Origin of the sequence: Rhodomicrobium vannielii ATCC 17100 (genome assembly GCF_000166055.1) — a bacterium.
In the GTDB taxonomy this organism is placed as follows: Bacteria; Pseudomonadota; Alphaproteobacteria; order Rhizobiales; family Rhodomicrobiaceae; genus Rhodomicrobium; species Rhodomicrobium vannielii.
Map to the genome: position 1 here is coordinate 57,234 of NC_014664.1, position 230,686 is coordinate 287,919.

Annotated in this window: 192 protein-coding genes and 1 tRNA gene; 96 read left to right on the top strand and 97 right to left on the bottom strand. The window is 63.5% G+C overall.

Going from position 1 to position 230,686, the window contains the following annotated elements; genetic code table 11:
- Positions 1-418 precede the first annotated feature (418 nt).
- The 5 genes from RVAN_RS00270 (at position 419) to RVAN_RS00290 (ending at position 9,693) form a co-directional block, all read left to right on the top strand.
- A complete protein-coding gene (locus RVAN_RS00270) occupies positions 419-1,963 on the top strand; it encodes a TolC family outer membrane protein (RefSeq protein ID WP_049779149.1) in 1,545 nt (514 codons plus the stop codon).
- Between the two features lie 110 nt (positions 1,964-2,073).
- Positions 2,074-3,870 (top strand): DUF2497 domain-containing protein, encoded by a 1,797-nt coding sequence (locus tag RVAN_RS20650; RefSeq protein WP_013417751.1) that lies wholly within the window; start codon positions 2,074-2,076, stop codon positions 3,868-3,870.
- A 155-nt stretch (positions 3,871-4,025) separates the two neighbouring features.
- Positions 4,026-6,854, top strand: coding sequence for a valine--tRNA ligase (locus tag RVAN_RS00280; protein WP_013417752.1), 2,829 nt, complete (start codon positions 4,026-4,028; stop codon positions 6,852-6,854).
- Between the two features lie 551 nt (positions 6,855-7,405).
- A complete protein-coding gene (locus RVAN_RS00285) occupies positions 7,406-8,722 on the top strand; it encodes a dicarboxylate/amino acid:cation symporter (protein WP_013417753.1) in 1,317 nt (438 codons plus the stop codon).
- A 269-nt stretch (positions 8,723-8,991) separates the two neighbouring features.
- The gene (locus RVAN_RS00290; RefSeq protein ID WP_013417754.1) at positions 8,992-9,693 is read left to right on the top strand and encodes an outer membrane protein; all 702 of its coding nucleotides are present in this window, start codon (positions 8,992-8,994) and stop codon (positions 9,691-9,693) included.
- An 80-nt stretch (positions 9,694-9,773) separates the two neighbouring features.
- Here RVAN_RS00290 and RVAN_RS18515 read toward each other — a convergent pair whose 3' ends face one another.
- The 4 genes from RVAN_RS18515 to fsa form a co-directional block, all read right to left on the bottom strand.
- The gene (locus RVAN_RS18515; RefSeq protein ID WP_013417755.1) at positions 9,774-10,358 is read right to left on the bottom strand and encodes a hypothetical protein; all 585 of its coding nucleotides are present in this window, start codon (positions 10,356-10,358) and stop codon (positions 9,774-9,776) included.
- Positions 10,355-11,242, bottom strand: coding sequence for a ParA family protein (locus RVAN_RS00300; protein WP_013417756.1), 888 nt, complete (start codon positions 11,240-11,242; stop codon positions 10,355-10,357). Before RVAN_RS00300 ends, RVAN_RS18515 begins: the two co-directional genes overlap by 4 nt.
- Positions 11,243-11,337: 95 nt before the next feature.
- Positions 11,338-12,372, bottom strand: coding sequence for a tyrosine recombinase XerC (locus RVAN_RS00305; protein WP_013417757.1), 1,035 nt, complete (start codon positions 12,370-12,372; stop codon positions 11,338-11,340).
- A gap of 7 nt (positions 12,373-12,379) precedes the next feature.
- A complete protein-coding gene (gene fsa, locus RVAN_RS00310; RefSeq protein WP_013417758.1) occupies positions 12,380-13,060 on the bottom strand; it encodes a fructose-6-phosphate aldolase in 681 nt (226 codons plus the stop codon).
- A gap of 258 nt (positions 13,061-13,318) precedes the next feature.
- On the opposite strand from fsa, the gene RVAN_RS00315 reads away from it, so the two are divergent.
- Both RVAN_RS00315 and RVAN_RS00320 read left to right on the top strand, forming a co-directional pair.
- Positions 13,319-14,995: a thiamine pyrophosphate-binding protein gene (locus RVAN_RS00315; protein ID WP_013417759.1), complete on the top strand. Its 1,677-nt coding sequence runs from the start codon at positions 13,319-13,321 to the stop codon at positions 14,993-14,995.
- Positions 14,996-15,056: 61 nt separating this feature from the next.
- Positions 15,057-15,473 carry a GlcG/HbpS family heme-binding protein gene (locus RVAN_RS00320; protein WP_013417760.1) on the top strand — a complete coding sequence of 139 codons (417 nt, stop codon included), beginning with the start codon at positions 15,057-15,059 and terminating at the stop codon, positions 15,471-15,473.
- 149 nt (positions 15,474-15,622) lie between these two features.
- On the opposite strand, the gene RVAN_RS18520 is transcribed toward RVAN_RS00320, so the two are convergent.
- Positions 15,623-16,852 (bottom strand): DUF882 domain-containing protein, encoded by a 1,230-nt coding sequence (locus RVAN_RS18520; protein WP_013417761.1) that lies wholly within the window; start codon positions 16,850-16,852, stop codon positions 15,623-15,625.
- Between the two features lie 407 nt (positions 16,853-17,259).
- Here RVAN_RS18520 and RVAN_RS00330 point away from each other — a divergent pair, with 407 nt between their 5' ends.
- The gene (locus tag RVAN_RS00330; protein ID WP_013417763.1) at positions 17,260-19,119 is read left to right on the top strand and encodes a M3 family oligoendopeptidase; all 1,860 of its coding nucleotides are present in this window, start codon (positions 17,260-17,262) and stop codon (positions 19,117-19,119) included.
- Between the two features lie 65 nt (positions 19,120-19,184).
- On the opposite strand, the gene RVAN_RS18525 is transcribed toward RVAN_RS00330, so the two are convergent.
- Complete coding sequence (locus tag RVAN_RS18525; protein ID WP_013417764.1) at positions 19,185-19,829, bottom strand: hypothetical protein; 645 nt, start codon at positions 19,827-19,829, stop codon at positions 19,185-19,187.
- 199 nt (positions 19,830-20,028) lie between these two features.
- On the opposite strand from RVAN_RS18525, the gene RVAN_RS00340 reads away from it, so the two are divergent.
- Positions 20,029-21,459, top strand: coding sequence for an ABC1 kinase family protein (locus tag RVAN_RS00340; protein ID WP_013417765.1), 1,431 nt, complete (start codon positions 20,029-20,031; stop codon positions 21,457-21,459).
- Positions 21,460-22,110: a hypothetical protein gene (locus RVAN_RS19910; protein ID WP_155942299.1), complete on the top strand. Its 651-nt coding sequence runs from the start codon at positions 21,460-21,462 to the stop codon at positions 22,108-22,110.
- 51 nt (positions 22,111-22,161) lie between these two features.
- Here the strand turns inward: RVAN_RS19910 and pnp are convergent, their stop codons facing one another.
- From pnp to RVAN_RS00365, 5 genes are all read right to left on the bottom strand, one after another.
- Positions 22,162-24,291, bottom strand: a complete 2,130-nt coding sequence (gene pnp / locus RVAN_RS00345) for a polyribonucleotide nucleotidyltransferase (RefSeq protein WP_013417766.1) — start codon at positions 24,289-24,291, stop codon at positions 22,162-22,164.
- A 249-nt stretch (positions 24,292-24,540) separates the two neighbouring features.
- Positions 24,541-24,810, bottom strand: a complete 270-nt coding sequence (gene rpsO / locus RVAN_RS00350; RefSeq protein WP_013417767.1) for a 30S ribosomal protein S15 — start codon at positions 24,808-24,810, stop codon at positions 24,541-24,543.
- A gap of 36 nt (positions 24,811-24,846) precedes the next feature.
- Complete coding sequence (gene truB / locus RVAN_RS00355; RefSeq protein WP_013417768.1) at positions 24,847-25,773, bottom strand: tRNA pseudouridine(55) synthase TruB; 927 nt, start codon at positions 25,771-25,773, stop codon at positions 24,847-24,849.
- Between the two features lie 23 nt (positions 25,774-25,796).
- The gene (gene rbfA, locus RVAN_RS00360; protein WP_013417769.1) at positions 25,797-26,183 is read right to left on the bottom strand and encodes a 30S ribosome-binding factor RbfA; all 387 of its coding nucleotides are present in this window, start codon (positions 26,181-26,183) and stop codon (positions 25,797-25,799) included.
- A gap of 81 nt (positions 26,184-26,264) precedes the next feature.
- On the bottom strand, positions 26,265-27,377 hold the full coding sequence (locus tag RVAN_RS00365) for an anhydro-N-acetylmuramic acid kinase (protein ID WP_245258016.1): 1,113 nt from the start codon (positions 27,375-27,377) through the stop codon (positions 26,265-26,267).
- 147 nt (positions 27,378-27,524) lie between these two features.
- On the opposite strand from RVAN_RS00365, the gene tyrS reads away from it, so the two are divergent.
- On the top strand, positions 27,525-28,787 hold the full coding sequence (tyrS, locus tag RVAN_RS00370) for a tyrosine--tRNA ligase (RefSeq protein WP_013417771.1): 1,263 nt from the start codon (positions 27,525-27,527) through the stop codon (positions 28,785-28,787).
- 22 nt (positions 28,788-28,809) lie between these two features.
- Here tyrS and RVAN_RS00375 read toward each other — a convergent pair whose 3' ends face one another.
- Positions 28,810-32,550, bottom strand: coding sequence for an AsmA-like C-terminal region-containing protein (locus tag RVAN_RS00375; RefSeq protein ID WP_013417772.1), 3,741 nt, complete (start codon positions 32,548-32,550; stop codon positions 28,810-28,812).
- Between the two features lie 205 nt (positions 32,551-32,755).
- Between RVAN_RS00375 and bcp the strand changes: the two genes are divergently transcribed.
- Both bcp and RVAN_RS00385 read left to right on the top strand, forming a co-directional pair.
- On the top strand, positions 32,756-33,229 hold the full coding sequence (bcp, locus tag RVAN_RS00380) for a thioredoxin-dependent thiol peroxidase (protein ID WP_013417773.1): 474 nt from the start codon (positions 32,756-32,758) through the stop codon (positions 33,227-33,229).
- 170 nt (positions 33,230-33,399) lie between these two features.
- The gene (locus RVAN_RS00385) at positions 33,400-33,936 is read left to right on the top strand and encodes a bactofilin family protein (RefSeq protein ID WP_049779151.1); all 537 of its coding nucleotides are present in this window, start codon (positions 33,400-33,402) and stop codon (positions 33,934-33,936) included.
- Between the two features lie 339 nt (positions 33,937-34,275).
- Here the strand turns inward: RVAN_RS00385 and RVAN_RS00390 are convergent, their stop codons facing one another.
- From RVAN_RS00390 to RVAN_RS00405, 4 genes are all read right to left on the bottom strand, one after another.
- Entirely contained in the window at positions 34,276-34,647 is a 372-nt protein-coding gene (locus tag RVAN_RS00390) for a YbjQ family protein (RefSeq protein WP_013417775.1), read from the bottom strand.
- A gap of 57 nt (positions 34,648-34,704) precedes the next feature.
- Positions 34,705-36,534: a hypothetical protein gene (locus RVAN_RS00395; protein WP_041787130.1), complete on the bottom strand. Its 1,830-nt coding sequence runs from the start codon at positions 36,532-36,534 to the stop codon at positions 34,705-34,707.
- A 211-nt stretch (positions 36,535-36,745) separates the two neighbouring features.
- A complete protein-coding gene (locus RVAN_RS00400) occupies positions 36,746-37,381 on the bottom strand; it encodes a ribonuclease HII (protein ID WP_041787132.1) in 636 nt (211 codons plus the stop codon).
- Positions 37,382-37,482: 101 nt separating this feature from the next.
- Complete coding sequence (locus tag RVAN_RS00405) at positions 37,483-38,580, bottom strand: PA0069 family radical SAM protein (protein ID WP_013417778.1); 1,098 nt, start codon at positions 38,578-38,580, stop codon at positions 37,483-37,485.
- 82 nt (positions 38,581-38,662) lie between these two features.
- Between RVAN_RS00405 and RVAN_RS00410 the strand changes: the two genes are divergently transcribed.
- Positions 38,663-39,334 carry a TIGR04283 family arsenosugar biosynthesis glycosyltransferase gene (locus tag RVAN_RS00410; protein WP_013417779.1) on the top strand — a complete coding sequence of 224 codons (672 nt, stop codon included), beginning with the start codon at positions 38,663-38,665 and terminating at the stop codon, positions 39,332-39,334.
- A 251-nt stretch (positions 39,335-39,585) separates the two neighbouring features.
- Here the strand turns inward: RVAN_RS00410 and RVAN_RS00415 are convergent, their stop codons facing one another.
- The 3 genes from RVAN_RS00415 to RVAN_RS00425 all read right to left on the bottom strand — a co-directional run bounded on the left by RVAN_RS00415 (position 39,586) and on the right by RVAN_RS00425 (position 42,725).
- Positions 39,586-39,996, bottom strand: a complete 411-nt coding sequence (locus RVAN_RS00415) for a hypothetical protein (RefSeq protein ID WP_013417780.1) — start codon at positions 39,994-39,996, stop codon at positions 39,586-39,588.
- Between the two features lie 555 nt (positions 39,997-40,551).
- On the bottom strand, positions 40,552-41,262 hold the full coding sequence (locus RVAN_RS00420; RefSeq protein ID WP_013417781.1) for a TIGR04282 family arsenosugar biosynthesis glycosyltransferase: 711 nt from the start codon (positions 41,260-41,262) through the stop codon (positions 40,552-40,554).
- A gap of 254 nt (positions 41,263-41,516) precedes the next feature.
- Complete coding sequence (locus RVAN_RS00425; RefSeq protein ID WP_013417783.1) at positions 41,517-42,725, bottom strand: MFS transporter; 1,209 nt, start codon at positions 42,723-42,725, stop codon at positions 41,517-41,519.
- A 216-nt stretch (positions 42,726-42,941) separates the two neighbouring features.
- Between RVAN_RS00425 and RVAN_RS00430 the strand changes: the two genes are divergently transcribed.
- The 3 genes from RVAN_RS00430 (at position 42,942) to RVAN_RS00440 (ending at position 45,155) form a co-directional block, all read left to right on the top strand.
- Positions 42,942-43,400, top strand: a complete 459-nt coding sequence (locus RVAN_RS00430; RefSeq protein WP_041787886.1) for an NUDIX domain-containing protein — start codon at positions 42,942-42,944, stop codon at positions 43,398-43,400.
- 270 nt (positions 43,401-43,670) lie between these two features.
- Complete coding sequence (locus RVAN_RS00435; RefSeq protein WP_013417785.1) at positions 43,671-44,153, top strand: Dps family protein; 483 nt, start codon at positions 43,671-43,673, stop codon at positions 44,151-44,153.
- Positions 44,154-44,288: 135 nt separating this feature from the next.
- Positions 44,289-45,155, top strand: a complete 867-nt coding sequence (locus tag RVAN_RS00440) for a L,D-transpeptidase family protein (RefSeq protein WP_013417786.1) — start codon at positions 44,289-44,291, stop codon at positions 45,153-45,155.
- A gap of 28 nt (positions 45,156-45,183) precedes the next feature.
- On the opposite strand, the gene RVAN_RS00445 is transcribed toward RVAN_RS00440, so the two are convergent.
- A complete protein-coding gene (locus RVAN_RS00445) occupies positions 45,184-48,351 on the bottom strand; it encodes a multidrug efflux RND transporter permease subunit (RefSeq protein WP_013417787.1) in 3,168 nt (1,055 codons plus the stop codon).
- On the bottom strand, positions 48,348-49,496 hold the full coding sequence (locus tag RVAN_RS00450) for an efflux RND transporter periplasmic adaptor subunit (protein ID WP_013417788.1): 1,149 nt from the start codon (positions 49,494-49,496) through the stop codon (positions 48,348-48,350). Before RVAN_RS00450 ends, RVAN_RS00445 begins: the two co-directional genes overlap by 4 nt.
- A gap of 350 nt (positions 49,497-49,846) precedes the next feature.
- Between RVAN_RS00450 and RVAN_RS00455 the strand changes: the two genes are divergently transcribed.
- Entirely contained in the window at positions 49,847-50,395 is a 549-nt protein-coding gene (locus RVAN_RS00455) for a hypothetical protein (protein ID WP_041787134.1), read from the top strand.
- Between the two features lie 208 nt (positions 50,396-50,603).
- Here RVAN_RS00455 and sdhA read toward each other — a convergent pair whose 3' ends face one another.
- From sdhA to RVAN_RS00485, 6 genes are all read right to left on the bottom strand, one after another.
- Complete coding sequence (gene sdhA, locus RVAN_RS00460) at positions 50,604-52,436, bottom strand: succinate dehydrogenase flavoprotein subunit (protein WP_013417790.1); 1,833 nt, start codon at positions 52,434-52,436, stop codon at positions 50,604-50,606.
- A gap of 4 nt (positions 52,437-52,440) precedes the next feature.
- The gene (gene sdhD / locus RVAN_RS00465) at positions 52,441-52,833 is read right to left on the bottom strand and encodes a succinate dehydrogenase, hydrophobic membrane anchor protein (RefSeq protein ID WP_013417791.1); all 393 of its coding nucleotides are present in this window, start codon (positions 52,831-52,833) and stop codon (positions 52,441-52,443) included.
- Positions 52,833-53,282, bottom strand: a complete 450-nt coding sequence (gene sdhC, locus RVAN_RS00470) for a succinate dehydrogenase, cytochrome b556 subunit (protein WP_245258017.1) — start codon at positions 53,280-53,282, stop codon at positions 52,833-52,835. Before sdhC ends, sdhD begins: the two co-directional genes overlap by 1 nt.
- Before the next feature lie 403 nt (positions 53,283-53,685).
- The gene (locus RVAN_RS00475; protein ID WP_013417793.1) at positions 53,686-54,735 is read right to left on the bottom strand and encodes a MaoC family dehydratase; all 1,050 of its coding nucleotides are present in this window, start codon (positions 54,733-54,735) and stop codon (positions 53,686-53,688) included.
- 36 nt (positions 54,736-54,771) lie between these two features.
- A complete protein-coding gene (gene moaD / locus RVAN_RS00480; RefSeq protein ID WP_013417794.1) occupies positions 54,772-55,029 on the bottom strand; it encodes a molybdopterin converting factor subunit 1 in 258 nt (85 codons plus the stop codon).
- Positions 55,020-55,592, bottom strand: a complete 573-nt coding sequence (locus tag RVAN_RS00485; RefSeq protein ID WP_013417795.1) for a CDP-alcohol phosphatidyltransferase family protein — start codon at positions 55,590-55,592, stop codon at positions 55,020-55,022. Before RVAN_RS00485 ends, moaD begins: the two co-directional genes overlap by 10 nt.
- A gap of 215 nt (positions 55,593-55,807) precedes the next feature.
- On the opposite strand from RVAN_RS00485, the gene RVAN_RS00490 reads away from it, so the two are divergent.
- The gene (locus RVAN_RS00490) at positions 55,808-56,746 is read left to right on the top strand and encodes a glycine--tRNA ligase subunit alpha (RefSeq protein ID WP_013417796.1); all 939 of its coding nucleotides are present in this window, start codon (positions 55,808-55,810) and stop codon (positions 56,744-56,746) included.
- An 84-nt stretch (positions 56,747-56,830) separates the two neighbouring features.
- Positions 56,831-57,949 carry a M20 family metallopeptidase gene (locus RVAN_RS00495; RefSeq protein WP_013417797.1) on the top strand — a complete coding sequence of 373 codons (1,119 nt, stop codon included), beginning with the start codon at positions 56,831-56,833 and terminating at the stop codon, positions 57,947-57,949.
- A 67-nt stretch (positions 57,950-58,016) separates the two neighbouring features.
- Here RVAN_RS00495 and RVAN_RS00500 read toward each other — a convergent pair whose 3' ends face one another.
- Entirely contained in the window at positions 58,017-59,306 is a 1,290-nt protein-coding gene (locus tag RVAN_RS00500; RefSeq protein WP_013417798.1) for an adenylosuccinate synthase, read from the bottom strand.
- 285 nt (positions 59,307-59,591) lie between these two features.
- Here RVAN_RS00500 and RVAN_RS00505 point away from each other — a divergent pair, with 285 nt between their 5' ends.
- Positions 59,592-60,500 carry a DMT family transporter gene (locus RVAN_RS00505; RefSeq protein WP_013417799.1) on the top strand — a complete coding sequence of 303 codons (909 nt, stop codon included), beginning with the start codon at positions 59,592-59,594 and terminating at the stop codon, positions 60,498-60,500.
- Between the two features lie 31 nt (positions 60,501-60,531).
- On the opposite strand, the gene RVAN_RS00510 is transcribed toward RVAN_RS00505, so the two are convergent.
- The 9 genes from RVAN_RS00510 to RVAN_RS00550 all read right to left on the bottom strand — a co-directional run bounded on the left by RVAN_RS00510 (position 60,532) and on the right by RVAN_RS00550 (position 74,865).
- Positions 60,532-60,726, bottom strand: coding sequence for a YbdD/YjiX family protein (locus RVAN_RS00510; RefSeq protein ID WP_013417800.1), 195 nt, complete (start codon positions 60,724-60,726; stop codon positions 60,532-60,534).
- Between the two features lie 23 nt (positions 60,727-60,749).
- Entirely contained in the window at positions 60,750-62,834 is a 2,085-nt protein-coding gene (locus RVAN_RS00515) for a carbon starvation CstA family protein (protein WP_013417801.1), read from the bottom strand.
- A 319-nt stretch (positions 62,835-63,153) separates the two neighbouring features.
- Positions 63,154-65,940, bottom strand: a complete 2,787-nt coding sequence (mutS, locus tag RVAN_RS00520) for a DNA mismatch repair protein MutS (protein ID WP_013417802.1) — start codon at positions 65,938-65,940, stop codon at positions 63,154-63,156.
- Positions 65,941-66,060: 120 nt separating this feature from the next.
- Entirely contained in the window at positions 66,061-66,900 is an 840-nt protein-coding gene (gene rquA, locus RVAN_RS00525) for a rhodoquinone biosynthesis methyltransferase RquA (RefSeq protein WP_155942300.1), read from the bottom strand.
- Positions 66,901-66,981: 81 nt separating this feature from the next.
- On the bottom strand, positions 66,982-68,049 hold the full coding sequence (locus RVAN_RS00530; protein ID WP_013417804.1) for a sensor histidine kinase: 1,068 nt from the start codon (positions 68,047-68,049) through the stop codon (positions 66,982-66,984).
- 95 nt (positions 68,050-68,144) lie between these two features.
- Complete coding sequence (locus RVAN_RS00535) at positions 68,145-70,544, bottom strand: TIM-barrel domain-containing protein (protein ID WP_013417805.1); 2,400 nt, start codon at positions 70,542-70,544, stop codon at positions 68,145-68,147.
- Between the two features lie 43 nt (positions 70,545-70,587).
- Positions 70,588-71,610, bottom strand: coding sequence for a 16S rRNA (cytosine(1402)-N(4))-methyltransferase RsmH (rsmH, locus tag RVAN_RS00540; protein ID WP_013417806.1), 1,023 nt, complete (start codon positions 71,608-71,610; stop codon positions 70,588-70,590).
- Complete coding sequence (locus tag RVAN_RS00545; RefSeq protein ID WP_013417807.1) at positions 71,610-72,062, bottom strand: division/cell wall cluster transcriptional repressor MraZ; 453 nt, start codon at positions 72,060-72,062, stop codon at positions 71,610-71,612. The genes rsmH and RVAN_RS00545 overlap by 1 nt, the downstream gene beginning before the upstream one ends.
- Before the next feature lie 844 nt (positions 72,063-72,906).
- Positions 72,907-74,865 carry an acetoacetate--CoA ligase gene (locus tag RVAN_RS00550; protein ID WP_013417808.1) on the bottom strand — a complete coding sequence of 653 codons (1,959 nt, stop codon included), beginning with the start codon at positions 74,863-74,865 and terminating at the stop codon, positions 72,907-72,909.
- Between the two features lie 173 nt (positions 74,866-75,038).
- On the opposite strand from RVAN_RS00550, the gene RVAN_RS00555 reads away from it, so the two are divergent.
- A complete protein-coding gene (locus RVAN_RS00555) occupies positions 75,039-76,757 on the top strand; it encodes an AsmA family protein (RefSeq protein WP_169309492.1) in 1,719 nt (572 codons plus the stop codon).
- 160 nt (positions 76,758-76,917) lie between these two features.
- Here the strand turns inward: RVAN_RS00555 and RVAN_RS00560 are convergent, their stop codons facing one another.
- Complete coding sequence (locus RVAN_RS00560) at positions 76,918-77,718, bottom strand: cellulose biosynthesis protein BcsS (RefSeq protein ID WP_013417810.1); 801 nt, start codon at positions 77,716-77,718, stop codon at positions 76,918-76,920.
- A 274-nt stretch (positions 77,719-77,992) separates the two neighbouring features.
- Here RVAN_RS00560 and RVAN_RS00565 point away from each other — a divergent pair, with 274 nt between their 5' ends.
- A complete protein-coding gene (locus tag RVAN_RS00565) occupies positions 77,993-78,925 on the top strand; it encodes an alpha/beta fold hydrolase (RefSeq protein WP_013417811.1) in 933 nt (310 codons plus the stop codon).
- A gap of 78 nt (positions 78,926-79,003) precedes the next feature.
- On the opposite strand, the gene modC is transcribed toward RVAN_RS00565, so the two are convergent.
- From modC to modA, 3 genes are read right to left on the bottom strand one after another with little or no spacing between them, the layout of a single operon-like run.
- A complete protein-coding gene (gene modC, locus RVAN_RS00570; protein ID WP_041787896.1) occupies positions 79,004-80,143 on the bottom strand; it encodes a molybdenum ABC transporter ATP-binding protein in 1,140 nt (379 codons plus the stop codon).
- Entirely contained in the window at positions 80,137-80,844 is a 708-nt protein-coding gene (gene modB, locus RVAN_RS00575) for a molybdate ABC transporter permease subunit (protein WP_013417813.1), read from the bottom strand. Before modB ends, modC begins: the two co-directional genes overlap by 7 nt.
- Positions 80,841-81,635, bottom strand: coding sequence for a molybdate ABC transporter substrate-binding protein (gene modA, locus RVAN_RS00580; RefSeq protein ID WP_013417814.1), 795 nt, complete (start codon positions 81,633-81,635; stop codon positions 80,841-80,843). Before modA ends, modB begins: the two co-directional genes overlap by 4 nt.
- A gap of 418 nt (positions 81,636-82,053) precedes the next feature.
- On the opposite strand from modA, the gene ppc reads away from it, so the two are divergent.
- The gene (ppc, locus tag RVAN_RS00585) at positions 82,054-84,813 is read left to right on the top strand and encodes a phosphoenolpyruvate carboxylase (RefSeq protein WP_013417815.1); all 2,760 of its coding nucleotides are present in this window, start codon (positions 82,054-82,056) and stop codon (positions 84,811-84,813) included.
- A gap of 192 nt (positions 84,814-85,005) precedes the next feature.
- Positions 85,006-85,212, top strand: a complete 207-nt coding sequence (locus RVAN_RS00590; RefSeq protein WP_013417816.1) for a TOBE domain-containing protein — start codon at positions 85,006-85,008, stop codon at positions 85,210-85,212.
- Between the two features lie 117 nt (positions 85,213-85,329).
- Here RVAN_RS00590 and RVAN_RS00595 read toward each other — a convergent pair whose 3' ends face one another.
- A complete protein-coding gene (locus tag RVAN_RS00595; RefSeq protein ID WP_013417817.1) occupies positions 85,330-85,911 on the bottom strand; it encodes a tyrosine phosphatase family protein in 582 nt (193 codons plus the stop codon).
- 255 nt (positions 85,912-86,166) lie between these two features.
- Between RVAN_RS00595 and RVAN_RS00600 the strand changes: the two genes are divergently transcribed.
- Positions 86,167-88,107, top strand: a complete 1,941-nt coding sequence (locus RVAN_RS00600; RefSeq protein WP_013417818.1) for a propionyl-CoA synthetase — start codon at positions 86,167-86,169, stop codon at positions 88,105-88,107.
- Between the two features lie 155 nt (positions 88,108-88,262).
- On the opposite strand, the gene RVAN_RS00605 is transcribed toward RVAN_RS00600, so the two are convergent.
- Positions 88,263-90,467, bottom strand: coding sequence for a catalase (locus RVAN_RS00605; RefSeq protein WP_013417819.1), 2,205 nt, complete (start codon positions 90,465-90,467; stop codon positions 88,263-88,265).
- 302 nt (positions 90,468-90,769) lie between these two features.
- Here RVAN_RS00605 and RVAN_RS00610 point away from each other — a divergent pair, with 302 nt between their 5' ends.
- From RVAN_RS00610 to secA, 5 genes are all read left to right on the top strand, one after another.
- Positions 90,770-91,621, top strand: coding sequence for a peptidylprolyl isomerase (locus RVAN_RS00610; RefSeq protein ID WP_013417820.1), 852 nt, complete (start codon positions 90,770-90,772; stop codon positions 91,619-91,621).
- Between the two features lie 24 nt (positions 91,622-91,645).
- The gene (argJ, locus tag RVAN_RS00615) at positions 91,646-92,896 is read left to right on the top strand and encodes a bifunctional glutamate N-acetyltransferase/amino-acid acetyltransferase ArgJ (protein ID WP_013417821.1); all 1,251 of its coding nucleotides are present in this window, start codon (positions 91,646-91,648) and stop codon (positions 92,894-92,896) included.
- The gene (locus RVAN_RS00620; protein WP_049779154.1) at positions 92,877-93,317 is read left to right on the top strand and encodes a (deoxy)nucleoside triphosphate pyrophosphohydrolase; all 441 of its coding nucleotides are present in this window, start codon (positions 92,877-92,879) and stop codon (positions 93,315-93,317) included. The genes argJ and RVAN_RS00620 overlap by 20 nt, the downstream gene beginning before the upstream one ends.
- Positions 93,318-93,529: 212 nt before the next feature.
- On the top strand, positions 93,530-94,153 hold the full coding sequence (locus RVAN_RS00625) for a LysE family translocator (protein WP_013417823.1): 624 nt from the start codon (positions 93,530-93,532) through the stop codon (positions 94,151-94,153).
- A gap of 247 nt (positions 94,154-94,400) precedes the next feature.
- Positions 94,401-97,256 carry a preprotein translocase subunit SecA gene (gene secA / locus RVAN_RS00630; protein ID WP_013417824.1) on the top strand — a complete coding sequence of 952 codons (2,856 nt, stop codon included), beginning with the start codon at positions 94,401-94,403 and terminating at the stop codon, positions 97,254-97,256.
- 209 nt (positions 97,257-97,465) lie between these two features.
- Here the strand turns inward: secA and RVAN_RS00635 are convergent, their stop codons facing one another.
- From RVAN_RS00635 to RVAN_RS19915, 6 genes are all read right to left on the bottom strand, one after another.
- Positions 97,466-98,671 (bottom strand): lytic murein transglycosylase, encoded by a 1,206-nt coding sequence (locus tag RVAN_RS00635; RefSeq protein WP_155942305.1) that lies wholly within the window; start codon positions 98,669-98,671, stop codon positions 97,466-97,468.
- 168 nt (positions 98,672-98,839) lie between these two features.
- Positions 98,840-99,667 (bottom strand): HesA/MoeB/ThiF family protein, encoded by an 828-nt coding sequence (locus tag RVAN_RS00640; RefSeq protein WP_013417826.1) that lies wholly within the window; start codon positions 99,665-99,667, stop codon positions 98,840-98,842.
- A gap of 80 nt (positions 99,668-99,747) precedes the next feature.
- Positions 99,748-100,260, bottom strand: a complete 513-nt coding sequence (locus RVAN_RS00645) for a GNAT family N-acetyltransferase (RefSeq protein ID WP_013417827.1) — start codon at positions 100,258-100,260, stop codon at positions 99,748-99,750.
- Between the two features lie 113 nt (positions 100,261-100,373).
- Positions 100,374-100,901 carry a PAS domain-containing protein gene (locus RVAN_RS00650; protein WP_013417828.1) on the bottom strand — a complete coding sequence of 176 codons (528 nt, stop codon included), beginning with the start codon at positions 100,899-100,901 and terminating at the stop codon, positions 100,374-100,376.
- 197 nt (positions 100,902-101,098) lie between these two features.
- Entirely contained in the window at positions 101,099-101,512 is a 414-nt protein-coding gene (locus RVAN_RS00655; RefSeq protein WP_013417829.1) for a MucR family transcriptional regulator, read from the bottom strand.
- Positions 101,513-101,633: 121 nt separating this feature from the next.
- Positions 101,634-102,065, bottom strand: coding sequence for a hypothetical protein (locus RVAN_RS19915; protein WP_155942306.1), 432 nt, complete (start codon positions 102,063-102,065; stop codon positions 101,634-101,636).
- A 94-nt stretch (positions 102,066-102,159) separates the two neighbouring features.
- Between RVAN_RS19915 and pxpB the strand changes: the two genes are divergently transcribed.
- Both pxpB and RVAN_RS00665 read left to right on the top strand, forming a co-directional pair.
- Positions 102,160-102,912: a 5-oxoprolinase subunit PxpB gene (gene pxpB, locus RVAN_RS00660; RefSeq protein WP_013417830.1), complete on the top strand. Its 753-nt coding sequence runs from the start codon at positions 102,160-102,162 to the stop codon at positions 102,910-102,912.
- Positions 102,909-103,946 carry a biotin-dependent carboxyltransferase family protein gene (locus tag RVAN_RS00665; protein ID WP_013417831.1) on the top strand — a complete coding sequence of 346 codons (1,038 nt, stop codon included), beginning with the start codon at positions 102,909-102,911 and terminating at the stop codon, positions 103,944-103,946. Before pxpB ends, RVAN_RS00665 begins: the two co-directional genes overlap by 4 nt.
- Positions 103,947-103,980: 34 nt before the next feature.
- On the opposite strand, the gene tesB is transcribed toward RVAN_RS00665, so the two are convergent.
- On the bottom strand, positions 103,981-104,847 hold the full coding sequence (gene tesB / locus RVAN_RS00670; RefSeq protein WP_013417832.1) for an acyl-CoA thioesterase II: 867 nt from the start codon (positions 104,845-104,847) through the stop codon (positions 103,981-103,983).
- Between the two features lie 87 nt (positions 104,848-104,934).
- Here tesB and RVAN_RS00675 point away from each other — a divergent pair, with 87 nt between their 5' ends.
- Complete coding sequence (locus RVAN_RS00675) at positions 104,935-106,191, top strand: FAD-dependent monooxygenase (protein ID WP_013417833.1); 1,257 nt, start codon at positions 104,935-104,937, stop codon at positions 106,189-106,191.
- A gap of 18 nt (positions 106,192-106,209) precedes the next feature.
- On the opposite strand, the gene RVAN_RS00680 is transcribed toward RVAN_RS00675, so the two are convergent.
- From RVAN_RS00680 to RVAN_RS00690, 3 genes are all read right to left on the bottom strand, one after another.
- The gene (locus tag RVAN_RS00680) at positions 106,210-107,220 is read right to left on the bottom strand and encodes an alpha/beta fold hydrolase (protein ID WP_013417834.1); all 1,011 of its coding nucleotides are present in this window, start codon (positions 107,218-107,220) and stop codon (positions 106,210-106,212) included.
- 126 nt (positions 107,221-107,346) lie between these two features.
- Positions 107,347-108,903: a murein biosynthesis integral membrane protein MurJ gene (gene murJ, locus RVAN_RS00685; protein WP_013417835.1), complete on the bottom strand. Its 1,557-nt coding sequence runs from the start codon at positions 108,901-108,903 to the stop codon at positions 107,347-107,349.
- 99 nt (positions 108,904-109,002) lie between these two features.
- The gene (locus tag RVAN_RS00690; RefSeq protein WP_013417836.1) at positions 109,003-109,425 is read right to left on the bottom strand and encodes a hypothetical protein; all 423 of its coding nucleotides are present in this window, start codon (positions 109,423-109,425) and stop codon (positions 109,003-109,005) included.
- A 244-nt stretch (positions 109,426-109,669) separates the two neighbouring features.
- On the opposite strand from RVAN_RS00690, the gene RVAN_RS00695 reads away from it, so the two are divergent.
- From RVAN_RS00695 to RVAN_RS00710, 4 genes are all read left to right on the top strand, one after another.
- Positions 109,670-115,003, top strand: a complete 5,334-nt coding sequence (locus tag RVAN_RS00695) for an alpha-2-macroglobulin family protein (RefSeq protein ID WP_041787906.1) — start codon at positions 109,670-109,672, stop codon at positions 115,001-115,003.
- Between the two features lie 213 nt (positions 115,004-115,216).
- A complete protein-coding gene (gene pbpC / locus RVAN_RS00700) occupies positions 115,217-117,268 on the top strand; it encodes a penicillin-binding protein 1C (protein ID WP_245258018.1) in 2,052 nt (683 codons plus the stop codon).
- Positions 117,269-117,505: 237 nt separating this feature from the next.
- Positions 117,506-119,125: a glucan biosynthesis protein gene (locus RVAN_RS00705; protein ID WP_013417839.1), complete on the top strand. Its 1,620-nt coding sequence runs from the start codon at positions 117,506-117,508 to the stop codon at positions 119,123-119,125.
- Between the two features lie 341 nt (positions 119,126-119,466).
- A complete protein-coding gene (locus RVAN_RS00710; protein WP_049779156.1) occupies positions 119,467-122,112 on the top strand; it encodes a PAS domain-containing hybrid sensor histidine kinase/response regulator in 2,646 nt (881 codons plus the stop codon).
- Positions 122,113-122,146: 34 nt separating this feature from the next.
- On the opposite strand, the gene RVAN_RS00715 is transcribed toward RVAN_RS00710, so the two are convergent.
- Positions 122,147-122,521 (bottom strand): response regulator, encoded by a 375-nt coding sequence (locus RVAN_RS00715; RefSeq protein WP_013417841.1) that lies wholly within the window; start codon positions 122,519-122,521, stop codon positions 122,147-122,149.
- Positions 122,522-122,764: 243 nt separating this feature from the next.
- On the bottom strand, positions 122,765-123,655 hold the full coding sequence (locus RVAN_RS00720) for a polyprenyl synthetase family protein (RefSeq protein WP_013417842.1): 891 nt from the start codon (positions 123,653-123,655) through the stop codon (positions 122,765-122,767).
- Positions 123,656-123,752: 97 nt separating this feature from the next.
- On the opposite strand from RVAN_RS00720, the gene mtgA reads away from it, so the two are divergent.
- The gene (mtgA, locus tag RVAN_RS00725) at positions 123,753-124,529 is read left to right on the top strand and encodes a monofunctional biosynthetic peptidoglycan transglycosylase (RefSeq protein ID WP_013417843.1); all 777 of its coding nucleotides are present in this window, start codon (positions 123,753-123,755) and stop codon (positions 124,527-124,529) included.
- Positions 124,530-124,652: 123 nt separating this feature from the next.
- On the opposite strand, the gene fdxA is transcribed toward mtgA, so the two are convergent.
- Both fdxA and rpsD read right to left on the bottom strand, forming a co-directional pair.
- Positions 124,653-124,997, bottom strand: a complete 345-nt coding sequence (gene fdxA / locus RVAN_RS00730; protein ID WP_013417844.1) for a ferredoxin FdxA — start codon at positions 124,995-124,997, stop codon at positions 124,653-124,655.
- Between the two features lie 155 nt (positions 124,998-125,152).
- Complete coding sequence (gene rpsD, locus RVAN_RS00735) at positions 125,153-125,770, bottom strand: 30S ribosomal protein S4 (protein ID WP_013417845.1); 618 nt, start codon at positions 125,768-125,770, stop codon at positions 125,153-125,155.
- A gap of 354 nt (positions 125,771-126,124) precedes the next feature.
- Here rpsD and crtY point away from each other — a divergent pair, with 354 nt between their 5' ends.
- The 3 genes from crtY to RVAN_RS00750 all read left to right on the top strand — a co-directional run bounded on the left by crtY (position 126,125) and on the right by RVAN_RS00750 (position 129,197).
- On the top strand, positions 126,125-127,315 hold the full coding sequence (crtY, locus tag RVAN_RS00740; protein ID WP_013417846.1) for a lycopene beta-cyclase CrtY: 1,191 nt from the start codon (positions 126,125-126,127) through the stop codon (positions 127,313-127,315).
- A 14-nt stretch (positions 127,316-127,329) separates the two neighbouring features.
- Positions 127,330-128,304: a phytoene/squalene synthase family protein gene (locus RVAN_RS00745; RefSeq protein WP_013417847.1), complete on the top strand. Its 975-nt coding sequence runs from the start codon at positions 127,330-127,332 to the stop codon at positions 128,302-128,304.
- Between the two features lie 221 nt (positions 128,305-128,525).
- On the top strand, positions 128,526-129,197 hold the full coding sequence (locus tag RVAN_RS00750; protein ID WP_013417848.1) for a GNAT family N-acetyltransferase: 672 nt from the start codon (positions 128,526-128,528) through the stop codon (positions 129,195-129,197).
- On the opposite strand, the gene RVAN_RS00755 is transcribed toward RVAN_RS00750, so the two are convergent.
- The gene (locus RVAN_RS00755; protein ID WP_013417849.1) at positions 129,194-129,736 is read right to left on the bottom strand and encodes a sterol desaturase family protein; all 543 of its coding nucleotides are present in this window, start codon (positions 129,734-129,736) and stop codon (positions 129,194-129,196) included. The genes RVAN_RS00750 and RVAN_RS00755 overlap by 4 nt on opposite strands.
- 23 nt (positions 129,737-129,759) lie before the next feature.
- Positions 129,760-130,686 carry a polyprenyl synthetase family protein gene (locus RVAN_RS00760; RefSeq protein ID WP_013417850.1) on the bottom strand — a complete coding sequence of 309 codons (927 nt, stop codon included), beginning with the start codon at positions 130,684-130,686 and terminating at the stop codon, positions 129,760-129,762.
- Between the two features lie 185 nt (positions 130,687-130,871).
- Between RVAN_RS00760 and RVAN_RS00765 the strand changes: the two genes are divergently transcribed.
- Both RVAN_RS00765 and crtI read left to right on the top strand, forming a co-directional pair.
- Positions 130,872-131,165: a DUF1330 domain-containing protein gene (locus RVAN_RS00765; RefSeq protein ID WP_013417851.1), complete on the top strand. Its 294-nt coding sequence runs from the start codon at positions 130,872-130,874 to the stop codon at positions 131,163-131,165.
- A 19-nt stretch (positions 131,166-131,184) separates the two neighbouring features.
- Entirely contained in the window at positions 131,185-132,717 is a 1,533-nt protein-coding gene (gene crtI, locus RVAN_RS00770; RefSeq protein ID WP_013417852.1) for a phytoene desaturase family protein, read from the top strand.
- A 344-nt stretch (positions 132,718-133,061) separates the two neighbouring features.
- Here the strand turns inward: crtI and RVAN_RS18530 are convergent, their stop codons facing one another.
- Positions 133,062-133,847, bottom strand: coding sequence for a hypothetical protein (locus tag RVAN_RS18530; protein ID WP_169309494.1), 786 nt, complete (start codon positions 133,845-133,847; stop codon positions 133,062-133,064).
- 142 nt (positions 133,848-133,989) lie between these two features.
- Between RVAN_RS18530 and RVAN_RS20445 the strand changes: the two genes are divergently transcribed.
- Complete coding sequence (locus tag RVAN_RS20445) at positions 133,990-134,205, top strand: DUF2842 domain-containing protein (RefSeq protein ID WP_013417854.1); 216 nt, start codon at positions 133,990-133,992, stop codon at positions 134,203-134,205.
- A gap of 41 nt (positions 134,206-134,246) precedes the next feature.
- Here the strand turns inward: RVAN_RS20445 and RVAN_RS20630 are convergent, their stop codons facing one another.
- Together RVAN_RS20630 and RVAN_RS20710 are read right to left on the bottom strand one after the other, a co-directional pair.
- On the bottom strand, positions 134,247-134,888 hold the full coding sequence (locus RVAN_RS20630; protein ID WP_013417855.1) for a hypothetical protein: 642 nt from the start codon (positions 134,886-134,888) through the stop codon (positions 134,247-134,249).
- Positions 134,889-135,146: 258 nt separating this feature from the next.
- On the bottom strand, positions 135,147-135,860 hold the full coding sequence (locus RVAN_RS20710) for a hypothetical protein (RefSeq protein WP_013417856.1): 714 nt from the start codon (positions 135,858-135,860) through the stop codon (positions 135,147-135,149).
- Between the two features lie 375 nt (positions 135,861-136,235).
- On the opposite strand from RVAN_RS20710, the gene RVAN_RS00800 reads away from it, so the two are divergent.
- Both RVAN_RS00800 and RVAN_RS00805 read left to right on the top strand, forming a co-directional pair.
- Positions 136,236-136,505 (top strand): hypothetical protein, encoded by a 270-nt coding sequence (locus RVAN_RS00800; RefSeq protein WP_013417857.1) that lies wholly within the window; start codon positions 136,236-136,238, stop codon positions 136,503-136,505.
- 158 nt (positions 136,506-136,663) lie between these two features.
- Positions 136,664-137,017, top strand: coding sequence for a hypothetical protein (locus RVAN_RS00805; protein ID WP_013417858.1), 354 nt, complete (start codon positions 136,664-136,666; stop codon positions 137,015-137,017).
- 99 nt (positions 137,018-137,116) lie between these two features.
- On the opposite strand, the gene RVAN_RS00810 is transcribed toward RVAN_RS00805, so the two are convergent.
- The 5 genes from RVAN_RS00810 to RVAN_RS00830 form a co-directional block, all read right to left on the bottom strand.
- Complete coding sequence (locus tag RVAN_RS00810) at positions 137,117-138,400, bottom strand: O-acetylhomoserine aminocarboxypropyltransferase (protein ID WP_013417859.1); 1,284 nt, start codon at positions 138,398-138,400, stop codon at positions 137,117-137,119.
- Between the two features lie 291 nt (positions 138,401-138,691).
- Positions 138,692-139,294 carry a GNAT family N-acetyltransferase gene (locus RVAN_RS00815; RefSeq protein WP_013417860.1) on the bottom strand — a complete coding sequence of 201 codons (603 nt, stop codon included), beginning with the start codon at positions 139,292-139,294 and terminating at the stop codon, positions 138,692-138,694.
- Positions 139,295-139,407: 113 nt separating this feature from the next.
- Entirely contained in the window at positions 139,408-140,574 is a 1,167-nt protein-coding gene (locus RVAN_RS00820) for an NAD(P)/FAD-dependent oxidoreductase (protein ID WP_013417861.1), read from the bottom strand.
- Positions 140,523-141,251 carry a methyltransferase domain-containing protein gene (locus RVAN_RS00825; RefSeq protein WP_013417862.1) on the bottom strand — a complete coding sequence of 243 codons (729 nt, stop codon included), beginning with the start codon at positions 141,249-141,251 and terminating at the stop codon, positions 140,523-140,525. Before RVAN_RS00825 ends, RVAN_RS00820 begins: the two co-directional genes overlap by 52 nt.
- 5 nt (positions 141,252-141,256) lie before the next feature.
- Positions 141,257-142,324: a type III polyketide synthase gene (locus RVAN_RS00830; protein ID WP_013417863.1), complete on the bottom strand. Its 1,068-nt coding sequence runs from the start codon at positions 142,322-142,324 to the stop codon at positions 141,257-141,259.
- Between the two features lie 212 nt (positions 142,325-142,536).
- Here RVAN_RS00830 and RVAN_RS00835 point away from each other — a divergent pair, with 212 nt between their 5' ends.
- Positions 142,537-143,826 (top strand): lytic murein transglycosylase, encoded by a 1,290-nt coding sequence (locus tag RVAN_RS00835; protein ID WP_013417864.1) that lies wholly within the window; start codon positions 142,537-142,539, stop codon positions 143,824-143,826.
- A 34-nt stretch (positions 143,827-143,860) separates the two neighbouring features.
- Here RVAN_RS00835 and RVAN_RS00840 read toward each other — a convergent pair whose 3' ends face one another.
- Together RVAN_RS00840 and RVAN_RS00845 are read right to left on the bottom strand one after the other, a co-directional pair.
- Positions 143,861-144,637 carry a 3-hydroxybutyrate dehydrogenase gene (locus RVAN_RS00840; protein WP_013417865.1) on the bottom strand — a complete coding sequence of 259 codons (777 nt, stop codon included), beginning with the start codon at positions 144,635-144,637 and terminating at the stop codon, positions 143,861-143,863.
- Between the two features lie 167 nt (positions 144,638-144,804).
- A complete protein-coding gene (locus RVAN_RS00845; protein WP_013417866.1) occupies positions 144,805-145,686 on the bottom strand; it encodes a transporter substrate-binding domain-containing protein in 882 nt (293 codons plus the stop codon).
- A gap of 86 nt (positions 145,687-145,772) precedes the next feature.
- Between RVAN_RS00845 and RVAN_RS00850 the strand changes: the two genes are divergently transcribed.
- The 4 genes from RVAN_RS00850 to RVAN_RS00865 all read left to right on the top strand — a co-directional run bounded on the left by RVAN_RS00850 (position 145,773) and on the right by RVAN_RS00865 (position 152,833).
- Positions 145,773-147,704 (top strand): glycosyltransferase, encoded by a 1,932-nt coding sequence (locus RVAN_RS00850; protein ID WP_013417867.1) that lies wholly within the window; start codon positions 145,773-145,775, stop codon positions 147,702-147,704.
- 127 nt (positions 147,705-147,831) lie between these two features.
- The gene (locus RVAN_RS00855) at positions 147,832-148,803 is read left to right on the top strand and encodes a hypothetical protein (protein WP_013417868.1); all 972 of its coding nucleotides are present in this window, start codon (positions 147,832-147,834) and stop codon (positions 148,801-148,803) included.
- A 10-nt stretch (positions 148,804-148,813) separates the two neighbouring features.
- A complete protein-coding gene (locus RVAN_RS00860; RefSeq protein WP_013417869.1) occupies positions 148,814-151,867 on the top strand; it encodes a hypothetical protein in 3,054 nt (1,017 codons plus the stop codon).
- A gap of 234 nt (positions 151,868-152,101) precedes the next feature.
- Positions 152,102-152,833, top strand: coding sequence for a metallophosphoesterase (locus RVAN_RS00865; RefSeq protein ID WP_013417870.1), 732 nt, complete (start codon positions 152,102-152,104; stop codon positions 152,831-152,833).
- Positions 152,834-152,890: 57 nt separating this feature from the next.
- Here the strand turns inward: RVAN_RS00865 and RVAN_RS00870 are convergent, their stop codons facing one another.
- The 3 genes from RVAN_RS00870 to RVAN_RS00880 form a co-directional block, all read right to left on the bottom strand.
- Entirely contained in the window at positions 152,891-153,697 is an 807-nt protein-coding gene (locus RVAN_RS00870; RefSeq protein ID WP_013417871.1) for a TIGR02186 family protein, read from the bottom strand.
- 1 nt (position 153,698) lies between these two features.
- On the bottom strand, positions 153,699-154,613 hold the full coding sequence (locus tag RVAN_RS00875) for a sulfite exporter TauE/SafE family protein (RefSeq protein ID WP_013417872.1): 915 nt from the start codon (positions 154,611-154,613) through the stop codon (positions 153,699-153,701).
- A 121-nt stretch (positions 154,614-154,734) separates the two neighbouring features.
- Complete coding sequence (locus RVAN_RS00880; protein ID WP_041787155.1) at positions 154,735-156,972, bottom strand: tetratricopeptide repeat protein; 2,238 nt, start codon at positions 156,970-156,972, stop codon at positions 154,735-154,737.
- Positions 156,973-157,637: 665 nt separating this feature from the next.
- Here RVAN_RS00880 and cpdR point away from each other — a divergent pair.
- Entirely contained in the window at positions 157,638-157,997 is a 360-nt protein-coding gene (gene cpdR / locus RVAN_RS00885; protein WP_013417874.1) for a cell cycle two-component system response regulator CpdR, read from the top strand.
- A gap of 20 nt (positions 157,998-158,017) precedes the next feature.
- On the opposite strand, the gene RVAN_RS00890 is transcribed toward cpdR, so the two are convergent.
- Positions 158,018-159,181 carry a site-2 protease family protein gene (locus RVAN_RS00890; RefSeq protein ID WP_013417875.1) on the bottom strand — a complete coding sequence of 388 codons (1,164 nt, stop codon included), beginning with the start codon at positions 159,179-159,181 and terminating at the stop codon, positions 158,018-158,020.
- Between the two features lie 267 nt (positions 159,182-159,448).
- Between RVAN_RS00890 and RVAN_RS00895 the strand changes: the two genes are divergently transcribed.
- Complete coding sequence (locus RVAN_RS00895) at positions 159,449-160,060, top strand: cysteine hydrolase family protein (RefSeq protein ID WP_013417876.1); 612 nt, start codon at positions 159,449-159,451, stop codon at positions 160,058-160,060.
- Here RVAN_RS00895 and cydB read toward each other — a convergent pair.
- The 3 genes from cydB to RVAN_RS00910 form a co-directional block, all read right to left on the bottom strand.
- A complete protein-coding gene (cydB, locus tag RVAN_RS00900; protein ID WP_013417877.1) occupies positions 160,054-161,067 on the bottom strand; it encodes a cytochrome d ubiquinol oxidase subunit II in 1,014 nt (337 codons plus the stop codon). The genes RVAN_RS00895 and cydB overlap by 7 nt on opposite strands.
- 69 nt (positions 161,068-161,136) lie before the next feature.
- On the bottom strand, positions 161,137-162,531 hold the full coding sequence (locus RVAN_RS00905; protein WP_013417878.1) for a cytochrome ubiquinol oxidase subunit I: 1,395 nt from the start codon (positions 162,529-162,531) through the stop codon (positions 161,137-161,139).
- A gap of 113 nt (positions 162,532-162,644) precedes the next feature.
- Positions 162,645-162,788: a DUF3096 domain-containing protein gene (locus RVAN_RS00910; protein WP_013417879.1), complete on the bottom strand. Its 144-nt coding sequence runs from the start codon at positions 162,786-162,788 to the stop codon at positions 162,645-162,647.
- 186 nt (positions 162,789-162,974) lie between these two features.
- On the opposite strand from RVAN_RS00910, the gene RVAN_RS00915 reads away from it, so the two are divergent.
- From RVAN_RS00915 to glp, 3 genes are all read left to right on the top strand, one after another.
- Positions 162,975-163,049 (top strand) — tRNA-Val (locus RVAN_RS00915).
- Between the two features lie 158 nt (positions 163,050-163,207).
- Positions 163,208-163,597 (top strand): hypothetical protein, encoded by a 390-nt coding sequence (locus RVAN_RS19935; protein ID WP_155942310.1) that lies wholly within the window; start codon positions 163,208-163,210, stop codon positions 163,595-163,597.
- An 85-nt stretch (positions 163,598-163,682) separates the two neighbouring features.
- Positions 163,683-164,891, top strand: a complete 1,209-nt coding sequence (glp, locus tag RVAN_RS00920; protein WP_013417880.1) for a gephyrin-like molybdotransferase Glp — start codon at positions 163,683-163,685, stop codon at positions 164,889-164,891.
- Between the two features lie 15 nt (positions 164,892-164,906).
- Here the strand turns inward: glp and RVAN_RS00925 are convergent, their stop codons facing one another.
- Entirely contained in the window at positions 164,907-165,212 is a 306-nt protein-coding gene (locus tag RVAN_RS00925; protein ID WP_041787931.1) for an ETC complex I subunit, read from the bottom strand.
- Between the two features lie 85 nt (positions 165,213-165,297).
- On the opposite strand from RVAN_RS00925, the gene RVAN_RS00930 reads away from it, so the two are divergent.
- Together RVAN_RS00930 and RVAN_RS19420 are read left to right on the top strand one after the other, a co-directional pair.
- The gene (locus RVAN_RS00930) at positions 165,298-166,272 is read left to right on the top strand and encodes an NAD-dependent epimerase (RefSeq protein WP_013417882.1); all 975 of its coding nucleotides are present in this window, start codon (positions 165,298-165,300) and stop codon (positions 166,270-166,272) included.
- Positions 166,273-166,642: 370 nt separating this feature from the next.
- Complete coding sequence (locus RVAN_RS19420; protein WP_041787162.1) at positions 166,643-167,176, top strand: PadR family transcriptional regulator; 534 nt, start codon at positions 166,643-166,645, stop codon at positions 167,174-167,176.
- 9 nt (positions 167,177-167,185) lie between these two features.
- Here the strand turns inward: RVAN_RS19420 and RVAN_RS00945 are convergent, their stop codons facing one another.
- The 5 genes from RVAN_RS00945 to RVAN_RS00965 form a co-directional block, all read right to left on the bottom strand.
- On the bottom strand, positions 167,186-167,746 hold the full coding sequence (locus RVAN_RS00945; RefSeq protein ID WP_013417884.1) for a flavin reductase family protein: 561 nt from the start codon (positions 167,744-167,746) through the stop codon (positions 167,186-167,188).
- Positions 167,743-168,837 carry a DUF2252 family protein gene (locus RVAN_RS00950; RefSeq protein WP_013417885.1) on the bottom strand — a complete coding sequence of 365 codons (1,095 nt, stop codon included), beginning with the start codon at positions 168,835-168,837 and terminating at the stop codon, positions 167,743-167,745. Before RVAN_RS00950 ends, RVAN_RS00945 begins: the two co-directional genes overlap by 4 nt.
- 98 nt (positions 168,838-168,935) lie before the next feature.
- Positions 168,936-169,523, bottom strand: a complete 588-nt coding sequence (locus tag RVAN_RS00955; RefSeq protein ID WP_013417886.1) for a hypothetical protein — start codon at positions 169,521-169,523, stop codon at positions 168,936-168,938.
- Between the two features lie 768 nt (positions 169,524-170,291).
- The gene (locus tag RVAN_RS00960; protein ID WP_013417887.1) at positions 170,292-170,816 is read right to left on the bottom strand and encodes a disulfide bond formation protein B; all 525 of its coding nucleotides are present in this window, start codon (positions 170,814-170,816) and stop codon (positions 170,292-170,294) included.
- Positions 170,806-171,387, bottom strand: coding sequence for a YqaA family protein (locus RVAN_RS00965; RefSeq protein WP_013417888.1), 582 nt, complete (start codon positions 171,385-171,387; stop codon positions 170,806-170,808). Before RVAN_RS00965 ends, RVAN_RS00960 begins: the two co-directional genes overlap by 11 nt.
- Before the next feature lie 140 nt (positions 171,388-171,527).
- On the opposite strand from RVAN_RS00965, the gene RVAN_RS00970 reads away from it, so the two are divergent.
- Together RVAN_RS00970 and RVAN_RS00975 are read left to right on the top strand one after the other, a co-directional pair.
- Positions 171,528-172,637, top strand: a complete 1,110-nt coding sequence (locus RVAN_RS00970) for a RuBisCO large subunit C-terminal-like domain-containing protein (RefSeq protein ID WP_013417889.1) — start codon at positions 171,528-171,530, stop codon at positions 172,635-172,637.
- Positions 172,634-173,101 carry a cupin domain-containing protein gene (locus RVAN_RS00975; RefSeq protein ID WP_013417890.1) on the top strand — a complete coding sequence of 156 codons (468 nt, stop codon included), beginning with the start codon at positions 172,634-172,636 and terminating at the stop codon, positions 173,099-173,101. The genes RVAN_RS00970 and RVAN_RS00975 overlap by 4 nt, the downstream gene beginning before the upstream one ends.
- 11 nt (positions 173,102-173,112) lie before the next feature.
- On the opposite strand, the gene RVAN_RS00980 is transcribed toward RVAN_RS00975, so the two are convergent.
- Positions 173,113-174,138 (bottom strand): extracellular catalytic domain type 2 short-chain-length polyhydroxyalkanoate depolymerase, encoded by a 1,026-nt coding sequence (locus RVAN_RS00980; protein WP_013417891.1) that lies wholly within the window; start codon positions 174,136-174,138, stop codon positions 173,113-173,115.
- Between the two features lie 23 nt (positions 174,139-174,161).
- Positions 174,162-175,802: a tetratricopeptide repeat protein gene (locus RVAN_RS19940; protein ID WP_169309495.1), complete on the bottom strand. Its 1,641-nt coding sequence runs from the start codon at positions 175,800-175,802 to the stop codon at positions 174,162-174,164.
- A 126-nt stretch (positions 175,803-175,928) separates the two neighbouring features.
- Here RVAN_RS19940 and RVAN_RS19945 point away from each other — a divergent pair, with 126 nt between their 5' ends.
- The 8 genes from RVAN_RS19945 to RVAN_RS01030 all read left to right on the top strand — a co-directional run bounded on the left by RVAN_RS19945 (position 175,929) and on the right by RVAN_RS01030 (position 186,382).
- Positions 175,929-177,305 carry a glycoside hydrolase family 3 N-terminal domain-containing protein gene (locus tag RVAN_RS19945; RefSeq protein WP_013417893.1) on the top strand — a complete coding sequence of 459 codons (1,377 nt, stop codon included), beginning with the start codon at positions 175,929-175,931 and terminating at the stop codon, positions 177,303-177,305.
- 65 nt (positions 177,306-177,370) lie between these two features.
- Positions 177,371-178,435 carry a glycosyltransferase gene (locus RVAN_RS00995; protein WP_013417894.1) on the top strand — a complete coding sequence of 355 codons (1,065 nt, stop codon included), beginning with the start codon at positions 177,371-177,373 and terminating at the stop codon, positions 178,433-178,435.
- 50 nt (positions 178,436-178,485) lie between these two features.
- A complete protein-coding gene (locus tag RVAN_RS01000) occupies positions 178,486-178,878 on the top strand; it encodes an MAPEG family protein (RefSeq protein ID WP_013417895.1) in 393 nt (130 codons plus the stop codon).
- 281 nt (positions 178,879-179,159) lie between these two features.
- On the top strand, positions 179,160-180,290 hold the full coding sequence (locus RVAN_RS01005) for an AI-2E family transporter (RefSeq protein WP_013417896.1): 1,131 nt from the start codon (positions 179,160-179,162) through the stop codon (positions 180,288-180,290).
- Between the two features lie 9 nt (positions 180,291-180,299).
- A complete protein-coding gene (locus RVAN_RS01010) occupies positions 180,300-180,998 on the top strand; it encodes an HdaA/DnaA family protein (RefSeq protein ID WP_013417897.1) in 699 nt (232 codons plus the stop codon).
- Positions 180,999-181,252: 254 nt separating this feature from the next.
- The gene (locus tag RVAN_RS01015; protein ID WP_013417898.1) at positions 181,253-183,478 is read left to right on the top strand and encodes an RNA degradosome polyphosphate kinase; all 2,226 of its coding nucleotides are present in this window, start codon (positions 181,253-181,255) and stop codon (positions 183,476-183,478) included.
- A gap of 281 nt (positions 183,479-183,759) precedes the next feature.
- Positions 183,760-185,328, top strand: a complete 1,569-nt coding sequence (locus RVAN_RS01025) for a Ppx/GppA phosphatase family protein (protein ID WP_013417899.1) — start codon at positions 183,760-183,762, stop codon at positions 185,326-185,328.
- Positions 185,329-185,443: 115 nt separating this feature from the next.
- Positions 185,444-186,382 (top strand): DnaJ C-terminal domain-containing protein, encoded by a 939-nt coding sequence (locus RVAN_RS01030; protein ID WP_013417900.1) that lies wholly within the window; start codon positions 185,444-185,446, stop codon positions 186,380-186,382.
- Here RVAN_RS01030 and RVAN_RS01035 read toward each other — a convergent pair.
- Entirely contained in the window at positions 186,340-186,729 is a 390-nt protein-coding gene (locus tag RVAN_RS01035; protein WP_013417901.1) for a hypothetical protein, read from the bottom strand. The two genes, RVAN_RS01030 and RVAN_RS01035, sit on opposite strands and share 43 nt — an antisense overlap.
- A gap of 193 nt (positions 186,730-186,922) precedes the next feature.
- Here RVAN_RS01035 and RVAN_RS01040 point away from each other — a divergent pair, with 193 nt between their 5' ends.
- The gene (locus tag RVAN_RS01040) at positions 186,923-187,867 is read left to right on the top strand and encodes a fumarylacetoacetate hydrolase family protein (RefSeq protein WP_013417902.1); all 945 of its coding nucleotides are present in this window, start codon (positions 186,923-186,925) and stop codon (positions 187,865-187,867) included.
- A gap of 328 nt (positions 187,868-188,195) precedes the next feature.
- Here the strand turns inward: RVAN_RS01040 and RVAN_RS01045 are convergent, their stop codons facing one another.
- Positions 188,196-189,092 carry a carotenoid 1,2-hydratase gene (locus RVAN_RS01045; protein WP_013417903.1) on the bottom strand — a complete coding sequence of 299 codons (897 nt, stop codon included), beginning with the start codon at positions 189,090-189,092 and terminating at the stop codon, positions 188,196-188,198.
- Entirely contained in the window at positions 189,089-190,657 is a 1,569-nt protein-coding gene (crtD, locus tag RVAN_RS01050) for a 1-hydroxycarotenoid 3,4-desaturase CrtD (RefSeq protein WP_013417904.1), read from the bottom strand. The genes RVAN_RS01045 and crtD overlap by 4 nt, the downstream gene beginning before the upstream one ends.
- Positions 190,658-190,813: 156 nt before the next feature.
- On the opposite strand from crtD, the gene RVAN_RS01055 reads away from it, so the two are divergent.
- The 11 genes from RVAN_RS01055 to pufC all read left to right on the top strand — a co-directional run bounded on the left by RVAN_RS01055 (position 190,814) and on the right by pufC (position 200,853).
- Positions 190,814-191,944, top strand: a complete 1,131-nt coding sequence (locus tag RVAN_RS01055; RefSeq protein WP_041787166.1) for a methyltransferase — start codon at positions 190,814-190,816, stop codon at positions 191,942-191,944.
- Between the two features lie 83 nt (positions 191,945-192,027).
- Positions 192,028-192,993, top strand: coding sequence for a chlorophyll synthesis pathway protein BchC (gene bchC / locus RVAN_RS01060; RefSeq protein ID WP_013417906.1), 966 nt, complete (start codon positions 192,028-192,030; stop codon positions 192,991-192,993).
- Positions 192,990-194,000 carry a chlorophyllide a reductase iron protein subunit X gene (locus RVAN_RS01065; RefSeq protein ID WP_013417907.1) on the top strand — a complete coding sequence of 337 codons (1,011 nt, stop codon included), beginning with the start codon at positions 192,990-192,992 and terminating at the stop codon, positions 193,998-194,000. Before bchC ends, RVAN_RS01065 begins: the two co-directional genes overlap by 4 nt.
- Positions 194,001-194,018: 18 nt before the next feature.
- Positions 194,019-195,611 carry a chlorophyllide a reductase subunit Y gene (gene bchY / locus RVAN_RS01070; protein ID WP_013417908.1) on the top strand — a complete coding sequence of 531 codons (1,593 nt, stop codon included), beginning with the start codon at positions 194,019-194,021 and terminating at the stop codon, positions 195,609-195,611.
- Positions 195,605-197,056 (top strand): chlorophyllide a reductase subunit Z, encoded by a 1,452-nt coding sequence (gene bchZ, locus RVAN_RS01075; protein ID WP_013417909.1) that lies wholly within the window; start codon positions 195,605-195,607, stop codon positions 197,054-197,056. Before bchY ends, bchZ begins: the two co-directional genes overlap by 7 nt.
- Positions 197,053-197,328 (top strand): hypothetical protein, encoded by a 276-nt coding sequence (locus RVAN_RS01080; RefSeq protein ID WP_013417910.1) that lies wholly within the window; start codon positions 197,053-197,055, stop codon positions 197,326-197,328. Before bchZ ends, RVAN_RS01080 begins: the two co-directional genes overlap by 4 nt.
- A 120-nt stretch (positions 197,329-197,448) precedes the next feature.
- Complete coding sequence (gene pufB, locus RVAN_RS01085; protein WP_013417911.1) at positions 197,449-197,667, top strand: light-harvesting antenna LH1, beta subunit; 219 nt, start codon at positions 197,449-197,451, stop codon at positions 197,665-197,667.
- Between the two features lie 19 nt (positions 197,668-197,686).
- Positions 197,687-197,863: a light-harvesting antenna LH1, alpha subunit gene (gene pufA / locus RVAN_RS01090; RefSeq protein WP_013417912.1), complete on the top strand. Its 177-nt coding sequence runs from the start codon at positions 197,687-197,689 to the stop codon at positions 197,861-197,863.
- A 113-nt stretch (positions 197,864-197,976) separates the two neighbouring features.
- Positions 197,977-198,801: a photosynthetic reaction center subunit L gene (pufL, locus tag RVAN_RS01095; protein ID WP_013417913.1), complete on the top strand. Its 825-nt coding sequence runs from the start codon at positions 197,977-197,979 to the stop codon at positions 198,799-198,801.
- A 13-nt stretch (positions 198,802-198,814) separates the two neighbouring features.
- Entirely contained in the window at positions 198,815-199,792 is a 978-nt protein-coding gene (gene pufM, locus RVAN_RS01100; RefSeq protein WP_013417914.1) for a photosynthetic reaction center subunit M, read from the top strand.
- A complete protein-coding gene (pufC, locus tag RVAN_RS01105) occupies positions 199,789-200,853 on the top strand; it encodes a photosynthetic reaction center cytochrome PufC (protein ID WP_013417915.1) in 1,065 nt (354 codons plus the stop codon). The genes pufM and pufC overlap by 4 nt, the downstream gene beginning before the upstream one ends.
- Positions 200,854-201,220: 367 nt before the next feature.
- Here pufC and RVAN_RS18550 read toward each other — a convergent pair whose 3' ends face one another.
- Genes RVAN_RS18550 through RVAN_RS01125 form a run of 4 tightly spaced genes read right to left on the bottom strand, consistent with a single transcriptional unit; the run spans position 201,221 to position 210,023 of the window.
- Positions 201,221-205,069, bottom strand: a complete 3,849-nt coding sequence (locus RVAN_RS18550) for a UvrD-helicase domain-containing protein (protein ID WP_013417916.1) — start codon at positions 205,067-205,069, stop codon at positions 201,221-201,223.
- Positions 205,062-208,337, bottom strand: a complete 3,276-nt coding sequence (gene addB / locus RVAN_RS01115; RefSeq protein WP_013417917.1) for a double-strand break repair protein AddB — start codon at positions 208,335-208,337, stop codon at positions 205,062-205,064. Before addB ends, RVAN_RS18550 begins: the two co-directional genes overlap by 8 nt.
- Complete coding sequence (locus RVAN_RS01120; RefSeq protein WP_013417918.1) at positions 208,312-209,049, bottom strand: nucleotidyltransferase family protein; 738 nt, start codon at positions 209,047-209,049, stop codon at positions 208,312-208,314. Before RVAN_RS01120 ends, addB begins: the two co-directional genes overlap by 26 nt.
- A 56-nt stretch (positions 209,050-209,105) precedes the next feature.
- Complete coding sequence (locus RVAN_RS01125) at positions 209,106-210,023, bottom strand: branched-chain amino acid aminotransferase (protein WP_013417919.1); 918 nt, start codon at positions 210,021-210,023, stop codon at positions 209,106-209,108.
- A gap of 175 nt (positions 210,024-210,198) precedes the next feature.
- Between RVAN_RS01125 and RVAN_RS01130 the strand changes: the two genes are divergently transcribed.
- The 3 genes from RVAN_RS01130 (at position 210,199) to RVAN_RS18555 (ending at position 213,597) form a co-directional block, all read left to right on the top strand.
- The gene (locus tag RVAN_RS01130) at positions 210,199-210,933 is read left to right on the top strand and encodes a response regulator transcription factor (RefSeq protein WP_013417920.1); all 735 of its coding nucleotides are present in this window, start codon (positions 210,199-210,201) and stop codon (positions 210,931-210,933) included.
- 105 nt (positions 210,934-211,038) lie between these two features.
- Positions 211,039-212,442: an ATP-binding protein gene (locus RVAN_RS01135; RefSeq protein WP_013417921.1), complete on the top strand. Its 1,404-nt coding sequence runs from the start codon at positions 211,039-211,041 to the stop codon at positions 212,440-212,442.
- Positions 212,443-212,550: 108 nt separating this feature from the next.
- Positions 212,551-213,597 (top strand): glycosyltransferase family 2 protein, encoded by a 1,047-nt coding sequence (locus RVAN_RS18555; RefSeq protein WP_013417922.1) that lies wholly within the window; start codon positions 212,551-212,553, stop codon positions 213,595-213,597.
- A gap of 347 nt (positions 213,598-213,944) precedes the next feature.
- Here the strand turns inward: RVAN_RS18555 and RVAN_RS01145 are convergent, their stop codons facing one another.
- A complete protein-coding gene (locus RVAN_RS01145; RefSeq protein ID WP_013417923.1) occupies positions 213,945-214,736 on the bottom strand; it encodes a hypothetical protein in 792 nt (263 codons plus the stop codon).
- A gap of 62 nt (positions 214,737-214,798) precedes the next feature.
- The gene (locus tag RVAN_RS01150; RefSeq protein WP_013417924.1) at positions 214,799-215,221 is read right to left on the bottom strand and encodes a dihydroneopterin aldolase; all 423 of its coding nucleotides are present in this window, start codon (positions 215,219-215,221) and stop codon (positions 214,799-214,801) included.
- A gap of 505 nt (positions 215,222-215,726) precedes the next feature.
- Here RVAN_RS01150 and RVAN_RS01155 point away from each other — a divergent pair.
- The gene (locus RVAN_RS01155; protein WP_013417925.1) at positions 215,727-216,350 is read left to right on the top strand and encodes a hypothetical protein; all 624 of its coding nucleotides are present in this window, start codon (positions 215,727-215,729) and stop codon (positions 216,348-216,350) included.
- Positions 216,351-216,454: 104 nt separating this feature from the next.
- Positions 216,455-217,393: a PRC-barrel domain-containing protein gene (locus tag RVAN_RS01160; protein ID WP_013417926.1), complete on the top strand. Its 939-nt coding sequence runs from the start codon at positions 216,455-216,457 to the stop codon at positions 217,391-217,393.
- 40 nt (positions 217,394-217,433) lie between these two features.
- Here RVAN_RS01160 and RVAN_RS01165 read toward each other — a convergent pair whose 3' ends face one another.
- A complete protein-coding gene (locus RVAN_RS01165) occupies positions 217,434-218,843 on the bottom strand; it encodes a sensor histidine kinase (protein WP_169309496.1) in 1,410 nt (469 codons plus the stop codon).
- A 288-nt stretch (positions 218,844-219,131) separates the two neighbouring features.
- On the opposite strand from RVAN_RS01165, the gene RVAN_RS01170 reads away from it, so the two are divergent.
- From RVAN_RS01170 to RVAN_RS01205, 8 genes are all read left to right on the top strand, one after another.
- A complete protein-coding gene (locus RVAN_RS01170; protein WP_013417928.1) occupies positions 219,132-219,743 on the top strand; it encodes a glutathione S-transferase family protein in 612 nt (203 codons plus the stop codon).
- 7 nt (positions 219,744-219,750) lie between these two features.
- Entirely contained in the window at positions 219,751-220,494 is a 744-nt protein-coding gene (locus tag RVAN_RS01175; protein WP_013417929.1) for an MBL fold metallo-hydrolase, read from the top strand.
- 110 nt (positions 220,495-220,604) lie between these two features.
- Positions 220,605-221,105 carry an Lrp/AsnC family transcriptional regulator gene (locus tag RVAN_RS01180; protein ID WP_013417930.1) on the top strand — a complete coding sequence of 167 codons (501 nt, stop codon included), beginning with the start codon at positions 220,605-220,607 and terminating at the stop codon, positions 221,103-221,105.
- A gap of 34 nt (positions 221,106-221,139) precedes the next feature.
- Entirely contained in the window at positions 221,140-222,309 is a 1,170-nt protein-coding gene (gene proB, locus RVAN_RS01185; protein ID WP_013417931.1) for a glutamate 5-kinase, read from the top strand.
- A 94-nt stretch (positions 222,310-222,403) separates the two neighbouring features.
- Positions 222,404-222,991 carry a YcxB family protein gene (locus RVAN_RS01190; RefSeq protein WP_169309497.1) on the top strand — a complete coding sequence of 196 codons (588 nt, stop codon included), beginning with the start codon at positions 222,404-222,406 and terminating at the stop codon, positions 222,989-222,991.
- 130 nt (positions 222,992-223,121) lie between these two features.
- Positions 223,122-224,420 carry a glutamate-5-semialdehyde dehydrogenase gene (locus RVAN_RS01195; protein WP_013417933.1) on the top strand — a complete coding sequence of 433 codons (1,299 nt, stop codon included), beginning with the start codon at positions 223,122-223,124 and terminating at the stop codon, positions 224,418-224,420.
- Positions 224,417-225,046, top strand: coding sequence for a nicotinate-nucleotide adenylyltransferase (locus RVAN_RS01200; RefSeq protein WP_013417934.1), 630 nt, complete (start codon positions 224,417-224,419; stop codon positions 225,044-225,046). The genes RVAN_RS01195 and RVAN_RS01200 overlap by 4 nt, the downstream gene beginning before the upstream one ends.
- A gap of 462 nt (positions 225,047-225,508) precedes the next feature.
- Positions 225,509-225,733, top strand: coding sequence for a hypothetical protein (locus tag RVAN_RS01205; protein ID WP_013417936.1), 225 nt, complete (start codon positions 225,509-225,511; stop codon positions 225,731-225,733).
- Between the two features lie 174 nt (positions 225,734-225,907).
- On the opposite strand, the gene RVAN_RS01210 is transcribed toward RVAN_RS01205, so the two are convergent.
- Positions 225,908-226,360, bottom strand: a complete 453-nt coding sequence (locus RVAN_RS01210) for an acyl-CoA thioesterase (RefSeq protein WP_013417937.1) — start codon at positions 226,358-226,360, stop codon at positions 225,908-225,910.
- 54 nt (positions 226,361-226,414) lie between these two features.
- On the opposite strand from RVAN_RS01210, the gene RVAN_RS01215 reads away from it, so the two are divergent.
- Entirely contained in the window at positions 226,415-227,119 is a 705-nt protein-coding gene (locus tag RVAN_RS01215; protein ID WP_013417938.1) for a DUF1045 domain-containing protein, read from the top strand.
- On the opposite strand, the gene RVAN_RS01220 is transcribed toward RVAN_RS01215, so the two are convergent.
- Together RVAN_RS01220 and RVAN_RS01225 are read right to left on the bottom strand one after the other, a co-directional pair.
- On the bottom strand, positions 227,112-228,362 hold the full coding sequence (locus tag RVAN_RS01220; RefSeq protein ID WP_013417939.1) for a polyhydroxyalkanoate depolymerase: 1,251 nt from the start codon (positions 228,360-228,362) through the stop codon (positions 227,112-227,114). The genes RVAN_RS01215 and RVAN_RS01220 overlap by 8 nt on opposite strands.
- Before the next feature lie 119 nt (positions 228,363-228,481).
- On the bottom strand, positions 228,482-229,120 hold the full coding sequence (locus tag RVAN_RS01225; protein ID WP_155942316.1) for an SCO family protein: 639 nt from the start codon (positions 229,118-229,120) through the stop codon (positions 228,482-228,484).
- A 147-nt stretch (positions 229,121-229,267) separates the two neighbouring features.
- On the opposite strand from RVAN_RS01225, the gene RVAN_RS01230 reads away from it, so the two are divergent.
- Entirely contained in the window at positions 229,268-230,596 is a 1,329-nt protein-coding gene (locus RVAN_RS01230) for an ActS/PrrB/RegB family redox-sensitive histidine kinase (protein ID WP_013417941.1), read from the top strand.
- Positions 230,597-230,686 lie beyond the last annotated feature (90 nt).

Below are 230,686 nucleotides of genomic sequence, written 5' to 3' on the forward strand. Positions count from 1 at the left end.
TTGAGTCGCTGCAATAGAGCGTATCGATTCGGTGAATGCAGGCCATCTATCGTTCGCCGCAACGCAGTTGACACCTGTTCCGAGCGATAAACGAATCGCTACGAAGTTTGGTACAATTGTAAGAATACGTCGCAGGTTTTGCGTAGAACGTAACGCCTTGTCACACAAATATCGCCGCTGCGGCAACTGAGCAACGGCGCATGCCAAAAACTCCTAAAATGCACAGGCAACGAACCGATTTTACTTTTGCTTATGCCTTCTCATGGATAGCTTTCCGCAGGCACGCTCCCATGTGCCGCGTTTTACGATGTGGTGCATGCGTTGGTGCGGGTTCGAACAACGGAAGCAGTCCATGCCGTTACAACGTCTTTCCTCCCGTTTCGTCAGAGCGTCCAGGACCCTTTGCTCGGCCTTGGCCTTGAGCATTGCGTTTGGAGCGCCTGTCAGCGCCGAGAGCCTCAAGGAAGCGTTAACGGCCGCCTATCTATACAATCCGACGTTGAAGGCCGCGAGGGCGCAGTTGCGCTCGACGGATAACCAGGTTGCGCGCGCCAAGTCGGGCTACAGGCCGCGCGTCAACGCCACGCTTCAGGCCGGCCGCGCCGATACGCGCACGCGGTATGACAACAGCGGCGTCGATGCTGGGACGCTCGCGGCCTGCTTGAATACGGATTGCAGCATAGATCCTACTGGTCAGGGGTTGGCGCCGGTTTCGGTTGGCACGCTAAGCAACTTGGAAGCTTCAAACGGCGTCTACAGCCCGCGCACGGCGAGAATCGCGGTGCAGCAGAACGTGTTCGACGGATTCCGCACCTACAACAACATCAAGGGCGCTGAAGCCGCCGTCGAAGCAGGCCGCGAGGACGTCCGCAATTCCGAGCAGACCATGCTCCTCAACGCGGTAACGTCCTATATGGACGTGGTGCGCGATCAGGCCATCGTGAACCTCCGCCAGAGCAACGTGCGGGTGCTGGCCGAACAGCTGCGCGCCACCGAAGACCGCTTCAAGGTCGGCGAGGTGACGCGCACCGACGTGGCGCAGGCGCAGTCCGGTCTTGCTCAGTCGCAAGCCGACCTGTCTATCGCGCAAGGCACGCTCTACGGCGACCAGGCCCGATTCGCGCAGTATATCGGCCACCCGCCGGGAACGCTGCGCGATCCCGGTCCGGCCACCAACCTCCTGCCGAAGACGCTCGACGATGCCATCGCTGTCGCTCAGTCGGAAAACCCGCTGATTCTCTCTTCCCTGTTCCGCGAACGAGCGCAGCAGCATCAGGTCAAGCAGGTGAAGGGCGAGCTTCTGCCTAACCTTGCCGTCGAGGCGAGCTACACAAAGGGCGCGCAGACGCAGAGCCCGCTGATCAACCAGTATGACGATGCGCGCGTCGTCGGTACACTCAACATCCCGATCTACGAAGGCGGCGAGGTTTCAGCCCGCATCCGCGCCGAGATCGAGACGCTGTCCCAACGCCGCCAGCAGATCGACGAATCGCGCGAAATTGCCCGCCAGCAGGTCAGCTCGGCATGGGGCCTTCTGATCGCCGCGAAGGGCAACGTCGCCGCTGGTGAGGCCGCTGTCGAAGCCACGCGGATCGCGCTTCAGGGCGTGCGCGAGGAAGAGCGCGTCGGCCAGCGTACGCTGCTCGATGTGCTGAACTCCGAGCAGCAGAACCTGAACGCGCAGGTCAATCTCGTGTCCTACCGCCGCGACCTTGTCGTCGCGTCCTACTCCGTGCTCTCAGGCATGGGACGCCTTACTGCCTCCGATATCTCGCTTCAGGCGGAACTTTACGATCCCACCCGCTATTACAGCCAGGTCAAGGATACGTGGTACGGCTGGGGCGCCTCCGTTGAAAGCCAGGAAGACCCACGCGTCGCTCCTGTTGAAGATCCGGGCCTCCTTCCGGGCCAGGATTCGGGCGACGGCCCCGCTTATACCCAAAAACTGCCGCAAATCCCGTGAAACGGGTAGCGTAGCCGTTCCGATGAAACTAGCCTGATGCGGCTGGTTTCGAAGGAATAAGTCAAACGCGCCCGCTCACGAAGCGGGCGCGCTCGTATAGGGTGATTGGCATGAACCGCGCAGATCAGGCTCCCGAACCGTCGATGGAGGAGATTCTCGCCTCCATCCGCTCGATTATCGCCGACGACGGCAAACCGTCCGCGGCCGAGAGCGCGCGCGCCGCACCAGCCGGATCTCCCGCAGCGCCCGTCGAGGAGGATGTTCTCGACCTCACCGAGGAACTCGTCTTTCCGGTGGAAAGGGCGGCGGCTTCGACGCCTCCCGTCTCGTCCGCGCCAGAGCAGCCTGCGTTGAACCGGGCTCGATTTGACGCACAGCCCGCCGCGTCTGATTTGCGGCACGGCGCTGTTGAGCCGAATTGCCAGGCGGCAGAGCGGGCGGAACCGGAACCCGCAGCACACGCCGTCGCATCCCCGCAGGAAGCGCACTCTGGCGCTCGGGCCGCGAGCGCGCAGGCCATGCCGCCCATGGAGCGCGTCGCCGCGCATCTCGAAACGTCGCAGCCTGAAGCACCTCGCCAGGAAACCTATCGCCCCGAAACACCCCGTACCGAAGCCGATCCGCGCGAAGCTCAGCCGCGCCCGGCGCAGGCGACACCGCGCTCGATCTGGTCGCGACGCGAAATGCCCGGCTCGCCAGCGCCCGCTCCCGCCTCGCCCGTGACGCCGCGCGCCGCCGCGGAGCCTCCCGCGAGGCCGCAGAAGCGCTGGGCCGAAGACATCCATATGCCCATTCCTGCCGGAGGTCCGGTGCCGCTCATTCCGCAAGACATCCAACCGCGCGTCGAGGAGGCGGCAAAGCTTCAGACCGTCACCGCGCCGGAACACGAGGCAACCGCTGCAGAGCCGGAAGATTCGGCGATGGCCATGCTGGCCGAACGGCTCGCCCGCGACGCCGTCAGCGCGATGGACGCCGAGGAACTCACGCAGGCCAGCGAAGTCGATTTCGCGGCGCTGGAGGACGAACGGAAGGCCGAAGTGACCGAAAGCTTCGCCAGCGCCATCGAGCGCCAGAGCGAGGGCAATTCGGGCCAGCCGCTTCCGAGCTTGCTGGACGAGGTGTTGCGCCACGATTTCCGCCGCGATGCGGACGAAGACGAGGACGACGAGACGGAGGCCAGCGACGCCGCCGCTGTTTCCGAGCCCGAGATTGCGCACGACGCCCCGGAGGAGGCCGAAGACGCTTCGGTCTACGCACCGACCGAGGCTGTTGACACGACTCCGGTGGAGGAGCCGGAAGCCGAGCAACCGGTCTTCGAGACGGAGCATTTCCGCGAGATTGAAGAGGCCCGCTCCGAGGATCTCCCCTCGGAAGAAGCGCAGGCCGACGAAGCCGCGACCGACGAGCCGAGCGTCGAGCAAGATCATTTCGAACAGGAGTTTGAGCCGCGTTTCGAGGCCCCCGTGGAGCGCGGTCCGCGACCGGATTTCGCGCCATGGCTGGTGGCGTCGCCGGTGCATGACGAGCCTGCTTCGGCTTTTCTGGCGTCCGAGCCGGAAGCGGAACGGGAACCGGAGCCCGCGCGCGAAGAGGTGGAGCTGCCGCTTGCGCAGGCCCGCTTCATCGGCGCCGAGCCGTCTTCCTATACGCAGCAACTTGTCACTGAGCCGTCGCCATACGCGCCGCAGGTCGTCGCCGCGCAAGCGCCAGCCCCCGCTCCCGCGCCGTCTCAGGCCACGGCAGTTCCGCCTGCCGCAACGGGGCCGCTCGAAGCCGCCGTTCGCGAGATGCTGCGTCCGATGCTGGTGCAGTGGCTCAACGAGAACATGCCGCGCATCCTCGAAAGCGCCATCCGCGAGGAAATCGCGTCGCGCGGCGTCTTGCCGAAACCGGACGATCAGGTATAGGCGAGCGCTGGCTCGCCTTCGCTTGCATCCTCGCGGCTTTCAGTCTGCGATGCACAAGGTAACCCGGCGCGGCCCGCATTAGCGGTTGCCGCGCGCTTGTCGTTTTTCTACATCTACCGGACCTTCAAGCTCATTCAAGTCAGGCGCTCACGCCAATGTTGGAAAAAACTTACGATCACGCCGCCATCGAACCGCGCATGTCCAAAGCATGGGAGGACGCTGAAGCCTTCCGCGCCGGGAAAGCGCTCGAAGTCAATCCGAAGGCGGAGCCGTATTCGATCGTTATTCCGCCGCCGAACGTGACGGGCTCGCTGCATATGGGCCACGCGCTGAACAACACGCTTCAGGACGTGCTCGCGCGGTTCTACCGCATGCGCGGCCGCGACGTGCTGTGGCAGCCGGGCACCGATCACGCGGGCATCGCGACGCAAAGCCTCGTCGAGCGCCAGTTGGCGGAGAAGCAGGAGCCGTCGCGCCGCGACCTCGGCCGCGAGGAATTTCTGCGCCGCGTCTGGGCGTGGAAGGAGCACTCCGGCGGCACCATCGTCAACCAGCTGAAGCGGCTTGGCGCATCGTGCGACTGGTCGCGCGAGCGCTTCACCATGGACGAAGGGCTGTCGCGCGCCGTCGTCAAGGTGTTCGTCGACCTCTACAATGATGGCCTGATCTACAAGGACAAGCGGCTCGTCAATTGGGATCCGAAGCTGCAAACCGCGATCTCCGATCTTGAGGTGATCCCGGTCGAGACGAAGGGGCATCTCTGGTATTTCAAATATCCGATCAAGGACGCGGAAAACCTCGAACGGAAGTTCGTGGTCGTCGCCACGACGCGCCCCGAGACGATGCTCGGCGATACGGCCGTTGCGGTGAACCCCGAGGATGAGCGCTGGAAGCCCTATATCGGCAAGACGGTGATCCTGCCGCTGGTGGGTCGCGAAATCCCGATTGTCGCCGACGAGCACGCCGACCCGGAACAAGGTTCCGGCGCGGTGAAGATCACGCCTGCGCACGATTTCAACGACTTCGAGGTGGGCCGTCGCCACGACCTGCCGCTGATCAACATCTTCACGCCGACGGGGACGCTCAACGACGAGGTGCCGGAGGCTTATCGCGGTCTCGACCGCTTCGAGGCGCGCAAACGCATCGTCGCCGACCTCGAAGCGCTGGAACTCGTCGAGAAGATCGAGCCGCACGCGCTGAAGGTTCCCTATGGCGACCGCTCGAACGTCGTCATCGAGCCGTATCTGACCGACCAGTGGTATGTCGACGCGAAGACGCTGGCTCAGCCCGCGCTCGCCGCCGTCCGCGAGGGCAAGACGCGCTTCGTGCCGGAGAACTGGCGCACGGTCTATTTCCAGTGGCTCGACAACATTCAGCCGTGGTGTATTTCGCGCCAGCTTTGGTGGGGGCATCAGATCCCGGCCTGGTATCACCCGGTTTGGGACCTGAGTTTCCCGATGCCGTCTTGGGTCGGCAACGAGATTGCCGTGGCTTCGACCGAGGAGGAAGCTATCAGGCTTGCTTATGATTATTACACAAAGCACGCTGAGCCGCTCGGTCTCCAGCTTGACAAGTTGAAGATTGAAGTCGTTCCCGAAATGCCTAACGGGTCATGGATCGAAATTGTCCGCGAGATCCGCGAGGGCGTTCGGCCAATCCCCTTATGGCGCGACGAAGACGTGCTCGACACATGGTTTTCGTCCGGCTTGTGGCCGTTCTCGACGCTTGGCTGGCCCGACGAAACGCCGGAACTCGCGCGCTATTACCCGACATCGGTGCTCGTCACAGGCTTCGACATCATCTTCTTCTGGGTCGCCCGCATGATGATGCTGGGCCTGCACTTCAAGAAGGAGGTGCCGTTCCGCGATGTGTACATTCACGCGCTCGTCCGCGACGAGAAGGGCGCAAAGATGTCGAAGTCGAAGGGCAACGTCGTCGATCCGCTGAGCGTCATGGACAATTACGGCGCCGACGCGCTGCGCTTTACCATGGCGGCGATGGCGGCGCAGGGCCGCGACGTGAAGCTCTCCATGCAGCGCATCGAGGGCTACCGCAACTTCGCGACGAAGCTCTGGAACGCCGCTCGCTTCTGCGAGATGAACGGCTGCGTGCGGAAAGAGGGCTTCGACCCGGCCGCCGTAAAGCTCACGCTCAACCGCTGGATCTATGCGGAGGCGCAGGCCACGGCAGCCGCCGTCACCGAAGCCATCGAGGCATACCGCTTCAACGACGCAGCGGGCGCGGTCTATCGCTTCGTGTGGAACCGCTTCTGCGATTGGTATCTCGAATTCGCCAAGCCCGTGTTCATGGGCGAGGACGAAGCCGCGAAGGCCGAAACGCAGGCGATGGCGGCCTGGGCGCTCGACGAGATCTTGAAGCTTCTGCATCCGTTCATGCCCTTCGTCACCGAGGAACTCTGGACGGTGACGGGCGAAGAGGGCCCCGCGCGCGAATCGCTGCTGGCGCTCGCCTCGTGGCCAGTGCCTGCGAAGGATACGGACGCAAAGGCGCTCGCCGAAATCGATTGGGTGATCGACCTCATCAGCGAAATTCGCTCGTTACGCTCCGAAATGAATGTGCCGCCCGCGACGCTCCTGCCGCTGACGCTCACCGGCGCGACGGACGACACGAAGGCGCGCGCGGCCCGCTACGAGGCGTTCCTCAAGCGCATGGCGCGGATTTCGGACATCGGCTTCGCGGATGTACCGCCGCAAGGCTCCGCGCAGTTCGTGCTCGGCGAGGCGACCATGGCGCTGGCGCTGGCGGGCGTGATCGACATCGCGGCGGAGCGGGAGCGGCTGAAGAAGGAGATCGGCAAGCACGAGTCGGAGATCACCAAGATCGACGCGCGCTTCGCGAACGAGCAGTTCGTGGCGAAAGCGGCCGAAGAAGTGTTGGAGGATAACCGCGAGCGCCGCGCCGAGGCCGAAGCCGCCGCCGAGCGGCTCAAGGCGGCGCTTCAGCGGCTTGCCAACGTCGCCTGACGCGAGCGGCCGCGCGGGGCGCGCCATCGACGGTGCCGCCCGCTTGCGTCCTGAGGCGAATACTTGTGGCTTCGCAAATCTTCGCTTCTCGCCGTGCGCGGCCCGGAGCGGCTGTAGCGTTTTGCCGACATTTTCTGTCGCGCGCGCTGTCCGACTCGTGTCGGCGCATTCGAGTCGCGCCCGGCCGCGCAGAAAGATTGCGCCTCCCGGCTTCTGGATGGCGAACGAGGCCGGAGCGGCGGTGCGCTTGCATCAAGGCTCCGTTGCGGTTTGGTCAGGGCTCGGCGGACGGAAGCCCCGTTTCGCCCCTTTTCGTTGGCTTAAGTTTATCCGCGAAGAAAAAGCTGACTGAACAGGATGCGGCGTTCGCATTTTTATGACTGTTAAGCCGCCGCACATAGGTGTATGGGGTGCCGCGCCCTTCGCCCGAAGGGATCGGGTAGCGCGCCGTCAGCAGACGACGTCAATCGAACAGAATTCGCGGGAACCGCTCGGCACAAACCGCCTGGAAACAAGATTTCCCGGCACGGTGTTCGCGCGGTCGGAAACCAATGCAGAAGAAACCTTTCTACAAGATACTTTATGTCCAGGTTTTGATCGCCGTCGCCATCGGCATTTTGCTTGGTTACTTTTACCCCAATCTCGGCGCTTCGATGAAGCCGTTCGGCGACGCCTTCATCAGGCTGGTGAAGATGATCATCGCGCCGGTGATTTTCTGTACCGTGGTCGTGGGTATCGCCCAAATGGGCGACGTGAAGCGCGTTGGGCGCGTCGGCGGCAAGGCGCTCATCTACTTCGAAGTGGTGTCGACCTTCGCGCTGGTTCTCGGCTTGATCGTCGCGCGCACCGTCCAGCCGGGCGCCGGCTTCGATGTCAATGTGCAGTCGCTCGACACGAAAGCCGTGACTTCGATCACGTCGCAGTCCAGCCACACCTCGGTCGTCGACTTCCTCATCCACATCATCCCCGACACGATCTTCTCGGCGCTGACGAGCGGCGAAATCCTTCAGGTGCTCTTCATCTCGATCCTGACGGGCTTCGCGCTGAGCGCCATGGGCAAGGATGGCGAGCCGGTTCTGAACGGCATTCGCCTCGTGGAACGCCTCGTATTCAGCATCGTCGGCATGATCATGCGCTTTGCGCCCGTCGGCGCGTTCGGCGCGATGGCGTTCACCATCGGCGCTTACGGCGTGCAATCGCTCGGAAATCTCGTCGGGCTTATCCTCACCTTCTATTTCACGGCCTTCCTGTTCGTGAGCATCGTGCTCGGGATTATCGCGAAAATCGTCGGCTTCAACATCTTCAAGCTGTTGCGGTATCTGCGCGAGGAACTGCTGATCGTGCTCGGCACGTCGTCATCGGAAAGCGTGCTGCCCGCGTTGATGCGCAAGATGGAGGCGGCAGGCGCATCGCGCCCGGTGGTTTCGATGGTGGTCCCGACCGGCTATTCCTTCAATCTCGACGGCACGAACATCTACATGACGCTCGCGACGTTGTTCATCGCGCAGGCGACAAACACGCATATAACGCTACAGCATGAGCTTCTCATCCTCGGCGTCGCCATGCTGACTTCGAAGGGCGCGGCGGCGGTGACGGGCGGCGGCTTCATCACGCTCGCGGCGACGCTTCAGGCGGTGCCGGAGATCCCCGTCGCGGGGATGGCGCTGCTTCTCGGTGTCGACCGCTTCATGTCGGAGTGCCGCGCACTCACCAACTTCATCGGCAACGCGGTGGCGACTCTCGTCATCGCGCGTTGGGAAGGGCAGCTCGACGTTCAGAAATTGCACGCCGCGCTCGATAATGGCGGCGTGCCGGTCGAAGCTGGGCCGGTGGAGGTGGCCGTCGAGCCGCGCCGATCCCAGGTGTGACGTACAACGTCGGCGGGTGGCAGGCATTCCGGCCCGCATGCAACGCAATCGCGACGGAGGCAGGCTTCGGCTCATGCCTCTGTTTTTCTTTAAAGTTTCGGCGTTGTAGTTCACGCTCTCAGCCCCGCGCCGCCGCCTCTTTCGCCGCTTGACCTTGCGCGTGCCTTGCCATCGCCCAAGTTCGGCTGTTGTTTTCATCAACTCTTAACCATCCGACATCAAGGGAGCGGTCTTTTCGGACGCGCTCCGCTGAGGGGGATTCTCGGAAGATGCATACAGTTCGTTATCGGTCTCTCTATCTTGCGATCATCGGTGCCGCGGTCACGGTGCCGCTCGGCGCCAACGCAGCCGACATGTACCGCGCACCCGCGCCCACCACATACGCGCCGCCACCGCCGATCGTTCAGCCCAACACCTGGGCAGGCTTCTATGTCGGCATCAACGGCGGCTACGGCTGGGGTGCGAGCGACGATTCCACGCGCGGCGACGTTAACGGCGGCTTCGGCGGCGGCCAGATCGGCTACAACTTCCAGAGCGGCAATTTCGTCTACGGCCTCGAAACCGACCTTCAGGCCGGGCGGATCACCGGCAAATCCGACGACTACGCGAGCAAGGAGACTACCGACTGGTTCGGCACGCTGCGCGGCCGCCTCGGTTACGCCTTCGGCAACACGCTGCTCTACGGTACGGGCGGCTTCGCTTATGGCGGCGTGAACCAGAAAATGAACTACGCGGACGTGCTGTTCTCGAACGACGATACGCGAACCGGCTGGACCGCTGGCGCCGGCATTGAATACAAGGTCTCCGGGAACTGGTCGCTGAAGGGCGAATATCAGTATGTCGACTTCGGCAAGGAAGATCTATCGGGCGCCGCGAGCACAATCGAAGGCCCGGAAACGTCCTTCCACACCGCCAAGATCGGCCTGAACTATCGCCTTGGCAACAGTTCGAGCTACGAGCCTTTGAAGTAGACAGAGCATCATGACAAGCGGCGGCGTCCAACGCCGCTTGTCGCATGCCTCAAGCGATCGGTAAGACGCTCGAAAACGTCTTACCCGGTGGCGGAAAATCGCCGCTTAACGCGCTCGGCCGCGCTGTCCACGATGGCGTTCACGGCGGACGTCTGCTCCGCATCGCGAATGGCCTGCGTCAGCGACCGCTGACCGGGCAGGCGCTGCGCCTTCACAACCTCTTCGAGCTGCGAACGGTCGAGCCGCCCCAGAAAGGCGCGCGCCTCCTGCTCGCGGCCGCCCATCACCGCCGCCTCGATGTGGCATTCCAGCGGATCGAATGTCACTCCGTCCAGCATGGATGGGCTGTCCGGTGTGCCTCTGGCTAGGGACGGAGGGGGATTCCACGCAGACGGTGCGGGCACCGCGCGGGGCGGTGATGCGGGCGGATATGACGGGGCCGGAGACGCCCATGGCGGTGGCGGCGGCGGCGACGCACGGCGGGAGGGCGCGAACCGGCGGGCGATGGTTTCTGCGTTCGCCTCGGCGGCGGCGCGGTCGATGATGCTGTGGAGCGACGCCTCGACCTGCCGGGCGAAAGCGGGATTCGTCGCGGCCTCTTTGGCGATGGTGTCGAACAGTGCGCGCAGCTTCAGGAGCAGCGCCTTTGTCTGCGCCTCACTCATGCTGCGGCCTCGCGCTCATAACGCGTGATGATCGAATCGACTGTTTCGCCGCAAAGCGCGCGCACTACGCTTGCCGCTGAGCCGTATTTCTCGTCGAGCGAAAGCGGCTCGCCGCGATATTCAAAGGCTTCGGCGATGCCGTCGTCCTGCGGAATCGCGGTGCGCATAACGGGATGCGCGGCGGCGACATTGCCGTAATGCAGACGTTGGAAATTGCCGTCGCGCCAGAAGTTCACGAGCCCTATATAGCGGCGCTTTTCCTTCGGGACGGACAGCACGGTGTGAAGATCGTTGCCTTCTTCGATCACCGTGGAAATCCGGTCGATGGCGTAGCTCGACACGAAGTCGGGGCGGAACGGCACGATCACCTTGTGTGCAATCCGCAGCGCGGCCCGCGCCGAGAACGAAAGGCCCGGCGGGCAGTCGAAAATTACGACGTCGAACGCATCGGCGAAATCTTCCAGCATCGTGCCGAACCGCGAAATGATGCCCTGCTCGGCGGCGTGCAGGTCTTGCCCGGCGCGCGCCCGGTTGTGCAGAAGCTCGTTCTCCACATCTTCGAGGTCGAGCGAGCCGGAGAGCACCGAGAGCTGGCCCACCGGCGCTTCGATGTCGCCCACGTCGTGCAGGATGAACTCGTCCGGGCGCAGGCGCGGGCGGTCGTAGCGCTCATTGACGAAGTCGGCGATGGTCTTCTGTTCGCGCCGCGCCCAGTCCCACTTCTCGCCGCCGGTCAGGATGATCGAGGAATTGCACTGCGTGTCGAGATCCACGACAAGCACGCGCTGCTCGCCCGTCGCGGCGAAGCCATGCGCGAGCATGGTTGTGATCGTCGATTTGCCCACGCCACCCTTGCGGTTGGCGACTGTCAGTAGGATGCCCATCGCGCCCTCTCTTTACGAGACACCTCCGGCGCGCATACGCGATTCGGTCAGCCGAGACGTGTCGTTAAGGTTCGCGCGAGCCAAGTGTACACAACTTACGCCCGCGGGTGCGCTTTCGAGTAAGCCTGAAAGAGGCGGTCGCGGTCAACCGCCGTGTAACCCTGGGTAGTCGAAAGGCTGGCATGTCCCAGCAATTCCTGGATCACGCGCAGGTCCGCGCCCCGGCTCAGGAGGTGCGTTGCGAAGGAGTGGCGCAGTGCGTGCGGGGTCGCGGTCGCGGGCAGGGCAAGGTTGGTGCGCAGGCGCGCGAGCAGAAGCTGCACGATGCGCGGATTGAGCCGCCCGCCCTTCACGCCGACGAACAGCGGCCCCTGTGGCTCAAGCTTGTGCGGGCACTGTTCGATATAATCGGCGATGGCGGTTTGCGCGACAGGAAGCACCGGCGCGAGGCGTTCCCGGCCGCCCTTGCCCCGGATGCGCAGCACGTCGCGCGGCCCGAGCGGCGCGTCCTTGCGGTTGAGGCCGAGCGCCTCGGAAATGCGAAGGCCCGAGCCGTAGAGCAGCAACAGCACAGCCTGATTGCGCGCGCCGGTCCATGGATGCGCCGAAAGCTCGCCGTCAAGCGCCGCTTCATCGACAACCTCCTTCGCCTTCGCCTCGGTGACGGGCTTCGGCAGGCGGGGCGGCAGCTTCGGCAGGGCAACGGCGAGGATGCTGCGGTTTTGCAGCGCGCCTGTCCGTTCGAGCGTGCGGAACAGCGAGCGCAGCGCCGAAAGCGTGCGCGAGAGCGAGCGGCTTTGCGCGCCATCGTCGCGCCGGTCGGCGAGGAAGCTGCGGAAATCGTGGGGTGTCAGCGCGTTCAGCCGCGCGAGTGTAACGGGCCGTGCGTCCTTCCCCGCGAGGTGGGCGAGGAACTGCCGCGAGTCGCGCTCATAGGCTTCGAGCGTGTTGTCGGCATAGCGGTGTGCGTCGCGAAGATAGGCGAGCCAGCCGGCGACTGCGTCGCGAACGTCGGGCGCGGTGTAGGTTTCGGGGCCGAAGTCGTCATCGCGTCCGGCGTCGTGATCGTCAGGCGCGAAAATGCCCTCTCCCTCGACGGGAGAGGGCTGGAGCGCGGAACGCTCCTCCAAGCATGCCTCAGACGGTTCGCAGGTCGTCATCGTTGAGGATCGTCTGGCCCGTCTTCGCCCAGTCGGAGACGAAGGTCGCGAGACCCTTCTCGGTGAGCGGGTGATTGACGAGCATCTTCATGATGGAGGGCGGAATGGTGGAAACGTCAGCGCCCGCGAGGGCTGCTTCCGTCACGTGGTGAGGACTGCGCAGCGATGCGGCAAGGATCTCCGTGCCGAAATCGGGGTAGTTGTCATAGATCTGCCGAATGTCGCGGATCAGGCCCATGCCGTCCTCGCCGATGTCGTCGAGGCGTCCGACGAACGGCGACACGAAGCTTGCGCCAGCCTTCGCGGCCAGCAGCGCCTGATTGGCCGAGAAGCACAGCGTCACATTGACCATCGTGCCTTCATTCGCGAGCGTGCGGCAGGCCTTGAGGCCGTCCCACGTCAGCGGCACTTTCACGGTGACGTTTTCAGCGATGCGCGCGAGCTTGCGGCCTTCCGCGATCATCGTTTCCGCGTCGGTGGACGACACTTCGGCGCTGACCGGACCGGGCACGAGGGCGCAGATTTCGCGGATCGTTTCGAGGAAGTTGCGGCCCGTCTTCGCGATGAGCGACGGGTTCGTGGTTACGCCGTCGAGCAGTCCCTTTTCCGCAAGGTCGCGGATTTCGGTTACATCGGCCGTATCGACGAAAAATTTCATGGATGGCTCCTTTTGGCGAAAGGCGCACTTAAGCCAAGTGCGCAACCCTAGCCGGTTCGTGGTTTAGATTCTGTTAATTGCCTTGTTACCCGCGCTTAACGCATCCCGGCAAGGAATAAGGGCGCCGTAAACGACCGGTTTTGGCCGAATCGGCGCGACCGGAGGGAGATCCAGCCGTTAGCCACATTATCGGCCCCATGTTGCAAACGCGCGATGCCCTCCAAAATATAGAGCGCCACGAGAGAAACCGGAGGTTGCGTGTCCGAGATATCGAGAAGCGGGGGACAGATTCTGGCGGACCAGCTTCGTCTGCATGGTGCGCGGATGATTTTCGGTGTGCCCGGCGAAAGCTATCTTGCGGTGCTGGACGCGCTTTACGATCACGAGCGCGATATGCCGTACATCGTGTGTCGGCAAGAAGGCGGCGCGGCGATGATGGCGGAGGCTTATGGCAAATTGACGGGTGAGCCGGGCATTTGCATGGTCACGCGCGGGCCGGGCGCGACGAATGCGAGCGCCGGGCTGCATGTGGCGCGGCAGGATTCGACGCCGCTGATCCTCATCGTCGGGCAGGTCGGCCGCTCCATGCGCGACCGCGAGGCCTTTCAGGAGATCGATTTCCGCCGCATGTTCGGCGAGGTGTCGAAATGGGTGGCCGAGATCGAGGAGGCGGCGCGCATCCCGGAATATGTGGCGCGTGCGTTTGCCACGGCGACGAGCGGGCGGCCGGGGCCTGTGGTGCTCGCAGTGCCGGAGGATGTGCTTCGCGAGCGCGCCACCGTGGCCGACGCCGTGCCATACAGCCGCGTGGAGGCGGCGCCGGCGCGTGCGCGGATGGCGGAGTTTCGCAAACGCCTTGCAGCGGCGGAGCGCCCGCTGATGATCGTCGGCGGCGGTGGCTGGGACAAGGACGTTGCGCTCAAGGTGAAGGCGTTCGCGGAACACTCGGGTTTACCTGTCGCCGCTTCGTTCCGGCGTCAGAGCTATTTCGACAATACGAGCCCGTGTTATGTCGGCGACCTCGGCATCTCGCTCAATCCGGCGCTGAAGCGGCGTATCGACGAAAGCGACCTCATCATCGCGTTCGGCCCGCGCCTCGGCGAAATGCCGTCGCAAGGCTACACCCTGTTCGATATTCCGAAGCCGAAGCAGCCCTTCATCCACATCCATGCGGGCGCGGAGGAACTCGGCCGCGTCTATCAGGCAGACCTCGCCATCAACGCCGGGCCGCACGCATTCGCTGACGCGCTGGAGGATATGAAGCCGCTCGACGGTTCGGCCTGGGGGGCGTGGCGCGAGTCCGCGCGCGGGGACTATGAGGCGTGGATCGCGCCGGAAAAAACGCCGGGCGCGCTGCAATTGGCCGAGGTGGTGGCCTATTTGCGCGAGACGCTGCCGGGCAACGCGATCATCGCCAACGGTGCGGGCAACTTCGCCGCCTGGGTCCACCGCTTCTACACCTATCGCGAATGCGGCACGGGCCTCGCGCCGATCTCCGGCTCGATGGGCTACGGCGTTCCGGCTGGCGTCGCGGCGAAGCTCGTGCATCCGGGGCGCACGGTCGTAACCTTCGCGGGCGACGGCGATTTCCTCATGACGGGGCAGGAGTTTGCCACCGCCGTGCAACATGGCGCGCCCGTGATCTTCATCGTCGTGAACAACGGCATGTACGGCACCATCCGCATGCATCAGGAGCGCCATTATCCCGGGCGCGTGTCAGGCACGTCGCTCAGAAATCCCGACTTCGCCGCCTATGCGCGCGCGTTCGGCGGACACGGCGCTCTGGTCGAGCGGACGGAGGATTTCCCCGCGGCCTTCGAGGAAGCACGCGCTTCCGGTCTGCCCTCGATCCTCGAATTGCGCATCGATCCCGAGGCGATCAACCCGAAGCAATCGCTCTCCGAAATCCGCGCGGCGGCGCTCCGCGAAAGCTGAGGCCGCTGTCTTTCCTTATCGCGCTGCGCATATTATGGCGGAAAGGACGGAGGAAACGACCATGACCGAACTTGCGCTCGCCCGCGCCACGGATCTCATCCGGCTCGCCATCGACAAAGCCGCCGCCGACTACGGCAAGCCCATCTGCGTGGCGGTCTGCGATGCGTCCGGCGCGCTTCTGGCATTTGCTCGCGCGGAGGGATCGCCGCTGCGCTCCATCGCGATCGCGCAGGGCAAGGCGTATTCGGCCGCGCGAATGCAGGCCAACACGGACTCGGTGAAGGCAAAGCTCGCGGTGGGCGGCGTCGAGATCGCGTGGTTCTGCGACGAGAAACTCACCGCGTTGCCGGGCGGCGCGGTCCTGAAGACGGCGGGCGGAACAATCGCGGGCGCGGTGGGCATCAGCGGGCTCGCTTCCGACCAGGATCAGGCCATTGCCAATGCTTTGGCCGCAACTTTCGCGAACGGCGCGGCCTGAGCATCGCATCGCGCCGAAAAGTGCGGTGGCGGTTTTCGGATCACGCGATGCGACATGAAAGGGCCATCGCGCCGAAAAGTGCGGTGGCGGTTTTCGGGTCACGCGATGCGACACGAAAGGCCATCGCGCCGAAAAGTGCGGTGGCGGTTTTATCTTGCCTGCGTGACGCCTGCATCGGCGGCGGCAAGTCTCGCCACGCTTCTGCGCAAGGCCACTTGTATCGCCGGCCCCTTGAACATATGCGCCTCATACATCGCCTCGATCTGAAGCCCGTGATCGAAGTCCTCGCCCGTGATCGCGGACGGCGACAGCATCAGAAGCTTGACGTTCTGGAACACGGCGGCCTGCTCCGGCACGTCCTTCATGATGTCGTAGGCGAGCGATTTTTCGGACAGCAGCGTGTCGGAGGGCAGCGGCTCGAAGGCGATGTCGTCTTCCTGCTCCTCGCCTTCCTCGGCGATTTGCGGCAGTTCTTCCGGGTCGCGGGCGAGGCTGTCTGGTTTCGCAAGCGGTTGCGGCAGACGCACGATCGAGGCGGGCAGACGCTCGGCATCTTTCGGCGCGGGCTTCTCAGCCTTCGCGGGCGCGGCGTCGGGCACGGATAGGCTGGCGCGGCGCAGCAGCGGCGCTTCGTTCGGCACGAGGCTGGCGAGCATGGTGTTGGAAGCGCGCTTGTGCGTAACGACCCACGGCAGTTCCTTGCCGCTCTCCTTCCACTGCGCGAGATAGAAGCGCGAATCTTGCGGCGTCAGGGGGCGGCCATCGGCGGGGACGTGCTTCGAGCGGCCGTTCGGGAAGATCACCGCAAGTTCAGGGCGCGTGATGCGCGGCCAGTGGCGGACGTTGCCCGTGTCCACATGCACGAAGGGGAGGCCGGATTCAGGATAATAGCCGACGCCGCCGCGCTCGCGGACGAGCGCCGAATAACGGAGTTGCTTAAGCGGCACGTCGGGAAACATGAGGTCGGCGGCCTGCCCGGTGATGTGGCGGCTGTTGCGCGCCTGTCCGCCGCGTGTCTGTCGCAGAAGCTCGTTCGTGCCGCCTGATCGGTAGCCGCAAATCAAGTGGATCGGTTCCTTGGAGCCGAGTTCGTTGTGCAACTCCCACATGAGATCGATGAGGCCCGGATCGATCCTGATCGTCATGTTCCGACGCCAGTCGCGCATGAAGTAGTTGAGCTTTTCAAGAGCTTCAGGGATGTAGCGCCCATCCTTCTTGAAGGTGATCGAGATCTTGTCCTTCGTGTGGATGTTGTACATCGAGATCGTGCGTTCCTCGGCAGAAGAGACTCCCGCCGCAAGGAAGCTGAACGCAACGCATAATGATACAATCGCAGCCTTCATCAGGCCGCGTACGCCGCCAAACGCAACAACTATCACCAGTTGAACCCCTGTTTCGCGCCAACAAGCGCTGGTGTTCTCTACTCGACTGTGGTGCCGCCGGGTTGATGTCAGCAAAAGCACACGCCTTAGTAGATAAGCTCGAATTGGTAAACAAACCGTTAGGAAAGAAATGAGAGAAAAAGAAGGCGCGGCGGGATGTCGTTATGACATTTCCGCATCGCTCAAGCTAAATGACTGGAGCGGCGGGAAATTTTCCACACCTGTGGAAAAGCGCCTACGGAAGCCAATCGCCGCTTAGGGAAATGGAAACCTGAACAAATCGTTAAAACGCCTTGTCGCCGGAGGGGCCACCGTCCGTTTTCGGTGGCGAAAGCGCCGATGACGGTTGACCCGCCCGCTCTAATGGCCAAATGGAAAGGGAAAAGGTCACGAAAGGACGGCGCATGTTTTCGACTTTGCGGGCGATGGTTACGCAACCGGTTGGCGCTCTTGAGGCGGATCGCGGATTTCTTGAAGTCGCGCCGCAAAAGGCGGAGGAAATCCCCGGCTGGAATCTCGGCGATCTTTATCCCGATGAGGCGAAACTCGCATCCGACATCGAGACCGCCAAGGCTCGCGCCGGAGAGTTCAAGGCAGCTTACGCGGGCAAGCTCGCCGATCTCGCTGAGCGCGATCCGGCAGGCCTCGCGGGCGCGCTAGCGGCTTATGAGGGCATCTCCGACCTCATGGGTCGCGTGGGCTCCTACTCTTACCTGAATTACGTCACCGATACGGGCGACCCGGCGCGCGCCAAGCTTTTCGGCGACGTGCGCGACAAGCTCACCGTCATCGGCACCGAGCTTCTGTTTTTCGAGCTTGAACTCAACCGCATCGACGACGCGGTTATGGACAAGGCGATCGCGAACGACAAGCTCGGCCATTACCGCCCGTGGCTCACCGACCTGCGCAAGGAACGTCCGTATCAGCTTGCCGACGACATCGAGCGGCTGTTCCACGAAAAGGCGATGACCGGCCCCGCCGCGTGGAGCCGCCTGTTCAACGAGACGCTGACGAGCCTGCGCTTCGACGTTGATGGCGAGATTCTGACGCTCGAACCCGCGCTGAACCTTCTCTCCGACGCGAACCCTGTGCGCCGCGCCGCCGCTGCCCAGTCCATCGGCAAGGTGCTGAAGGAGAATGTGCGGCTGTTCACACTCGTCATGAATACGCTCGCGAAGGACAAGGAAATCTCCGACCGCTGGCGTGGTTTCCCGGATGTCGCCTCATCGCGGCACCTTGCGAACCGCGTGGAGCCGGAAGTTGTGGATGCGCTCGTCGAAGCCGTGCGAGCGAGCTATCCGCGCCTGTCGCACCGCTACTACGCGCTCAAGGCGAAGTGGCTCGGCGTGGATACGCTGAATTATTGGGACCGCAACGCCCCGATCAGTCGCGACCCGGAGCCGGTCATCGCCTGGAAGGATGCGCATTCGACCGTGATCGCCGCCTATCACCGCTTCTCGCCGAAGATGGCCGAGGTGGCGGATGGCTTCTTCAAGAAGAACTGGATCGATGCGCCCGTGCGCGACGGCAAGTCTCCGGGCGCGTTCTCGCATCCGACGGTGCCTTCAGCGCACCCGTACATCATGATGAACTACCTCGGCAAACCGCGCGACGTGATGACGCTCGCGCATGAGCTTGGCCATGGCGTGCATCAGGTGCTGGCAAATGCGCAGGGCGCTCTGATGGCCTATACGCCGCTGACGCTCGCGGAGACGGCCAGCGTGTTCGGCGAGATGCTGACCTTCAAGGCGCTGCTGAACCAGACGGAGAACCCGCGCGAGAAGCGCGCGCTGCTCGCACAGAAGGTGGAAGACAAGATCAACACCGTCGTGCGCCAGATTGCGTTCTACCAGTTCGAGCGGCTCGTGCATGAGGCGCGGCGGCAGGGCGAACTCACGTCGGATCAACTCGGCGCGTTCTGGCTTCAGGTGCAGACCGAGAGCCTCGGCCCCGCGATCATCATGAACGAGGGCTACGACACCTATTGGACGTACGTCTCGCACTTCGTGCACTCGCCGTTCTACGTCTACGCCTATGCGTTCGGCGATTGCCTCGTGAACTCGCTCTACGCGGCCTACGAGCGCGCGCCGGAAGGCTTCGAGGGCCGCTATCTCGACATGCTGCGCGCGGGCGGCACGAAGCATCATACCGAGCTTCTCGCGCCGTTCGGTCTCGACGCGACGGACCCCGGCTTCTGGTCCATGGGCCTGTCGGTGATCGAGGATATGATCTCCGAGCTTGAGACGCTGGAATCGGACGCTTAGCGGGGTGGTGGATACTGGCGGAACGCTTCAAATCAGAGGTGGGCGACGCTGGACGTCTATCAGAGTTAGCTTTTGATAGTTCGCCAGTGCCCGCCTTTAGCGTCTGACGTGCCTTTTTCGTCGCAACGTGTTACAGCAAAAAACGGCGAGCTGTCGCCAAATGTAAGCGGAACCCAAGATGGCGCTTTGCGGATTTTCTCCCGAATGAGATCGACCCAATCGCCCTCCCAGAAAGCATTGCTGGGTTTGTGAGGAGACAGGAGGACCAGTCGAACATCAAGGGTATCTGGGAACGGCGGCAAATTTTTTATTCGATTTGACTTGGATAACATCTGAGCTGGATTCCAGCCACTAGCACCTTTCGCCTCGATTAATAAAACTGTCTCGTCAAATGCGATAATAAGGTCAATATCTTCCTGGTTTCCCTTGATAACTTGTGGGTCATTTAGTTGAAATGAAAGATCTTCTACAGCGCACTTATTTTCGGCGCAGGCGAGCGCCGCATGAAGCCAGTCGAAATGATAATCCATCGCCCACCAAGCATTCGCAGGCACCTCAATGCCGAGTTCAGTCCTTAGCCTGGAGCGAAAATTCTCTGAAATGTGTGTAGATTGAAAGTCGAGCAGTTCATTAAGCACCCAATAGCGCTCTTTTCTATTGAAATGTTTTAGTATGTCCAAGAACAATATTGATATATCGTTGTTTTGCATAAAACCATCCCCGAATATGTTTCCCAGCAATTCTAGCCGCACTTCAGAGATAGGGTCAAGCTTCCGCTAGTCGCATAACGCCTTGTGTGCGGCGGTGATCCCGGAAGCAGCGCGTCGGAGATATCGGCTCTGGTGTTTTCGCCAAGCGGCCTTATCTGCCTTCTGGGTGCACTTGAAGGCGAAAAGGACCGAAGCGGCGATGCAGGACAAGCCCGACACACCGAAAGACGCCACGGCGCTGCCGAAGCTCGACGCGGCGCTTCCGGGCGACGGCGACCGCGAGGGCAACCGGCTCTCGCAGCGCGTTCAGCGTTACGCGCGCGTCGGCACGAATGTCGGCGGCGTGGCGGCGCGGCTGGGCGCGGCCTATCTCATGGGCGGCGCGGACCGGCAGAAGAACGCGCAATCGCTCGCGGCGGCGCTCGGCGGCCTCAAGGGGCCGTTGATGAAGGTAGCGCAGCTCCTGTCAACCGTGCCCGACGCGATCCCGCCGGAGTATGCGGCCGAACTGGCGCAGCTTCAAAATCAGGCTCCGGCGATGGGCTGGCCCTTCGTCCGCCGCCGCATGAGCGCGGAACTCGGCCCCGACTGGCAGGCGAAATTCGCCGATTTCGGCCACGAGGCCGCCGCCGCCGCCTCGCTCGGGCAAGTCCACAAGGCGCGCGCGCTCGATGGCCGCTCGCTCGCGGTGAAGCTGCAATATCCCGAAATGCAATCCGCCGTCGAAGCGGATCTCAACCAGCTTCAGATCGTGATGGGGCTCTACAAGCGCATGGATGCGGCGCTCGACACCTCCGAAATGGTGGGCGAGATCGGCGCGCGGCTGCGCGAGGAACTCGACTATACGCTTGAAGCGCGGCACATGGCGCTTTACGCGCACATCTTTCAGGGCGACGAGACGATCCGCGTGCCGGAGCTTTTGCCGGACCTCTCCACGAAGCGGCTCCTCACCATGACGTGGCTCGACGGCCGCAAGCTCCTCGACTACAAGACGCGCCCGCTCGAAGAACGCAACACCATCGCGCGCGCGCTTTTCCGCGCCTGGTGGTATCCGTTCAGCCATTACGCGGTGATCCACGGCGACCCGCACCTCGGCAATTACACCATCTTCGAGGACGGCGACGGCCGCGCGGCGGGCATCAACCTGCTCGACTATGGCTGCATCCGCACCTTCAAGCCGAAATTCGTCGGCGGCGTGATCGACCTTTACAACGGCCTGCGCACGAACGACCGCGCGCTGATCGTGCACGCCTACGAGACGTGGGGCTTCAAGGGCCTGTCGAACGAGCTCATCGATATCTTGAACATCTGGGCGGGCTTCATCTACGGGCCGCTGCTCGACGACCGCGTCCGCTCGGTGGCTGAGGGCGTCGCGCCGAACGAATATGGCCGCCGCGAGGTGTTCCGCGTGCATCAGGGCTTGCGCGAGAAGGGGCCGGTGAAGATCCCGCGCGAATTCGTGTTCATGGACCGCGCCGCGATCGGGCTTGGCGCGGTGTTCCTGCACCTGCAGACCGAGATGAATTTCTATCGCGCGTTCAACGAGGTAATCGAGGATTTTCGCCGCGACGAGGTCGGCGCGCGGCAGGAGGCGGCGTTCAAGGCGACGGGTGTGCCGCTGCCGGTTTAGGTGGCAAAAATCTGCGATTCTGATGGCTTAGCAGTTTATGGTGATCGCGAATTTTTTCGGATAAACTACATGCCACGAACTAGGCAACCGCATCATATTTATACATCTGCACCATTTAAGCCCTATCTCTTGTCTTTAGGACAGCTGACAGTATCTTGGAATGGACTTCATGAGACATTAGGGCTTCTATTTTCGACTGTCATGCAAGCGGAGGTTTGCAATCAAACGCTTGCAGTTTGGCAATCTATAAATAATGATCGAATGAAAAGAGGTATGCTCAAAGCGGCTGCCCTTAATGACTTTCGGGGCGCAGTTCCAACTGCGTACCCGGACGACGTAATTTGGCTTTGTGCACAAATAGACGGTTTAGAAGACGCCCGAAACGATGCAGTTCATTCACCTATCAGAGGATATGGCGAAAGTCTGAGCAACCTAAGTGTGAAGCCTGCTACAGAACTTGGAAATCAACGCGCCAAAAAACTGCTCAACAAAGGGGATGTGCTTCTTGATTTGAGGAAGTGTCGCGATAAGTGTGTCGCCCTAGCTAAGTTTGCGCATGAGATGGATCAGTCTCTCATAGATTACACAAAACCATGGCCAGCTAGGCCCTCTGGTTCCGGTGCGCCGAGAAATAAGAAGCGACGAGCATGAAAAAAGCCCCGGCGTGCCGGGGCTTTTCGCATTGATATATCTCGTTTAGCCTCAGCCTGCGGGCTGTTCAGCCGGGGCGGCGGCGACTTCCTTGCCGTCGGTCTGGTCGATGCCCTTCATGGTGAGGCGGACCTTGCCGCGCTCGTCGAAGCCGAGGCACTTCACGTACACTTCCTGGCCGTCCTTGACGACTTCGGACGCGTGCTTCAGACGGCGTTCGGCCATCTGCGAGATGTGAACGAGGCCGTCGCGCGAACCGAAGAAGTTCACGAACGCGCCGAACTCCACGATCTTCACGACCTTGCCCTTGTAGATCACGCCGACTTCCGGCTCTGACGCGATGGACTTGATGCGGTTGATCGCGTCCTGGATCGAGCTGAGGTTCGCGGCCGCGATCTTCACCGTGCCGTCGTCGGAGATGTCGATCTTCGCGCCGGACTCTTCCACGATGGAGCGGATGACCGAGCCGCCCGAGCCGATCACTTCGCGGATCTTGTCGGTCGGGATGGTGATCGTCTCGATGCGCGGGGCGAATTCGCCGAGCTCGCCGCGAGCGGCGTTGAGCGCCTTCGACATTTCGCCGAGGATGTGCAGGCGGCCTTCGTGGGCCTGCTCCAGCGCGATCTTCATAATCTCGGTCGTGATGCCCGTGATCTTGATGTCCATCTGGAGCGCGGTCACGCCATTCGCGGAACCGGCCACCTTGAAGTCCATGTCGCCGAGGTGGTCTTCATCGCCGATGATGTCGGAGAGGACGGCCACGCCTTCGGCTTCCTTGATGAGGCCCATCGCGATGCCCGCGACCGGCGCCTTGATCGGCACGCCCGCGTCCATCAGCGACAGCGACGCACCGCACACGCTCGCCATGGAGGACGAGCCGTTCGATTCGGTGATCTCGGACACGACGCGCACGGTGTAGGGGAACGTGTCGCTCTTCGGCATCATCGGATGAACTGCGCGCCAGGCGAGCTTGCCGTGGCCGATTTCGCGGCGGCCGGGCGAACCCATGCGGCCCGTCTCGCCGACCGAGTAGGGCGGGAAGTTGTAATGCAGCAGGAAGGATTCCTTGTAGGTGCCTTCCAGCGAGTCGATCCACTGCTCGTCCTCGCCGGTGCCGAGCGTGGCGACCACAAGCGCCTGCGTCTCGCCGCGCGTGAACAGCGACGAGCCGTGCGTGCGCGGGATCACGCCGACCTGCGAAAGGATCGGGCGAACGGTCTTGAGGTCGCGGCCGTCGATGCGCTTGCCGGTCTTGAGAATGCTCGTGCGAACGACGTGCTTCTCGATTTCCTTGAAGGCCTCGGCGACCTTGTTCTTTTCGCCAGCGGTCGATTCCGCGGAGACGAATTCGGCTATGGCCTTGGCCTTCGCCTCGGCGACCTTGGTCTGCCGCTCCTGCTTGCCCGCGATCTGGAAGGCCTTCTTGAGGTCCTTCTCGACGAGCTTCTTCACCTTGGATTCAAACTCGTTCTTCGCGTCAGGGATCGTCCACGGCTCTTTCGCGGCCTGTTCGGCGAGGCCGATGATGGCATCGATGACCGGCTTATAGCCCTGCTGGCCGAAGACGACCGCGCCGAGCATGATATCTTCCGACAGCTCTTTCGCTTCGGATTCCACCATCAACACGGCGTCGACCGTACCAGCAACGACGAGGTCGAGGTCGCTCGCCTTGATCTGGTCGGAGGTCGGGTTGAGAATGTATTCGCCCTTCGAGTAGCCGACGCGGGAAGCGGCGATCGGCCCGAGGAAGGGGAGGCCGGAAATCGTCAGCGCGGCCGAAGCGGCGACCATGGCGACGATATCGGGATCGTTCTCCATGTCGTGGCTGAGCACGGTCACGATGACCTGCGTCTCGTTCTTGAAGCCGTGCGCGAAAAGCGGACGGATCGGGCGGTCGATGAGGCGGGAGACGAGCGTCTCGCGTTCGGTCGGGCGGCCTTCGCGTTTGAAATAGCCGCCGGGGATCTTGCCGGCCGCGTAGGCCTTTTCCTGGTAATTCACCGTGAGGGGGAAGAAGTCTTTCGACGGGTCCGCGTCACGTTCGCCGACCACGGTTGCGAGCACACTCGTCTCGCCATAATGCGCGAGCACCGCGCCATCTGCCTGCCGTGCAATCCGGCCCGTTTCGAGCGTCAGCTTGCGACCGCCCCATTCCACTTCTTCGCGGAAGATATCGAACATCTTTATTCTTTTCCAACAGCTCAAGCCGGAGGCCCTTCCCCCGGCTCATATCATGTGCGTCATTTGCTTGTGCGCGAGGCCACACTTACCGCAGTTTGCGCGCGGCTCCTAGCGGAGAAATGTGCACCGCTTCCGGTTGTGCGGGGCTTTCGGCTATCACGGAGCCTTTGTCGAGCGCGCGACAGCATACAAAAATGCCGGGGCGGCGGGCCGCTCCGGCATTGAAATTCAGCAATAGGCGAAGGCTGTTTAACGGCGGATGCCGAGACGGCCGATGATTTCGCGATAGCGCGCGTCGTCCTTGCCCTTCACATAGTCGAGCAACCGGCGGCGCTGGCTGACGAGCTTCAGAAGCCCGCGGCGCGAGTGGTTGTCCTTCTTGTGGGTCTTGAAGTGCTCGGTGAGGTTCGAAATCCGCTCGGAAAGAACGGCGATCTGCACTTCCGGTGAACCGGTGTCGCCCGGCTTCGTGGCGTATTCGATGATCAGCGCGGCCTTGCGCTCTGCGGTAATCGACATCGGTTATCTCCGTTGTTTTTGTGTGCCTGAAAAGGCTTATGCGGGGATGTTGAAAACCCGGATCGGATGCATTTCGCCGCGTTCCACCTCGCCAATGGCGATGAGAACCCCGCGCGAGGTCGCAAAGATCGGGCCTTTCAGGATTGGTGCCGTCGCCCCTCTGATGAGGATGGACTGCCCCCGCTTCAGCCTGGCCGCATCGTCTCCGTTCACGGCGAGCGCCGGGATGCCGTCCAGCGCCGTCTCGACAGGAGCGATCGTGCCCATGAGAGCACCGAAGCCGTCGGCACTATTGCTCAGGTTTTCGAGCGTTTCCAGCGAAATCGCATTCTCTTCATGGAAAGGGCCGACGCTCGTGCGCCGGAGCGCCGCGATATGCCCGAAGCATCCGAGCGTACGGCCGAGATCGCGCGCGATGGAGCGCACATAAGTGCCCTTGCCGCAGTCGCAGAACAGGCGCGTCAGATCGGGCGAAATCGTCTCCTCGATCTCAAGCTCGTAGACGGAAATCTGCCGTGGCTGAAGTTCCACCACTTCGCCGTCGCGGGCGAGGTCGTACGCGCGCTCGCCGTCGACCTTGATCGCGGAATAGCAGGGCGGCGTCTGCATGATGTCGCCGATGAACTGCGGCAGCGCAGCCTGCACCTGTTCCGCAGTTGGGCGCGCGTCGCTCGTGCGGACGGGCTTGCCTTCCGCGTCGTCGGTGTCGGTCTCGATGCCCCAGCGGATGGTGAAGTCGTAGGACTTCTCGCAATCGACCACATGCGCGACCGTCTTCGTCGCCTCGCCGAACGCGATGGGCAGTACGCCGGTCGCCAGCGGATCGAGCGTGCCGGCATGGCCCACCTTCCGCGGGTGGAACAGGCGTTTCAGGCGCGACAGCGCCTGATTCGACGTCAGCCCTTGCGGCTTGTCGAGAATGAGCCAGCCGTTAATCTCGTTGCCCTTGTTGCGGCGCGCCATCGCTTTTCGCTTCTCTTGAAATTCTATTTGAGATCGCGGGCGACGTCAGGGGAGCGCAGCAGTTCGTCGATGCGTTCCGCCGCATCGAGTGCGTGATCGGCCCGAAATACAAGCTCCGGGACATATTTCAACTCGATGCGCCTTGCAAGCTCGCCACGCAAAAAACGCGCATGACGGTTGAGCGCCTTGGCGATGACATCGCCCGGCTTGCCGCCGAGCGCACTTGCAAACACGGTGGCGTGCTTGAGGTCGGGGCTGACGCGCACCTCGGCGACCGTGATGAGCTGGCCCTTAAGCTCGTCGTCCTCGATGTCTTCCAACCTGAAAATTTCGGCCAGCGCATGGCGCAGCAGTTCGCCCGCGCGGAGCTGGCGCTGCGACGGGCCTTTTGAATCGTGTGTCGGTTTCATGGCAGGAAAGTACGCGATTTTCGCCGTGAAACAAGCGGGTGCGGGTGCGGCTTTCCACCGATCGTCCGGCGCTGACCGCGATCAGCTCTTCGCGGTTTCAGGTTCGGCGATGATTCCGCCGACGACCGGCCCGCTTGCGCCCGTCGTTTTCGGGAAGCTCGCGGGCAGGCCCTTCAGGCGGCGCACGGCGAGGAAGGCGAAAGCCTGCGCCTCCATGAAGTTCGTGCTGAACCCGGCCTCATCGGCGGTCTGGATGAGAGGTGCGGGGTCGCCGGCGCCGAGCACCCGTTGCAGGCCCGCCATGATGTAGGGGTTATGCGCGCCGCCGCCGCAGATGATCCATGTCTTCGCGCGCTCGGGCAGAAAATGCCGTGAGGCGGCGATGCAGGCGACGGTGAAGGCCGTGAGCGTGGCCGCGCCATCGGCGGGCGACAGCCCCTCAACCTCCTTGAGCTTGAAGGAAAGGCGGTCGAGCGATTTCGGCACCGGCTGCGTGAGAAACGGATCGTGCAGCAGCTTCTGCAGCACGTCGCCATTGACCTTGCCGGACAGCGCGAGCTTTGCGTCCTCGTCGTAGGGCTTGCCCGTATGACGCAGCGTCCAGTCGTCGATGAGGCAGTTTCCCGGCCCCGCGTCGAAGGCAACTATGTTTTCTCCGCCGCCTTCGGGAATGTAGCTGATGTTGGATATGCCGCCGATGTTCACGAAGACGGCGGGAAGCGCCAGCCCGGCCCGGAGCGCGAGCGCGCGGTGATAAATCGGCGCAAAGGGCGCGCCCTGGCCGCCCTCTTCCATGTCCGCCGCGCGGAAATCGTAAACCACCGGAACGCCGAGCGATTCCGCGATCCCGCGGCCATCGCCGATCTGGACCGTCAGCCCCTTCTCCGGCTTGTGCACGACGGTCTGGCCATGGAAGCCGATGACATCGATCTCGCTCAAGTTCAGGCCGCGAATGGAGGCGAACGCCTTCACGCAGGCGATGTGTTTCTGCGTCACCATGGTTTCGGCGACAGTAAGCACGCCACTGCGGTCGGCGCGGTTGGCGATGCCAACGGCGGAGGCAAGGGCCTCGCGCAGAAGCTGGCCTTCCACGGTGTCGTAGGAAAAGTCGTTGCCCGGCCCGAAAGCCTCAATCGTCTCGCCGTCTGTTTCGATCAGCGCGACGTCAACGCCGTCCAGCGAAGTGCCGCTCATCAGCCCGATCGCCTTCATTTCCCACCGCCCCGCTGTTTCACGCTCAATGCGAATGTTGACGCACAATGCGAATGCCTTACATGGTTCTCCCTTGCTACCACGTCAGAAAAGCGCCTGTCGAGGCGCGCTGGCGCGAAGGAGGAGACCATGGCCGCACCGGCAACCCATTCGGACTTCGTTCAGATCCTGAAGGAGCGCGGCTATCTTCATCAGGTGTCCGACGAAGAAGGGCTGAGGAAGCGCGCGGCCGAGGGGCGGATCACGGCCTATATCGGCTTCGACTGCACCGCACCGAGCCTCCATGTCGGCCATCTCATCTCGATCATGATGCTGCGTATCTTGCAGAAGAGCGGGCATCGCCCCATCGTGCTGCTCGGCGGCGGCACGACGAAGGTCGGCGACCCGTCCGGCAAGGACGAGCAGCGCAAGATCCTCTCGCAGGCTGATATCGACTTCAACAAGGCGAGCCTGAAGACCGTTTACGAGCGCTTCCTCACCTTCGGCGATGGCCCCGCCGACGCCATCATGGCCGACAATGACGAGTGGCTGTCCAGCCTGCGCTACATCGAATTCCTGCGCGACTACGGGCGGCACTTCACCATCAACCGCATGCTCACCTTCGATTCCGTGAAACTCCGGCTCGACCGCGAGCAGCCGCTGACGTTCCTCGAATTCAACTACATGCTGCTTCAGGCGTACGATTTCCTCGAACTGTCGCGCCGCTACGGCTGCGTGCTCCAGATGGGCGGGTCCGACCAGTGGGGCAACATCGTCAACGGGATGGAGCTTGGCCGGCGCGTGGACGGGCGCGAGCTGTTCGCGCTGACGACACCGCTGCTCACCACGTCGTCTGGCGCGAAGATGGGCAAGTCGGCCGGTGGCGCGGTCTGGCTCAACGCCGATTTGCTGAGCCCGTACGAATATTGGCAATACTGGCGCAACACCGAGGACGGTGACGTGGGCCGCTTCCTGAAGCTGTTCACCGAAATGCCTCTCGATGAGATTGCGCGGCTTGAGGCGCTTCAGGGCGCGGAAATCAACGAGGCGAAGAAGATCCTCGCAACCGAGGTGACGGCGCTGCTTCACGGTCGCGAGGCGGCGGAGACTGCCGCCGACACGGCGCGGCGCGCGTTCGAGGAAGGCGCTGCGGCGGAGGGGCTTCCGACCGTAGAGATTCCGCGCGGCGAACTCGCCGAGGGCGTAGGCATCCTCAATGCGGCGGTGAAGGCGGGCCTGGTCGCCTCGACGAGCGACGCACGGCGGCAGATCAAGGGTGGCGCGCTGAAGGTTAACGATGTCGCGGTGACGGACGATCGCGCGAGCGTGTCGCTTGCCAATCTCGATGCTGAGGGCGTCATCAAGTTGTCGCTCGGCAAGAAGCGCCACGTGCTGCTGAAGCCCACGCAATAGGCGACTGACGCGCTGCGGCGCCCTATCGCACCTTTGCGGCGGGGCGCTGCTGCGTCTGGGCCTGGGGCACCTGCTGTGGCTGCTCCGGAGCTTGCGCGGGCGCGGGCGCGTTCTCGAACTCGAAAATCTGGCGCAGGAAGCCGGGCGCGAGCATCGACACCGGGTTCACGATCACGTCCGGGTTCGACGTTCGCCCCTGCACGGCGAAGGTGATGCCGAACACGCCCTCGTTCTCGCGACCCTTCAGGAGATCGCCGAGGACCGGCACGACGCCCAGCACGGCATTGAAGCCATAGAGCGGGACATAGGTGCCGGACAGCGCTAGCGTCTCACGCGCGAAGTCGATGCGTCCGCGGATGGTTGCCCCGATCACAGGACCGTTGATTGCCGCATCGTGGAGCTGGAACTGGCTCTGTGTGATTGAGAAGGGCACCAACATGCGGTCGAACTGGAAGACGTCGCCCGCGTAGACATGCTGCTGCTTCGTGTCCGGCTTGTAGCGCGCACCTTCCTTTTCGGCTTGCGACACCACGCGGCCCACCACCTGGTCGCCGACCACGGCGAAGCGGCGCACTTCGAGCGTGCCGCTCTTGTCGGTGCCGCCGCTGCCGTCGAGGTTCATGCGGAGGCTCATCGTCCCGCCGCGCATCGCGCCGTAAAACCCGACGAGCCTGAACGCGGAACCGGCGTCGGTCGCGTCCGAGGAGAGGATGCGCGCATCGCGGGTGCGCTGGTCCACATGCACCGCGACCGGTGACTCGCCGTTGATCTTGCCCGCCGCTTCGATAGAGGTGAATTTTCCGCCCCGCCGTTTGGCGTCGACGATGACGGATTTCACGCTCGTGTCGTAGTAGCCGAACACGGTCTCGATCTCGACGTTGAGGTCGAGGCCCGGCTCGTCCTTCAGCGGCGCGGGTTCCTTGTCGGCGATCTTGCCGGCGCTGAGGAGCGTCTTGAAGAACTGTCGCCCGTCGAAGGACGCGCCCTTCGCCTGCACCTTCAGGATATTTTGCGGCGTGAGTTCGCCCGCAATGGAAAGGTGGGTGAGCGCGTTGGTCGAGAATTCCGGGAAGCTGAATGACGCGAGCCGGTGCTTGTCGTTCATGACGGCGCGGCCGTTGATGGCGATGCCGTCACCCGTCATCGCGAAATTGTCGAACAGCATCGAGTTGTCGTTCCGCCGAACGACATCGCAGGCGACGGTCGCCTTCTGGCCGGGCGGCTTCCGCCAGCCGATGGCCGTCAGAAACAGATCGGCGTTGGTGAGGTTCGCCTCCATCATGATCCTCGGCGGGCCGTCGCGCTGCAAAGCGATCGCGAGCGCCACCGGGAGGTCGCCCTTCACCATGTGGTTGACGTTCAGCCCGAGCTCGTCGCGCGCCTTTTCGTTCAGGATCGAGGCGAGGCGCAGCGTCGGCTGCTTGTCCGGAGGTGCGTCGAAAATGCGCTGCCAGACGAGCGTCACCGGCACGCCGTTCACGCGGATTTCGCCGTTGGCGCCGATGGCCTTTTCCGAGATGTCGAAATTCACCGCGCCGCCGTTCACAGAAACGCCGCCCGGAATCGCGCCCGAGCGAATATCCGACACGCGGCTTTTTCCGGTGATGGACATCTGTTCGAACTTGAGGTTCGCCAGGAGCGGGAACTTGACCTCGAACGAGGCCTGTATCTGCCCGTTTACGAGCGATGGCTTGAAGCCAACGGCTTTCACGTAACCGAGCGGCGGCTGGTCGAGGAGTTCCAGCACGGCCGCAACCTCGCCGCCGCCCTTGAAGCGGATGTCGGCGTCGGGAAACTCGGGGCGCAGATCGTCGATGAGGAGTTGGCCGTCGGTGAATGTGACGACCTTGCCGCTTGGCACCTCGATGCGCGCCTCGCCCGGAATGTCGTAGACGAAGCGGCGGCCCTTGATGCGCAGCTGCGTATCCTGCGTTTCGATGGGGGGCAGCCCCTTGATGTGGTAGATTTTTGCGCCGGAGAGGCCCATGCGCATCGAAACCGCGTTCTCGGGGATGTCCCCGCCAACGTCGAGCGCGGCGATCTGGTCGGCCGTCAGGTTCACGGCGACGGTTCCGCCCGTGACCTGCGCAACGGGCAAATTCGTGCCGGCCCACTCCCGCGCGCCATTCGCCATGAAGACGGGCCAGATTGCTTTCAGGAAGGAGAAGGGCATCGGCGATATGTCGCCTACGAGCGAAATCCCGCCGCCCGATCTGATGCGGGAGGCTTGCCCGGAAAACGCCAGTCGCGATGCGTGGCTGCCGAGTTCGAAGCGTTTCAGTGCGACCGAGTCGGTTTCCTCATCATACGCGCCCTCGATCCGGAAAACGTCGAGCGCAACCGGGGCCACTGCGTATTGCGGGGCGGAAAGACGTGTGCCCCGACCATCGAAATCGGCACGCCAGAGGGGCTTCCCGTTGGTTGGATCGATTTCCCGCGCTATTCGCCCCGAAATCGTCAGCAGGCTTTCGTCCCAGCGCATCTCGATGGGGCGGACGATAATCGCCTCGCTCGCCTTGTCGTAGGAGACGCGCAAGGTGCCTCCGTCGATAACAGCCGGATGCTTCTGGTCGAACGGCGCGAAGAAGCGGCCCGCACCGAGCCGAATTTCCGCCTCGCCGCCGGCGAGCCTGCCGTCATATCCGATGTCGAAATGCGCGTCGCCGCTGACGGGAAGTTGGACGAGCTTCAACGCATCGATGGACGGCCAGCTATCCCAGATCGTCTTCGGCACCACATCTTGGACGGAGGCCGTCACTCTGTAGCGTTTCTCGTTGGGGCGGTTTTCGGCGGTAAACGACGCATGCCATACCGAGCCGTTGCGTTCGAGCGTCAGCTTGCCGCCGACGATGCTGTTGCCGCCGCGCTCGTCGAGCTTCAGCTGGAAATCCGCAACGCGCCATGTCGACACGGCGTTTTCGTTGGCGAAGTAGACCACTGCGTCTTGCAGGCCGATGCTTTTCAACGCCTGAGACGAGGCGCCTCGCTTCCCAATGGTGGCAAACAGGCGGCGTAAGATGGGCGCAGGGTCGAATGTGAATGCGCGAGGTTCGGTGAGGCGTAGACCCTGCCGGGCAAGCTGATGCACGCCTGCAACCTCCGGAGATGGCGGAGAGACTTCCGAGGTTTGCCACGCATCCGCGAGGCCGGCCTGGCTCGCGCCCCAACCCTGGTGCGAAGCGGGCGTCGTCGATTCGGGCGTCAGCGTCAGCCCTTTTCCGGGCAAGTTGAAAATGAGGATTTTCGGGCCGAGCAGTTTGATCTGCGATGGTGCGAGCGAGAGCTTGAGCAGCGATGTTTCGCTCAGATCGACGGAGGCGAGCGGAGCCTTGGCGATTTCCTGATTGTTTTCGTCGACGACGCTGACGTCGGCAAGGCGAAATTCGAGGCCCCAGCTTGATGACAGCCGGAGGATGGCACCGCCGACGCGCAGCGAATAGCCGTCGAACTGCGCGTTGAGCCGGTCCTGCACGGCAGGAACGAGAAAGGCAAATGAGATGGGGCCGGTCAGAAGCCTTGCGTAGAGGGCGCCGACCGCGAGAGAAAACATGAGCGCGAGCACAGCGGATAATCGCCAGCCCACCCGGAAGGAATGCCGCGACGCCGTCTTGACCGATCCGGGGATCGCGTCGGCGAGCACCTTGCCGCTTTTGGAGAGACGAGATAGCTGAACCTGCGCTTTGGAAGGTTTCGCCAAATTGCGGCCATGCCTTTCGGGGACGAGTTCACGGTGCGGGTTTTTCGACGAAAAACGGTCATCCATCGCGTTTCGACTGGTTCATGCGAGAGGCGTCAGACCGCCCGCATGCCCGCTTCTCCCCCGTTAGCGTAGAACGCGAGCCTTGCTCCGCGCGTACCATTCGCCGTCCCCGCGTATCCGACAAGGAGCCGGTACGATGCGGCGAGGCTTTTCTTTCTGGCATTTCGCCTCTATAGACCGGAAAAAGAGACGAAAGGAAGGCCCACCGATGCTTCAGAATGGTGATTTGGCTCCCGATTTCGCGCTTCCCGATGCCGAGGGCAAGACCGTGACGCTGAACGGCCTGAAGGCACCCTATAAAGTTGTGTATTTCTACCCGAAGGATAATACGAGCGGCTGCACCACCGAGGCACGGAGCTTCTCCGACCTGAAGGATGCATTCGACGCCGCGGGCGCGGAGGTCATCGGCATTTCGCCCGACAGCGTGAAGAGCCACGCGAATTTTCGCGACAAGCACGGGCTTCGCGTGACGCTTGTGTCGGATCAGGAGAAAGCCGCGATCGAGGCTTTCGGCGTCTGGGTCGAGAAGAAGATGTATGGGCGCGCCTATATGGGCGTCGAACGGGCCACATTCCTGATCGGCCCCGACGGGAAAATTCTGAAAAGCTGGGGGAAGGTCAAGGTGCCGGGACATGCCGCAGCCGTGCTCGATGCCGTGCGGGAGGCTGCGGGCGCGAGTTGAACCTTACCTTTAGCGCCCGAAAAGGCACGATTTCGCCGCGAAGTCCGTGCCGTCTGCACCGAAGCCATGATCGGCGTTGAAATGGTGAAGATGCCGCTCTAAAAGGTTAAGCGCCCGCCGCGCATCGCCTCGGAGTCGCGTTGATGTTCAGTAAAAAGCCAGAGACCGATATGAGCAATTTCGATTCGCAAAAGCCGATAACGAAAACAACGAGCAAAGCCATTGGCGGTCAACCCGCGCAGGGATTGGCGCCGCTCGGAAGCCCGGCTCCCCAGGTTTCCGCCGGACAGCCCGTCTACGCGCCCAAGCCGCCAATCTTCAGGGGACCAGACCGCATGGCACCATCCATCATCGGAGAAGACCTGACAGTCACGGGCAATGTGCTCTCGCGTGGCGAAGTTCAGGTCGACGGCCAGATTCAGGGCGACGTACATTGCTCGTCGCTGATCGTCGGCGAAAAGGCGCAAATCACGGGCGGTATCGTGGCGGAAGATGTGATCGTGCGCGGTCGTGTCATGGGCTCGGTGCGCGGCAACCGCGTGACGCTTCAGGCTTCGAGCCATGTCGAGGGCGATGTTTTCCACAAGTCGCTCGCCATTGAGCAGGGCGCGTTCTTTGAAGGCAAGTCGCGCCGTTCGGAAGATCCGATCGCGACGGCGCCGCGCCTCGAAGGCATGAATTCACCGTCCTCGCAGGCCGCCGAGTAATACGGTCGATATCTTCTCTGGCATTTGCAAGCGCGCGGGTAGCCCCGCGCGCTGACTTTGCGTGGGCGGGCGCAATCGTGCGGCGTCGGGTTAGTGTTGCGCATAAGCTGGTACTACCGCGCATCCCGAAAGCGGCGCTGCCTCATCCTACCCTTCGATCACCCGCCGCCAGCCTGACACGGAGTACCCCGGGCGCTTAAGAGGCCGATTGGCGGGGCCTGTATGGTGGTTTATCGCCTGTTGCCTGCGAATGGCAGAAAACGGGCAAAAAGTTCCCCTGTCACCGCAACGTGCCGCTATCTTCGCTGGCGTGTTCTGTGCCGCTCCGATGACGCTTTATCAATCTCGCGGCGTCGTCGAAGCCTCATCATGAGGGACGGGAACCGCGACGGCATCTTCGGAAAGAAACGTGAAGCCCGTTCCATAGACGGTGACCGCGGCGCTGCCCTGAACCATGAAGGGGTTTGAGATGCGAACTGCCAGCACGCCATCATAGCCTGCAGCGGCCGCCTTCTCCTTCAGAAGTTCCAGCGCATCCGAGTTCGCGCGGTCGAGAAGCCGCTCGTAACGCAGCATTTTGCCGCCGACCGCATTGGTGACTGCCTCGCGCGCATCCCGCAGCAAGTTCGCAGCCAGAACGATGCTGGCATGCAACAATTCGCCTTCCTTGATGCGCCGCCCGGAAAGAGTTTCTACCGTGTAAACCTGCATTATCCCCCCGCGATGCTTGAGCGCGTGACAAGCGAAGCAAAAGTATTCGCGAGAGCACTAGCGCGTGCGCGATTTTCCTTGCTCTCTGATGACGATCTGCTGGGGACGTCCGAAGAGCAAGCGGCGTAGCCATGACATGACGACGAGGATGACGAAGAAGCCGACGAGCACTGCGAGCCAGTAGCGTTCCCAGAACACGCGGAATGCAACGTTACCGCTGCCGACGAGATCGGCGTCCTTGAAAATGCGACCATAGCCGAAAAGGCTGGGTGCCTCTTGCAACATCATTTCCAGCGCCGCAAGCTGATCACGGCTTCCGAGAATACCTTCGCGAATGCCCTCGGCAGTGAGGTCGCGCATGACGGACGGATCGTCAGTGACAGCTCGCAGCAGACGCTTCGCGGCGCCCGGCTCCAGATTGCGTTCGTAATCCGCGAAGGCCGCGAGTTGCCTGTCGTTGAGACGTCGGGCGAATTCGCGCACCTGATCGCCCGGAAGGCTCAGGATGAAGTCGCGGGCCTCGGGCGAGAGATTGGCGATCCGCCCGACTGCAATGCGGTCGTTGATCGCCAGAATCTTCTGGAGCGTCTCGGTGGTCAGTCCTTCCACCGGAAGCCAGCGATAAACGCCGAGTTCGACCACGCGCGGTAGTTCGCGCCCGGCGACCTGCGTCCAGCGCAGCGCCTTGTCGATGGATTTCTGCTCTTCCGCGATCACGAGCGCTGCGTCGGAGAGGTCGAGCAGTGCCCGGTTGAGCGACCCGTTGGCCACGCGCGCGAGCACAGCCGCTTCGCCGCCTTCCGTGCCGCTTACGATGTCGACGATCTGGCCGAGGCGTCCTATCTGGTCGAGCCGCCTGTTCTTGAGGAATTCGGCGAATGCCGGCGATTTTTCGCTCAGGGCGAGAAGCCGGTTGTACTTCTGTCTGAAATCGAGCCAGACTGTGTAAATGCGTTCAGCGGTCTCGTCTGCGATGACTTCAACCTGCTGGCCTATATCGGTCTGGATCGACTTGCCGATTTCTTCCTTGATGAGAAGTTTGGTTTCGTCGGATTTCATGCGTTCAGCGATAATCGGGAACACGCCGTCGCCTGCATCGTAGATGTCCTTCGCGATGAGCGCGAGGCCCGCAAGCCCCGCGACAGAGGACACGATCCGGCTCGCAACCATCCCGGCGATGCGCGTCCCGACGCTCTGCACGACTTTTCCGATCACGCGCCGCGTCACGATCAGCACGAGGCCGGAAATCGAACCGGCGTTTGTCGCTACCAGGTCGCCCGTATCGATCTTCGCCGGTGCCTGATCGGCTGCCGCCGCGTCGAGATTGCGCTGGCTCTCCTGCGCGAAGACCTGCGCGACCGCGCCGCCGTAGCGCGACTGAAGCGCCGTCTGCACACAGGCGATGATCGGATTGGAGATCCGCGATGTCGCCTTTTCGATGCGTGCTCCGGCTTCTTTCGCAACGCCTGTCGCCAATTCATTGATCGCGTCTCGGAAGGTTTGCGACGTATAGGCTCGCTCCGCCACCGCCGTCGCGTAAAGCGTGGCGCGCGACTGGCTGATCGTGGAATAGGCGCGGTCGGCCCAGCTCGAGTCGGCGCGGACCGCATCGACGGCGGCGTCGATTTCTCGGTCTATGCGTGCATTCACATCGGCCTTGGCCCAGTACTGATTGACGAGCGCCATGTAGTCGATCGCCGTCAATTCGGTCTTGAGGCTTGTGGCGGCAAGCTCGCGGATGCGGTCGCGCACCTCGGTGTCGGTGAGATTGCGGCACTCGTCGATGGTGACGACGCGCGGCGTCTGCGCGAAAGCGCCCCGCGACGCGGGGATCGGCAGGCCCAGCGCCAAAGCGCAAATCATGATCCAGGCCACCAGCTTACGCATAAAAAACCCGGACGAGAGAAACGATCACGCACGCCACCATGCCGTACACCTGTGTCAGGAGAGAGTCAGACGGTAACATAACCATTGCAGTCGGAATGAAAAGCGCATCAAAAACGGGACTTCGCGATCATCCATTGCGATATCGCTTGTGACGAACTCAAGAACTTGAAGTCTTTGCTCGCCTTGATCCGAGCACAAGCATCATCCCGCTTCAGGCGGCGGCCTCCATCATCAAACGCTCCCAAACCGGGCGGAAACTCCGCCTGTGGTGCAAGGTGACGCCATATTCCCTGAGCGCCGACGCATGGTCTGCGGTGCCGTAACCCTTGTTTCGCTCCCAGCGGTAGGGCGGGAAAGTGCTCGCGAGTTCCGTCATCATCCGATCCCGCGTCACCTTGGCTATGATCGACGCGGCCGCTATGGAGATCGAAAGCGCATCGCCCGAAACGAGCGCTTCGGACGGAATGTCGAGTTTGGGGCAGCGGTTGCCGTCGATCAGCGCGGCGTTTGGCGCAAATGCAAGCGCTGAGATGGCGTCGCACATGGCGCGATGGGTGGCGTGGTAGATATTGATCTCGTCGATCAGCTCGACGGGCGCAATGCCGATCCCCACATGGGCGGCTGCGAAAATCTTCGAAAACAGGTTCTCTCGTTCCGCAGGGGCGAGCTTCTTCGAGTCGTTGACGCCTGCGGGCGGCTTGCCATGAAAGATCACGGCGGCGGCTACAACGGGCCCAGCCCATGGTCCGCGACCCGCTTCGTCGACACCGGCAATGAGCCCTCCATACTTTCGCTGGAGCGCGAGATCAGGGCGGCGCGTGAGCTTTTGTGACGTGCGAGGCGGCATCGGCTGTTCATGAACTGCTACGCTTGTGCAATCAAGCGTCCAGACCGCGATACCCACGCTTTTTCCCGTCGCACTTTTTCCCATGACGCCGCGCACCTCCGTCAGAAAAGGCTGAGTTGGGCGCCGGGTCGCCGGAACAGGTCTCTTCGCAGGCTCAGGTCGCGTTTGCCGAGGTTGAGACGGCGCAGCGCAATCCGAAATCGCGCGGCAATCTGTTCCGCGTAGTGACCGCTGCCGCAGTGCCGTTCCCCAAAACGGGAAACGTAGTCCTTGCCCTCGCGTGTCTGGCGGACGAGGGACATCACCCGGTCGGCGCGATGCGGGAACTCGGTACGCAGCCACTCCTGAAAAAGCGGGCTCACTTCGAGCGGCAGGCGAAGAAGCACATAACCAGCGTCGGAAGCTCCCGCCTCTGCGGCCGCCTTCAGGATGGATTCGAGTTCGTTGTCGGTGAGCGCGGGGATCAAAGGCGCGGCCATGACCGATACGGGGATGCTCGCGGCTGCGAGCTTCCGGATGGCCTCGATGCGCCGCAGCGGCGTAGATGCGCGCGGTTCCATTCGACGCGCGAGGCGATGGTCCAGCGTGGTGACGGAAACGGCGACACGCACCAGTTCGCGCTCCGCCATTCGGGCGAGGATGTCGATGTCGCGCAGGATCAACGCCGATTTGGTGACGAGCGCGACCGGATGAGACGTGCGTTCCAGCACTTCCAGCACCGCTCGGGTGATTTTCCGCTCGCGTTCCACGGGCTGATAGGCGTCGGTATTGGCGCCGATCATGATCGTTGCGGGCTCGTAACCGGAGCGAGCGAGTTCCGCTTCCAGCGCTTCGGCGGCGTTCACCTTCGCAACGAGCTTCGTTTCGAAATCGAGCCCGGCCGACCAGCCCCAATAGGCATGCGAGGGACGCGCATAACAATAAATGCAGCCATGCTCGCAGCCCCGATAAGGATTGATCGATCGGTCGAAACCGATATCGGGCGAACTGTTCCTCGCGATGATGGTCTTGACTCGCTCCTCGCGCACCTCCGTCTTGAAGGGTGGCAGGTCGTCCAGACAGTCCCAGCCGTCGTCCACCGCCTCGCGACGCTCCGGCTCGAAGCGGCCAGTGGCGTTCGATACCGCGCCGCGCCCACGCCTGCGCTCGGCGGTGACATGTTCTTCCCCGGTCGCGCATCTCGCTTCCTTCCTGACCATGCCTCCACCCTAGCGTGCATTTTGGAACAAATAAAGAACATTTTTTGCTTTCCACAGCGCTCACGATCAGTTAAAAACGGCCATGATCTCGGTTGTCATCCCAACGCTGAACGCGGGGCGAACGCTCCCGGCGACCTTTCTTTCGATCTTCGACGCGGCCGTCGAAGGCATCGTCAGCGAGGTAATCGTGAGCGATGGCGGCTCCACGGATGCTACGCGGCAGATCGCGGAGGAGGCCGGCGCGCGCTTCATGGAGGTCGAACGCGGTCGCGGCCAGCAATTGCGCGCAGGCGCGGAGGCGGCGCGGAAGCCGTGGCTTTTGTTTCTGCACGCAGACACGGCACTCGACGCGGGATGGACAAACGAGGCGCTGGCTTTCATGAAACGTGGAAGTGGCGCGGCGGCTTTCCGGTTCCGGCTTGCGGACGAGGGCTTCAACCCGCGCCTTCTGGAGCGCCTCGTCGCGCTGCGCTGCGCGTTGTTCCGGCTTCCTTATGGCGATCAGGGGCTTCTTATCTCGCGCGAGTTGTATGACGAGGTGGGCGGTTTCGCCCCGATGCCGCTGATGGAAGACGTCGAAATCATCCGCAAGCTAGGCCGCGGGCGCCTTGCCATGTTGAAGACGAACGCGGTCACCAGCGCCGAGAGGTTTCGCGAGCAGGGCTATTTTCGGCGTTCAGCGCGGAATTTGTGGTGCCTGTCGCTCTATTTGCGCGGTGTGCCGCCGGAGAAGCTGGTTGAACGCTATGGCTAGTAGATGGTGCAAGATGGACAGGCTTTCGAATGGGGGCGAACGGTGGGCATGCCGCGCTTCGTGCCGGTCTGGCTTATTCTTCGACGCGTAGTGATCCCAACCGCTCGAATCGATATGCGACTCCGGTCAGTCAATTCCCTAATCTGCGAAAACGTCTCTTTAGCTGAATGCCGTTCTGCAGGATTCCGATGCATTGCATCAAACGGGCTCACGGAATTTTGGCCAATGCCGGTTCGCTTCATGACGATGCATCAGGATTTGGAGCCTTTGCCAAGCAGCAACTGCGACAGGAAAATCGTCGACGTCACGATCAGCGCCGCGACGATGGCGACACCCACGCCCTTCACCGCGTCCTCCTCGCCATAGAACACGATGCGCCGCGTCCCTTCCCATGCGGTGTAAAGGTCGATTGCCACGGCGGTCGCCCAGGCGCCCTTGAGTATGAGGATGGGGCTGTTATGGGCCGGCATCGAGTAGATCGCGGTCGTCGCGAGCACAAAAATGAATACGATCAGCGTGACCACTATACCGAAGATGAATTGGCCCGGATTGATGGCTGGGTTCGTTGGCAGGTCGAAGAAATAGGAGAAGCCGAGGTAGGTTGTGTACACATCCCACACAGCGATGGGCAGCAAAAGTAGAGAAAGCGGGCGCAGATTCATCGCGGCCTCTGCGGGAGGGGATGGCTTCGCGGCGGTTGGCGCAGGAGCGGGCATCGGCGTCGAGGCTTGTGCGAATGCCTGCGCAAAGGCGACCGCAAGATTTGCAACGGGCGTCGCGCCTGCGGAACCAGCAGGAGGTGATGCCGCCGGGTTTCCTGGGGGCGGCGCACCGGCACCGCTGGGGGTTGTACTATCGGCCACTGTCACCCGCCTGTTCTGCCAGTTTGTTCAGGTCTGCTGCGTTCGGCGCAGATCTACGGCCTCGTGCGGTAAATCAGATGCGGCACGACGCTTCAAATTCGGTTGTCGATCAACTTCACTGCGTCAAATCGAGGCTGATGCAACGCAGGATGATCTGGTTCGTGGCCCTTGTCCGCAGCCCCCCGCATGTGTCATGTCCCGACCGGCAAAGCGGAGCCCACCGGTCGGAATCTGCAGCAATGCCAGTGTCGGGCGGGCACGCTGCGAGAGGGGCTTGCCGCAAAACGCAAGCTGCATCTTTATAGCAAATTTTCTATAAATTTTTCACAAACATTTACGGGGACGCGTGCGGATTTAAAGGCGGCGGTAGCGTCGATAGTCCGCTCCCGTATCGATATCGAACAGCGTTTTCGAGACGGCAACGCGGCGGCCTCCCCGAGCATTTTCGAGCGAGGTGGTTATCGCTTGGCCTGAAGAGAGCGCGTCAGGATAAGGAACCCGAGTTTTGTCGCGATTCGAGGAAACGCGAATGCGCTGAAAGTTGGCGAGCGTGTCGGCGAGCGCGTGGGGCGACGACCAGCGGACATTCGCGAATGGCGTGGGGATTTTCGGACGCCGCCTCAGCCCGACGAGCCAGTAGCCGCCGTCCTCCGCTGGGCCGAAAACCGCGTCTGCGCGCCGAAGTTGGCGAAAGGCGGCGGCGACGATTTCGCGCGTGATACCGGGAATGTCGGTTCCTATGATGATGAGCGGCCCAGTTCGGCAGCGGTCGAAGATGGCCTGCATGCGCGCGCCGAGGTCGCCACGCGCTTGCGCTGTTCGAGGCACGCGCGCTCCTCTTGCACCCCACGCCGCAAAGCGCGCCATCTTTGCTGTTGCAGGCGACACCGCCAGCACACATCGGAAGCGTGGATCGCTGGCAAGCTCGCGAAGGAGCTTCGCCGTCAGCGCGCGCGTGAGGGCCACGGCCGACACCAACCCGACATCGCGCGCGAGACGCGTCTTGACCGCGCCGCAAACCGGCGCTTTCGCCATGATGACAACCACCGGCGCGGCGGCAATCATTGGCCTTCGATGCGTTTCTTCGCTCCCGCGGCGGTTAAGCGGAGCAGCGCTGGCTCGCGTCCTACCGGCGCGGGTATGCCGCCGGAAGCGCCGAACAGGCTTTGCTGCCGGGGTCAAAAACATCCCACGATCGCGCCGCCGAGATCAAGGAGAAGCGCTGGCCCGCGTGTGATCATGAGCCACCCTGCGCCCGCGACAAGGACCGCGACGGCGGCGATGAAACTCCATTTCAGGGCTTGCGGCATATCCCTCCCTCACTCCGCGGGGGCGGCGGCGAGCCTCGGCGCAGGGCCTTCGCGGATCGGCAGATGCAGAAGCGCGGCGATCATCCCGACCGCGACCGATGCCCACCACAAGAGATCGTAGGAATTGGTCGTATCATAAAACCAGCCGCCGAGCCACGCACCCATGAAGCTGCCGACCTGGTGCGAGAAGAACACGACGCCGTAAAGCATCGACAGCCAGCGCGGGCCGAAGAAGGTCACGATGAGCCCGCTCGTCAGCGGTACTGTGCCGAGCCACAAAAGCCCGATCAGAAAGGCATAGATGAGCACCGCTGTTTCGGTCAGCGGCAGGTAAATGAGGGCGAGGAATATCAGCGCGCGTGCGAAGTACAGCGCCGCGAGCGTCAGGTGTTTCGGCGCGATGTCGCCGATGCGGCCGAACGCCCATGTACCGAGGATGTTCGCTGCGCCGATGATGGTGAGCGCAAGCGCGCCGAGGCCCGGGCCGAAGCCTTTGTCCGCAAGGAACGCGGGTAGGTGCACGCCGATGCCTGCGAGGTGGAAGCCGCAGACGAAGAATCCGGCCGTTAGCAGCAGGAAGCTCGGATAGCGCAGCGCCTCCGACAGCGCCGCGCCCACGCGTTGATCGGAATGCGCGCCCGGGTGCGCGTTGCTGTCACCGCTCGTCAGCGCGAAGCCGAGCGGTGCAATCAGCGCGGCCGTGATCGCCATGACCCAGAGCGTGGAGGTCCAGTCGGTCGCTTCGAGGATCACATGCGCATAAGGCAAGGCCATGAATTGGCCGATCGCGCTGCCCATGGTTACGAGGCCGAGCGCCGAAGCGCGGCGTTCCGGCGCTGCCGCGCGCGCTACCGCGCCGAAAACGGCGGAAAAGCCGGTGCCCGCGATGCCGATGCCGACGAGGCTTCCCGCAAGCACGAGCTGGTTTCCGCTCGATGCCGTTGCCATCAGCGCGAGCCCGCCCGCATAGAATGCAGTGCCGCCGAGCACCACGCGCAGCGAGCCGAACTTGTCCGCGACCGCGCCCGCAAATGGCCCCGCCACGCCCCAGACGAGGTTCATGATCGCCATGGCGAACGAGAACACCTGCCGGTCGAGGTCGAGATCCTGGCTGATCGGCTTCATATAGAGGCCGAAGGTTTGCCTTATGCCCATGTTGATGGCGAGCATGATGGCCGCGCAGGCGATGAGCAGGCTGACGGTGGGCACGCGGCGCATGAGGGTCTCCCGGATCGGTCGCGCCGCCATCAGGGGGCAGGCGCTGGCGCGATCCGTCGCAATTTGTGGAACACTTGTATCGCAGGCGCCGGGCAAAGCAAATCATCGGGGTGTGATGGGCGCGCGCGAGGCGGCCCCCTTATCGCGACATCGCGCTTGCAAAGCGCGGCGGCACGCCGCATGGTCCGGCCAAGCTCAACCATCGGCCGCCCCCCCATGCTTCGCAAACTTCCGATGCGCGTCATCGCCACCTACTGGCGCTACACGCGAGGTGCAACGCTCGGCGCGCAAGGCGTCGTCATCGACGAGGCTGGGCGCGTGCTTCTCGTGCGCCACGGCTATCGCCCCGGATGGCATTTCCCCGGAGGCGGCATCGAGTGGCGCGAAACCGCCGAGACGGCGCTCACACGGGAGCTGTTCGAGGAGGCGGGTGTCATCCTGAAGGGTCCGGCGCGGCTCCACGGGTTCTTCGCGAATTTCGCCGCCATGCCGAACGATCACGTCGCGCTGTTCGTCGCAAGCGAGTGGGAGCGCCCGCGCGTGCCGAAGCCGAACCACGAAATCGCGGAGAGCCGGTTCTTCGCGCGAGACGAACTGCCGGAGGGCACGGTCGCGCCGGTGAAGCGGCGGCTCGCGGAGATCCTCGACGGCGCGCCGGTTGATGCGACCTGGTGAGCCTGAAGCCGCTTGGCGCTGACGCAGCCGGGCACCCGCGGCCAAGTTTCCGTTGGCAGATGAACCGCGATACCTCAAAAAGCGCGACGGCGAGCATTATATTCGCTCCGAGCCTGTTCCGGTCAGGCCGACTGATCGGAAAACGGTCTCGCGTTTAAGCTTTGGAGACGGTTTGCCTCCTGAGTGGGTTTACCGTGCCTGGCTTTGCGGCATGAGCCGGGCGCTGCGTATCCGCCCTTTTCTGATTTCGTTCACTAGAAAGGACCGCATATGAAACGCGCACCACAAATCAACATCGGTATCCCCGAGGAACAGCGCGAGAAGATCGCCAACGGCCTCTCGCATCTTCTTGCCGACAGCTACAGCCTTTACCTCATGACGCACAATTTCCATTGGAACGTCACGGGTCCGATGTTCAACACGCTCCACGTGATGTTCATGCAGCAATATACGGAGCAGTGGAACGCGCTCGACCTCATCGCGGAGCGCATCCGCGCGCTCGGTTTCCCGGCGCCCGGCACCTATGCCGAGTTCGGCAAGTTGACCTCGATCAAGGAAGTGACCGGCGTGCCGAAGGCGCTTGAGATGGTGCGCCATCTCGTCGACGCGCAGGAAGCGACGGCCCGCACGGCGCGCGATCTGTTCCCGCTTCTCGAGGAGGCGAACGACCAGCCGACCGCCGATCTGCTCACGCAGCGCCTCGACGTGCATGAAAAGACCGCGTGGATGCTGCGTTCGCTGCTGGAAGAGTAGTCGACCTGATGAATTCGGAGCGTGGCCCGTTCACGCTCCGAATTTCATCCGCCGCTCCGTGATCGGTCACGTCTTTCCGGTTTTCGGAAAATGTTATAAGTCTGCGTCTCGCCGCCTCTGGATAGTCGGAGAACGATGCTGTTTCTTTACTCGATTTCCCGGGTTTTGATCGCAGGCGCACTTGCTGGAGCGCTGGCTGTTCTCACGCTAACGCTTTGGCCCGACCTCATCGGGCGCGGTGAGCAAGGGCTTGCCCGCATCCGCCTTGCCGCGCACGACGCGCAGCGCGTTCTGTACGCGAAGCTTGGATGGCCGCTGCCGGGCACGCCGGATCTTGGCCGCCTCAACGAGCGACTGGCCGAAAAGGGCCTCGAGCGCGGCGCGCCGGTCTTCATCCGCATCTTCAAGCGCGAGCGGGAACTCGAACTCTGGATGAGGGGCGGGGACAGCTTCGTGCTGTTCGCGTCATACCCCGTTTGCCGTCATTCAGGCGGGCTGGGGCCGAAGCTTCGCGAAGGCGATCGTCAGGCGCCCGAAGGCTTCTATACTGTGGGGCGCAGCCAACTCAATCCGAACAGCGCCTATCGCCGCTCCTTCAATCTCGGCTATCCCAATCTGTACGACGCCGCCAACGGCCGTACGGGCTCGTTCCTCATGGTGCATGGAGCCTGCCTCTCCGTGGGCTGCTATGCCATGACGGACCCGGTCATTGACGAGATCTGGGAGCTTGTCACCGCCGCGCTTGATCGTGGGCAGAAGCGGTTCAGCGCGCACGTCTTTCCATTCCGCATGAGCGAGGCGCATCTTGCCATCCACGATAGGGCTCCGTGGGGCGAGTTCTGGCGGGACCTCAAGCGGGGATACGACCTTTTCGAGGCGTCGCGCACACCGCCGCGCATCGGGGTCTGCGCGAAGCGCTATGTCGCAAGAAGCGGCGCGGCGGGAAGCTACGGTGAGAGCGAACTGGCAGAGCTTTGCGATCAGGAAGCCTTGCGCCAGTAGGGTGCTGCGTGCGCCTACTGTGACACCGTCACTCCGCTGCCTTGCGCGGCGGCTCGGTCAGCGCATCGGCCAGTTCGGGTTCCAGCGCCGTCGGCTCATCTGGCGCGGTTTCGTGTGCCTTTGCCCCGCGGGTAACTCGGGTTTGCAGCTTGTCGAGATAGAGATAGATTACCGGCGTCGTGTAGAGCGTGAGGATCTGGCTCAGCGCGAGACCGCCCACCATGGCGTAGCCGAGCGGCTGGCGCAGCTCCGAGCCGGAGCCCGTGCCGAGCATCAGCGGCACGCCGCCGAGCAGCGCCGCCGCCGTGGTCATCAGGATCGGGCGGAAGCGCAACAGCGCCGCCTCGCGGATCGACTCCTCGGCCGATAGCCCGCGTTGCCGCTCCGCCGTGATGGCGAAGTCCACCATCATGATGCCGTTCTTCTTCACGATGCCGATCAGCAGGATGATGCCGATGATGCCGATCACCGACAGGTCGAAGCCGAACGCCATCAGCATGAGCAGCGCGCCGACGCCCGCCGAGGGCAGCGTCGAAAGGATCGTGAGCGGGTGGATGAAGCTCTCGTAGAGCATGCCGAGGATGATGTAGACGGTGACGAGCGCCGCCACGATCAGGATCGGCGTCGTGCGCAGCGAATCCTGAAAGGCCTGCGCGTTGCCCTGAAAGCTGCCCACCAGCGTCTTGGGCGCGCCGATCTCCGCCATCGCCGCGTTGATCGCCGTCACACCTTCGCCGAGCGCAACGCCGGGCTTCAGGTTGAAAAACACGGTTGCGGACGGAAACTGGCTCTGGTGGGTGATCGACAGATAGCCGGTCTTGTCGGTGTCGAAGCTGACGAGCGTCGACAGCGGCAGCATCTGCCCCGTATTCGGCGAGCGCACATAGATGCGGTTCAACACATCCGGCTGCGTCTGAAGCTCGGGCAGGATTTCGAGCACCACATTGTACGTGGAAAGCTGCGTGTAATATTGCACGACCTGACGTTGGCCGAGCGCGCTGTTCAGCGTCGCGTCGATATGCTGCGGCGTGATGCCGTAAAGCGAGGCGCGGTCGCGGTCGATCTTCACCGAAAGCTGCGGCGCGTTGATGAGGAGATCGGTCGAGACGTCGGCGAGCGCGGGCAGCGTCCTGAGCTTCGCGACGATCTGCGGCGTCCACTCGTTCAGCTCTTCGAGGCTCGCGTCCTGAAGCGTGTACTGGTAAAGCGCCCGCGATGTGCGCGCGCCGACGGTTATGTCCTGCGCGGGCGACAGGAACGCCGCGGCGCCCTGCACCTCGGCGAGCTTGGGGCGCAGCCTGTTGACGATCTCAAGCGCGGTCGCCTTGCGCTCGCCCCACGGCTTCAGCCGGATGAAGATGCGGCCGGAGTTCAGCGTCGCTCCGGGCGACGATCCGAGGAAGGAGGCGACGGTCGCGATGTCCGGATCTTCGGCGATGATGTCGGCCAGCACTTTCTGACGCCTCACCATCTCGTCGAACGAAATGTCCTGCGGCGCGTCCGTGATGGCCACGATGGAGCCCGTGTCCTGCACGGGGAAGAACCCCTTGGGGATGATGACGAACAGATAGATCGTCAGCGCGAGGGTTGCGAAGAAGACCATCAGCGTGAAGCGGCGGAAATGCAGCGCTACGTCAAGCGTGTGAGCATAGGCCGCCTGAAGCGCCTCGAAAAAGCGACCGATCATGCGAGACAGAAGGCCCGGCCGCTCCTCGTCATGCGGCGTCAGGAAGCGCGAGCACAGCATGGGCGTGAGCGTCAGCGCGACGACGACCGAAACCGCGATGGTAACGGTGACGGTCATCGCGAATTCGTGCATCAGCCGTCCGATGATGCCGCCCATGAGCAGGAGCGGGATGAACACGGCGACGAGCGAAAGGCTGATCGACATCACGGTGAAGCCGATCTCGCTCGCGCCCTTCAGCGCCGCGCGGAACGGCGGCTCGCCGTTCTCGATGTGGCGGACAATGTTTTCGACCACCACGATGGCGTCGTCCACCACGAAGCCGACCGCGATGACGAGCGCCATGAGCGAGAGATTATCGAGGCTGAAGCCCGCGACATACATCACCGCAAAGGTGCCGATGAGCGAGATCGGCACGATGGCGCTCGCGATCAGCGTCGCGCGGAGATTGCGCAGGAACAGGAGAACGACCAGCACCACGAGGCCGATGGTGAGCAAAAGCGTGAACTCGACCTCGTGGACCGAGGCGCGGATGGTTTCCGTCCGGTCGTTCATGATGTCGATCTTGACGCCCGCCGGGATCACGCTTGCGAATTTCGGCAGCGCCGCCTTGATCGCGTCGACCGTCTCGATGACGTTGGCGCCGGGTTGCTTGAAGATGACGAGCAGCACCGAGCGCTTGCCGTTCGCCCATGCGCCCGAAAGCGTGTTCTCCGGCCCAGCCACGGCGCGGCCCACATCGGCGACGCGGATCGGCGCGCCGTTGCGGTAGGCGAGGATGACCTTGTCGTAGTCCTCTGGCTTCACGATCTGATCGTTCGCCGCGATGGTGAAGCTCTGCTCGACGCCCTGAACAGTGCCCTTCGCGGCATCGGCGGTGATCGTACCGAGCATGGCGCGCACATCTTCGAGGGTGAGACCGCGCGACGCGAGCCGCTCCGGGTCGACCTGCACGCGTACGGATGGCTTTTGCTGACCGCCGATGTTCACATTCGCGACGCCACGGATCTGCGAAATCTGCTGCGCGAGGATGTTTTCCGCCTGATCGCTGACTTCGGTGATGGGCAGCGTGTCCGCCGTCACCGACAGGATGATGATCGGCGGATCGGCCGGATTGAACTTGCGGTAGCTCGGCGGCGAGCTGAGCGACGTGGGCAGCTTCCGCCCGGCGGCGGTGATGGCGGCCTGCACGTCCTGCGCCGCCGCGTCGATGCTGCGGTCGAGTTCGAACTGGATGTTGATCTGCGTATTGCCGAGCGTGCTGGTGGATGTGAGCTGCGTCACACCCGCGATCTGGCCGAACTGCTGTTCGAGCGGCGTCGCGACCGAGGACGCCATGGTCTGAGCCGACGCGCCCGGAAGCTGCGCCGAAACCTGGATCGTCGGGAAGTCCACCTGCGGCAGCGGCGCGACGGGCAGATAGAAGAACGCGGCGACGCCAGACAGCACGATGGCCGCCATCATGAGCGTGGTGGCGACGGGGCGAAGAATGAACGGCGTGGAAATGCTCATGTGCGGCCCGCGGCGTCGTTCGCGGCCATGGGCTTCGCCTTCGGCTCGATCTGGATATCCGGGCGCAGGCGGTAATGGTTCGAGACGATGACGACATCGCCCTCGGTCACGCCCTTCGCGATGACCGTCTCGTCTTCATGGCTCGGGCCGATTTCGACCGCCGCCATCTGTGCGCGGCCCTGAGGCGTGGCGACCCAGACGTAAAGGCCGTTGGGACCGCGCTGGACGGCGGCGGTTGGCACGGTGACGGCGTTCTTGATGATGCCCGCCTCGACGAGCACAGAGGCATATTGGCCGGGCCAAAGCACTTCGTTTCTATTGTCGAATGTCGCCTTGAGGCGGATCGTTCCCGTCGTCTGATCGACCTTGTTGTCGATGACCGTCAGCTTGCCCTTCGCCACCGGCCTCTTCGCGTCGTTATCGAGAGCGATCACCGAAACCGGGCCGGCCTTCTGCGCCTCGCGGATCAAGGGCAGCTTCGCCTCGGGCAAAGTGAAGACAACCGAGATCGGGTCAACCTGTCTGAGTTCGGCGATGAATGTCTGGTCGCTGGCGCGGACGATGTTGCCGACGTGAACCGCCGAGATGCCGATGCGTCCGTCGAAGGTTGCGGTGATCGTGGTGTAGCTGAGGTTGGTTTCGGCGGTGCGAATGGCGGCTTCGTCGGCCTGCACGAGCGCGCGCCCGATGCCGACTTTCGCAGTGAGTTGGTCCACCGTCTGCTGCGAGGCGAAGCGCTGCGTCGAAAGCTGCACGCTACGGCCGAGGTCTTTCTCGTCGGATGCGAGTTGCGCCTTGTCCTGCGCGAGCTTGGCCTTGGCGGAGTCGAGGGCCGCGCGGTAGAGGCGAGGATCGATGATGGCGAGGACGTCGCCTTTTTTGACCAATTGGCCTTCCGCGAAGTTTACCTTGTCGAGCGTCCCGTCCACGCGGGAGCGGATCTGCACGGTCTGGAATGCTTCGACCGCGCCGATGCCTGACAGGAGCACGGGCACGTCGCGCACGCGAGCGGGCACGGTGGAGACAGCGATGGCGGCTGGCGCGGGCGCGGCCTGCGGGGCGGACTTCGGCGACGGTTCCGCCATCAGCGCGACCGCTGTTGCTGCGGAGAGAAGCACAAGGCCCGCTAACACTTTACGAAACATCAAAATCCCCGTTTGGGCTCTGGCTAACCGAAAGCGCGAAGGTGCGCCGTCGCTCGGTGCGCATCGCGGCCGTCATGTTCGGGCGTCTCATCAGCGGCCGAACCTGCCACGAAACACCCTTACCGGGTTTAACACTCCTTCGTGTCAAACCCTGCGCGATGCGGTGCACGATGGCGCATCGGTCCATTCAAAAGAAGCGTGGTGGTGTCGAATTCGACAGCATCAAGATTCCGTTCCAGACAGTCCCGGAGTATGCAGGAGAAATTCCCGGGCTAAAAGGGAAGGGTAGGGACGTGGGGCAAGTCTTACCGTCTTTTAATCATTGCCGGTCGAAGGGGGAAACGATTGATATGTTGAGGGCAATCGCTGCCGACGCGGTGTTCTGCGCCGCCTTCCTCGTGGAGAGCCTGGCGCTTCTGTCTATATTGGAGGGCGCATTCGGGCTCGCGTTCGGCGAACTCTCCATTCCGATCCTGAAGACGTGGCGGGCGGTGACGGAGCCCTTCGTCGGCTTCGGCGCTGCCGTGTTTTCGTCGAGACCGCAGGTCTGGGTTGTCGACGCCGCCGCGATTTCGGGAGTGCTCTTTTTCCTGTTCTTCATCCGGCAGGCGCGCAATGCCATCGCGCCCTTCGAGGACGGCACCTACCCGCCCGGCGCGGTCGTGACGCGATACGACGCCCTCATCGACGACGCGATCCCTACGGTGCTCTGCGCGCTTGGCGCTGTGCTGTTCGCGCCGACGCTGCTGCCGCTGCTAACGCTTCCCGTTGCGCTCTGGCTGCTCGGCCGGAAGCTCGCAGGCCGCCCGGCCTGGTTCGCGGTTTCGAACACATATTACGTGAACGTGGCGGCTCTGGTTTGTCTGGCGGCTGCGGGCTTCTGGTTCGGACGGGCTTAGCAGGTCACGGGTGGCAACGGCGTGCGGCTGCGGCGGGAATGGTAGCCGCTGCGGCATCTGCCGGTAACCGCCTGTAAGCGAGCGCTCTGCGCTTCACGGTGACGAAGGCTTCGCACCGCCGAAATTAAAATGGCCGGGGAAATCCCCGGCCATGTTTCTTTAAGCCTGATGCTCTTTCGGCGGTGCGCTTGCAGCGAGCACGAATGCCCTAGTAAACGCGCGCCTTCGGCTGGATGTACTGCACGTCGTTCGTCAGCGTATGCGTATGAACCGGGCGATATTCGAGCGCCACGCTGCGCTTTTCGTCGTCGCCATAGGCGAGCGTGTGCTTCATCCAGTTTTCGTCGTCGCGGTTCGGGAAGTCCTCGCGGGCATGCGCGCCGCGACTTTCCTGCCGGGCATGCGCACCCGAAACCGTGGCGAGCGCCAGGCCGATCATGTTGTTGAATTCGAGCGTCTCGGTGAGGTCCGTGTTCCAGACGAGCGAGCGGTCGGTAACGCGAACGTCCTCGATCCCGTCCCACACTTCCTTGATGAGCCTCACGCCCTCTTCGAGCACGTCCGCCTGACGGAACACCGCGCAGTTGTTCTGCATGATGCGCTGCATCTTGCCGCGAAGCACGGAAGTAGGCGTCGAGCCGTTGGCGTGGCGGAAGCGGTCGAGGCGCGCGATGGCTTCCTCGCCCGCATTGGCCGGGAGGTTCGAGTGTTCGCCTTTTTCGATGGTCTCGGCGCAGCGCAGTGCTGCTGCGCGGCCGAACACCACGAGGTCGATCAGCGAGTTGGAGCCGAGACGGTTCGCGCCGTGCACGCTCGCGCAGGACGCTTCGCCGATGGCCATCAGGCCGGGGATCGTCGCATCCGGGTCGCCCGCGCGAGGGTTGAGCGCCTCGCCCAAGTGGTTCGTCGGGATGCCGCCCATATTGTAATGAACGGTCGGGATAACGGGGATCGGCTGACGGCGAAGGTCTACGCCCGCGAAGATTTGCGCGCTCTCGGTGATGCCGGGGAGACGCTCCGCCAGGATCTTCGGGTCGAGATGGTCGAGGTGGAGGTAGATGTGGTCCTTGTTCGGTCCGACACCACGCCCCTCGCGAATCTCGATGGTCATCGAGCGCGAAACCACGTCGCGGCTCGCGAGATCCTTCGCATGCGGCGCGTAGCGCTCCATGAAGCGCTCACCCTGCGAATTGGTGAGGTAGCCGCCCTCGCCGCGCGCGCCCTCGGTGATGAGCACGCCGGCGCCATAGATGCCGGTCGGATGGAACTGCACGAACTCCATGTCCTGTAGCGGCAGGCCGGCGCGCAGCACCATGGCGTTGCCGTCGCCCGTGCAGGTATGCGCGGACGTGGCCGAGAAGTAGGTGCGGCCGTAACCGCCCGTCGCGATGATCGTCTTCTTCGCGCGGATGCGGTGGATCGAGCCGTCTTCGAGCGACAGCGACATCACGCCCCGGCAGATGCCGTCCTCCATGATGAGGTCGAGCGCGAAGTGCTCCACGAAGAAATCGGCCGAGTAACGAAGCGACTGGCCATAGAGCGTGTGCAGCATGGCGTGCCCGGTACGGTCGGCGGCGGCGCAGGTGCGCTGCGCCGGAGGGCCCTCGCCGAATTCGGTGGTCATGCCGCCGAACGGACGCTGATAGATCTTGCCCGCTTCGGTGCGGCTGAAGGGCATGCCGTAATGCTCAAGCTCGTACACGGCGGCGGGCGCGTTGCGGCAGAGATACTCGATCGCGTCCTGATCGCCGAGCCAGTCCGACCCCTTCACGGTGTCGTACATGTGCCAACGCCAATCGTCCGGTCCCATGTTGCCGAGTGCTGCGGCGATGCCGCCCTGCGCCGCGACGGTATGCGAGCGCGTCGGGAAAACCTTTGTTACGCACGCCGTCTTGAGGCCAGCCTGCGCACAGCCGAGCGTGGCGCGAAGGCCAGCGCCGCCCGCGCCGACCACGACCACGTCGAAGGTGTGATCGTGTATCTTGTATGCGCGCCCGTTGACCGTGGGAGCGGCCACGCCGTTCAGTGTTGCATCCGCCATGAGACTAATTTCCAAGGAAAAGCTTCAGGATCGACAGCACGCCGACGACGGCGATCACGATCACGAAGAATGTGTTCAGGAAGAGAAACGGAACCTTGAGGCCGTGGGGCATGTATTCCTCGACCGGAACCTGCATGCCGAGGCGCATATGGATGGCGGTCGAGATCACCACGAGGATCGACGCGATTGCGTTGAACGGGTGGCCGAAGAACGCCTTCACATCGCCGAGCGGCGCGCCCGCCAGCGTCAGGCCGGTGTAGACGAGGAACGCCACCACGAAGAGGTTCGACACAGCCGTGAGGCGCTGCGCCCAGAAATGGTCTGTGCCGGGGCCGCCGATGGCAGAGCCGAGGCCGCGAACCTTCTTGAGTTCTGTTCTATAGGTTGTCGAAGGCATCAGCGGGCCCCCCAAAGCGAAAGGGCGTGGCCCCAATGCGAAAGTGCGTAGCCCCAGATAATCGCGGTCAGCGTGATCGAGCCGATCAGCGACGCCCAGGACAGGAACTTGACGGCCTCTTTCGAGAAGCCCCAACCCACATCCCAAACGAAATGCCGGATGCCGCCCAGCATATGGTGCATGACCGACCAGGTGAAGCCGATGAGAATGACGAGACCGAGCGGCGTCGCGAGGTAGGAACTGACCGTGTTGAAGGCCTGTTCACTCGTCGCGGCCGATGCAATCCAGATCGCGAGGATGAGGCTGCCAAAATAATTCGTGATCCCCGTCACGCGATGCATGATCGAAAGGATCATGTTGATCTTGAAACGGTAGATCGACAGATGCGGAGACATCGGTTTCGGCGCCAGCGGCCGTGTGCCCGCGATGGGCTTGGCTTCCGCCATCATGCAATCCTTCTTAACCCTCGATGCAGTTTTTCTTAACGTCCGGGACTATATCCCTCAGGCCGACGGGCAGCAACAAACGGCGGCGTGGTACCGCTTAGGCTTTCGGCGACAAGATCCGGGCGGGACTTCGACCCTAGTCAAGGTTCTGGAACCGGTCTAGGGTTGCCACTTCTTACAGGCTCTGGCGGTGAAATGGAAATCCAATTTGCCGCGCTCGCGCCGCCTCGCCGTCTTGTGATTGCGTACAACCGCAAGCGTAGCAAAGGTTTGCGGGCGGCGCGGCTCCGTCCACGCTTAATGTATACCAGCCATGGCGGCGACGCGTCGCAGCCTATCGCTGGGTTGGACGCTGGTTGCAGACCAGATGCGAACGCCGCCAAGGCAGCGCCCGCCTACCTCAGACTCAGCGCGGCAGCACGGCCCAGTAGTCGAGGTCGAGCAACACGGCTGGATCATACTGCTCGCCAGCTTTGTACGGGAAGCTGGTGCAAGGCTTGTCCTTCGCCGCGATGAGACGCAGCCGCAGCGCGCCCGCATCGTCGCGGCCCGGCAGCGGCTGCTTGTCGAGCACCTCGCTCCACGCGTAGACGGTGTCGCCCGCGAATGCCGGTGAGACATGCCGCCCCGCGTTGATCGCGGCCACGTGGAACGCGTTCTCAAGCCCGTTGAACGACAACGCGCGGGCGAGAGAGATGATGTGCCCGCCATAGATGAGGCGGCGCTTGAAGCGGCCTTGCGCCTGTTCGTGCAGGTTGAAATGCACCTTCGCCGTGTTCTGGTAGAGCCGGGTTGCCAGCTGATGCTCGGCTTCTTCGAGCGTCATGGCGTCGAGGTGGTCGATCTTCTCGCCGATTTCGTAATCGTCCCAGCGCGCGGGATTGCCTGAAAGCGCCGTGTCGTAGCCGTCGAGCGTCAACGGCGGGAGCGCGCCACCGAGGTCGGCGGGTTCGAGGGCGGCCTTGAGCGTCGGCACGTGCGGCGCGGGCGCAACGGCTGCCTCGTCGCGCTTCTTCACCATCACCCAGCGCACATAGTCCAGCACCGGCGCGCCGGTCTGGTCACGGCCGGTGGTGCGGACGTAGACGACGCCGGACTGCTTGTTCGAGTTCTCCTTCAGCCCGATCACCTCGGATGTGGATGACAGCGTGTCGCCCGGGAAGACCGGCTTCAGGAAGCGGCATTCCGCATAGCCGAGGTTCGCCACGGCGTTCAGCGAGATGTCGGGCACCGTCTTGCCGAAGACGATGTGGAACACGAGCAGATCATCGATGGGCGCGGCCGCGTAGCCGCTGGCCTTCGCGAACGCGTCCGACGACTGCACCGCGAAACGTGGGCCGTAAAGCGCGGTGTAGAGCGCGACATCGCCCGCCGTGACCGTGCGCGGCGTCGCATGCGCGATCACCTGCCCCAGCCTGAAATCCTCGAAATAGTTGCCCTGACGTGCCTTGCTCATGGTTTTCCCCGTCCGAAGATGTTGGGGCACGTCATATCATCCTCCCGTTACGGGTGGGAAGAACGCGATTTCCCGCGCACCTAAGACACAAGTCTCATGCGACGCGTGAACCTGATCGACGGCAGCGCGGGTGAGGTGGGGTTTTGCGAAGGCGGCGGCGTAGTTCTCCCCGCGCATCGTGAGCCACGCCACGACGTCGGCGACGGTCGCCACATGCGCGGGTAGCGCGACGCGTTCTTCCGACACGCCGACACGTTCGCGCATCCAGGCGAAATATTTGATCGTTACGTCCATCGGTTCTCCCGCATTCGCATGAAATAATGTGTGGCGGTGACAAGACTCAAGCCCGCCGCGATCCATAGGACGGCGAGGCCAGTTTCGAGGAGAACCCGCCCGCCTGGTTGGATGGCGGCGGCGAAAAGGAGAAACACCGCGAGATATTGAGACGCGGTCTTGACCTTGGCGAGAGCGCTCACCGGCGCGGCCATGCCGTCGAGGCGGGCCATGCGGCGGAGCGCGAGCACGGCGGTTTCGCGGGCGAGGATCACGAGCGCGGCCAGCATGTCAGCGCCCGCGATCGCGCCTTTCGCAATGAGGAGGACGAGTGCGGTCGCGATGAAGATCTTGTCGGCGAGTTGGTCGAGCATCGCGCCGAAGGCTGTGACCTCGCGTCGTGCCCGCGCGATTCGCCCGTCGAGTGCGTCGGAGGTTGCGGCGTAGGCGACGAGCGTCGCGGCAAGCGCGGGCGGCCATCCGCCCAGCATCGCAAGCGCGAGCAACACGGCGGTGGCGATTCGCGTCGCCGTGATGAGGTTTGCGAGGGTGTGTGCGCCTCGCTGTGTCGAGCTTAGCTCCATCGCGGCAGAGATAAGCTGCTCGCGGGCGAATGCAATTGTCCGCCTTTTGCGACCTTAATCTAGCGCAGTGATTTAAGCACAGGTGTGTGCGAAGTCGCCTACTCACGCTTATAAGAGATACCGTTTAGCGCTATAAAGCGATATCGCTTATTGCCTTGATCCCCGCATCGGCCGTCGCTACCGTGCGCGCAAATCGCACCCATCGGTTCCGCCCCATGAAACACGTCAAGCCCACAACGACGCTCGACCCCGCCCATTCCTTTCAGGATCTGATCCTCACGCTCCAGCATTACTGGGCGGAGCAGGGCTGCGTCATCCTGCAGCCCTACGACATGGAAGTTGGCGCGGGCACGTTCCACCCGGCGACGACGCTGCGCGCGCTCGGGCCGAAGCCGTGGTCCGCCGCCTTCGTGCAGCCGTCGCGGCGGCCGAAAGACGGGCGTTACGGCGAGAACCCGAACCGCCTCCAGCATTATTACCAGTTTCAGGCGATCCTGAAGCCGTCGCCCGATAACATTCAGGAACTCTACCTCGAAAGCCTTGTGCGCCTTGGCATTGATCCGCGCGTCCACGACATCCGCTTCGTCGAGGACGACTGGGAAAGCCCGACGCTCGGCGCGTGGGGGCTCGGCTGGGAAGTGTGGTGCGACGGCATGGAAGTGTCGCAGTTCACCTATTTCCAGCAGGTCGGCGGCTTCGACTGCGACCCCGTGGCGGGCGAACTCACCTACGGCCTTGAACGCCTCGCGATGTACATCCAGAACGTCGATAGCGTCTACAAACTGAACTACAACGGCCGCGACGACGACAAGCGCGTGCTCTACGGCGACGTGTTCAAGCAAGCCGAGCAGGAGTATTCGCGGCACAATTTCGAATTCGCCGACACCGCGATCCTGCTCCAGCGCTTCCGAGACGCCGAGAAGGAATGCAAGGCGTTGCTTGCGGCGGGCGAGCCGAAAGAGGAGGGCGCGCGACATTTGCAGGTGCTGCCCGCCTACGACCAGTGCATCAAGGCGAGCCACATCTTCAACCTGCTCGACGCGCGCGGCGTGATCTCCGTCACCGAGCGGCAGAGCTATATTCTGCGCGTGCGCGACCTCGCGAAAGCGTGCTGCGCGGCGTGGCTCAAGACGGAAGCCGGCGGCGCGGCTTAGGCGGCGCATCTGCCTCCGCTATTCCCGCGCAAGGCGACATGCGATAGCGTAATGTCTTTCCGCAAACGGAGAGCGCGAAGCCGCATGATTTCCGCCATCCACCTCACGCAAGAGCTGATCCGCTTCGACACCGTCAACCCGCCGGGGAACGAAGCCCCATGCGCGCGCTATCTCGGCGGCATCCTCGACGCGGCGGGCTTCTCGATCAAGCACCCGAGCATCGGCGACAACCGCGAGAACCTCATCGCGGTCATCGGCGGCACCTCCGAGAAGCGGCCGATCTGTTTTTCGGGCCATACCGATGTCGTGCCGCTCGGCGCCGCGCCGTGGACGGTCGAGCCGTTCGGCGGCGAGCTGGCTTTCGGGCGCGTCCATGGGCGCGGGTCCAGTGACATGAAGGGTGGCGTCGCGGCTTTTGTCGCGGCGGCCGTCAAGCTCGCGCCTCGGCTCGAAGGCACGCCCGGCCTCGTGCTTGTCATCACGGCGGGCGAGGAGCGCGGCTGCGAAGGCTCGAACCATATGAAGAAGCACGGGCTGCTGCCGCCCGCTGGCGCGATCGTCATCGGCGAGCCAACAGCTAACCGCCCGCTTGCCGGGCACAAGGGCGTGTTCTGGCTCGAAGGCGTGGCGAAGGGCGTCACGGCGCACGGCTCCATGCCCGAGCAGGGCGTGAACGCGGTCTACAAGGCGGCGCGCGCTGCGTTGGCGCTCGAAGCGTTCGACTTTTCAGGCGACTCGCATCCGGTGCTCGGCCGCCCGACGGTGAATGTCGGCTGGCTCAAGGGCGGCATGAATATAAACTCGGTGCCGGACGAGGCGCGGCTCGGCCTCGACGTGCGCATCGTGCCCGGCCTCGACCGCAAGGAACTCGTGGAGCGCTTCACGCGTGCGGCGGGTGGCTGCGTGTCGTTCCACGTCATGAGCACGGCGGACCCGGTGTGGACCGATCCGAACGACCCGTGGATGGCGGACGTCATTCATGTGGTGGGCGACGTGACGGGCAATGAACCGACATTCGGCGGCGCGCCGTATTTCACGGACGCGGGCGCGCTTAAGCCCGGCATGGGCAACCCGCCGGTCGTCATCCTCGGCCCCGGCGAGCCGGAACAGGCGCACCAGACCGACGAATGGTGCTCCGTCCAGCGCATCGAGGAGGCCGAGGCGATTTACACCGACCTCATCGTGCGCTGGTGCGGGCTTTAGGCCGTGGTCCGCAAAATGGGCGGCCTGTAAATCACTGCCCGCTTTCCAGGAACGCGGGCTTTGACAGTTAATCCTGGAACGGGTCGTGGACGAGGATCGTGTCCGCGCGCTCCGGGCTCGTCGAGAGCAGCGCGACGGGCGCCTCGATGAGTTCCTCCAGCCGCTTCACATATTTGATCGCCTGCGCGGGAAGGTCCGCCCACGACCGTGCACCTTGCGTCGATTCCTGCCAGCCCGGCATGACCTCATAGATCGGCTGCACGCTTGCCTGCGCTTCCTGCGATGCGGGCAGACGGTCGATCTCGTGATGGCCGAGGCGATAACCGACGGCAACCTTGATCTCGTCGAAGCCGTCGAGCACATCGAGCTTCGTCAGCGCGATGCCGTTCATGCCGGAAACCTTGATCGTCTGGCGTACCAGCGTCGCGTCGAACCAGCCGCAGCGGCGTGCGCGCCCCGTGACCGTGCCAAATTCATGGCCGCGCTCGCCGAGCCGCTGACCCGCCTCGCAGGTGAGTTCGGTCGGGAAAGGCCCCTGTCCGACGCGCGTCGTATAGGCTTTGGTGATGCCGAGCACATAATTGATGGAGCTGGGGCCGAGGCCGGAGCCGGTGGCCGCGCTCGCCGCGACCGTGTTGGACGACGTCACATAAGGGTAGGTGCCATGATCGACATCGAGCAGCGACCCTTGCGCGCCCTCGAACAGGATGCGCTTGCCCTCGCGCTTGTAGCGGTCGAGAAGCTGCCAGACCGGCTCGACATAGGGCGCGATCATCGGGGCGATGGCGGAGAGTTCCGCGAGGAGCGCGTCGCGGTCGATCTCCGGCTGGCCAAGCCCGCGCCGCAGCGCGTTGTGATGAACGAGCGCGCGGTCGATCTTGGCGGGCAGCGTCTTGAGGTCGAGCAGGTCAACGGCGTGGATCGCGCGGCGGCCGACCTTGTCTTCATAGGCTGGGCCGATGCCGCGCTTCGTCGTGCCGATGGCGCCTTCGCCCGCCGCGTTCTCGCGCAGCGCATCGAGTTCGCGGTGCAGCGGCAGGATCAGTGTCGCGTTTTCCGCGATACGGAGATTGTCGCGCGTGACCTTTACGCCAAGCTTCGCGACCTCTGCAATTTCACGCTCCAGCGCCCACGGATCGACGACGACGCCGTTGCCGATCACCGACAGCTTGCCGCGAACGACGCCGGAGGGCAGAAGCGAAAGCTTGTAGGTCTTGTCGTCGATGACCAGCGTATGCCCGGCATTGTGGCCGCCCTGAAAACGCACCACGATGTCTGCGCGTTCGGATAGCCAATCGACGATTTTGCCTTTACCTTCGTCGCCCCATTGCGAGCCGACCACGACCACATTTGCCATCTCGTTCCCCGGATGTCCTTCAAAGCGCCTATGCTCTGGCGCATATTTTCGATCCACCGTGCTGCATGCTCTCGAAGCAAATCATGCGCCTGAGAGCACCAGCAACTTCTTGAATCCGTTGCATTTTTGATTTTGACATTCGATATGAGAGCCCGGGCGGGGATGAATCGATGTCAAATTCGCTGCACTAGACTAGCCCATGCCACAAGACATTGCCATGCCGGGCGCGCATGGGCTTAAAACCAAATCGTCGCTCGTCCAGAAACCTACTGAAGGAACTTGCCCTTGACGCCATTCTTCGACCGGCCGCGCCTGCTCATGACGCTGACTACGATCTTCTGGGCGGGAAACTTCGTTCTCGGGCGCGCAATCGCGGGGCATGTTCCGCCGATTACGTTGGCCTGTCTGCGCTGGACGTTGGCGACGCTCATCTTTCTGCCATTTGCGTGGACGCATCTCAAGCGCGATGGTGCCGCGATCCGCGAGCATTGGGCCATTCTCCTGTTTTTGGGCGCGATCGGGGCGGGGGCGTACAACACGCTGTCCTATATCGGCCTGACTTCGACCGAGGCGCTGAACGGGCTCGTGCTCAACGCAGCCGGTCCGATGTTCATCGCGCTTTCCGCATGGGCGCTGTTCGGCGACCGCATCGGGCGTCTTCAGATCGCGGGGCTCGCGGCGGGCTTTGTGGGCGTGCTCATCGTCGTGGCGAAAGGCGACCTCGCCTCGCTCGCGGCCTTTCACTTCAACCCCGGCGACGTTTTCATCATCTCGTCGATGCTGTCATGGGCCATCTACACGGCATGCGTGAGATTGCGGCCGAGCATCAGCTGGCAGAGCTTCAATTTCGTGACCTACGCCGTGGCGGCGGTCGGCAACGCGCCCTTCATGGCGTGGGAATGGAGCGCGGGCTCGCGGCCGGTGTGGGATGAAGCGGCGGTGGCGGCCATCATCTATGTCTCGATCTTCCCGAGCATCCTCGCCTACGTCTTCTATAACCGCTCGGTCGAATTGATGGGACCGGCGAACACGGGGATGTTCCTTTTTCTCGTGCCGGTTTTTGGGGGGCTGCTCGCAACGCTCGCCCTCGGCGAACAGCTTCACCTGTTTCACGCGGCGGGCTTCGCGCTCATCGTGGCGGGCGTCTTGCTAGGCACGCGGAAAAAAAGCGAGGCCGTCGCCGTGAAGGCGTGACGGCCTCAGCAAGGGTGGCGCGTGAGGTGAGTCAGCAGCAGCGGAAGCGGCCCTTGCCCTTGTAGCGGGCGTCCTGCCGTTCCTTGAAGAATTCTTCCCACGACATGAACGGCTCGCCCGGGTGACGGGCGCGCCTGTGTTCGAGGTAGGTTTCATAGTCGGGGATGCCGACCATGAGGCGGGCGGTCTGGGCCGCCATTTTCCAGAAACCGGCTTTCTGATGCATGACGCGCGCTCCCTGTCTCTCGTTTACTCGGCCGCTTTCGGCAGCGGGCCGCCGCCGATCTCGATGGCGGTCGGCTTCGGCGAGCCGAGCGCGCGCCACATTGCGACGACGCCGAACACCACCATCGACGCCACGACCAGCACGAACAGGCCGGACATCACCGCATCAACGTAGTTGTTGAAGATGATCTGGTTCATCTGCCCGACCGACTTCGCAGGCGCGAGGAGTCTACCCTCGGCCAGCGCCGTTTCGAAGCGGCTTGCCTGCGCGAGGAAGCCGATCTTCGGATCGGGATGGAAGAGCTTCTCAAGCCCCGCCGTCATGGTGCAGACGAGGAGCCACGTCGTCGGGATCAGCGTCACCCAAGCGTAGCGCTCGCGCTTCATCTTGAACAGGACGACGGTGCACAGGATAAGCGCGATGGCGGCGAGCATCTGGTTCGAGATGCCGAACAGCGGCCACAGCGTATTGATGCCACCCATCGGGTCGATCACGCCCTGATACAGGAAATACCCCCAGGCGGACACTGCAAGCGCGGAGCCGATGACATTGTTCACCCAGCTTTCGGTGTTCTTGAAGCGCGGGACGACGCTGCCGACGCTGTCCTGAATCATGAAGCGGGCAACACGCGTGCCCGCGTCCACGGTTGTCAGAATGAACAGCGCCTCAAACAGGATCGCGAAGTGGTACCAGATGCCCATCATCGTCTGGCCGCCGAGGAAGCCGGCGAGGATCTGCGCCATGCCGACGGCGAGCGTCGGCGCGCCGCCTGTGCGCGAGAGCAGCGTGTTCTCGCCCACGTCCTTCGCAAGTTGGGTCAGGTGATCGGGCGTAACGACGAAGCCCCAGTTCGAAATGACCTGCGCGGCACTTGCCGCGTCGGTGCCGATCAGCGCGGCCGGGCTGTTCATGGCGAAGTACACGCCCGGATGCAGCACTGTCGCGGCGATCATCGCCATGATGGCGACGAAGGATTCAGCCAGCATCGCGCCGTAACCGATGAAGCGGATCTGGCCCTCGTTCTCGATCATCTTCGGCGTCGTGCCGGATGCGATCAGCGAGTGGAAGCCCGAGACCGCGCCGCATGCGATGGTGATGAACAGGAACGGGAACAGGCTGCCCGCCCAGACGGGGCCCGAGCCGTCGATGAATTGCGTGACGGCTGGCATTTCGAGATTCGGCCGCACGATCAGAATGCCGATGGCGAGAAGGCCCATCGTGCCGATCTTCAGGAAGGTCGAGAGGTAGTCGCGCGGGGCGAGCAGCAGCCACACGGGCAGCACGGATGCGACGAAGCCGTAGCCGATGATAGCGAGCGCCAATTGCTCGCCGGAGAGGGTGAAATAATGCGCGAGCGCGGGATCTTCCGAGACGACCTTGCCATACATGAGCGCCGCGAGCAGCATCGCGATGCCGATGATGGACATCTCGCCGATGCGGCCGACGCGCAGGAAACGCGAATAGACGCCCATGAAGAGCGCAATCGGGATCGTGGCGAACACGGTGAACGTGCCCCAAGGCGAGCCGACGAGCGCCTTCACCACCACGAGCGCGAGCACCGCGAGCAGGATGATCATGATAAGCAGCACGCCTATCAGCGCGATGCCGCCCGCCACCGGCCCCATCTCCGAGCGGACCATGTCGCCGAGCGAGCGCCCGTCGCGGCGTGTCGAGAAGAACAGGATGATCATATCCTGCACGGCGCCCGCGAAAACGACGCCTACGAGGATCCAGAGCGTGCCGGGGAGGTAGCCCATCTGCGCCGCGAGCACCGGGCCGACGAGTGGACCAGCCCCCGCGATGGCCGCGAAGTGGTGGCCGAACAGCACGTAGCGGTTCGTCGGCACGTAATCGAGGCCGTCATTGTGCCGCCAGGCGGGCGTTGGCCGGGTCGGATCGACCCCGAGCACACGGCGCGAGATGAACAGCGCGTAGAAGCGATAAGCGATGAGGTAAACGCAGAGCGCGGCGATCACGAGCCAGGCGGCGCTGATCGGTTCGCCACGGGACAGCGCCACGACGCCGAGCGAACCGGCTCCGGCAAGCGCCACTACAAGCCACATCAAGATTTGTCTGATCGATAGGGAAGCGCTAGCGTGGCTGCTCATTTTTTCCTCCCGGTGCCGCATCGTCGTGCGGTTCCTTTTGCCCTTTTGCCGCTTTTGCGAATATGACAAACGGCCGCAGCATTGCGCAAAAAAGGGGAAAGTTTGTCGACTTTGCATCGTCGACTGGTTTCCCGCGATCTAAAATTTCGTGATCGGCGAAATCGCCTGTGGGCAGGGGATCGGCGCGCGGCGCAGAAGGCCGACGGGCCGCCTGGTGCTTCACGCGCAGTGAAAAGAGCGGCGCTGAGCGCGCCGCAGCGCGTTCATGAAGGTGTCGTCAACATTTGCGCGAGCGAAAACTTGAGATTGCGAGCCGTGGCTAGAGCTCTTTCTTGAGCGCATAGAGAAGGTCGAGAGCTTCGCGCGGGGAAAGACTATCCACATCGAGCGTGGCGAGCCGCTCAAGCACAGGATGTGGTGCGTCTGTTGCGTGATGCGCGACGGGAGCGGAAAACAGCGGCATGTCGGTGGGGAGCGTCAGCGGTCCGTGCGGCCCGGCGCCCGCTTCGAGTTGCGCGAGGATCTGCTTCGCGCGCGCCACCACCTGCTTCGGAACGCCCGCCAGCTTGGCCGCCTGCACGCCGTATGAGCGGTTCGCCGGGCCAACCTCGACGGCATGCAGGAACACGATGGTGTCCTTCCACTCCGTCACGGCCATGCGGACATTGCCCGCGCGCGGCAGGTCGTCGGCGAGGCGCGTCAGCTCGTGGTAATGCGTCGCGACGAGGCCCCGGCAGCGCGTCTCGTCGTGCAGATGTTCGAGCACGGCCCACGCGATGGAAAGGCCGTCGAAGGTGGCTGTGCCGCGCCCGATCTCGTCGAGGATGACGAGGCTGCGCTCTGTCGCGCGGTTGAGGATCGCGGCGGTCTCCGTCATCTCGACCATGAAGGTCGAGCGACCGCGCGCGAGGTCGTCGGCGGCGCCGATGCGCGCGAACAGCCGATCCGCCACGCCGATATGCGCCGAGGTTGCGGGCACGTAGGAACCCATCTGCGCGAGCACGGCAATAAGCGCATTCTGGCGGAGATAGGTAGACTTGCCCGCCATGTTCGGCCCGGTCACGACGAGGAAGCCCGGCGCGCGCTCGCCTGCACCATCGAGGCGGCAATCATTGCCGATGAAAGCGCCGCCCTCGCGCGTAAGCGCCTGCTCGACCGCCGGGTGCCGCCCACCCTCGACGAGAAAGGCGCGCGACGTGTCCACGCGCGGCCGCACGTAATTCTGTACCTGCGCGATTTCCGCGAGGCCGCCGACGCAATCGAGGCAGGCGAGCGCCTGCGCCGCTTCCGCGATGGCGTCCTCCCGTTCGAGCACGGCATCGGAAAGCTCGGCGAACAGCGCCTGCTCGCGCGCGAGCGCGTCGCCCTGCGCAGTGAGAATGCGGCTTTCCAGCGCCGCGAGTTCGTCGGTGGTGAAGCGAACCGCGCTCGCCAGCGTCTGCTTATGTCGGAACAACGCGGAATGCGGCTCGCCCATCAGCGCGGACGCTTGGCCGGGGCTCACCTCGATGAAGTAGCCGAAGACGTTGTTGTACTGGATCTTGAGCGTCTTGACGCCGGTTTGAGCGGCGTAATCGGCCTGAAGCTTCGCGAGCACCACCTTGCTGCTCGATGCAAGCTCGCGAAGCCCGTCAAGTGTGGCATCGAAGCCGGTCGCGATATAGCCGCTGTCCTTCGTGAGGAAGGGCACCACGCCGACGAGCGCCCGGTCGAGCTTACGCGCAAGAGCGCCGCCGTGATCGTCGCCGGTGAACGCGGCGAGCGCGGTCATCGCTTGCTTCAGATGCGCGGGCTGTGCCGGAGACGCCGCGAGCAGCGCGGCCACGTCGCCGCCCGCCCGCAATCCATCGCGGATTGCGCCGAGATCGCGCGGACCGCCGCGCTTGAGTTTCAGCCGCGACAGCGCGCGGCTCATGTCGGGCGCGGTCTTCAGGATATGGCGGATGCGCTCGCGCAAGGCCCAATCCTCTATCAGTGCCGCCACCGCGTCGAGCCGCTCATTGACGAGGCCGGAGTCGGCGGAGGGCGAGACGAGGCGGCTCATCAGTTCGCGCGCGCCCGCCGCCGTCACCGTGCGGTCGATGGCGGAGAAGACCGTTGGCGCGCCTTCGTTGTTCGGGCGGACGAGTTCGAGGCTCGCGCGCGTCGCCGCGTCGATGGCCATGAGCCGGGCGGGCTCGTCCCGGCGCGGCGGGCGAAGGGCAGGGCGCTCGCCCATCTGTGTCAGGTCGACATAATGCAGGAGCGCGCCGATGGCGATGAGGTCGCCATCCGTGAAGTCGCCGAGCCCGTCGAGCGCGGCCACCTCGAAGGCCTCTTTCAGCGCGCGTTCGCCCTTTGCGCGGCCGAAGCAGGCCCGCGATAGCGGCGACAGCGCCGCACCGGAAGCCTCGGCGGCGGCCTTTGACGTGCCGTCGCCAAGCTCGTCCTCCGCGATGAGGATTTCGGCCGGACGCAGGCGCAGAAGCTCTCCGCCGAGGTCCGGTGCGGACGCCTCCGACAGAAGAAACTCGCCCGTGGAGATATCGAGCGCGGCGATGTGGTAGCGCACGGCCACGGCCTTGCCGACCTTCGCGAGCGCGGCGAGGAAGTTGTTGCGGCCCGAGACGAGCAGCGCGTCTTCGGTGAGCGTGCCGGGTGTGACGAGCCGCACCACGTCGCGGCGAACGACGGCCTTGGGCCCGCGCTTCTTCGCAAGCTCCGGGTCTTCCAGCTGCTCGGCAACGGCGACGCGGAAGCCCTTCAAAATGAGCTTCTGCATGTAATCGTCGGCGCGCGCGACGGGCACGCCGCACATCGGGATGTCCTCGCCCGAGTGCTTGCCGCGCTTCGTAAGCTGGATGCCGAGTGCGCTCGCCGCCTTCACCGCATCGTCGAAGAACAACTCGAAGAAATCGCCCATGCGATAGAACAGCAGGAAGTCCGGGTTCTTTGCCTTGACGTCGAGATATTGGGCCATCATCGGAGTCGCGCGCGTTTCCGGGGAAACGCTGTCGGGAGTCGCGCGCGTTTCCGGGGAAACGCTGTCGGGCATGGCGCGCGCATCCGGGGAAGCGCTGTCCCCGGGCGCTTCTTTCGCCATGCTCTTTTGTCTGATGGAAGACATCGCCGCCCCTTCGCCGCCGACTCACTCGGGCGAGCCGCAAGCTTACCGAAGACGGGAGCCGTAAAAAGACCGCGCGAAGAGTTATCCCCGCCCGGCCATCGCGCCGCGATTCGGCGGCGGTTATTCGGCGGCGGCGACCGCGTCGCGCGTGGCTGGCGAAGCAAGGGCCGAAGCTGCGTCCTTCTCAAGCACGACCTTCTGATACAGCCCGCCGAAATACGATGACCGCCGCATCTCGGCCTTGCGCCACGCCTCCGGCATGAAGACGCGAAGATCGGTGCTCCAAAGCTCCTTCGCGAAGGGTTCGAGCCGCCCGATCACCGGATACCAGATCCAGCGCGCCGGGTGCCAAAGGCGCGGCTTCGCGTAGTCCACGATCACGAGCTTGCCGCCCGGCTTCAGCACGCGCAGCGCATGGGCAAGCGTCGCCTCGCGCACGTCGCGCGGCATCTCGTGCAGGAGGAAAAACAGGAGCACGCGGTCGAAGCTGGCATCTGTGAAGGGGAGGTCGGCGGAGCTGGAGGCGGTAAGGCTGACCGGCGCATCCTCCGGCAGCTTGGCGCGGAGGTTCTTCAACTGCACCGGCAGCGCGTCCACCACGTCGAGCGTGCCGCCGCCTGCCTTCGCCCGGTCCGCGATCCGCGCCGAGAGGTCGCCGTAGACGCAGGCGATCTGAAGCGTCGCGCCGGGAAGCTCATCGCCGAACTCGTCGAGCGCCGCCTCGCGAAGGGACTCGTAATTGCCCCACAGGATCAGATCGATCAGCCACTGCCGCTCAAATAGGCGGACTGCTGCTGGATGGACATAGGTCCACCAGTAGTACTTTTGCAGGTAGGCTGGCGGAGAATATGTGCCCTCCACCTCGAAGCCCTGATTTTTCTGGTGAAAAACCCCACCGCCGGAAACGGCGCGCGAGGTTATGACTGGCGCTTTCGCGCCCGTGGTCGAGGTGATTGACATCGCCCAAAATCTAGACACCACTATGGTTTCCTGCAAGTGAACGCCGCGCGATGCTGTCGCACAGTGTCGAATTTGCCGCAACTAAAGTCGTACGGCGGGGGGAAGCGTGAGCGTCACGCGCGTGCCGGTGCCGTGTGAGGTTTCGAGATCGAGCTTCGCTTTCGCATTTTCCTTCAGCGTCTGCACGATGAGCGCCCCGAGGTTGCCTTTCTCCGGCCAGTTCGTTTCGGGCGGCAGGCCCACGCCGTCATCTGCGACGACCACGCGCCCGCCGTCTTCGCCGCCGAGACATTCGACCGTGATGGTGCCGCCTTCGCGGCCCTGGAAGGCGTGTTTCAAGGCATTCGTCAAAAGTTCGTTGACCACAAGGCCGACCGGCATCGCGACATTGACCGACACCGGGAAGCCATCGGCCTTAAGTTCCAGGCGGACGCCCTCGGCAGCGTGGGAGCGCATAACGGCGGTGGCGAGCTGGCTGATATAGGAACCGAGGTCAACCTCGTCGCCATCGGGCTTTGCATTCAGGAAGCTGTAGAGAATGGCGAGCGCCTCGATGCGGCCGGCAAGCCGGTTGAGCGGCTCCTTGCCCTCGGGCCAGTGGCGCGACTCAAGGCGGATGAGCGCGGTGATGAGCTGGAGATTGTTTTTGACGCGGTGCTGAAGTTCCAGCAGCGCGAGATCGTTGTCCCCGCGCGACTTCGCAAAGTCGATTTCGTCGTCGTCGCCAACATAGGCGCTGACGTCGATCAACGCGACGAGCCGAAACGCGGGCTGTCCGTCGTCGCCGACGATAACGGACGAATAGACATCGGCGATGGCTGTCTCCGCGTCGGGCCGCGCAATGTGAAACACGCCGATATGATCGGCGTTGTCGTCTATGATCGCGGTCAGAAGATCGCGCTCGCCCTTTTCCGAGGCGTTGGCCAGCACATCCCAGGTCTTGCCAAGAACTTCGGTGAGCGGGACGCCGGCGATCTTCTCGAAGGCGGGGTTCGCGTAAATGATGCGCTCGTTCCCGTCCATCGCGCCGACCAGAATGGCGATCGGCATCTTGTCGAGGAATTGCTGGAAGCGGTCGTCATTCAGCGCTTCCGCAAGGTCGGGCATATCAAGAAGTTCTTCGACCTGCGTTTTGTCCGTGTCCGGCATGATTGGCTGAAGGTCTCCCTCGGCAACGTGATGTCTTGGAACAACGCCCTAATGTTCAGCTCAAGCTGGCAAGGATATGGCAGCAGAGCTGCTATTCATAGGGGCGCTTTAAACGGTAATTCAGACGTTTGCAACCGTCGAACATCTTGAAGCCCATTTACGGCGATTGGGATCGACTGCCCCGTTTCATCCTCGAAGCAAATATGAGGCCAACGGGCCGCGCGGCTACCCTCGCGTTCGATGCGGAGTGCGAGGCGGTTGGCGCGCCATTCGCTCGCCACGGCGAGGATGCAGGGCGGCGATGACAGGTCGAAGACGCTTTCGCCGTCGTCGTCGAAGATCGAAAGCGACAATCGGCTATGTCCGCCGGGAAAGATGCGAAGCGTGAGCGGGCCGGTTTCCCCAGAGGGCGAGGGACCGAGCGGAAGCATCGTTCCGGCGCGGACGAAGGCGGGCGCTCGCCCGAGCGGTGCGTCGACCCTATGCCAACCGGGCGCGAAATGCGCGCCGCCGTGAAGCGCATACCAGCCGCCGGGCGTGTCGGGTAGCCAGACGCGGCGTTCGCGTGCGCCGTCCTCGACAACGGGCGCGACGAGCATATCCGCGCCCAGCATGAACGCGTCGTGCTCGCCGTAGGCTTCGGCCTCGCCGGGGAAATCGTAAAACAGCGGCCGGAGGATCGGCTCGTGATGCGCATGCGCACGCCAGAGGAGCGTATACAGCAGCGGGACAAGTCGCTCACGAAGCTGGAACGCCTCACGAACGAGCGGTAGCAGCTCGGCATACATCCACGGCTCGTTGACGCTGCCGTCGTCGTTCCACGAGTGGATGCTGAACCTCGGCCAGAACACGCCCTGCTCGATCCAGCGCATGAAAAGCTCCGGGTCCGGCTTCGGCCCTGCGAAGCCGCCCACGTCGTGGCCGAAATTGTAGACGCCCGACAGGCTGAGGCCGTGCCCCATGCGCAGGTTATAGCGCAGCGTCTTCCATGAGGTGGCGTTGTCGCCCGTCCATGTCTGGGCGTAGCGCTGAAGGCCGGGGCCGCCCGAGCGCGAGACGAGGAAGGGGCGTTTGCGGGGCGCATGCTCGCGCTGGGCACGCTCCGACGCGCGCAGCATCAGGTTCGTCTGCACGGGCCGCAAGCAGGACATCGTGCCGCCGCGCCAATTCACATCCGCGCGCGCGTCGCCATCCCACACCTCGAATTCGTTGTTGTCGTTCCATGTCGCGGCGATGCCGTGGTCGAGGAGTTGCGCCTTGACCTGAGCCGTCCACCACGCGCTCGTCTCCGGATTGGTGAAATCGAGATAGGCGGCCTTGCCCGACCAGAACTGCGCGAGATGCGGGCGCTCGCCCTCCGCCTCGCGCACGAAGCCGCCGAAGCGCTCGACCTCCGCAAAGCGTGGGTGATCCGTCAGCATCGCGGGCTTCACATTGGCGACGAGCCGCACGCCGCTCGCGTTGAAGGCGGCTGCGACGCGTAGCGGTTCGGGGAAGCGCGTCCGGTCCCATGTGAAGACGTAGCGGCCTTCGCCGCGCTTCGTGTAGCCGGACGACATATGGAACGAGCCGCACGGCAGGGCGTGCTCGTGGATTTGCGCGAGGAATCCAGTGAGTTGCCGCTCGGCGTCCGGCGCTTCCGTATAGTGCATCGTCGAGCCGGAATAGGAGAGCGACCAGCGCGGCGGCATGGCGGTTCGCCCGGTCAGCGCGGTGAAGGCCGGGGTGATGTCGCGCGCCGAGCCGCCGAAGAACAGCCACAGGTCGAGATCGCCGTCTTCGGCCTCGAAGCTCGTGAACGGGCCGTGATAGGCGTCGATCTCCTGGCCCATGTCGAAGGCGGCGTGGCTGAGGTTATCGTAGAAGAGGCCGACGGCGGGCGCGCTCGCGTCGGGGCGCAACGCGATGAAGAACGGGATGTGCTTGTAGAGCGGATCGGATGTCTCGGCGTCGTAGCCCATCGCGTCGGAGGTCTTCATGCGCAAGCGGCGGCCGCGCTTGTTCGCGTCGCCAGTCTTTTCGCCGAAACCGTAATAGGCCGTTGCCGGGTCGCAGCAAAGATAATGCGCGAAGCGGTTGCCGCGCTCGTCGAACAGGTAGCTTTGCGTCTGCCGGTCGGTAAGCGCCAAGCGGAACGGCTCGCCTTCGTGCTCGCGGAAGGACCACGTAAGGCCAAGCGGCGCGCGGCGGATCTCCGCGCGCATCAGCACCGTTTCGATGACGATCGCGCGGGGTGTCTCGTCGGCGGTGCGGATCGGCTCGTTCGGAAGGCCGGTCTCGTCCAGCCGGTCGCGACCGTCGATGGCGTCATCGCCCGAAAGCTCCGGCGAAAGCGACCACGTGCGCGGGCAGCGAAGCCCATGAGGCCGCGTCACGAGGAGCCGCGCAGTCCGCGCCCCATGAAAGGAAAGCGTGAGCCGATAGCCGCGCTCAAGTTCAATCTCGGCACGGTTTCCCGTCGCCGAAAGAAGGGTTCCACCCGTCAACGCCCGCATGCGCCGACCCTGCGACGCGAAAATGGCCGCATCGCGGCTTGATTTAGGCGAGCGGCGGCGCGTCGGTGCGGACGGCCCAGCGCAGGCGCGCCGAGCGCGCGCGCGGGTTGGCGGCCACCTCGTCCTCGCCTGGCTCCACGCCGTGGCGGTCGCGAAGCTCGAAGGTTGGCGCGGTGCTGTCCCCGGCGTCGGGAATGTAGCGCGATGCTTTCGCGCGTTTGCCCGAGCGCTCCGCGAGGAAGCGCTTCACGATGCGGTCTTCGAGCGAATGGAAGCTGACAACCACAAGCCGCCCGCCGGGCTTGAGCAGCCGTTCGGCCGCTTCGAGCGCGCGCGTGAGTTCCCCGAGTTCGTCGTTCACATAAAGGCGCAGTGCCTGAAAGCTGCGGGTGGCCGGGTGCTTCGGATCGCCGGGCTTGTGGCCGAGCACGCGCGCTATCAGCGCCGCAAGCTGGCCCGTGCGCTCGAAGGGCGCCGTCTCGCGATCCTTCACGATGGCCGCCGCGATGGCGCGTGAGCGGCGTTCCTCGCCGAACGTATAGAGAATGTCGGCGATGGCGTCTTTTTCGTAGGTGTTGACGACATCGGCGGCGGAGAGGCCGCTCGACGACATGCGCATGTCGAGCGGGCCGTCGCGCATGAAGGAGAAGCCGCGTTCCGCCTCGTCGAGCTGCATGGACGAGACGCCCAGATCGAGCACGACACCGTCGAGCGCGTCCCAGCCGATCCCGTGCGCGGCGTCTTCCATCTCGGAAAAGGGTGTTTCGGCGAGTTTCAACCGGCCCGCAAAGGCGGTTTCGAGTGCGCAGGCCCCCGCTATCGCGGTCGGGTCGCGGTCGAGGCCGAGCACGTCGCAATGCGCGGCTTCAAGGATGGCGCGAGCATATCCGCCCGCGCCAAAGGTGCCGTCAATGAAGCGTTCCCCCACCCCTGGATGCAACGCTTCCAGCACTTCCCTCAGTAGCACCGGGATGTGACGGATCGGTCCGCTGTCGGGAGACGGGCCCTCTACCGGTCTCCCGCGATCCGCCACATCCCTGGTGCCCCCACGTCTGCGCCGCTTCATCAGCGGCTCCCCGCGCCGAGCTCTTTGCGAAGCGCAAGCGCTTGTTCGCGCGCGCGTTCACGAAACTTGTTGTAAGCCTCTGGTTCCCAGATCTGAAACTTGTTGCCAAGGCCGACGAAAACCGCCGTCTCTGTAATTCCGGCATGATCGCGAAGCCGCTTCGGCAGGACGGTGCGCCCGTCCGGGTCCACTTTGAGCTTTTCGCACTCGCCGAAATAGACGAGTTCGAGTGCTTCGCGAAGGGCGCTGCCCGTAGGCTGCCGCCCGACAATTTCTTTGATTTCCTCGACCAACCGAGAGCCTCCAGCTTCGATCGTAGCGTAGTCGAGATGCGGGTAGCAGTGAATTTCGCTCGTGCCTTCCTGTGCAAGGACGGCGCGAAACGGCGCAGGAATTGCGACGCGCCCGCGTTGGTCAACCTTGCTGTCGATGCGCGAAGCAAATTCATCCATCCCTCAAATCCACGCCTCCGCCCAAAACGCACACTGCGACGGCTTGCGCATCTGGTGCCGTGGCAAATCTTTAACCGAAACCCGCTACTACCCATAAATGCCCAGACGGCGAAAAACCAGAGTTGTACACGAACTATCGACTTGGATGGTCAAGTGACGACATAAAATTTCAAAAATTAAGCTATAAACGTCCGTTCTGCGCGAAAAGCGAAGGATCGGAGGGAGAAACCTTGCCGTGCTGTGGCCTTGCCCGGCGAAAGCTGTTTTCTCTCCCTCCGAATCGCCCCCTTCCGAACGGGCATTTATGGGATAACATGGGTAAGTGTGGGCGTCAACAGACGGCTATCGCGCGTTGCATAAAGGTAAGGAAAACGTGAACGGCGGGCGCGATAGGCGCATTTGATCGGTTGAAATAGGCCCCGGGAGCCCCGCGCGTCGTTGCGGTGGCCGTTGCCGCATGAAGGGCGCGGGCGTTTTTCGTTCCTGGCGCTCTATTCAGTGACGTTCGCCAGGCGCGCCCATCGAAAGAGGCGAAGGCGTCGCTCGCCGCGCTGGCACCCACGCGAGCCCATCGGCTCAAGGCGTAGCAACGGCGCTCGGCGTTCCGGCACGCGTTTGCGGCGGGATGCGCTTTTCGGCGAGCCCGTTGCGGATGATCCCAGTTTAGAGGCGAAAAGCTTTCCGCTGGCGGGGCGCGCGGCTGGCGTCAGCGAGAGGCGCGTGTGCGGCACGCCGCTTCGCCGGGGCCGCTCACCAATGGCGCGGATAAGAGAAGGCGGAGCGCTCCCGCCGTTTCCAACCTTCGAACGACACGTGCTCGGGGGGAGATGGGCCAGCGAGCGCCCTACTTCTGCAAATCCCCGATGTCGCGATAATGGTCGAGCGCGTCGGGGTTCGCGAGCGCCTCGGTGTTCTTGACCGCGCGGCCATGCACGATGTCGCGCACGGCGATTTCGGTGATCTTGCCCGATTTCGTGCGCGGGATGTCCGGCACCTGCACGATCACGGCAGGGACATGGCGCGGACTCGCTCCGTGGCGGATCTTCGCCTTTATTGTCTGCTTCAGCCCTTCGTCGAACACCGCCCCCGCTTTCAGCACCACGAACAGCACGACGCGCACGTCGTTGTCCCAGTCCTGCCCGATGACGATGGCTTCCTTGATCTCCTCAAGCTGCTCCACCTGCCGGTAAATTTCGGCCGTGCCGATGCGCACGCCGCCGGGGTTGAGCGTGGCGTCGGAGCGGCCATGAATGACGATGCCGCCATTCTCGGTCCACTCCGCGAAGTCGCCATGGTGCCACAGGCCGGGGAAACGGTCGAAATAGGCGTTGTGGTATTTTGTGCCGTCCGCGTCGTTCCAGAAATAGACCGGGATCGACGGGAACGGCTTCAGGCACACGAGTTCGCCCTTGCCGTGGTCGAGATGCCGCCCCTCATCGTCGAACACGTCGACAGCCATGCCTAGGCCCGCCCCCTGAATTTCGCCGCGCCACACGGGCGATAGCGGATTGCCGAGCACGAAACAGCCGCAGATGTCGGTGCCGCCCGAGATCGAGGCGAGATGCACGTCCGGCTTGATGGCGTCGTAGACGTAGTCGAAGCTTTCGGGCGCGAGCGGCGAGCCGGTGGAGGTGATCATGCGCACGCTCGAAAGCCGGTGCGTGTCGCGTGGGCGAAGCCCCGCCTTCTTCAGCGAGTCGATGTATTTCGCCGAGGTGCCGAAAATGTCGATGCCGACTTCGTCCGCGAGGTCGAACAGCACGTTGCCGTCGGGATGGAACGGCGAGCCGTCATAGAGGACGAGCGTCGCGCCGGTCGCCAGCCCCGCGACGAGCCAGTTCCACATCATCCAGCCGCAGGTGGTGAAATAGAAGAGCTTGTCGCCGTCGCGCAGGTCGCAGTGAAGCTGATGCTCCTTCATCTGCTGCATGAGCGCGCCGCCGCCCGAGTGCACGATGCATTTCGGCGTGCCGGTCGTGCCGGAGGAATACAGAATATAGAGCGGGTGCGAGAAGGGCAGGCGGGTGAATTCCACGTCCGTCGCGGGATGCGCGGCGAGCACTTCGTCCCAGGCGCGCGCCTTCGGGCACGCCGCCGCCACGTCGCCCGCGCGGCCGAGATAGGGCACGATCCACGCCTGTTCGATGCTCGGGATCTTGGCGACGATCTCCGCCACCTTGTCGCCGGTATAGAGCGTCTTGCCCGCGTAATAATAGCCGTCGCAGGCGATGAACAGTTTCGGCTCGATCTGGCCGAAGCGGTCGAGGACGCCCTGAACGCCGAAATCGGGCGATGCGCTCGACCAGATTGCGCCGAGCGACGCCGCCGCGAGCAGCGCGATGATGGCTTCGGGCATGTTCGGGATCAGCGCCGCCACGCGGTCGCCTTCGCCGATGCCCGCCGCGCGCATGGCCTGTTGCGCGCTCGAAACTGCGGCGTGAAGCTCGGCCCACGAGAGTGTGCGCGCAACCTTGTCCTCGCCGCGGAAGATGAGCGCGGGCGTGTCGTCCTTCTTGCGGAGCAGGTTCTCCGCGAAATTCAGCCGCGCGCCCTCGAAGAAGCGCGATGTCTCGAACTTGTCGCCTTGGACGAAGATCGGGCCGTCGCCGCGCTCGCCGATCAGCCCCATGAAATCCCACGCCTTCGCCCAGAAGGCTTCCGTCTCGCGGACGGAATAAGAATGAATGTCGGCGTAGGTGCGAAGATCGAGGCCGTCCGCTGCGTTCACCTCCGCCATGAGGCGCGCCAGGCGCGAGTTTTCCACGGACTTTTCGGCAGGGGACCAAAGCGGCGGCAATTTCATGTGCAGTCTCCGATGCAAAGACTCGCCAGCGTCACAAAGTGTTTTTAAACCTTAACGCTCACCCGTTCGGGTGAAGCGGCGAAGCCGTGTGCTATGGCGCATCAAGCTTCAGCGTGGTTGTTTTCCTCACCTGCTTCAAGATGTATCAGATTACGCAAAAAGTTCGATATGTTTTGAAGAGTCTCGCGGCGGCGGGGCTGTGCGCCGGGCTGGCGCTGGTCTTTTTCGCTGTGGCGGTTCCGCGCTTCTTCGACGGTGACGTGGCGCGTAAAAGCTTCGTGAAGGCGCTGTCAGCTTGGAGCGGCGGCAAGGTCACGCTCGCGGGCCAACTTCGCATAGCGAGTTTCGCCACGCTTTCGGTCGAGGCGAGCGATGTCCGCTTCCATGACGCGCCCGGGCTCGATCCGGTGCAGCGAGGAAGTGCCGAAACTGTCACGGCCGTCGTGAATCTCTCCTCCCTGTTGCTTGGCGACCTCGAATACAGGAAATTCGTCGTCTCATCGCCTCGTTTCGTGCTGAAGCGCGATGCGGGCGGGCGCGCGGCCGACGAACTCGCGGCGGCGAGGCTCGCACTCACGCTGGTGGACCGCAGCAGCCTTCCGGACATCCAATTGCGCGACCCGGTGTTCTATATCGCCGACGGCGCCCTTCGCCCTTACCGGCGCGTCGCCTTCGAACGCATCACGTTGAAGCGGCCGGACAGCGCGGCAGCGGCTCCCTTCGCCTTGAGCATGCGCAAGCCCGGTTTCGAGCTTGCTTTCAAGGGCGAGCGCAACGGGCAGAAGGTATCGGGCCAGCTCAAGCTCGTGGCGGCGGGCGACCATCCGCTTGCCGCTCATCTGATTGCGGCGCTGGCGCCATGGGAAACGGCGACCGGTTTTTCTCTTGAAGGGGATCTCACCTGGTCGCGCGAGCGCTTCTCCCTCGATAACGCGTCTCTCTCGTTCGGCGACAGAACTGCGACGGGCGTGCTCGCGCTCGATGTCTCGGATGATCCCGCGCGGCTCGAAGGCACGCTCGCTTACGACACGCTGGACGTGACGCCGATGTGGGCCGCCGCACGAGCCGCCGCCGCCCCTTCCAACGGGGGCGAAGCGGATGGTTCGCCGGGCGTCGTCTCCCCGCCCGCCCGCGTTGAACGGCGCGCGGTCGACCTCGACATACGTCTCTCCGCCGACCGCCTCCGCGCGGGCGCTTTCGAAGCCGGGCCGGTCGCATTGGCCGTATCGGCGCGGAGCGGGCATCTTTCCATAGACGTCGCGGAACTCGCGCTTTTTGGCGGTAATGCAATCGCGAGGGTGGAAATCGACCCGGCGCGGCCCGGTGCGCTGTGGGTAACCGGCACGGCGAAACGGCTCGACGCTGGCGCGCTTGCGTCGGCGCTGCAACTGCCGCTTTCGGTGCGCGGGCCGGCGACTGTGCGGCTCGGGTTGAACGTGCCGCTTGGCGCCGAGGCCGCGCTGCCGGAGACGGGCACGGCATCGGGAAGCTTTGCGCTTCTTTTTCCGCTCGGTGGATCGCTCGATGGTGTGGCCGGGCGCGCGCTCGGCGCGGCTGTCGCTGGACCGGCCCCTCTTGCAACCGGTCGTGAGCGGTTTCCCTTTGCAGCGGCACGCATCGACGGGAGGTTGACCAGCGGCGGCGTCGATCTCGATGTCCAAGGGCAGCACGAGGGGCAGAAGATCGAGGGAAAGCTCAGGATCGCGTTGCCCGACGCTGCCGTGAGCGGCACGCTGTCCACACGCCGCGAGGAAGCGCCGGTTGCGACGAGCGGCGCATCCAAGGGTGGCGCGGCGAGCGGAAGCGTCGCCGCACGGTCGTCTAAGCTCGTGCTCTCGGGAACGGCCGCAGCGCCCGTCCTCTCATCGCACGAGTCCAGCCTTTCCAATTGAAGCGCTCCGAATGGCGTGTGGCGGTCAGGCCAAGGGCGCGTTCAGGATTGTGCCTTCGGAAGCGGGCTTTGCGCGCCTGTGCGACGGCATCTCCAGACAGGCCGACCATAGGACCGTCGATGCACATTTGCAGGCGCTACTCCTGCACCGAGCCGAAACATCAGAATTTGCGGCCGAAGCTCAGGGTAACATAGGCGCGATAGTCCTTTTCTTCGCTGGCCGATACGCCGCCGCCTGACAGCGAGATGTCGTTTGCGCCGTAGCGCAGGTTGAGGAGCGCGCCCGCCTTGGCGTAGGTCTCTTTCTCGCCCGCCGCATTGCCGAGGACGTAACTCTCGGCATAGCTCGAAATGGAACCCTCCGCGCCGAGCGAAAGGCGGATCGCATCATCGCGGTGGAATTCATAGGCCGCGCGCCCGTAGAGCGATGCCGTGTTGCCGACCTGCGAATATGACGCGTTGGCGGACGTCCATATCCGGTCCGCGACGCGCCACCATGCGTCGATCGATGCGGTCACTCCAAAGAGCATGTTCTGTTCGAGTTGGTCCGCATCCCAGGCGACATGGCCGTAGTCGCTTCGGCGCTCCACTTTCGTCGCGTAGGCTGCGCCCACATACGCCTTGACCCAGAGCGGCCCGCGATTGGCTTGATAGCCCGCCGAGAAACTTCCGCCCGAACCGAGCCGCTGGGCAAAGAAATCGTTGGAAAACACACCTGCATTCGTCTCGCCGGAGACGCCGACGAGGCCGTCGAGCTTCAGGCGGAACCCCTCGCGGTCTACGGGGCCGAAAAGGCTCCAGACCGTGGAATTTGCAACCGCCATCGAACGCCCGGCATAATCGACCGTGACGTAGCTTTCGAAGCGCGGACCGCGCGGCACATCGGCCGCGTGACACGGTATCGCCAACATCGCCACAGCCGCCGCCAGCAGCGGCGCCAAACACTGGACCAAACGCAACATACTGGAACTCATACGCTTACTACACGCAAACCTAGCGCCAGGATGCAGAAAAGACGATTCATTTTTTACGAAAAGTTTAAGAATTATCGTCCGAAGTGCGAAAACGGCACACACAGCTTTCGTCTTGACGGGCGGCCCTGCGGCGGGCAAATGCATCGACCGAGACCTTTTCCGGCCGCGCGTGGCTGAAAATGGCCTCGATTTCCCTTTTCTCTGCGCTCTCCAACGGACAATGCCATTTCCGAAGCGTTTTGGACGCGGCAAGCGGGGATCGATGCGACGCAGGTTTCTTCTCGGCTTTGTGCTTTGCGCGGCGCTCGCTGCCTGTGCGCCCGTGATGGTGGCGCAACAGGGGACGGCGGCGGCGGCCGTCAGCTACAAAACCGTGCGCACGCCGGCCGGCCTCTTGCGCCTCGCCGTAACCGAAAGCGGACGCGGCAAGCCGATCCTCTTGCTGCATGGCTTCGCCACGTCGAGCTATACGTGGCAGGGCGTCATGCCCGATCTTGCCCGGAAGCACCGTGTCATCGCCGTTGACCTGCGCGGTTTTGGAGCGTCGGACAAGCCGCTCGACGACAAATATTCCGTGTTCGATCAGGCCGATGTCATTCAGGCGTTCATCGAGCAGGAGAACCTGAAGGATCTGACGATCGTCGGGCATTCCTTCGGCGGCGGCGTCACGCTGGCGCTCGCGCTTCGGTCGAAGGGAACGCTTCGCTCGCGCATCAGGAATATCGTGCTGGTGGATAGCGTCGCATACAAGCAGCCGCTGCCGATCTTCTTCCGGATGCTACAGGTGCCGGGCCTCGCCGAAGTCGGCATGGCGCTCGTGCCGCCAGAGGTGCAGTCCGAGCAGGGGCTCAAGCTCGCCTATTACGACCACGAGAAAATCACGGAGCGCTCCATCACGGAATACGCCAGCCCGCTTCGTTCCTCGGCCGCAAAGCACGCGCTCGTGAAAACGGTCGAGCAGATCATGCCGCCGAACATCGATGAAATCGCACTGAGCTACTCAACGATCCGCGTGCCCACGCTCGTGGTGTGGTGCGATGAGGACAAGGTCGTGCCGTCGGTCTTCGGGCAACGGCTGAAGGCCGACATTCCGACGGCCGAACTCGTGATGTTCTCAAAATGTGGGCACATGCCGCAGGAAGAGAAGCCAGCGGAGACGGCGCGCGCGATCGAGTCCTTTCTCGCGCGGCATTAGCCCTGCCTTTGCCCTCTCTACTACCGAAAGCTTGAGAGTACGGCTTTCCTCATCGTCGCGCTTTCAGGACGGTGGCGATTATTCCGCGCCCGCGCTCGCATCCGAGGCGCGAAGATCCTGCCAGCCGGAGCCAAGCGTGCGCCGATCGAACGAGACTGACTTCACTATCGCAAACACGGGTTCGCCGACCGCGAGTTGAAGCCGCTCAACCGAAAATCGCGTGAGCCGGGCGATGAGTGTCTCGCCCTTACAGTCGACGCGAAGCTCTACGCTCGCCCCATCCATCGCGCCGACCTCTTCCACCACCCCGCGAAACACGTTCAGCGCACTCATGTTGTCCGGCTTTTCGCGCGAGATCATCACGTCGCGCGCCTTGATCTGCATGCGCACGTCCTTGCCCTCGGCTACGTCGAGGCGCGGCATCCGCCACTCCCCCGCCCGCGAAACAAGCGTGGTGAGATCGTAATCGGGATCGTGCTTCTCCACCCTGGCGAGGATGACCGCGCCCGCATCGTCGCCGCCCTCCGCCGCCGGAAACAGGTCCACGCGCCGCATCAGGTCGAGCGTTGGGCCGCACGCGCGCATCTTGCCCGCCGAGAGGACCACAAGCGTGTCCGACAGTCGCGCCACCTCCCCAACCGAGTGGCTGACATAGATGACGGGAATGCCTGCCTCGTCGCGTAGCCGCTCCAGATACGGCATGATTTCGAGCTTGCGCGCATCGTCGAGCGAGGCGAGCGGCTCGTCCATGAGGAGCAACTTCGGCGAGGCGAGCAGCGCCCGACCGATGGCGACGCGCTGTTTTTCGCCGCCGGAAAGCCGGTTCGGGTAGCGCGTGAGAAGGTGATCGATGCCGAGAAGGTTGGCGACGCGGGCGAGTTCGGCACCGCTCTTGTCCACCGCGCCCGCGAACCACGCGCCGTAGAGCAGGTTCTGCTTGACGGAAAGGTGCGGGAACAGGCGGCCCTCTTGAAACACCATGCCGAGCCTGCGCTTGCAGGCGGGCACCAAAATACCGCGCGTCGTATCGACAAGCGTCTCGCCGTCGATAACGATACGGCCGCGAGCAGGCCGCGTCAGCCCGGCGATCAGGTTGATGAGCGTGGTCTTGCCCGACCCCGAATGGCCGAACAGCGCGACGAAACGCCCGTCGGTCTTGAAGTCGACGTCGAGCGCGAACGCGCCGAGATTTTGGGCAACAACGACCTCGATCACGATGTGATGCTCCCCGCGCCACCCGCGTGCCGGGCCAGCCACTCGGATGCGATCAGCGCCGCCATCGAAATCACGAGCGAAACGAGCGTCAGCCGGAGCGCGCCCTCGTCGCCGCCCGGCACCTGCGTGAAGGTGTAGATCGCCGAAGGCAGGGTTTGCGTCTCGCCCGGAATGTTGGACACGAAGGTGATCGTCGCGCCGAATTCGCCCATGGCGCGCGCGAAGCAAAGGATCATGCCGGCGATGACGCCGGAGGCGATGAGCGGCAGCGTGACGGTGAGGAACACCCAGGGAGGGCTAGCACCTAGCGTACCAGCAGCGTCTTCGAGCCGACGGTCTACGGATTCGAGCGATAGGCGAATGGCCCGCACCATGAGCGGAAATCCCATGACGGCGCAGGCGAGCGCAGCGCCCGTCCATCGGAACGAGAAGACGAGTCCGCAGCACTGCTCGAAGAACTGCCCGGCGGGGCCTTTTCTGCCGAAGGAGATAAGAAGCAGATAGCCGGTGACGACGGGAGGCAAAACGAGCGGAAGATGAACGATGCCGTTGACGAGGGACTTACCCCAGAATTCGCGCCTCGCCAGCACCCAGGCTATGGCGAGCCCGAAAGGCAGGCTCGCCACCACTGCGACGGTCGCGACCAGGAGGCTCAGCCGGATGGCGGTCCACTCATCCGGGCTGAGCGTCCAGAAGTCGTTCAGGACTTCTTGTCCGCGAGGACGGTGAAGCCCTGCTTCTCGAAGTGAGGCGCGGCCTTCGGGGACTTGACGTAGGCGTAGAAGGACTTCGCGTCCTCACCCGCCTTTGTGGTCAGCGCGATCGGATAGATGATCGGGGGATGCGAGGAGGCCGGGAAGCTGGCGATTACCTTCACGTTGGCGTCGGAAACCGCGTCGCTGGCATAGACGATGCCGAGGGGCGCTTCGCCACGGCTGACGAGCAGCAGCGCGGCGCGCACGCTTTCGGCCTGCGCAAGCTTGTTCTCGACCTGCGACCAGAGGCCAAGCTTTTCGAGCGCAGCCTTGCCGTATTTGCCGGCGGGCACCGATGTCACCGTGCCGACCGCGAGGCGGCCGTCGCCGACGAGCTTGCCGAGATCGGCGCCTTCCTTCAGCTCGATCGTCGCCGTGCTGTCCTTCGGCGCGATGAGCACGATGGCGTTGCCGAGCAGGTTCTCGCGGCTCGCCGTATCGATCAGCGCCTTCTTCTCGACGTAGTTCATCCAGTCGAGGTCGGCGGAAATGAAGATGTCGGCGGGCGCATCCTGTTCGAGCTGCTTCGCGAGGGCGGAGCTTGCGGCGTAGCTGGTCTTCACGGATTTGCCCGTCTCCTTCTGCCAGTCGGCGGAGATGGCATCGAGCGCGTTCTTCAGGCTCGCGGCGGCGAAGACGATGACGGGTTTCGTTTCCTGGGCGATGGCCTGCGGCACAAGGAGCGCCGCGGAGAGAAGCGCGGCGGAGACCGTCGCTACGAAGCGTGATCTGAAGCTCATTCGTTTCCTCGTTCGATCGGAGTCGGATCGGTGGATGAGATGTATCTGCGTCTATATATGCGTTGTATCGGTGTCTATATAGTTGGGGGGGAAAACTGTCGACATCAAACGAGCGCCTGTCCTTTCACGGAAACGCCAGTGGAGCGAAATTGGCCCGTGAAATACGGACGCCGCGCGCTCTCGCCCGAATGTCAAATGCAAAAGCTCCGCGAGGCTCGTTTGGCGCAACGTATGCCCATGTCGGAATCGGACCACTAGGCAATCTGCCCGCCTTCACGCAAAATGACGCAGCGCGGTTCAGAAATGCTTTGCGCCTCGGGCGCAATCGAGGAAAGGCATTATGCGAAGCTGGCGCCGTCAGGGTTTCTCCTGCTGAAACTGGCGTTCAAGAAACGAGTTCGGCTCATTAGAGAGTGCCATGATCGACACGCTTAGTCCCACCCTCGGCGGTCTTCCCGATCTCGAGTCCCGCCTTCAGGACGATATCCGCCTTCTCGGCGCGCTCCTCGGCGACACGATCCGCGAGCAGGAGGGCGACGAAGCTTTCCGCATCATCGAAACGATCCGGCGGCTGAGCGTCGCCTTCGAGCGCGAGGCCGACACCGACGCCGCGCGCGCCATGGATGAGATCATGGCCCGCGTCACGCCGGAACAGGCGGTCATCATCGCGCGCGCCTTCAGCTACTTCTCACACCTCGCCAATATCGCCGAAGACCGGCATCGCATCCGCGCTGCGCGCGTCGCGCTGGAGCGGCGCCCCGACGAGCAGGAAGGCAGCCTCGACCTCACCTTCGACCGGCTGGCGAAAGCGGGGATCGCGACCGAAACCGTGTTCGACATGCTGGGGACGAGCCTTGTCTCGCCGGTGCTGACCGCGCATCCGACCGAGGTCCAGCGGCGCAGCATCCTCGATGCAACTAGCTCCATCGAGCGGCTCCTCGAAGAGCGCGACCGCCTCACCGGCCTCGAACTGAAGCGCAACGAGGCGCTGCTGCGCGGTCGCGTGCTGCAACTGTGGCAGACGCGGCTTCTGCGCTCCAGCCATCTCACGGTCGCCGACGAGATCGAGAACGCGCTGCGCTTCTACAAGTCGAGTCTTCTCACTGAGATCCCGCGTCTTTACGAAACGCTGGAACAGCGCATCGGCAAGCCGCATGCGGGCTCGTTCTTCCAGATGGGATCGTGGATTGGCGGCGACCGCGACGGCAACCCGAACGTGAACACCGACACGCTCAGGCTCGCGCTGCGTCGGCAAAGCGAAATCGCGCTCCGCAATTACCTGACCGAAGTCAACGAACTCGGCATCGAGATGCCGCTGTCCACGCGCCTCACTCAATGTACGCCCGAGCTTCAGGCGCTGGCCGAGCGCTCGAACGACAACGACCCCCACCGAGCGGACGAGCCCTATCGCCGCGCGCTGACGGGCATCTATGCGCGGCTCGCCATGACCCTGCGCAAGCTCGCCGACAAGTCCGCGCTCCGGCCGCCGCTCACCTCCGCCGAGCCTTATACGAAGGCCGAGGATTTTCTCGCCGACCTCGTTGTGATCGAGGAGTCGCTGCTGGCGAACAAGGGCGGCGCGCTGATCGAGACGCGGCTCGGCCCCTTGCGGCGTGCGGTCGAGGTGTTCGGCTTCCATCTCGCCACCGTCGATCTGCGCCAGAACTCCGACAAGCATGAGGAGGTCGTGGCCGAGCTCCTGGCCACGGCGCGCGTCTCGGCCGACTACAAGAGCTTGAGCGAGGAAGAGAAGCAGGCCGTGCTGCTTTCAGTGCTGGGCGATCCGCGTCAGCTTCGCATCCCGACCGCCGCCTATTCGGATCTCGCCTCCTCGGAACTCGGCATCCTCGACACAGCGCGGGCCATGCGCGGCACCTATGGCGAACGCGCCATCCGCCAGTACATCATCAGCCACACGGAGACCGTCAGCGACCTCCTCGAAGTGATCGTGCTTCAGAAGGAGGCGGGGCTGATGAAGGGCGCGCTCGGCGACCCCGAGGCGCGCGTGGCGCTGATCGTGGTGCCGCTGTTCGAGACCATCCCCGACCTTCGCCGCGCCGAGCACATCATGCGCGACTTCTTTGCGCTGCCCGGCATCCATCGACTCGCGGCGGCGGGCGACGGCATTCAGGAAGTGATGCTTGGCTATTCCGACAGCAACAAGGATGGCGGCTTCTTCACCAGCAACTGGGAGGTCTGCCGCGCGTCGGTCGCGCTCGAAGGGCTATGCTCGGAAGAGGGACTTCGCTTGCGCCTCTTCCACGGGCGTGGCGGCACGGTAGGGCGCGGCGGCGGCCCAACCTATCAGGCCGTGCTAGCCCAGCCTGCGGGCACGGTGAACGGCCAGATCCGCATCACGGAACAAGGCGAGGTGATCGCGTCGAAATATGCGCATGCGGAAATTGCGCGCCGCAATCTCGAATCGCTCGCCGCCGCGTCCATTGAGGCGACTTTGCTGTCGCCCCGACAGCCGGTCCCGCCCGAGTTCCTCGAAGCGGCCGAGCAGCTTTCGGCGCTCAGCATGAAATCCTATCGCGCGCTCGTCTACGACATGGAAGGCTTCGACGCCTTCTTCTTCGCGGCTACGCCCATCGCCGAAATCGCGGAACTCAACATCGGCTCGCGCCCTGCCTCCAGAAAGGCGAACCAGCGTATCGAGGATCTGCGCGCGATCCCGTGGAGCTTCTCCTGGGGGCAGGCCCGCGCGGCGCTTCCCGGCTGGTACGGCTTCGGCACGGCAGTGCGCTCCTACGCGAAGGAAGCCCCGTTCGAACGCACGGCGCTTCTGCGGCGCATGCGGCGGGAATGGCCGTTCTTCCGCACGCTGCTTTCCAACATGGACATGGTGCTCGCCAAGGCGGATATGCGGATCGCGCGGCGCTATGCCGATCTCGTGCCGGACAGACAGCTTGCACGACGCGTCACGGGCGCGCTGCTCGTGGAATGGAACGCGACTGTCGAGGCGCTGAACATCATCACCGGCTCGCCGCATCGCCTCGCCGACAATCCGCCGCTTGCGCGCGTGATCTCGCGGCGCATCCCCTATATCGCGCCGTTGAACCATCTTCAGATCGAGTTGCTGAGACGCTGGCGGCGTGGCGATCACGCGGAGAAAATCCGGCTCGCGATCCAGATTTCCATCAACGGCGTGGCTGCCGGGATCAGGAATACAGGATAGGCCATCTACTCGTAACTGTAACCTTCTGGATATAAGCTCAGGAGCTATAGCTTGACGTATATAGCTCCGCCGACTTCTTGTGATATGTGTAATCGATTATACAACATCGCCTCAAATCCGCACTTGCGGTTTCGCGAAAACGCCATATTTTATGCACCACTTTAGGCTTATATACGAAAAAGGAGTCACCCGATGAAAGTCAGCGCCCGGAATGTATTCACCGGCAAAATTACGAAGGTTATCAAGGGGACGACCACGGCTCACGTTCTGCTTGATGTCGGCGGCACGACGATCACTGCGTCGATCACGAACGAATCCGTCGAAGATCTGGGCTTGAAGGACGGCATGGAAGCGTCGGCGATCATCAAGTCTTCGGACGTCATCATCGCCGTGAAATAAGTTTGGTGACTCGCCAAGCCAAGCAACGCAGCATCATTATTCGCGTTCTACCTGGATGGCGTCAGCCCTGAATATGATGCAGCGCGGCATTGCATTGCACGCGCTGCTTTTTTTCGTCTAGGCGCGGTCCGCCGCTTCGATTTCCCGGCCACGCCCCACGTTGACGAAAAACTCGCGGATCTCCGGGCGTCGTTCGAGCTGAATCCGGTAGATCGCCCCCGCCGCGCGCGTAAACTCGTCGCCCCGGCCCAGCATCGCCTCGCCATATTCCAGAATGCGCAGGTTCGGCCATGCCTTCTCCCGCATCGCGAGGATATGCTGCATGATCGCATCAGCGGAGAGCCGCGGCTGCGATTGGCCGAGGAGCAGCGCCATCGTCGCCGTCGAGCGCGAAATTCCCATGTGGCAATGAACGAGCAAGTGCCTCAGGCTTCCGGCCTGGGCTTCCGACTCGCGGCCGAAAGCGAGCATCTTCGCCACGTCGTCGGGCGTTGGCACGATGTGTCCCGCAGTCTCCTCGATGATGTCGTGAAACCGCATCTCAAGTCGCGCGTGCTCACCATAGGTGCCGAATGCCGGCGGTTCGGGTTCGTCAGGATCGAGGATCGACAGAACATGGCTCACCTCGCGCGACGCATGCCCGGCCAGTTCCTCCAGACCGCAGACGGTGGTGAGGAACGGCGTTTCGATTAGCGGCATCGTGGAATTCCCTTCGACAGATCGGCTCCCGCGGGGCCTCTTATAACCCAAAATCGGAGCGAAGCGGATCGAAACAAGCCGAGTTTCGAATATTGCGCGAGAATGCCAAGACGCGTTATCTTCGTACAAAATGGCGTCGAGCTTATACCAAAGAAGCAAGCTTCTGCTTCTCCGTCTGGCCGTTTTGCCGCAGTTCGCACCTTGCGGAATAGGCGCCACTTTGAGCACTATGCGGGCAATCCTGGAGGACTTGCCATGACTTCGCCAAACCCGGCTCAAAGCCGCTATTTCGACGTATATGAGAGCTGGAAGCGCGACCCGGAGGGTTTCTGGGCTGAAGCCGCGCGCGAGATCGACTGGTTCGAGCAGCCGAAGAAGATCTTCGACGCCAACGAAGGCGTCTACGGGCGCTGGTTCACCGGCGGCGTCACGAACACGGCCTATAATTGCATCGATCGCCATGTGAAGAACGGCCGCGCCGATCAGCCGGCGATCATCTATGACAGCCCCGTCACGGGGCAGGTGCGCATTCTGACCTATGCCGACCTTCTGACGGAAGTCGCCACCTTCGCGGGCGTGCTGAAGGAGAAGGGCATCGGCAAAGGCGACCGCGTCATCGTCTACATGCCGATGATCGCCGAAGCGCTTATCGCGATGCTCGCCTGCGCCCGCATCGGCGCGATTCACTCGGTGGTATTCGGTGGCTTCGCGGCGAACGAGCTTGCCATCCGCATCGAGGACACGCAGGCGAAGGCGGTCATCACCGCGTCATGCGGCATCGAAGTGACGCGCGTCATCCACTACAAGCCGCTCCTCGACCACGCCATCGAGCTTTCCTCGGTGAAGCCCGAGGTATGCATCATCGTGCAGCGCCCGCAGGAAATCGCGACGCTCATCGAAGGCCGTGACTACGATTACGCGGCGCTTCTCGACGACGCAAAGGCGCGCGGCGTCAGCGCGGCTTGCGAACCGATGGCCGCGACGGACCCGGCCTACATCCTCTACACGTCCGGCACGACCGGCCGCCCGAAGGGCGTCGTTCGCGACATCGGCGGCCACATGGTGGCGCTGAAATGGACGATGAAGAACCATTACGACATCGATCCGGGCGAAGTGTTCTGGGCATCGTCGGACGTGGGCTGGGTCGTGGGTCACTCCTACATCGTCTACGGACCGCTGCTGCACGGCGCGACCACCATCGTCTACGAGGGCAAGCCTGTCGGCACGCCGGACGCGGGCGCGTTCTGGCGCGTGATCGAGCAGCACAAGGTGAAGGCGCTGTTCACCGCGCCGACCGCCTTCCGCGCGATCAAGAAGGAAGATCCGCAAGGCACGTTCCTCGCCCATTACGACGTGTCGAGCCTGAAATATCTGTTCCTCGCGGGCGAACGCGCCGATCCGAACACGGTGCAATGGGCCGAAGACCTGCTGAAGGTTCCGGTCATCGACCACTGGTGGCAGACGGAAACGGGCTGGGCCATCGCGGGCAACTGCGCGGGGCTCGGCGCGATGCCGATCAAGCTCGGCTCGCCCACCTTCGCGCTGCCGGGCTATGAGCTTCACGTGCTGAACGAGTCGAACGAGGAAGTCGCGCGCGGCCAGACGGGCGCGCTGTCGATCCGCCTGCCGATGCCTCCCGGCTGTCTGCCGACGCTGTGGAACAACGACCAGGGTTTCATCGAGGGCTACCTCATCGAATATCCGGGCTACTACAAGACCGCCGACGCGGGCTTCATCGATGAAGACGGCTATGTCTTCGTCATGGCGCGCACCGACGACATCATCAACGTCGCGGGCCATCGCCTCTCCACCGGCGCGATCGAGGAAGTGGTCGCGAACCATCCCGACGTCGCCGAATGCGCGGTGATCGGCATCGCGGACGGCCTCAAGGGACAGGTGGCTGCTGGCTTCGTGCTCCTGAAGGCGGGTGTTGTCCGCGAGATCAACGTGATCGAGAAAGAGATCGTCGCCATGGTGCGCGATCAGATCGGACCGGTCGCGGCGTTCAAGACCGTGCTGACGGTGAACCGCCTGCCGAAGACGCGCTCGGGCAAGATCCTTCGCGGCACCATGCGCAAGATCGCCGATGGCGAGGCGTACAAGATGCCCGCCACCATCGACGACCCGGCGACGCTTGAGGAAATCACCGCCGCGCTCAAGGCCAAGGGCTTCGGGACTTCGGTCGAAGCTGCGTAGGCGCTGCAACGGGGGCGACTTCGGCCTCCGTCGCGCAAATCGAAGCCCCCGCTCGGCTCGTCCGGGCGGGGGCTTTTTGCATCATTTTCCTGCAAAGCTTTCGCAGCAGGAGGCGGATAATGCCCGTCAGGCCAGGGCGTCGCGGCGTTTGCTGCCTATTTAATCCCTCCGCCGCCGTTCTTCTTGCCGCCGTTGCCGTTTTTCTTCGACGCGGTGCCTGCGGCAAGCGGCTTGCTCGAACCGGCCTTGAACTTCTCGGCGCGCGGCCAGAAGCGAAGCCCGGCGCAGCGCTCCGCGAACACGCGCGCGTCGTCCGGGCCCTTGAGCTGAACCACACCGCCATCAAGCTCGTCGGCGATGCCCGCTTTTGAAAACAGGGGCGTGATATTGCCATGCCAGCCGATGAACTTCTGATGCGCGAAGGCGTCGGCTACGAAGTCGCGCGCTGAGGGATGATGCACGAGCTGCGCACCGCCATCGGGCGAGGCGAGGATCGCGACCGCGTCGTAAAGCACGGACGGCGCGCCATCGAGCCGCTGCTTCGCCTCGATCCATGTGCCGTCGCTGGCGCTGACACCGCCGACCTCCGGCGCGATGATCTCCACGAGCGCCTTTTCCGCCGCGAAGCTTTTCTTCAGGTCGGCGAGCGCGTTCGCGTCCACGCCATCGGTGATGAGGATGCCGAGCTTGCGGCCCTCGAAGCGCTTCGGGCCGTTCTTCACGATGCTCAAGGCGAGGCTCTCCTTCAGGTCGGTGCGCGTCGGCCTCGCGGCGTCTGCGGGCTTGGGCATTTCCTTCAATCGGATCGCCGTCGCCACCTTCTTCGCAAGCTCGCCGTCGATGTTGAGCAAATGCGAGACGACGCGGCTGCGGATCGCGGGCGTCTCAACCTTCGACAGCTCGAACGTGATGGCGTCGGCGATGTGCTGCTTTTCGATCTCGGTCTGGCTGATGTAGAACTGCCGCGCCTGGCTGTAGTGGTCGGCAAAAGACTCCGCTCGCAGCCGCCGCATTTCTCCAGCCACCTCTTCGGGGAAGGTCTTGAAGCCCTTTTCCGGCGATTCGCGCGGGCCGCCCTTCTCGCCGCCCCATGAGTTCGGCTCGTAATTGGCCCGGCCGCGCGGATTGCGCATCGTCATGTGGCCGTCCTGCTGGAAGGTCGCGAACGGGCATTTCGGCGCGTTGATCGGCAGGAAGGTGAAGTTCGGCGAACCGAGCCGCTTCAACTGCGTGTCGAGATAAGAGAAGTTGCGGCCCTGAAGTAGCGGGTCGTTCGTGAAGTCCACGCCAGGCACGATATTCTGCGTGCAGAACGCCACCTGCTCGGTTTCGGCGAAGAAATTGTCCGGCATGCGGTCGAGCACGAGGCGACCGACAACGCGGATCGGCACTTCCTCCTCCGGGATGATTTTTGTTGCATCCAGGACGTCGAACGCGAACTTGTCGGCGAAGGCGTCGTCGAAAAGCTGAACGCCAAGCTCCCATTCGGGAAAGTTGCCGCTCTCGATCGCGTCCCAAAGGTCGCGGCGGTGGAAGTCGGCGTCCGCCCCGTTGATCTTCACGGCCTCGTTCCAGACAACGGATTGCAGGCCGAGCTTCGGCTTCCAGTGGAACTTCACGAAGGTGGATTTGCCCTCCGCGTTCACGAACCGGAAGGTGTGGACGCCGAAACCCTCCATGAAGCGGAAGGAGCGCGGGATGGCGCGGTCGCTCATCACCCACATCACCATGTGCATGCTTTCGGGGCTGAGCGAGATGAAGTCCCAGAAATTGTCATGCGCGGACGCCGCCTGCGGGAAGGCGCGGTCGGGCGCTTCCTTCACCGAATGCACGAAGTCGGGAAACTTGATCGCGTCCTGAATGAAGAACACCGGGATGTTGTTGCCGACGATGTCCCAGTTGCCCTCCTTCGTGTAGAGCTTCACCGCGAAGCCGCGCACATCGCGGGCGAGGTCGACGGAGCCCTTCGCGCCCGCCACGGTGGAAAAGCGCACAAAGACGGGCGTCTTCTCGCCCACGCGCTGGAAGATGTCGGCCTTCGTGACATCGGCGAGCGAGGCCGTCGTCTCGAAATAGCCATGCGCGCCGTAGCCGCGCGCGTGCACAACGCGCTCAGGAATGCGCTCGTGGTCGAAATGGAAGATTTTCTCGCGGAAGTGAAAATCTTCGAGAATGGTCGGTCCGCGCGCGCCGACCTTCAGCGAGTTCTGGTCGTCGGCAACGGGCACGCCTTGCTGCGTCGTGAGCACGGGCACATCGCCGCCCGCCACCTGATGGGTTTCGCCGCCTTCGCCCCGCAAAATTTTTTCCTGCCCGTAGGCGACGCTCGTGTAGTCGCCGTTGCTTTTCGTCTTCGCCATGGATCGCTGCCTCCTCAAGGGCATCGGAGCGCGTCGGAAACTGTGGATTTGGCTTGTCGCGCAGAGCCGTGCCGGTCATCAGAAAGCAGAACCGTTCCAGAAAAAGCTTGTTCCGCCTTGGACTTAGCTTATTTCAGGTGCTTGGGCCGAGCCGCGACCAATATTTCGGGAAGATTGAAACGCCTTAATAACCGCAAGATCGTGCTTCCCATCCAGAGCGACGGGTCTTAAAAGCGGCGAAAAACATAAGTTGCCGCAAAGACAACAGTTCGACGTTTCCCTAAGGGCGAGGAGTTTCCATCGTGAATGCAAGGATTTTACTGAGCGCCGCTGTGCTGGCATTCGGCGCGCAAATGGCGCAGGCGGCCCCGGTCGCGCGCGTCAACGGAACGGACATCACGGAAGCCGAAATCGCCTTCGCGGAAGCCGAGGTCGGTGCGGAAATCGCCGGGCTCCCCGCTGAAAGCCGCCGTCGCGTGCTGGTCGAATATCTCGTCGAGGCGCATCTTTTCGCCAGCGAGGCGGCGAAGGACAAGCTCGACGCGGCCAAGGATTTCGAGGAGCGCGCCGCCTATTACAAGCTGCGGGCACTGCGCGACACCTTCTATGAGAAGAAGGTCCGCGATGCGATCACCGACGCACAGGCCAAGGCCGCCTATGACGAGCAGATCGCCAAGCTGAAGCCCGAGCCGGAAGTGCGCGCGCGCCACATCCTCGTCAAGACGAAGGAAGAAGCGGCAGACCTCGTGAAGCAGCTCAAGGGCGGCGCGGACTTTAACGAGCTTGCCAAGAAGAGCGCGGACGGCCCAAGCGCGAACACCGGCGGCGACCTCGGTTATTTTTCCAAGGGCCAGATGGTGAAGGTGTTCGAGGACACGGCCTTTGCGCTTCAGCCCGGCCAGATTTCCGATCCCGTTCAGTCCGAATTCGGCTGGCATGTCATCAAGGTCGAGGACAAGCGGAACCGGCCGGTGCCGAGCTTCGACGAGGTGAAGGATCAGATCGTCGCCTCTCTGGTGCAGAATCAGCTTCGCGAAACCGTGCAGAAGCTGCGTTCATCCGCTAAGGTGGAAATCGTCGATCCCGAGCTGAAGAAGGCCATCGAAGAAGACGCCAAGGCTGCCGCGATCGAAACGACGACGCAGCAGAAATAGCCGTTAACGAAAGGAGCCGGGTTCATGGCGAGTATCACCAAGGTTTCGCCGTTCGCGCCCGGCGAACTCGTGCCCCTGCCGCCGATCGCGGGCGTGAAGATCGCGGTCGCGGAGGCGGGCATAAAATATGCGAACCGCACCGACGTGTTGCTCATGCTGTTCCCGGAAGGGACGCAGGCGGGCGGCGTGTTGACGCGGTCGAAGACGTCCTCGGCGGCGGTGGACTGGTGTCGCGAGCAGCTTCAGCACGCAAGCGCGCGGGCGCTCGTCGTCAATTCCGGCAATGCGAATGCGTTCACCGGCCAGCGCGGGCGCGAGGCGGTGGAGGCAACGGCGGCGTTCGCGGGCGAGGCGGGCGGCTTCGAAGCGGAGCGCGTGTTCATCGCGTCCACGGGCGTCATCGGCGAGCCGCTCGACGCCACGAAATTCAGTCACGTCCTGTCGAAGATGGCGGGCGAGGCGAATGAAGACCTCTGGCACGACGCCGCGCGCGCCATCATGACAACCGATACCTATCCGAAGGTGGCCACGCGCCGCGCCTTCGTCGGCAACGTGCCCGTCACGCTGAACGGCATCGCCAAGGGTTCGGGCATGATCCAGCCCGACATGGCGACGATGCTCTCTTTCATTGTCACCGATGCGGCGGTCGAAGGCCACGTGTTGACGGAGCTTCTGCGCCGCCACGTGAAGACGACGTTCAATGCCGTGACGGTCGATGGCGACACCTCGACGAGCGACACGCTGCTCATCTTCGCGACGGGTGAAGCCGCAGCCAAGGGCGCGCCCAAGATCGCCGGGCCGGACGATCCCGAAGCGGCGGCGTTCTCGGCGGCGCTCCTGTCGCTGCTACACGACCTCGCCATTCAGGTGGTGAAGGACGGCGAGGGCATCTCCAAGTTGATGACGATCCACGTCGAAGGCGCGGAGAGCGACGAGGCCGCGCATCGCATCGGCATGACCATCGGCAATTCGCCGCTCGTGAAGACGGCTGTTGCGGGCGAGGACGCGAACTGGGGACGCATCGTCGCGGCGGTGGGCCGTTCGGGCGAAGCGGCCGACCGCGACCGGCTGTCGATCTGGTTCGGCGACATTCAGGTGGCGAAGGAAGGCTTGCGCGACCCCGATTACAAGGAGGAGCAGGGCAGCGCCTATATGAAGCGCGGCGAAATCGAGATCCGCGTCGATTGCGGCGCGGGCGGGCCGGGACGCGCAACCGTATGGGCTTCGGACCTAACCTATGACTACATCCGCATCAATGCCGACTACCGGAGCTGACGCCTCCCCCGCATCGCCGGGGCTCAAGCTTGTGACGTGCGTGGCGGTGGCGCTGATCGACGCGGACAACCGCGTGTTGCTCGCGCAGCGCCCCGCGCACAAGCCGATGGGCGGACTGTGGGAATTTCCCGGCGGCAAGATCGAGGCAGGCGAGCTTCCCGAGGCCGCGCTCATCCGCGAGTTGAAGGAAGAACTCGGCATCGAGGTGCCGCAGCGCTGCCTCGCGCCGCTCACCTTTGCGAGCCACTCCTACGAGACGTTCCACCTCCTGATGCCGCTCTATATCTGCCGCAACTGGAACGGCATGGTTCGCCCGCTCGAAGGGCAGACGCTGGCGTGGGTGCGCCGCGACAAGCTGCGCGATTACCCGATGCCGGCCGCCGACGTGCCGCTCGTGCCGATACTGCAGGATTGGCTTTAGCCGGGTGCCCGCAGGCTTGAGCGGCGGCTTTCGAGCGAATGCCACGGCGAAGCTGCGCGATCCGCAAATGCGGTCGTCGGCTTGCGACAAGGATCACGCTCAAACAAAACCTTGGGACGTGGCTTAGACCGGCCTTGAGCATGCCTGGCGGCGGGTTTAGGTTGCCCATTCACAGGCACGCGTCCGTTTGGCGCCCTTCCGGTGGATCGCCGATGTCAACTTCGTTTGCCGTTTTCCTCCCGGCCTGCTTCGCGCTCAACATGGCGTTCGGGCCGAACAACCTCCTTTCGCTCACCATCGGCGCGCGTCACGGTGTGATGCCCGCGATTGCCGCCGCTCCGGGAAGGCTCGTCGCCTTCGCCGTCATGATCGCGATCACGGCGGCTGGCATGGGCGCGCTCCTGATGGCATCGGAGGCGGCGTTCACGGCGGTGAAGCTCCTCGGCGCGGCCTATCTCGTATGGATCGGCGTGCGGCTCATCATCGCCAAGGGTTTCGACACGCTCGCTGCGCCAAAGGACAGCACGCAAGCTCCCGGCAGTTTTCTGCGGCAGGAATTTCTCGTCGCGGCCAGCAACCCGAAGGCTATGCTCATCTTCACGGCCTTCCTGCCGCAGTTCGTGGACCAGAGCGATTACTGGCGAAGCTTCCTCCTCGTCGGGGTGGTCTTTCTTATTCTCGAAGTTCCTGCTATCGCGATTTACGCCCTGATCGGCTCGCGCATCGGCCGCCTCGCGCAAGGCGGCAGTGCGTCACGATGGATCAACCGCGTGAGCGGGTCTATGATGGTGGCCTTCGGCGTCGCTCTCGCTTTCGCGCGACGCCCGGCGTCCTGACGAGGGCGCGGTAAAGCTTGCGGCGGCGAAAAGCACACGTGCAACCCTTGGACAGGCCGTCGCGGCGCGTTGACAGCGCCGCTGCGTCTGCTTATTTCTCGTGCCATGAGGAGAAGGGACACTTTCTCCCGGTCAATTTCGCAAACAGCCCGTAAGAAAGCCATCGCCAAAAAAGAAAAGGCGCTCTGGCAGCGGTCCCTTAATCTCCGGACTGCATTTTCCTGGCGAGGCAGTGAGGCTCGGCAACATGGTTTCTCTTGGCGCGCTCGCAACCAAGATCTTCGGCAGTTCCAACGACAGGCTCCTGAAGAGTTTTCAATCGAGGGTCGCGCCGATCAACGCGCTGGAACCAAAGTTCCAGGCGCTCTCGGACGATGAGCTGCGTGCGAAAACCGTCGAATTCCGCGAACGCCTCGCGAACGGCGAGCATCTCGACAAGCTGCTTCCCGAAGCCTTCGCCACCGTGCGCGAGGGCGCCAAGCGCACACTCGGCCAGCGACACTTCGACGTGCAGCTCATCGGCGGCATGGTGCTGCATTCGGGCAAGATCGCCGAAATGAAGACGGGCGAAGGCAAGACGCTCGTCTCCACGCTCGCAGCCTATCTCAACGCGCTGTCGGGGCGTGGCGTGCACGTCGTCACGGTGAACGATTACCTTGCGAAACGCGACTCCGAGTGGATGGGGCAGATCTTCCGCTTCCTCGGCCTCACAGTGGGCTGTATCACCCACGAACTAGACGACGTCGAACGCAAAGCCGCCTATGCCTGCGATATCACCTACGGGACGAACAACGAATACGGCTTCGATTATCTCCGCGACAATATGAAGTACACCGTCGACGAGATGGTGCAATTCGGCGGCCGTCCGCCCGAGCTTCAGGGACACGCCTTCGCCATCGTCGACGAAGTGGACTCGATCCTCATCGACGAGGCGCGCACGCCGCTCATCATTTCCGGCGCGATAGAGGACAAGTCAGACCTCTACATCAGCATCGACAAGCTCATTCCGAAGCTCGGCAAGGAGCATTACGATCTCGACGAGAAGCAGCGCGCGGTGACCTTCAGCGAAGAGGGTAACCAGCGCATCGAGGAGATCCTGCAGGAAGCGGGCTTCATCGAGCCGGATTCCACCTTCTACGACGCCGAGAACGTGACCATTGTTCATCACGTCAACCAGGCGCTGCGCGCGCACAAGCTGTTCCTGAAGGACCGCGATTATATCGTCCGCAAGGGGCAGGTCGTCATCGTGGACGAGTTCACGGGCCGGATGATGGAAGGCCGCCGCTATTCGGAAGGCCTGCATCAGGCGCTTGAAGCGAAAGAAGGCGTGGACGTCCAGCCGGAAAACCAGACGCTCGCCTCGATCACCTTCCAGAATTACTTCCGCCTTTATGAAAAGCTGGCGGGCATGACCGGCACCGCCATCACCGAGGCGCAGGAGTTCCTCGACATCTACGGTCTCGAAACCGTGGAGATCCCGACCAACCGCCCGATGTGCCGTATCGACTCGGACGACGAGGTGTATCGCACGGCCGCAGAGAAATACCGCGCCATCATCCGATTGATCCAGGATTGCGCCAAGCGCGGTCAGCCTATCCTCGTCGGCACCACCTCCATCGAGAAGTCGGAAACGCTTTCGGAGATGCTGAAGCCGCTGAACGTGCCGCATCAGGTGCTGAACGCGCGCTACCACGAGCAGGAAGCCTTCATCATCGCGCAGGCGGGCATGCCGGGCGCCGTGACCATCGCCACCAACATGGCGGGTCGCGGTACGGATATTCAGCTCGGCGGCAACGCGGACATGCAGATTGCGGCGTGGGTTGCGGAGAAGCGCGCAGCGGGCGTCGAGCCGACGTTGGACGAGATCAAGGCGGAGCGCGACAAGATCGCCACCGACATCGAGGCGAAGAAGGATCAGGCGCTCGCCGCTGGCGGCCTCTACGTGCTTGGCACGGAGCGCCACGAAAGTCGCCGCATCGACAACCAGCTTCGCGGCCGTTCGGGCCGTCAGGGCGATCCGGGTGCGTCGCGCTTCTACCTCTCGCTAGAAGACGACCTGATGCGCATCTTCGGCACCGACCGCATGGACTTCATGCTGCGGAAGCTCGGCATCAAGGACGGCGAGGCGATCGCGCATCCGTGGATCAACCGCGCGCTCGAAAAGGCGCAGCAGAAGGTTGAAGCGCGCAACTTCGACATGCGCAAGAACGTGCTGAAATACGACGACGTGATGAACGACCAGCGCAAGGTCGTGTTCGAGCAGCGCATCGATCTCATGCAGGAAGAGACGGTTGAAGAGACCGTTGCCGACATGCGGCGCGAAGTCGTGCAGGATCTCGTGACGACCCACATCCCGGCGAAGGCGTTCGTCGAGCAGTGGGACGTGAAAGGCCTGCGCGAGGAATTCAAGGCCGTCTTCGACATGGATTTGCCCGTCGAGGAATGGGCTGCCGAGGAAGGCATCGCGGAGCAGGAGATCGAGGAGCGGCTTCTCGCGAAAGCCGATGCGGCTGCGGCGCGCAAGGCGTCGGATGTCGGCTCGGAAAATATGCGTCAGATCGAGAAGGCGATCCTGTTGCAGACGCTCGATCATCTCTGGCGCGAGCATATCGTCAGCCTTGAGCATCTGCGTCAGGCGGTCGGCCTGCGCGGCTATGCCCAGCGCGATCCGCTCCATGAATACAAGAGCGAAGCCTTCCAGATTTTCGAGAGCATGCTGTCGCGCCTGCGCCGGGAAGTGACCGGCCAACTCATGCACGTTCAACTTGCTGAGCCTGAAGACTATACGCAGACCGAACTTCCCGAGCTTCAGATGTTCCGGGCAGATCCGATCACGGGCGCCGATTTGTCCGAGGCCGAGGCCGAAGCCGGGCCGCAGTCGAGGCAGGATCGTCGGGCGTCCGCGAAGCAGGGTGGCGCGAAGCCGTCCGCGCCCGCCGCAGCGAAGGCGTCGGCTCCGCGCGGTGGCGGAAAGACGCCCGCAATCGATCCGAACAACCCGGCGACGTGGGGCAAGGTCGCGCGCAACGCGCTGTGCCCCTGCGGTTCGGGCAAGAAGTACAAGCATTGTCACGGCGCTATTGCCGCGACCGCCGCGGAGTAGCGGTCAGCACATACAACATAAAAAAGGCCGGGGAAACCCGGCCTTTTTTATGAGAGCAAGCCAGCTGCGCAAACGGGGCGCTGCCTTGGGGCCGTGCTCTCGCGCAAAAGCTTGGAGCCTTCGCACCAGTGACAAGTCGCAATCATGTCAGGCGCAGCCGATCACCCGCGCAGGCGCGAGTGAACCGCCGCGCGTAAGTCGCTTTGAGTCTAACGCCCGCGCAGCCGCGAGACCAGTTCCGGGCTCGGATAGGAGTCCACGGGCAGGCCGAGCTTCTGCTGCACCTTCTTGACGCTCGCGCGGGTGAGAAGGCCGAGCTTGCCGTCAACTTCGCCGACATCGTAGCCCTTCGCGCGCAGGAGGCTCTGAAGCTCCTTCGTTTGCTCATAGCCGAAAGCGCTCACGCCGCGCCCGCGCGACACCGGCGGCGCGCCATCGATGCGGGTCGCGAGATAGGCCACCGTCGTCGCGTAAATGAGCGACTGGTTCCATTCGAGGAACACCTTGAAATTATCGAAGGCGAGGAAGGCCGGGCCATTGCGCCCCATCGGCAGGAGCAGGGACGCGGGAAGGTCGCCGTTCACACGCTCGGCGCCCGAAAGTTGCACACCCATGCGTTGCCACTCGCTGAGCGGGTGCTGGATGGTGAGGTCGGCCTGGCTCCAGTCCATGCTTTCCGGCACACGCACTTCCTTGAGCCAAGGCTCGCCGCGTCGCCAGCCGAGCGCCTTCAGGTAATTTGCCGATGAGCCGATCACGTCCGGCGCGCTGCGGATGAGGTCGGCATGGCCGTCGCCATCGTAATCGATGCCGTATTTGAGGTAGACCGAGGGGACGAACTGCGTCTGGCCAAGCTCGCCCGCCCACGGCCCGCGCATTTCGCTGGCGCTGAGGTCGCCGCGATCGATGATCTTCAGCACATCGAGCAGTTCCTCGCGGAACTTCTCAGGTCGGCGGCAGTCATAGGCAAGCGTCGCGAGCGAGCGCACGGTTTCCATATTGCCGTTGTTTGCGCCGAAATCGGTTTCGAGCGCCCAGAACGCGCTGATGATGGCACCTGGCACGCCGAACTCGCGCTCCGCGCGGTCAAACTCCCGCTTGTACTTGCCGCCGATAAGCTGGCGCGCCTTCTCGATGCGGTATTTGGCGGCCATGCGGTCGGAAAATTCGAGGAAGCTTTGCGAAAAGACGCTCTGGCCGCGATCCTTGTTGATGACGCTCTGGTCGAAGGTGACGCCGTCGAGCGCGGAGAGCGCGCGCGAGGAAAGCCCTTGGCTGCGTGCTTCGGCCTTGAACTGCGAAAGCCAGCGGTCGAACCCGGCGCTCGACGTGGAGCAAGGTGCAGCTGAAGCGCCGCTCGCGCTCGCGGCGACGAGAAGGCTCGCAATCATCATTCGGGATACGGAGCGTCTCATCGCTAACCTCCAGTCGAGCATCATTGGAAAATCGAGGTCGAAACGGCGCATTTCAGGCCGCCTCTGACATATCACTGTCTATAGACATCGGACCTTGCCGGAAGACGGCGGCCGCGCCAAAGCGTGATCGCGCGAATCCCGACCGAAAGTGAGGCAAAACAAAGGCGATCACGCGCGCTGTTCGGAATCGGCGGCGTGAATCGACAGGTCGCGGATGGAAGGGGCAAGGCCCGTCAGCGGATTATTCGCGTCCCATTTCAGCGCAATGGTCTGAAACCGGCCGACGAGCGCGTCATAGATGAGAAGCCTGCCGACGAGCGTGCCTTCGAGTCCGAGGATCGACTTCACCACCTCAACCGCCTGCAACGTGCCGATGACGCCCGCCACAGGACCGAGCACGCCCGCTTCCTCGCACGTCGGGATCTCGCCCGGTGCGGGCGGTTCGGGGAAGAGGTCGCGATAGCTTGGGCGTGGTGTTCCTGATTCGTCCATTTCGTAGGCGCGGAAAGTGGAGACGTAGCCCTCCATCTGGCCGAGCGCGGCGAAGACGAGCGGCTTCATCGCGAAATAGCACGCGTCGTTCACCAGATAGCGCGTCGCGAAATTGTCCGAGCCATCGGCCACGATGTCGTAGCGCGAGACGACGGCGAGCGCGTTTTCGGCGGTGAGGCGGAACGGCATCGCCTCGACTTCCACATGTGGGTTGAGCGCGTGCACGAGCGCCGCCGCGCGGTCCGTCTTCAGCGCGCCAATGTCGTCGGTGCGATAGGCGACCTGCCGCTGAAGATTTCCGAGCGAAACGCGGTCGTCGTCGATGATGCCGAGCGCGCCGACGCCCGCCGCCGCGAGATACATCAGCAACGGCGAGCCGAGGCCGCCCGCGCCGACGATCAGCACGCGCGCAGCCTTCAGCCGTTGCTGGCCCTGTCCGCCGATATCCTTGACGAGCAGATGGCGCTTATAGCGCTCGATTTCTTCGGGCGAGAGCGTGGTCATGATCCTTGTCGGCCGGGTGTCGCGCTTTATTTATGCGTGAATCGCGGCCGCGTAAGTCATCACGAGCGCGCCGCCGTACTTTATTCGTCTTTCGCGCCAAAGCCCGGATGAAACGATACAGAGCCTCTCGGTAACTCGCCGCCGAAGCTCAGAGCTTGAAAATACTGCGGAGGAACGCCGTCGAGTGTGAGCCGCGCATCCGCCTTGAAGCCGAAGCGCTCGTAATAATTCGGCTTACCAACCAGCACGCAACCCTTCGCGCCCAATGCGCGGAGCCGTTCGAGCCCGGCCCGGACAAGCGACCCGCCAATGCCGCGATTCTGTCGGTCCGGCCGCACGGAGAGGGGACCGACGCCGAACCAGCCGCGCTGCTCGCCATCGATTGTGGCGGGGGAGAAAGCGATGTGCCCCACAATCTCGCCTTCATCGAGCGCCACCAGCGAAACAGTCAGCGCTTCATCGCGCCGTAACGCGTCGATGATCGCTGCTTCGGTTCCCTGGCTGTAGGGCACGGTGACGAACGCGGCCGTCGTGATGGAGCGGATTGTTCCCTCGTCTCCTGTCGCCTCGTCTCTTATCGTTGGCGTGGTCACGGTGCGACCTCCAATGCGGCGTTAGAGCTTCATCGCTCGATGGAATTGCAAGCGTCCGGAAGATTTCTGGTTGAGCGGATCTGTCACACAACCGGCACCGGTCTTTCCGGGCACTACAGCCGTGCGCGCCGCTTTTCGACTCGCTCTCCGACGATATGCGCCTGCGGCGCGCCGTGTGCGAAGGTTGCGGGGACTGCGGCGTCGTAGCCGAGGATGCGCTCCACCTTGCCTGAAAGGCCGCTCAACGGGAGACGCAGCCAGATCAGGAGCAGATGTTCACGCCCCGCTGCGGGACCGCGCACCGTTCCTTGCATGGGCAGTTGGTCTTCAATGACGCTGCGGTAAACCGTGCGCCAATAATCGCGCTTGTGCTGGAAGCCGATGTCGAAAACCGCGCGCCCGGTGATTTCCGCGCCATAAATCTCGCCGACTCGCGTGCCGGCCAGCCTGTAGCGCAGCGACTCGAGATCGTCGCCGCAGTCGAGAAGGCTCAGGCCCGACAGAAGATGAGGAATCGCGATCGGGTCTATGTCGAAGCGCGACGGCAGCGGACGCGACTGCGCGCAGGCCCGCCAATAGCCGTAAAGCTCTTGTTGCTCGCGCATAATAACCTGCGCCCGGAAAGAGATTTCCGAAGCCATCCAACCCTCCGATGTCCGCGCGCGGGTCCGCCACCAGCGCCGATCACCATGTTTCGCGAACTATCGGTGATTTGCATGTTGCAGCGCAAGTCATTCGAACCGGGCTGCGCCCCCCAAATCAAAGAAGAGGTGTTCGAGGGGCGGAGCAGCGGCGGCAATAGGTCGTTGAGGAAGGAAGTGTCCGGTGAAGGGGCTCTCTAGCGGCCCTTACGCTGACCGAGGCCCATTTTCTTGGCAAGATTGGAGCGAGCTTCGGCGTATTTGGGGGCGACCATCGGATAATTCGGTTCCAGACCCCACTTTTCCCGATATTCTTCGGGCGACATATTATAATGCGTGCGCAAGTGTCGCTTCAGCGACTTAAACTTCTTGCCATCTTCGAGACAGATGATGTAGTCCGGCGTCAACGATTTCTTCACAGCGACGGCAGGCTTCAGCTCTTCCTTCGGCACGATAACGACATTCGACGAAGCGCGAGTAAGGGCAGAATGGACCTCGCCGATGAGGCTGGGCAAGTCACCTGCGACAACCGCGTTATTGCTAACATAGGCGGAAACGATTTGTGTCGTAAAATCTACCAGCTCGTTATTCTCGAATTTTTCATCAAGCATTTGCGGGCTCCTAATTCGGCCTTGAGCTGCACTTTCCAATCCTTTGTAGGAATTGCTCTGGATTTCCGCTTTGTCAAGCCAGCGCGACTCGGCTTTACGTTTTGCGCTGAGATCCTTGACCTTATTTGCTTGTTTCACAATCGTCTGCCTTTCGGATTTGAACGGAATACATGCTATATATCATATGATAGCCACCACTCAAGATTTCATTCAAGGAATTTGGCCCAAATTTTGTACGCAGATTGAGCGCTTCTTCCCGAAAGCAGACCGTTTTTTTTGGCTTCGGAAACTCTGCTTCGCGTGTACGCAATGTCGCAGCGGTAACGCAGCGGAAATCATCGGGCCACAGTTTCGGCCGTGTCTGCTCTCCTGAAAGTTGCGTGCCGTTTGGGAAAAAATCCCTAGCGTGGCATTGGCTGCCGGGACCTATATTTCCGGCTTGCTTCGCGTTGTGACCGCAACCTTGAGGGTTGACGCCATTTTGATTGAGGAGAAACGCTTGTATTAGGTCCGATAGGAAACTAATTTCATCAAAGAATTTTTTCGAAGACACGAGGTTTTATGCCGTCGCGGATTGCGCACGCGGTTGCTGTATTCGCGCCTCGCGTTTTGATCCGCCCCGCTTCAACTCACGGGCTGATGCCTATATGCCGATAGAAGACGAGGTTGTCGCCCCTTCATCGCTCCAACCAAGGGTATATGACAGCGGCGAAAGTGCCGTGCTCGTGGAATTTGGCGTTGGCTACAGCAAAACGGTCAGTCTTGCCATCCTTCAAATCTCGGAGAGGCTGCATGGCAGCCATCTCGAAGGCTATCGGGAAAGCATACCGGCGCTTTCTTCTCTCACCATTTGCTACGATCCTCTTGTCCTGACGAAGGAACGCCTCGTCGCGGCCATTGAATCGGCGTGCGCGATACCGCTCGGAGCGGGCGCCGCAGCGCGTCTGTGGACGATCCCTTGCGTCTATGGCGGCGTTTCTGGCCCCGACCTTCGCGATGTCGCCCGCGAGGCCGCGCTTTCGGAGGGCGACGCCGCCGCTCTTCATGCGAGCGAAACCTATGTCGTTTCGATGCTCGGCTTTCTTCCGGGCTTCGCCTATCTCGCCGAACTGCCCGAGCGGCTTCGCCTGCCGCGCCGGGCCAGCCCCCGTGCGCGCGTGCCCGCCGGGTCGATTGCGATAGCGGCGGACATGACCGCGGTTTATCCGCTGGATAGCCCCGGCGGCTGGCACCTGATCGGGTGGACGCCGGTGCCCATGTGGGACATGGCGCGGCGAGCCGAGCCGCTGCTTCGGCCCGGCGACAGCGTCCGCTTCAGGGCAATCGATGCGGTAGAAGCGGAAGCGCTGCGTCGCCGCGTCGCCGCGGGCTGGTTGCCTACACCCGAGGCTCCAGCGTGAGGCCCGCGCTGACAATCGTCGATCCCGGTTTCGCCGCAACCATCCAGGATCGCGGGCGCGTCGGCTGGCAGCGTTTCGGCGTTCCTGTGTCGGGCGCGCTCGATCCAGAGGCGCTTGCGGCGGCGAATATCCTCGCGGGCAACACGCCGGAAAGCGCCGCGATCGAAGTGATGGGTGCGGGGCTTCGCCTGCGCGTCCACGCCGAGGGCGTGACGCTCGCCGTGGCGGGCTGCGCGGCGCGGCTTCGCATCGAAAGGGCGGGGGCGGCCGTTTCCGTCGCGCCGCTGCGGAGCTTCACAGCGCATCGCGGCGAGGTGCTGCGGTTTCCACCGCCGAAAAATGGCGCGGTCTATTATATCGCGGCTGCGGGCGGCTTCGACATCCCCGCAGTGCTCGGAAGCCGCTCGACTTACATGCGCGCCCGGCTCGGGGGTATCGAAGGCCGCGCGCTTCGGGCGGGCGACATGATTCCGCTGATGCGGGAGGCCGCGCCCGGCACGCCGTCGCTTCACCTCGACGCGAGCTTCGACGCGCCGAAAAGCCTCCGCATCATGCGCGGCCCGAACGCGGATTATTTCGCGGCGAGTGCGTTTGAAGCGCTGCTCGGCGGCGCGTACACGGTCACGCCCGCGTCCGATCGCATGGGCTTGCGCCTCGACGGCAAACCGCTCGACCGCGCGAAGCCAGGCGAGGTGCCGTCGCAAGGGACCACTGCGGGCGCGCTTCAGGTGCCACCAGACGGGCAGCCAATCCTCCTGCTCGCGGACCGGCAGACGACGGGCGGCTATCCGCGCATCGCGACCGTGATCGGAGCGGACATCGCGGCGGCAGGGCGGCTTGTGGCGGGCATGGCGGTGCGCTTCGCTGAGGTCGGTCGTGAAGAGGCGGTAGCAGCGCTGAAGGCCCGCACCGAGTGGCTCGCCGCGCTGCCGTCACGCCTCAAACCCGTGCCCGACAGCGCGCTCACCGCCGAACGTCTCCTCGGCGAAAACCTGATCGGCGGCGTAACGGCGGGCGAGGGCGGCGAGATATAAGCGATGCATCGCGCCGCCGTTGTCGGCGGCGACGCTACTTCGCAGCCTTCTCGCGGATCATCCCTTCCTGCGCCACCGATGCCACGAGGGTGCCGTCGCGCGAGAAGATGCTGCCCCGGCAGAAGCCGCGTGCGGCCTGTGCGCTCGGGCTGTCCATCGCATAAAGCAGCCATTCGTCCGCCTTGAACGGGCGATGGAACCACACCGAATGATCGAGGCTCGCGAGCATCAGCTCAGGCTCGAACAGCGAGCGGCCATGCGCCACGAGCGCCGTATCGAGCAGCGAGAAGTCCGACGCATAGGCCAGCACGCATTGATGGAGACGGAAATTGTCGGGCAGCGAGCCGTTCGCGCGGAACCAGATATATTGCTTCGGCTCGAGCTTCTCCTTGCAGAAGAAGCGCGAGAGATCCACGGGCCGCAGTTCGATGGGCCGGTCGCGCTCCCAGTAAAGGCGCATGACTTCCGGCAGGATCGGCAGCAGGCGAGCCTTCAATTCTTCTTCGGACGGCAGTTCTTCCGGCTGAGCAACTTTCGGCATTTCGATCTGATGGTCGAAGCCGCTCTCAAGCGCGTGGAACGAGACCGCCATGGTGTAGATCGGCCGCCCGTGCTGGATAGCGGTCACGCGCCGCGTGGTGAAGCTGCCGCCGTCGCGCATGCGGTCGACGTGGTAGATGATCGGCACCTTTGGGTCGCCGCCGAGCAGGAAATAGGCGTGCAGCGAATGGGCCACGCGGTCCTGATCCTCGACCGTGCGATAGGCGGCCGTGAGCGCCTGCCCGACCACCTGACCGCCGAAAACGCGCTGCCAGCCATTTTGCGGGCTTCGTCCACGGAACAGATTGTGTTCCAGTTGTTCAAGATCGAGTATCGACAGAAGTTGATCGACGGCCGGCATGGGTGCCCTTCCTAAGCTTCTCCATCCGAGATAACGGTTCTCCTTCGAAATCTGTCAAGTTAGTCGGAAGCCTGACGCGAGGTGGCCGTGAACGATATTCAGAAGAACCGGTTCGACATCGTCATCTGTGGCGGAAGTTTCGTCGGGCTCGCGCTGGCTCGTGCGCTGGAAGCGTCGGCGCCGGGCGCGTTCGCCATCGCGGTCATCGAGCAACGCACACTCGCCGCCGCAACGGCCGATCCGCGCACCGTTGCGCTCACGGCCAGCGCCAGGGCGATGCTCGAAGCGACGGGCATATGGCAGCGGATCGCGGACAAGGCCGAGCCGGTCCGCCGCATTGTTCTGACCGATTCCGCGCTCGAATCGCCCGTGCGTCCCGGCCTGATCGGCCTCGACGCCGAAGATACGCCTACGGGCGAGCCGACCGCCTACGTCATCGAGAACGCGACGCTGCTTCCGGCGCTTCTCGCCTCGCTCGATGGCCTGCCCAACGTCTCTTTCTTCGCGCCCGACGCCATCGACCATTTCGAGACACGCGACGAGGATGTGTCCATCGCGCTGCGCTCTGGCGCGGAGTTGTCGGCGAAGCTTCTCGTCGCGGCGGACGGGCGCAATTCGGCGGCGCGCGAGATGATCGGCATTCGAACGCAAAGCTGGCCATCCGACAAGGTCGGCATCGTGGCGACCGTTGGCATCGAGCAGCCGCACAATGGAACCGCGTGGCAGCATTTCCTCCCCGCCGGACCGTTCGCGATTTTGCCTATGACGCCGGGGTCGGATGGCGGCAACCGTGCGTCGGTCGTGTGGACCGAGGATGCAGCCGTCGCCCGGCGCATCCTCGCTGAGGATCGCGAAGCCGTGCTGGCGGAGCTGTCGCAGCGCTTCGGCCCGGAACTCGGCGCGCTGACGCTTCTGTCGAGCCCGCAGGCGTTCCCGCTGTCTATGGTGCTGGCGCGCGAGTTCGTGCGGCCGCGCTTCGCGCTCGTCGGCGACGCCGCGCATGGGCTGAACTGGATCGCGGGGCAGGGGCTGAACCACGGGCTCAAGGATGTCGCGGCGCTGGCGGAGACGCTGGTGGACGCGGGGCGCCTCGGCCTCGACATCGGCGATGTGACGATCCTGCGCCGTTACGAGCGCTGGCGGCGGTTCGATGTCGTGACCTCGGCGTTCTCAGGCGCGGCGCTCAATGCGTTCTTCTCGAACGACTGGACCGGCCTTCGCATGCTGCGCAACGCGGGGCTTCGCACGGTGGACGGTATCGGGCGGCTGAAGACGCTGTTCATGAACGAAGCGGCGGGCCGCACGGGCGACGTGCCGAAGCTGTTGCGCGGCGAGGCGCTGTAAGCCGGGCGCGCGAATCGCCTAGGCCGCGGCGTCCGAGCTTTCAAAGCGGGACCAGAACAGTTTGAGCAACGCCGCCGTCCGCGCGGGCGCTTCGAGCATCGGCAGGTGTCCGACCTCCTTCATCATGAGGATTTCGCAGCCGCGAATGAGGCTGGCGAGAACGCTGGCCTCCGCCGGATCGAGGATCTTGTCAGCTTCGCCCCAGACGACGAGCGTGGGCGCGGCGATATTGGGTGCCCAGTGCGTGGCGGGAAGCTCGGGCGACAGGATCATTTCGCGGAAGAGATGACGATAGACGGGCGCGCGGGCGATCTGGTCGCGCGCCACCAGCGCCGCGAGAATGGCATTCTGGAAGCCGCCGCCGTTCTTGCCGGAAAGAAGCGTAAAAATCGCCTCCATGTCCTCCGGCTTCTCGGCGATGAGGCCGTTTCTGCCATCGAGGAGGCCCGCTTCAAAGGGGCTCAGCCCTTCGCCCGCGACGCCCGCGCTGTCCATCAGGATGAGACTGCGCACGAGGTCGGGGCTTTTCGCCGCGACGAGCCCCGCGAGCGCGCCGCCCATCGAACTGCCGACCCAATGCGCTTTTTCTGCGCCTGTCTGCGCGAACCACGCCTTCAGCCGGTCCGCCTGCGCGGCGAGGCCATAGGACGCATCCGGCACGAAGCTGCTTTCGCCGAAGCCCGGAATGTCGGGCACAAGGAGCCGATGCGAACGCGCGAGGAAAAGCACGACGTTGAGCCAATTTTCCTTCGACGCCGAAAACCCATGGAGGAGCACGGCTGCGGGTTTGTTCGCGGGCCCGGCGTCCCAGTAGCGAAGCTCATGGCCATCGACCGTGGCTGTGCGGGCGCGAATCCCGGGCAGCAGGCCGATGGCGCGGCGAACGCGACGATAAAGGCCATCCGGTTGCCGCCAGTCTCGCAGGAGCGCGGGATCGACGCTTGCGGCTTTATTCAGATATTCGGCGGCTGCGCGCTCGAAAAGGGCCGATTGCCCGGCGTCGGGCGCGTCTGACGTGAAATTGTCCATGGAGTTTCCGCATAGCCCGAGGTTGTTTTCTTATAGGTTGGCTCGCGCCGCCGGAACAAAAGGGCCGGAGGACATCTTTTGTCGGGCGGTTTCGATCGATGTGGCGCGCTCTGACGGCCGATATAGTCAGGCGCGCATCGCCCGACGGAGCGCGGACAGCCGCACGACGCCGGACGCCAGGATCACGGCCGCATAGACGGCGGCGCCTGAGGTGACGAGCAGCAGCATCGCGCCCGCCTGCTTCATCGTAGAGCGGTCGGCCGCAAAATAAGGGTCAAGCACCGGTTCGAGCCAGTAAAGCGCTCCCCCCATGGCCACACTCGCGGCGACGATGCGGGGCGCGCGGCGCTTCAGCGCGTCGTCGAAGCGGAAATGGCCGCGCCGCATCAGCGTAATCATGAGAAGGAGCGCGTTGGTCCAGCCGGAAAGGCTTGTCGCAATGGCGATGCCGACATGGCCGATGTAGGGAAACATCAGGAGCGAGCCGCCGACGTTGACCGCGACCGACGCAGCGACGAACCGCATCGGCGTGGCCGTATCCTCGCGCGCGAAGAAGCCGGGCAGGAAAACTTTTGTCATCACGAAAGCGGTGAGCCCCGCCGCATAGGCCGCGAGCGCAAGCGACACCTGCCGCGTGGCTTCGGGCGTGAAGCTGCCGCGCTGGAAGAGCACCTGGATGATCGGGTCGGGGATCACGATGAGTGCAACGGAAGCGGGGAGCGTGAGCAGCAGCGCGAATTCGAGGCTGCGGTTCTGGCTCGCGAGCGCGGCGGGCTCGTCGGCGTCGGCGAGGTGGCGCGTGAGCGTCGGCAGCAGCACGACGCCGATGGCGATGCCCACCATGCCGAGCGGAAGCTGCATCACGCGATCCGCATAATAAAGATACGACACGGCGCTCGCCTGAAGCGACGCGATCATCGTGCCGATGAAGATGTTCACCTGATTGATGCCGCCGGTAATGAGGCCCGGCACCGCAAGCTTCACAAGGCGGCGCATATCGGGCGTCAGGCGAGGCAGGCGAAAGCGCAGGTCCATGCCCAGCCCGCGCGCGGCCCATGCCACAAACAGAAGCTGCGCGAAACCGGCGATGGCGACGCCCCATGCCTGAACGATGCCGGCTTCGGGCTGGTCGCGGAAGCCGCTCGCCGCCGCGAACAGCGTCACCGCGATCAGCACGAGATTGAGAAGGATCGGCGTCGCGGCGGGCGCGCGGAACTTCTGATGCGCGTTGAGCACGCCAGCCGCCAGCGCCACGAGCGACATGCACACGAGATAGGGGAAGGTGATGCGCGTCAGCAGCACCGCGAGTTCGAACTTTTGCTTGTCCTCGCTGAAGCCCGGTGCGATGGCGCGGACGAGATACGGCATGAAGATTTCGGCGAGGATCACGGTCGCGGTCACGCCGACGAGCAGAATGGAGAGCGCTTCCTCCGCGAACTCGCGGGCGCGCACATCGCCTTCACCGCGCAACCGCTTCGTGAACAGCGGCACGAAGGCGGAGTTGAACGCACCTTCGGCGAACAGCGCGCGGAACAGGTTCGGAAACCGGAACGCGACGAAGAACGCGTCCGCCACCCAGCCGGTGCCCATCACGGCGGCGAGCAGCACGTCGCGCACGAAGCCGAACACGCGGCTTATGGCCGTCAAACCGCCAACAGTGAGAAAACCGCGATAAAGGCTCATCTACAACCGGGAGTGTGCGTTTTTAAAGCTATGGGCGACGATTCCTCCAGAAGCAAGGCGCGCTTTTCTGCGCGGCAGCATTATCCGCGCTGCTTCGCGTCATTCCTTCGGCAGCGGCCACGCGACCGCCGAACCCTGCTTGCGGGCCGCATCGTAGGCCACGCGGAGATCCTCTTTCATGGCGTCGCGGTTCGGATAATCCCTCGGCAGATGCCCCACGACGCAGGCCTGAAGGCACAGCTTCGCCTCGGCGCGGGCGCGGTCGGCGGCGGCGACGTTGGGGAAGGTCGTGTTGCCGAAGGAATCGACGCACAGAAACTGGCAAAAGCCGCCAATGCGCTTGAAGGCGGTACCCTTCTCATCATCGGTCCAGTCTTTGTAGAGGCCTTTCGGAAGGCCGGAAATCGGCGCGGTGGCGATGTAGCCGATGGAATCCGCGACCTGGCCGAACGCCTGCACGGCGGCGGGCGTGGGCGCTGCGAGGATCGCTATCGCAAAGACGAGGGAAAGGCGGGGGTTCATCGGCTGGCCGGTCGGTTTCGGAAGGCGGCTTAGCTTTGAGGACGCTTTGGGGCGATTTCGTGGGAGCTTCGTGGCGCGGCGGTACAACGTTCTTGTGAGAGCGCGCGTATTCACAAAAACGTCAGGTGAGCCGAATGTCGCGCCCTTGTTTCTGGCGGTTTCGGCCTTGCCCAAGCCCAAATTTCGCGGCATCAGTCCGATCTTAGGTTGTATCCGTTGTCCTTGAGGTCGCGCGATGTATTTGATGCGTGTTTTGCTCGCTTGTTTCATCACTTTCAGCACTGTCGTGGCCGCAAGCGCCGAGCCCCGATCTCCGATAGAGGACTCCGTCGTCCGCGAGTCCGAGACGTTTGAGAATACCCTCACCGCGACATGGCCCACGAAGGGCAAGGATGCCAGGAGCTGGAAGGCCGAAGGTGCCAAGGCGATCGCCGCCAACGATCCACGTGCGGCGACGGGCTATTTCGCCTCGTCCGCGCTGCTCGACCGCAAGAACGCCGACACGTGGCTGCAACTCGCCCGCGCCTATCTGGCCATCGAGACGGAAAAATACGGCGAGAAGATCGCGTTCGCCCGCAATGCCGGGTCGTCGGCCTATATCGCGTATGCCCGCGCGACCATGCCCGCTGCTAAAGCCGCCTCGCTCGCGGTGCTGGCGGAAAGCCTCGGCGCGCGCGAGCAGTGGCGGCCCGCGCTCCGCGTCTACAAGCTGAGCCTCGGCCTCGATGCGAACCCGGATGTGCAGACGGCCTATGACGAAGCCTTCAACGAGCACGGCTTCCGCATGCTCGACTACACGGCCGACAATGAGTCGAACGCGCCGCGCATCTGCGTGCAATTCTCCGACACGCTGGCGAAAGGCCGCGTCGATTATACGAATTACGTTACCGTCAATAATGCGAAGCCCGGCTCGGTCCGCGTCGATGGTCAGCAGCTTTGCGTCGAAGAGCTTCAGCACGGCAAGCGCTACGAGGTGAAGATCCGCAGCGGCATTCCCTCGACCGAGGACGATCTCCTGCCGAAGCCGGTCGAACTCACCGTCTATATCCGCGACCGCTCGCCGTCCGTTCGCCTTTCGGGCCGCAATTATGTGCTGCCGCGCACGGGCCAGCAGGGCATTCCCGTCGTCAGCATCAATACGAAGCTCGTGAAGGCCTCGATCTATCGCATCGGCGACCGCCGCCTCGCGGACGAAGTGCTCGACGGCAATTTCCAGTCCTCGCTTGAAGGCTATCAACTAAACCAGATCGCGAGCCAGAAGGGCGAGAAGCTCTGGTCGGGCGAGATGCCGGTCGAGATGAAGCCGAACGAGGAAGTGACGACCGCATTTCCGGTCGACACGCTCCTGCCGAACCTGAAGCCCGGCCTTTATGTCATCGCGGCATCGTCCGCCGAAGAGTCCGCGAAGGTTGAGGCGGACAGCGCCGACGCCTCCGAAGATTATTCGACGAAGACCACGCAATGGTTCGTGGTGTCCGACCTTGGCCTGACCGCATTTAGCGGCGCGGATGGCGTGCACGTCTATGTCCGCTCGCTCGGCTCGGCGGCACCCGCGCAGGGCGTCGAAATTCGTCTCATTGCCCGCAACAACGAGGTGCTCGGCACCCAGAAGACCGACGAGCGCGGCGAGGCGGTCTTCGACGCGGGGCTGGCGCGCGGGACCGGTGGCCTCGCGCCCGCTCTCGTCATCGCGCGCGATAATCTGCACGATTACGGCTTCCTCGACATCACAAAGCAGGCGTTCGATCTGTCCGATCGTGGCGTCGGCGGACGCACGCCTCCCGGCCCGCTCGACGCATTCGTGTTCACTGAGCGCGGCGTCTATCGCTCGGGCGAAACGGTGTACGTCACGGCGCTGTTGCGCGATCAGGCGGCAAACGCCGCGCCCTCCACGCCGCTCATCGTGAAGCTTTTCCGCCCGGATGGCGTGGAAGATCGCCGCGAGACGCTCGCCGATCAGGGTAACGGCGGCCGAAGCTGGCAGATCGCGCTGCCCGAGACGGCGATGACCGGCTCGTGGCGTATCGCCGCCTATGTCGATCCGAAAGCGCCGTCGCTCTACGAGAAGACGTTCCTCGTGGAAGATTACGTGCCGGAGCGGCTGGAGATGAAGCTCAAGGCCGAACAGCCGCTTATCTCGGCGGCGAAGCCGGGCGTGATCGCGCTCGACGGCCGCTATCTCTACGGCGCGCCCGCCTCCAATCTCGGCCTCGAAGGCGAGATCGCGGTTTCAGCGGCGAGCGAGGTCGCGGGCTTCTCCGGCTTCCGCGTCGGGCTTGAGAGCGAGAAGTTCACCACGGTTCGCACCGCGCTCGACGGTCTGCCGACGACGGATGCGCAAGGTGCTGCGAAGCTCTCCATCGCGCTGCCGGAACTCCCGCAGACGACAAAGCCGCTTTCCGCGGACATTACCGTGCGCCTGCGCGAGCCTTCGGGCCGCGCGCTGACCGACCGCATCGGCCTGAAGATCGACACCGGCAAGAGCTTCGTCGGCGTGAAGCCGCTGTTCCAGGGCTCGGTGCCGGAAGGCGATGAGGCCGCGTTCGAGGTGGTTGGCATCAGCGCGGACGGCAAGCAGGCCGAAATCAAGGGCCTGAAGTGGGATCTCTTACGCGTCGAGAACCAGTTCCAGTGGTATAACCGCGACAACCGCTGGTCCTACGAACTCGTCACCTATGAAAGCCGCGTCGCGGGCGGCACACTCGACACGCCCGCAAGCGGCACGGCGAAAATCTCCGCGCCCGTGAAGCCCGGCAATTACCGCCTCGACATCGCGTCCACCGATGCGAAGGGGCCTGCCACAAGCGCCACCTTCTCGGCGGGATGGTACGTTTCCGAAACCTCCGAAACGCCGGAAATCCTGAACCTCGCGCTCGACAAGGCGTCCTATGGCCCTGGCGACGACATCAAGGTGTCGATCCTGCCGCGCATGGCGGGCAAGGCGCTCGTCGCCATCGTCAGCGACAAGGTGCTGGCCACCGACTTTATCGATGTGGCGGCATCGGGCGGCTCGACGACATTCAAGGTCGATCCCGCTTGGGGACCGGGCGCTTATGCGACCGCGATCCTCTACCGGCCGACCGATAGCGCCGCGAAGCGCATGCCGAGCCGCGCGGTCGGCGTGAAATGGATCGCGCTCGACAACAAGCCGCGTACGCTCGCCGTCGCGCTCAACACGCCGCCAGCGGTTCGGCCCGCCGGACCCGTGACCGTCACGGCCTCGGTGGCGGGCCTCGACGCAGGCGAAAACGCGACGCTCGTCGTCTCGGGCGTCGACCTCGGCATCCTCAACATCACGCGCTACAAGACGCCGCAGCCCGCCGGTTACTTCTACGGCCAGCGCCGCCTTGGACTCGAAATGCGCGACCTCTACGGCAAGCTCATCGACGGCATGCAGGGCGTGCGCGGGCAAGTGCGCTCCGGCGGCGACGAGGGCGGCCTCGACATGAACGGCCGCCCGCTCGCGGAAACGCCGCTCGCGGTCTACTCCGGCCCGGTGAAGGTCGGCGCGGACGGCAAGGCTCAGGTCACGTTCGAGCTTCCGGCGTTCAACGGCACGATGCGGCTTTCCGCGCAAGCCTGGTCGCCAACGAAGCTCGGCACGGGCGAGAAGGATGTCATCGTGCGCGATACGGTCGTCGCGCAGGCGACCGCGCCGAAGTATCTGCTGCTCGGCGACCGCTCGAACCTGCACCTCTCCATCGAGAACGTCGAAGCGCCCGCCGGAGCCTACCAACTCGCGCTGAAAGGCGAAGGGGGCGTCGAGGTGGAAGGCGCGGCCGAACGCACGCTCCAGCTCGATCTCGAAAAGCGCGTTTCGGCGGTGATCCCGCTGCGCGCGGCGTCCGTCGGCGAAGGCAGCGTCAGCTTCTCGCTCACCGGCCCCGGCAATGTCGCCATCGAGCGCACCTACGCCATCCCGGTAGAGCCGCCCGCGCCGAATGTCCGCCGCCGCTCCACGGTGACGCTCGCGGCGAACACCGGCTCGCTCCGCGTCGGCCCGGAACTCGTGGCGGACCTTGTGCCCGCAACCTCGCGCATCTCGCTCACCGCAAGCCGCACGGCCTCGTTCGACGTGCCGGGCCTGCTCCTCGGCCTCGACCGCTATCCCTATGGATGCGCCGAGCAGACGACGAGCCGCGCGCTGCCGCTCCTCTATTATGATGAGGTCGCCTCGCGCGCCCGCGTCTCGAAGGAGCCGCAGGCTAAGGCCGCCATCGAAAAGGCCATCGCGCGCCTCTACGAAATGCAGGGATCGAACGGCACTTTCGGCCTCTGGGGCCCGGGCGGCGAAGACATCTGGCTGACCGCCTATGTCGCCGAATTCCTGACCCGCGCGAAGGAAAAGGGCTACGCGGTGCGCGACGGCAATTACGTCCTCGCGCTCGACCGGCTCAGGAACGCGGTGAACAACACGGGCGACTTCAAGAAGGGCGGCGAGGATCTGGCCTATGCGCTCTATGTGCTGGCGCGCTCTGGTCGTGGCGTGCTCGGCGACCTCCGCTATTACGCAGACACCAAGATCGACGCCTTCTCGACGCCGATTGCGCGCGCACAGCTCGCCGCGGCGCTTGCCATGATGGGCGACCGCGAACGCGCGACGCTGACCTTTGCCTCGGCGCTGAACCTGCTTGCGAAACCCGATGCCAAGACGCCGCTCGTGTCTCGCACCGACTACGGCACCGAGCTTCGCGACGCGGCGGCAGTGCTGGCGCTTCTCGGCGAAAGCAACGCCGCGACGCCGCAGCTTCAGAAGGCGTTCGACATCGTGACGAAGCTTCGCGCGCAGCAAAAAGAGACGACCACGCAGGAAAGCCTGTGGTTGCTTCTCGCCGCACGCACGCTCGACGCGCAGAACAAGGATCTCGCGCTCGAAGTCAACGGCCAGCCGGTGAAAGGCTCGTTCCAGACGGTGCTTGCGGGCAGCGACTTCAAGGGCGACCGCATTGCCGTCACCAATGTCAGCGCAATCCTGCCGAACGCGACGGCTGCGCAATTCGAGACGGCCTTGACGCGCGCGCAATTCGCCGCCGATGGGCTTGTGGTGAGGAACGCGGGCTCCGACACGGTTCCAGCTTCGGTGCTCGTCACGGGCGAAGGCCTCGAAGCGGAACCGTCTGCCGAGAGCGGCTTCAAGATCGAACGCAAGACCTACGCGCCCGACGGGAAGGAAATCGCTTTCGACAGACTGAAGCAGAACGACCGCGTCGTCGTTGTGCTGAAGGTGACGGAAGTCGAGCCCAAGACGGGGCAGATCATCGTTGAAGATCGGCTACCCGCTGGCTTCGACATCGAGAACCCGGCGCTGTTGAAGGGCAGCGACCTCAAGGCGTTTTCGTGGCTGCCCACGACATGGACGCCCGCCTTTTCGTCCTTCCGCGACGACCGCTTCGTGGCGGCCTATTCGCTGACGGATGCGAGCCGCAAGCTGCCCGCGCAGCTCACCATGGCCTATGTCATGCGCGCGGTGACGCCCGGCGCATACACGCATGCGGGTGCGCGCGTGGAAGACATGTATCGGCCGGATCGCTTCGCCCGCACGTCCGGCGCGAAGGTCGAGATCGGCGCCGCGCAGTAACAATGACGGGGCGGTGCGGCGGTCGCGCCGTCCCGAACAATTTTTGAGGGAAAATCTATCGTTCTGCAACGATAGCGTGGCTATATAAGCTTCGGGATGGGTTCCCCATTTACTGCTCCTTTGAAGGAACTCGCCAGAGAAGGTCGAGTTTCGAGTGTGATTTGATTGATGGTGTTGCGTGGCATGATGCGGAAGAGACGAGTTTGGCTGGTCGTGGCCCTGTTTGCTGGCCTCGCCGCCGTATCCGCCTACGCGCTAAAGCTGTTCGCGCCGCTGCCTCTTGATGCGGCGGAGTCCTCCTCTCGCCTCGTGCTCGACCGCGACGGACGCCTGCTTCGAGCGTTCACCACGCCCGAGGGTCGATGGCGCCTCGACGCGCGCCGCGAGGATGTAAGCCCGACCTACCTCTCCTTGCTATTCACGTTCGAGGACAAGCGCTTCAACACCCATTACGGCGTTGACCCCATGGCATTCGGACGCGCCGCGCTTCAGGCTGCGCGCCACGGCAAGGCGATCTCCGGCGGCTCGACACTGACCATGCAGGTTGCGCGGCTGCTGCGCGGCTCGCCGACGCGCTCCATTCCGGCGAAGTTCCAGCAGATCGCCGACGCCATCCGCCTTGAATGGGCGCTATCGAAAGATGAAATCCTTGCGCTCTATCTGAAGCTCGCGCCCTATGGCGGCAATCTCGAAGGCGTTCGCGCCGCGTCGCTCGCCTATTTTGGCAAGGAGCCTCATCGGCTTTCCATCGCGGAGGCAGCGCTGCTTGTCGCGATTCCGCAGTCGCCCGAAACGCGCCGCCCGGATCGCGGCTACGCCTCCCTTGTTGCCGGGCGCAACCGCGTCATCCGGCGCGCGGCGGCGGCGGGCGTCATCGCAGATGCGGACGCGCGCGCGGCTATCGCGAGCGTTGCACCGCGTGGACGCCTCGACTTTCGCGCGCTCGCGCCGCATCTGTCCGAGCGCCTGGTCGCGCAGCATCCCGGCATGTCCGTCATCGCCACCACGATTGACCGCACCTTGCAGGAACAGGCCGAGGCCGTTGCGCGGCGCAACGCGGAAGCCTTCGGCGAGAAGATTTCGGTCGCCGCGCTCATCGTCAGGAACCGAACCGGCGAGGTTCTCGCCCATGTCGGCTCGGCGGGCTATTTCGACGGCGACCGCCTCGGCGCTATCGACATGACGGCCGCGATCCGTTCCCCCGGCTCCGCGCTGAAGCCGTTCATCTACGGCCTCGCCTTCGAGGAAGGCATCGCGCATCCCGAAACGCTCATCGACGACCGGCCCGTTCGTTTCGACACCTATGCGCCTGTGAACTTCGACAATATCTTTCACGGGACGGTCACGGTACGCACGGCGCTCCAGCTTTCGCTGAACATCCCGGCCGTGAAGGTGCTGAACGAGGTCGGCCCTGTCAGGCTCGCGGCGCGGTTTCGCGAGGTGGGCATGCCCTTCGCCATGCCCCGCAATTTGACGGTCGCGCTCGGCGGCGCTGGGCTTACGCTCGAAAATCTGACGACGCTCTATGCCGCGCTCGGTCGCGGCGGGACGCTGGTTCCGATCCGCTACGAGAAAGAAGGCGGCCCCGTCTGGGGCGCGAGCGAGCCGCCGGCGCTACTTCAGCCCGCCGCGGTCTGGTATGTGACCGATATTCTGCGCGGCGCGCCCGTGCCGCCTAACGTGACGCCGGGACAGGTGGCGTTCAAGACCGGCACCTCATACGGCTTCCGAGACGCTTGGGCGGCGGGCTACGACGGCGAATACACGGTAGCGGTATGGGCAGGGCGGGCGGATGCCAGTGCCGCGCCCGGGCTTGTTGGCTTGCGCGTCGCGGCCCCTGTGATGTTCGAACTGTTCGCCGCCATCGGCCCGCGCCGGGTGGCTTTCGGCTCGCCGCCGCCGAACCTCATCGGGTCGCGCAGAAACGCCGATTTACCGCCGCCGCTCCGCGTTTTCCGGGAGCAGAGGCATGAGGGTTCGGGCGCGACCGTCGAACAGGCGCTTCATATCGCGTTCCCGCCGCCGAACGCGGAGGTGGAACTCGCGAAAACGGAGGGCGCAGACGGCGAGGCGGAAGCCCTGCCGGTGGCGCTGAAGGCGGAGGGCGGCGCATTGCCGCTGACCTGGCTCGTGGATGGCAACCCGCTCGCCTCGTCGCCGCATCGCCGCGATGCCTTCCTCAAACCGCGCGGGCCGGGGTTCGTGCAGATCACCGTTGTCGACGCGGAGGGCCGATCCGACCGCACGCAAATTCGCTTGCGGTGAGCGCGTTGCATTGTGAAGCCTCGGTCTTGCGGACAGCCGCCCGAAACGGGGATGCGGGTTGTTCCGCTCGTGCTCGGTGCGTGAGCCCGGCCGCTGCCCACAACGCCAAGGCGCGCCCCGCAATACAACCTGTTCGTAAATTGCGCCTTCCCATTTCCCAAAAGCCCCGCTAGAGACATCGCCACAAGGCGGGCCGGCTGACCCGCGTCCGAGGATTTCACGAGGGGCACCTTTTCCATGCTCGATCGCCGCAGTTTCATGAAACTCGCGCTGGCAGCTCAGGCGGCCGCGGCGCTTCCCGCGTTTGCCGGCACGCCTACGCCTGGCCTTCGTTTCGGCGATCCGCAGCCGTTTTCCTTCGACTGGCTGAAGGCGCACGCGGAAGCGCTGTCGAAAGCGCCCTACGCGCCGCCGCCTCGGCCCGATCCCGCGACCGTCGCCGCCATCGACTACGACGCGCACGGCAAGCTCAAATACAAGCATGAATACGCGCTCTACGGCGACGGCCACGACGCTGCCTTCCCGATCACGTTCCAGCATGTGGGCTATTACTTCCCGAAGACAGTGCGCATGCACGCGCTCGAACAGAACGCGGGCGGCGCCGTCTCGCGCGAAATCCTCTACGATCCGGCCTATTTCACCATCGCACCGGACAGCCCCGCCGCGCGTCTCGCGCCGGAGCCGTCATCCCTGGCGGGCTTCTGGGTGATGGAGCCGCGCGACGGCAAGGAAGACTGGAAGAAGGCCGAGCCGTGGGTGACGTTCCTCGGCGCATCCTATTTCCGTGCGAAGGGCGAACTCGGACAGGTGGGCATGTCGGCGCGCGGCATCGCGCTGTCGCCCGGCGGCTCGGGGCACGAAGAGTTCCCGGATTTCGTTTCCTTCTGGTTCATGCCGGCGCCGCCCGCCTCGCGCACCGTCACGGTTTACGCCCTGCTCAACAGCCCGAGCGTGTCCGGCGCATACAAGTTCGATCTGCATCGCACGAGCGGCGTCGTGATGGATATCGAACTGACGCTGTTCTTCCGCGAGGCCGTCGAGCGGTTGGGCCTTGCACCGCTCACATCGATGTTCTGGTACGGCGAAAAGGCGAAGCCTGCCGGGATCGACTGGCGGCCCGAGGTGCACGATTCCGACGGGCTTTCGCTTGCGACAGGGCAGGGCGAGCGCATCTGGCGTCCGCTCAACAACCCTGAGCACATCACGATTTCGAGCTTCGCCGATGAGCATCCGCGCGGCTTCGGCCTGCTTCAGCGCGACCGCGCCTTCGACCATTATCAGGACGGCGTGGGCTACGAAAAGCGCCCGTCGACCTGGGTCGAGCCGAAAGGTACAGGCTGGGGCAAGGGCACCGTCCAGCTTGTGGAAATCCCGACCGACGACGAGATCAACGACAACATCGTCGTCTACTGGAACCCGGAAAAGCGGCCTGAGCCCGGCGACCGCATCGACCTCGCCTACAGGGTTCACTGGCTCGCCGACGAGCCCTATCCGACGCCTCTCGCGCGCTGCGTGGCGACCCGGTTCGGCCGTGGCGGTGAACCGGGAACGATCCGGCCCTATGGCGTGCGCAAGTTCACGGTCGAATTCCTCGGCGGCCCGCTCAAGGAACTGCCGAGCGGCGTGAAGCCGGAGGTCGTGGTCTGGGCCTCGCGCGGCAATGTCCGCTCAATGGTCGCGGAGGCCGTGCCGGACGATGTACCCGGGCACTGGCGCGCGCATTTCGACCTCAGCGTCGATGGCCGCGAGCCGGTCGAACTGCGTCTCTATCTGCGCGCGAACGACAAGGTGTTGAGCGAGACGTGGCTCTATCAATACCATCCCTTCGTGACGGATGCCCGGCCGCTGGGTTATTGACCGGCTTAAGGCGCGCGGACGGCACCGTCCGCGCCGGGGTTGATCGGGCGGACGCGCGAGCGTTTGGGCTGGCTTGCGGATTGCTGGCGCATCGGACATTTTGACGCAGGACATCGTCAAGGGACGCGATGCGCCCAGCGGGGCGCAATCGTGAACATGCGCGGAGCTTGCGCTTCCTCGCTCGGTTGGGCATCGGGCCGGAACTTCGCTCCGCGCCATCCGTTCACGTTAATTGGAATGGGCATGAGCTTTGCCTATCTTTTGCCGCACCTTACCCTCGTTCTGAGACCTTCGAGCTTTGCCCCGTGCTAATCGCAGGAAACCCCTTCGTTGGTCATGAAATGACGAGACAGCCGAGTGACCGGCTGACGGATCTCGCAGGCTGCCAGCCGCCGACCGCGGGCGCGGCGGCCTTCGCGACACTCGACGCCGGTGGGCATTTCCTGAGCGCGAACGAGCGGTTCTGCGTTTTCACCGGCCGCCGGGAGACGGATCTCCTGCGTTTGCGCCTTTCCGATGTCGCCACGGGAGAGTTGGCGGAGCCGGGCAAGCTTGACGGCCTCGGCGAGCAGGGGCTTGAAACGCGAACGCATCTTGTGAGCGCAGACGGCCGCGCTGTTCCCCTGATTGCAACGCTGACGCCTGTTCTGCGCGGCAAGGAACTCGTTTGCATTCATGTCCTCGCCCGTGCGGAGGCTCTCGGAACCGAGGCGGAGGATCGCCGTTGTCGCGCCGTCGTCGATGCCGTGCGGGGCGTGCTCTGGACCAACAACGCCGCGGGTGAAATGTGGGGCGAGCAGCCGGGATGGGCTGCATTGACCGGCCAGAGCTTCGATGAATACCAGGGGTTCGGCTGGAAGGCCGTGCTTCATCCCGACGATGTGCAACCGACGCTCGACGCATGGAAAGCGGCCGTTTCGACGAAGAGCATGTTCGTTTTCGAGCATCGCGTCCGCCGCCCCGATGGCCAGTTGCGGCGCTATTCCGTTCGGGCGCTTCCCGTCTTCGATGATGCGGGTGAGGTGTCCGAGTGGGTCGGCATTCACACCGATATCACCGAGCAGCGCGCCGCCGAACGCGCGTGGCTCGATCTTTCGGCGAATCTCAAGCAGCGCGCGCAAGCTGCGGACGAGGCGCGCGAGCGGACCTGGAACAACGCCCGCGACATGCTTCTCATTACCGACAGCGAAGGCGTGTTCCGGGCGGCAAACCCGGCGTGGACCGCCGTACTCGGTTGGCTGCCCGAGGAGGTCACCGGCAAGTCCTACTGCGACTTTTTGCACCCTGACGACAAGTCTGCCGCGACCGGCGCGGCTTTTTTCGCGCGCGGCGGCTCCAAAGGGATCGAGGTGCGCTTCCGGCACAAGAATGGCACCTATCGCTGGACGTCATGGCTAATCGCGCCCGATGGCGATCTCATCTACGCGAACGGTCGCGATGTCACCGCCGAGAAGGAAGGCGCGGAGGCGTTGGAGCGCTCCGAGGCTCGCATGCGAGCCATCTTTCACACGAGCTATCATTCGAAGTGCATCTCCGCGCTCGACGGCACACTCCTCGACGCCAATCCGACCTCGCTTGCGGCCATCGGCGCGGATACGGCCGATGTTGTCGTAGGCCAGCCGTTCTGGGACACGCCGTGGTTTTCCGACACGCCGGGAATGCCGGACTTCATCCGGTCCTCTTTCGCGGAAGTGGTGACAGGCGAGACGGTCCGGCGCGAAATCCTCCTCAACCTTCCGGGCGGCCCGCGTTGGTTCGACTTCACCATGCGGCCGATCTGCGGCGCACGAGGGCAGGTCGTCTCCGTCGTCTCGGAGGCCGCCGACATCACGACGCGCCGTAAGGCCCACGAGGCGCTCCTGCAGAGCCAACGCCTTGAAGCCGTAGGGCAGATTACAGGCGGGATCGCGCACGACTTCAACAACCTGCTGACGCCTATCATGGGCGCGTTCGAGCTTCTCCAGCGACGGATCGCCCCGGACGAGCGGTTGCATGCGCTGATCTCCAATGCGATGCAATCGGCGGAAAGCGCCCGCGTTCTCGTTCAGCGGCTGCTTGCTTTCGCCCGGCGTCAGCATCTCGACACGCGCGCCGTCGATCTCAAGGGCCTCATCCTTGGGCTGCACGATCTGATTGCACGAGCTCTTGGCTCGCGGATCGACGTTCGCGTCGAAATCCCCGATGGCCTGCCCCGAGCCCGTGTTGATCCGAGCCAATTCGAGGTTGCGCTCCTGAACCTCGCGGTGAACGGAGGCGACGCGATGCCGGACGGCGGCACGATCACGATTTCAGCGTCAGCGGAGACGATCGAGGAGGGGACGGCCTCGGACCTTGCCCCCGGACGTTATATAGCGCTTGCCTTCGAGGACACCGGCATCGGGATGACGCGGGAAATGCTGGCGCGCGCGGTGGAGCCCTTCTATTCGACCAAGGGGATCGGCAAGGGAACCGGCCTCGGCCTTTCGATGATCCACGGTCTTGCCGCGCAGTCCGGAGGGAAGCTCGACCTCGAAAGCGAGCCCGGCCGGGGCACGCGCGCCACGCTATGGCTCCCGGTAGCGGAGGCTGAGACGGTGGCGGACGGGGCCCCCGCACCGGAACCGTCGGGTGTCGAGCCGCTTGTCGTTCTACTCACCGACGACAACAACTTCGTGCGCGACGGTGCGGCTGCGATGCTTGAGGCTTTGGGCCATACGGTCATTCAGGCGGAGAGCGGCCCCTGCGCGCTGCACCACCTTGCAGAGGGCTGCCGCTGCGACGTGCTCATCACGGATCAACGCATGCCGGGGATGCTCGGAAGCGAACTCGTGCGTCGCGCGCGAGACCTGCGGCCGGACTTGCCCGCCGTCCTGATTACGGGGTTCGCCGAAGAGGGAGACGCAGACGTGGATGCTCTGCCGCGTCTTTCGAAGCCGTTCCGCTCCCTGGAGTTGGAACGCGTCCTCGCCATGGCGCTCGGCGCGAAAAAGACCGCGCCGGAAACGTAAAAGAACGACGAGAGAAGCCGGAGGGAAGCGCGAATTAAAGCGCCTTTTGCGTCATCGCCAAGCTAAGCGCTTGCGCGAGCGCGGCGACCGTATAGGGCTTGTCCACCACCGGTATATTCATGCCGGGCAGCTTGATGTCGTAACCGCTGCAAATGATGAACGGCAGGTTCTGCTGCAGCAGGTAGGTCGCGATGTCGCTCGACAGTTCACGGCCGAGACGAACGTCAAGCATCACGCAATCGAGCTGCTTCTCGTTGTTGATCTCGTGGAGGGCCTGATCCACGGAAGCGGCCACCCCCGTGACACTACAGCCCAGCTCTGCCAGCATCTCCTGCGCCACGTGGGCAGATAAAGCGTCGTCCTCGACAATCAGAACGCGCGCGCCTGCAAGGGCTCGTTGCTCCACCATATTACGCTGGCTCCTACTCACTCTCGGTGCAAGCGCTCGGCGCTCGGGCGCCGAAAAATACTTGAGCTTGTCACTCGGTTTTTAGATCATGCAACCCGGCATTGAGGGAGTCTACATTTTTTCTGAAGCGTCGAAAAGATTTCGCCTCAACACCGCTTCAAGGTTGCGTGAGCAGGATCGGCAACGGCCGGACGAGCTGCCTTCCGCGACGGGCGGGGCGGGCTCGTTCGGTGCCGTTTCGCCTCAGAATTTGCGCGCGACCACGAATTCCGCCGCGCCCGCGAGCATCGCGTCCCGCCCCTTGAACGGCGCCAGCGCGCCCAGCGCTTCCGCCTTTAAATTCTGAAGCTTCGCGTGTGCGGCTTCGAGGCCGAGCAGCGAAACGAGCGTCCCTTTGCCCGCTTCCTGATCCTTGCCGGTTGCCTTGCCGACGACGGCGGCATCGCCTTCGGCGTCGAGCAGGTCGTCCGCGAGCTGGAAGGCCGCGCCCAGTGCATCGCCATAGGTCTTCAGCGCGGCGAGTTCTGCCTTGCTGGCTTCGCCGAGAATGCCGCCTGCGACGCAACCATATGTGATGAGTGCGCCGGTCTTCATCGCCTGAAGCGTGCGGATGTCCGCTTCGCCGAGCATCTTGCCGGGCGCCATGAGGTCGAGCATCTGGCCGCCAGCCATGCCGGCCCCGCCGCTCGCGCGCGCCAGTTCGAGGCCGAGAGCCGCGCGAACCGCCGGGTTCGGATGCGTCGATTCGTGCGCTATGATTTCGAAGGCGACCGTGAGCAGCGTATCGCCCGCGAGGATCGCCGTTGCATCGTCGAACGCCTTGTGAACGGTCGGCCGCCCGCGCCGCAGGTCGTCATTGTCCATGGCGGGAAGGTCGTCATGCACGAGCGAATAGCAATGGATGCATTCGAGCGCAGAGCCCGCGTTCAGCGCCTTTTCGACCGGCACCCCGAACAGCGCCGCGCTTTCGATGACGAGAAACGGGCGAAACCGTTTGCCGCCGCCGAGCGTCCCGTAGCGCATGGCGTCGAGCAGCCTGTCCGGCACAGCGCCGAGTTTATCTGTGGAAAGCCATTCGTCGAGATGGCGTTCGACACGGCTTGCATGGTCTTCGAGGCGTTCTGTAAAGGTCATGACAGGATTGGGATTTATTGTTGGATGCCGGGTATTTCTGCGGGCGCACCATGGACCAGATGAGTATGATCCTCAAGCCCGATTTGCGAGCTGCGTCATGACGGATTTAGCGCCAAAGACCTTCGAGCGACTGGCCGAGGTGACACGCCCGCATAACCGTGGCTGGCGCGGCCGCGCCCTGCGCATCGTTCTCATTGCGCTCGGCGTGTTTCTCCTCGCGCCGTACGTGTTGACGCTCGTCTACGCGGTTGTCAATCCGCCGCTGTCGGCGCTGATGGCGAGGCAGGCGTTACTGGGACGTCCCGTCGCGCATGATTGGCGCGATCTCGACGAGATTTCGCCGAACCTCATCGCGCAGGTGATCGTGTCCGAGGATGGCCGCTTCTGCCAGCATCACGGCGTCGATTGGCAGGCGCTCGACAAGGCGGTCGACGCGGTGAAAGCCGGGAAGCCGAAGGGCGGCGGCAGCACCATCACCATGCAGACCGCGAAGAATCTCTTCCTGTGGAGTGATCCGGCGTGGCTGCGGAAGCCGTTAGAAATTCCACTCGCGAGCTTCATGGACGCGGTGCTCGGCAAGCGGCGCGTGATGGAAATTTACCTCAACATCGTTGAGTGGGCACCCGGCGTCTATGGTGCGCAGGCGGCGGCGCGGCATCATTTCAAAACCTCAGCGGAAGATTTGACCATGCAGCAGGCCGCGCAACTCGCCGCAGCGCTACCGAATCCGAAGCGCCGCAATGCGGGCAAGCCGGGACCGCGCGTGGCAGCGCTCGCCAACCGCCTGCGGGTGCGCGCGGCGCGGGAAAGCGACAACTCGTTCTGTGTGCTTGAGGAAGAAGCGCCAGCCGAAGACGAGGCGAGTCAGGAATGATCCAGCCGTCGGTGCCGGCTTCAGCGGACCGCCCGCGCATGAAGGTTCTCGCGACATCCTCAGGGATTCGTTGAACGCTCATGCTCGGCCGGGAAGTGGCTGTGGCGGAAGGACGGACGCCCTTTATTCCGAGTCGCCTTCGCCGGGATCGGGCGAAAAATATTTTTCGAACTTCTCGGCTTCCTGCTGAAACTTCTCGTAGTCCGGCAGCGGCGGCTTCTTGACGGTTATGTTCGGCCAAAGCGCGGCGTATTCTCGGTTCACTTCGAGGAACTTCTCAAGGCCCGGCTCGGTATCGGGCTTGATCGCGTCCACCGGGCATTCCGGTTCACAGACGCCGCAATCGATGCATTCGTCCGGGCTGATCACCAGCATGTTCGCGCCCTCGTAGAAGCAATCGACGGGGCACACCTCAACGCAATCGGTGAACTTGCACTTGATGCAGGCATCCAGCACAACGTAAGTCATGGAACTTCTCCGAAGCCGAGCCGCGCGGCTTGTCCTTTGAAGCGCCTCGATAGCGCATTCGACAAAGGGAAACAAGCCGGGAGGTGATTGATCCGAATGGCGTTATCGCATTCGCAAAAATCACGCTTCCCGCCCGTCTTCCCCGGAAACGAAACTTATCGTGAGTAGAATTCGACGACCAGATTCGGCTCCATCACCACCGGATAAGGAACATCCGACAGTTGCGGAATGCGCGAAAGGCGCGCCGTCAGCTTGCCGTGGTCGACTTCGAGATAGTCAGGCACGTCGCGCTCGGCGCTCTGCGTCGCCTCAAGAACGAAGGCGAGGGGCTTCGCCTTTTCGCGAACTTCGATCACGTCGCCCGCGCGGCAGCGATAGCTCGGGATGTTGACGCGGCGGCCGTTGACCGAGATGTGGCCGTGGCTGATGAACTGGCGGGCGGCGAACGGCGTCGCGACGAACTTCGCGCGGTAGACGACCGCGTCGAGGCGGCGTTCGAGAAGGCCGATCAGGTTTTCCGAGGTGTCGCCGCGAAGGCGCGTCGCTTCGGCGTAGATCAGGCGGAACTGCCGCTCGGTGATGTTGCCGTAATAGCCCTTGAGCTTCTGCTTCGCCTTGAGCTGCGTGCCGAAGTCCGACGTCTTGCCGCGGCGGCGCTGACCGTGCTGGCCGGGGCCGTATTCGCGCTTGTTGAGCGGGCTTTTCGGGCGGCCCCAAAGATTTTCGCCAAGGCGGCGGTCGATTTTATGTTTCGCGGAAGCGCGCTTCGTCATGTCTGTGCTCCAGAATGAGGATGAATGTTGGAGCAGGCCCTTCCTTTGCAGGTTTCCCTGCCGACAGACGGCGCTTAAGCCGTCACGGGCATGCAAAAAGGCGGCTGTAAGCCACCATCGGGCAGAGATAGCGCTTCGGATGGGGCGAGGCAAGCGCAAAACTGAGTGTGTGCTGCGGTGTGAAATGAAAGGGAACAATACTGACCGAGATCGGATTTTGCCGCAAGCTCGGGCCTGACAAAGCTCAAACACGAAAAAGTCAAACGACCGAACTGGATTTAAAACAGGTTTCCGGGAAACCTTATACGGGCAGCGCCGTTGACATAGGTCAATTCTGAGGACAAGAGCCCCCGTATGAGCGACCGAGATTTCGACGTGATCTTTGCTGGCGGTGGCCTTGCAGCCACGCTCGCAGCCTATCGTCTCCGCCAAGTCAAGCCGGAGCTATCCGTCCTCGTTCTAGAAGCCGACGACAAATTCGGGGGGAACCACACATGGTCCTTCCACACTACCGATATATCAGAGGACGCATGGGCGTGGATTGCGCCCTTTGTCGCACATTCGTGGTCCGAGCAGCAGGTGCGCTTCCCCAAACACACGCGCACGCTGAAATCCGGCTACAACTCCATCTTTTCCGAAACGCTGCATGACGCGGCTCTTCCGGTTCTGAAAGACAGTGTGCGGTTTTCGACCCGTGTTCTGAGCGTATCGCCGCATCAGGTCGTGCTCTCGGGCGGCGAGGTGCTGCGCGCGCCCTGCGTCATCGATGCGAGGGGCATCGGGCGCGTGGACAACCTGACTATCGGCTATCAGAAGTTCCTGGGATTGGTCGTCCGCTTCGAACGGCCGCACGGGCAACCCTATCCGATTATCATGGATGCGACGGTTCGCCAGCGTGACGGATATCGTTTCGTGTATACCCTGCCTTTCACGGACGACACCATGCTGATCGAAGACACATATTATAGCGACAACCCGGCCATCGACGCGCACACGCACCGCGAGCTTTGCCTAGACTACGCGCGCGAACGCGGCTGGCAGATTGCTGAGATCGAGCGCGAAGAGCGTGGCGTGCTGCCGATCGTGCTTGGCGGCGACGTGTCGGACATCCTCGAAAAGAACGCCGATGGTGTGCCGGCGCTCGGCCTGCGCGGCGGCTTTTTTCACCACACCACGAGTTATTCCTTCCCATTCGCGGTGCGTTGCGCCGATGCTATCGCCGCCATGGATCATCTGACGAGCGAGTCGCTTCATCGCATCACCCATAAATGGGCGCACCAGCACTGGAGGGAGCAGCGGTTTTTCCGCCTCCTGAACCGTATGCTGTTCTGGGCCGCGAAGCCCGAGACGCGCTATCGCGTACTGCAACGCTTCTACGATCTGCACGAGCCGCTCATCGAGCGCTTCTACAGCTCAAGCCTAACTCTTGCGGATCAGGCCCGGATTCTTATAGGCTGGCCACCTGTGCCTATTCATAAAGCTGTAAGGGTTATGGGGGAAACCCGAGTTAACCCCATCCCTCAGCCTGTATCATCGCCAAGCTAACCGAGCTGAAAAATATGGACCCGATCATCGCACTCAGCCACGAGCTTATCGAGAAAGGTTCCAAGAGCTTTGCCATGGCGGCGAAGCTCTTGCCGCGTGACGCGCGCTACGACTCAATGATGCTTTATGCTTGGTGCCGTCACTGCGACGACGTGATCGACGACCAGATCCTCGGTTTCAACCGGGAGACAGGTAGCGAAAAATCGCCGCAGGAACGCCTCGAAGGGCTGCGCCGCGATACGGCCGCTGCGCTTGCCGGAACGGCGACCGAGCCCGTTTTCGTGGCGCTGGGTCGCGTGGCGCACAAGCATCACATTCCCGAGCGCCATCCGATGGAGCTTCTGCGCGGCTTCGAGATGGATGTGAACGAGCGCGTTTACGAGACCCTCGAAGACACGCTGGACTATTGCTATCACGTCGCGGGCGTCGTTGGCGTAATGATGGCGATGATCATGGGTGTGCGCGAGCGGCCGACGCTGAACCGCGCGTCCGATCTCGGCATCGCGTTCCAGCTCACCAATATCTGCCGCGACGTGGTGGAAGACGCGAAGGCCGGTCGCCTTTATCTTCCGCGACAGTGGCTTCGCGAGGCGGGCGTCCCGGAGGACAAGGTCGCCGATCCGCAATATCGTCGCCAGGTTTACGAGGTGACGAAGCGTCTTCTATGTGAAGCGGACCAGTATTATCGTTCGGCCATGTTCGGCATGCAGCGGCTTCCGCTTGGCGCAGCGGTCGGCATCGGCGCGGCGCGGCGGGTCTATCGCGACATCGGTAGGCTTGTTGCAAACAGGGGCGAAAGCGCTTGGGACGGTCGCGCCATCGTCGGGCCGATGCGCAAGCTTGCGGCGGCACTCTCGGGAGCGACGGCGGCGGTTCGCGCGCATACAACGCTCAGGATTGGCTATGCGCCCCCGCGCGATGGCCTTTGGACGGTGCCGGAACTCGGTAAGCCCACGCGGCGGAACCGGCCGTTCGCGTTTCTGCGATAGCGCGCGACGTATTCCATTATCATGCTCGGGCGAAGGCAACTTCGCCCTTTCGTTTGTGCAGCCTCATTCCGGGGGATTTACCCCTTCACGGTTGTCCGACGCTCCCTGAGCGTTGCGGTCTCGAAAGGGCGCCGCAATCGGGAAGGGCGCGCGTGAGGTAGCACCGCTGCATTTTGCGAAGCGCGGTGAAGCACATGCACAATCAGCATCAAGGTTGAACCATGGAATTTGCCGTCCTCGCTCGCGGCGACGAAGATCGCCTGGAACAACTCATTGCGATCTATCGGGCCTCCATCGCGCGCGCGGAGCAGAAGCCGGAATGGATGGTGCGCGAGATGCTTGGCGATACGAGCCGTCGGCTTCTCGTGGCGCTCGATGAGGGGCGCGTGATCGCGTTCGCCATCTGCTATTTCGCGCCCGACGATGCATTTTGGCTTCTCGAATATCTCGCGGTCGACGCAAACATCCGGTCGGGTGGCGTCGGCGGGCGGACCTATGACGCGGCGCGCGCTCTTGCCGCCGAAGTCGCGCCGGGCGCGCCGTGTCTGCTCGAAGTCGACGCGCCCCGCCTTGGCGCGCCCGACACCGACGATGCGTGGAGGCGCTTGCGGTTTTACCAAAGGTTCGGCTGCCGTAGGGTTGAGGGCCACACCTATGTGCTGCCGTTCGGCCTGCCCGGGGAGGTACCGCCAATGTGGCTGCTGGTCGACGGGCTTAAGGGGCAGGAATCGGTGTCAGCCGACACGGTGGCCGCCTGGCTGCGCGGGATTTACACAGGCGTATACGCACAAGCTGCGGACCATCAGCTGATCACTGCGATGATGCAGCCGCTGGAAGGCAAGGGGACGGTTAGATTGAGGGCGCTTGATGCGTCGCCGTCTTCCGGCGCTTAATGCAGCGTCTCGCCGTTCGGCGTGAAGCGCTTCGCGTCCAGCTTGTTGCGCTGGGCCGCGCGCAGCGGCGCGAGTTCCTGAAGCTTCTTCTTGAGGCGGTCCGGCGATGGCGGGAAGACGAACCCGAACGACACGCAACCGGCTTTGCCATCCACGGCATGATGCAGCCGATGCGCTTGATAAAGGCGGCGGAGATAACCGCTTTTCGGATGGATGTTCACGCCGAGGCGGTGATGCACCAGCACGTCATGCGCGAGGAAATAGACGAAGCCATAAGCCGTGACACCTGCGCCGACGACCCAAGCCCATGTCGGGCCGCCGAACTGCACGCCCCACGCGATCAACGCAATGGCGATGCCGGCGAAGAAGATGCCGAACGCGTCGTTAAGCTCCCACGCGCCGGTTCTCGGCTCGTGATGACTTTTATGCAGCACCCAGAGGAAGCCGTGCATGACGTATTTGTGGAGGAACCATGCGGTGCCCTCCATGAAGAAGAAAACGGCGAAGAACAATGCGATGTAAAGTAGCCAGTCGCTCATCGATCCTCTGCCGTTGTTCGATCCTATGCGCTGACGACGAGCTTCCCTCGAAACTCCGGCATCAGCTCGGAAAATGCTTCTGCTAGCCGCGAGGCGAACGCCGTGAACAGACGCCCGTCGCTTCCGGCTGCCTGAGCCGCTGCAACCGCCGCGCCCACGCCGCCTTCGATCTTGGTGCGGCCGATTTCCGCCGCTTCCGTCACGCCGAGCAGGCTCGGGAAGGTGGTGCGCCCGGAATCCTTGGACGTGTCCTTGCCTGCGCGGTCGCTCGTCGCATGCGCGTCGAGCACGTCATCTAAGATTTGGAATCCTACGCCGAGATCAAGACCGAATTTGCGCATTGCGGGGCGCGCGGCTTGATTATTCGCAACTATCGCACCGCATTCGGCTGCGGCGGCGAAAAGAGCGCCGGTTTTCTGCGCATACATGGTTTCGAGCTGCGCTTCGTTCATGGTCGCGCGGTAGTCCGCGAGGTCGTCATGCTGGCCGCGCACCAGCCCTTCGAGGCCGACGGACCATTCGAGCACGCCAACGGCTTCGGCGCGCTGGTCGGCCGAAAGCTTTGCCGAGGCGGCGGCGACGCCATAGGCGCGGTTCATGAGGCCGATCGAGGCGAGAATCGCCGTCGCCTCACCGAAGACGCGGTGATTGGAGGGGATGCCGCGCCGGGTGGCTGCGTTGTCCATGCAGGGCAAATCGTCGAGGATCAGCGAGGAGGTGTGGATCATCTCGACCGCGCAGGCGAGGTCGAGCGCATCGCTTTCACGACCGCCAAGTTCGCGGGCGGCAACGAGCGTCAGCACGGCGCGGACACGTTTGGCGGGGGCGAGAAGGCTGTGCCGCAGCGAACCCTGCAATGGATCGAGTGGCCCGTCCAACCGAACCAGTTCCGCAAGCCGCGACTCGATTTTCGCCCGCAGCATCATGTAAACGTCTAGCTGGCCGCCCATGTAAGATTCCCGTAGTGGTAACTTGACGATGGCTTGATGTTGGCCTCTATCTGTCCGATGCCCGTTGAAAGACTACGTAAAAACAGCTTGGCCATCAAAACGGTATGGCCTATGAGCCTTGGCTTGTAAACTGAACTTTACACACTGCGGCATTCGGGGCCAAGGTGTTCGGGGAGGTTGACACCATGCCGAAAGCTTACTGGATCGCCCGCGTCGATGTAAAAGATGCCGACGCGTACAAGGCTTATGTCACGGGCGCGGCTGACGCTTTCAAAGCTCACGGTGCGCGCTTCCTCGCCAGGGGAGGACGCTTTACCGCAGCGGAGGGCACCGGCCGCGCGCGTAATGTCGTCATCGAATTTCCGTCCTTCGAGGCGGCGGTGGATTGCTACAACTCGCTGGAATATCAGGCCGCCCGCGCACATCGCGCCGGTTTTTCCGAGGGCGAGATCGTCATCGTCGAAGGCGTCGAACCGTAAGACCATATAGGGAAAAGCCATGGATCAGATCGTCGCGAACACTGAAGCGCCTGCACGCTCACGCGCTGGAAGCGCCGAAACCGCTCTCGTCGTCGGCGCAGGATTCGGCGGCATCGCGGCGGCGCTCCGTCTCGCGGCCAAGGGCTATCGCGTGACGCTGATCGACCGTGGTCGCATGCTCGGCGGGCGCGCGCAGGTGTTCGAAAAGGACGGTTTCAAGCACGACGCCGGGCCCACGGTGATTACCGCGCCGTTCCTCATCGAGGAGCTGTTCGATCTGTTCGGCAAGAAGAGCGAAGACTACCTCACGCTTAAGCCGCTTACGCCGTGGTATCGCTTCTTCTTTGATGAGGACGGCTCCACGTTCGATTACGGCGGCACGCTCGAAGAGACGCTCGCCGCGATGAACCGCATCGATCCGCGCGACGGCGACGGCTATCTGCGCATGCTGGAACACTCGAAGCAGCTCTTCGACGCGGGCTTCACAAACCTCGCGGACCAGCCGTTCCACAATCCGTTTACGATGGTTGGCCAGATCCCGCGCCTCGTCCAGCTCGGCAGCTACCGCACGATCTGGGATTTCGTGACGAAATATTTCCACAGCCCGAAGCTTCAGCAGGCGCTATCGATTCAGCCGCTGCTGGTTGGCGGTAGCCCGTTCAACACGACGAGCATTTACGGCCTGATCCACTATCTCGAACGCAAATGGGGCGTGTTCTACGCCGAAGGCGGCACGGGCGCGATCGTGTCAGCGTTGGGCAAGCTCATGGAAGAAGAGGGCGTCGACATTCGCCTCGGCGAGACGGTGTCTTCGGTCGTGATCGAGAACGGGACCGCGAAGGGCGTGCGCCTCAAGGACGGCGAGACGGTCTCCGCCGATATCGTGGTGTCGGACGTGGACCCGATGCATCTCTTCGGCGACATGATTCCCGACAGCGAAATCGGCCTGTCCGCGAAGCTCAAACGCAAGACGGCGCGGCTGTCGATGGGGCTTTTCGTTCTTTATTTCGGCACGGACCGTCAATATCCGGACGTCCAGCGGCACACCATCTGGCTCGGCAAGCGCTACAGGGGCCTGCTCGACGACATCTTCAACAAGAAGGTGCTTGCGGACGACTTCTCGCTTTACGTGCACCGTCCGACCGCGACCGACCCGACCTTTGCGCCGGAAGGCTGCGATGCGTTCTATGCGCTGTGTCCGGTGCCGAACCTCAAGGGCAACATCGACTGGAGCGTTGAGGGGCCGAAACTGCGCGATCGCATCGTAGCGGGCCTCGAACGCACGATCCTGCCGGGCCTGTCCGAGACGATCCGCGCCGAGATGGTCATGACGCCGCCCGACTTCAAGCACGGCTATCTCAGCCATGAGGGCGCGGGCTTCTCGCTCGCGCCGCACTTTACGCAGTCTGCTTATTTCCGCTTCCACAACAAGGCGGAAGGGATCAAGAACCTGTTCCTAACGGGCGCAGGCACGCATCCGGGCGCGGGTATTCCAGGCGTGATCTGCTCGGCAAAGGTGATCGACAAGCTCATTCCGCACGCGCGGTCATAGAGCGTTTTTGAGCGAAACAGGGCGTCGCTTTTGATGGAATCGAGAGCGACGCGCCGGTGATCGCGGCGCAAAACTGGCGTTCGGTTTTGCGGTTTACGCCCAATCGCCAGCGTCTTGAACGGCGGCAGTTCGCCGATATGGTCCGCATGCGCCCGGTCGACGTAACGCGGCGACTGCACGCGTTGACGCGATGCGACCTCACGCGCGAACGCGGGTCTTCCCGACATGGGAAAACCCGCCTGTTCCTGTTCGTCTCCAAGGAAAACCGCCGTCTTTGCCGCGCCCTCAAAATCTGGCGAGCCCCTCTTCTCAGCGTCAAATTGCTCCAGATTCAACGAAGCGATTTAGACGGAGCCTGCCGCCGTAGCTGGTTGCGCGGCGTTCGAAGCGTGATGTGTCTTGTATTTGCGGTGATTGTGCTTGCGGTGATGACGCTTGTGCGAGCGATGAAGATGGCGATGCTTGCGGTGGAGGCGCTTTGCGTGGTGTTTGCCATAGCGCTTGGCCGACTTCTTCTTGACCGTGGCCTTCTTCGCGACGGCGGGCTTCGCGGCGGCTGCGCTCGTGGGTGCGGGCCTCGCATCCTTGGCCTCAGCGGCGGCAGGCTTTGCGACGGTGTTCACGGTCGCGACCGGTTTCTTGTCCTCGGCCTTCGCCGCCGCCTTCACCTCATGCTGCTTATCGGCAGGTTTCACCGCAGACTTCGCATCGGGCTGCTTGGCGGATGTCGCAGTTTTCGTCTCGACGGGCTTTGCGACGGTGTTCGCGGTCGCCGCCGCCTTCTTGTCCTCGGCCTTAGTCGCGGCGGGAGCGGCTTTCGCAGGCTCTGCCTTTTCAGAAACAGCGGGCTTCACGGCGGCGGCGGGCGTCGTAACCGCCTTCGCGGGAGCGGTCTTTTCGGCCTGCGCTAGCTTCGCTGGCTGTGTCTGCGAAGCGTCGCCGTTCTGCGCCGCGCTTACCTCATCCGGCTTCGGTTTGGATGGATCGGCGGAATAGCTCACGCTCGCGATCATGGCAAAAGCAGCGATACCAACTGGTACAAAAAACAACTTTTTCATCGAGCCACCGGAATTGAGTTGCGAAACGGCGTCCGTCGCAGGAAACGCGGCGGACGCCGGCCTGTCAGCCACCGGGTGCGCTTCTCCCTCCCCCCGGACAGGAGTGCGCTCCCAGCTTGGCCTTGAGCTAAAAAGAAAATTTGCGCAGCCCACAAGCCTCGACTATCAACGCGGTTGGCTTTTGCACATGCGAATGGGACAGGACGGAAAAGGCATGAACCCGCGATTGAGAAAACTGATCGGCGTGATTGTTTTTGTTTTCGGATCCGTCTTCTATTTCCTGTTCACCATCTCCATCGCGCTCGCACGCCTACCCGGCACGGAGCTTTGGCGGCACCTGCTGTTCTATCTCGTGATTACGGTGATCTGGGTCGTGTGGGCGGGCATCCTTATCAGGTGGATGTTGAAGCCGCGCCCCGGCGAGGTCTGAGAAGCAAAAGGGCCGCGTTGAGCGGCCCTCTTCGATTTGCGTCAGTAGCAGAAATTCGTGGCGTAGTTCGTGCAATAGGCGGGGCCGTAACCGTCGTTGATGCAGCTCCAGTAGCAGCTGTCATACGTGCTGTAGATGCCATACCCGATCAACGGCGCGCCATACCAATACCAGCGCCCATTACGCCAGTAGCGGCGACGGTGATTTCCCCAGCCCCCCGCGCGATACGGATGTTTGCCGCCCGCAAATGGGCGCTTGCCCCCGTAATACGGCTTTCCGAAACCCGGCTGGCCCCCGAAGCCGTACGGCCTGGCGTGCGGCACGCCGGAGAAATTTCGCTGTCCGTGGGGTTTGAAGCCGCCGGGATGGCCACCGAAGGCCCTGCCGGACGGTGCCGCCCTGAACATCGGCGCGGAGCCGCCGTGCGACCGAAATCCACCGCCGAAATGCCCCCCGCGAAAGCCTCCGCCTCCGCCGAAGTGGCCGCGAAAGCCGCCGCCGCCCCCGCCGAAGTTACCGCCGCCGCCTCCACCGCGTCCATGTCCTGCAATCAGGGTGAACGTGCTCACTCCGTTCTTCGAGATCGCTTTTTGTGCGCCGGCGTCGATCATTGCGGCGGAAGCGGTGCCCGCGCATAGACCAATGGCGGCGATCACCGCGATCATAGTTCCTTTCAACGTCATGGCAGTCCCTCTTTTGTGCCCGGAGATGCCTCAATCGGGGCGAAAAAGCGCGCGGCAAACCCGTCTCGCCGCAGCTCAACAAGATAGAGTATAATCGCGGAAAGCAGCGATCATAAAGACATTCTGTCAAAAATTGTAACTTGTGGCGAAGTGTGCCGCGTTCGCAAAAAAAAAGGCCGCCAGTTACGGCGGCCCTTTCTCAAGATTTGCTTTTATCGGCTTCGACAGCGTGTTCTTTTCGACTCGAAAACTCCGACGTCAGTAACAAAAATCGGACGCGTAGGTCGAGCAATAGGCCGGGCCATATCCGGCGGCGAGACAGTTGTTGTAGCAACTGCTGCCATAGCCGTAGACGCCAAGTCCGACCAGCGGCGCGCCATACCAGATCCAGCGGCCGCCCCGCCAATATCCGCCGCGCCGTCCGTAGTTGCGGCTGTAACGCGGACCGGGGCCAGCCCAACGGGGACCGCCACCATAGCGCGGGCCAGCGAACCCCGGGCCGCGCATGGCCGGTCCTCGACCGGGTCCACCGTAGCGCGGGCCAGCGAACCCCGGACCTCGCATGGCTGGTCCTCGACCGGGTCCACCGTAGCGCGGGCCACCGACTCCCGGTCCGCTGAACCGGGGGCCGCCGCCCATTCCGCCGCCTCGAAACGCGGAGCCTCCGCCGAAGCCGGGGCCTCCACCGGGACGTATGCCTGGTCCGCCCCCAAAGCCGCCGCCACCGCCGCGGAAACCGCCGCCGCCCATGCCCGGTCCTCCGCCGAAGCCGCCGCCGCCGCCGCGAAAGCCGCCGCCTCCCATGCCGCCGCCGCCTCCGCGGCCTCCCTCGCCTCTGACGAGGGTTGCGACATCCGCGACGCTGGCCGTGGTCGCCGAGACGCCCGAGCCCGGGGTGGCCGCGAACGCCGGTGCGGCCACGGCTGCCAATCCGAGCAGGACACCTGTGAAAATCGATCCTCTGATACGCATGACAAACCCGCTCCCTTGACTGTGGCCGTATGTTCGACTGTCGGGCGAAACCACGGGACATCCGTCCGTTCCCGATGCCCGCGCCGGAGCTTTTCCGGGCGTCTCGCCGAAAATATCCTTGTTACCGATTGGGTTTCATTAAAGTTACGAGTGCATAAATAAATAACTCATCGTTTAGGCCGAGTATTGCGTGACGAAATATTTTATGAAATAGCGCATAAAATATATAATAGTAAAAAACATCGAGCGCGACGCTATATATTAATCCGGATACTGTGGTTGTATTGTGCAGCTTAATAGAACCGTTATCCGCTAAGCCATAGGATGAAGTGCAGCCTTGACGCTGCGTGTACGTGTAATCCTGTTGAGGATAAGATGAAGAAACTTGTCGTTGCTATCGCCGCCCTTACGGCCGCGACTCTCGCTTCCGGCAGTGCTTCCGCGCTCCCGCTCGCAACCACCGGCGTCGACGCCTCTGCTTCCAGCGCCATCGTGAAAGTTGGCTGCTACAAGAGGCGCGTCGTCACGACCACAAGCTGCTGTACGACCACCACGACCTACGTCAAGGTTGTGAACCCGTGTGGCTGCGGCTGTGGCTGCGGCGGCAACAGCGGCCTGTTCGGCGTCGGCTTCCTCTTCTTCTAGCCGATACAAAAAGGGGAGGCGCGAGCCTCCCTGTCCATTGCCATTGTCCATTGCCACGTAGCCTGCGCGCCGCCGCCATATCTCCTTCGAGACCATGGATCGGCGTGCAATTTTGCCGATCTGGCTTTAAAGCACACCGCCAATCAGGATCGAACGCCATGAGAGCGTCATTTTTGTTTTGCGTCGCCGCGTCGATGTTTCTCGCGGTCGAAGCCCAGTCGCTGCCGAGGTTCGATGCGCCCGCCGCTTCGCCGGTGCAGACGATCCGCGTGTCAGATACCGGACGTTACTCTGGGCGCGGCGACCTGTTCTCGAACTGGTGCGCCTACAACTGCTATCGCGTCAGCCCGTGCGCACAGGGCGGCTGCTACGGCAGATACCATTACAGCCAGTATCCCTACGACGAGGATCTGCCTTTCCGCTATCGTTGGGATTCCGATGCGAGCATTCAGGATAACATCCTTGCTCGGGCCAACCCGGGATATCTGCGGCTGTTTGAGCGTCAGTATTGAGGCCGGCGTCGCGGGTGGCTTCTGCGCCTCATGTGCTGGCGCGCACGTAAAAAGGCCGGGGCTCCAACCCCGGCCTTGCGATGATCTTTCGCCCGACGCTTACTGAGAGGCAAGCGCCTGTTCGAGGTCGGCGATGATGTCCGCCGCATCCTCGATGCCGACGGAGAGACGCACTGTGTCGTCGCCAGCGCCCGCCGACTCGCGCTGCTCCGGCGTGAGCTGCGCATGGGTTGTGGAAGCCGGGTGAATGATGAGGCTGCGCACGTCGCCGATATTGGCGAGAAGCGAGAACAGCTTCACGTTCGAGATGAGATTGACGCCAGCCTCATAGCCGCCCTTCAGACCGAAGGTGAACACGGCACCCGCACCCTTGGGCGTGAGGCGCTGGGCCAGCTCGTGATAGCGGTTGCCCGGCAGGCCCGCATAGTTGACCCACGCGACCTTCGGATGCTTTTCGAGCCACTCGGCGACCTTCACCGCATTTTGCACGTGACGCTCGATGCGAAGCGGCAGCGTTTCGAGCCCGTTCAGGATCAGGAAGGCGTTGAAAGGCGAAATGGCGGGGCCGAGGTCGCGGAGGCTGAGCACGCGCGCCGCGATGGCGAAGGCGAAATTGCCGAAGGTCTCGCCGATATTCAGGCCGTGATAGGACGGATTCGGCTGCGAGATCGCCGGATAGCGCCCGCTCTTCAGCCAATCGAATGTGCCGCTGTCGATGATGGCGCCGCCGATCGAGTTACCCTGACCGCCGAGGAATTTCGTGAGCGAATGCACCACGATGTCCGCGCCATGCTCCTTCGGACGGAACAGGTAGGGCGTCGCGAGCGTGTTGTCCACGATGAGCGGCACGCCGGCTTTCTTGGCCACTGCCGCGATTGCGGGCACATCGAGGACGATGCCGCCGGGATTCGCGATGGATTCGATGAAAATGGCCTTCGTCTTCGGCGTGACGGCGGCTTCAAAGCTCGCCGGGTCGTTGCCGTCGGCCCAGACCACGTTCCAGCCGAATTTCTTGAAGGAGTGGTTGAACTGGTTGATGGAACCGCCATAAAGCTGGCGCGAGGCGATGAACTCGTCGCCCGGCTCAAGCAGCACGTGGAAAATCAGAAACTGCGCGGCGTGGCCCGAAGCGACTGCGAGCGCTGCCGTGCCGCCTTCGAGGGCTGCGACGCGCGCTTCGAGCACGGACTGCGTCGGGTTGTTGATGCGTGTGTAGATGTTGCCGAACGCCTGCAAACCGAACAGCGCGGCGGCATGTTCGGCGTTGTCGAACACATAAGACGCGGTCTGGTAGATCGGGGTAATGCGCGCGCCGGTAGCGGGATCGGGTTGCGCGCCAGCATGGATGGAAAGGGTGGCAAAGCCGGGTGTTGTTTCAGTCATCGATTATCCTCCGTTTGGCAGATTCAACCGCCAATCCCGGATAAAAGCAATCATTTTTCTTCGCAATTAATAAACACGTCAATAAACGCAAAATAATTGCGATAAGGTGGGCTTATGGCGCAATGCACAAAACGCGAGCGAGGGCATGCGAGCGAGCCTTTTGCGGGGGGTATCGCCGCCGAATTCGTGGCTTGAGCTTTGCCGGGCGAGACGTGCCACGAGGTGGCTGGAACGAGGCTCGATATCCGGTCAACCGCGAGGCCGATCCCGCCGCGACTAAGCGCCTTTCTCCTACACGCTTCGGGTCGCCGCGCGAAAGGCGTTCCAGTCCTCGCGCGTGAGTTCCCAGATTTCGGACGCGCAGACTCCGCCTACATAGCTGCGTTGTTCGATGGCGATGAGGCGCGCGCCCTGCTTTTCGGTGACGCGGCGGGAAGCCGTGTTATCCGGGGCCTTCGCGACCCTCAGCGTTTCGCGGCCGAGCGTGTTGAACCAGTAGTCTGTCACCGGCTCGCAGGCTTCGGTCATGATGCCCCGTCCATGCCACGGAAGCCCAAGCCAGAAGCCGCGATTGTCACCGTTCAGATCCCGCAATTCGATGCTGCCGATGTGGTGATCGGGGCCGCCCTTGAGCCAGATCGTCCAGCCCCACAGCTTGCCAGCTTCCATGGCCGGGAGCACGAAGTCTCGATAATAGGAGAGCGCCCCGTCATCTGGATAGGGCCACGGCACGCGATCGCTCAGAAAACGCACGATTTCCCAATGCGGAAAGAGTGCCTGCGTTGCGTCGGCATCTTCCAGCCTGGTCGGACGAAGTATGAGGCGGGGCGTTTCGAAGGTCGGAATCATCGCGACACCCTTGAACGGATCGGTTTCGTCGATACGATCCATCATCTATAAAACGCAATACAGCGAAAGACTATGGCGGCCGCCGATGCCGCTTCGTTTTGAACAGACTTAATAATGCGCTCGCCCGCTCTGCGCCGCCGGGCTATCGCCGCGAGGAACTACAAGGCGGCTCGGTCCAGTGCGCGCGGCGGAATACGCGTCCAGTCCGCGCCGAACGACAGCATCCGCGGAAGCATGTAGGCGGCGTTCATCGCGAGCTTCTGTCCCATCGGGCTGACGAGCAGGCGCGACAAAGCCGTGGCGCGGCGAATCTGCGCGGACAGATCGCGGGCAAGCGCCGCCTGGAACACATCCGCGCCTTCGCCGGAAAGGTAGATGCCCGCCGCGCGATGTGCCGTGTGCAACGCAATCGACATGCCGTCGCCCGAAAACGACGGAATAACGGCCGCCTGATCGCCGATGCGCCAGAGCCAGCCGTTCGACCGGGCGAGGAAGCCATAGGGCAGCCCCGCGATGGCGAGCGGCCTCTCGGTGAGGCACTCCGCGCCGGAAAGCCTGCGTCCCGCGTGCGGCGCCTCGTGCCGAAGCGCGTCGAGCACCGCCTCCCATGAGCCGTAGCGGTCCGCGTAGACGTCCTTGCGCACGATGAGACACAAATTGGCGCGGCCACCCTCGACCGGCTGAAGGCCCGCATAACCACCGCGAAACAGGATCAGCTCGATATGGGCGGATAGCGCGGCCGCTTCCTCGGGCTGAAGCCGCCAGTACGTCTTGAAGGCGAGGCACTCCGGGTGCGCGCCGCGCTCGCGCTTGAAATCCTTGATGTCGTGCTTGCCGCTGGCGAGGAACGCGGCGTTTGCGAACACCTCGCTGCCGCGTTCTGGCAGAAAGGCGAAGCCGTTCATCGTGCCGGTCACGCTTTTGACACGCACCCCGCGCCGGATTTCCGCGCCCGCGCTTGACGCGAGCCGCAGCAGCGCCTCGTCGAGCACGCGCCGGGATAGGCTTCGCGCCTCGAAGGGCAGCGGCGCCGTCACCGGTTCGCCCGTCCCCGCAAGACGCACGTGGCTGAGTGTCAGCGCCCCCAGTTCGTCCACCGGAAGGCCCAGCGACTCCAAATAACCGACGCCCTCGTGACTCAGGAATTCGCCGCAAACCTTGTCGTGGGCGACGGCCTCCTTCTCGAACACGACGACGCTGCGCCCCGCCCGCGCAAGATGAGTGGCAAGGGCAGCACCGGCCGGGCCCCCTCCGATCACCGCAGCATCGTAATTCATGCCGCCGCGCCCTTGACCCGCGTCACGCAGAGCCTGAACGGCGTCCATGCCTCGATGCTCGCCGCGCCGGGCGCGAGCCCCGCTTCGGCGAGCAGCCTTTGCCAGTCCTCGCGCTTGAAGGCGCTTGCAACCGAAACGGGGCCGTCATGGCGCATGAAGCGATGCTGCCGCGTCGCGAAGAACGCAGCCTTGAGAAAATAATAGGGCAGCGGATGGCGCTCCAGATCGTTGATGATCCAGCCGATGCGCGCCGTATCCTCCATCCAGCGAATGAAACGCACGAGTTCCGGTCCCGGCAGATGATGGGTGAACAACGAAGACATGACGATATCGACATCGAAATCGGCGCGAAAGTCGAACAAATTTGCCGTGAGCCATGTGATCGGCCGGCCCGGCGGCGTGGCTTCGGCGGCAGACCGCGCAGCCCTCGGGTTCATGTCTACCCCGATGAAGCGGGCCTCGACGCCGTTTTCTTGCGCCCAGCGATCAACTTTTCGCGACATGTCGCCATAACCGCTGGCGGCGTCTACCACGACGAGCGGTCGGTCTTTCGGCCAGCGGCCATCCCGCTTGAGCCGCCGGAAAAAGGCAAGCGTCGGGCGATAGGCAAGAGACAACTCATTGGCGCGCGTCAGTTGCCGGAGGACCGCTCGATGTTCCTCGTACGGCACCTCCTCATGGTCCATCATTTCCGGCGTCGTGTCCCGCTTCGAGAAATCGGGCATCGAATCTACACCGCCTTGAACAGCATCGTCTCCGCCGTCAGCCCCGGTCCGAACGACATCGCGCATCCTTTGGCGCCCGAGCGCGCGTTCTCAAGCACGGACTTCAGCACGAACAGCACTGTGGCGGATGACATGTTGCCGAAGTCTTTCAGGGTTTGTCGCGATGCCGCCAGCGCGTCGATCGGCAGGCGGAACGCGCCTTCTACCGCGTCGAGAATGGCGCGGCCGCCGGGATGCACGGCCCAAAGCTCGATGTCCTTCGTCGTCCAGCCGTTGAGGATCGCCTCGGCGGCGCGGTTGATCGCCTCGCCGACGGATGCCGGGATGCGCGTCGAGAGCACCATGTCGAAACCGAAATCGCGGATGTGCCACGCCATCTGATCCGCCGCTTCCGGCATCACCGTCGCGTAGAAGCGCTCCATCGACAGGCCCTTCTGTTCGCCGCTGATGAGCGCCGCCGCCGCGCCGTCCGCGAACAGGAGAAAAGGCATCATCTCCTCAAGCTCCTGCGTCTCCTGGAAATGCAGCGTGCATAGCTCGATGCTGACGACAAGCACCTTCGCGGATGGTTCCGAGCGCACGATGTGGTGCGCGAGTTTCAGCGCGTTGATGGCCGCATAGCAGCCCATGAACCCGACGATGGTGCGCTCAACGCCAGGGTTGAGGCCTAGACGGCTGACGAGTTCGAGGTCGACGCCGGGCGCGGAAAAGCCGGTGCAGGATGTCACGATGAGATGGGTGATCTCGTCCTTTGCCGCGCCGAGTTCGAGCTGCGCCACCGCGCGCTCGGCAAGGATGGGCGCTTCGATCTCGTATTGACGCATGCGCTGCCCGGTGCTCGGGAAATTGCCGGGAGCGTAGAAAACCTCGCCGTTGATCGACGCGCCAAGGTGATCTTCGGAGGGCACCACGCACGAAAAGCGCTTTTCGATCTGCCCCATTTGTACAAGTCGGTCAAAAATCGAGCGCTTGCGTGGATCCGTCAGTATCTGCCGCTGAAATTCGATGAAAGCCTTGTGAACCTGATGGGGCGGGACTGCGGTCGCGATCTTGTTGATGTGGGCTACTGACAAGGTAAACCTTCCAGAAATCGGCGTTGACCATAAAAAGACAAAATTTACCCGCTGAGATTGTCCCTCCTATGATGGCCCAACTTCCGGGATGGCAGAATGATCCGCCCGCCGCGCCCCCGTTGGGATGCGCGATCCCGATCAACCCCGACGAGACGGGTCGGCGACCAGAGCGGAAAGCTCGGTTTCGCCGCATGTTCCACGAGGTACAAAAGATGATACATCGGAGACCGCACAAAATATCCTCTCTCTTCGCGTTTTGCGGCGGATTGCTCTGCGTCCTTTTAGCCGTATCGGTCGCGCTCCCGGTGCGCGCCGCCGAAGCGACACAGGACGGTTTTCGCGCATGGATCGCGTCGTTCCGGCAGTCGGCGATCGACGCGGGCGTGAAGCCCGAGGTCTACGACCGCACCACGCGCCCGTTGACGGCGGATTTCAGCCTCCCCGATCTCGACATCGGCAATCGCAAGTCGCAGGGCGAGCAGCCTGAGTTCGTGCGCACGCCCGAGCAGTATGTTTCCGAGAAACAGATGGCGAACCTGCTCGTCAAAGGCCGCGACCTTGCCGCGCGCCACGAGAAGACGCTGGCCGACCTGAAAAGCCGCTACGCCGTCGATCCGTATATCATGCTCGGCCTGTGGGGCCGCGAGACGGCGTTCGGTACGCAGCACGACGGCTATAGCGGCCTTCGCGTGCTCGCCACGCAGGCTTACATCGGGCGGCGCGCGGAGCTGTTCCAGAAGCAATTCATCGACGCGCTGAAGATGGTGCAGATCGGCGCGGTTACGCCGGAGAATTTCAAGACATCGTGGGCAGGGGCGTTCGGCCTCGTGCAGTTCATGCCGACCGATTATCTGAAATACGCGGTCGAACCGGACGGACGGAAGCTCGACATCTGGACCAAGGTGCCGGACGCGCTGACGGCGCTGGCGCGCAACCTGCACGCCATCGGCTGGAACGCGAAGGAGCCGTGGGGCTTTGAGGTGCGCGCGCCGGACGGCGTCGATTGCAGCCTCGGCTATCTCGACGTGAGGAAGCCCGTCGCGGAATGGGAGCGCCTCGGCGTGCGCCCGCTCAAGGGCGAGCGTTTCCCCGACGCGCTGCGCGGGGTTGAGGTGTCGCTGCTCCAGCCCGCGGGCATTTACGGGCCTGCCTTTCTCACTACGCAGAATTTTCAGGTGATCCGCGAATACAACAAGAGCGACCTCTATGCGCTGTATGTCGCTCACCTCGCCGACCGCATTCGGGGGCAGGGGCCGTTTGCAAAGGCGTGGGAGCGGATCCGGCAGGTTCACACTTCCGATGTGGAATTTCTGCAGAAGCGGCTGACGGGCCTCGGCCTCTACGCGGACACTGTGGACGGCAAGGCGGGCGGACGCACGCGCGCGGCCGTGGGCGCGTATCAGAAGCGGGCGGGGATGCCTCTGACGTGCTGGCCGACCGAGGCCATCGTTGCCCATGTCAAGGCGAACGCTGGCAAGGCCACGCTGAACGAACGGCAGTAGCGGGAGATGCGGCGGCACGCGCCGCCGCGGCCGCTCAATTCATGAACCAGCCGTGGCTGACGACGAGCGACTGGCCGGTTAGCGCGTTGGTCGGGAAGGCCGCGAAGAACAGCGCCACCTCGGCCACGTCCTCCATGGTGGTGAATTCCTTGTCCACCGTCTGGCCGAGCATGATGCGCTCGACGACCTCCTTCTCGGAGATGTTGAGGCGCGCGGCCTGCTCGGGGATCTGCTTTTCGACGAGCGGCGTCTTCACGAAGCCCGGACAGATGACGTTGGTGCGCACGCCATGGCCCGCGCCTTCCATCGCAATCACGCGCGCCAGCCCCTGAAGTCCGTGCTTCGCCGTGACATAGGCCGATTTCAGCGCTGACGGCGCCTTCGAGTGCACCGAGCCCATGAAAATGATCGTGCCGGAATTCTGCTTGTACATGTGCGGCAGGCACGCCTTCGAGGTGAGGAACGCGCCGTCGAGGTGGATCGCGAGCATCTTTTTCCAGTCGGCGTAGGGGAAATCCTCCACCGGATGCACGATCTGCACGCCCGCGTTCGACACGAGGATGTCGACCGTGCCGAAGGTCTCGACCGTCTTGGCGACGCCCGCATTCACGGCGTCCTCGCTCGTCACGTCCATTTCGAGCGCAATCGCCTTGTCCGGCCCGCCGAGCGAGCGCGCCGCCTGCTCCGCCGCGTCGAGCCGCACATCCGCGATGGCGACGCGCGCCCCCGCGTCCACGTAGCGTTTCGCGATTGCCAAGCCGATGCCGCCCGCAGCCCCGGTGACGATGGCGATTTTTCCGTCGAGTTCCATGCTGTCCTCCCGCTTTCAAAAGTGAGTTGGATTGGTGCAGTTCAAACACAGAACTCAAGAGAGCGTCGGCGGCTCCGCGCTAAAGCGTCATCGCTTTTGCTAGAATATCTGAGTTTCTATGAGCATGATCTTATCGCAAAACCGGCGTCCACTTTTGCGGATCAAGCTCAATAAAGCGGCAGCGGGAAATAGCGCAGCATCAATTCTTCATAGCGGCCGGATGCCTTGACGCGGGCGAGCGCATAATCCAGCACCTCGCGAAGGCGCGTGTTGCCCTTCTTCACCGCGATGCCGATGCCGTCGCCGAAATAGCGCGCCTCGGTGTAGCCGCCGCCCTTGAACTCGCAGCAGCGGTTCGCGTCCGTGCCTTGAATCCAGAACATGAGCGAAATGCCGTCGCCGAAGAGCAAGTCCACATCGCCCGCTTTCAGCGCGCCCCGCGCGTCGGCGGCGGTGTCGAAGGACATGATCTTCGCGCCGTCGAAGAAGTCTCGCAGGAACGCCTCATGCGCGGAGCCCCTGACGACCGCGACCTTCTCGCCCTTGAGCGCCTCGACCGAAACTTCGCGGAACAGGGCGCCGGTTCTGCCGACGAAGCGCGCGGGCGTCATGTAATAGCGGTTGGTGAAATCCACATCGGCGATCGTCTTGCCATTGATGGCCATGGACGCGATCACGGCGTCCGCTTCGTTCGCCTTGAGCGATGGTACCAGCGTCGACCATTCGGCGGCCGATATGTCGCAGTCGATGGAAAGCTCGCGGCAGATGGCGCGGGCGAGGTCGATGTTGAAGCCGATGAGGCGGCCTTCCTCGTCATAATAGTTGAACGGCGGATAGTCGGCCTCCGTCAGCACGCGGAGCTGCGGCAGCCACGACCAGTCGGGCTTCGGGCCGACCTGGATATCGCGCAGCTTCTGCGCGTTATCGGCCTTGTCGGTCGCTTCGGGATTGCCCTCGGCAGCCAGCACCGTCACCGCAAAAACGACGCAAAAAAACACCGCGAGAAGGCCGAAAGCCCGACGCGACGGCAACAGTCTGGAAGTAATCATCGGCCGCAACCTTCGGTTCGTGGACAGGGCGATGGCGAGACAGTTCTTCTTCATTCAGTAGTATGAGTTTTGCGTAAAGTGAAAAAATGGACCTCGCGCCACACGCCTTCGTCCCGTACGAGTGGAAGCATACCCCTTCCGAAATTGGGCATGCAAGCGGCAGCAGCGGCACCCGGACGAATTCCGATGCCGCCGTCATCGACATCGAGCGCGATTTTCTCGTCGACCTCGGCGCTTCCCCCGACCAAATCCGCAGACTTGAAAACGACGCCGCCCGCGCCCGCGTCAGCCTTGTGCAGGCGGCTGTGGCGCAAGGCGCGATCAGGGCTTCCGATCTGACGGCGCGGCTTTCCCGCTCGCTGGACCTCTCGGAGCCCGCAGCCGGTGAAGCGACGCGTTTGCCCGAAGCGCCCGACGAGGCATGGCGGCTTTTCGATACCCCCGTTCGCCTTTCGGCCAGGGCAGGCCGAATGATCGCCGTCAACGGTGAGACGTACTCGCCGACCGCGCTTGCGGCTCTCGCCCAGCGCCTTGGGGCGAAGCGCGAGCGCGTCATGCTGATGACGCGTCAGGGCTTGATCGATGCGGTCACGCGCTCGCATGGCAGCGCCATGGTCGAAACGGCCGTACGCGGGCTTCTCATGGCGCGGCCAGACTGGAGCGCGAAGGCGGGCCTCGCCGCGTGGCAGCTCTATTTCGCGACGGTGGCGGTGGGGCTTGTGCTCGGCGCAGTCGCGTTCGCGCCCGCCGAAACGCTGACGCTCGCCTCGGCGATGCTGTCGATCTTCTTCCTGCTCACCATCGCGCTCAGGGCCGCCGCCGCGGTCAACATCGCCCTGCCGCGCCCGAAGGCCAAGGAGGCGCGCCTTCTCGGCGATGCCGAACTCCCCCGTTACACGGTGCTCGTGCCGCTCTACCGGGAAACGGCGATCCTGCCGCATCTGGCGCATGCCCTCGCGAGCATCGACTACCCCGCCGCCAAGCTCGACATCAAGATTGTGCTCGAAGCGTCGGACCGCGACACCATCGAAGCCGCCCAGAAGCTGGCCTTTCCTGGCAATGTCGATCTCGTCGTCGTTCCCGACCGCGAGCCGCGCACGAAGCCGAAGGCCCTGAACTACGCGCTGCATTTCGCGTCCGGCGAATTTGTCGTGATTTATGATGCGGAGGACCGCCCCGAGCCGGACCAGCTTCGCAAGGCGGCGACCGTCTTCGCGCAAGCGCCCGCCGATCTTGTCTGCCTGCAGGCGCGCCTCGACTATTACAACGCGCGGGAAAACTGGCTGTCGCGCCAGTTCACCATCGAATATGCGACCCTTTTCCGGGGACTTCTGCCGCTGCTCGCGCGCTTCCGCCTGCCGCTGCCGCTCGGCGGCACGTCGAACCACTTCCGCGCGGCTGCGCTTCGCGAGATCGGCGCGTGGGATCCGTACAACGTGACCGAGGATGCGGATCTCGGCATGCGGCTCGCGCGGGCGGGCTATCGCACGGGCACGCTCGAATCCACCACGTGGGAGGAGGCCTGCTGCCGTCCGATGCCGTGGCTCAAGCAGCGCACGCGCTGGCTCAAGGGCTGGATGCAGACCTTCGGCGTGCACATGCGTCGGCCGCGCGAAGCGATGTCCGAGCTTGGTGTCGCGGGGTTTCTCTCGTTCCATGCCTATTTCGCGGGGATCATCGTTTCGGCGCTGGCGCATCCCGTGTTTTACATCCTGATGCTTTACGAGGTGCTTCAGGGAAGGCTGTTTGCCGGGGAAGGTGCGATGGAAAACCTGCTGCTCTGGATCGCCGCAGTGAACTTCGTCGGCGGCTATGCGGCGAACATCGCGCTCTCGGCGTTCGCCGTTGCAGGCACGCGGCACAGACATCTCATGCTGCATGTCATGTTCATACCTGTCTACTGGCTGTTCGTGTCGGCGGCGGCCTATCGCGCCCTGTGGCAGCTTTTCCACGCGCCGTTCCATTGGGAGAAAACCGAGCATGGCGTGAGCCGTCTCGCCCGACCGTTCCCGGCGTAAGACAAAAGAGCGTGCGCAAACGCCGCCGAGAGCATGTGCGGGCTTCCCTAATCGTTACGAATCAGTTAATCTGAACAAAGGGTTGAGTATCGGAGGACGATTTCGCAAACGACGCGGGCCGCACGTTATGACGATAAAGGGAAATGACGCGCGACTGCCGCCGCAGGCGAATCCGAGATGCCTCCGACCGATCTTGCCGGTCGAAGTTGTGGCGGGCTATGTCGCTTCGCGCCGCGATGGCTGCCCGCAGGCTGAGGCGCTCGATGCGCTGGCCGAATTTTCCCTCGCCGAACCCGCACTGATTGATGCCATCGAGGCGCGGCTCGTCGCCGAAGACAGCGGCGTGTTGCGCGCTGCCCAGCCCACATCAGCGACCTGGCCGGAAACGAGACGCGCTCTCGCGCTCAAGGCGCTCGGCGCCGCCGAAGCTGCAAAGGGCCTCCGCGCGCGCGCCGACCTTGGCGCTGTGGCCCTTCGTACACTCTACGGCCTCGAAATGCGCACCGTGTCGCCATCGCGCGGCGAGGTTCGTTGTGAGCTTCTGCGCCAGATTCTCCTCGCGCTGGGCGACCGTTTCACGATCCACCTCCTGCGGCCTCAGCGGTCCTTTTCCTTCGATCCGATGAGCCGCCGCATCTATCTCGCCTTCGCCGGCCTCGACTCGGGTACAGTGCTCGAAGCCGATGCCGCCCTCCTGTCGTGCGCCTTCAAAGGCCCGGCGGGGACGCTCGCCGAACTCAGCGCAACGCTTATCCGAGGCGCGCTGAAAGCGGGAGACAATGGGGCGGCCGAGACGAAGGGGGCATTTCGCTTGGACGGATTCGCCGACTCGGTCAGGAAGCTCGCCCTGCACCTTGAAACCCGGCCTTATACCGGCCGCGTTGCCATCGCACAGGTTTACGACGCCGGGCTCGCCGCCGGTCTCGCGCTTGGCACGCTCGACGAATTCAAGCAACATCTCGCCGAGGCCGCGCGCGAGGGACTCCTCGACCTCGAACGCTACGACATCGCCGGCCCCCTTGACCCAAGCCTGAAGGAACGCTCCCGCCTGCGTCTTGGACGCGACGAACGCCACTTCATCGTCAATCAATGGATGTAACGCGACAATCATGGACCTCCGCCTCAAGGCTTTCGAAAGCCCCGAATTCGACCGCGTTTTCAGCGCTGTAGCTTCGCTCGCCGGAGCGGCGGACGAAGAGCGGCTGGACGTGGCTGAAATCGAGACCGATGCGGACACCGGCCTCTCGTCCATTGTCGCGCAGGCGCGCGCGCAGAACCCGGACCCGGCCTCGCGCGTGATGCTCATCAAGGGCGCGACCGGCACCGGCAAGACGCATACGCTTCTCACCGCCATCCGCCGCATGCACCAGAAGGGCGGGGTCTACGCGGCGCTGTTCCCGATGGTGGATCTCGTCTCGGAGAAGGATCTGGACGCGTGGCTGCTCCGCGCCATCGTCTCGCGCCTGTCGGAGCGCTATCTCGTGGATGCGGGCGCGCCGTCGCCGCTGACGCGCCTTGCCGCGTCGCTCCTTCAGCGCGGCGACCCGGCGCTCGTGACCCAATTCTGCCGCGAGGTGCTCGACGAACACGGCGACATCCGCGATTTCGACCTGCGCCCGCTCATCGTTTCGATCCGCGCCGCGCTTCAGCGCGAGTCGCATCTGCCGGTTCCGTCCGAAGCCTTCGTGACGGCGCTGCTCGGCGCGGCTGCGGGCGACGACGAGTCCTTCGCCTATCTGCGCGGTCAGCCGTTGAATGTCAGCGTCGGCGGCGTGCGCCTCATGCAAGGCGTCGAGGACTACGTTCCGCGCGGCCACATCGATGCGCTCGTGAATGTCATCGGCGCCACGGGCGGCACGCTGTTCCTTGCATTCGACCAGCTCGAACAGAGCCGCGTGGCCGGGTGGGAGCAGCGTCTGCGCCATCTCTTCAGCCGGGGCGCTCTCCTGGCCGAGACGCTGCCGCCGCTCGCCGTCGCCTATGCCGTGCTGCCTGCGCTTTACGACACCATCGCGGACGGCATCGATGGCTCGATCCGCGACCGGCTGGAGCGTTTCGGCGCGATGCCCGTGCGCCTGAAGCCGCTCGGCCGCCGTCAGGCCGAGTCGATGCTCCGCCGTCGGCTCAGCGAGCTTTTTGCCCGCACGGGCGCGAAGATCGATCCGGCCGAGCCGCTCTATCCGTTCCCGGCTTGGATGATCGATGAACTCGGCGCGCAAACGCCGCGCTACGTCTTCGAACTCATCCAGCAATTCCGCCGCGTCTATCTCCAGATCGGGCGCGTTCCCGATATCGACGACATGCCGCCGCCGCCCTCGCCTATCCTGGAAACGCCGGTCGTGCTCGCACCCGCCGCGCCCGCGATCAATTTCGACGACAAGTGGCACGGGGAACTCACCTCGCGCGTGGTTCAGCCATCGGTCGGCAACGGCCTTCAGCAGGCGGAAATCCTCGAATGGGCCGTGCAGGCCTGCGCGCCCGAGATCGAGGGTGTCAATGCCATCAAGACGCGGCGCAGCGTTCGCGGGCGGACTGGCACCGTCGTTATCGAGGCCGATTTCCAGAAGGACGGGCAGAGCGTGGAGCGCCGCGAGATCGCGCTGTGCAACGAGGGACGCGGCGCGCCGCTGGCCGAGGAAATCCGCAATTTTCTGCGCAGCGTCAACGGCGCGCGTCCGGTCATCGTGCGACCGCGCGGCGGACGCCTGCCGAAGACCGGCCGTTTCATCGCGCCGCTTTTGCGAGAAGCCGACGACATGCAGGGCATTGTGGTGCCTCAGTTCGAAATGCTGTGCTGGGAGCGCCTCGATTCCGCGCGCCACTTCTTCCGCATGTGCAAGGATCTGCCGGGCTTCGAGGACTGGCAGCGGGAGTCACGCCCGCTGACGAAGGCGATTTCGCTTTGGGACATTGTGCAGTTTCCCTATGTGGGCGCGCCCGCCGAAGATGAGGACGAGTCCGCCGCCGAGAAGGAAAAGGCTGCGCCGAAGGAAGCTGCGCCTCCGCCGCCTCCGCCCGTGCCGCGCCGCCGTCAGCCTTCCGCGCCCGCCGTCATGCTCGGCGCGCATGAGGATGGCGGCCCGATCCACTGGGCGCCGTTCGAGACCGAGGCGAAGCTTCTGAACTTTGGCATCCTCGTCACGGGCGATCCGGGCTCCGGCAAGACGCAGACGCTGAACGTGCTGATCGACGGCGTGGCGAGCCTCGGCTACCCGATCTGCATCTTCGACTTCAAGAACGACTACTCCGAACGCAGCTTCGTGCAGGCCATCGGGCTGAAGGTGCACGACGTGCGCCGCTTCGGCATCCCGTTTAACCCGCTCATGCCGTCGCCCAGCGATGACGGGTTGGCGCAGCCCATCGAGCACATCTTCACCATCACGGGCGTGCTGAAGCGCGTCTTCGGCCTGGGCGACCGGCAAACGGCCGTCCTGCGCGACGCGATGAAGGAAGCTTTCGAGCGGCGCGGCATCAATCCGCAGCGCTGGGTCGAGGCCGAGTCTATCCGCCCGCCGAGCTTCGACGACGTTGTGGCGATCCTCGAAGAACAGAAGGAGGCGAAGAACCCGCAGGCGATCAGCCTTCTCGACCGCATCGCGCCGCTGTTCGAACTGGGGCTGTTCCCGAAGTCGGACGAACTGCCGGTGCCGTTCGAGGCGATGCTCGACGAGCGGCTGGTGCTGTCGCTGTTCGCGCTGCCGACCGACGAGATCAAGGCCGCGCTCGCCGAACTCATCATTATCCGCCTGCATGGCGTGCTTCTGCGCCGCGTGCAGCCGAGGAAGCTGACGCGGCTTCTGGTGGTGGACGAGGCGTGGCGCGTCGCGAACTCGTCGCATCTCGAAAGCCTCGCGCGCGAGGGCAGGGCGTTCGGCGCAGGCATCGCTATCGGCACGCAATATCCGGGCGATCTGCCGCCCGATTTGTCCGGTGCGCTCGACACCAAGATCTATCTGAAAAACCAGCAGCCGGATCACAAGAAGGCGGTGGTGCGTGCGCTGTGCGGAGCAAACTCCGGCCCCGAAGCGGCGCATCTCCATGGCGTGCTGGAACGCCTCACGCAGTTCGAGGGGCTGATCCAGAACCAGCATTATCTGCCCTATGCGCGGTTCCGGTTGCTGCCCTATTTCATGCGCACCGCGCAGAGCACGAAGGCGGCTTGAGCGCCTCCGTCGACTTGATGGCAGCATCGTGGCAAAGAGGCAACATAGGTCAAGATTTCGCCACGATTGACCGAAAGTGAAGCGAAGTAATTTTTTTGTAACATAACGCTCACGAATCAGTCATCTTCCACCTTGTTTCACAGTCAATGCATGTCCGTTGTGTGGCGTATTTCCGGACGGCGCGTGTGGGTTTCCGGCTTGAGTTTATCGCCGGCCTGCTGAGGGCTAAAAGGAATGCTTGCTGCAACGCTTGCGCGCGACGCAACCGCGTTACTTCACGATTCAGGCGCTTCGCGAATTCTTCTCGGCGGCAAATCTTTCGTCGCCGACCCGTCTGGTGCCCTTTACTGGCCTGCGGAAAATACGCTCATCGTCGCAGACCTCAAATTGTCCCAGTGTTCGTATCTTGAGGGCGAAGACGTCGTTCTCCCGCCCTACGATCAGACATCCGCCTTCGAAAAGCTCGAAGACGCGATCGACCGCTACGACCCGCTTCGCGTCGTGGCGCTCGGCAACAGCTTCGCGGTTCACTCGTCCTGCGCGCTCGCCCATCATCAGCGCGACTGGCTTCAGGACATGATGGAGGGCCGCGACTGGTATTGGGTGACGAACGACCTCACCGAAACGCCCGACGTCGGCGGCACGCTCGTGCCGCAACTCGTGCTGGGCGGCGTCAAGTTTCGCGGCGAGCCGGTGCGCGCGCCCATCGCGAACGAGATCGCGGGCGGCCTGCATCCTGTGGCGCAGGTCTCGCAATACGGCCATCTGGTGCGCGGACGGTGCTTCGTCTCGAACGGCATGCGCATGGTGCTGCCGTCGCTCGGCGATTACTCCGCTGGTAACAACGTGCTGAATACCGCTTTCGATCCGCTGCTCGGGCAGGGCGGCCTTTACGTCTGGTTCATCGCGCACGAGCGCGTGAATCCGGTGGCGTCGCCGCAGCTCATGGAAGATCGCGCGGCCTGAAATTTTGGAATGCATGGGGGCATGCCATCCCGGGAGCGCCAGCGCTTCCGGGATTTTTCATGTCCGCCGCGTCAGAAACGACGTTGCGCCGCCCACGACCGCAGCGAGCGCCACCGCGATGACCCCGTAAAGCCACGGATGTTCAGAGGCTGTGGACGAAAGCCGCGCCTCGATGCCGATCTTGCGCAGCCGTATGCGCGCGGTCGCGTCGCCGATGACCTTGCCGCCCTGCAGCACATAGAAATGCGCCACATAAAGCCCTGGCCCGGCCGCGGCTGGCAGGAAGGTTTTGGTGCGGAACAGGCTCACGCCGAAGAAGTCGATCGCGCGCGCTTCTTCCAAGAACAGCCGCGCCGCTTTCTTCTGCCGCACGAGCGCCGCCTCGAACTCCGACCGGTCTAGCTTCGACGGCGCGTTCTTCTGCTCGTCGCGGATCGGCAGGCTCAACACGTCGATGCCGAGTTCGTATTTGTCGCGTTCGGCGAGCGGCGCGATATCGTCGAGCGGGCGGGTGGAAAGGACGGCGAAATAATTCGGCACGCCGTCGAAGATCAGGCGCTGCGAGTTCACCCACAATCCGGCGCGGCGATCCTTCTTCCAGACGACGACGGGCTGGACCGGGCCGCGAAGCGTCACCGCAATGTCGAACGGCTCACCCTTAAGGCGGTCGCGGTCCACCGCACCGAACAGCACGATGCTCGTGCCGTCATAGCTGGGCTCGATGTAGAACTGGTTCTGAGCGGCGCCCGCCTCGATGATGTTTGCCGACGCTGAAGCGCTGCCGCTGAACGCGATCAGCGCGAGTGCGGCCGCAACAATGGCCGGTGTCTGCTTTCGGGCGATGGCGGCGACTCCGGAAAACATGTCAGAACCCGGCGCTCCTGACGCTGAAAATTTCGCCCGGCAGGACGAGGTCGACGCCTAGTCTCAGGCCAACCGCCAGCACGAGCAGCGCGAGCAGCAGCCGCAGTTCCTCCGCGCGAAGCTTCTGCCCCGCCGCCGCTCCAATTTGTGCGCCGAATGCGCCGCCCAGCATCAGCAGGAGTGCGAGCGCAATATCGACCGTCTGGTTCATCGCTGCCTGAAACACCGTCGTGATGGCGCTTACGAAGATGATCTGGAACAGCGAGGTGCCGACCGCGACATTCGTCGGGACATGCAGCAGATAGATGAGGATCGGCACGAGGATGAAGCCGCCGCCGACGCCCATCACGCCCGACATTACGCCCACGAGCACGCCGGCCACCACCGGCGGGATGGCGCTGATATAGAGTTTCGATGCCGGAAAGCGCGTCTTGAATGGCAAGCCGTGCATCCAGCCATGCCGTCCCGTGCGCTTTGCGGCTGGCTGCCCGCGCCTCACCTTGCGCAGCGCGCGCAGGCTCTCCACCAGCATGATCGAGCCGACCGCCCCCATGAACACCACATAGAGCAGCGAAACGAACAGGTCCACCTGCCCGATCTGGCGCAGATAGCGGATGATGAGCACACCCCAAAACGCCCCCACCGCGCCGCCGCCGAGCAGATAGAGGCCGAGCTTCGTGTCGAGGTTCTTGCGGCGCGCCTGCGCGATGGTGCCTGTTATCGAGGACGCGATGAGCGGGTTCGCCCCCGTCGCGACCGCAACCGCGCTCGGTATGCCCGCGAAGATCAGAAGCGGCGTCATGAGGAAGCCGCCGCCCACGCCGAACATACCCGACAAAAAGCCGACAGCGCCGCCGAGCCCCAGCATGAGCAGCACATTAACCGGCATTTCGGCGATGGGCAGATAGACCTGCATGAGAGATCGGAACCGGCACGAGGCGGCTGGAAGTTCTGGCGGTTTTAGACGAGAGGGCGAGGGCCGTCACGCGAAAAGCCGGAACCCGAGACAGGGGTCATGAGCGCGTCGAACCCGGACCTCAGCCGCGACCGGCGCCGTTTGCGACGCGCGGCGATTGCTGCACCAAGGGCTGCCACGTTCCCGCCTTCTCCTGCGCGGCCTGCATCTCCACCGCCGTCAGCAAATGCTTGACGCGTTCTGCCGCGCGGATCGCATCCTTGTCGCCCTCGCGCGAGGCAACTTCGTACCAGAAGAACGCCTTCTGATAATCCTTTGCGAGACCGAGGCCGCGCTCGTAAAGCAGCGCGAGATTGAACTGGCTGTCGGTCACACCGGCTTGCGCGGCGGCGGTGAACAGGGCCGCAGCCTGCTTGTAATCGTCGGGCGTTTCGTGTGCCGTAAGCAGCACCGCGAGGTTGTGCATGGCGCGAACATGGCCTGCGGCGGCGGCGCGGCGATAGAGGCCCACGGCCTGATCTTCATTCTTCGGCACGCCCGCGCCGCGCTCGTACAGCGAGGCCAACACGAATTGCGACTCGGCGTGGCCCTGTTCGGCGGCGCGCGCGAGCCAGCGGGACGCGGTTGCGGGGTCGCTCTGGCCGTTTTCTTCCCTCAGGAAGCGGCTTGCGATGCGGAACTGGGCTTCGCGATCTCCCCGGCTCGCCGCGTTCGTCAATTCCTGAAGGTCTTCGTTCTTCAGCGGCTCGCCATCCTGATCGGAGGCGGAGAGGAGCGAGGGAAGGAAGTGTGTGGTGCCTGCGGATTTCGACGCGGCGGCCCGGTGCTGCGCGTTCGCGTTACTTGTCTTCGGCGCGAGCAGCGGCTGCGTTTCCGGCGGCGTCGCGGCCAGCGCGATGTCGGTCTGCTCGGTGACCGGCATTTGCGCGGCGGGGCGCTTTGCCTGCGAGTGGAGATAATAGAGGACCGCGCTTGCGATCAGAAGCACGATGGCGACGATCGAAAGCCCGATCAGAGGCAACGTCTTGTCTTCTTCGGAAAACAGCGGAGCCTTGGAGGCGGGTTGCGGTTGCTTTGGATTTTCATCCGCGCCTGCTTGGTATCCGCCCGCCAACATCCGACGATCCGCCTCTTCCAGCGCTCGCAACAGGTTCGCGTCGGCCCGCGGAGCCGAGCGGCTTGTGATGGAGCCGAGTTGCGGCTTCTGCGTCGGCTCGGTCCCGAACTCGGCGTCGGGCCGCGTGTAAGCTGGCGCGCCGGAGGCAATGGGCATGTGAACGCCAGCCCGGCGTTTTTGCGTGGGCGCGGATGCTGGCTGAGCCGGCGCCGTAATTCCGGCGTGGATGCGCTCGCCCAGCTGATCGCGTTCGAGGAACATACGGAGCGTGTCGTGGACGCGTTCGAGCGCGGCGGCCGTGCGATCGCCGGTTTCGCGCGACTGAGCGTTGAGCGCGCGCAGCTCGTTCTCCACGCGACCGATGCCGCCGACGTCGCCCGTCTCATGAAGCGCTGCCGCGATGTGTTCGGCGGTGACGACTGCGGCGCGCGACGCGGCCACGGCGACCGTCTGGCCAAGTTCCTTGACCGTGTGCCGCGCGGCCGCCTCGAACCCTTGGCGAGCGACTTCGGCGCGGCCGGTTGCTGCGAGAATTTCCTTTGCGGCGCGTGCGATGCGCTCGGCGTCGGATGCGGTCTGCTTGCGCGTTGCGTCGAGCGACCGTGAGAGATCCTGAAGCTTCGTCTCGACGGCGACCATTGTTTGCTCGCCGGGCATCGCGTCGGCAAGCCGGTCGACGCGGGCGATGATTTCCGCCAGCTTCTCGTTGATCGAGACGATTTCGCTCTTGTCGGCTTCCTGCCGGGCGAAGGCCGATTTCAGCTCCGTGAATTTCTGTTCGAACCACGCGAGTTCCGCCGTCTGGCGCGGCGCGGAGGCGGCACCGGCGCGCGCGTGCGGCTCAGAATGTGCGGCTGCAGCGGGGGGGAGCATTGAAAACTCGCCAAGGCGGGACGTCAACTCATCCATCGGCGGAAAGCCCTTCGGCCGCGGCGCGCGCATCCTTTCGAGATAGGCGTAAAGCTGCGTTTCGGCGTCTCCGCCGTCGTCCAGAGCGGATGGAGCGGTTTGCTCCTGGTTCGGAGACCTTTCGGCGGGCGACGTCGCGTTGTCGCCGCGGAACGTGGCAGAGGAATCGCCGTCAAGCGCGATGTCCCACGCCGCGCGCTTGTCGCGGGTGTTCTCGACATCGAGGTCGCCGTTTTCCAAGCGGCCTTTTTTCACGTTGTCCTGTCCCGCCATATCGATGGAAACGCGCTCGTCGCCCTTGAGGTCTTGAACCGTACGTCGAAGTAAAATCACTGACCGCAAGAGGATACGAGCATGCGTCTCTCTCTAGCAGGTGAACTGCAAACATGAGGTAAACGCACGGTTAAAACAGGATAAATTTTCCCGGAAAGCTTTCGTGAGCGTGCCGCAAAACGGTCTTCTGTCGCGCTGGCGCAGCCGAGAAAGCGAACTGAGATTCTGCGCCGATTCCCGTAGGTTTGCCAGCGACGGAGGCACCATTCGCGCCGATTGGCCGGCGACCGCGCCCGGGATGCAACGCCTCGAAAAATGGGCGCTGTGCGCACGGCGGTCAGAGCAGGTTTGCGATACAACCACGCACACATAAAGAGCGTAAGCGAGAGGTTTGTGTCCCGAAAGCAACGGTCTGGCCTGCGACCAATCGCTGAGAAATAGCGCTTGCGCAGGCCATATCGCTGGGGGCGCAGGCAAAGCACGACTTCCCCGCCGGGCAAACTCGCTTTCAGTCCAATGGGGACAGCCCCGAATGGTTTACGCTTGGGCCGCCATCGCGCTTTTTCTGCGCGGAAAAGCGTTGAATAGCAGTCGTTTGCGATCTGGTAAGGTTAAGGCAAGGTTGAGGATCGCATTTGTGTCAAGATGAGATAAACCTCGATTGAAAGCTGTTCGGCTGAGGTGAGGGTCGAACGGAACGCGTCTTTGTTTCGAGTTCAGGTGTCATGTTTACAATATTGCTGGCGGAAGATGACGATTCGATGCGGCGTTTCCTGTCGAAGGCTCTGGAACGCGCGGGCTATGAGGTGGTGTCCTACGACAATGGGGCAGACGCTCTCAAGGGGCTGAAGGAGAAGCGCGTGACGCTCCTTTTGACGGACATCGTCATGCCCGAGATGGACGGGATCGAGCTTGCCAAGCGCGGCGCCGAACTCGACCCCGAAATGAAGATCATGTTCATTACGGGCTTTGCGGCGGTGGCCCTACAACACTACAACGAAGCGCCCGAGAAGGCGCGCATCCTGTCGAAGCCGATCCATCTGAAGGATCTCGTGCGCGAGGTCGATCGCATGTTGGCTGCCTGAGACGGGCGCTCGGGGCGCGTTTAGCGCTCCGAGGTTGCGGGTTCCCGCGCGGCTACCTTCTTGGGTAGAGCCAGTTCCTCCCTGAGCGTGACGTAGTTCAGAAAGTCGGTTTCGGACACCGTGCCGAGCAGCGTGGTGCCTTCGAGCACGGCGAGATGGCGGCAACTGTTTGCCTGAAGTTTGCGCAGCGCCTCGAAGGCCGTCGCGGTCGGCGAAACGACGGTGCCGAAGGTGAACGGTTCGGTGATGGCGCGGACATAGGTTTCCGACCACTGCGACTCGGGCACGCGGCGGATCTGTTCGGGGCCGATGAAGCCGAAAGCGCGGCTCGCTTCCGTAACCACGACAAATTTCCGGTTCTGCGGGTAGATCGTATCGCGGACGAGTCGCTCGACGGTGAGGTCAGGGGCGACCGTTACGGGGTTGCGCTCCATGAGATCGTCGACGCGAACGCCGCGCAGGTTCTCCGCTGCATTGGTAATGCCGCGGGCCTGCGAGGCCGCCGCCGCCACGAACAGGCCAATGAGAAGCAGCCACGTCCCGCCCATCATGTTGCCGTTTACGAGCTGCAAGAGGCCGGTCACGACCAGAAAGGCACCGAAGACCGAGCCGCCCGCCGCCGAGATACGCGTCGCGCGCCGCAGATTGCCGGTGCGCCACCAGATGAGCGATCTCAGGATGCGGCCGCCGTCGAGCGGGAAGGCGGGCGCGAGGTTGAACAGCGCGAGCATCGTATTCGCGAGCGCGAGGAACGAGAACACGCCGGATGCGGCGGGATGAGCGGGCCCGGATTCAACCATGAGGGCGTAAAACAAGGCCGCGAGACCGACGCTGGCCACTGGCCCCATGAGCGCAACCCAGAACTCGGCGCGGGGCGTTTGCGGTTCCTGACGGATTTCCGCAACGCCGCCGAAGATGAACAGCGTGATATCGCCGACCGGCAAGTCGAAGCGGCGCGCTGTGTAGGCATGAGCCATTTCGTGGAGGACGATGGAGAGGAAAAGCCCTGCCGCCCCCGCGATGCCCATGACCACGTACATATAGGAGTTCTGATGGGGCACCACGCCGGGAAAATACCGCGATGCCAGCGTCACAACGAGGTAGAAGGCGAGGAAGAACCACGTGACGTCGATGACGACGCGAAAGCCGAGAAGCGTGAAAAGATTGAACCGGGCCGCGAACATGTGTGCTCCAAAGCGGGATCGGCGGCGCAGCCGTAACCGCCCGCTTACGATATGTGAAACGGTGTGCCGCGAAGTTCAAGCGTTTCGAGAGCGCACCCATCGCACATCGCGGCTTCACCTTATGTGTTGGGGCTCGAACGCTCAGGATCACGCCGAGGATTTATTCGATTGCGACCGAGAGAATGGCGGAGAAAAACACGAGAGCCGCTGTTGAAAGCGTTCCGACCAAGCGTATCATGAGCCTAAGCTCTGCAAAGGAGGTTTGTCATGTCGTCGCGTGCCACAAATGCGCCGTTCACGCTCTTCGAACTTTCCGGGCTCAAGCCGAGGCCACCGCGCCTGTCCGAGGCCGTTGTCATCCTCATCGACGCGCAGAATGTGTACCGAGCCGGGCCGCTCAGGCTCGATGGTATCGACGAGGCGGTCGAGCGCGCGGTCGTTCTGCTGGCTGAAGCACGGCGGGCAGGTGCGAAGATCGTCCACATCGCCCATCGCGGGCCTGCGGGCAGCCCGTTCGACCGCGCGACGGAAAGCGGGGCTTTCATGCCGGACCTTGCGCCGCTGCCGGGCGAGGCGGTCGTGGAGAAAACGCTCGCGAATGGATTCCACGGGACGAACCTCGCGGAGCATGTCGGCGATGCGGGCGCAAAGATCGTCGTCGCGGGTTTCATGACTCATAACTGCGTGTCATCCACGGCGCGTGCGGCATTCGATCATGGCTATGAAATCACGGTCGCAGCCGACGCCAGCGCGACACGCGACCTGCCGTTGGGCGGCGAGGTGGTTCCCGCAAAGGTGCTGCATGAAGCCGAACTCGCCGGGCTAGGCGACCGGCAGGCCTGCATCGCGACCGTCGCGGAGATTATCGCCGCTCAGTGATAGCCCGCGCCCTCAGTCACCTTGCCCCGGAAGGTCCAGTAGACGAAGGCGGTGTAGCCGAGCACGAGCGGCAGGAACAGAAGCGCGCCGATCAGCGAGAAGATTTGCGATTCCGGCACGGCGGCCGCTTCCCATAAGGTGATCGACGGGAAGACGAGATACGGGAAAACCGAGATGCCGAGCCCGAGGAAGCAAAGGAGGAACAGCGTCATCCCGCCGAGGAAGGTTTGCAGGCCCGAGCCTTTGCGCGCGCCGCGATAGGTGACGAGTGCCGTCACGGCGGTCAGGAATGGCACCGGCCAGAGCCAGACGATGTGCTCGCCGCGAAACCAGCGTTCCGCGATGTGATCCGACATAAGCGGTGTCCACAGGCTCACCGCCGCCACGAAAAACAGCGTCGCATAGAGCGCCCATTCCGCGTGGCGTTGGGCGCGGCGCGCGAGATCGCCGTCGGTTTTCATCATCACCCACGCCGAACCGAGCAGGATGTAGCCCGCCATCAGCCCGACGCCGCACAGTAGAGAGAACGGCGTCAGCCAGTCGAACGTGCCGCCCGCGAATTCGCGGTTCTGGATGTTGATGCCCTGCATGAAGCCACCGAGCACCACGCCTTGCGCGAAGGTGGCCACGGTCGAGCCGAGCGAGAAGGCGCGGTCCCACCATGCGTGATGCGGCTTCGACACGAAGCGAAACTCGAACGCCACGCCCCGGAAGACGAGCGCCAGCAGCATCACGAAGATCGGGATATAAAGCGCGGGCAGGATCGTGCCATAGGCGAGGGGAAAGGCGACGAGCAGCCCCGCGCCCCCGAGCACCAGCCATGTCTCGTTGCCGTCCCAATAGGGCGCGATGGCATTCATCATGTGGTCGCGCTCTTCCTCGCTCGTGCCGGAAAGGAAGAGCATGCCGATGCCGAGGTCGAATCCGTCGAGCAACACATACATCACGATGGCGATGCCGATGAGCGCGGCCCAGACGAGCGGTAGCCAGTACGCGATTTCACCCATGGCTTGCTCCCGTCCTGATTGAGCGCAAGGACCGCGACTCGCGATCCCGATTTTCGCGCGGCCTATGCATCATGCGCTACCGCGCCGCGTTTCCGTAGCCGCCGAGATGGGCCGCGCGGGTGTGCCTTCGTCGAGCCCTTCCGGCGCTTGCAGCACCGGGCCTTTGTGGATCAGGCGGTTGATGTAGACGATGCCCGCCGAAAACACGATCAGGTAGACAAAGAAGAAAAGGATGAGAGACGTTCCAACCGCGCCCGACGCCACCGGCGAGACGCCTTCCGAAGTGCGTACGAGGCCCGTTGCGATCCACGGCTGGCGGCCGACTTCGGTGGTGATCCAGCCCGCGACGACCGCGACGAAGCCGAGCGGCCACGACCACGCCGCCGCGCGCATGAAGGCGCGGTTCTGGAACAGCCGCCCGCGCCACCAGAGGAACCCGCCTACGCATGCGAGCACGATAAACCAGAGACCGATGGCCACCATCAGCCGGAAGCCGAAGAACGGCATGTAAAGGGGCGGACGGTCGTCGGGTTTGAACTGCTTGAGGCCGGGAAAGAGCCCGTTCCAGTCATGGGTGATGATGAAGCTGCCGAGATTGGGGACCGCGATTTCGTAGTCGTTCGATTCCGTTTTTGCGTTCGGAAGTGCGAACAATACGAGCGCGGCGGGCTTGGTGCCGTCCCAATGCGCCTCCATGGCGGCGAGTTTCGCGGGCTGATATTGCGCCGTCTTGAGGCCGTGCTGGTCGCCGATGAACGCTTGAAGCGGGGCTAGAATGAGGATCATCGCGAGCGCCATGCGCACCATGACGCGGCTTTCGTCCGCGTAGCGGTTGGCGAGCCAGTAGCGCGCGCCGACCGAGAGCACCACGATGGCGGTCGTGATATAGGCCGCCGTCACCATATGCGCGAAGCGATGCGGAAAGGTCGGGTTGAAGATCACCGCGATCCAGTCCACGGGCACCACAATGCCGTCGCGCACCTCATGGCCGGTGGGATATTGCATCCAGCTGTTGGCCGACAGAATCCAGAACGCCGAAAGCAGCGTGCCGAAAGCCACCATGCAGCTTGAGAAGAAGTGCAGGCCGCGCGGCACACGGTTCCAGCCGAACAGCATGATGCCGAGGAACGTCGCTTCGAGGAAGAACGCGGTCATCACCTCGTAGCCGAGCAGCGGGCCGATGACGTTTCCCGTGGTTACGGAAAAGCGGCTCCAGTTCGTGCCGAACTGGTAGGACATCGGCAGCCCCGACACGACGCCCATCGCGAAGGACACCGCGAAAATCTTCGTCCAGAAACGCGCGAGGCGATGATAGCGGTCGTCGCCGCGAAAATACCAGATGGCTTCGAGCGTCGCGATGTAGGACGCAAGCCCGATGGTGAACGCCGGGAAGATGATGTGAAACGTCACCGTGAAGGCGAACTGGATGCGGGCCAGAAGTGTCGCGTCTAATCCGAAGTCCATCAGCGGTCTCCTGCGATGCGGGCGAGGCGGCAAACCGTCGCTTGCGCGGGCGCGGCGTCGCAATCCGGCGGGCAGCCGTCAGGCAATCACGCGCAGCCTGCGCGGCGCTGACGTCAGAACCGCCGCGAGCCGACCAGGCCAAGAACACCCACGAGAATCAAATAGATAGCGACGACATAATTGAGGAGCGAGGGACGGAGCAGGATAAGGATGCCGGCAAGGATTGCGATAATGGGCTGCAGGGGAATGCCGTTCATTGAAATGCCTCCTGAAGTGGTCCGATGCCGGATGGACCGGGAAAATAGGGTCGCATGAAAAAGTCTCAAGACAAGCTCATGTTCCGGCGATTGTCCGCTTGAAGCGCGATTTCGTGCGTGCTATGAGAGCGGCTCCAAAGGCGGGGCGGGACCAAAACGCGGTTCCAGGCGCTCCGCAACCGGTTCGGACACGTAGCTCAGCGGTAGAGCACTACGTTGACATCGTAGGGGTCACAGGTTCAATCCCTGTCGTGTCCACCATTCAAATCCTTACTTTTGCCGTTTCATGTGTGGAAATGACGCAGGCGTTATTGCGGACACTTGCTGAATTATATTAAAGAGCAACTCGGGTGGAGTAGGGAAATGAGCGTCGGATCATTACCGAGCAGCCGGGGCGCTCGGTTTAAGCGGGATATTGAATGGCATTTACACACGAGCAACAAGAGTTGTTCTCGGGCCTTCCCCAAGTTTTAGGCCCAACGAAAAAGCGTCGGAGCCCAAAAAGGCCGCTAGTTGTCAAACAAGAAAGCACCGACAACAAGCCAAGTGCCGAGCTTAAGCCGTCTCGACGTTCGTGGCTGAGACATTGGAAAAAGATAATTGGCATTGTATTAGCATTTGTTATTGCGGGCATCGCAGCTGCCATTCAAGAAGAAATCGGCAAGGGAATCCTGACGTGGACCCGCGAGCTTTTTGAGCGACCGCGCATCGAAATAGATGCACCCAAACCCGCAGGATGGGTCACTGAAACGAAAAAAGACGCGAGCACTGACCCTAGTGACGGAACTAGCGTCAAGGCCCCTCGCTAAGCCGCCGCTGACCGTCCTCGGCTTTGTCCTGCAGAATGGTCATTTCATGCCAGCATGACGGACGCGCAAAAGCGGAGAATCAGGAATGCCGGAGGAAAGCGGAAGCCGGGTCTATGTGCCCGTCGATGAGGCGCTGGCGAAAATTCTCGCCGACGTCGAGCCGGTCACCGCTGAAAACGTTTCGCTTCTAGACGCAGGGGGCCGCGTTCTCGCGGCGGACCTCGCCGCGAAGCTCACGCAGCCGCCGTTCGATGCCTCGGCGATGGACGGCTATGCGGTCCGCGTCGCCGACATCGCCGCCGCGCCCGCGCGCCTGGCCGTGATCGGCGAAGCGGCGGCCGGGCATGGCTTCGCGGGCACGGTCGGGCAGGGGCAGGCCGCACGCATCTTCACGGGCGCTCCCGTCCCGGCCGGTGGCGACGCCGTCATCATGCAGGAAGCCGCGCGTGAGGCGGGTGGTGTGGTGACGGTGCTCGAAGGCGTGCCGCCCGGCGCGCATATCCGCCGACGCGGCTACGATTTTCGCGAGGGCGAAATCATGATCGGCGCGGGCGAAACGCTCAACGCGCGCAAGGTCATGCTCGCCGCAGCGATGAACCACGGATCGCTTCCGGTGCGACGCAGGCCCGTCGTTGCCGTGCTGGCGACCGGCGACGAACTTGCCGAACCGGGCGCGGAGCTTCTCGCGGGGCAGATCGTGTCGTCCGTGCCGGCTGGGCTTTCGGCTGCGATCGCGGCGTGGGGCGGGGAGCCGAGTTGCCTCGCCATCGCGCGGGACACGCGGGAAAGCCTCGACGCCGCCATCTCCGCCGCGCGCGATGCGGATATTCTCGTCACCATTGGCGGGGCTTCGGTCGGCGCGCACGACCTCGTTCAAGGCGCGCTCGAAGCGGCGGGCGCGAGGTTCGAAGTGATGCGCGTGGCGATGCGGCCCGGAAAGCCGCTCATGTCGGGCCGTCTCGGCCGCCAGCGCGTGCTAAGCCTGCCGGGCAATCCTGTCGCGGCGCTCGTCTGCGCGCGGCTGTTTCTCAAGCCGCTGCTCGACCGGATGCTAGGTCGCGCGTCGGACGATACGGTTGACGAAGCGCCGCTCGCGGTTGCCCTCGCCGCGAACGGCCCGAGGCAACATTATATGCGGGCGCGCCGCGAGCACGGCGCGGTGACGCCGCTCGGCGATCAGGACAGTTCGCTCGTTTCCGTCTTCGCCGCCGCCGATTGCCTGATCGTGCACGCGCCACACGCTGCCGCTCTCGATGCGGGCAGCGTCGTTCCAATCATCCCGCTCGACTTCTAGTGGCGGGCGCTCCCGTCAGTGCGTCCAGCTTCCGATCCGGCCATACTTGAAGTTGTCGGCGTAGGACTTCTTGATAGCCGCGCGAGGGTTCGGCTCGAACACGCGATAGGGGATCGCGTTTTTCTTCGCGTAATCGACGGCCTCTTCCTTCGTTTCGAAGAACAGCCGAACCTGGCTCAGCATATCGTTCGAACTCGTCCAGCCCATCAGCGGCTCGATCTCGCGTGCGGTCGCGGGTTCGTAATCCAGCACCCAGTCCTTGGCTTTCGCGAGGCCGGACTGCATGGCGGTTTTCGCCGGTTTATAAATTCGCGCGATCATGTGCATTTCAACCGGAGCAATTGTTCCCACGTTGAATTTGGGCCATACCGGCTGAAATGACAATCGTAAACAGTCAGGCCGAAGCATGACAATTCTGGTAACAGGTGCGGCGGGGTTCATCGGCTTTCATGTTGCAAAAGCCTTGCTCGCGCGTGGCGAGGCGGTTGTCGGCTTCGATAATATCAACAGTTACTACGACCCCTCGCTCAAGCACGCCCGGCTTGAACACCTCGCAGGCGAGAGGGCGTTCACCTTCGTGAAGGCGGATCTCGCCGATGCCGACGCCGTGCGCGACACCTTCGCGCGGTTCGAGCCGCGCCGGGTCGTGCATCTCGCGGCGCAAGCGGGCGTACGTTATTCACTGCAAAACCCGCAAGCCTATCTCGACTCGAACGTCATCGGGCTGCTCAACATCCTCGAAGGGTGCCGCGCGCACCGGCCCGAGCACCTCGTCTTTGCGTCGTCCAGTTCGGTCTACGGCCTGAACACGAAGCTGCCGTTCGCCGAGGCGGACAAGACCGACGCGCCCGCGAGCCTCTACGGGGCGACCAAGAAGTCGGGCGAGTTGATGGCCCACGCCTACGCGCATCTCTTCAACCTGCCCATGACCGGCCTGCGCTTCTTTACCGTCTATGGCCCTTGGGGGCGACCGGACATGTCGCCGATCATTTTCACGAAGGCAATTATCGAGGGCCGCCCGATCGATCTTTTCAACAATGGCGACCACGCGCGCGACTTTACCTATATCGACGACATCGTGGATGGCGTGTTGCGCGTCGTCGATATGACGCCGGTTGCGGGTGCGAGCGGACCCGCCTTCGAGATCTACAACATCGGCCACAACGAGCCGGTGCCGCTCAACGACTTCGTGGCCTGCATCGAGGACGCCATAGGTAAAAAGGCGATCCGCAACCTGTTGCCAATGCAGCCCGGCGACGTGCCGGAGACGCACGCCGACATCGAGCGCCTCGCGGCGGCGACCGGGTTTCGACCGACGACGCCGATAGAGGTCGGCATACCGCGCTTCGTGCGCTGGTACCGGGACTATTACCAAGTCTGAGGCGCGAGCCCGCGGCCCCGGCGATTTTTTTTCGACTATCTTAGATATATCGCACTTGCCATCGCATCGGAATGGGCGTATCGGTGTGGACATACAAAAGATATATCGAAGAAGGAACGAAAACATGTCTTTTAGTAATTGGCCGGAAGGCCGACCCAACAGCGGCGAACGCTCGCGCGGGAAGTGCGACGAAGGACGCGGCTGTGACCGACAAGAAGGGCGGGGCTGGTTCGCAAGAGCGCGCGGTCGCTTTGCCGCTCACGCGGGATCCGAACAAGCGGGTGAACGCGAGTTTGGAGGGGCGTGGCGCTCGCACGGCGGCAGGTTCGATGATATAGCCGCGCGCAGATATATCGAAGGAGGCGACGGGTTGTTCGGGCATCACGACAGGCGCGGCGGTTCTCGCCATGGCGGAGATCATCCCTTCGGGGGCAGGCGCGGACGTCACGGCCGCCCTCTTGAGCAGGGCGATCTGCGCTGGCTCGTGCTCGACCTGATCGGAGAGCAGCCGCGCCATGGCTACGAGATCATCAAGGCCATCGAGGACGCCTTCAACGGCGCCTACACCCCAAGCCCCGGCGTCATCTATCCGACGTTGACGCTGCTGGAAGAAACCGGCCTGATCGTGGGCGAAACGCAGGGCGCGAAGAAGCTTTACAGCCTGACGGATCAGGGGCGCGCCGAACTCGCCGCGCGAGTTCAGGAAGTTACGGCGGTGCGCGGAAGGCTTGAGGAAGCGCGCGCCCGTTTCGGGGCAAACCCCGCGCCGGAGATGATCCGCGCGATGGACAACCTGCGCGCGGCCGTTCAGGTTCGCCTGTCGAAGGGTCCGCTCTCGCCAGAGGCCGTACAGGTCATCACCGGCGCGCTCGACCGGGCCGCGAGCGAGATCGAGCGTAGCTGACCGAAACGGCTAAAGCATCTCCGGGCGGAACTGAGATCGCCTGGAGATGATCTTTCCTGAAACCATGAATTCGCCGCCGCCGAGGTAATGCAGCGTCTCCGGATGCTTCGGCGACGGCGCGACATGCGCTTTCACCACCTCGAAAATGAAGAAATTGTAGCTGTCGAGCAGCGCATCATCGTGCAGGCGGCACTCGAAACAGGCGTGGCACTCGGCGATGAGTGGCGCGCCGACCTCGCTCGCAGGTTCCGCCGTCAAGCCGAAATGCGCGAACTTGTCGATGTCGGCACCGGAGGTATTGCCCACGCCGACCACGATATCGGTGAGCGCCGTCGTCGGCAGGTTGATGACGCACTCGCGCGATTCCCGGATCAGCTCGAAGCTGTGATTGCCCGCCGAGATCATGAGGCCGACGAGCGACGGCGAAAACTCCATCACCGTCTGCCAGCCGAGCGTCATGACGTCCGTCTTGCCCTGCCATGTCGACGAGACGAGCACGATCGGACCCGGTTCCAGATAGCGGCGCACCTGGCTCACCGGGAAATCGAGCTTCTTCGGATGCCTCGTCATTTTTTCGTTTTCCCGACCTTCGGCGGAGCAGGCTCCGGCTTGCAGGCCGCCTGCCACGCCTTGAAATCCTTGAGCACGCGCGCGCTGAGCGACATGGCCCCGTCGCGCAGCCAGCCCTCGGTGCGCGCCTTCAGATGCGCGGCGATGTCCTCGGCCTGTACGCTCGCGGCGTGGATCGCGCCTATGTCGTGGCCCATCGCTTCGAGGAATAGCCCCTGAAGGCGCTTCGGGATTTCGCCGCCAAAGTCGAGCTTGCGCGAATCCGGCGCGATGCGGCGAAACAGGTAACGGCCGCGAATGTCGAGGAAAGGATCGGGTGCGCGAAAAGGTCCGTCCGCCAGCTCGCGGAAGCGCGGCGGCCAGCCCTCCTTTTTGTGCGCGTAATCCCATGCGGACGGCACCAGCGCCTTCGCCTCGCGCACGATGCGCCCGCCCCGCCATGTCGCCACCGCGATGAAGCGCGGGCGCCCAAGGCTGCCGCCGCCTTTCGCACGCGGCGCGTATCCTTCGATGACGGCGCCTTCCGGGAAACTTTCGGCGAAGCCCGCTTTCACATCGCCGGGCGGATCGAAATCCAGGAGCGTCTTCGTGTCCTTCGCGAAGTCGGCGCGCGTTTTTTCCGTCGGCGAGACGAAGGGGCGCAGCCATGAGGCGTCCGCGTCCAGCACCATCGGCGCAGGCTCGGCGAGGCCACGCTCGTAGCCCGCAAGGATCGCATCCGCCGCATGCTCGTGGTGACCGAGATCGGGCGAAAGACCGGCGCTTGCGCAAAGTCTCACGAGATCGAACGGATACGGCATCACCGCCGCCTCGTCGAAATCGTTCACGCCCCAGATGAGGCGCCCTTCGGCATCGCGCCATGTGCCGAAATTCTCGACGTGGATGTCGCCGACCGCGAGCACATGCGGCGCGTCCGCGAGATCCGGCAGAAGCTTCTCAACCTTTGCGGCGTAACGGAAATAGGTCGCGCGCAGCATCGCGAAGGGGCTCTCGGCCATGCGCTTGTGCTTCTTGTCGAGGTCCGCGTCGACGACGTCGCATTGCGTCCGCAGCCAGGTCTCGTAGTCCGCGTTCCGTCTCAAGAATGCCATTTGCATGCGCCTCCGGTTTCCGCTGCCATCCTAACAGCGTCGGCTGCGCTTGCTATCCCGGTGGGCGCGAAAAAAGGGGTGTTCGCCGATAATCGGCCTTACAGAGCTTCTTCGCCGAGACTGTCGTCGCGCCCTCGGCCTCGGCGCGCGGTCGTCAGGATCACACCGCCCACGACGAGGAGCATGAGCAGCACGAACACGAGCACGAGCGCCGATTCCTCGATCCAGGCGATGGCGGGCACGGACAGCGCCATGACGAGGCCCAGCACACAGGTCTGCCACGAAAGCGTATGCACGCCCGCGACGAAGGTGCCCAGCGCGAGGAGCAGCAGGATCGCGAGGCCCGTTGCGTCGGTGCTCAGCATGCGCTGCACGTCGGAGATGAGAAGCAGGTTCATGGCCACGAGAAAGGCAGTCCAGTGCAGCGCCTGTGTCCATACGAGGCGCACGCGTTCGGGCCGGGTCCGCGCGTGCGGCCAGCCGCTGATGATGCAGACTAGGCCCGTGATGAGCGCGAGGAATTCCCAATAGCCGACGAGCGCCTGTCGCGTCATGCTCGTATAGGCGACGCCGATGAGCGTGAGGACGAGCACAACGACCTGCGGGATGGCCTTGTAAAGCACGTGGCTTGAGCGCTGCTCGGCCGCCTCCGCATGCGCGCGGGTTTCGACATCGGACTCTGCCATGGTGACTGCCCCTGCTTTGAAGTCGGGAGCAGTATCGCCGCGAAAGCCTTAGGGACTCTGCCAGGCCCAGACCCGTTTCGATTCAAATTGCAGGGGTGGGCACGCTGCGGATACTTCCGGCCGACGCCCTTTCGCGTTTACGGGGCCGCACGCGGCGATCCGAAACTGCTCGGGCGAAGATGTCGCGGGCCGGCGTCGGTCTTTTTGGGCGATTTCGAACACATACACCGGGTGCGCTCAGGTTTTTCCCGAGCACATCCGGCTTGCTGGCCAGCAGGAAGGGCGGAAGCTATTTAATCCCGCTCTTCATGTTGAGGAGATAGACAGAAATGACTGCCGAGAGAACAATGATGTCAACCCAGATCCACACGGGGTCCATGGGAGGTCTCCTATGTTGACTTAACCGGCAAGTTGAAGTCGAGACGGTTTTGTCTCGGATTCGATGCGATGAAGCAAATTCTGCCAAAATCGCCCGAAGGCGTAGTCAGGTTGCAGCATCGCATCTCAACTTGATGGTATAAAACTATACGCGATAATATATCTTGGTAAATAAACCTGCTTCGCGCTTTGCTTGTGGTGACGCGCATGTGTTATTCAGTAGGCTTATGTTTTTATATTTAATTTCAGTCACTTGTCGCAACGCGCCGCGCAATCGTGCGACATCGCGTCTCTCGCTCCGCGATGCAAGGATTTGCAGGGATATCGAGCGGTTCGGGCACTACTTCCGCGAATCACGCGAAAGCGGAAGGCTTGACGCAGGGGCGTCGATCAGCGCTTTCGCGTGCGGCTGCGCCAGATACCAAAGGCCGCCACTGCGGCGAGCGCCGCTGAAATCAGCACGTTGTAACCCGCCAGCGATACGCCCCAGATACGAAGCGCTGCCTCGTCGCAACGCACGACGGCGTTGCTCCTCAGGCTTTGGAGTAACGCTCCGGGCTTGAACGTGCCGTCGCTCGCGCACGTGTCGGGGCCGGGCCAGAGCTTCCATTCCGCGCCCGCGTGATAGACGCTGAGGCCTGCATTGTAGAGGAAGGCCAACGCAATGGCCGCAAGGATCACCACGGCGATTCTCGGTGCGCGCGTGGCGAACCACGCGGCGAGGATGCCGCCTGGGATGCCTGCGTAATACGGGACGCGCTCTTCGAGGCAAAGCGGGCAGGGCTTGTAGCCGTAAAGCTCGAAAAGCCATGCGGCCGCGAGCGAGATGATGCTCACGGCTGCGATCACGATGGCCGCGCTGCGTGCATCGAAGGATGCTCGTTCGCCGGCAGCTGTTGCTGAATTATACGACATATCGAACGATCAGGAACCCCGAGACGATCACCGCCGCGAAACCCGCCGTCACAAGTTCAAGGCGACGTTCGAGGAAATTGCGGATCGGTTCGCCATAGATATGCAGCAGCCCCGCAACAAGGAAGAAGCGAATTCCGCGCGTGATGATGGAAAGCAGCACGAACAGCCAGAAATCGTAGCCCGCGAAGCCGCTCGCGATGGTCACGAGCTTGAAGGGGATCGGCGTCAGGCCCTTGATGAGAATGATCCACGCGCCCCACTCGGCATAGGTGGCGCGGAACGCGTCCATGTTCTGGCCGTAGCCGTAGAAATCGATGATCCATTTGCCGAGCGTGTCGTAAAGCAGCGCGCCGATGGCATAGCCGACGATGCCGCCGACGACCGAAGCCGCAGTGCACCACGCCGCGAGCTTGAACGCGCGTTCGCGCTGCGCCAGCACCATCGGAATGAGGAGCGCATCCGGCGGGATCGGAAAGAACGAGCTTTCCGCGAACGAGACGAGCACGAGCGCGAGAAGGGCGTTTGGCCCTTCGGCAAGGCGCATCGTCTTTTCGTAGAGGCGTCGAAGCATGAGCGGAGCTTTCTCAGGAACGGCTGATGCCGGATAGCCCGGCCCGCTCCGCTTGTCCATAAGGTCGCCAGAGCAATTGTCTTTGCATGCGATTGGGGTATGAAACGTGCAACAATAAGGCTGCGGCTGAGGCAGATAGAATGTCCCGACTGAGCGTTACTTATCACGTGCGTGGCGACGCGGCATCGATCGAGGCGAGGGCGGCGGCCATCGCGGTCGAGCAGAGCGTGGAAATGCCGCTCGACGCCATCGCCGACGCGGGCATCCTCCGCGATATCGTGGGCGAAGTGCAGGCCATCCGCGAGGCGGAGCCGGGGCTGTTCGAGGTTCGGATCGGGCTTGCGGTCGATACGACGGGCTACGAGGCGGGGCAGCTTCTCAACATGCTGTTCGGCAACAGCTCGATCCAGCCGGACGTGACGCTCGTCGATGCGGAAATCCCGGAAGCCATGGCGGAGGCGTTCGGCGGCCCGAACGTCGGCACCGAGGGGCTTCGCGAGAAAGTCGGCGCGGGCGCTCGCGCGCTTACCTGCACCGCGCTGAAGCCGCAGGGTCTTTCGCCCGACGAACTCGCCGCGCTCGCGGCGCGGCTTGCTGGCGGCGGCATCGATTTCATCAAGGACGACCACGGGCTTGCCGATCAGATCTACAGCCCGTTCGCCGACCGCGTGCGAGCCGTTGCCAGCGCGTTGCGGGAGACGAACGCGAAGACGGGCTTTCGAACGCTCTATGCGCCGAATGTGTCCGGCAGCTTCGATCAGGCGGCGGATCAGATTGCGCTCGCCGAGGCGGAGGGCATCGAGGCGGTGCTCATCGAGCCGATGCTGATCGGCGTGTCGAATTTCCATCGCCTCACGCGGCTGTTTCCGAACGTGGCGTTCATCGCGCACCCGGCCATGGCAGGCGCGGCCCGCATCGCGCCGCCGTTCCTGCTCGGTACGCTGTTCCGCCTCTTCGGCGCGGATGTCACCATCTACCCGAACTATGGCGGCCGCTTCAGCTATTCGCCCGAAACCTGTCGCGCCATCGCCGAGACTGCGCGGCGACCATGGGCGGATCTCAAGCCCTGCTGCCCGTCGCCCGCTGGCGGCATGACGCTTCAGCGCGTGGACGAACTTCTGGATTTCTATGGCGCGGACACCATGTTGCTCATCGGCGGCAGCCTGCTCGCGGCGCGTGAACGCATGACGGAAGAGGCGGCCGCGTTTCAGGCGCGCGTGGTGCGCCATTTCGAAGGATTGCACGAATGACGGAGCGCGAACGTTCGAACATCCGCCAAGCGAGCGACAATGGTTTTCGCTGGGATGGCGTCGACATTCTCGCCTACAAGGAAGAAGGCGCTGCGCCCTTCAAGGCGATCACACGGCAGGTGCTTTTCCAGCGGCCGGAGCTTTCCTGCGAGCTACGCTATTTCGAGATGGCGCCGGGCGGCCATTCCACCTTCGAGCGACACGAGCATGTGCATGGCGTGATGATCTTTCGCGGGCGCGGGCTTTGTCTCGTCGGCGAGGAGGTGCGCGAGGTGGCCGCGCCGGATCTCGTTTTCATTCCGCCGATGACATGGCACCAGTTCCGCGCGAATGCGGGCGAGCCGTTCGGCTTCCTTTGCATGGTGAACGCCGAGCGTGACAAGCCGCAATTGCCGACGCCGGAAGAACTGGCCGAGTTGAAGAAGAACCCCGCCATCGCCGCGTTTTTCGCTGAAGCGGATTAGCCGCCGGGCAGTCACTTCCCGAGCGCCTCCACCATCGCGGAGACGGCCTTCATCTGCGGCGCGTTCTTCGTGAGGAAATCGAGCCCGGTATAGCCCCACCAGTCCCAGCAGGCATTGGGGTTTGCGCTCGACGCCTGAACCTGCGGGAAAAGCACGATCAGCCGGTTCGTCGCGGCCCAATCCGCAAAGCCCGAGCCTTTCGTCAGCGCATCGCCGACGAGCGCGCGCGTCTGCCTGCAGCCGTGGAACACCACATGCACGCGGCAGCCGCCATCGCGGCAAGCGGGCGGCACATAAACGACGCCTTCGTTCGCCATCGTCGCGTCGGACGAGGCATAGCGGCGCTGGTCGAAAACGGTGAAATCGGCCTCGGCGGCCGCGCCCTTCGGTTCGAGCGAGCCGTAGAGGAAGCGCAGGATCGCCTCGGCCTGATCGTATTTGCAATTGTTGACGAAGGGCGGCTCGGTGGTTTCGCACGCATTGCCCGCCATCGCCGTCGAAAACGCGTGGCCGCCGGGACCGCGCGACACGAAGTCGATGTTCGCTTCAGGCACGCCCGCCGCGAGGTAGAAGTCGCGCGCGGCCTTCACTACGGCGAGCGCAACCGTCCGGTCATTCGCGCCCGAGAAGAGATAGATCTTCGAGGCTTTGAGGTTCGACAGCGGATCGATGGAGCCGGCATCCGCAAGCTTCCTCGCCTGGGCCAGCAGGCGGCTCGCGTCGAGCACGCCGAGGGAGGAAAGATAGTCTGCCATGCACCCGTTTTGCGCCTGCGCGGTGTTCAGCGCGAGCGCCGCCGGAAAAAAGGGGATCGCCTTAGCGCCCGCGCTCATGGCGCATCCGAATGGCCCGGCGGCGACGATCCCGGCACCGAAAACACGGCTCGAATTGGCAATCTGGAACTGCCCGGCCATGTAACCGCCGGATGATAGCCCCGATACGGTCTGCTTCGATATATCGGCCTTGAGCGCGGGCAAGCTGTCGGCGGTGGTGGTAGTGCAGGCTGCCGCTGCCAATGCTGACGCCGCTACTGCCATTTTCACCACCCGCGCGAACGAAATCACCGGAAGAGCCAGCCGAAGATGCTCGGGCCGCCGCGACGGCCTCCGCCACCGCCACCTCCACCGCCGCCGCCGAAGACCGTCGACCACGGATTTTCGTCGCGCCGAGCTGCCTGCTGCGGCATCTCCTGCCTCGGCTTCCTCAGGTCGTAAACGCTCGAAAGCCCGTCGGTATCGGTTACGGTGACGCCATATTGCGTCCACGCCCATTTCGACTTTGCGTCGCCCGTGATGTAGGGCTCGATGCCCGTAACCTGCGCGCGGGACAGGTCGATGATGGCGACAAATTCGTGAGGAATGCCGCCCTTCTCGCCCGACCGGTAGCGCAACAGCCCGATCCCGGCCAGCGTCTCTTTCAGCGGCGTCCATTCGAGGATTTCGGCGGGCGCCGCGCCTTGCGTTTCGAGCATCACCGGCATTTTCGGATAGCGCTCGTTCAGCGCCGTATAATGTCCGGTCGCCGAGCGGTACACCTCCCAGCCGTCGACGGCGGGGGCGAGTGGCTTCACCACGGCGTCGGCCGTTTCGCCGCTCGCGGCCTTGTAGCCGTCGCGCAGGTCGCGATTGAGAGGATCGAGTTCGAGCGCCTTGCGGTAATCGGCGATGGCCTCGTCGCGACGACCGCCGCGCTCGCGATAGCTGCCCCTGAAGCGATAGGCATCGGCGTAGGCAGGGGCGAGTTCGAGGGCCTTCGACAAATCCGCGTCAGCGCCTTCCACGTCGCCCGTTCCGTATTTCGCCTGACCGCGCCAGAAATAAGCCTCGGCGGCGTTCGCATCGAGCGAGATCGCATGGTTCAGGTCGTCCAACGCGAGGTCGGCCCGCTTGCGTTCGAGGTTCTGCGATGCGCGCCCGATCAGCGCCGGGACATTGTCCGAGGCGAGTTCGACCGCCTTGGAGAAATCGCGAAACGCTGGCTGCCAGCGCTTTTCCTTCGCGTGTGCCTGTCCGCGCGCCACATAGAGCGCCACGTTATCGGGGGCGAGCGCGATCACCTTGTCGAGATCCTGCGCCGCCTCGTCGTTCCGCTTCAGTGCCGCATAGATCGCTGCGCGGTTGTGATAGGCGGGGGCGAATTGCGCGTTCAGCGTGATGGCGCGGTTCAGATAGCGCAGGCCCGTATAGAGGCGGCCTTCGCCTGCCGCGATCCGCCCGCACCCGTTCAGCGGAATGGAGCTTGCGGGCATGAGTTCAATCGCCTTGCGGAAATCCTTCTCGGCCACGTCGGGGTGGTTGAGCTTCTGGCTTGCGTTGGCGCGATTCGCATAGGCGGCGCCGAAATCGGGCGAAAGCGCCACCGCGCGGTCGAAATCCCGGAAGGCATCGTCCGGCCGGTTCATCTCAAGGAAAACATTGCCGCGATTGTTGTAGGCGAGCGCGTAGTCCGGGTTGAGCGAAACGGCTTTGGTGAAGTCGGCGGCGGCATCGTCGAGCTGCTTCATGCGCCATTTCGCGACGCCGCGATCCGAAAGGATGGTGGCTTGACGCGCGGGAGGCAGGCCCGCCTCGCGCAACGCCTCGTCATACGCGGACACGGCGAGATCGTATCGCCCGCGAAGGAGCGCGGAACTTCCCTCCTGCGCCTTGAGCGCGGTCTTGTCGGGCGCAGCCATCGCCGCCCCGCCGATACCGAAAGTCAAGACTGCCGCGATTAAGATCGAGGCGGCGGCCACGGTTCCCCCTGCGCGCCCAATGCCGAGAGAGGCTGCTTTACCCTGTTCCCGCATTCCGCTAACACAATGAAAACCACTGCGACGTTTGAGCCTATGGCGCATCGAAACATTCCCATCCTGCGCGGACTTGCTCTTGGGCTTGCCCTTATCGCAGCCGAGCCTTGCCTGGCGACCGGCGCGACGGAGTATAGCGGGGTGGCGTTCGCCACGGAAGCATCGCCCGAAGCGGGCGCCAGCCGAGACCTTACCGGACAAAGGGTAAAAACGGCGCAAAACAATGGCGAGTCCGGCAATGAGTCGACCGCCGAGGCGCAGAAGAAGCTGAAGCAGGAGCTTGATCGTCTGCGGCGTCCACCTCGCGACGGCTGGGCGACGACTACGCCCACCACCCAGCAGAAGCCGCCGCAGCCGCAGAAGCCTACGCCCACGGCCCCGACCGAAGCGCAGCCGAAGCCGAAGCGGCCACCCACCACAAACACAACCGCTCAGACGCCGCAGAAGCCGAAGCCCGCCGCTCCTGCGGTCGCGCCCATCGCGGCACCGCTTCCCATCGGCCCCGCCATCGATCCTGCGATCGACCGCGCGGCGGGAAAGGTGCTGTTTCTTCGCTTTTCCGGTACGACGCCCAACGATGGCGGCTCGAAAGCCATGCGCGCCATGCTGCAAACAGGCCAGATCGCGGGCGTGATGTTCTCGCGGCAGAACATCGCTTCCAAGGCCCAGCTGCGCGACCTCGTGAAATTTCTGTGGCAAGGCAACGCGGCTCAGCGGCCCTACTTCGCGATTCGCGAGATCGGCGGCAAGGACGACGCGCTGCCTCAGTTGAAGGAGTTCGAGGCGTGGCCATCTCCGAGCGACATCGCGGGCAGGGGCGACCCGGAATACGCCTATTCCACCTATCGCTCGCTCGGCTTCAACCTCGCGCATCTCGGCTTCAACTTGAATTTCGGCCCGGCGCTCAGCCCGTCCGGGGCGGCGGCAGACCCGTCGAGTTTCGGCGCGAACCCGCTGCAATCCGGCGTTTTTGCCAAGACGTTCATCCTCGGCCACAAGGATACGAACGTCATTCCAGTGCCCGTCGTGGACCAGAGCGAGCTTTCGGTGCGCGCCCTGAAATCGCTGCTCGTCGCCTATCCGGGCACGCCGGTTGCGGCGGTGATCGGCGATGAAACGGCGTCGCTCTCGGTTTATGAGACCCTCGTGCGGGGTCCGCGCTTCTGTTTTCTCACGATGACCGCGGGTGCGGCCGAAACGGTTTCCTCCTTTGCCAAAGGCTGCGACGTGCTGGTGGTGGATGGCGGCAAGGAAAGCCCGGCGGCGACGCGCGCGGCTCTGGCGGCCGCGATTGCCGACGCGGTGAACAACGGCACGCTCGCGCTGGCGGACCTTCAGGCCTCGGCGCAGCGCCTTTCCACGCTTCGCGGTTCCACGGCATCGATATCCAACGGATTTACAACTACAGCGCAGTAGCGGTTGGTTCATCGTGCAACCTTTAGTTGCTATGAGCCGGGAAACTGTTTCCCGGCCGGCAGCAAATGGCGACAATCGCGATCCTGCATGCGAATCATAATCACCCCGCCTACACGGGCGCTTCGCTGCGCGCGGGCGCGGTTGCTGGCACCGAAAGCTCGGCGATTTATCTCGCGGAGGCGCTCGCCCGGCGCGGCCATCGCGTCTTCGCGCTGAACCGCCTCAAGGCGTCGTCCGTGGAAAACGGCGTGACATGGTTGCCGCTCGAAAGCCGCACGAGCCTGCCGCCGGTCGATTTCGCCATCGCGCTCAATTCGGACCGGCTTTACTGGGGTTTCAAGGCACGCCACAAGCTGACATGGCTGCATACGCCGCCGACGCTCGGCAAGTTTCTCAAGCGGCGCAATGCACTCGCGCTTCTGTGGCATCGGCCGACGGCGGTGCTGCTCGGCGGCTACCACGCATCGACGCTCGACCCGCGCGTGCTGTACCGTCGTCGCGTGGAGATTGCGCACGGCGTGGCGGATATGTTCTTCGCGCCGGAGCCGGACGCAGAGCCACGCGCTCCAAAGGCCGTCTTCTGTTCGCGGCCTTCACGCGGGCTCGATTTTGTCGCGCGGCTCTGGCCGAGTGTCCATGCCACGGTGCCGGATGCCGAATTGCACGTGTTCTGTCCGCAGTCGAGCCTTGACGAGGCCGCCGCGCGCATTGGCGGCTCTGCGCCCGGCATTCGGTTACGCGGCGGCGTCGCGCGGTCAGAGCTTGCAGCCGAACTCAGGACCGCGCGCGTGATGCTGGTCCCTGGCGACCCGGATGAAACCTATTGTCTCGCGGCTGCGGAGGCAACGGCCTCGGGCGTGCCGCTCGTCACGCTTGGCATCGGCGCGCTAAAGGAACGCTTGCGCGATGGTGAAACCGGCTTTCTCGCGAGCGGCGCCGACGATTTCGCGCGTCATGCCCAAAACGTGCTCACCGATGACGCGCTCTGGCTTCGTCTCAATCGCGGCTGCGTGGCGGAAAGCGCGCTCTGCCGCTGGGACGACCGCGCCGCCGAATGGGAGCGGCTTTTCGTGGCGCTCGATACGCGCGATGCCCCCGCGCTCGAACCGTTTCTTGTCGCGGCGCGTTGAATCCGTCAGGCTCAAGCCGTTTCGCCGAAACCTCGCTGGAGACAAACGCCATGACCACGGAACTGACGATGCTGGTTTGGACCATCGTCCTCGCCATCGTGCAGATCGGCCTTTTTTCCATCGCGCGGACGGCGCAATACGGCGCGAAATGGAACATGGGCGCGCGGGACGACAAGCAGCCGCCGCTGAACCCCATCGCGGACAGGCTCGGGCGTGCGCAGGCGAATCTTTACGAGACGCTGCCGCTGTTCATCGCGGCGGTGCTCATCGCTCATGTCGCGGGGCGGGAAAACGCCACTACCGCGCTCGGCGCACAACTCTACTTCTGGGGCCGCGTCGTCTACGTGCCGCTGTATGCTTTCGGCGTGCCCTACGTTCGCACTCTCGTCTGGGGCGTCGCGACGGCCGGGCTGCTTATGGTGCTGTGGCCGCTCATCGGATAACGCGCAGCATCCCCCACTTTCGCCATTGCAAGGCGCTCCGTGTTGCCCCTTATGACTTGCCTCTTTGACGCGCGCCGCTAGAGTTGGCCCCGAAAACCGGGTTGGTCGCCTCGGGGTTTCGCGCCGACTTCGGCGTGAAGGAAACTCAGACGACGCCTCAAACGTTTGATGCGAGCGGCCCTCGCGTCGACAGGCGGCGACGCCGACGATTTTGAACGGTCGATAAACCAATCGGGTGGACTCTGTCGGAAAGCCGCAGGTTCAGGGAGTAAAGCGTCAGCATGGACAACACGATCCGTCTCTCGCCGCACGCGACCTTCTGGGTGGTGATCGTAGCCCTCGCCACGATGGGGCTGATGGTATTCTCCGACGTGCTCATGCCTTTCGCGGCGGGGTTCGTCCTCGCCTATCTCTTTCAGCCGCTGGTTGAGCGGCTCAATCGCATCGGCGTGCATCGTGGGGCGGCGGCATTCGCGATCATCGCGGTTCTGAGCCTCATCTTCATTGCGATTTTCGCGTTGCTCATTCCTCCGCTGGTCGACCAGCTCCGGCAATTCGCGCAGGACTTGCCGGTCTATTACCAGCGTGCGCGCGCCTATCTCTGGGAGAATTATCCGCAGTATCTCAGGTCCCTTCAGAGCACCGTGCAGCAACAGGAGGGCGGGGCCGCTGGGCAGGCGCAGGATGTGGCGGGCATGGTCGCGGGCTATCTGAAGGGCCTCGCGGAGAGCAGTCTCGCGTTCTTCAACACGCTCGCGCTCCTGTTTCTTACGCCCATCGTCACGTTCTTCCTGCTGCGCGACTGGGACCAGATGTTCGCCTCCATCGATAGCCTGCTTCCGAAGAGGGACGCGCCGACCATCCGCAAACTCGCGGGCGAGGTCGACGACACGATTTCGGGTTATCTGCGCGGCATGTTCATCGTGCTGTCGATCCTCTCGATATTCTACATGGTCACGCTCGGCCTGATCGGACTGAACTACGGCCTCCTCATCGGCCTTTTCGCCGGGATCATCAGCTTCGTGCCTTATCTCGGCTCGACGAGCGGGTTGCTGGTGGCGGGCGGCGTCGCGCTGGCGCAATTTGCGCCGGATTACTCCATGGTCGCGCTCGTCATCGGCGTCTTCATCTTCGGGCAGATTATCGAAGGTAATGTGCTGACGCCGAACATCGTCGGCAATCAGGTGCGGCTGCATCCGGTCTGGCTGCTTTTCGCGCTGGTCGCGGCGGGTTATCTTCTCGGTTTCACCGGCCTCTTGATCTCGGTGCCGCTTGCGGCGGTCATCGGCGTGCTGGTGCGCTTTGCTATCCGCAAATATCAGGAAAGCGAAATCTATGGCGAGGAGAATAGCGAGGCGGCAGAGGAGGCGGTCGAAGGCGCAAAGCCGCAACGATCAGCGGCCATCGGCTGAGGCCGGGTGATGTCGGCCCAGCTCGTGCTCGATCTGCCCCGGCGTTTCGCCTATGACGAGGCCGATTTCTTCGTGACCGCGCGAAACGACCGCGCCTTCGGGCTTGTCTGCCAGTGGCCGGACTGGCACGCGCCCGCCGCCGTGATCTGGGGACCGCCGCAATCCGGTAAGACGTACCTCGCGCACATCTGGCAGGCGCGGGCGAATGCGGCATTCGCCGACCCCGCCGCGCTCGAAGGCCATGTCTGGGCCGCGCGTCAGCCCCTCGTGCTGGAGGACGTGGACGCGTCCGCGCTACCGGAGACGGCGCTGTTTCATCATCTGAACCTCGCGCGCGAACACGGCTCCTTCATCCTGCTGACCGCGCGAACGCCGCCCGGAAGCTGGCGGATCGCGTTGCCGGATCTGCGCTCGCGCATCCGCTCCTATCCAACTGCCGAAATTCAGCCGCCCGACGAGGAGCATCTTGCCGCGCTCCTCCTCAAGCATTTCAGCGATCGCGGCATCGAGATCGCCCCGGACGTGATCGCCTATCTCGTGCAGCGCATCGAGCGCTCTATGGCGGCGGCTGATGCGGTGGCGTCGCTTCTCGACAAGGCTGCGCTGGCCGAACGCCGCCGGATCACGCGTGCGTTCGCGGCGAAGGTGCTGAAGACGGTGAGTGGCGGATCGGACGAAGCGGACGACGAGCCGGACGCCAATTTCTGAAGCTGATAGCGCTACAGGGCATCTCCCCTGCAAGCTATCCGCCGGAAGAAGCCCTTGCGGCGGCGCGGGCGCGGCGTCATCTTTTCAAAACAGTTTGTCCATCGCGTCGAAGCCCGCACCATCGGCCGCTCTGACCGAAGCGTCATCGTTGGCGTTTCGCTTTGGCGCATTGTGTTCGTCATGTCACAAAGCGCTTCCAAGCTCTGAGTGCGCAATTCACGCGTCGCAAAGACGCCCAACCGGAGATCGTGGAAATGAAAACCGCCGAAGCCGAACCTGCCCCCACATATCGGGACAGAATAGAAGCCTTTGGCGATGAACGCTTCTTCAACCGGGAATTGTCGTGGCTCGCATTCAACAGGCGCGTCCTGGAGGAATCGGCCAACACCCGCAACCCGCTTCTGGAACGCGTCCGGTTTCTGGCGATTTCGGGGTCCAACCTCGATGAGTTCTATCGCGTTCGCGTGGCTGGCTTGCACGAGCAGGCGGCGACCGAGATCGTCGAGGTTTCGCCCGACGGACTGACGCCCCGGCAACAGGTGGAAAAGATCAACGAAGCCGTGATGCCGCTTTCGGCCATCCAGCAGGAGCGCTGGAACGCGCTTCGCGAGGACATGGCGAAGGAGCAGATTTATATGGCCTCGGCCAAGTCGCTTTCGGACGCGGAACGCGATTGGCTAGAAATCTATTTCATGCGGCGCGTTTTTTCGGCACTGAGCGCGGTGGCGGTCGATGCGGCGCATCCATTCCCGCACGTGCAGAGCCAGGAATTGGTGCTCGTGCTCGAATGCACTCGCGAACTCGCCCTCGTCGGCGATTCGGATTTCGAAGGCGAGCCGCGCCTGATGTACGCGCTTGTCGTGATCCCCAACGGTCTCGATCGGTTCATTCGGCTACCGCAGACGGTGGGCGAGAACGGCAAACCCGCGATCCGCTTTATCGCGATGGAAGTGCTCATCGCGCTCCACGCGCACACGCTGCTACCGGGCTTCAAGGTGAAGCATGCAGGCCTCTTCCGGCCGCTGCGGAACAGCGGAATCGAGTTCCAGGAAAAGAGCGAAGACCTGCAGAAGGTGCTCCGCAAGGCGCTCGTTAGGCGGCAACTCGGCGAAGTGATTCGCCTCGAAATGAGCGAATCGCTGCCGGTGGCTGCGCGCGAACTGATCATCGCCGGGCTGAAGATCGACCGTGCCGACGTGGTGCCGGTCGATGGCCTTTTCGCCATCGCCGATATTTCGCAACTTGTCGTGAGCGACCGGCCCGACCTCGTTTACAAGCCGTTCGAAATCCGCTTCCCCGAGCGCATCGCCGAGTTCGAAAACGACTGTTTCGCGGCCATATCCTCGAAAGACATCGTCGTTCACCATCCGTATGAGTCGTTCGACGTTGTGCTGCAATATCTCCGGCAGGCCGCATCCGATCCCGATGTCGTCGCCATCAAATGGACGCTCTATCGCACGTCGAAACGCTCGCCCATCGTGGAGGCGCTCCGGCAGGCGCGCGAGGCGGGCAAGAGCGTCACCGTGATGATCGAGGTGACTGCGCGCTTCGACGAGTTGAATAATCTCGAATGGGCGAAACAGCTCGAAGCCGTGGGCGTGCATGTGGTCTATGGCCTGACCCAGCTCGACCTCAAGACGCATGCGAAGCTCGGTCAGGTGGTCCGCAAGGAAAACGGCGAGCTTCGCACCTACTGCCATATCGGCACGGGAAATTATCACCCGGCGACGGCGAAGATCTACACGGACCTGTCCTATTTCACGGCCGACGCGGCGGTCGGGCGCGACGTGTCACGTATCTTCAATTACGTGACGACCTACAGCCGCCCGAACAACCTCGAACGCATGTACATCTCGCCCCACGGCATCAAGGCGCGAATCATCGAGGAGATCCATAACGAGATCGCTCACGCCAAGGCTGGCCGCCCGGCCGCGATCTGGATGAAGCTCAACGCGCTCGTCGATCCGGAGGTGATCGACGCGCTCTATGAGGCAAGCCTGTCGGGCGTGCCCGTGGACCTCGTCATTCGCGGCATTTGCTGCCTCAAGCCCGGCATTCATGGGCTTTCCGAAAACATCCGCGCGAAAAGCATCATCGGTCGGTTTCTGGAACATTCACGCATCTACTGCTTCGGCGCAGGGCATGGATTGCCATCGGAGGATGCGCATGTGTATATCAGTTCCGCGGACATGATGCCGCGCAACCTCGAACGGCGCGTCGAGGCCATGACCGCAATAACGAATCCCACCGTTCACGAGCAGGTTCTCGACCAGATCATGATCGCCAATCTGAAAGATAATCTCCAGAGCTGGAAAATCGAGAGCGACGGCAGCTCCCAGCGCTTTCACCTCAAGCCCGGCGAGGAGCCCTTCAGCGCGCATGAGTATTTCATGACAAATCCCAGTCTTTCGGGGCGAGGGGGCGCGCTCAAGCAGAACTTCCCGCGACGCTTCGCAGTCGCATCGGCACCGCACGCCTAGTGGAGCGAATTTGACATTTGGTTCACGCCCGCTGGTGGCCTGTCATCAATTCGAAACTGCGCGAATCAATTGGTTGCTTGGTCTCCTTGGCGTGCATGCGTTTGGCTTGAGAGCGTGCAGCAATGTGCACCAAACGTGCGCGCCAGAGCGCTGGCGCAGTTTGGTGCAATCGCCAGAGCACTAGATTCAACAAGTTGCCCGTGCTCTCTAAGCGCATATGTATGCTTGAGAGCCGGCAGCACCGTGGAGCAAACCCATGCGCCAGAGCATGAGAATAATTCGTGGATAATTCGACGCTCGGTTCGATAAGTGGACGGCTGCCCGGTGCGCGCCCCGTGGCCGTCATCGACATCGGTTCGAACTCCATCCGCCTCGTTGTGTATGAAAGGCTCACCCGCGCCCCGACGCCGCTCTTTCAGGAGAAGGCGATGTGCGGGCTCGGCCGTTATCTCAACGAGTTGAAGCGCCTCAATCCCGAAACCGTGCCAAGCGCGCTTGCCTCGCTGGCGCGCTTCCGAAAGCTCGCCGACATCTGCGGCGTGCGCGAGCGCGACATCCATCCGTTTGCGACAGCGGCGGTCCGCTGGGCGGAGGACGGCCCGGACTTTCTCGCGAAGGCCGAAGAAGCCTGCGGCGTCCCGATCCGCGTGATCGGCAACGCAGAGGAGGCGGAGCTTGCGGCGACGGGCGTTCGCGCGGGCTTCGTCAATCCGCGCGGCATCGTCGGCGACCTCGGCGGCGGCAGCATGGAACTCGTGCGCATCAATGGCGATACGCTGTCCGACCAGATTTCGCTGCCGCTCGGCAGTCTGTCGCTGGCCGAGCGAACCCATGGCGAGAAGACGGAAGCCATCCCCATCATCGAGGATGCGCTCGCGTCGGTCGATTGGCTGAACAACGTGCGCGGCGAGAATTTTTATGCGATCGGCGGCACATGGCGCGCGCTCGCCAAGCTGCAAATGGCCCAGACGAACTATCCGCTTTCCGCCGTGCACGGCTACAAGATGGACGCCAGAAAGGCGCTTCAGATCACCGCGCGCTACGCCAACAATTCGCCCACGGGTTTGAAGCGGCTCGCGGGCATGTCGGCCGGGCGCGAGGAAACGGTGCCGTTCGGCGCGCTGCTTCTCAATTCGCTGATCCGCAAGATGCAGCCGTCCGACGTGGTCTTCTCGGCGTTCGGCGTGCGCGAAGGCACGATCTACCGGCTTCTCAGCGAAGCGGAACGCGCCGAAGACCCGCTGCTGTCGGCTTGCGAAACGGTGGCGACCCTGCGCGCCCGCTCGCCTCAGCACGGCCGCGAGCTGATCGAGTGGACGGACGGGCTTTTCGCGCGCTCCAACGAGCACGAACAGGAGGACGAACGCCGCCTGCGCCACGCGGCCTGCCTCCTGTCCGACATCTCCTGGCGCGCGCATCCCGATTATCGCGGCGAGCAGAGCGCGGTTCTCATCTCACAATCCGCGTTCGCCGGCATCGACCACCCCGGCCGCGCCTTCCTGGCGCTGTGCGTCTATCATCGCTACGAGCGCAAGCTTCAGGGCGAACTCATGCCGAAGCTTGCGCATCTTCTGCCGCGCCCGCTTCAGAAACGCGCGCTGATCATCGGGCAAACGGTTCGCCTCGCGCATACGCTGACGGCGGGTATGAAGGGCCAACTGCCGCAGACGACGCTTCTATGCGAAGGGGGCAAGCTTGTGCTTTCTTTGCCGACGAAGCTCGAGTCGCTTGATGGCGAGCAATTGCGGCGGCGGCTGCGCTCCGTCGCCCGCGAAATGGCGCTGCAACCCGAAGTGGTTGTCTCGAAACACGTAAAACAGACATTTTTCGGAGGCTTGTTCGGGGGATAATTCGCGTCTGCGAAGAGGACGAACCGAAGCGGGATAAGTTAAGCTTGACTCCCGTCGCTCTGTAACGGTCTTTGCATGTTTCGCAACGCTGACACACTCCTGCACCCAACGTTCCATGGACCAAGATCTCTACGCTGTTCTAGGGCTGAAGCGCACCGCGACGAACGACGAGATCCGTCGAGCGTATCGCAGGCTCGCCAAAGACCTGCATCCGGACCAGAACAAGGGCGATCCCGTCTGTGAGGAGAAGTTCAAGCGCGTGTCGGCGGCATTCGCCGTGCTCGGCAGCCCCGAGAAACGCAAGCGCTACGACGCGGGCGAGATCGACTCGATGGGCAACGAGCGCGCGAACCCGTTCTACCGCGATTACGCTGCGGGCGGCGGCGCTGGACACCACGAGGGCTTCGGCGGTTATCACAATGGTGGCGCGGGCGGCGGCGACTTCTCCGACATCTTCGGCGATCTGTTCGGCAGGCGCGGACCGTCCGGCGGCGCATTCACGATGCGCGGCATGGACTACCGCTACAACCTCGAAATCAGCTTTCTCGAAGCCGTCAACGGCGTGAAGAAGCGCGTCCAGTTTCCCGATAACGAGACGCTGGACATCACGGTGCCGGCGGGTGTCGAAAGCGGGCAGACGCTCAGGCTCCGCCACAAGGGCGGCCCCGGCGCGGGGCGAGGCGAGCCCGGCGACGCGCTCATCGAACTGAAAATTCAGCCGCATCCGCTGTTTTCCCGCGACGGCGACAACATCACGTTGGAACTGCCGGTTTCGCTCGACGAGGCTGTCCTCGGCAGCCGCGTCGAGGCGCCGACCATCGGCGGCCGCGTGACTGTCGCGATCCCGAAAGGCGCGTCGAGCGGTCAGGTGCTGCGGCTTCGCGGCAAGGGCGTGCGGAACCCGCGCTCCGGCACGCATGGCGATCAACTCATCACGCTGAAGATCGTCTTGCCGCCGGTCATCGATCCTGAGCTTGAGCGCTTCATGCAGGAGTGGGCGAAGAAGCAGCCCTACGATCCGCGCGCGCGTTTCCGCGAGGCGGCAGGGGCCTGAGGCGGGCTTTTCCGCCACGGGCGAGGCGCGGCCCGGCTGCCCCCGTCCTGCTGGGATGGCCTCGGGTTTCGGGGCTTCCCGCCGATAGCCGCCACGATTTCCACAATTACCCAGACCACGATGACCGCGCCGAGAACAGCGATGGCCTCGACCGTGTGCATCCCGAAATTCAGTACGGAAAACAGCTCGTCTCCATAGTCGCTTCCGAGAACGGGGCATGGCAATGATTGGCCTGGATCGAGATCGCATCCGGCGACGCGCGCGGCGGCTCCCGCACCGATCAGAGCCAGGATCGGCACGAGGCAAAGAAACACGATCAAGAGCATCAGCAGACGAAAGGCACGCATGGGCTGTCCCCTATCCGGCGAGCCGAACCCTTACATACTCTAGTTTGCGTGTCTTGCGTAGGCCCGACCGATTTCGATCTCGATTGCGCCGGGTTCCGCTCCGCCCCAAATTGAAGGCTACGAAACTGACGGGACGAACGGGAAGCAAAGCGCCGACACGCGCGGGCGCTACCCAGCGAGAGGAGAAACAGTCATGACCACCATCGAGGTGCCGCTCGATTCGAAATTGAGGCTGCTCACTTTCGCGGACGAGCAGGGCCGCGCGCGGCTCGGCGTCGTTAGGCCGGACGGCCATGTGACCGATGTCGCCGAAACGGCGCGGCACGCAGACCGTTGGCTCTGTTTCGACGGCACATCCATGCGCGCGCTCATCGAGGGCGGGGCGGAAGCGCTGGCGGAAGTTCGCGAGCTTGCCGAGTTGGGGCTGCATAATGGTTTCAAGGTGTCTGAGGCGCATATCCTGCCGCCGCTGCCGCGCCTGAACGGCAACATCTTTTGCGTTGGCTGGAATTATGTCGAGCATTTCAGCGAGGGCGCTGCCTTCCGCGACCCGAATCAGAAGCTGCCGGAGCATCCGCTGTTTTTCTCGAAGGGTGTCGCGGCGCTGAACGGGCCGTTCGATCCGATCCCCTACGATGCTGCGATCTCAGCTCAGGTCGACTGGGAGGCGGAACTTGGCGTCGTGATCGGCAGGCGCGGCAAGAACATCACCGAGTTCGAGGCGCTGGATTATGTGTTCGGCTACACGGCCATCAACGACGTGTCCGCGCGCGACATCCAGAAGGCGCGGCATGGCGGCCAATGGCTGAAGGGCAAGAGCCTCGACGGCACAGCGCCGATGGGGCCGTGGATCGTGCCTGCGGGCGATTTCGACGCGAGCGCGGTGCGCATCATCACGCGCGTCAACGGCGTCGTGAAGCAGGACGGCAACACGCGCGACATGTACTTCAACATCCCGCGCATCATCGCGGAGCTTTCGCGCGGCATGACGCTTCAGCCGGGCGACGTCATCTCCACCGGCACGCCGTCTGGCGTCGGCATGGGCCGCACACCGCCTGAGTGGCTGAAGCCCGGAGACGTGCTGGAAACGGAGATCGAGGGGATCGGCACGATGCGCAACGTCATCCACGAGGCGTGAGGGCGAGGCCTGCGTTTCGGAAGTCGGCGGGGCAACGGCGGCGGGAACCGAAAACGAAACGGAGCGCGATTTCTCGCGCCCCGCCTTTCGACCGAAATCGGAGTGGGCTTACTTGCCCTTCTTCGCCTTCGGAGCGGCCTTCGCCGGAGCGGCGGCGGCCTTGGCTGTAGCCGGCTTGGCGGCGGGTTTCGGAGCTGCTGGTTTCTTCGCCATCGTCTTATTGCCCCTTAGCAATATGTTGCGGACATCGAATCGTGAGCCAGATTCGTATCGTACAAACAAATAACGGCCGATTGTTTCCACAGTTATTGCAGTCTAGGACGTTTTTTTATTCGATTTGATCGCGGCTCATTCCGAAAACGCCGCGCGAACTGCCCTGAAGCGTCACGCGGGGCATGCGCCAGCCCAGCAGCGATTGCACCCAGCGCTTGCGGAACCGGTCGAGAGAAACGCTCTCGTGCATCGCATGCACCGGCTCGCCGAGAAGATGCGTGGCGATCATGGAGCGCGAATAAAACGGCGTGTCTTCGAGCGTCTGCTCCACATTCGCGGTGTGGCCTGCGTCGACCCTCGTTTCGCGCGGCATCTTCCAGTAACGCGTCAGCGGAAGATCGCAGCGCTCGCGAAGCTCCACCGGGCTGACGCTGCCGTCGGCCGCGATCTGGATGCCCATGTTGAATTTCGAGCCGTTCTGCCGCGTGCCTTCGTACAGCATCACGGCGCTGTCCGACAGGCAGGCCCGCGACCAGTTCCAGTAGGAGAAGCCGTCTTCCAGCGGCTCGTCGCCGCGATTGGTGTCGAAATAGCCGGTGCCGGTCCACGATATGGCGGGCGCATCGAACCGCGCTTCCACGCGAGCGCGGGGCGCGATCGGTGCCCAGAGATGGCGGCCATCCGTGCCGAAATCGGTCGCGAAGTCGCTGCGGATTTCGGGTTCGAGCGTGACCACGCCACGCACCGGCAGGCCCGTGACCGGCGCTTTCTCGTCAATGCGCACGATGAGGCGCGTTCCGTCCCATGACAGGCTCGACGGCCCGATGGCGAGTTGTTCAGGCGTCGCGCCCAGCGCATGGCGGCATCGCTCTGTCATGGCCCACCGCGCCGCGCCGCGCCCATAAACCGCAACATTGATGGAGCAGTGTTGCGCCGGATCGACGATCGCGCGGCGACGCTCCTTCGCGTAGTACGGCGAGAAGACGCTGCCGATGAAGGCGATGATGGTCAATCCGTAGCGATGGTCTGCGCTGAACGCATCGACATACCACCAGGCGTAGCCATTCGGTGCAACAGCCTCGGCAAAGCGAGGTCCGCAAGTAGCGCCTCCGATGCGAGAGCGCCAGACAGCGCCGCCATCGGAATGCCCGGCCCCGGATGGACGCTCCCCCCCGCGAAATAGAGGCCCGGCATGGTCGAGCGCGTCCCCTGTCTCTGGAACGACGCCATCCAGCCGTGCGAGGCCCGGCCGTAGATCGCGCCTCCCGTTCCCGGCAGAAGCGTCTCGAAATCCTGCGGCGCGGTTCTCACCAGCGCTCCCGGCAGCGGGCGAAGCGTTAGGCCGCATGTTTCCATCAGCCGGAAAGTCTTCGTCTCGCATTCTTCGATCTCCGCTAGGCTGAGGCCGGAACCATTGAGTAGAGCAGGGGCATTGACGACGGTCAGGAAGCGTTCGGCACCGTCTTCGCTTCGACCTCCGCGTCCGTCGCGATCTTGCGCACAAAGATAAACCGTTGGCGCGGGCGGAAGTTTTCGCTGCCTGAAAATAGCGTCGAATTCCAGATGATAGGGCGCTGCCGGGAAGAAGACAGTATGCCGCGCGAGAGGCAAGCCCGAAGCTTCGGCCTGAAAGGCGAGCGTGAGCGCCGACAGCGACCGGCGGCGAGGCGGAACGCGGCGCGTGGCGCTCGCGGCATCGCGGCCGAGGCGGCCCGCCGCAACGGGCGAAGGGTCGGCGTTCAGCACCACGGCGTCAGCGGCGATGTGCTCCCCGCTCGCAAGGCGCACGCCCGAAGCCCGGCCGAATTCGGCGGTCACTTCCGCTACCTCCGCGCCGTAGCGGTACACGACGCCGAGCCGCCGCCCGAGCGATTCGAGCGCAAGGGCGATTTTGTGCATGCCGCCATCCACGAGCCACACGCCTTGCTGCTCGACATGGGCGACGAGCATCAGTGTGGCGGGCGAGGCGAAAGGCGATGCGCCGCAATAGGTGGAGTAGCGCGCGAAAAGCTGGCGCAGCCGAGGGTCGCTCATGTGGCGGCATACGGCATTCCAGAAGGTCTCGTAAGGGTTGATGCGCCAGAGGTCGGAGAAAGCGACGGGGCCGACGCGCCAGATCAGTTTGGGCAGGCTCGGCTTCTGCGCGCGGATGAACGAGGGGTCTAGGATGCGGTAGATTTCCGCCGCCTCGCGGCAGAACGCTCGGTAGCCTTGGGCGTTCTCCGCGCCTGCAAAATCCGCGATGGCATCGAAGCTGCGTTCCTCATCCGCGAAGAGATCGAGCGTGCTTCCGTCCTCCCACGCATGGCGTGCGATGATTTCGGCGGGCTTGACGGTGAGGTAATCGGAAAGCGACGCGCCCGCCTTCTCGAAGATGGCCTCGAAGACCTCGCGCATCGTGAACACGGTGGGGCCTGCGTCGATGGCCGTCCCGCCTGCGTCGACTTCGCGCATTTTGCCGCCCGGCTTGTCGAACTTCTCGACCACGGTGACGGCGACCCCTTCCGCGGCGAGGTTAACTGCGGCGGACAACCCGCCTATGCCTGCCCCGACGATGACGACACGTGTCTCCGGCAAATGAATCTCCCGCAAGAACGGCGTTGACACGCCGACCGGTGACCGTCCAAGAGTGACGGCAGGGCTTGGGACAAAAAGCAGACGAACAGGCCACGCGCGGTGACTCATCCTCGAAATATCGCAAAATTGGATAAACGAAGCAACTTTAACGCTTTGATGGACCGCGCATTTGCGTTCCGCGACCGGGTGCTGTCGAGCCCGCGCTTCATCCGCTTCGCCGAGACGTTTCCGCTGACGCGCCCGATTGCGCGGCGCGAGGCGGGCGCGTTGTTCGATCTTTGCTCCGGCTTCATCTATTCGCAAGTGCTGCTGTCGTGCGTGCGGCTCGGCCTGTTCGAGCACCTGCGCGGCGGACCGTTGGCGCGGGACGAAATCGCGCGGCGCCTCGGCCTCGGCGAGGATGCCACGGCGCGGCTTCTGACGGCGGCGGTCGCCCTGCGGCTCGCGGAGGAACGGAGCGGCGGGCGTTACGGCCTCGGGCGGCTCGGCGCTGCTGTGCTGGCGAGCCCCGGCCTCACCGCGATGGTGGAACATCACGGCCTCGTCTATCGCGACCTCGAAGACCCCGTTGCGCTGCTGCGCGGCGAATCGAAGACCCCGAGCGCGGGCGAGGCGGTGAACCCTGCGGCCGACAAGGGCACGCATCTCGCCTCCTATTGGCCGTATGCCGAGGGCGATACGAGCGCGGATCGCGACGCGGTTTCGGCCTATACGGCGCTCATGGCCGCGACGCAGCCCGCCATCGCCGAAGAGGTGCTCGACGCCTACGATTTCACGCGCCACCGCTGCCTCATGGATGTCGGCGGCGGCGACGGCACATTTCTGCGCGCGGCGGCAAGGCGCGTGCCCGCCCTCGACCTCGTGCTGTTCGACATGCCCGCCGTGGCCGATCTCGCAGACGCAAAATTCAAGGCGGCAAACCTCGCTCACCGGGCGAAAGCGGCGGGCGGCGATTTTACGAAGGATCTGCCGAAAGGCGCAGACGTCGTGACGCTCGTTCGGGTGCTGCTCGATCATGACGACGACACCGCGCTGAAGATCCTGACATCGGTCCGCGCCGCGTTGCCGCAAGGCGGGGTGCTCGTCGTTGCCGAACCGATGGCCGGAACGCGTGGCGCTGAGAAGGTCGCGGCCTATTTCAGCCTCTATCTGATGGCAATGGGACGCGGCAGGCCCCGCACCGAAGCGCAGCTTCGCGACCTGTTACAGCGGGCGGGCTTTACAGCGATCAAGCGCTGTGCCACCCATCAGCCGCTTCTCGTCCGCGTGCTCGCAGCCACATTTTGATATCTAGAACGAGTGTAAGTTTGAATTGACATATAAGTCGGTCAAGCTAGGATGACACAGCTTCCGAAGAGACTAGTTGTGCAATGGCCCTCCTTCAAGAGTTTCCAACCGAGACATTAGCTGTCGTTCTGGAAGAGCCCGAAAAGCTCGGCCTGCGCCGGCTTGCGCTTCCGTCTCCGGGGGATGCCGATGTCGTCATCGACGTCGAGTGGAGCGGGATCAGCACGGGCACGGAACGCCTCCTTTATACCGGGCGCATGCCGCATTTTCCGGGCATGGGTTATCCGCTGGTTCCGGGCTATGAGTCCGTGGGCCGCATTTCATGGGCGGGTCCGGCGGCTGGCATTTCGGTCGGGGAGCGCGTTTTCATTCCCGGCGCAAATTGTTATGGCGAAGTTCGCGGGCTTTTCGGCGGCACGGCGTCCCGAATCGTGATGCCGGGCGCGCGCGCCATTCCGATTGCCGAAAGCCTCGGCGAGCAGGGCATCCTGTTCGCTCTCTCGGCGACCGCGCATCACGCGGCGTTCTCCGACAAGGGCGTTCCTGCCGACCTCATCATCGGGCATGGCGTTCTCGGTCGCCTCATCGCGCGGATCGTGGTTGCGAGCGGTGCTTCGGCCCCGACGATCTGGGAAAAGAATCCCGCGCGTTTCGATGGCGCACAAGGATATACGGTGCTCGATCCCGATCAGGATCCGCGCCGCGATTATCGGGTCATCTGCGACGTGAGCGGCGACTCGACCATTATCGACTCGCTCGTGGCGCGGCTCGCGCCCGGCGGTGAAATCATTCTCGCCGGTTTCTATGCCGACCGGCTCTCCTTCAGCTTCCCGCCCGCCTTCATGAAGGAAGCGCGGTTCCGGGTCGCCGCACAGTGGCAAAAGGCCGACATCGCGTCCGTGTCGAAACTCGTGGACAGCGGCCTTTTGTCGTTTGACGGGCTTATCACGCATCGCGTTTCTGCTGACAATGCGCCTGCCGCATATCGCACGGCGTTCGAAGATCCGGCCTGTCTCAAGATGGTATTAGATTGGAGAACGTTAGCATGAGTCTTGACGCCAACGAAGCCAACGCCCTCGAACGGCAAGCGGCGCAGCTTCGCGCCGAGGCTCAGGAAGAGCCCGCAGCCGTGCCTTCGGGCGAGGTCAAGAAAGAAACGCAGATCATCGCGATCTACGGCAAGGGCGGCATCGGCAAGAGCTTCACGCTCTCGAACCTGTCGTACATGATGGCCCAGCAGGGCAAGCGCGTGCTTCTTATCGGCTGCGACCCGAAGAGCGATACGACATCGCTTCTGTTCGGCGGTCGCGCCACGCCGACCATCATCGAGACGTCGTCCAGGAAGAAGGCCGCCGGCGAGGAATTGCGCATCGAGGACGTTTGCTTCAAGCGCGATGGCGTATTCGCGATGGAGCTCGGCGGCCCGGAAGTCGGGCGCGGCTGCGGCGGTCGTGGCATCATCCACGGCTTCGAGACGCTGGAAAAGCTCGGCTTCCATGAATGGGGCTTTGACTACGTGCTGCTCGACTTTCTGGGCGACGTGGTTTGCGGCGGCTTCGGCCTGCCGATCGCGCGCGACATGTGCCAGAAGGTCATCATCGTCGGCTCGAACGACTTGCAGTCGCTCTATGTCGCGAACAACGTCTGCTCGGCGGTGGAGTATTTCCGCAAGCTTGGCGGCAATGTCGGCGTCGCTGGCATCGTCATCAACAAGGACGACGGCACGGGCGAAGCGCAGGCCTTCGCCGAAGCAGTCGGCATTCCGATCCTGTCGGCGATCCCGCAGCACGAAGAGCTGCGCCGAATGAGCGCGAATTATCAGATCGTCGGTATCCCCGGCACGACCTGGGCACCGGTGTTCGAGACGCTCGCCACCAATGTGGCCGAAGCGCCGCCGGTACGCCCAACGCCTCTTTCGCAAGATGGTCTTCTGAATCTCTTCAAAGGGGATGCAGTCGGTCGCGGAATCGTGCTTGAACCGGCATCGCAGTCCGACATGCGCGGACACGAGATCGTCGAGAAGCCCTCCCTCGAAATCGTCTACGACGTAGCATAAGGCAGTTTGCGAGTTCCCATGACAGCACTTGAACGCCAATCCTCACAAGCCGCCACCGGCGAAGTCGTTTACGACGACGCCGGACGGGTTGCGGCTGCCGAGACGTCGGCCGTCAAGTCTGATGCGGGCGTCGACGGCGCTGGCGTCAGCTGTCATGCGGGCGCTGAGGAGATGAAAAAGGCCGCCGCCGCCGCGGGCCAGAGCGAAATTCTGGAGCAGTTCGCGAAGGACTATCCGCAAGGGCCGCACGACCAGCCGCAGACCATGTGTCCGGCCTTCGGCTCGCTCCGCATCGGGCTACGCATGCGCCGCACGGCGACGATCCTCTCCGGCTCCGCCTGTTGCGTCTACGGCCTGACCTTCACCTCGCATTTTTACGGCGCGAAACGCACCGTCGGCTACGTCCCCTTCAGTTCCGAAACGCTCGTCACCGGCAAACTCTTCGAAGACATCCGCGACGCCGTATACAAGCTCGCTGATCCGGCCAATTACGACGCGATCATCGTCACCAACCTTTGCGTACCGTCCGCTTCCGGCGTTCCGCTGCGCCTCCTGCCGAAGGAAATCAACGGCGTCCGCGTGGTTGGCATCGACGTGCCGGGCTTCGGCGTGCCGACGCATGCCGAGGCGAAGGACGTGCTGTCCGGCGCAATGCTGCGCTACGCACGCGGCGAAGCCGAGGCGGGCCCGGTGCAGGCACCGCGCGGCGGGCGCTCCGAAAAGCCGACCATTACGCTCGTCGGCGAGATGTTCCCGGCCGATCCCGTCACCATCGGCATGATGCTTGAACCTCTCGGCCTCGCCGCCGGACCGGTCGTGCCGACGCGCGAATGGCGCGAGCTTTATTCCGCGCTGGACTGCGCCGCCGTGGCCGCGATCCATCCGTTCTACACAGCGTCTTTCCGCGAGTTCGAGTCGGCGGGCCGCTCGATCACCGGCTCTGCTCCCGTCGGCTATGACGGGACGGCGGCCTGGCTCCTCTCCATCGGTGAACTTTGCGGCGTCGCGCGCGACAAGGTCGACGCCGCGCTGAATCGCATCCTGCCCGCCGTTCGCACCGCGCTCGCCAAAGCGCCGGTCAAGGGCCGCATCACAGTCTCCGGCTACGAAGGCTCGGAGTTGCTCGTCGCGCGCATGCTGATCGAAAGCGGTGCCGACGTGCCTTATGTCGGCACAGCTTGCCCGAAGACGCGCTGGTCCGAATCGGACCGCGAATGGCTCGAAGCGAAGGGCGTTCGCGTGCAATACCGCGCCTCGCTCGAACAGGACATCGCGGCGGTGGACGAGTTCCACCCAGACCTCGCGATCGGCACGACGCCCGTCGTGCAGCACGCAAAGGCGAAGGCGATCCCCGGTCTTTATTTTACGAACCTCATATCCGCCCGCCCGCTGATGGGCGTCGCAGGGGCAGGCTCGCTCGCGCAGGTGGTCAACGCGGCCATCGCCAGCAAGGCCCGCTTCGAGGAGATGAAGGCGTTCTTCGGCAGCGTCGGCACGGGCTACACGGCCGGCGTGTTCGACGAGGCACCGAAAGAGCCCGCGAAGGTCAAGGAATTGCCGTTGAAGAAGCCGTCAGCCAATGACCTCCCGAAGGAGGCCATGGGATGCTGATCGCGGATCTCGACAGAGCTGGCGGCTATTGGGGCGCGGTTTACGTCTTCACTGCCGTAAAGGGGCTTCAGGTCATCATCGACGGCCCGGTGGGCTGCGAGAACCTTCCCGTCACGGCGGTGCTGCACTACACGAACGCGCTGCCCCCGCACGAGCTTCCCATCGTCGTCACAGGTCTGTCAGAGGAAGAACTCGGCAAGACCGGCACCGAAGGTGCCATGAGACGCGCCCACAAGGTACTCGACCCCCGAGTGCCGAGCGTCGTCGTCACCGGCTCCATCGCGGAGATGATCGGCGGCGGCGTGACGCCCGAGGGTATGAACATCCAGCGGTTCCTTCCGCGCACCATCGATGAAGACCAGTGGCAAAGCGCGGACCGCGCGCTCGTCTGGCTTTGGAAAGAATACGGCGTCAAGAAGAAGGTCAAGGCGAAGCCGAAGGCCGCCGACGCCAAGCCCAGCGTTAACATCATTGGGCCGAGCTATGGCGTCTTCAATACGCCGTCCGATCTTGCGGAGATTCGCCGTCTGGTGGAGGGCATTGGGGCCGAGGTGAACCTCGTCTTCCCGCAAGGCACGCACCTGAATGACATACCGCGCCTCGCCAGCGCCGACGCCAACATCTGCCTCTATCGCGAATTCGGCCGCCTGCTGTGCGAAGCGCTTGAAAAGCCCTATTTGCAGGCGCCGATCGGGCTGCACTCGACAACGAAATTCCTGCGCGCGCTCGGCGAAACGCTTGGCCTCGACCCCGAGCCGTTCATCGAGCGGGAAAAGCTCACCACCATCAAGCCGCTCTGGGATCTCTGGCGGTCAGTGACGCAGGACTTTTTCGGCACAGCGAGCTTCGCCATCGTCGCGAACGAGACATATGCGCGCGGTGTCCGCCATTTTCTTGAGGACGAACTGGGCCTGCCTTGTACTTTCGCAGTATCTCGGCGCACCGGAATGAAGACCGACAACGACGAAGTGCGGCGACTCGTCCGCGAAAAGCCTCCATTGGTGCTTTTCGGCTCATATAACGAACGCATGTATCTGGCCGAAGCGGGCGGGCGCTCGATGTATATCCCCGCTTCTTTTCCGGGCGCGATCATTCGCCGCCATACGGGAACGCCATTTATGGGCTACGCTGGCGCTACCTACCTCGTGCAGGAAGTCTGCAACGCATTGTTCGACGCACTTTTCAACATTCTGCCGTTGGGGAAAGATCTGGACCGGATCGAGGCGACGCCTTCGCGTCTCGCGCGCCAACTTCCCTGGGACGAAGATGCCAAGGCTCTCTTCGACGAACTCGTCGAGGCACAGCCGGTGCTTGTCCGAATTTCGGCAGCGAAGCGGTTGCGGGATGCAGCAGAGAAAGCCGCACGCGAGGCGGGAGAAGCGAAAGTTACGGCGGTGCGGCTCGGTCAATCGACAGCGCTGGCCATCGATGGGAGGGCGGCATGACGGCTGCGGATCTCGAATCGGGCAAGACTGAGAAGGATGCGAGGATCGTGACTTCTCTTTGCACTCAAGACGTAGGCCTGCACGCTAGCATGCGGGCGAAAGAAGCGCAGGAGTTTCGGCTGATGTTTATCGCCACTTTTCCGCTTTTTCTGGCGGCCGGACTTGTGAAGCGTGCAGTTTCCCCGCGACGCGGTGCCGCGCGGCGGAAATCCGTCTTCGCTGAAGCCCGCGCAGCTGCCAATACGTGTATTCCATTCGCATTCATGCGATAGGAAAAGGTTTCGCCCGGATGTCCGGGCAAAAGAACTCCATGGCGAGAACGCCATGGCGAACCCGGCCGCGAGGGCAATGCGCGGTAACTGCAAGAGTCCACTTTAGCGGAGATCAAGCTTATGGCTCAAGAAGAAAGGGATGTCTCGCTCACCGGGCTGACCGAAGGCGAGGCGAAGGAATTCCACAGCATCTTTGTTGCTAGCTTTATCGGCTTCACCATTGTTGCGATTATCGCTCACGTTCTGTCCTGGAACTGGCGTCCTTGGGCTCGCCCGCTCGCCGACCTCGGCGACGGCGTGCAGACCGCGGCCCTGACCATTGTCCAGTATCTCGCCTAATTCATAAGGAGAAAATCACATGTGGCGCATTTGGCTTCTTTTTGATCCCCGCCGGGTTCTGGTCGCGCTGTTCGCGTTCCTCGTCGTCCTGGGTCTCCTGATCCACTTCATCCTCCTCAGCACGACCCGCTACAACTGGATCGACACTCCGGCTCCGGCGGCTGCTTCCCAGAACTCCGCCCTTCCGGCTCGCTGAGCGGTTGGGTCCACACAGAATGGCGGATGAGGATAGTCGCGCCTCATCCGCTTTCTTGGGAATTTTTCAAAGGGAGGTCGAGCGGCGGCTCGCCTCCTAATTGGAGGTGAGCGATGGCATTGCTCAGTTATGAAAAAAAATACCGCATTCGAGGCGGCACCCTCGTGGGGGGCGACCTATTCGACTTCTGGGTGGGCCCGTTCTACGTTGGATTTTTCGGGGTTACCACGCTGTTCTTTGCACTCCTTGGAACGGCATTGATCGTATGGGGGGCTGCCCAAGGGCATACTCTCAATATCTGGAAGATCAACATCGCTCCGCCAGACCTGAGTTACGGTTTGGGTATGGCTCCTTTGGCCAAGGGCGGTCTCTGGCAGCTCATCACGATCTGCGCGACTGGCGCATTCGTATCATGGGCGCTGCGCGAAGTTGAAATCTGCCGCAAGCTGGGCATTGGTTATCACGTGCCGATCGTCTTCAGCGTTGCGATCTTTGCGTATATCAGCCTTGTTTTCATCCGCCCGGTTCTCATGGGCGCGTGGGGCTTTGGTTTTCCCTACGGCATCCTCAGCCATCTAGATTGGGTATCCAACACTGGATATCAATATCTGCACTTCCACTACAACCCGGCCCATATGCTCGCGATTGCGTTCTTCTTCCTGACGACGCTTCTTCTCGCGATGCACGGCGGTCTCATTCTCTCGGCCCTCAATCCAGGCGGCCGCGATGTTGTGAAGACACCCGAGCATGAGAACGCCTTCACTCGCGATCTTCTGGGTTATTCCGTCGGCACCATCGGCATTCACAGGCTCGGCGTTTTCTGCGCGATCATGGCGGTTCTTTTCAGCGCCCTCTGCATCGTTCTGAGTGGACCCTTCTGGACCAAGGGTTGGCCCGAGTGGTGGAACTGGTGGTTCAATATCCCAGTCTGGCGCTAGGGGGGAACAGACCATGGCCGAATATCAAAATATCTTTACACAAGTTCAAGTTAAGGGACCAGCGCATCTCGGTGTTCCCTTGTATCGCGACCAATATGGCCGCACCGGCAAGCCTTTCCACGTCTATCTGCTCGGCCTCATCGGTGACGCGCAGATCGGCCCGATCTATCTCGGTTTGACCGGCGTCGCATCGATCATCTTCGGGTTCATCGCGATCGAGATCATCGGCCTCAACATGGCCGCCTCGGTGGACTGGAGCCCGGCGCAGTTCGTGAAACAGCTGCCTTGGCTGGCTCTTGAGCCGCCGGCTCCTGAAAATGGGCTTAAGATCCCGTCGCTGAACAATGGCGGCTGGTGGCTCTGGGCTGGCTTCTTCATGACGGCTTCCGTGCTGCTTTGGTGGGCCCGCACTTACCTCCGCGCCCGTCAGCTCGGCATGGGAACGCACATCGCTTGGGCGTTCGCTTCCGCGATCTTCCTGATGCTTTCGTGCGGTCTTTTCCGCCCGGTCCTCATGGGAACATGGGGTGAAGCTGTACCGTTCGGCATCTTCCCGCATCTCGACTGGACGGCGACGTTCTCCATCCGCTATGGGAACCTCTACTACAACCCGTTCCACATGCTTTCGATCGCCTTCCTGTACGGCTCCACGCTTCTCTTCGCGATGCATGGCGCCACGATCCTCGCGGTCAGCCGTTTCGGCGGTGAGCGCGAAATCGAGCAGTCTACCGATCGCGGCACGGCGCTTGAGCGCGCTGGTCTTTTCTGGCGCTGGACCATGGGCTTCAACGCTTCCATGGAATCCATCCATCGCTGGGCTTGGTGGTTTGCGGTACTGTGCCCGATCACCGGCGGTATCGGCATTCTTCTGACCGGAACTGTCGTCGATAACTGGTACCTCTGGGGCATCAAGCACGGTTTCGTGCCGGTCTACCCCGAGACTCTGCCCGTCATCGTTGACCCGGCCCTTCTTCCGGGAGCTCCCAAATGAGTTACAAGCAACGAATCCTAACCCTTGCCCTTGCGGGCGCGGCACTGGCGGTCTTCCTGGTCGTCTTTTCCTACTACACGCTGCAGCGTCCAACGGTTGAATGGCTGCAGTGGGGGTATCGCGGAACGGGCTTGGTGCACATTGTCAACTCCCGCGACATCCATAGCCAGAAGCAGCAGGCTCTGAATGCGGTTCCGGCTCCGGAAGAGAATATCGACCCGGCTGGCACGAAGGCTTCGGCTGTCTATCAGAACGTCAAGGTTCTCGGCGATCTCGACTCGAACGAGTTCCTGCGGTTCATGACGGCGATCACCAAGTGGGTGGCGCCGGAACAGGGCTGCGCGTACTGCCACAATGAAGCGGATTTTGCCGACGAGAACGTCTACACCAAGATCGTTTCTCGCCGCATGATCCAACTGACCCAGGATCTCAACGCGAAATGGAAGTCTCACGTTGCGATCAACGGACAGGGCGTTACCTGCTACACGTGCCATCGCGGAAATCCGATCCCGAAGAACGTATGGTACACGCCGGTCGAACCTCGGTTCTCGAAAGCTCTGCTCGGTAATCTTGCCGGTCAGAACCAGCGCGCTCCGGCTGTCGGCCTGACGTCACTGCCGTTCGATCCCTTCACGCCCTTCCTTATGAAGAGCGAACAGATCCGCGTTGTGGGCCCGACCGCTTTGCCGACGACGAACCATATGTCGCTCAAGCAGGCGGAATGGACCTATGGGTTGATGATGTCGATGTCCAAGTCGCTCGGCGTCAACTGCACGTACTGCCACAACACCCAGAACTTCCAGTCCTGGGGAGCAAGCAGCCCGCAGCGTGTGACTGCCTGGTACGGCATTCGTATGGTGCGCGATATCAACAACAACTACATCAATCCGCTGACGCCGCTTTATGCGAACGTCCCCGGCCGCAAAGGTCCGGCTGGCGACATCGCGAAAGCGAACTGCGCCACCTGCCACCAGGGTGCTTTCAAGCCCCTCTACGGTGTGAGCATGCTCAAGGAATACCCTGTGCTTGCTGGCCCCGCAGCTACGGTGAAGACGCAGTAAACTTGAGAGAGGTGCTGGCGCCCGTCGCCGGTACCTTTTTTGCCATTGCTCAAGAACAGAAACCCTCGCTTCGGCGGGGGTTTTTGTTTTATCCCACGACTGCCGGTCGCGACGAACGCGAGCTTCGGCGCACTAAATTCTTCAGTCCCAGCGTGTGACGGCGTTAACAATGCACATCACAGCATGAGACTGAACACCTACGCTATCGCTTGGAGCGCGCGCATCCGGGGAAGGCGAAAGCAGCAAGCTCTCGACTCCCATGGCTCCCTTGAATGCGAAAGACTTGGCGTCGCCAACCGGTTGTGTGGCGAATTTGCAGACGTCAAAACGACATCTTCACCCGCCAACCACTCGCGCGCATGCGGTGTCAGCCCTCCAATCCGGCCTCGTGGAACGGATCGGCGAGCGACCCCGCCAACAAGGTCGCGAACGCATCGAGTGCTTCGGCGTCAGCCTCAAGGAGTGAAGCAGAGCGGGCGTTGATGAGCGACGCGTGGATGTTCGCCGCCGGATAAAGTTGGCCGAGGGCGAGGCGATACGCGGCAAGTTGCGCGACATAGACGGCAGGCAGTGGATCGCCGTCCGACAGCGTGCCGGATTTGTAGTCGAGAAGCTCGATACCGTCTGTGCCAATCGAGATTCTGTCGCACTGGCCGAGGATGGCGGCGCGTTCGTTCGATTCCAGCGCGATGGCGATCCCGGCCTCCGAAAGCACGCGCTTGTCTCCCGGCCTAAGATGTGGGGTTGCGAGCAATCTTTCGACGCTTTCAAATGCTGCTTCAATGCGGTTGCCGGGAAGCGCTTCGCGAAAGGCCGCGGCCGCGAGTTGCGCGGCCTCGCCGCGCCGACCTTCGGGCAGTCCGGGAAGGATTTCGAGAAGCCGGTGAATGAAAATACCGGTCTGCTGCGCAACCTTCCGAGCGACGCCGTCATGGGGGTTCGGCCCCCATTCATCGAGGTCTGAGGCGGTTTCGAGCGCTGGCGCGCGCAGAAAAAATGCGTCGACAGGAGGTTGATGAGCGTTCAGTGAAGCCGGTTCGCGTGACGATTTAAGCGCGTCGTTCGGCGAGCCGGACGCGGCACGACGCTGGATGTCGGTCAGCGTCTCTGCGTCAAATCGGTTCCGAATTAGCGCAGGCGGAACCAGCGCGGAGGCGGAGAGAAGCACGCGGGAATTTCCTGCGGGGGCGGACTTTCCCGCCCAGTCGGGCAGCGCAACCGGCATCGGCTCGCCGTGGTTTCCTCCGGCGCCGCTGACGCCATGCAACTCCGAGCCGAGGCGCCAGAAAAGGCGGCCGTGATCATCGACGCCCCCGGCAGCATGCGGCTCAAGCGCCGACTTCACCGTGTCGAACCAGCAGCCCTCGGGCAGCGTATCGCCCGTGTGGGAGCCGGCGATATAAAGCCGATCTCGCGCTCGGGTCATGGCGACGTACAGAAGCCGCCCCGATTCGCGCCGAGCCGCTTCAGCAAGCTCTTCCTTTTGGTCGGCGACGGGTGGCAACGCGCCCGCACCCTTGATCGTCCACACCGGCACGCGAACGCCGTCGGCGCGGTCCTCCAGGAGCAAGATTGGCGGCTGCCGTCCTGCCCTTGCGCCGCATGCGTCGGCCAGGATGACGATTGGCGCTTCGAGGCCTTTTGCGCCGTGCACCGTCATGATCCGCACTTCGCGCGTCGCCTGATCGGTCTCGCGCTTTACTTCGGCCGCGCCATGGCGCACGAACACGAGAAAATCCGCGAGGTCACCGCGCCCGCCCGCGCTGAAGGTTTCGGCGAGGTTCGAGAACTCGTCCAGTGCTTCGAAGCATTGCGGGCCGAGCCGCGCGCCGAATGCCGCTCGACCATCGGGCGGGGTGTGCGCTGCGGCGGAAGCGTAGCGCGTTTCAGTCGATAGCGAGATCGAGTCGATTTTCCCCGTCGACATGTCGTCTCCGCCAACGCCCCTGAAGTGGTTCGTGTCCTCCCCGAATGAGGCAACACTCGCACCGCCGATGTGCGGATCGTCGGCCTGCCCGCCGCGCCCGTCGTCGGAGTCCGACGCAGCAGGCAACGGGTGATCCAGTACCTGCGCGTAAAAATCGAAAGGCGAAAGCCGATGCGCCAGATCGCGCCACGACGCGAGCCGCGCCGCAGCCTCGGCGAAGCGGCCAACTGCCTCGGCTTCGGCGCGCGCGCCAAGCGCGGCCCAGAGCGAGCCCTCTCGCGGGTTGCGCAGCGCGAACAGATCGTCATCCGAAAGCCCGAACAGCGGACTTTTCAGCGCCGCCGCGAGCGCGAGGTCGTCCTCGGGCTGAAGCAGCGCATCGCCGAGCGCGAGCAGGTCCATCACCGCGAGGTCATCCACAAGCGACATCCGGTCCGCGCCCGCCACCGGCACGCCCTCGCGTTTCAGCGCGGCTTGAAGCAGGCTCGCCATCGGCTGACGCTTCTTCAGGAGGATGATGATGTCGCCCGGGTCAACGGGTCGGCCCTCCCGCCCGAGCGCAGCGCCGCCATCGAGCCAGCCACGCACCTTGGTGGCGATCCGCGACGCGAGCGCTTCCGCCGGTTTGGCGGAGGTGGCCGCGTCGTCTTCCGGCACCCAAACGTCGCCCTTGTCCTGCCGCGCGCCGCGTTCGGGCTGCCAAAGCTCGACGAGGCCGCCATCGTCGTCGCGATTGGCGATGTGCGGCATGGGCGCGGTGCTCAAGCCCCCGCCGAGCGCTGCGGAGACGTGGTCAACCGCCGAAAGCACGGGCGCCAGCGTGCGGAACGACAGGTCCAGGCCGATGGTTCGGAACGGCATCTGCGTCGCCCGCGCCTTCTGCTCGTAAGCCGCGCCAAAGGCGGCCAGGAATTCGGGCCGCGCGCCCTGAAAGCCGTAGATCGACTGCTTCTCGTCGCCCACGGCAAACAGCGTCGGCATGGTCGCGCGAGCGCTCTCGCCGGAAAAAAATTCGGCCGTCAGCGCGGCGACGATAGCCCATTGCTCGGGGCTCGTGTCCTGCGCCTCATCGACGAGAACATGGTCGATGCGGCCGTCGAGCTGATAGAGCACCCACTCGGCCGCGTCTTCGCGATGGAGCAGCGCCAGCGTCTTCTCGATAAGGTCGTCGAAATCGACCGCGCCGCGCGCACGTTTCTCGGCCTCGTAAGCGTCGAAGATCGCCGCCGCGAGCCGGAACAGCGCCGCCGTCGCTGCGACAACCTTCGCGGCGCAGATCTTGCGGTCGAGGTCGAAGAAATCCGTTTGCGCACGGGAAAGCCGCTCGCACAAGGAGGGCGCGCGCCGTTGGGTCGGAGCGGTGGCCAGCCGCTTTTTCGGCTCGCCGCCCTTCGTTCCGAGCGCTTTTTTGATGCACGCGCATTTCGACGCCGCGTCCGGTGCGCTCATCGCCAGACGCAAACTCGCGGCGATCTCGGCTTCGGTCTTCCCGCCCTCGGCGAAAATGGCGACGATTTCGCGAATCGTCTCGTCGCTCAGCACGGCCGCCGCGCGATCGATGAGGCTGGCGGCGGTTTCGTTCGCCGCAAGCCCGAAGATCCGCCGAAGCCGCGCGTTCACCGGAGCGATGCGGTCCCCTTCCGGCCCGACGCTCAACAGGTAGTGGATCGTGCGGCGATGGCCGAGCATGTCCTTCAACACACGGCCGAATTCATCCTCGCCTGCATGGGCCACGGCGGTGGCGAGCGCATCGCGCATCGCGCCGCTTTTCGCCTCGGAAAATGCCGCTGCCTTCGCCGCCGCCAGCGCGTCGCGGGCCTCCTCTTCCGTCATCACCGTGAAGCCCGGCGGCACGTTTGCCTCGAAGCTGAAGCGGCGAAGCAGGCGCTCGCAGAAGGCGTGGATCGTCATGATCGGCAGGCCGCCCGGTGCATCCGTCACGGTGGCGAACAGCGTGCGTGCGGCGGCCAGTTCGCCAGCCTCGGCGGGGCGGTCGAGGAGTGCCGCGAGCGCCGCCTCCAGCGTTGCCGCGTCGGCGGTGGCCCATTCGCCCATGGTTTTCAGCACGCGCGCTTCCATCTCGGCGGCGGCATTCTTGGTGAAGGTCAGGCACAGGATCGAGCGCGGCGCGGCACCCGCGAGGCAGAGCCGCAGGATGCGCTGCACGAGGACGTGCGTCTTGCCGGTTCCCGCATTTGCGCGCACCCATGCCGAAACAGACGGATCGGCCGCCGAGCGCTGCTTGCGGGAGGCCTCGGCGAGGCGCGCGTCGTGAAGTGCGTCACTCATCGCCGCCTCCGTCTTCCGCGCCTACGTCTTCGCCGTCAGCCGCCGCCGACCATTCCTTCACGCGCGCCAGATGCGCGTAAGGGTCGTTGTCGGCCTTGTCCCTGAAGATGGCGCGGGCTTCGTAGGCGTAGGGCGTCGCCTCGTCGTCGAAGCGCGCGATGCGCAGGAGCAAACCGGCCTTCGCGGCGGCGATGGCTTCCTCGCTCGGCACCTTCAGCGTGACGATGTCGCCCGGCGGCTCTCCGCCCGACGCGATGATATAGCAAAGGTCGGGCGCGCCGCCTGCGGGCAGCCCCGCGAACGCGCCTTCCATGGCGAGCATGCCTTCCAGCGCGAGTTGGGGAGCGCCACGCCGCGCGGATGTCGTCGCCGCGTTCGCGCTCGTCTTGAAGTCGAAGATGCGCAAGCTGCCATCCGCGCCGAGGTCGATGCGATCGGCGCGCGCCGTCACCTCGAACGGCCCGGCCGCTCCCTCCGCCACGAGCTTCAGCTTGCCACCAACTTCGCTTTTCAACAGCCGCAATCCATCGCGCCGCTGCGCTTCCGTCGCCGCGAACCATTCGGCGAAGCGGGCGAAGCGCGGCCGCCAGAACGGCGCGGCGTCGAGGTCGAAGCCGAATTCCTCAGCCGAGCGGTCGAGGCATGCAACGAGGCGAGCCGCCGCATCGTCCGGCACGCGGTCAGGGTACGCCTCGAAAAACCGATTGAGCGCCGCATGATAGAGCGTGCCCTTGTCGCGCGCGTCATGGCTTTCGCCGATGCGGCGGAGCGGTTTGAGGTCAAGGATGAAGCTTGCGTAAATCGCATAGGGGTTCGCAAACCACGTCTCGATGGCGGTGACGGACAGGCGGCGCGGGCGTGCGGACAGCGGCGGACGCGGCTCCGGCGGCGCAATGGGCGTGACCGTCGCGGGCATGCGACGCGCCCGCGCCATTTCGAGCCAATCCGCGCCGGTCTCGATCTCGGCGAGCCGGCCCGTGCCGCGCGCAAGCGTGGTGATGCGCGCGATCCAGCGGCTCGGGCGCGCGAGGCTGCCGTTTGCCTTTTTCGCGCGGGTGAGTACGACGCGCGGCGCGGCTGCGGCCAGCGAGGCGAAATCATGCGCGGCCTGCCCGATGCGGCGTTCTTCGGGGGAGAGGCCGATAGCGGCGCGGTCCTGCCGATTGAGCCACGGGCTTGGCCCCGGCGTCTGCGGCCACGCGCCTTCGTTCAGCCCGCCGAGCACAATTACATCGGCAGACAGAAGGCGGGCGTCGAGCGGACTCAAAAGCGACAGGCGTGGATGCGGGCTGCCCGCAGCGGGCGTCGGTTCGCCGCGCGCGAGTTCGGCGAAAAACGCGGCGTAGTCGTTGATGTCGAGCGCGAGGGAGGGCGCATCGACGCCGAACGCGTCGCCAAGCGAAGGCGCGTCGTCGCCCGCATCGCAGGCGAGGCCGATTGCGGCGAGACGCGCGAGCGCTTCATCATGCGCCGCCACCCAGCGCCGGAAGGGAAGTGTCGGCGCCGCGTCTGATGCCGGGTCGGCGGCGTTTTCGGTGAGCGGCGACAGCGCGTCGAGCACGTCGCCAGCGAGGAGCCGCGCGGCGTCCCATGCCTCGGCATCGATCCGGCGCATGGCGGGGTGGCGGGCCTCGCCGCTCGCGATGGCGTGCTGCGCGCGGGCGAGCGCCGCCGGGATGCCGTCCATCGAGGCGGGCCGCCACATCTGCCGCGCCGCTCCGAGATCGACCAGTTCGGCGAGGCGGAGAAAGCGGTCGCGGTCCGCGCCTGGATCAGCCTCCGTCAAATCGGACTCGCGCTGACGGAGATAAGCTGATCGAGGTTCGAGAAGGCCTAGCCGCAGCAGCGCCGTGAAATCCTCGGGCTTGCCGCTCGTCGCTGTTGCCGCCACGCGTAGCGCGAAAGCGTGCCGAGGCGCGGCGGGCAGTTCGCTCGCCATTCCCCAAGCCGCGAGGGCATGACGGACGCGGGCCGTGAGCGCATCGTCGGGCGTCACGAGCGCGACATGCGCGGCTTCGTCTTCGAGCGCGGCGCGCAGGATCAGCGCGACGACGACCGCTTCTTCCTGACTCGTGTCTGCTTCGACGAGCGTCAGCCCCGGCGCGAGGGTGCCACGCGGCGCGTCACAAAGTGAAACGTCGGCCCACACATCGCGGGCGGTTGCCCCCGCATCGCGGCTGCCCTCGGCCTTTCGCGCCGCAACATAATCCGCCCAGCGCGCCGTTGTGGAAGCGGGCCGCATGGCCTCACTGAGGAACGCCGCGCGGATCGGATCGCCGCCAGCGGGCAACGCGCGCACCGTTTCAAGCTCGCTCACCTCGTTGCGGCAAACGACGAGCCGCGCGAGCAACTGCCACAAACCATGCTGCGGGTGCTCGGGGTGCTCGGCGATGGCCTGCCACGACGCGTCATCGAGCGCGCGGTCGAGGCCGTGCAGCACGATGGCCGAGCGCGCGCGTCCGCCGAGCGCTTCCATCAGCCCCATGGTCGCGGCGACGCTGCCGGTCGAACCGGCGACGATCACCGGCGCGTCGCTCGCGCGGATGAACGCCGCTTCAAGGGCCATGAGGCGGTTGCGCCGCTCCTCGCGGTCGAGCCGCCGGCTGCGCTTCTTGTGCGCGTCCCACGCCTTGCGCACGGCGCGCAGGATTTGCAGTGAAATCTGCTCGCCGCCGGAGGCGTGGCCTCTGTCGAGCCGGTCGATTTTGGCGAGGTCGGCGCGCTCGCGATGGGCGTCGTCGATGAGGCTTGCGATGTCGGCGGCGATCTTCGCCGCGCTCGTCGCCGTGACGCCGGAGAACAATTGCTCGCCGAACTCCATCCGCGTGCTGTGGATGTCGCGCGCGGCCTTCATCGCCGCAGCGCTCAGATGGACGCGACGTTCGATGTCGCCGACTGGTTTCGGCACGTCCACCGCATCGCGAAGGAGGGCGAGCGCATCACCGGCGTCCATATGCGGCGCGTAGGCCGCGAACATGTCGAGCGGATCGGCGTCGCCGAGCACGCGGATGCGCGGCAGAAAGGTTGCGCCGCACGGGCTGAGGTCGAGGAGCGCGAGCTTCAGCGGTGTGACGGCGGCTTGCGACGGCACATAGACATTCAATGCGGGGATGTCGTGCGGCTCGGGCTCGCCTCCGCCGAACAGCGCGCCGTCGAGGATCGCGGCGGCGAGCGCGGGCAGGAAAGGGCGGTGAGGCGGGCAAGCAAAGACGGCACTGCCGCGCGCGGCCGAAAACCCAAGCTCAAGCTGTGCGCCGCCGCCTGTCATTCAAGAACCGCTCCGCATCCGCGAGCGCTTCAGGCGTACCGACATGCATCCACGTTCCATCGAGTTCCACCCCGAACAGCCGACCTTCAGCCATAGCCTTGTCGAAGATTCGGTTCAAGGAGAACGCCCGGTCCGCGATGCCGTCGAACAGCGCCGGGTTCAGGATCGACACGCCCGCATAGACATGCGCAGCTTCGCCGTCGCGCGGACGCCGTGCTAGGCGGCCGTCGTCGCCGAGAGTGTAGTCGCCGCGCCCGTCATAGCCGAGGCTGCGGTCGCGATGCGAAAGAAGAAGGAGCACGTCCATGCGATGCGGCTCCCACGCGGCGGTCAGCGCGGCGATGTTCGAGCGCGCGCCCTCGCTCCATACGCTGTCCGAATTATGCACGATGAAGGGATGCAGCCCGAGAAGCGGCAGCGCCTTTGCCACGCCACCGCCGGTTTCGAGCACGGCATCGCGCTCGTCGGAGACGGTGATTTCCGGCGTGCGCCGCGGCCTCACATGCGCTTCGATCTGGTCGGCGAGGTAATGCACGTTCACCACGGCGCGGAGGATCCCCGCATCCGCCAGCCGGTCGAGCGCGTGGTCGATGAGCGCGCGGCCATCGAGGCGGACGAGCGGCTTCGGGATCGTGTCGGTGATGGGCCGCATGCGCGTGCCGAAACCCGCCGCCAGCACCATCGCGGTCTCGATCTTGCCTTCGCGCGTCATCCGCCCCCGCAAATGAAAATGGCCGGGCAAGCCCGGCCATCGTGTGTTGCTGCGCGTCAGGCCGCCAGGTGGCGCAGCTTGTCCGGCCGCGTGCTGGGACGCGCCAGCGCGCTATATTCTTCCATAAGCGATTTCGTGATCTCGCCAACGGTGAAGCGATATTCGCCGATCTCGGAGACGGGCGTCACTTCCGCAGCCGAACCGGTCAGGAAGCATTGCTCGAAGCCCGCCATCTCTTCTGGCTGGATGCGGCGCTCATGCACCGTGATGCCGCGCGCTTTCGCCTGCGCGATGAGGGTTTGGCGGGTGATGCCGTTCAGGAAGCAGTCCGCGTCCGGCGTGTGGATCTGGCCGTCCTTCACGAAAAAGATGTTCGCGCCGGTCGCCTCGGCGACGTAGCCGCGCCAGTCGAGCATGAGCGCGTCGTTATAGCCGAGGTCCATCGAGCGATGCTTCTCGATGGTGCAGATCATGTACAGGCCAGCGGCCTTCGCGGTGGAAGGGGCGGTGGCCGGATCGGGGCGGCGGTACTTAGCGAAACAAAGGCGGATGCCTTTGAGGCGCTCTTCCATCGGGAAGTACGAGCCCCAGTCCCACACCGCGACGGCAACGTGGATCTTCGAGTGCTTGGCGGCGACGCCCATTTCTTCCGGGCCGCGCCATGCGACCGGGCGGATGTAGCCTTCGTCGAGCTTCTGCGCCTTGATGACGTCGCGGAACGCCTGCTCAAGCTGCTCGGCCGAATAGGGCACTTCGAAGCCCAGGATTTCCGCCGACGCGCGGAGCCGCTCGGCATGGCGGCGGGACGCGAAAACCTCGCCTTCATAAATGCGCGCGCCTTCAAACACGCCGCTGCCGTAATGGAGGGCGTGCGTCAGGACGTGCACCTTCGCATCGCGCCACGGTACGAGGCCGCCGTCCATCCAAATGAAACCGTCGCGTTGGTCATAAGGAATAGGGGCTGGGCCAGCCATCGTAATCTCCAATCGCTTTTTTGCTCTTGTTCGTCAAAATCGGTGCGTAATGCACACGCCTCCAGCCTCGGAAATGCCAGAGTGACCGAAATAAAGCGCTTCAATATCGCTTGCGTCCAGTCAAAACTTATCATCACTTATCGTCAAGCTTTGCAAGAATGAGGCCCACCTGCCCATGACCGCCGTGACAGCGTCCGCCGTGCCATCGTTCGAGATGGACGCGCCCCCACTCTCCGACGACGCACCCCACATTCTCGTTGTGGACGACGACGAACGCATCCGCGATCTGCTCGCCGGATATCTCCGCCAGAACGGGTTTCGCGTGACGCAGGCTGGCGACGGCGCCGCCGCGCGTTCGAAGCTTCGGAGCATCGCTTTCGATTGCCTCATCCTCGATGTCATGATGCCTGGCGAGAGCGGTTTCGACATCGCCGAGTGGTTGAGGAAAGAATCCGACGTCGCCATCCTGATGCTGACGGCGCGGTCGGAGCCGGAGCACCGTGTGCGCGGTCTGGAACTCGGCGTGGACGACTATGTGGCGAAGCCGTTCGAGCCGCGCGAACTCCTGCTCCGCCTGCAGAACATCCTGCGCCGCCACGCTTCGCCCAAAACTAAGCACGGCGAGGTTCGTTTCGGGCCGTTCGTGTTCGACCTCAAGAAGAACGAGCTGAAGCGCGGCGACGAGCCGATCCGCCTTACCGACCGCGAGCGCGAGGTGCTGCGCGAATTTGCGCTCGCCGGGGGCGAACTCGTGTCGCGCGAGGATCTCGCAAGGCTCGGCGAGTATGAGAATGAGCGCGCCGTCGATGTGCAGATCAATCGGCTGCGCCAGAAGATCGAGACCGATCAGGCGAACCCGGCCTATCTCCATACGGTGCGCGGCAAGGGATACATTCTTTATCTGGACTGAGGCGGGCAGGCGCTCATCGCGGGCGTCGAAACGGAAGGGATCGAGGCCATTTCGCTGAACCTGACCGAAAAGGCAAGCCGCGATGCGGCAGCAAGACCGCCCGCTTTGCCAAAGGAAAGCGGGCCACCCGAGCGCGCGTCCTTCCTCTCGCGCGTGTTTTCCGCACTCGGCTCGCTCGCACCGAAGGGCCTCTACACCCGCGCGCTCATCATCATCATCGCGCCAATCGTCATCCTGCAATCGATCCTGGCCTTCGTCTTCCTCGACCGGCATTGGCAGGTTGTGACGCGCCGTCTGTCCGTCGCGACGGCGCAGGACATCGCGATGCTCGCCGATACCTACGAAGCGATGAACGCGAAGACCGAGGCCGATCTGGACCGCCTGTCTCGCCTCGCGCGTGAAAACCTTTCGCTGTCGGTCCGCTTCCTGCCGGGCGACCAACTGCCCGTCACGCGGTCGAAGCCGTTCTTCGGCTTCCTCGACCGCTATCTTTCGGGCGAGATCAGCCGCCGCATCAACAGGCCGTACTGGATCGACACGGTTGGCTCGTCGAACTACATCGAGGTGCGCATCAAGCTCGATGGCGCGGTGATGCGGGTGCTCGCCCAGCGCGCGCAACTCATCCCGTCGAACACGCATTTCTTTATCGTGTGGATGGTGACGTCCGCGACGGTCCTGCTCATCGTCGCCATCCTGTTCCTCAGAAACCAGATCCGCCCGATCCTGGCGCTCGCCGACGCTGCCGACCGCTTCGGGCGAGGACGCCCCGCGCCGCCGGATTTCCGGGTGCGCGGCGCCCGCGAGGTGCGGCTTGCGGCGCAAGCCTTCCTCGACATGCGCGACCGTATCGAACGCCATGTGGAACAGCGCACCATCATGCTTGCGGGTGTGAGTCACGATCTGCGCACGATCCTCACGCGCTTCCGCCTCCAGCTTGCGATGATGCGCGCGCCGCAAATTGAAGCGCTGAAGCGCGACGTCGACGAGATGCAGCAGATGCTCGAAGACTATATGGCGTTTGCGAAGGGTGCCGCGGGCGAGAAAATACGGCGCGTCGATGTCCGGAGCATTCTCGAAGAGGTGCAGACGGCGGCGGAAGAGCCGGGCAAGACGCTGCGGCTCGACGTGCGGCAGAACCCGCTGATCGTCGCGCTGCGCCGCAACGCGCTCAAGCGCGCGGTGCTGAACCTCGTCACCAACGCGACGCGCTACGCGAGCACGGTCCAGATCCGGGCGCTGCGCTCGCATGGCTGGCTCACGGTCGTGGTCGAGGATGACGGCCCCGGCATTCCGGCGGACAAGCGCGAGGTCGTGTTCCGGCCGTTTCACAGCCTCGACGCTGCCCGCAACCAGAACAAGAAAAGCACGGGGCTGGGGCTTGCCATCGCGCGCGACATCGTGAGGAGTCACGGCGGCGACATCACGCTTGATAAGAGCAATCTCGGCGGGCTGAAGGCGGTCATCCGCATTCCGTCGACGCATGTGAGCGAGGACGTTGCCACCGATTAGGGCGTCGCGAACTCATATCCGCTGTAGGCGAACGTCTTTTGCTGGGGAAATCTCGCGGACGCGTCCGCCGGCAAGTTTCGCGCAGGCTGCGCCCGTTATGCGATCCCCATGGGATTAGCAGCTACCATCGACATTGCAGAGGCTCCCGCGGCTCCGGCCCTCTCGCAAACCCGCGACGCGACGACCCCGCTATCCAGAATTTGCGTCGGTATTTGCACGATCCGGCGTCCCGGCATGTTGAAAAACTGCCTCGAGTCGATCGGGCGACAGGAGGGCGTCGAGGATTACGACGTGCGTGTCGTAGTGGTCGAAAACGACACAGCGCCCGCTACCAAGCCCGTTGTGGACGCCTTTGCCGCGATGTCGCCTTTCCCGGTGCATTATATCCACGAGCCACGGCGCGGCATCCCGTTCGCGCGAAACCGCGTCGTAGATGCGGCGCTTGCGATGGCAGCCGACCACGTCGCCTTCGTGGACGACGACCAGATAACGCACCCAACCTTTCTCGCGAAACATATCGAAGCGGCGGCGCGCGATGGTGCCGACGTCGTCCAGGCGCATATCGTGCCGATGTTCCCAACGCCGCAGCCCTTCTGGGCCACCGGTCGAACGGGCGCGGTGGAAGTCGTGGATGAGGATCGCCCGGTTTCCGAACGCAAGCGTCGGTCGGCGGGGACTTGCGGCGTCATGTTCTCGGCTCGACTGATCCGACCCGACGGCATGGGTCTTCGCTTCGATGAGCGGATCGGGTTGGGCCGAGGCTCCGACTCAGACTTCTTCTCTCGTGCCAACAACGGAGGCATGCTGATCGTAAATTCGCGGCTCCCCATCGTGATGGACGAAATCCACCGGTCGCGCCTTACCTACTGGCGCCACATATTGGGCGGGCTTGCTCAGGGAAACAGCCATTTCGTCCGTTACCGCAACGACAACGGATATCGCGCTGCTCTCGCTCGTTATGGCACCGTTTCCGTGGTCCGTTTTTTCCGGGGCATCGGCCAACTCGCAATCGCGCCGCTGCTCGCGCCGTTCAATCTGAACGGGTTCAAGGTCAGCGCGCTCGAAGGTGGCCGCAACATTTTCTTCGCGGTTGGGGCCATCGGTGGGATCTTCTCGGTTCAATACCAGTATTATCGCAACATCGACGGCTATTGAGCGAGCGAAAAGCCGGTTTTGAAGGCGCTCGATAAGCCGTTTAGCAGGCCGCTGAAAAACTCAAGAGCTTCCGTCAGAACCTGCAAAATGGGATCTGTGACCGAGCTGAAGTGAGACGGATATGGTCAGTTGGCATTCAGCTTGCTCCTAGAGGGCGCTGGTGCAACCCGAACCCGCGATGTCGAGGAAGGTAGCGCGTTTCAGCGTACGCAGAAAACATGCTCCAGCCTGATCTGCGACGTTTTCTTCAGGCGAGCAGGAACTGGTCCCTCGAAAACGCTCTGGACGCGGATTCAGACTCGCACTCGTGGCGTGACACTTCCGTTTGCCCGCCGTGCATTTCGCTTTCAGGCGCGCCCCAGGCGGCGCTTCACAAAATGCTCGGCCTCAAAGGCGGCCTCCATGGCACCACTGCGGATCAGGAAATTGAAGGCCGGCTTACCGAGCTTCTTGCCGAGCTTGCGAAGGCGCTCTCGCCCGTCATCGTGCTCGATCGTTGCTGGATAGTTCAGCGGCCCGTAGATGGCTGAGTTCGGAACGCGCCATAGATTTTCCTCGACGCCTTTCGACTTGCCGCGTGCCGGATCAATAAGGTGCAGCCACTTCTCGCGGTAGGTGGGGATGTGGATCAGATGCGGGTTATTGGATCGCATCGGTGTCCGCACCATCGGCACGGACGCGAAATTCGTCTCCTCCAACTCGACATCGTACCGGTTGGTGGCATTCACATGCTGATTGAAGCGGAGATGATCGATACCGCCCGCCCTCATGGCCGCAACAAGGTGCTCGATCGAATGACGGATCAGCGGCGCGTTGAAGCGCCAGTCATGTTCGAGTTGAAAGGCGTATTCCGTCTCGCTCAGCACGATGCTTTTGCGATAACCGAAGGCGAGTCCATATGTATAATGGATCTCGAACGGCCCTAGCTGTGTGTGAAACTCCGAAATGCGCTGGCGATGCGCCTCGTAGCTTCGCCGGAAAGGGGACGGGTCGATGAAATAGACGGTGCGCGCAACTATATCGCGACCGAAGCAGGCGAAGAAACTTTCGACCGTTTCTTTCACAGGGATTTTCCGGACATCCACCTCCGAGCAATTCGAAAACACGTTCAGCGTGATCTGCGCGCCAGCGTCCGTCATCGGCCATCCCCCGTTTCGGTTTTGGCTCTACCACAGGAGGTGCGTTCAATCCATCATGCGCGCTAAGGTTGATGTGGACGAAAGCGGATAATCTCGCATCCGAGCGACGCGCCGGGCACGCGGTCGAGCTTTTCCACCACCACGCGAACTTCCATGGCGCGCCGATGCGAGAGGCAATGCTCGGCGACGCGCTCGGCCAGCGTCTCGGTCAGCAGCACATGCCCCGCCGCCACCGCCTCGCGAATGCCGTCGATGATGAAATCGTAGGACACGACGCTCGACAGATCGCCCGGCCGATGCGCGCCCGGAAGCACCGAAAGCTCCACCGTGAAGCGCACGCGCTGCTCGATGCCCTTTTCCTCGCTCCAGATGCCGATGTGGGCGGGCAACACGAGATCGCGCACGAGCACCCTGTCGTAAGGGCGCTGGCGCGCGTCGCTGGCGTCATGCGCGAGAATGTTTTGCAGGGAATATGTCGTCGCCATTGGAAGTTCCTGATCCACCCTTTCCGAGGTCAAGGGCATTACACGAGCGCCTTACATAGTCGCTCGAAGCGTCGCATCACGTCGAAAACGATCCAAAAGCGCCGTTGAGACAGCCTGATCGTCGGTCGGGCCATTTGAGGCGGCGTCTCTCTTCCCGCCCGCGCCTGATCGCGACAGCGCTGGAAAGCCGATTGAGGCCGTCGCCTTTTTAACCCGCGCCGGGTCATCGCATATCCACGCCGGAGCCAAATGTCGAGGTTTTCCACGCTGGCGAGCACTGCTTCCTGCGGGGACGGTTCGCGGGATCGCCACATAGCAGACTCTTGCGGATGATCAATATAAAGGACACAAATTTCGGAAAATGCGGAATAAAGGAAATACTTTATTATACAATATTTCACTAATTCCCGCGCGTTCCGCAATGTTCCTCCAAGTGCCATAGACACTCAAGGCGATTTTTGCCCTAAATCGCATCAAAGCAGTTTAGGAGCAGAGGAAAACAACCATGATACGGCAATCGATGCTATCGGGGGCGGCATTTCTATTCACCGCTTGCGCATTGTGTCTGCCGCTTGCGTCCGCGTCTGCTGGCGGATGGGACGCGTCGGACTATTCAGGCGGACGCGGCGGCGGTTGGAGCGAACGCTTCAAGGATCGCATGCGAGGCGACGACGATTACGAACGCCGCGAGCGCCGCGCCGCCCTTCGCGAGATGCTGTCCGACCCCGAAGGCCGCGCGGAACTGCGCTCGTTGATGGTCGAGGCGATGCACGAGCGCGCCATGCAAGGTGGCATGCAAGGCGGCATGTCCGACCGCTGGGGCGGACGCGGTGGCGACATGATGGACCGCATGCGCGATCGCGGCGGGATGATGGGAAGCGGCAGTGATTGTCCTGGCCGGAGCGCCATGCGCGACCAGATGCGCGGCGATAGCCAGGGCGGCATGAGAGAGCGCTTCAAGGCCGGGTCGAACCGAATGGCCGACCGGAGCGACGACATCCGCGAGCTCATTCTGGAGAGGCTCCGCAAAAACGGAGAGGTGAAGGTTCTGATCGCGCGGATTCAGGACCGTGTCGCTGATTCCGACGATGACGATTCCGATGATGACGACGACGGCGGGAAACTCTGAGCGGCGATTTCTTCCTGAAGGACAATAGAGCCGCGACAGCGTCGTGAGCTTGGAGGTCAGGGCGCGCGGGGGAGGCCCGCCTCGGAACGATACGGAGAACGACCATGTACAAAGCAGTGTTTCTGGTAGCGGCGCTCGCGTTGACGCCACTTCCCGCGATGAGTCAGGAGCCGCAGCAGCAGCGAGGCCAGAGCGGCGGCGACCAGCAGATGGGCACGTCAGGCGGCGGTGCCGCAGGCGGTTCTATGCAGCAGCGCGACGGTACTGGCGATGGGGGCGGCGCAGACGAAAGCTCCCGCTCAAGCCGCCGCGACGATATACTCGACCGCCTGTCCCGCTCGGAACTTCGCGACCGTGTCGCCATGGCCATGGGGCGTGTCGAGGATGCATGCGGCGATGACATCGACCGTTTCTGCGGCGAGGTTACGCCGGGGCGCGGGCGCATCGCGGCCTGTATGGAAGCCTATTCGGATCAGCTGAGCCGCCGCTGCCGCTTCACGCTGAGGCGCGTGTCGGGATATATGCAGACCGCCGTGCGCGATGTGGCCGATTCCTGCCGCACCGCGATCCGCACGCAATGCGGAGATGCGGAAAACCGCGACGCGTGTATGGGGCAGAAGGTGTCTTCGCTCCCGCCTTCGTGTCAGATGATCGTCGCCGCCGCGCGGCAGTATCCCGGCATGATGGCATCGGCGCAGAGCAGTCGCATGGACGGCGGATCCGGCCAGGCAACGGCGGATAACGGCCAGCAATCGCAATCGGGCCAGCAGCAATCGCAGTCCGGTTCATCGGATATGCGCGGTATGCCGGTGTACAGCTCGGACGGCGTCAACCTCGGCAAGGTGGTGCAGATCGACCGTTCTTCGGACGGTAGCATCAAGTCGGTGAAAATCGAGATCGGTCGCTTGCTCGGTCTCGGCGACAAGGTCGTGAATATCACGTCCGACGAGTTGCAGCAGATGGCCGACCGCATCAAGCTCCGGTTGAACAGCGATCAGGTGCGTAAGCTTCCCGAGAGCAAAAGCGGTCAACAGACGCGATAAGGTGAGCCGCGCCCACACACGAAGCGTCGGTCTGCCCGTGTCAGGCGGCGCCGCGCATCAGATACGGAACCGCTTCGGCGGTAGCGGCAGGCTGCGGCGCGGGCGCTGGCTTGCGCGGCTGGGGCACTGCGGGCAGAACGCGGGCCTTCGGCAGGATGAGCGAAGCTTCGGTGCCGACGCCGAGCTTGCTGCGAAGTTCGAACCGTCCGCCGTGCAGCTCGGCAAGGCCGCTGACGATGGGAAGCCCGAGGCCCGTGCCGCTCTCGCCCGTCTTGAGCGCGAGAGATCCCTGTCCGAAGGCGCGCAATACCTGCGAGATTTCCTCCTCGGGGATGCCGGGGCCGTTATCGCGAACCGAAAGCACCGCCTCGCCGCTCGGCAGGATCCCCGCGCGAACCGCGATCAGGCCGCTATCGGGCGTGAACTTGATCGCGTTGGAGAGGAGGTTGAGGCAGATCTGTCGAAGCGCTCGCTCGTCGGCCATGATGCGCGGCATGTCGGGGCGGAAGTCCGTCACAACGCGAAGGTTTTTCTGATGCGCATCGATCCGCATCAGGCGCAGGCTTTCAAGCGCCGTCGCAGCGACGTCGATCGGCTTTTCCGTCAGCTCGTAGCGTCCGGCCTCGATGCGCGAGAGGTCGAGGATCTCGTTGATGAGCTTCAGGAGGTGGCTGCCGGATTCGTGGATGTCGGCGGCATAGGAGCGATAGTTCTCGTTGTCGATGGGGCCGAGGACTTCATCCTTGATCATCTCGGAGAAGCCCATGATCGCGTTGAGCGGCGTGCGAAGTTCGTGGCTCATGTTGGCGAGGAACTTCGACTTCGCCACATTGGCCGCTTCCGCCCGGACGCGCGCCTCGTCGGAGGCCGCCTTCGCCCTCTCAAGTTCCTCGATGAGACGATCCTTCTCCGCGCGGTAGTCGAGCATGGAAAGCGCGGTCCGCTGAAGGTTCTTCACGAGGAAGACGAAGTAGAAATGGATGCCGACCGCGACCACCGCGAGCGCCCAGTAGAAAGGCTCGCCGGTCATCAGAAAGCGCAACGCGAGTGCGCCAGTTACCGGCGCCGTGCCCGCATGCAGGATCTGCATAACCGAAGCGGCGAACATCATGCGTATCGCCGTGACGACCGTCAGCGCCGCGAACAGGAAGAAAAACGCCGCCTGCGATTGCACAACGAAGGGTGTGAACGCCACAGCTGCCCAGCAGACACCGTAGAGGAATTCGGCGGCCGCGAGGTTACGCCTCCACTGTACGAGATCGACCGTCTCGCGCGGCTGCCGTTTGAACTGGCGGCAAAGCGCAAGGAGGATGCCCTCAGTAATGAAGATGGTCGCGAGCCACAGGAGAAGCTGACGCGGCTCAGTCGCCCAGTTCAGCATAGTGGCGGCAACGAAGATCGCGAGGATCGGAACGGTAAGCGCCGCGACGGTTTCGTTGCGTACGAACATGATCAAAAGGTCGTATGCGAAATCGTGCTTTACCGCAGAGCTATTACTCTGCTGCGGGGCTGCGATGCTCGTCTTCTGCTTGAACCGGCGCCATCTCAAGGAACGAGCGGTACTCATCAACCCATCATCCACTTTGTCTGGAGGAGTCTGCGCTCTGCTGCCCTGGCACGCGCCGTTCATGGTAGGATCGCGCGAAAGTGCTAATATTGCGTTGATATTTGTTTATTCGCTTGAAAGGTCGATTCTGTTCCGCGACACTTTGGGAATATCGCAAAGCCTGGTTAACGAATGAAGATACTCGACGAGAAGCGCGCACCAAATCCCCGCCGTGTCCGTGTTTTCCTGGCTGAAAAAGCCATCGCCGTTCCTTTCGAGAACGTCGACATCATGACCGGTGCTCACAAAACGGAGGCGTTTGCCGGCCTTAATCCGGTGCAGCGCGTGCCTGTTCTTGTCCTCGACGACGGGACCGCAATTTCCGAGTCCCTCGCCATTTGTCGTTACTTCGAGGCCTTGCAACCCGAGCCGTCGCTTTTCGGGCGGACGCCGCTCGAAATCGCCACAGTCGAGATGTGGAACCGCATCGCCGAACTGAGCTTTTTCTTGCCAGTGACACATTGTTTTCGGCATTCGCACCCGGCGATGACGAGCCTCGAAGTGCCGCAGGTTACCGCATGGGCCGAAGCCAACAAGCCGCGCGTTTCCGACATCATTCGCACCCTCGACCGTCGGCTGGGCGAAACGCCGTACCTTGCGGGCGAGCGCTTTTCCGTCGCCGACATCACAGCCATGATCGCCACCGATTTCATGAAACCCGCCCGGCTGGCCGTGCCCGAAGGGGTGCCGCATTTCGCCCGGTGGTATTCCGAAGTGACCGCTCGCCCTTCATCCAAAGCGTGAGGCCCGCATGGAACTGACAGTCATCGGCTGCGGCGACGCTTTCGCCTCCGGCGGCCGGATCAATAGTTGCTATCTGCTCGATACCGCGCACGGCCGGCTCATGATCGACTGCGGGGCGACTGCGCCGCATGAGCTGGCGCGCGCGGGCATTCGCGCCTCGTCCGCCGACGCCATCCTGATTTCGCACTGCCACGGCGATCATTTCGGCGGCCTGCCGTCCCTCGTTCTCGAACGCATGTTCATCGACCGAACCGACAAGCCGATGGAAATTCTCGGACCGCCCGGCATCGAGAGCCGGTTCGAGAGCCTGATGGAGAACGTCTATCCGGGCATCCTCGGCGTCAAGAAACCGTTCGAAATCCTCTTTCGCGACCTTCATCCCGGCTTCGCCATCGAATGGCGCGGCCTGATGATCGAGGCGTTCGAGGTGGACCACTTCTCGGGCTCGCCTTCACTGGCTCTGTCCGTAAGCGACGGCGACAAGCAGTTCAGCTTTTCGGGGGATAGCGGATTTTGCGGCGGCGTCATCGCGGCAGGTCGCGGGGCCGATCTGTATCTCGTCGAATGTTCGACCTACAGCACGAAGGTCGAAATGCACCTCGATTATCTGAGGTTGTCGGCGAAATTTCCCTCCATCGGTGCAAAGCGTTATCTGCTGACTCACATGGGCGACGAAATGCTCGCGTCCCTGGACCGCATCGATACGCGGGTTTGCATCGCGGCCGTGGACGGCTTGAAGGTGACCATATAACGCAGGCCCTTCCGAGAAAAAATATTCTAGTCAAGGGTGCGGATCGAATGTAGTGTGGGTTCTCATTGCGCACGCAGGCGCATTGCTGAAAGAATTTACTGGATTCGCCCATGCTCGACCTTATGGACATCAAAATTCTCACCATCTTGCAGGAAGACAGCACGCTTCCTGTGGCGGAAATCGGCAAGAAGGTCGGCCTGTCGACGACGCCGTGCTGGCGGCGCATTCAGAAGCTCGAACAGGACGGCGTCATTCAGCGTCGCGTCGCGCTTCTCGACCCGAAGAGCGTCAGCGCCGGCGTGACGGTTTTCGTCGCCATCACGACGAACCAGCACAACGCCGTATGGCTCGAACGCTTCCAGAAAGTGGTGGCGAGCTTCCCGGAGATCGTGGAGGCGTACCGCATGAGCGGCGCGGTGGATTATCAGCTGCGCGTGGTCGTGCCCGACATCGCAAGCTATGATCGCTTCTACAAGGCATTCATCTCGCAGATCGACCTGACCGATGTCAGTTCCAGCTTCGCGATGGAGCAGATCAAGTTCACGACGGCGCTGCCGCTTTCCTTCGCAGCCGCCGTCGCGTCGAAACGGCCGCAACAGCAACCGGCTTGACGCACGGCGGATTTCGGCGTTTTTCAACGCCATCATGACGCTCTCTGGCACACAATCCGCGCGGATAGCCCTCGACGCGCGCCCCGAATGGCGAAACCAGCGCCGTATCGCGATAAAGATCGGCTCGGCGCTGCTGACCGACAGCGAAACCGGCACGCTGAAAAAGGCGTGGCTCGAAGCCATCGGCGACGATGTGGCGGAGCTGAAGGCGCAAGGGCGCGAGGTCATCCTTGTGTCGTCGGGCGCGATCGCGCTCGGTCGCCGCGCGCTCGGGCTCGCACCCGGTGCGCTCAAGCTTGAAGAGGCGCAGGCCTCGGCGGCCGTCGGGCAGGTGACGCTCGCGCACGCCTATCAAACGGTATTCCGCGAGCGCGGCATTACCACGGCGCAGATCCTCGTGACGCCGGGCGATACCGAAGAGCGCCGCCGCTATCTCAACGCCCGCAGCACCATCGCGACGCTTCTGAAGCTCGGCGCGGTTCCCGTGGTGAACGAGAACGACACGGTGGCAACCGCCGAAATCCGCTATGGCGACAACGACCGCCTCGCGGCGCGCGTCGCCACCATGATGACGGCGGACTGCCTCGTGCTCCTGTCCGACATCGACGGGCTTTACACCGCGCCGCCCGCAAAAAATCCTCACGCCCAGCATATCGATGTCGTGACGCAGATCACGCCCGAAATCGAGGCGATGGCGGGCGACGCGGGCACGGAGCTTTCGCGCGGCGGCATGGTGACGAAGATCACCGCCGCGAAGCTCGCCGTCTCGGCGGGAACGCATATGGTGATCGCGAGCGGCAAGGAGCTTCATCCGCTGCGCGCGCTGGCCAACGGCGCACCCTGCACATGGTTTCTCGCTTCGGCGAACCCGGTCGCGGCTCGCAAGCGCTGGATCGCGGGTACGCTCGAACCGAAAGGCGTCGTGCTCATCGACGATGGCGCGGCGCGGGCGTTGCGCTCCGGGCGCAGCCTCCTGCCGGCGGGCGTCACCGGCGTCAGCGGCGCATTCGAGCGCGGCGAGGCGGTCATCATCCGCGACGGCCATGGCTGCGAAATCGGGCGGGGGCTCATCGCCTACTGCGCCGAGGAAGCCGCGCGCATCGCCGGGCGCAGTTCCCACGAAATTGAGGCGACGCTTGGCTATGCCGGGCGGGCGGCGCTCATTCATCGCGACGACCTGGCGCTTTTGCACGACCTCGACTAAGCATCGCGCCGAAAAGTGTGAGCGGTTTTCGGATCACGCGATGCGCAAACAAAAGCATCGCGCCGAAAAGTGTGAGCGGTTTTCGGATCACGCGATGCAGTCAGCGTGCATCGCGCCGGTCTATGGGGTTCGCTTTTCAAACGACGGGACGGGCGAGACGATGAAGGCGAGCTACACTTACGCTGTCGGCGATTATCTCGACATCGCGCGGACGCTGCGGGGGCGAAGCTTCCTGACGCGGTTCGGCCTGCATTGCCTTGCGGCCACGGTGGTTTCCTCGCTGCTGATCGTCACGCTGCCTCTGACCGGTGTGCAGAACGCGCCGCTCTGGTTTGCGGCGACGCTCGCGGTCGTTCTCATCGCGGTGGAAGTCGTCGTTCGCGCCAACATCATCGAGAAGGCGGCCTTTCGGAAAAGCGGCATGGCGCGGGTGGCGGTTTCGTTCGATCTCGGCGACGACGGCATCCGATGGGCGAGAAGCGGCGCGAGCGGCTTGATCGGCTGGGAGCAGGTCTCCAACGCCGCGTTTCTGCCCGAGGCGCTCGTGGTCGTCTTCGGCGAGCGGCAGGGCATCGCGCTTCCCGCGCGCGGGTTCGCAACCCCAGCGGCGTTCGACGAAGCCCGCGCATTTATACGCAGCCGGTTGGCAGAACGAGGCGTTGCGCTTAATAAGGAGCATTAGAGCCCGTTCCGATCTGAGCATCAATCAGATCGGTAAAACGGTCTCTATCTTCAAAATGAGAGACAGATTCACCGATCAGGTTGGTTCAACCTGGTCGGATCCGGCTCTAACTCCGACCGCTACGGACGCCATGACGCTCGCCATCGCCGACACGAAACTCGATTTGCGCCTTCTGAAGATCGAACTCCTCGCCATCGGGCAAGAGGCGAGGAAAGCCGCCCGCTCGCTCGCTCTGGCGCCAACGGAGCAGAAGAACGCGGCGCTTTTCGCTGCTGCTGCGGCGCTTCGTGCGCGCATGGACGACATCCTTCGCACCAATGCCGAGGACAGGGACGCGGCGCGCGCCTCGGGTCGCCCGGAAAGCTTTATCGACCGCCTCACGCTCACGCCTGCACGCGTCGAAGCCATGGCGAAGGGCCTCGAAGACATCGCGGCGCTTGCAGATCCCGTTGGCGAGACCATCGCGGCTTGGGAGCGGCCCAACGGCCTCAGGATCAGCCGCGTGCGCGTGCCGCTCGGCGTGATCGGCATGATCTACGAGAGCCGCCCCAACGTGACGGCGGATGCGGGCGCGCTCGCACTGAAGGCGGGCAACGCCGTGATCCTGCGCGGTGGCTCTGAGACCATCGCTTCCAACCGCGCGATCCATGCCTGCCTCGCGGAAGGGTTGCGCGCCGCTGGTCTTCCCGAAACGGCGATCCAGCTCATCGGCACGACCGACCGCGCGGCCGTGGGGCTTCTCCTAGAGGGGCTCGATGGCGCGGTTGATGTGATCGTGCCGCGCGGCGGGAAAAGCCTCGTCGAGCGCGTGCAGAAGGAAGCGCGCGTGCCGGTGTTCGCGCATCTCGAAGGCATCTGCCACGTCTATGTGGACGAGGCCGCCGACGCGGAGAAGGCGCGCGCCATCGTGCTCAACGCCAAGCTTCGGCGGACCGGCGTTTGCGGCTCGGCCGAGACGTTGCTGGTGGACGACGCGGCGGCGGATCGGCTGCTCGCGCCGCTCATCATCGCGCTTCTCGACGCGGGCTGCGAGGTCCGTGGCGATGCGGCGACCCGAGCCGTCGATGCGCGCGTCGTTCCCGCCACCGAACAGGACTGGGCGACCGAATATCTCGACGCGATCATCTCCGCGAAGGTTGTGCCGGGCGTCGCGGGGGCCATCGCGCATATCGAGCGCTACGGCTCGCACCACACCGACAGCATCGTAACCGAGGACGCCGCCACGGCCGAAACTTTCCTCGCGGAGGTCGACAGCGCCATCGTGCTGCACAACGCGTCGACGCAATTCGCGGACGGCGGCGAGTTCGGCATGGGCGCGGAAATCGGCATCGCGACGGGGCGCTTCCACGCGCGCGGGCCGGTCGGCGTGGAGCAATTGACCACCTTCAAATATGTGGTGCGCGGCAACGGGCAGACGCGCCCGGTATGACCCGCCACGCCGGGGTCAGCGAGGCCGATCTGAGGCCGCCGCACGCCGCGCCGGGCATGCGCATCGGCCTTCTCGGCGGTTCGTTCAACCCGCCGCATGCCGCGCATCGGCTCATCAGCCTCAACGCCATGAAGCGGCTCGGCCTCGACCGCGTGTGGTGGATGGTGACGCCGGGTAATCCGCTGAAGGACCATCGCGAACTCGCGCCGCTTGCCGAGCGCATCGCGCATGCGCGTGACGTGTCGCGCCATCCGAAGATCGAGGTCACGGCCTTCGAGGCGGCCATCGGAACGGCCTACACGGCGGCGGCGCTGCGCCACCTCCGGCGACGTATGCCGCGCGTGCGTTTCGTGTGGCTCATGGGCGCGGACAACCTCGCTGGCTTCCATCGCTGGAACGAGTGGGAGACGATCTTCGAGACGGTGCCGATCGCGGTTGAGGATCGTCCGCATTGGCGGCATCGCGCGCTCGCCTCGCCCGCCGCGCATCGTTTCGCACGCTCGCGGGTGCCTGAGAGTTACGCGGCCGCGCTTCCGAACTTGCCAACTCCAGCTTGGGCTTATCTTTCGGGACCGCTGTCGAAACTGTCTTCAACTGCGCTTCGGGCGCAGCGGCGCGACCGGTGAGGACGTTCGGCGGCGCTTGAGATGCTGCGAAAGGGCATGGATGCACGTGGCATTTTCCGCCCGCCGCATCGATCTAGAATAATTTTCGCCCTGGGCCTATAATAACTCTAGCATATGAAAAAATTTTGCTTTCTTGGCCCATATTTTCAGCTTTTCGCGGCCGCGTAAGGTTTGCGCTAGAATTGTTGCATATATAGTCGCGCTATCGGAAAAATTGTTGCTCCTTCCGGGCGCTACACCCTTCCACACGCGAATAAAATCTTTGATCCGAGCGAGGCACTGTGAGATGTTCTCGCCACATCGCATCGGGTCCGAAAGACAATGCAGAACAAAATCATGCATAGACACTCCCTCCGGCACTTCTCGGCCGTAACCGCGATGTGTTCCCGCGCGTAGCGCTCCAGCGTTTTCCAAGACCTCATTCAGCTTGAAACGCCGGTTTCTCCGGCGAAGGGAACTTCCATGTCCGACGCATATGTCATCGAATTGCAGGGTAATGCCGTGGGTATCATCGTGCGCCAGAAGCACGAGCCGAATACCTTCCGGTTTCTCTCCGCGCTCCACGCCTTTAACGATCTCGAAGGTCGCGAATTTGCCAGCCCGTTCCACGCGGAAAAGGCCGCGCGCGAGCTGTGGCGCCAGCGCCCCTACATCATTCCCGTGAGGAAGGGCGAAAAGGCCGCCTGACGGCATCGAACTCCAAGGCTGCGAGCGTCGTCTTCCGGGGGGATCTGCGACGCTTTATGGCAACCACGCTGCGGTTTCGGCCGCCGCAGCGTGGTATTTCTTTTCGGCAGGGTGCGCCAGCGCGTTTCGCTTCGTGCACGGCCGCGCGAGATGCCCGGCCTCCCGTCACATCCGTCAATTCTCCGATGCTCGCAGCGGCGCCAGCGCGGCTCTCAACGCCTCGGGTAACGGCACGGGACGCCGCGTCGCGCGGTCCACATAGACGTGGATGAAGTGGCCCTCGGCGCAGGCTGAGTCTTCATCTTTGCGAAACAGACCGATTTCATAGCGAACCGACGACGTGCCGATGCGCGCCACGCGAATGCCCGCCGTCACGGCTTCCGGGAAGGTGATCGGCGCGCGATAGCGGCACGATGTTTCGACAACCAGGCCGATCACCGCGCTTGTCTCGATGTCGAGCGCGCCAGCCTCGATCAGATAGCGGTTCACGGCGGTATCGAAATAGGAATAATACGTCACATTGTTGACGTGGCCATAAACGTCGTTATCCATCCAGCGCGTCTGGATCGGCGCGTGATGCGGATAGTCGGCGCGGCTGGCCGGGTGTTTTTTGCTCGCGTCGCTCACGACCACTGTCCTCCGCAATTGCTCTTCGTCGAACCACCGGCCGCCGAGTTTACGATGGAAAGCACGCGCCTAGAACTGGACCAAGGCATGACCGACCGCTTCCGCCGCTATGCGATCTACTGGACCCCGCAGCAGGGCAGCGCGTTCGAGGCGTTCGGTGCGGCGTGGTTCGGCGGGGAAAACTGCGGTCTCGATCCGGAGCTTGCCGCCCGCGCGAAACGGGCGCCCGCGCGGTACGGCCTGCATGCCACGCTCAAGGCACCGTTCCGGCTTCGCTCGGGCGCGACCATCGACGATATGCAGCGCGCGCTCGACGCGTTTTGCAGGATACGGCGCGCGCCGGAAGCATCGCCGCTCGGCTTCATCCGGCATCAGCGTTACGTCGTGCTCTCGCCCGGTGGAAGGACCGCCGCCATCGACTGGCTCGCCGCCGAATGCGTGACGCATTTCGACAGCTTCCGTGCGCCGCTCACCGATGCAGACCGCGCTGCCGGCGAGATCGATACGATGACGGATCGCGAGCGCGCGTATCTGGAGGATTTCGGCTATCCTTACGTGCTGAGCGAGTTTCGATTTCACGTCTCGCTCGCAGGGCCGCTGGAAACAGGCGAAGCCGACGCGGTGCGCGGCGCGCTGGAGCCGCATCTCGCTCCGATGCTTCGCGAGCCGTTCCGCATCGAGGCGCTGACCCTTCTCGGCGAGCCGGAAGGTGGCGGGGCGTTTCAGATTTTAAGCCGCCACCGTTTCCGATTTACCTGAGCGCGGCACTTCCCGCGTCATGCTCGGCGATGAAAGACATCACGCGTGGCACCACCTCCGTGCGATAGCGCGAGCCGTTGAAGATGCCGTAATGGCCGACGCCGGGCTGCGTGTAATGCAGCTTCTTCGCGTCCGAAAGCCCGGTGCACAGATGCACAGCCGCTTCGGTCTGACCGTGTCCTGTGATGTCGTCCTTCTCGCCCTCGATCGTCATCAGCGCCACGCGACGGATGGCCGACAGGTTCACCGCATGGCCGCGATGGCGCATCTCGCCCTTCGGCAGCAGATGCTTAACGAAGACATGATCGATGGTCTGGATGTAATACTCGGCGGCAAGGTCCATGACCGCGAGATATTCATCGTAGAATTCCTTGTGCTTCTCGACGGAGTCGCCATCGCCCTTCACAAGATCGACAAACAGATCATTGTGCGCCCTGACGTGGCGGTCGAGGTTCATCGCCATGAAGCCGGTGAGTTGCAGGAAGCCCGGATAAACGAGACGCCCCGCGCCCGCGTTCGGCCACGGCACGGACGTGACGACTGTGCGGCGGAACCAGTCTGTACCGCGCTCTTCGGCGAGCCGGTTGACGCCCGTCGGGCTGACGCGGGTGTCGATCGGGCTGCCCTTGAGGATCACGCTTTTCGGCGCGAACGGGTTTTTGCGCGCTTCCATCAGGGCCACCGCCGCCATCACGGGGACGCCCGGCTGACAGACGCCCATCACGTGCACGTCGCCCCGGAAAAGCTCGATCATCTCGATGATGTAGTCGATGTAGTCGTCGAGATCGAAGCCGCCCGCGCGCAGGGGCACCTGACGGGCATCGGTCCAATCGGTGATGTAAACGTCAGCGTGAGGCACCATCGCTTCGACGGTGCCGCGCAGCAGCGTGGCGTAGTGGCCCGAAAGCGGCGCGACCATCAACACGCGGGGCGCTTCATGCCGCGCGCCGTCCGGCATCGCCTTCTTGAAATGGATGAGATTGCAGAACGGCTTCTTCCAGACGACCTCTTCCGCAATCGCCACGCTCTCGCCGCCGACCGTACATGAGCCCAACTTGAACCGGGGCTTCTTGTAACGGCGCGTGGTGCGCTCGACGAGTTCGGCAGCGGCCGCCGCGTTGCGTCCCAACTCGGTGTAGGAGAAGGGATTGAGCGGATTGCGCATCATGAGACGCGTGGAATTTGCTGCCATTCGTGCCGGCGACATGGCCGCGTGGCCAAACTCATAGAGGTGATAGAGCACCGGATTCTCCCTCGGAAATGTCTGATTGGAAGGATAACCCGCCAACCGTGCTAAAGATCAACTCCACTAAAGTTGAGCGATAATCTTCCAAGGGTACGTACGTGGAGCGCGCTCCGATATTAACTTTTAGTCGGGGGAGAGACTGTCTCTCGCGAAGTACCGGCGGCGATCTGCTTTTTGAGTTCGCCGACCATTACGTCGATCGGGGCGTTGAACATGAAATTCGTAATAAACTTTCCGTGACGATCCATCAAATACACGAACGCCGAGTGATCGACTGAATAGTCTTCGCCGCTGCCTGACTTGCGAAAATAAACACGGTAAGCCTTCGCGGCGCTTGCCACCTCGGCGGGATCGCCGGTCAATCCGACGATGCGCGGGTCGAAATTCTCCACATAGCTTTTCATGACGGGCGGCGTGTCACGGGCGGGATCGACGCTTATGAACACCGGAACGACATCGCCAGCATCAGGCCCGAGTTTCGCGAGCACATCCGCCGCCTGCTGGAGCCCGGTAGGGCAGACATCGGGGCAATGAGTGTAGCCGAAGAAGACCAGCATCAATTTGCCGCGAAAGTCGGCATCGGTGACGCGCTTGCCGTTCGTGTCGACGAGCGAAAAGGCACCCCCGATCAGCGGTTTGGTTGCGGTGCTGCCTGCATTCGAGAAATGCGAAATTGCATACAGTGCTGCTCCCGCCGCGCAAAGAAAAGCGAGCGCTATCACGATTACGGACTTGCGTTTCATGGTCGGCTCCATCGATTACAAAGGGAACGCCATTGATTTCGGCCGCGCTTGGCCTAGAAGATGTCATCGCGGCACAACCTCCTGTCGTCGGAGACGAGAGAGGAAGCTGTCGCCTTGGATCTAGCGCCGCTGGCACCGTCAAGTAAACAGGTTCGGAATATGGACATCCCGCGCTTTCCGGCAGACAGCCCTCGTTCACAAGCGAGCCGCCTCAGGCTTCGCACGACGATCAGGCACCGATGGTTCGCCGTAGCTGGACAGACGGGCACGATCCTGCTGCTCTATTATGGCTTCGAATTTCCTGTGCCGCTCGTCGCCTGCTTCGTTTTCATCCTGCTTTCGGCGACACTGAACCTCGTGCTGAGCCTGTCGTTTCCGCGCTCGCAGCTGCTTTCCACGCGCTATTCGGCGGCACTGTTGTGCTTCGACATGCTTCAGCTCACCGGCCTTTTGCTGGTTACTGGCGGCATCGAAAATCCGTTCATATTCCTTCTGATAGTCCCCGTCGCCGTTTCGGCCTCCACACAGCGGCTTCGCGTTACGGTTTTACTTGCCGCGCTGACCGTGGTGCTCGCGACGATCCTTGCGATATGGCATTGGCCGCTGCCCTGGGCGGGCGAGCCGCCGGTCCTTCCACCAGATTATCAGGTCGGGTTGTGGGCGGCAGTTGTCTCCTGCATCGTTTTCATGGCGGTCTATGCTTGGCGTATCGAGCAGGAGGCGCGGGAGATGTCGCAGGCTCTTTCCGCCACCGAAATGGTTCTGGCGCGGGAAACGCGTCTCACCGCGCTCGACGGGCTCGCCGCAGCCGCCGCGCATCAGCTCGGCACGCCGCTTTCGACGATCACACTTGTCGCCCGCGAACTCGAACGCGAAATTCCGAAAGACGCGCCCATCCGCGAAGATATCGAGTTGCTCCAGACGCAGGCGGCGCGCTGTCGGGATATCCTGAGCCAGCTTTCGCGCGCTGGCCGGGAGGAGGAGCAGGACGAGATTTTCTCGCAGATGCGCCTTCGCCACCTCCTCGAAGAGGTCGTTGCGCCATTGCGGACGCCGGAAACCGACATTATCGTGACGGTCAAGGACACGTCCCCGCAGGGAAAAACGGTCGCTGAGCCGATCATCCTGCGCAATCCGGGACTGATGCACAGCATCGAAAATCTGATCGACAACGCCGCCGAGTTCGCAAACACGTGCGTCACGGTGGACGCCTCTTACAACGCCGAGGAGGTCAAGGTTCGTATCCGCGATGACGGGCCCGGCTTTCATCCGACGGTCATCAACCGCCTCGGCGAGCCTTACGTCACGAACCGGCCCCGCGACGAAGCGGAGGATGAGGAGCACGGCATGGGGCTGGGCTTCTTCATCGCGAAAACGCTGCTGGAGCGGTCGGGCGCCTCGATCAGCATCGCCAACCGTACGGCTCCGGAGACGGGCGCGATCGTTGAAATTTCTTGGCCGCGTGACAGACTTGCTGCATCTCTGTAAGTTGCAGGAAAGATTTGGCTTGTGTCGCTTAAATTTTGTGCGTCGTATTTTTATGGCGTATAGTGCGACACAATGTGAGATGTGACAAAA

Excerpts from the sequence above, each read along its gene's own strand:
- RVAN_RS20650 (WP_013417751.1), top strand. The coding sequence starts at position 2,074 with ATGAACCGCGCAGATCAGGCTCCCGAACCGTCGATGGAGGAGATTCTC.
- RVAN_RS00280 (WP_013417752.1), top strand. The coding sequence starts at position 4,026 with ATGTTGGAAAAAACTTACGATCACGCCGCCATCGAACCGCGCATGTCC.
- RVAN_RS00285 (WP_013417753.1), top strand. The coding sequence starts at position 7,406 with ATGCAGAAGAAACCTTTCTACAAGATACTTTATGTCCAGGTTTTGATC.
- RVAN_RS00290 (WP_013417754.1), top strand. The coding sequence starts at position 8,992 with ATGCATACAGTTCGTTATCGGTCTCTCTATCTTGCGATCATCGGTGCC.
- RVAN_RS18515 (WP_013417755.1), bottom strand. The coding sequence starts at position 10,358 with ATGAGTGAGGCGCAGACAAAGGCGCTGCTCCTGAAGCTGCGCGCACTG.
- RVAN_RS00300 (WP_013417756.1), bottom strand. The coding sequence starts at position 11,242 with ATGGGCATCCTACTGACAGTCGCCAACCGCAAGGGTGGCGTGGGCAAA.
- fsa (WP_013417758.1), bottom strand. The coding sequence starts at position 13,060 with ATGAAATTTTTCGTCGATACGGCCGATGTAACCGAAATCCGCGACCTT.
- RVAN_RS00320 (WP_013417760.1), top strand. The coding sequence starts at position 15,057 with ATGACCGAACTTGCGCTCGCCCGCGCCACGGATCTCATCCGGCTCGCC.
- RVAN_RS00330 (WP_013417763.1), top strand. The coding sequence starts at position 17,260 with ATGTTTTCGACTTTGCGGGCGATGGTTACGCAACCGGTTGGCGCTCTT.
- RVAN_RS18525 (WP_013417764.1), bottom strand. The coding sequence starts at position 19,829 with ATGCAAAACAACGATATATCAATATTGTTCTTGGACATACTAAAACAT.
- RVAN_RS00340 (WP_013417765.1), top strand. The coding sequence starts at position 20,029 with ATGCAGGACAAGCCCGACACACCGAAAGACGCCACGGCGCTGCCGAAG.
- pnp (WP_013417766.1), bottom strand. The coding sequence starts at position 24,291 with ATGTTCGATATCTTCCGCGAAGAAGTGGAATGGGGCGGTCGCAAGCTG.
- rpsO (WP_013417767.1), bottom strand. The coding sequence starts at position 24,810 with ATGTCGATTACCGCAGAGCGCAAGGCCGCGCTGATCATCGAATACGCC.
- truB (WP_013417768.1), bottom strand. The coding sequence starts at position 25,773 with ATGGCGCGCCGCAACAAGGGCAACGAGATTAACGGCTGGCTCATTCTC.
- rbfA (WP_013417769.1), bottom strand. The coding sequence starts at position 26,183 with ATGAAACCGACACACGATTCAAAAGGCCCGTCGCAGCGCCAGCTCCGC.
- RVAN_RS00365 (WP_245258016.1), bottom strand. The coding sequence starts at position 27,377 with ATGAGCGGCACTTCGCTGGACGGCGTTGACGTCGCGCTGATCGAAACA.
- tyrS (WP_013417771.1), top strand. The coding sequence starts at position 27,525 with ATGGCCGCACCGGCAACCCATTCGGACTTCGTTCAGATCCTGAAGGAG.
- RVAN_RS00375 (WP_013417772.1), bottom strand. The coding sequence starts at position 32,550 with ATGGATGACCGTTTTTCGTCGAAAAACCCGCACCGTGAACTCGTCCCC.
- bcp (WP_013417773.1), top strand. The coding sequence starts at position 32,756 with ATGCTTCAGAATGGTGATTTGGCTCCCGATTTCGCGCTTCCCGATGCC.
- RVAN_RS00385 (WP_049779151.1), top strand. The coding sequence starts at position 33,400 with ATGAGCAATTTCGATTCGCAAAAGCCGATAACGAAAACAACGAGCAAA.
- RVAN_RS00390 (WP_013417775.1), bottom strand. The coding sequence starts at position 34,647 with ATGCAGGTTTACACGGTAGAAACTCTTTCCGGGCGGCGCATCAAGGAA.
- RVAN_RS00395 (WP_041787130.1), bottom strand. The coding sequence starts at position 36,534 with ATGCGTAAGCTGGTGGCCTGGATCATGATTTGCGCTTTGGCGCTGGGC.
- RVAN_RS00400 (WP_041787132.1), bottom strand. The coding sequence starts at position 37,381 with ATGCCGCCTCGCACGTCACAAAAGCTCACGCGCCGCCCTGATCTCGCG.
- RVAN_RS00405 (WP_013417778.1), bottom strand. The coding sequence starts at position 38,580 with ATGGTCAGGAAGGAAGCGAGATGCGCGACCGGGGAAGAACATGTCACC.
- RVAN_RS00410 (WP_013417779.1), top strand. The coding sequence starts at position 38,663 with ATGATCTCGGTTGTCATCCCAACGCTGAACGCGGGGCGAACGCTCCCG.
- RVAN_RS00415 (WP_013417780.1), bottom strand. The coding sequence starts at position 39,996 with ATGAATCTGCGCCCGCTTTCTCTACTTTTGCTGCCCATCGCTGTGTGG.
- RVAN_RS00420 (WP_013417781.1), bottom strand. The coding sequence starts at position 41,262 with ATGATTGCCGCCGCGCCGGTGGTTGTCATCATGGCGAAAGCGCCGGTT.
- RVAN_RS00425 (WP_013417783.1), bottom strand. The coding sequence starts at position 42,725 with ATGCGCCGCGTGCCCACCGTCAGCCTGCTCATCGCCTGCGCGGCCATC.
- RVAN_RS00430 (WP_041787886.1), top strand. The coding sequence starts at position 42,942 with ATGCTTCGCAAACTTCCGATGCGCGTCATCGCCACCTACTGGCGCTAC.
- RVAN_RS00435 (WP_013417785.1), top strand. The coding sequence starts at position 43,671 with ATGAAACGCGCACCACAAATCAACATCGGTATCCCCGAGGAACAGCGC.
- RVAN_RS00440 (WP_013417786.1), top strand. The coding sequence starts at position 44,289 with ATGCTGTTTCTTTACTCGATTTCCCGGGTTTTGATCGCAGGCGCACTT.
- RVAN_RS00445 (WP_013417787.1), bottom strand. The coding sequence starts at position 48,351 with ATGAGCATTTCCACGCCGTTCATTCTTCGCCCCGTCGCCACCACGCTC.
- RVAN_RS00450 (WP_013417788.1), bottom strand. The coding sequence starts at position 49,496 with ATGTTTCGTAAAGTGTTAGCGGGCCTTGTGCTTCTCTCCGCAGCAACA.
- RVAN_RS00455 (WP_041787134.1), top strand. The coding sequence starts at position 49,847 with ATGTTGAGGGCAATCGCTGCCGACGCGGTGTTCTGCGCCGCCTTCCTC.
- sdhA (WP_013417790.1), bottom strand. The coding sequence starts at position 52,436 with ATGGCGGATGCAACACTGAACGGCGTGGCCGCTCCCACGGTCAACGGG.
- sdhD (WP_013417791.1), bottom strand. The coding sequence starts at position 52,833 with ATGCCTTCGACAACCTATAGAACAGAACTCAAGAAGGTTCGCGGCCTC.
- sdhC (WP_245258017.1), bottom strand. The coding sequence starts at position 53,282 with ATGATGGCGGAAGCCAAGCCCATCGCGGGCACACGGCCGCTGGCGCCG.
- RVAN_RS00475 (WP_013417793.1), bottom strand. The coding sequence starts at position 54,735 with ATGAGCAAGGCACGTCAGGGCAACTATTTCGAGGATTTCAGGCTGGGG.
- moaD (WP_013417794.1), bottom strand. The coding sequence starts at position 55,029 with ATGGACGTAACGATCAAATATTTCGCCTGGATGCGCGAACGTGTCGGC.
- RVAN_RS00485 (WP_013417795.1), bottom strand. The coding sequence starts at position 55,592 with ATGGAGCTAAGCTCGACACAGCGAGGCGCACACACCCTCGCAAACCTC.
- RVAN_RS00490 (WP_013417796.1), top strand. The coding sequence starts at position 55,808 with ATGAAACACGTCAAGCCCACAACGACGCTCGACCCCGCCCATTCCTTT.
- RVAN_RS00495 (WP_013417797.1), top strand. The coding sequence starts at position 56,831 with ATGATTTCCGCCATCCACCTCACGCAAGAGCTGATCCGCTTCGACACC.
- RVAN_RS00500 (WP_013417798.1), bottom strand. The coding sequence starts at position 59,306 with ATGGCAAATGTGGTCGTGGTCGGCTCGCAATGGGGCGACGAAGGTAAA.
- RVAN_RS00510 (WP_013417800.1), bottom strand. The coding sequence starts at position 60,726 with ATGCATCAGAAAGCCGGTTTCTGGAAAATGGCGGCCCAGACCGCCCGC.
- RVAN_RS00515 (WP_013417801.1), bottom strand. The coding sequence starts at position 62,834 with ATGAGCAGCCACGCTAGCGCTTCCCTATCGATCAGACAAATCTTGATG.
- mutS (WP_013417802.1), bottom strand. The coding sequence starts at position 65,940 with ATGTCTTCCATCAGACAAAAGAGCATGGCGAAAGAAGCGCCCGGGGAC.
- rquA (WP_155942300.1), bottom strand. The coding sequence starts at position 66,900 with ATGTCAATCACCTCGACCACGGGCGCGAAAGCGCCAGTCATAACCTCG.
- RVAN_RS00530 (WP_013417804.1), bottom strand. The coding sequence starts at position 68,049 with ATGCCGGACACGGACAAAACGCAGGTCGAAGAACTTCTTGATATGCCC.
- RVAN_RS00535 (WP_013417805.1), bottom strand. The coding sequence starts at position 70,544 with ATGCGGGCGTTGACGGGTGGAACCCTTCTTTCGGCGACGGGAAACCGT.
- rsmH (WP_013417806.1), bottom strand. The coding sequence starts at position 71,610 with ATGAAGCGGCGCAGACGTGGGGGCACCAGGGATGTGGCGGATCGCGGG.
- RVAN_RS00545 (WP_013417807.1), bottom strand. The coding sequence starts at position 72,062 with ATGGATGAATTTGCTTCGCGCATCGACAGCAAGGTTGACCAACGCGGG.
- RVAN_RS00550 (WP_013417808.1), bottom strand. The coding sequence starts at position 74,865 with ATGAAATTGCCGCCGCTTTGGTCCCCTGCCGAAAAGTCCGTGGAAAAC.
- RVAN_RS00560 (WP_013417810.1), bottom strand. The coding sequence starts at position 77,718 with ATGTTGCGTTTGGTCCAGTGTTTGGCGCCGCTGCTGGCGGCGGCTGTG.
- RVAN_RS00565 (WP_013417811.1), top strand. The coding sequence starts at position 77,993 with ATGCGACGCAGGTTTCTTCTCGGCTTTGTGCTTTGCGCGGCGCTCGCT.
- modA (WP_013417814.1), bottom strand. The coding sequence starts at position 81,635 with ATGAGCTTCAGATCACGCTTCGTAGCGACGGTCTCCGCCGCGCTTCTC.
- ppc (WP_013417815.1), top strand. The coding sequence starts at position 82,054 with ATGATCGACACGCTTAGTCCCACCCTCGGCGGTCTTCCCGATCTCGAG.
- RVAN_RS00590 (WP_013417816.1), top strand. The coding sequence starts at position 85,006 with ATGAAAGTCAGCGCCCGGAATGTATTCACCGGCAAAATTACGAAGGTT.
- RVAN_RS00595 (WP_013417817.1), bottom strand. The coding sequence starts at position 85,911 with ATGCCGCTAATCGAAACGCCGTTCCTCACCACCGTCTGCGGTCTGGAG.
- RVAN_RS00600 (WP_013417818.1), top strand. The coding sequence starts at position 86,167 with ATGACTTCGCCAAACCCGGCTCAAAGCCGCTATTTCGACGTATATGAG.
- RVAN_RS00605 (WP_013417819.1), bottom strand. The coding sequence starts at position 90,467 with ATGGCGAAGACGAAAAGCAACGGCGACTACACGAGCGTCGCCTACGGG.
- argJ (WP_013417821.1), top strand. The coding sequence starts at position 91,646 with ATGGCGAGTATCACCAAGGTTTCGCCGTTCGCGCCCGGCGAACTCGTG.
- RVAN_RS00620 (WP_049779154.1), top strand. The coding sequence starts at position 92,877 with ATGCCGACTACCGGAGCTGACGCCTCCCCCGCATCGCCGGGGCTCAAG.
- RVAN_RS00625 (WP_013417823.1), top strand. The coding sequence starts at position 93,530 with ATGTCAACTTCGTTTGCCGTTTTCCTCCCGGCCTGCTTCGCGCTCAAC.
- secA (WP_013417824.1), top strand. The coding sequence starts at position 94,401 with ATGGTTTCTCTTGGCGCGCTCGCAACCAAGATCTTCGGCAGTTCCAAC.
- RVAN_RS00635 (WP_155942305.1), bottom strand. The coding sequence starts at position 98,671 with ATGAGACGCTCCGTATCCCGAATGATGATTGCGAGCCTTCTCGTCGCC.
- RVAN_RS00640 (WP_013417826.1), bottom strand. The coding sequence starts at position 99,667 with ATGACCACGCTCTCGCCCGAAGAAATCGAGCGCTATAAGCGCCATCTG.
- RVAN_RS00650 (WP_013417828.1), bottom strand. The coding sequence starts at position 100,901 with ATGGCTTCGGAAATCTCTTTCCGGGCGCAGGTTATTATGCGCGAGCAA.
- RVAN_RS00655 (WP_013417829.1), bottom strand. The coding sequence starts at position 101,512 with ATGCTTGATGAAAAATTCGAGAATAACGAGCTGGTAGATTTTACGACA.
- pxpB (WP_013417830.1), top strand. The coding sequence starts at position 102,160 with ATGCCGATAGAAGACGAGGTTGTCGCCCCTTCATCGCTCCAACCAAGG.
- tesB (WP_013417832.1), bottom strand. The coding sequence starts at position 104,847 with ATGCCGGCCGTCGATCAACTTCTGTCGATACTCGATCTTGAACAACTG.
- RVAN_RS00680 (WP_013417834.1), bottom strand. The coding sequence starts at position 107,220 with ATGGACAATTTCACGTCAGACGCGCCCGACGCCGGGCAATCGGCCCTT.
- murJ (WP_013417835.1), bottom strand. The coding sequence starts at position 108,903 with ATGAGCCTTTATCGCGGTTTTCTCACTGTTGGCGGTTTGACGGCCATA.
- RVAN_RS00690 (WP_013417836.1), bottom strand. The coding sequence starts at position 109,425 with ATGAACCCCCGCCTTTCCCTCGTCTTTGCGATAGCGATCCTCGCAGCG.
- RVAN_RS00695 (WP_041787906.1), top strand. The coding sequence starts at position 109,670 with ATGCGTGTTTTGCTCGCTTGTTTCATCACTTTCAGCACTGTCGTGGCC.
- RVAN_RS00705 (WP_013417839.1), top strand. The coding sequence starts at position 117,506 with ATGCTCGATCGCCGCAGTTTCATGAAACTCGCGCTGGCAGCTCAGGCG.
- RVAN_RS00710 (WP_049779156.1), top strand. The coding sequence starts at position 119,467 with ATGACGAGACAGCCGAGTGACCGGCTGACGGATCTCGCAGGCTGCCAG.
- RVAN_RS00715 (WP_013417841.1), bottom strand. The coding sequence starts at position 122,521 with ATGGTGGAGCAACGAGCCCTTGCAGGCGCGCGCGTTCTGATTGTCGAG.
- RVAN_RS00720 (WP_013417842.1), bottom strand. The coding sequence starts at position 123,655 with ATGACCTTTACAGAACGCCTCGAAGACCATGCAAGCCGTGTCGAACGC.
- mtgA (WP_013417843.1), top strand. The coding sequence starts at position 123,753 with ATGACGGATTTAGCGCCAAAGACCTTCGAGCGACTGGCCGAGGTGACA.
- fdxA (WP_013417844.1), bottom strand. The coding sequence starts at position 124,997 with ATGACTTACGTTGTGCTGGATGCCTGCATCAAGTGCAAGTTCACCGAT.
- rpsD (WP_013417845.1), bottom strand. The coding sequence starts at position 125,770 with ATGACGAAGCGCGCTTCCGCGAAACATAAAATCGACCGCCGCCTTGGC.
- crtY (WP_013417846.1), top strand. The coding sequence starts at position 126,125 with ATGAGCGACCGAGATTTCGACGTGATCTTTGCTGGCGGTGGCCTTGCA.
- RVAN_RS00745 (WP_013417847.1), top strand. The coding sequence starts at position 127,330 with ATGGACCCGATCATCGCACTCAGCCACGAGCTTATCGAGAAAGGTTCC.
- RVAN_RS00750 (WP_013417848.1), top strand. The coding sequence starts at position 128,526 with ATGGAATTTGCCGTCCTCGCTCGCGGCGACGAAGATCGCCTGGAACAA.
- RVAN_RS00755 (WP_013417849.1), bottom strand. The coding sequence starts at position 129,736 with ATGAGCGACTGGCTACTTTACATCGCATTGTTCTTCGCCGTTTTCTTC.
- RVAN_RS00760 (WP_013417850.1), bottom strand. The coding sequence starts at position 130,686 with ATGGGCGGCCAGCTAGACGTTTACATGATGCTGCGGGCGAAAATCGAG.
- RVAN_RS00765 (WP_013417851.1), top strand. The coding sequence starts at position 130,872 with ATGCCGAAAGCTTACTGGATCGCCCGCGTCGATGTAAAAGATGCCGAC.
- crtI (WP_013417852.1), top strand. The coding sequence starts at position 131,185 with ATGGATCAGATCGTCGCGAACACTGAAGCGCCTGCACGCTCACGCGCT.
- RVAN_RS20445 (WP_013417854.1), top strand. The coding sequence starts at position 133,990 with ATGAACCCGCGATTGAGAAAACTGATCGGCGTGATTGTTTTTGTTTTC.
- RVAN_RS20630 (WP_013417855.1), bottom strand. The coding sequence starts at position 134,888 with ATGACGTTGAAAGGAACTATGATCGCGGTGATCGCCGCCATTGGTCTA.
- RVAN_RS20710 (WP_013417856.1), bottom strand. The coding sequence starts at position 135,860 with ATGCGTATCAGAGGATCGATTTTCACAGGTGTCCTGCTCGGATTGGCA.
- RVAN_RS00800 (WP_013417857.1), top strand. The coding sequence starts at position 136,236 with ATGAAGAAACTTGTCGTTGCTATCGCCGCCCTTACGGCCGCGACTCTC.
- RVAN_RS00805 (WP_013417858.1), top strand. The coding sequence starts at position 136,664 with ATGAGAGCGTCATTTTTGTTTTGCGTCGCCGCGTCGATGTTTCTCGCG.
- RVAN_RS00810 (WP_013417859.1), bottom strand. The coding sequence starts at position 138,400 with ATGACTGAAACAACACCCGGCTTTGCCACCCTTTCCATCCATGCTGGC.
- RVAN_RS00815 (WP_013417860.1), bottom strand. The coding sequence starts at position 139,294 with ATGATGGATCGTATCGACGAAACCGATCCGTTCAAGGGTGTCGCGATG.
- RVAN_RS00820 (WP_013417861.1), bottom strand. The coding sequence starts at position 140,574 with ATGGACGCCGTTCAGGCTCTGCGTGACGCGGGTCAAGGGCGCGGCGGC.
- RVAN_RS00825 (WP_013417862.1), bottom strand. The coding sequence starts at position 141,251 with ATGCCCGATTTCTCGAAGCGGGACACGACGCCGGAAATGATGGACCAT.
- RVAN_RS00835 (WP_013417864.1), top strand. The coding sequence starts at position 142,537 with ATGATACATCGGAGACCGCACAAAATATCCTCTCTCTTCGCGTTTTGC.
- RVAN_RS00840 (WP_013417865.1), bottom strand. The coding sequence starts at position 144,637 with ATGGAACTCGACGGAAAAATCGCCATCGTCACCGGGGCTGCGGGCGGC.
- RVAN_RS00845 (WP_013417866.1), bottom strand. The coding sequence starts at position 145,686 with ATGATTACTTCCAGACTGTTGCCGTCGCGTCGGGCTTTCGGCCTTCTC.
- RVAN_RS00850 (WP_013417867.1), top strand. The coding sequence starts at position 145,773 with ATGGACCTCGCGCCACACGCCTTCGTCCCGTACGAGTGGAAGCATACC.
- RVAN_RS00855 (WP_013417868.1), top strand. The coding sequence starts at position 147,832 with ATGACGATAAAGGGAAATGACGCGCGACTGCCGCCGCAGGCGAATCCG.
- RVAN_RS00860 (WP_013417869.1), top strand. The coding sequence starts at position 148,814 with ATGGACCTCCGCCTCAAGGCTTTCGAAAGCCCCGAATTCGACCGCGTT.
- RVAN_RS00865 (WP_013417870.1), top strand. The coding sequence starts at position 152,102 with ATGCTTGCTGCAACGCTTGCGCGCGACGCAACCGCGTTACTTCACGAT.
- RVAN_RS00870 (WP_013417871.1), bottom strand. The coding sequence starts at position 153,697 with ATGTTTTCCGGAGTCGCCGCCATCGCCCGAAAGCAGACACCGGCCATT.
- RVAN_RS00875 (WP_013417872.1), bottom strand. The coding sequence starts at position 154,613 with ATGCAGGTCTATCTGCCCATCGCCGAAATGCCGGTTAATGTGCTGCTC.
- cpdR (WP_013417874.1), top strand. The coding sequence starts at position 157,638 with ATGTTTACAATATTGCTGGCGGAAGATGACGATTCGATGCGGCGTTTC.
- RVAN_RS00890 (WP_013417875.1), bottom strand. The coding sequence starts at position 159,181 with ATGTTCGCGGCCCGGTTCAATCTTTTCACGCTTCTCGGCTTTCGCGTC.
- RVAN_RS00895 (WP_013417876.1), top strand. The coding sequence starts at position 159,449 with ATGTCGTCGCGTGCCACAAATGCGCCGTTCACGCTCTTCGAACTTTCC.
- cydB (WP_013417877.1), bottom strand. The coding sequence starts at position 161,067 with ATGGGTGAAATCGCGTACTGGCTACCGCTCGTCTGGGCCGCGCTCATC.
- RVAN_RS00905 (WP_013417878.1), bottom strand. The coding sequence starts at position 162,531 with ATGGACTTCGGATTAGACGCGACACTTCTGGCCCGCATCCAGTTCGCC.
- RVAN_RS00910 (WP_013417879.1), bottom strand. The coding sequence starts at position 162,788 with ATGAACGGCATTCCCCTGCAGCCCATTATCGCAATCCTTGCCGGCATC.
- RVAN_RS19935 (WP_155942310.1), top strand. The coding sequence starts at position 163,208 with ATGGCATTTACACACGAGCAACAAGAGTTGTTCTCGGGCCTTCCCCAA.
- glp (WP_013417880.1), top strand. The coding sequence starts at position 163,683 with ATGCCGGAGGAAAGCGGAAGCCGGGTCTATGTGCCCGTCGATGAGGCG.
- RVAN_RS00925 (WP_041787931.1), bottom strand. The coding sequence starts at position 165,212 with ATGATCGCGCGAATTTATAAACCGGCGAAAACCGCCATGCAGTCCGGC.
- RVAN_RS00930 (WP_013417882.1), top strand. The coding sequence starts at position 165,298 with ATGACAATTCTGGTAACAGGTGCGGCGGGGTTCATCGGCTTTCATGTT.
- RVAN_RS00945 (WP_013417884.1), bottom strand. The coding sequence starts at position 167,746 with ATGACGAGGCATCCGAAGAAGCTCGATTTCCCGGTGAGCCAGGTGCGC.
- RVAN_RS00950 (WP_013417885.1), bottom strand. The coding sequence starts at position 168,837 with ATGGCATTCTTGAGACGGAACGCGGACTACGAGACCTGGCTGCGGACG.
- RVAN_RS00955 (WP_013417886.1), bottom strand. The coding sequence starts at position 169,523 with ATGGCAGAGTCCGATGTCGAAACCCGCGCGCATGCGGAGGCGGCCGAG.
- RVAN_RS00960 (WP_013417887.1), bottom strand. The coding sequence starts at position 170,816 with ATGTCGTATAATTCAGCAACAGCTGCCGGCGAACGAGCATCCTTCGAT.
- RVAN_RS00965 (WP_013417888.1), bottom strand. The coding sequence starts at position 171,387 with ATGCTTCGACGCCTCTACGAAAAGACGATGCGCCTTGCCGAAGGGCCA.
- RVAN_RS00970 (WP_013417889.1), top strand. The coding sequence starts at position 171,528 with ATGTCCCGACTGAGCGTTACTTATCACGTGCGTGGCGACGCGGCATCG.
- RVAN_RS00975 (WP_013417890.1), top strand. The coding sequence starts at position 172,634 with ATGACGGAGCGCGAACGTTCGAACATCCGCCAAGCGAGCGACAATGGT.
- RVAN_RS00980 (WP_013417891.1), bottom strand. The coding sequence starts at position 174,138 with ATGGCAGTAGCGGCGTCAGCATTGGCAGCGGCAGCCTGCACTACCACC.
- RVAN_RS19945 (WP_013417893.1), top strand. The coding sequence starts at position 175,929 with ATGGCGCATCGAAACATTCCCATCCTGCGCGGACTTGCTCTTGGGCTT.
- RVAN_RS00995 (WP_013417894.1), top strand. The coding sequence starts at position 177,371 with ATGGCGACAATCGCGATCCTGCATGCGAATCATAATCACCCCGCCTAC.
- RVAN_RS01000 (WP_013417895.1), top strand. The coding sequence starts at position 178,486 with ATGACCACGGAACTGACGATGCTGGTTTGGACCATCGTCCTCGCCATC.
- RVAN_RS01005 (WP_013417896.1), top strand. The coding sequence starts at position 179,160 with ATGGACAACACGATCCGTCTCTCGCCGCACGCGACCTTCTGGGTGGTG.
- RVAN_RS01010 (WP_013417897.1), top strand. The coding sequence starts at position 180,300 with ATGTCGGCCCAGCTCGTGCTCGATCTGCCCCGGCGTTTCGCCTATGAC.
- RVAN_RS01015 (WP_013417898.1), top strand. The coding sequence starts at position 181,253 with ATGAAAACCGCCGAAGCCGAACCTGCCCCCACATATCGGGACAGAATA.
- RVAN_RS01030 (WP_013417900.1), top strand. The coding sequence starts at position 185,444 with ATGGACCAAGATCTCTACGCTGTTCTAGGGCTGAAGCGCACCGCGACG.
- RVAN_RS01035 (WP_013417901.1), bottom strand. The coding sequence starts at position 186,729 with ATGCGTGCCTTTCGTCTGCTGATGCTCTTGATCGTGTTTCTTTGCCTC.
- RVAN_RS01040 (WP_013417902.1), top strand. The coding sequence starts at position 186,923 with ATGACCACCATCGAGGTGCCGCTCGATTCGAAATTGAGGCTGCTCACT.
- RVAN_RS01055 (WP_041787166.1), top strand. The coding sequence starts at position 190,814 with ATGGACCGCGCATTTGCGTTCCGCGACCGGGTGCTGTCGAGCCCGCGC.
- bchC (WP_013417906.1), top strand. The coding sequence starts at position 192,028 with ATGGCCCTCCTTCAAGAGTTTCCAACCGAGACATTAGCTGTCGTTCTG.
- RVAN_RS01065 (WP_013417907.1), top strand. The coding sequence starts at position 192,990 with ATGAGTCTTGACGCCAACGAAGCCAACGCCCTCGAACGGCAAGCGGCG.
- bchY (WP_013417908.1), top strand. The coding sequence starts at position 194,019 with ATGACAGCACTTGAACGCCAATCCTCACAAGCCGCCACCGGCGAAGTC.
- bchZ (WP_013417909.1), top strand. The coding sequence starts at position 195,605 with ATGCTGATCGCGGATCTCGACAGAGCTGGCGGCTATTGGGGCGCGGTT.
- RVAN_RS01080 (WP_013417910.1), top strand. The coding sequence starts at position 197,053 with ATGACGGCTGCGGATCTCGAATCGGGCAAGACTGAGAAGGATGCGAGG.
- pufB (WP_013417911.1), top strand. The coding sequence starts at position 197,449 with ATGGCTCAAGAAGAAAGGGATGTCTCGCTCACCGGGCTGACCGAAGGC.
- pufA (WP_013417912.1), top strand. The coding sequence starts at position 197,687 with ATGTGGCGCATTTGGCTTCTTTTTGATCCCCGCCGGGTTCTGGTCGCG.
- pufL (WP_013417913.1), top strand. The coding sequence starts at position 197,977 with ATGGCATTGCTCAGTTATGAAAAAAAATACCGCATTCGAGGCGGCACC.
- pufM (WP_013417914.1), top strand. The coding sequence starts at position 198,815 with ATGGCCGAATATCAAAATATCTTTACACAAGTTCAAGTTAAGGGACCA.
- pufC (WP_013417915.1), top strand. The coding sequence starts at position 199,789 with ATGAGTTACAAGCAACGAATCCTAACCCTTGCCCTTGCGGGCGCGGCA.
- RVAN_RS18550 (WP_013417916.1), bottom strand. The coding sequence starts at position 205,069 with ATGAGTGACGCACTTCACGACGCGCGCCTCGCCGAGGCCTCCCGCAAG.
- addB (WP_013417917.1), bottom strand. The coding sequence starts at position 208,337 with ATGACAGGCGGCGGCGCACAGCTTGAGCTTGGGTTTTCGGCCGCGCGC.
- RVAN_RS01120 (WP_013417918.1), bottom strand. The coding sequence starts at position 209,049 with ATGACGCGCGAAGGCAAGATCGAGACCGCGATGGTGCTGGCGGCGGGT.
- RVAN_RS01125 (WP_013417919.1), bottom strand. The coding sequence starts at position 210,023 with ATGGCTGGCCCAGCCCCTATTCCTTATGACCAACGCGACGGTTTCATT.
- RVAN_RS01130 (WP_013417920.1), top strand. The coding sequence starts at position 210,199 with ATGACCGCCGTGACAGCGTCCGCCGTGCCATCGTTCGAGATGGACGCG.
- RVAN_RS18555 (WP_013417922.1), top strand. The coding sequence starts at position 212,551 with ATGGGATTAGCAGCTACCATCGACATTGCAGAGGCTCCCGCGGCTCCG.
- RVAN_RS01145 (WP_013417923.1), bottom strand. The coding sequence starts at position 214,736 with ATGACGGACGCTGGCGCGCAGATCACGCTGAACGTGTTTTCGAATTGC.
- RVAN_RS01150 (WP_013417924.1), bottom strand. The coding sequence starts at position 215,221 with ATGGCGACGACATATTCCCTGCAAAACATTCTCGCGCATGACGCCAGC.
- RVAN_RS01155 (WP_013417925.1), top strand. The coding sequence starts at position 215,727 with ATGATACGGCAATCGATGCTATCGGGGGCGGCATTTCTATTCACCGCT.
- RVAN_RS01160 (WP_013417926.1), top strand. The coding sequence starts at position 216,455 with ATGTACAAAGCAGTGTTTCTGGTAGCGGCGCTCGCGTTGACGCCACTT.
- RVAN_RS01165 (WP_169309496.1), bottom strand. The coding sequence starts at position 218,843 with ATGTTCGTACGCAACGAAACCGTCGCGGCGCTTACCGTTCCGATCCTC.
- RVAN_RS01170 (WP_013417928.1), top strand. The coding sequence starts at position 219,132 with ATGAAGATACTCGACGAGAAGCGCGCACCAAATCCCCGCCGTGTCCGT.
- RVAN_RS01175 (WP_013417929.1), top strand. The coding sequence starts at position 219,751 with ATGGAACTGACAGTCATCGGCTGCGGCGACGCTTTCGCCTCCGGCGGC.
- RVAN_RS01180 (WP_013417930.1), top strand. The coding sequence starts at position 220,605 with ATGCTCGACCTTATGGACATCAAAATTCTCACCATCTTGCAGGAAGAC.
- proB (WP_013417931.1), top strand. The coding sequence starts at position 221,140 with ATGACGCTCTCTGGCACACAATCCGCGCGGATAGCCCTCGACGCGCGC.
- RVAN_RS01190 (WP_169309497.1), top strand. The coding sequence starts at position 222,404 with ATGCAGTCAGCGTGCATCGCGCCGGTCTATGGGGTTCGCTTTTCAAAC.
- RVAN_RS01195 (WP_013417933.1), top strand. The coding sequence starts at position 223,122 with ATGACGCTCGCCATCGCCGACACGAAACTCGATTTGCGCCTTCTGAAG.
- RVAN_RS01200 (WP_013417934.1), top strand. The coding sequence starts at position 224,417 with ATGACCCGCCACGCCGGGGTCAGCGAGGCCGATCTGAGGCCGCCGCAC.
- RVAN_RS01205 (WP_013417936.1), top strand. The coding sequence starts at position 225,509 with ATGTCCGACGCATATGTCATCGAATTGCAGGGTAATGCCGTGGGTATC.
- RVAN_RS01215 (WP_013417938.1), top strand. The coding sequence starts at position 226,415 with ATGGAAAGCACGCGCCTAGAACTGGACCAAGGCATGACCGACCGCTTC.
- RVAN_RS01225 (WP_155942316.1), bottom strand. The coding sequence starts at position 229,120 with ATGGAGCCGACCATGAAACGCAAGTCCGTAATCGTGATAGCGCTCGCT.
- RVAN_RS01230 (WP_013417941.1), top strand. The coding sequence starts at position 229,268 with ATGGACATCCCGCGCTTTCCGGCAGACAGCCCTCGTTCACAAGCGAGC.